This window comes from Luteimonas sp. A482, from assembly GCF_054072655.1.
Genome location: NZ_JBSVRO010000001.1, coordinates 564,386 through 795,071, shown reverse-complemented (window position 1 = coordinate 795,071; position 230,686 = coordinate 564,386). Strand labels below are relative to the sequence as shown.

Here is a 230,686-nt window from a genome sequence, read left to right as displayed (position 1 = left end):
ATCGATCCCTTCCGCCTGCGTGATTTCGACCTGCAGTTCGCGCTGTCCGGGCGCAACCTCGCGCATCTGTATCCGCTGCTCGGCCTGGCCTTGCCCGACTCGCCTCCGTACTCCGTCGACGGCCGGCTCACCCGCGATGGCAACACCTGGCACTACGACGCGTTCACGGGCGAAGTGGGGCAGAGCGATCTGGGTGGATCGGTCGCGGTCACGACCGGCGGCGAACGCCTGTTCTTCAAGGCCGACCTGGTGTCCGACCGCCTCGACTTCGACGATCTCGCCGGCTTCGTCGGCGGCGCCCCGGATGCCGAGGGCGAAAAGCTCGATCCCCAGCTGGCTGCACAGGCCGCGAAGCAGGCGGCGCAGGGAAAGGTGTTGCCTTCGCAGCCCTATGAACTGCACAAGCTGCGCTCGATGGACGCGGACGTGCGTCTGCACGCGCGCCGCATCAACTCGCCGAAGCTGCCTCTCGACGACATGGACGCGCACCTGCTGCTCGAGGCCGGCGTCGTGCGGCTCGACCCGCTCAACTTCGGCGTCGCCGGTGGCGACATCCGCGCCGACGTGCGCATGGATGCAAGCCGCGACACGATCCATACCCGGGTCAAGGCAAACCTCCGGCAGGTGGAACTGTCGCAGCTGTTCCCGGATGTCGAACTGGCCAAGGACACGGTCGGGCGCCTGGCCGGAGACTTCAACCTGGCCGGCACCGGCAATTCGGTCGCGGCCATGCTGGCCACCGCCGATGGCGACGTCGCCGTGGGCATGGGCCGCGGCGAAATCAGCAACCTGCTGGTGGAACTGGCCGGCATCGACATCTACGAATCGGTGAAATACCTGCTGGGCAAGGACCGCAAGGTGCCGGTGCGCTGCGCGTTCGCCGACTTCGGGGTCAAGCAGGGCGTGATGGATTCGCGCGCGCTGGCCTTCGATACCACCGATACGATCATCGTCGGCGAAGGCCAGATCGACCTGGGCGAAGAGACCCTGGACCTGGAACTGCGGCCGCGGCCCAAGGACCGCAGCATCCTCGCGCTCCGCTCACCGCTGCATGTCGGCGGGACCTTCGCCGATCCGTCCTTCCGTCCGGACATGGCACGCCTGGGCCTGCGCGGCGCGATCGCCCTGGCGCTGGGCAGCATCGCCCCGCCCGCGGCGCTGCTGGCCACGCTCGAACTGGGCCCCGGCGAGGACAGCGACTGCGGCGGCAAATACGCGAAGTGAGATTGCGGGGAAGTGAGGGCGCGGGCAGAAAACGTGCTTGGCCAACAACGACCCGGCGTGGGTCAGCCGGCGATGTAGCGCTGCAGCTGGTCCAGCTCGTGCTGCTGGTCCTCGATCACCGCGGCCACCAGGTCGCCGATCGAGATCATGCCCACGACCGCGCCGTTCTCGATCACCGGCAGGTGCCGGATCCGGTTGCGCGTGACCATCTGCATGCAGTCGGGCACGACGTGGTCCGGGCCCACGGTGATCAGCTGCGAAGTCATGATCCCGCTGACCGCCGTGTCCTTGGACGAGCGTCCCTCCAGCACGATCTTGCGCGCGTAGTCGCGCTCGGACAGGATGCCGACCAGCCTGGACCCGTCCATCACCAGCACCGCGCCGATGCCCTTGGCCGCCATCAGGCGGATCGCGTCGATGACCGGGGCATCGGGGGCGACCGCGAACACCTCAGGCGTCTTGGCTTCCAGCAGTTGACGCACCGTGCGCATGGCGCTTCCCTCCCGATGGTTGCGATGCTCCCGAGCATACTCCCGTGGCCGCGGGATGCCAGTCGTCGAGCAGGTACAGCGGGCGCTGCTTGGATTCTTCGTACAGGCGCCCGAGGTATTCGCCGATCAGGCCCAGCGCCACCAGCTGCACGCCGCCCAGGAACAGGATCACCGACATCATCGTCGGCCAGCCGGCGACCGGGTCGCCGAGGAACACGGCCTTGGCCACGATCACGATCGCGTACACGAACGCCAGCAGCGCGACCGCCAGCCCCAGATAGGTCGCAAGCCGCAGCGGTGCGGTCGAGAAGCTGGTGATGCCCTCGAGCGCGAAGTTCCACAGTTTCCACAAGCTGAACTTACTGTGCCCGGCCGCGCGCGGCTCGCGCCGGTACGGCAGCGCAATGCGGTTGTAGCCGATCCAGCCGAACAGCCCCTTCATGAAGCGGTGGCGCTCGCGCAACTGTCGCAACGCGGCAACGGCGCGCGGCGAAAGCAGGCGGAAATCGCCGGTGTCTGTCGGGATCGGCGTGTTCGACAGGCGCTGGATCACGCGGTAGAAAACGTGTGCGCTGGAACGCTTGAGCCAGCCCTCGCCGTCGCGCTGCTCGCGCATGCCGTAGACATCGTCGTAGCCCTCGCGCCAGCGGGCCACGAACTGCGGGATCAGCTCGGGCGGATCCTGGCCGTCGGCATCGAGGATGATCGCGGCACCTTCGACCACATGGTCGAGGCCGGCGGTCAGCGCCGCCTCCTTGCCGAAGTTGCGCGACAGGCGCAGCAGCCCCACGCGGCGGTCACCGTTGGCCAGGCCGCGCATCACGTCCCAGGTGCCGTCGCGGCTGCCGTCGTCCACATACAGGATCCGGCCCTCGACCCGATCGGCCTCCAGCGCATCAAGCACGCGCGCAAGCCGCACGTGCAGCAGCGGCAGCGCTTCGGCTTCGTCTCGTGCCGCGACGACGACGGTCAGCAGGTCATGGTCCATTGCGCGCATCGTAGCGGAGACGGCGAGGGTCGACGTGCTCACTCCAGCGCCTCGACATAGGCGGCACCGCCGATCTGGCGCATGTTGCGTTCAATCGCCTGCGTGCGCCGCTGCACGTACGGGCCGGGACGGGACGCGCTGTAGCGTTTGGGACTCGGCAGCACCGCCGCCAGCCGGGCGCTCTGCGCGGTCGAGAGCGCGGACGCATCGCGACCGAAGAAGCTGCGCGCCGCCGCCTGCGCGCCGTAGACGCCGTCGCCGAACTCGGCGACGTTGGCGTAGACCTCGAGGATGCGACGCTTCGGCCAGAGCAGTTCGATCAGCACCGTGTACCAGGTCTCGACGCCCTTGCGCAGCCACCGAGACGGCGGGCTGGTGCCCTGCCACAGGAACAGGTTCTTGGCCAACTGCTGGCTGATGGTGCTGCCGCCGCGCAGGCGCCCGCCGCGCTCGTTGCGCTTGCGGGCCTGTCCGATCGCCTCCAGGTCGAAACCCGAATGCGTGGCGAAGTTCTGGTCTTCCGCGGCGATCAGCGCCACCGGCAACGACGGCGCCATCGCATCCAGGTCGCGCCAGTCGTGCGCGATGCGGAACGTGCACTCCCCCTGCATCCAGGCCTCGGCCTGGCGGATGGCCATGAAGCTCGAGAACGGTGGATCCACGAACCGCAGCGTGGCCACCTGCAGCACCGTCAACAGCAGCAGCCACAGCGGCAGCATCAGCACCCGCCGCAGCCAGCGGCGCCGCGGCGGGACGGGCACCGGGCCGGGAGCGCGGTCTGCGGGCAAGGCTTGCGCCACCATCTGTTCGTCCCTATCTCGATGAAGGCGCGACGTCTGCGCCTCCTTTATTCGACCACGCCAGCCCGGCAAAGCGAACCCGATGACCGATATCGCACCTCCCGCCGACAACGACCGGCTGACCCGCTTCCTGCTCCCCGACGCGGGCGTACGCGGCGTGCACGTGCAGCTGCGCCAGGCCTGGCATCAAATCCGCAGCCGCGACGACTATCCTGCCGCCGCGGCCGAACTGCTCGGCGAGGCGGTCGCCGCCGCCGCCCTGTTCACCGGACATACCAAGGTGGAGGGGCGGCTGTCGGTGCAACTGCGCGGGCAGCATCGCCTGCGCACGCTGTTTGCCGAATGCTCCGCCAACGGCACCCTGCGCGGCATCGTGCAGCTGGCCGAAGGCGACCCGACGCCGGTTTCGCGCGACCTGCGCGAACTGGGTTCGGGCGCCATCCTCGCCATCACCATCGAAAACCCCGGCAGCCGCGGGCGCGACCCGGCCCGCTATCAGGGACTGGTGCCGCTGGAGTCCGACTCGCTGGGCGAGGCCTTCGAGGACTACTTCCGCCAGTCCGAACAGTTGCCCACGCGCCTGCTGCTGTCCGCCGACGCGGATCGCGCCGCCGGCCTGATGCTGCAGAAGCTCCCCGGCGACGAGGGCGACGCCGACGGCTGGACCCGCGCCGGCGCCCTGTTCGACACCCTGGCGCCGGGCGAGTTGCTCGACACCGGGACAGCCACCCTGCTCACCCGCCTGTTCCACGAGGAGCGCGTGGAATTGGTCGGAGGCCGGTCGCTGGCCTTCGGCTGTTCCTGTTCGCGCGAGCGCGTGGCCGGGATGCTCGGCTCGCTGGGTCCAGAGGAGGCCCGCGCTGCCGTTATCGATGGAGCAGCGCGGGTCCGCTGCGAATTCTGCGGCGAACGCTACGAGTTCACCGCCGAAGAGGTCGAGGGCCTGCTGGTTGCGCCTGAACCATTGGCGCCGGCCCCGGGCATTCAGTAGAGGTGCAGCAAGCCCGTGGCACGGGATTGTTAAATAAACATAAACCGGCTACGATCGTTTCCACGCTGAAAGGAACTCCCGCCACTCCGGCAGGTCGATTGAATTCCATGGCACGCCACCCCGCCCGAGTAATGACCGCCCTGCTGCTGGCCTTTGGCCTTGCGGCTGGCGCGCATGCGCAGGTGAAGCGGGACCAGACGGTGCTTCCGGTCGTCGACCACAGCAGCGGCAAGGTGCAGGCCTACCTGCTGCTCGAGCCGACCACCGAGGGTAATCGCACCGGTGCGCGCTGGCGCGCTGGCGGCAGCTCGCTCGACGCCACCTTCGGACTTGAAGCGGGCAACTCGCTGGCACTGCTGTGCAACCAGCGCAGCGGCGTGTTCAGCGCGGTCGGCAGCCTGGTCGACAACTGCCAGCTGGCGTCGCTGGGCGAGGCCGACGGCAACCGGCACGCCAGCGCCACAGCCGCCTTCCACCGTCCCGGCGGCGGTTTCGGTGTCAGCGTCGGCCAAGGCAACGAGCGCCTGCCGGCCTGGCTCAGCCGCGCCGGATCGGCGCAGGACAACCCGCAGCTCGACCTCAACGACCTCACCGTCTTCGCCCAGAAGAACATCGGCGACGCCGCGTACGTGACCATCGCCGGCACCGTGGCCAAGGCCACGCTGATTCCGTTCTCCGAGGCCCCGGCCGACATCAGCGACCGCTGGAGCAGCAAGAGTGTCTCGGTCGGCGGCGGCTATGGCGCCTTCAGCGCCAACGTCATCGGTCGCGTCATCGAAACCCCCGGCCAGCCCCGGTTCGAGGGCCTCGGCCTTGGCGTGACATGGCGCACGCCATGGAGCGGCCAGCTCACCGTCGGCGCCGAAAACGTCGTCACCCGCGGCCGCAACCCGTTCTCACCAAGCGGTGAGACGAACGACGAGGGCGCCGTGCCCTACGTGCGGTACGAGCAGGATCTCTGACCCTGCGGAAGGGGCTTTTTTGCTCCTCGCCGAACCCTGTCTCTTCTGGTTCCGGCCGGATGGCGGTGCCCGCCATCACAAAGTCCGACTGATTTGTTAACGACACTTTAATTTTTGGCGAAGGCCGGCTAGTATCGGCCGCAACCTTGCTGGCTTTGGCGCCTATGTTGGCTCCGGCGGGGAGGTTCCCGTGCGATACACACGAAGACACAGTTGGAGAGAGAATCAAATGACCCTGAAAACCAACAAGCTCCGCGACGCGATTGGTCTCGCGCTAGTCGCAGGCGCTGCCACGATCACCGGCACCGGCGTTGCGTTCGCGCAAGAGGCAGAAGCCCCCAGCGAAAGCACCACCACCCTGGACCGAATCGAAGTGACGGGTTCGCGCATCCGCCAGGCGTCCGTTGAAACGTCCCAGCCGGTTGTGGTGCTGAGCCGCGAAAACATCGAACACATGGGCGTCACCAGCGTCGCGGACATCCTCCAGAACCTGACTTCGGCCGGTTCGCCTGCAATCTCCCGCGGCGACGTGCTGGCTTCGGGCGAGAACGTCGGTGGCTACTACATCGACCTCCGTAACCTTGGCGCTTCCCGCACCCTGATCCTGGTCAACGGCAAGCGCCTGGGCGCCAACACCACCGGCCTGCAGGATCTGGGCCAGATTCCGGCTTCGGCAATCGAGCGCGTCGAGGTGCTGAAGGACGGCGCTTCGTCCATCTATGGTTCCGATGCGATCGCCGGCGTGGTGAACGTCATTACCCGTCGCCGCTTCGAGGGCGCTGAACTCAACGCCTACTTCGGCCAGCTCAACGAAGGCAACGGCACCAACCAGACCGTCGATTTCACGATCGGCACTGCTGGCGAGCGCGGTGGCGTGACGATGAGCGTCGAGTACGGCAAGGAAGACCCGATCTGGGCGCGCGATTTGTGGTACTCCGCCTCCGGCAACCTTGGTCCGGACTTCCCGGGCGCCGGCTTCAGCCCGGTCAGCCAGAACGGCTCGTTCTGCGATCCGTGCAGCCCTGCCGCTGCCGCCCGCTGGTGGACCCTGACCCCGGGTCAGGATCCGACCGACCGTGCCAGCTACGAGCTGCACACCGCGGATTTCAACGCGAACAGCAACCAGCAGATGATGGCGCGCACCGGCATCGAGCGCCGCTCGGTGTTCGTGGCCGCCGACTATGACGTCACGGACAACGTCCGCTTCGTCAGCGACGCCCTGTACAACAACCGCACCACCACCCAGACGGTTGCGGGTTATCCGTTCCAGAGCCTTGCGTTCGGAATCCCCCTGTCGGGCGACAGTGCATTCAACCCGACCCCGGGCACCGACCTCACCATCCGCCGTCGTCTGTGGGAAGTGCCGCGCACCACCGAAAGCGAACTGTCGACGTACCGCCTGACCGCGGCGTTCGAGGGCTTCTTCGAACTGGGCAGCACCACGTGGGACTGGGACGTGGGTGGCACGTGGAACCGCAATGACATGCTGAAGACCGGCCGCGGCGACGCGAGCCTGGTGGCAATGGAAGGCGCGATGGGCCCGTCCTTCGTCAATGGCCTTGGCGTCGCGCAATGCGGCACCGCTGCCGACCCGATCGCGCTGGGCACCAATCTCGGTGCGGGCGAGTGCACGCCGGTGAACCCTCTGCTGCCGTACGGCGTGGCCGGTAGCGGCTCGCTGTCCAATGCGGACGTCCAGGCCTTCCTGTTCCCGTTCTACCATGACCGCGGCCTGACCGAGTCGACCACCTACTTCGCCAACATCTCGGGCACGGTGGTCGAACTGCCCGCCGGCGACCTGGGCGTCGCAGTCGGCTACGAGCACCGCAACGAGCAGGGCCGCTTCGTTCCGGACGCTTTCAACCAGGCGGGCCTGAGCACCGGTCTTCCGGCGACCACGACGGCGGGTGGCTACAAGCTCGACGAGGTCTATGTGGAACTCGCTGTGCCGCTGCTGCGTGAAGTCCCGTTCGCACATGAGCTGTCGCTCAGCCTCGCCAGCCGCTATTCGGACTACAGCACCTTCGGCGACACCATCAACAACAAGTTCGGCCTGGTGTGGCGTCCGATCGAGGAACTGCTGGTCCGTGCGACCTTCGCTGAAGGCTTCCGCGCTCCGAGCGTCGACAACCTCTACGGCGGCGTTGGCGGCAGCTTCGAGTCTTATATCGATCCCTGCGGCTCGACGGGTGCGGGCAACGTTGCCGGCGGCGCCACGTGCTCCGCGTCGGGCGTCCCGGCTGACTACGTGCAGCTGGGCCAGGGCCTGATTCCGTGCACAAGCTTCCCGTGCCAGACTCCTGACCAGTTCCTGTCCGGTTCCAACCCGAACCTGACGCCGGAAACGGCGGAATCCAGGACCGCTGGCATCGTGTACAGCCCGCAGTGGGTCGCGGGGCTGGACATCAGCCTGGACTGGTACAGGGTCGAGATCGAGAACCTGATCGCCACCGACAGCGTCACGGATATCCTGCAGGACTGCTATCTGCGTGGGATCTCCGAGCGTTGCACCCTGTTTACCCGCGATGCCAGCGACTTCCACATCAACTCGCTGAGCTTCGCGCTGACGAACAAGGGTCGCCTGGAAACGGAAGGCTATGACCTGGGTGTCCGTTACAAGTTGCCCGAGACCTCATTCGGCAACTTCGACTTCGACTGGCAGGTGTCCTACATCTCCGAGTACAACATCTGGTCGAACAACAACCCCGAAACCGTCGCCCAGCCGTCGGTCTCGTTCGCCGGCACCTTCCGTACGCGCTCGAACTTGGGCGTGAACTGGCAGCACGGTGATCTCGGCGCCACGTGGACGGCCCGCTACTACTCGTCCATGAAGGAAGGCTGCGTCGTCACGGACGATTTCGACGCCGAATACTGCAACATTCCGGACTACGCTGCTCCGGACGTGCCGGACGGTTACCCGCTCCGCAAGGTCGGTTCCAACACGTTCCACGACGTGCAGGTCCGCTACAACACGCCCTGGAACGGCACGGTGTCGGTCGGCGCGAACAACGTGACGGACCACAAGGGCCCGCTCATGTTCACGGCCCCGAACAACCAGTTCGCTTACTACGGCGGTTTCGACTTCGGCCGTACGGTGTACATGAAGTACCAGCAGCGCTTCTGATCTAGGTTGATCGGTCGCAGAAACACGGCCCCGCAAGGGGCCGTGTTTTTTTTGGGCCGTAGGAGCGGGACGCTTGCCCGCGGGTGCCCAATAACACTTGACGCACATATCTTTAACGGCGCTTTAATTGTCCGCCGCCCGCGGGTAGTATCGGCCTTGACTTTGCCGGTTTTGGCAGTTCAGTTGACTCCTCCGGTGAGGTTTCCCTAGAAGCTCACTGGAGAGAGAGATGAGATTGAAGCGAAACAAGCTGCGCGATGCGATCGCGCTGTCGCTCGCCATTAGTGCAGTCGCCGTTACCGGCTCCGGCTCGGCGCTGGCCCAGGAAGCAACGCAAGACCAGCCCACGGCCACCAGCCTGGACACGGTGACCGTCACGGGTACGCGAATCCAGAGTCAGACTTTCACCGCCTCCAGCCCGATCACGGAAATCAGCGCGGAGGAATTCACCCACTTCGGCGCCACTACGGTTGAGGATCTCGTCAACCAGTACCCCCAGATCGACCTGAGTTTCGACAACTTCGAGAACAACGGCTCCTACGGTCATGCGACCATTTCCATGCGCGGCCTGGGTCCCGAGCGCACGCTGACCCTGGTCAACGGCCGTCGCCTGCCGGCCAGCCGCAACGAGGTCACCGACCCCTCGATCGTCCCCGCTGCCATGATCAAGCGCGTGGACATCCTCTCCGGCGGCGCTTCGGCCGTTTACGGCGCCGACGCCGTGGCGGGCGTGGTCAACTTCGTGCTCGACGACAAGTTCGAGGGCGTCAGCCTCAATTTCGGCTATTCCGCCTACCAGCACGACAACGACAACGAGCAGATGCAGGGCCTCAACGAGGCTGCAGGCTTCCCCTACCCGACGGGCAATTCCGGCTTTGACGGCATCAGCCGCAGTGCCGACCTCGTGGTGGGTGGCAGCTTCGCCGAAAACAGGGGCCACGCGGTGGGTTGGTTGACCTGGCGCGAGAACGATGCCCTGTACCACGGCCAGCGCGACTACTCCACCTGCGCAGTGTGGTTCGACCTCGCACAGTGTGGTGGTTCCGGCACGGCCGACCCGGCCCGCTTCGCGGTCAATGAGTACGGTCCGTTTGTCGATCCCGATACCGGTGAGCCCCGAATCGGAGTGATTCCGTGGCCGCCAGGCACCGACGCCAATTACGTCTATAACGGTACTGGCTACGAGAACGGCTCGTATGTATACAACTACGCGCCGATCAACTTTTACCAGCGCCCCGACAAGCGCGTCACTGCCGGCTTCATGGGCAGCTACGAGATCAACGAGCACTTCGAGCCGTATATCGAGGCGATGTTCCTTGAGCGCAGCTCCGACATGCAGATCGCTGAATCCGGCGCCTTCGGCGTGCCGATCAACGTGGACTGCGGCAACCCGCTGATTGGCACCCTGTGCGCCGATGCAGGCGTCACCACCGATATCGCGCGCATCACCATGTACAAGCGCAACGTGGAGGGCGGCCCCCGCATCGCCACCAGCGATGACAGCACCCACCGCCTCACCGCGGGCGTGCGCGGCAGCCTGTTCGACTCGTCCTGGACCTACGATGTGTCGCTGCTTTCGGGCAAGACCAAGACCATCGACATCGGCAAGAACGACTTCCTGATCACCAGGATCTCCGCCGCTGCGCTGGGATGCAATGACCCCGTCTATGGCACTTTCCCGGGCTGTACGCCGTACGACATCTGGACTGACAACATCAGCCCGGAAGCCGCCAACGCGATGGCCGGCACCAGCTTCGGCATCTACAAGACGAGCTACCGCGCATTTGCTGCGGAAGCCAACGGCTACGTTGGCTGGGGCTTCCCGTCTGCGGACGGCGAGGAAATCGGTTTGGCGGTGGGCATGGAGCGCCGCGACTATTCCTATACCACCGAGTACGACGGCGATTCCGCCGCTGGCAACTTTGCCGGTGCCGGTGCCGCCAGCCTGCCGGTGGATGCGTCCAACACCGTGAACGACTTCTTCTTCGAAGCCGCTTTGCCGATCTACGTGGGTGAAGGTGCGTTCAACCGCCTCGATGCTTCGCTGGGCTATCGTTATTCGGACGACGAAACCTCGGGCAACTACGACACCTACAAGGTGGGCCTGAGCAGCATGCTCTGGGACAGCAAGCTGCTGGTACGTGCCGGTTACAACCGCGCCGTGCGTGCGCCTGGTCTGAATGACCTGTACTACTCGCAGCGCATCGCCCTGAACGCCGGCGGCACCGACCTTTGCGCCGGCCCGACGCCTGCGTACACGGCGGCACAATGCGCACTCACGGGTGTCCCGACTGCGGCCTATGGCAACGTGCCGAGCAACCCGGCCAATCAGTACAACATGATGACGGGCGGCAACCCCAGCCTCGCGCCGGAAGTGGCTGATACCTACACCGTCGGCTTTGCGGTCGAGCCTATCGAAGACCTCAACCTGTCCCTGGACTGGTACAACATCGAGATCGAGGGCGCGATTGGCGGCATTGGCTACAACACCATCCAGATCCTCTGCATGGAACAGAGCCTGTACTGCAACCGGATCAACCGCGACGCACGCGCGGGTGACCATGATCTTTGGATTGGTCTGGCGTCTGACCCCGCGACTGGCCACGTCAACAACCTGCCCGACAACATCGGCATCTACAAGCGTTCGGGTCTCGACCTGGCCGCGGACTATTCCTTCGCCGTTGGGCCGGGCCGTATCAGCACCAGCCTGGTGGGCAACTACGTCCTGGATGACTACACCCAGACGCTGGCCGCCGAATCGAGCACCGGCTTCGACTGCAAGGGACTGGTCAACGACACCTTCCTGTGCCAGACGCCGAAGTGGCGTCATGTCGCCTCGGCGCGGTATGCGTGGGATCGGTACGCGTTGGGTCTGCGTTGGCGCTTCATCAACAGCATGGACTACAACGACGTGGACGGCAGCCCGCTGACTGACGTCATCTGGATCGAGGGGGGCGTCCCGTCCTACAGCTACCTGGACCTCAACGGCAGCCTGAGCTTCGGCCAAGCCGTCGTGACCCTGGGCGTCAACAACGTGCTCGACAAGGAACCGCCGTTCGTGGGTGACAGCGGCCTTGCGGCCAATGCCAACGCCTTGGGCGGCTATGACCAGGTGGGCCGTTACGTGTTCGGCAGCATTTCCCTGAAGTTCTGATCGAAGCAGAAAGCGTTACAAGGCAAAAGAAAGGCGGCGGGCTCAGGCCCGCCGCCTTTTTGCTACCTGCACCCGAGGTCCGCACAATCATCCGGACTTCCACAGCCCTGCGGCGCGGGTCCAGATGTCAGCAGGCATCCTCCTGCAAATGCGGAGAGGTTCTAAAACAATTCAGCGCTCGGTGCGGCGCTGAATCGGTGCTCCAATCTGCTTGCCTTCAGTCGCCGCTGTGGCCGCCTGCCGGCTTTCGATCGAGCTCCCGCACCAGATCCCTCGACGCTCTTTCGCGTGCTTCCCATTGTTCCGGCGTGTGGCAAACCCTCTTCTTCATCCGGCTGCCGGTGACATCTTCCTGCTTGCACACCTTGCCATTCTTGCCCGGCCCTACGGGCGCGGAAGTCTGCGCAGAATCGGCCGCCGGTTCCTGCGCCGTTGCCTGCCCGAGGAACAGCAAGCCCACAGCTGCAACCGCGAGCAGCGCGTGACGGGTGTGCCGCTGCCATTCCGCAACCGCTAAGACGGGATACGGACGGATGGAACTCAGGCAAGAGGTGCGCATGGAAGTTTCCTCGGTGGGGTGGAACTACTGCCATCGTGGGACCACGATATGGTCGCATCCAGTGTATCCACGACCACTTTATACCCATAACCCAGCTTTCATTTTGGTCGCGAAGGGCCGTACGCCACCCTATGATTCGGGCTGCATGTCGAAGGCGACAGTCAGTCGCGACTCCCGCGCATCGAACGGCACGGTGCCATGCCACATATAGGAAGGAAACAGCGCCAGGTGACCCGGCCTTGGCTGGATGACCCGGCGCGGTGGCAGCTCAAGTCCCAGCTCTTCCAGTGGCTGTCCGAACTGGAGCCATCCAGCGCGGGATCCGTCCCCTGAATCAAGCACCGTGCCTGGCAACGCGACGTAGAAAGCGGAACTCGCCCAGCCCCTGGGATGGATGTGGTTGGAATGACGGCCCGATGAGCTGAGCCTCACCGACCATGAACCGACAAAACAAACGCTGCGCTGTTTGCGCGACAGGAATGGGTGGGCGACGTCATCGGGCAGCGTGCGCAGCCAATTCTCGACCGCTGCGCGTAGGCCGTCCTCCGCCGCCAGGATGACCGCATCGTCGCGTCCGAACAGCCGGCCGGCCGTCTGCGTTCCGCCACGCACGCTTTGATTCAAGGGCTCCTGCCTGGCTTTGTGCATGCTTCCCAGGGTGGCTGCCAGTGTTTGCAGGAACGAGGACAGGTCTCCAAAGCCCGTCGGCGGCGCTACTTCGACATAACCCACCAGCCGTTCGTAGTCGCACAGCCAGTGCTCGCGCTCATCGCCAGCCAAGCGCCACGACGTACCCAGATGGCTCCAGCCTTCCTGATTGTCTGGATCGATTCCAACCGCCTTTTCTGCGCAAATTGCGGCCAGGTCGAAGTCCCGCGTGCGAAACGCATGCCGCGCACGCGCATTGAGGAATTCCGGCAGCTGGCCCAACTCACCACGCGCCGCCGTCGCGTACAGCGGCGCGGCCTCTGTGTGTTGTTGCAGCGCGTCCAACGCATCGGCGGCAAACCAAGCCAGCATTGCGTTGCCAGGTTCGCGCTGGCGCAGCGGGTGCAGCAGCGCCAGGGCTTCGTCGGCGCGCTTTGCCGCGAGCAACATTCGTGCGAAAGCCAGCTGCAGTGCACGATTTTCCGGCTGCGCCCGCGCCGCGGCACGAAAGCCACCCAGCGGGTCTTCGCCCGGGGCAATTTCCGCACCGTTTTCCCACAGGAGGTTGCTCAGGGTTTCATGAGCCGGCGCATGGGCCGGATACAAGGCAACGAGATTGCGCGCACCCGTCAGAGCTTCCAACGGCCGGCCTGCATCGGCCAATACGCCGTTGATGGCGTCCTGCACTTCAGGCTGGCTGATGCCACGTTGATGCAGCATGCCCTCTGCCCGCCGGAGCGCGGCCAGCGCCTCCTCTACGCGCCCCAGCAAACGCAGCACCACGCCCAGGTCGACCCAGGCTGACGCCTGTCCAGGCGATAGCGCGAGCGCCTTGCGGAGAACGGGTTCGGCTGCCTGAAATTGGCCTTGCGCGCGCAACGCCTTGCCGTGCCGGGCAAGGCACACGCCATAATTGCGCGACACCGCGGCGTTACCCGGCAGCAAGACCAATGCGCGTTCAAATGCCGCATCGGCCTGCTCCTGACGACCATTGTCCGCCAGGCACATTCCCAGCAATTGCCACGAATCCGCAGCCTGCGGTGCTTGCTCTGCCAAGGTTTCGGCAATGGGCAGGGCCTGCGCACGCTGCCCGGATTGCAACAGACCGAGCGCCTGCCTGAAGCGTTCCGCCTGCGCCGCAGTCAACGGCAGGTTGCGGGTGGCCGACACCTTCCGCTCAACGCGCGCGGCGCACGCGCAGGAGCACCCCGGCCGGCGTTACAAGCTGATAGCTTCCCAATAAACCCTTGCGGACCTGCACGACATCGCCGGCTGCCACATGGCCGCTACTGCGTGATTCGGCTTGTGTCCAGACCTGTCCGTTATCAAGACTGAAACTGCGTTGCCCGTTGCGCTCGTAATCAACCTTGATTACCTGGCTCTCGATTCGGTCGGCGTCGGCCGGTTCGGCCGCCTGCCCCGGATTGCGCAACGGCTCCCGCGGCCTGTCCAAACCGAAATCGGCCTGTGCCTTTTCTGTCGCTGCCTCGCTTACTTCCGGCGACAGCGGAAACGCCTTGTCGTAGCAAGCCAGTCTGTCCTCGGCCTGGGCCACGCTGGCGCAAGCATGGGTAGGCTGTTGCGCGGCCAGCGGCAGCGCGAGCAACCACAAAGGCGATAGCAAAAGACAGCGCATCCGCATCGTCGACTCCCGGGGAAATCTGCAAGTTCAAACTACTCGCTTTCGGTGTGCCAGTCGCGCATCGCACCTGCGAGCGCTGTCGCCATGTCCCGCTCCTCCAGGCTGAGCAGCGGGTTCCACACGTCGAACATCAGGATGACGCGTACCTGGTCGCTGTCGTTGCGCGCCTCGTGCTCCAGCGTGTCGTCGAACACCCAGCACTTGCCCTCACGCCACTGCCGCCAGTCGAAACCGACTCGAAAATGGCATTCTTCCGGGACGACGAGCGGCAAGTGCGCGACCAGCCGCGCGTTGGTTTCGCCGGTGTGCGGCGGGATGTGAGCGCCCGGGGCAAGCGCGGAGAACATTGCATTCGGGCACAGCCCCGCGATCTCCACCGCATCCACCAGCGCCAGCGCCTCCGCCGTCCGCGGGCACTGTGCCAGGTGTTCCGGCACCGGTTCGCCATGCGCATACAGATGGAAGCCGCTCCAGTTGCGCGAGTGGTTGAGCTTGTCCCACTGGTTGACCGGATCCCCGGGCCTGTACTGGATGTAGGGAACGAACTCCTCGCCACGGCTGGCCAGCATCTCCTGCAGCTCGGCCTTGATCTGGTCGGTACGCGATTCGAGTTCGCGCATCCACGGGAACAGCGCGTCGTCGTAGAAGGTGATCGCCGGCAGCCGCGGCACTTGCAGCTGGTTGCAGTGCGAATGGTAGGGCTGGGTGCGCCTCGCCAGGATCGATACCGCTTCGTCCCAGCGTCCAGCCAACGCCTGGTCCACGCAGCTGCGCTTCGCCGCCACCCGGTGGCCGAGGTAGTGGACGAGTTCCTCGGTATCGCGCTCGACCACTTCGCGCGCATGTGCGAGACGCCGGCGTAGCGCAGGCGGCCACTCGGACTCACCCGACGCGACCTTGAGCACATCGCGGTAGGCGCCCGCCGCCGCGCGGTGTTTGCGCTGCTGCTCGAGGAATTCGCCCTTGCCCAGCAGCGCCGGCAGGAAATAGGGATCGATCTCGAGCGCGCCGATGATCGCGCCCCATTCCTGCTCCGGCCGTCCGATCTCGCGATGGACCCGACCGATGGTCAGCAGGATCATCGGGTCACGCGCCGCGCGGGCTTGCGCATGCTGCAGGAGCTGCAGCGCGGCCTGCGGGTCGCCACGCTGGAATGCGTGGACGCCCAAGCTGTAGAGCGCCTGCACGTTACCCGGGTCCAGCGCCTGCACCTGGCCCCAGAGGCGCTCGGCCTCCTGCCAGCGTCCGCCGGCAGCAGCGGCCCCGGCGGCGTTTACCAAAGACGACAGTTGTGTGTTCACGAACCTGTTCCGTTTTGGCCGGACCGGCGTGGGCCCATTCTATCGGCCAGTAGCCACGGACGTCGTCCGGCGTCAAGAACCACCTGCGCCGACAGCCGGCCGCGATAGGTCCACGCGCCCGACGACCCACTCAAGCACCCGCGTGTTCTCGCCGAACCCCGGCCCACAGGATCAGGCGCATGTTCGCCACCGCATACGGCGATGGGACGGAGCGCGTGCTGCGTTCGTCGCCGACTGGAGACGACTCAATCGCGCGCACGGCGATACGGCGCGAACAGCTTCAGCAGCCACGGCTTCTGCGCCAGCACCAGGCTCACGCCGACGCGCTGTTCTGCCGGCAGTGCGGCATCGCGCGCGAGCAGGCCGTCGAACTCGCGCGCGACTTCTTCCAGCCGCACTTTGATCTGCTTCACCCCGTCCGGGCTGAGCGCGCCGGAGAGCAGCAGCAGCCGGTCCTGCTCGCCGTCGAAGGGATCGGCAAAATAGTCGCCCAGCAGCGTGGTCCGGAAATGGCGCTCCATCGGGCCGTCGGTGAGCCAGCGGAAATTGCGCGCGGTCAGCACGCGGGCACGGTTGCCGGGCATCAGCTCGATGATGCCCAAGCGGTCGAGCCTGGCCAGCAGCCCGGTCCACTGCGGCAGGCCAAAGGCGAAATGCGCCATCACGTCGTCCTGTCGCCAGCGGTTGATGCTCAGGAACATCGCCAGCATCAGCGCGGGATCGTCGACCAGCGCCTGCTCCTGCGCCTGGCTCAGCCGCGCCATCGGTTCGGCACCGCGCCCGGCCTCGGCGCCAAGTTCGGCCAGGCCGATGCCCAGTACCTGGCAGATCTGCTCAAGCCGCAGCAGGCTCATCGCGCGACGCGAGAACATGCGCTTGACCGCCGCCTCGCTCAGGCCGATCCGCTGGGCCAGTTCGCGATAGGTCAGCCCCTGCGCGCGCAGGCTGCGCTTGAGTGCATTGACCAGGTCGACCGAGACGCTCACCGCGCCAGATCTCCGGCGATCCAGACGGGCGGACTGGCGACGGCGCTCGGCACGCCTGCGTCAGGCTGGCACGAGCGTGGCGGTCAGGTGTTCGACGTAGGCCTCGAACTCCTCCTGCGGCATCCGCGCCTGGTGCAACTGCAGGTTGAGCTGGAGGAAGCCGACGTAGGCGGCGTAGGTCAGGCGCGCGCGGTGCAGCGCATCCTCGCGGCCCAGGCCGGTCTGGCGGAACGAGGCGGTCAGGTAGTCGAGGCGACGCTTGGAGACGCGATCGATCACCGGCTGCACGGCCGGGTGGTCGAGCGCCTTGAGCAGCGCGCTGTAGATCACGTGCGACTGGTATTCGTGCGCCACCATCTGGAACAGGGAGCGCAGGCGCTCGCGCGGGTCGGGCACGCGCTCGAGCGTGCCGAACACGGCTTGCTGTTCGACCGTTTCCCAGCGCTCCAGCGCCGCCTGCAGCAGCGCCTCACGCGAGGGGAAGTGCCAGTAGAAGCTGCCCTTGGTCACGCCCAGCCGGCGCGCCAGCGGCTCGACCGCGACGGCGGCCACGCCCTGCTCGGCGATCAGTTCGAGCGCTGCCTGCGCCCAGTCGTCGGCGCTCAGGCGTCCGGTCCGCTCCGGCTTCGCCTCGTTGGTTGCGGCCGCGGACGCGTTCACGGCGGCCTTGCTGGCGGGTCTGGCCATGTCGATCGTTGTCCATACGCTGCCGTCGGGAAGCGTATCGTCGCCGATGACGCGGTGCGTTGACAAGTCTGGACGGCCTCACCATACTCGACCGTACGGTATTGCATCACGGCTGGTTGCCCGTGCGCGGACCACCACCCCCTATCTGGAGACCATCGGATGAGCGTCGCCATTCCCTTCATCGCATTGCTGCTTGCCAGCGCGTTCGCGGCCTACCACCGCTTCCGCCTCGCGACCTGGGTCGCGATCAGCGCCACCCTGCTGGTCGCCTGCTGGTTCCTTGGCGCGGACCGCATCGCGACGGTCGTCGCCGGCGCCATCCTCGCGCTGGTCGCGGTGCCGCTGCTGCTCCCCTTCGTGCGCAAGCCGCTGATCACCGCGCCGGCGCTGGGCTTCCTGCGCAAGGCGCTGCCGCCGCTCTCGCAGACCGAGCGCATCGCGCTGGAAACCGGGTCGGTCGGCTTCGAGGGTGAACTGTTCTCCGGCGACCCCGACTGGAACACGCTGCTCGCCTATCCCAAGCCGCAGCTCACCGACGAGGAGCAGGCCTTCCTCGACGGCCCGGTCGAAGAACTGTGCCGGATGACCAACGAGTGGGAGATCAACCACGTCCACGCCGACCTGCCACCGGCGCTATGGGACTTCATCAAGAGCAACCGCTTCTTCGGCATGATCATCCCGAAGGAATACGGCGGCCTGGGTTTCAGCGCGCTGGCGCACCACAAGGTGATCCAGAAGCTGGCCTCGGCCAGCAGCGTGGTCAGCTCGACCGTCGGCGTGCCCAACTCGCTGGGCCCGGGTGAGCTGTTGATGCACTACGGCACGCCCGAGCAGAAGGACTACTACCTGCCGCGCCTGGCGGTTGGACAGGAAGTGCCCTGCTTTGGCCTGACCGGTCCGTTCGCCGGCTCGGATGCGACCTCGATCCCCGACTTCGGCATCGTCTGCAAGGGCGAGTGGAATGGCGCGCAGGTGCTGGGCGTGAAGCTCACCTTCGACAAGCGCTACATCACGCTGGCGCCGGTGGCGACGATCATTGGTTTGGCCTTCCGCATGTACGACCCGGACGGGCTGATCGGCGACACGCGCGACATCGGCATCACCCTGGCGCTGCTGCCGCGCGATACCGACGGCGTGGAGGTCGGCCGCCGCCACTTCCCGCTCAACTCGCCGTTCCAGAACGGCCCGGTGCGCGGCAAGGAAGTATTCCTGCCGCTCAACCACCTGGTGGGCGGCGTCGAGAAGGCCGGCCTGGGCTGGAACATGCTCAACGAGTGCCTGGCGGTGGGCCGCTCGATCACCCTGCCCTCCACCGCCAGCGGCGGCGCGAAGTTCGCGGCCGTGGTGGGCGGCGCCTATGCGCGCATCCGCAAGCAGTTCGGCCTCTCGATCGGCCGCTTCGAAGGCGTGGAAGAGGCGCTCGCGCGCATCGGTGGCAAGGCCTATGCGATCAGCGCGCTGTCGCAGGCGACGGCGGCTGCGGTCGACCGCGGCGACGTGCCGTCGGTGCCCTCGGCGATCGCGAAGTACCACTGCACCTCGATGGGCCGCGAAGTCGCCAGCGACTTCATGGACATCATCGGCGGCAAGGGCATCATCCTGGGGCCGCGCAACCTCGGCGGCCGCGCCTGGCAGGCCTCGCCGATCGCGATCACGGTGGAAGGCGCCAACATCATGACCCGCAGCCTGCTGATCTTCGGGCAGGGTTCGATCCTCTGCCATCCCTGGATCATGAAGGAGATGAAGGCGGCGCAGAATCCGGACGAGAAGGTCGGCCTGGATGCGCTCGACGATGCGCTGTACAGCCACATCGGCGGCGCGGTTTCCAACGCGGTGCGCTCGTTCTGGTTCGGCCTGACCGGCTCCAGGATCGGCGCGGCGCCGGGTGACGACAACACCCGCCGCTACTTCCGCAGGCTGGACCGCTACGCCGCCAACCTGGCCCTGCTCACCGACGTGTCGCTGGGCGCGCTGGGCGGCAAGCTGAAGTTCAAGGAGTCGCTGTCGGGCCGCCTGGGCGACGTGCTCAGCCACCTGTACATGATGAGCGCGGTGCTCAAGCGCCACCACGACAACGGTGCGCCCGAATCGGACAACCAGCTGCTGGCCTGGGCCTTCCACAACAGCGCCCACCAGATCGAACTGGCGCTGTCGCAGGCGCTGCGCAACTTCCCGATCAAGCCGCTGGGCTGGCTGCTGTGGCCGGTGGTGTTCCCGCTCGGCCGTCGCGCCGTGCCGCCGGGCGACCGCCTGGTCCATCGCGTGGCGCTTTCGCTGATGGCGCCCAACGAGGCGCGCGACCGCCTCGGCGACGGCGTGTTCCTGACGCCCTGCGCGAACAACATGGGTGGCCGCATCGACAGCTACCTGGCCAAGGCGATCGCGGCCGAGCCGGTGGAGCGCAAGTTCCTCAAGGCGCTCAAGACCAGCAACATCGAAGCGCTGGATTTCAGCTCGCAGCTGGACGAGGGCGTGCGCGAGGGCTGGATCACGGCCGACGAGCGCCAGCAGCTCGAGGAACTGCGCGAGCTGACCCTCGACACGATCACCGTCGACGACTTCGATACGCATGAGCTGCGTGCGGCAAGCTATTACGACCTGCCGCAGCACGCACGGCTGCCGCGCGAAGCCGCCTGACGGCCAAGCTGCCTTCTTGCTCCCTCCCCCGCCTGCGGGGGAGGGAGCACAATCCGCCCGATCGCATGACCTCACGAGTCCTCCACCTCTACCGCGCTTTCGAACGCAAGCCCCTGGGCAAGTGGCTGTTCTCGCGCCTCGTGTGCTTCAAGGCGCCCTACTTCGCCAGCATCGCGCCACGGATCGTGTCGCTGGAGCCCGGGCGCGGCGAGGCGACGCTGCGCCACCGCCGGCGCGTCAGCAACCATCTCGGTACCGTGCATGCGATCGCGCTGTGCAACCTGGCGGAGTTCATCGGCGGCCTCACCACCGACGTGAGCATCCCCTCGTCGATGCGCTGGATCCCGCGCGGCATGGACGTGGAGTACCTGAAGAAGGCCAAGGGCCGCATGCGAGCGGTCGCCACCCTGCACGAGCCGGCTCGCGAATCTGCCGAAGGCTATGAACTGCCCGTGCGCGTCGAGGTCCTCGACGCGGCTGGCGAAACGGTGTTCCGCGCCACCATCCGCATGTGGGTGTCGGCGCGCCGAACCTGACAGCCCGCTCCTGCAACGTCTGGTCCATGCCTGGCGCAATGCAGCCGCCGGCTCTTTTCGTACTGCGAGGATCGCCTCATGGACACCCACACCATCCTGCTGCTCTGCGCCACGCACAGCTTCGGCTTCGCGCTGTTCCATCTCGGGTTCTGGCGCCTGTTCGGCTGGCCACGCACGCTCGAACGCACGACCCTGCCCAACCGCGCGATCGTGCAGATCGCCAACCTGCAGCTGGTATGGGTGTTCACCGGCGTGGGCCTGCTGTGCCTGCTGCATCCGGCCGCGCTGGCCGACACACCATTGGGCCGCGCCGTGCTGGCGGGCATGTCCGCGTTCTGGATCATCCGCATCGTCGCGCAACTGCTCTGGCTGCGGGTCAACCATCCGCTGGTGCACGCACTGACGGTGCTGTTCGCCTGCGGCGCCCTGCTGTTCGCCTGGCCGCTGCTGGCCGGCTGACGCGGTTGCGCGCGCGCGTCGGCTCAGATCCGCTCGGTGCCTTGCGTTCGACCGTCTGCAGGTCGCGGCTCGCGTTCGGGTGGCAGCTTCGCCTCCTCGCGCAGCAGCCGCCAGGCGCTGAAGGTCATCGCCGATGCGATCAGCAAGCCGGCACCGAACACCACGTTCGAGCCGAATGCGGCCAGGAACTTGTGCAACCAGACGAAGGTGAGGTCGCCGCCGCGGTAGATCACCGTATCGATGGCCGCGCCGGCCTTGTAGCGCCACTCACGGCCCACGCGCGTGTAGATGGTTTCGCGTGCGGGCTTGGCCAGCGAGAATTCGCTGGCGCGGGTGACCACCTGCACGATCGCCACCATCACCGGCAGCGGCGAGGCGGACAGGATCGAGAAGCCCAGGATGATCGCCGCGCCCGGGACCAGCAGTGCCGGCGCGATGCCGAAGCGCGACATCAGCGCGCGGGTGACCAGCAGCTGCACGACCAGGGTCAGCGAATTGACCGCAAGGTCGAGCGTTGAGAAGAACGCCGCGCGCTCCTCCGCGGTGGCGAAAGCGGTGCGCGCGATCCGGTTCTGCTCGTTGTACAGCAGGGTGCCGATGCCCACCCCCAGCACCACCATCAGCGCCAGCCAGCGCAGCAGCGGCTCCTTCGCGACCAGCTTGAGGCCGGCCAGCACCTCGCCACCCATCGGCTTTTCGCCGCTCACCTGCCCGCGTTCCACCTCGCGCGCCACCGCATAGCGGCGCAGGCGCAGGATGCAAGCCACGCAGAGGGTCAGCAGTACCGCCGAGACCAGCATCATGTTCGGGATCCCGACCCGCTCCACCAGGCTGCGTGTCAGCACCGGGCCGACGAAGGCGCCGACCGTGCCGGCCGCACCGATGTAGCCGTAGTACTTCTTCGCCTCGACGTTGCTGTAGACATCGGCCATGAAGCTCCAGAACACCGCGACCGCGAACAGGTTGAACACCGTGATCCAGAGGATGAAGGCTAGCCCGCGCCCGGCCATGCCGCTGTCGAACATCGCGTAGAACAGCAGAAGCGTGGCGATGAAGAATCCGTAGATCACCGGCAGGAACACGCGCCTGGCGAAGCGGCTGACCAGCCAGCCATAGACCGGCTGCAGCAGCAGCATGATCAGGAACACCGCGGTGAAGATGAACTGCAGCGTGAACTCGCCCAGTGCCACCCCGCGATCGGCGAAGAAGCCGATCAGCGCCGGTGGGAACACCGCCTCGATATCGCTGGAGGCCGCCATCGCCTCGCGCACCGGCCGCAGCACGTAGTAGCCGCTGAGCAGGCAGAAGAAGTACAGGAACGACCACAGCAGCGGTGGCGATTCGGAGAACACGGCACGAAAGCGCGCGGCCCGACCCGCGGGAACCTGGTGTTCGGGTGCGCTGCTCATCTGGATTCCACGCGTGGGGCGCGCAAACGGTAGCCGAATGCGCCTGCGCGTTCCAGCGCGCCGAGCATATGCTCCAGGCCCCGCACCTACAGTGCGCCGATGCGCGCCAGACCCGCCAACCCCAACGCAGGCTTCGACTACATCGTGGTCGGCGCCGGCTCGGCCGGCTGCGTGCTGGCCAATCGGCTGTCGGAGGATCCGGACGTGCGCGTGCTGCTGCTGGAGGCCGGTGGCCGCGGCTGGCACCCGTTCATCCACATGCCCGCCGGCCTGGCCCGGCTGGTCCACCGCACCGACATCAACTGGAATTACCACACCGCACCGGAGCCGCAGCTCGAAGGCCGGCGCCTGTGGTGGCCGCGTGGCAAGGTGCTGGGCGGATCGAGTTCGATCAACGCGATGTGCTACACCCGCGGCCATCGGCGCGACTACGACGACTGGGCAGCGATGGGCGCAAGCGGCTGGGGCTGGGACGACGTGCTGCCGTACTTCCGCCGCAGCGAAGCCAACGCCCGCGGCGGCGATGCGCTGCACGGCGGCGACGGCCCGCTGTCGGTGTGCGACCTGGGCCACGTCAATCCGCTCTCGCACGCGTTCGTCGAAGCCGCGCAACAGGCAGGCCATCCGCGCAACCCGGATTTCAACGGCCCGGTGCAGGACGGCGTCGGGCTGTACCAGGTCAGCCAGCGCAAGGGTGCGCGCTGCTCGGCGGCGGCCGCCTACCTGGCACCGGCCAGGCCGCGCCCGAACCTGTCGGTCGTCACCGGCGCGCAGGCCCAGCGCATCACCTTCGAACATGGCCGCGCGACCGGCGTGGTCTACACCGCGCGCGGCCGCGCCTTCCACCAGCCGGCGACAGGCGAGGTGCTCCTGTCCGGTGGCGCGATCAATTCACCGCAGCTGCTGATGCTGTCGGGGATCGGCCCGGCGGCGGAGCTGCGACGCCACGGCATCCGCGTGCAGCATGACGCGCCGGGCGTGGGCGCCAACCTGCAGGACCACCTCGACATCTGCACGCTGTGGCATTCCACGCAGCGGGTGTCATACGACCGCGCCAGCGAGCTGCGCCTGGCCTTCGACTACTACCTGCGCGGCCGTCGCGGCGCCGGCAGCAGCAACCTCGCCGAGGCCGGGGGCTTCGTGCGTTCCGCGCTGGCGACCGACGAGCGCGCCGACATCCAGCTGCATTTCGTGCCGGCGATGCTCGACGACCACGGCCGGCGCCGCCTGCCCGGAGACGGCTACACCCTGCACGCCTGCTTCCTGCGGCCGCGCAGCCGCGGCCGGATCGCGCTGGCCAGCAACCGTGGCGGCGACGCACCGATGATCGAGCCGAACTACCTCTCCGATGCGGAAGGCTTCGACCTGGAGATGATGGTCGAGTGTGCGAAGGTCTCTCGCGAGATCCTGGCCCGGCCTGCGTTCGATCCATACCGCGGCGCACCGATCTTCCCGGCGCGCGACGGGCTGGATGACGCGCAGCTTGCCGCCTTCATCCGCGCCCGTGCCGAAAGCGTCTACCACCCGGTCGGCAGCTGCCGGATGGGCAGCGACGATGCCGCGGTGGTGGATCAGCAACTGCGCGTGCGCGGTGTCGACGGCCTGCGCGTGGTCGATGCCTCGGTGATGCCGACATTGCCGGGCGGCAACACCAACGCTCCCACGATCATGATCGCCGAACGCGCTGCCGCGTTGATCCGCAACCGCGCCTGACCCTCGCGGGCCACTGTCGCGCTGGCGCGCCGACAGCGGAGCCGCGACGTGCCCGGTTGCTCCATTCGTTGCTTTCCCTTCCCGGTTGGCCTGCGCACAGCGTGTCGGCCGACGCGGCGGGACACCGGAAACGCAGTGCTCGCGCCTTTCACGGTAACCGCGTGCCCGTGACCTACCATGACGAATGCGCAATGACCCTCAGGTAGACCGACTTTCCCTCTGGTTTCGCAGGAGCCTGCGGTGGTTCCGGAAGGTCCAGCGGCGTGTAACGGCGCGAGCGCGGGCCACCACGCATGAACCGCCATTGCGCGCGCAGCTGTTCAGCGCCGAGCAGATGGAGGTGCACGGCCGCGTACTGGCGAAGTCCCACCGCGTCAGGCGCAAGTCGGGACCAGACCTGCTGCTGGCGCGGCTCGACGAGAACCAGAAGCTGCTCGACCGCGCCTGCACCCTGCTCATCGAAGCGGTGCACGCCGGCCGGACGCCGACGCCGGCGAGCGAGTGGCTGCTCGACAACATCTACCTGGTCGAAGAGCAGATCGCGATCGCCCGCCGCCACCTGCCCAAGGGCTACAGCCGCGAGCTGCCGCAGCTAGACCAGGGCCCGTCCACGGGCCTGCCCCGCGTGTACGACCTGGCGCTCAACGCCATCTCCCATGGCGACGGCCGCGTCGATGGCGAGAGCCTGGTCCGTTTCGTCGGCGCCTATCAGACGGTGACGCCACTCAAGCTCGGCGAGCTCTGGGCGATCCCGATCATGCTGCGCCTGGCGCTGATCGAGAACCTGCGCCGCATCAGCACACGCATCATCGAAGACCGCGTCGACCGCAGCCTCGCCGAGGACTGGGCGGACCGGCTGACCGACATCGCCGAGTCAGATCCCAGGCATCTGGTGCTGGTGATCGCGGACATGGTGCGCTCGCAGCCACCTGCCAGCAGTTCCTTCGTCGCCGAGTTCGCACGGCGCCTGCAGGGCAGGAGTTCGGAACTGGCCCTGCCCCTGACCTGGGTCGAGCAGTGGCTGGCCGACGCCGGCCAGAGCATCGAGCAGATGGTCCAGGCGGAGGCCCAGCAGCAGGCAGCGGCCCAGGTTTCGATCAGCAACAGCATCTCCAGCCTGCGGTTCCTGGCGATGATGGACTGGCGCGAGTTCGTCGAGGCCCTGAGCGTGGTCGACGCCACGCTGCGGCAGGACCCCTCGGACACCTATGGGGCGATGGACTTCGCCACACGCGACAACTACCGGCAGAACATCGAACTGATCGCGCGCCGCGGCGGACTGTCCGAGGACGCGGTGGCCACGCAGGTGCTGGAACTGGCACAGGCGCATGCCACGCAAGCGGGCAGCCACGAGCTCGCCGCGCATGTCGGCTATTACCTGATCGACGAGGGCCGCGGCGCGCTGGAGAACGCGCTGGCGCTGCGCGGCGTCACCCGCAGCGTGCGCCGGACCGCCCGCCGCCTGCCGCTGCTGGCCTACACCCTGCCCGGTGCGCTGGTGGTGGCGCTGTTCACCTGGGCGACCCTGCGCGGTGCGCTGTCGCCGGCCGAGCGCGGTTGGGCCTGGCTGGCGCTGGGGCTGTGCGTGATCGCCTACAGCGAGCTGGCGGTTGCACTGGTCAACCGGGTCGCCACCTGGCTGGTCCGACCCGACGCCTTGCCGCGGCTCGACTACTCCGCGGGCGTGCCGGCGGACATGCGCACCCTGGTCGTGGTGCCGACGATGTTCGGCAGCACCAGCGGCATCGCCTCCCTGGCCGAGGCGCTGGAGGTGCGCTTCCTCGCCAATCGCGACGACCACGTCCACTTTGCGCTGCTGACCGACTTCTTCGACGCCGCCGAGCAGCACCTTCCCGAAGACGAGGCGCTGATGGATGCGGCGCAGCGCGAGATCGACGTGCTCAACGCGCGCTACGCGCCCGAACACCATGACCGCTTCTTCCTGTTCCATCGCCCGCGCAGCTGGAACCCGCGCGAACGGGCGTGGATGGGCCTGGAGCGCAAGCGCGGCAAGCTCGCGGCGCTCAATGCGCTGCTCCGCGGCGATGCGGGGAACGCCTTCGTGCGCGTGGCGGGCAACACCGCTTTGCTCGGCGAGGTGCGCTATGTGATCACGCTCGACACCGACACCCAACTGCCGCGCGATGCCGCGCGGGAACTGGTCGGCACCCTGGCGCATCCGATCAACCGTGCGCGCTTCGACGCGCGCCGACGGGTGGTCACCCGCGGCTATGGAATCCTGCAGCCGCGCGTGGGGATCAGCATGAGCGGCGAGCGGCATTCCCGCTACGCCAGCCTGTATGGCAGCGAGCCTGGCATCGATCCCTACACCCGGGCCGTGTCGGACGTGTACCAGGACCTGTTCGGCGAAGGATCGTTCGTCGGCAAGGGCATCTACGACGTCGATGCATTCGAACATTCGCTGGAAGGGCGCATGCCGGACAACCGCATCCTCAGCCATGACCTGCTCGAGGGTTGCTACGCGCGCGCAGGGCTGGTGAGCGACGTGCAGCTGTACGAGGACTACCCGGCGCGCTACGCCGCCGACGTCAAGCGCAGGCACCGCTGGATCCGCGGCGACTGGCAGCTGCTGCCGTGGCTGCTGCCGCTGGTGCCGTTGCAGACTGCCGCCGCGGGTGCGGCGCCTGCGAAGACGCTGGAGCGCAACCCGCTGTCGATGCTGTCGCGCGGCAAGCTGCTCGACAACCTGCGTCGCAGCCTGTTTCCGACCGCGCTCACCGCCCTGCTGGTGCTGGGCTGGGCGCTGGCCGCCGATCCGCTGGCCTGGACGCTGTGGCTGCTGTCGATCCTGTTGCTGCCGCCCTTGCTGGCCTCGCTGGTCGACCTGTTCAAGCGTCCGGCCGACATGCCGCTGGCGGCACACCTGCGCCAGGCCTGGGCGGCGATGGGGCGCAGCTTCGCGCACGCACCGGTGAGCCTGGCGTGCCTGCCCTATGAGGCGTTCTTCAGCCTCGATGCGATCATGCGGACGCTGTGGCGCATGTGCATCACGCGGCGGAAGCTGCTGCAGTGGCGTCCGTCGAGCGAAGTGGAGCGCACGCTTGGCAACACCCTCGCCGATTCCCTGCGCACGATGTGGTTCGCGCCCGCGCTGGCCGTCGCCACCGTCGTGCTGCTGCTTCGCGTGGAGCCGGCGGCATTGTGGGTGGCGGCGCCGGTGCTGGCGCTCTGGGCCGCGTCGCCAGCGCTGATGTGGTGGCTGGGGCGTCCCCGTGCGCATCCGGGTTCCAACCTCGACGCATCGCAGCTGCAGTTCCTCGGGCGCCTCGCACGGCGCACATGGGCATTCTTCGAAACCCATGTCACCGAACAGGACCACTGGCTGCCGCCGGACAACGTGCAGGAACACCCGACCCTGGTGGTCGCGCGCCGCACCTCGCCGACCAACATCGGCCTGTCTCTGCTGGCCGACCTGGCCGCGTACGACTTCGGCTACCTGCCGGTGGCCGGGGTGGTCCAGCGCACCGGCAACACGCTGCGCACGCTCGAGTCGATGCCGCGCCACCGCGGCCATTTCTACAACTGGTACGACACCGCGACCCTGGAGCCGCTGGCGCCCAAGTACGTCTCCGCGGTCGACAGCGGCAACCTGGCCGGCCACCTGCTGACCCTGCGCCAGGGGCTGCTGGCCCTGCGCGAGGCGCCGGTGCTGTCGCCAAACGTATTCCAGGGCATGGCGGATACGTTCGGCCTGGTCGTGGAAACGACGGCAGGCCAGCCGATGGGCGAGACGATGCGCACCATCGCCGACCGCCTTGCGGTCGCCCGCAGCGCTCCACCGCGCACCGTGGCCGAGGCGCACCGCGTGCTGGCCGAATTGGAGGCGCTGTCCACCGCAGTTGCAGCCGATCAGGCAGCCGCGCCGGAAGAGATCGGGTACTGGTCGCGGGCGCTTGCCGCACAGTGCGCGGCCGCGCGCGAGGAATTGCAGATCTTCGCGCCAGCCGCGCAGGCTGCGGCCACGCATGCGCCAACGGCCGATCCATCCGCGCGCATCCCGACGCTGCGCGAGGTGGCCTCGGGCGTCGCACCCGCCGATCCGCTCCGGGCCAGCGCCCGCAATGCGGCCCGGGCTCGCATCACCGAGCTCGAGCGGCTGGCCCACATCGCAGGCCAATGCGCCTTGATGGACCATCGCTTCCTCTACGATCGCAGCCGCCACCTGCTGTCGATCGGCTACAGCGTCGACGACCACCGTCATGACGCCGGCTACTACGACCTGCTCGCGTCCGAGGCACGGCTCGCCAACTTCGTCGCGATCGCCCAGGGCCAGCTGCCGAAGGAAAGCTGGTTTGCGCTCGGGCGGCTGCTGACCGAGGTCGACGGGGCCTCCACGCTGCTGTCGTGGAGCGGATCGATGTTCGAGTACCTGATGCCGCAGCTGGTGATGCCCAGCTACGCGGGCACGCTACTGGACCAGACCGCGAAGCACTCGGTGCAACGCCAGATCGAGTACGGGCGCCAGCGCAACGTGCCGTGGGGCATTTCCGAGTCCGGCTACAACCTCGTCGACGCGCGCATGAACTACCAGTACCGCGCGTTCGGCGTCCCGGGCCTGGGCCTCAAGCGCGGCCTGTCGCAGGACCTGGTGATCGCACCCTACGCCAGCATGATGGCGCTGATGGTCGCCCCCGAGGCGGCGTGCGCGAACCTGCAGCGGCTGACAGCGGCGGGCTTCGGCGGAATGTTCGGCCTGTACGAGGCCATCGACTACACGCCTGCCCGCCTGCCGCGTGGCCAGAGCCATGCTGTGGTCCGCTCGTTCATGTCCCACCACCAGGGCATGGGCCTGCTGGCGCTGGACTACCTGCTGCGCGACCAGCCGATGCAGAAGCGCTTTGTCGAGGATCCGGAGTTCCAGGCGACCCTGCTGCTGCTGCAGGAGCGCATCCCGCGCACCGGCGCGTTCCATCCGCACTCGGCCGAGGTCGCTTCGGCGGCGCCGGTCGGCGAGGTCGACGGTGGCCAGCTGCGGGTGTTCCGCACGCCCGACACGGCCCGGCCCACGATCCAGATGCTGTCCAACGGCCGCTACCACGTGCTGCTGACCGGCGCCGGCGGCGGCTACAGCCGCGTCGGCGACATCGCGGTCACGCGCTGGCGCGAGGACGGCACGCGCGACCACTGGGGCAGCTTCTGCTTCCTGCGCGACGTGGAGAGCGGGGCGTTCTGGTCCACCGCCTACCAGCCCACGGCCGTGCCGGTCGACGGCTACGAGGCGATCTTCTCCGATGCCAAGGCCGAGTTCCGCGGCCGCAAGCATGGCGTCGAGTCGCACACCGAGATCGCGGTGTCGCCCGAGGACGACATCGAGCTGCGCCGCCTGCGCCTCACCAACCTCTCGCGCACCGCGCGCACCATCGAAGTCACCACCTATGCCGAGGTGGTGCTGGCCCCGGCCATCTCGGACGAACTGCACCCGGCCTTCAGCAACCTGTTCGTGCAGACCGAACTGGTCGGAGCCAGCCAGGCGATCGTCTGCACCCGGCGACCGCGCGCACTTGGCGAGACACCGCCCTGGATGTTCCACCTGCTCGCGGTCCACGACGCGGACATCGGCGCGATTTCGTACGAGACCGACCGGTCTCGATTCATCGGGCGCGGTCGCACGCTTGTGGCGCCGCATGCGCTGACGGACGCCGAGGCATTGTCGAACGCATCGGGATCGGTGCTCGATCCGGTGGTCGCGATCCGCTGCCGGATCACCCTGCAGCCAGGACGTTCGGCGACCATCGACATGGTCACCGGCGTGGCCGATGCGAGGGACGCCTGCGTTGCGCTGGTGGACAAGTACCGCGACCGCCGGCTGGCCGACCGCGTGTTCGACCTGGCCTGGACCCACTGCCAGGTGGTGCGTCGCCAGATCAACGCCAGCGAGGCCGACGCGCAGCTGTACGAACAGATCGCCGGACACATGGTGTTCGCCAACTCGGCACTGCGTGCCGAACCCGCGGTGCTGCTGCAGAACCGGCGCGGTCAGTCGGGTCTGTGGGGGCAGGCGATCTCGGGCGACCACCCCATCGCGCTGGTCCGCATCGCCGACGGCGCCAACATCGAACTGGTTCGGCAGATGGTGCAAGCCCACGCGTACTGGCGGCTCAAGGGGCTGGCCGTGGACCTGGTGATCTGGAACGAGGACCACGCCGGCTACCGGCAGCAGCTGCAGGACCAGATCATGGGCCTGGTCGCCGCCGGCATCGAAGCCAACGTGATCGATCGCCCCGGCGGCATCTTCGTGCGCCCCGCGCAGCAGCTGTCGCAGGAGGAACGCATCCTGCTGCAGTCGGTGGCCCGGGTGATCGTCAGCGATACCGACGGATCGCTTGCCGAGCAGGTCGCGCGCAGGCCGCCCGCGCCCGCGCCAGGCCCACTGCTGGTGGCCAATCCGGTGCAGTACGACCTGATCGGTGATGCAGACGAGGACCCGCACGCGGCGAGCGACGTCGTGGACCCATGGCCGTTCGACGCCGTCTCGGAGGATCGGATCCTCGACAACGGCCTCGGCGCGTTCTCCGCCGACGGCCGCGAGTACATCATCGAGCCCGGCCCTGGCGGAGTGACGCCGGCGCCGTGGTCGAACGTGCTGGCCAACGCCGACTTCGGCTGCGTGGTCAGCGACAGCGCGCCCGGCTACACCTGGACCGAGAACGCGCACGAGTTCCGGCTCACCCCCTGGCACAACGATCCGGTCGGCGATACCAGCGGCGAAGCGTTCTACCTGCGCGACGAGGACACGGGCAAGGTGTGGTCGCCCATGCCCTGGCCGGTCCGCGGCGAGGGCAGCTACCGCACGCGGCACGGCTTCGGCTACAGCGTGTTCGAGCACGTCGAGGACGGCATCGCCAGCGAGCTGTGGGTCTATGTCGACCTGGAGCAAGCAGTGAAGTACAGCGTGCTGCGGCTGCGCAACCGGTCCGGCCGGCCCAGGCGCCTGTCGGCCACCGGTTACGTGGAATGGGTGCTCGGCGACCTCGGCGCCAGGACGCGGATGCACGTGATCAGCGAGGTCGACGGCGACAGCGGCGTGCTCACCGCGCGCAACAGCTACAACACCGAATTCGCCGACCGGGTCGCGTTCTTCGATGCCGACACCCATGGCGTCGGCCACGAGGGCCGCAGCATCACCGCCGACCGCGTCGAATTCCTCGGCCGCAACGGCAGCATGCAGGCCCCCGCCGCCCTGCAGCGCCAGCGGCTGTCGGGCCGGCTCGGCGCAGGGCTGGACCCGTGCGCGGCGATCCAGGTCCCGATCCTGATCGCGATCGGCGGCGAGACCGAGACGGTCTTCCGCCTCGGGATCGGGCGCAACTGGGGGGAGGCGATCGCCCTGGCACGCCGCACGCGCGGCTCCGGCGCGGCGCACGACGCGCTCGACGTGGTGCGCATCCACTGGCTGCGCACGCTCGGCGCGGTGCGCGTGGAAACGCCCGACCCCGCCGTGGACGTGCTCGCCAACGGATGGTTGCTGTACCAGACCATCGGCTGCCGCTACCTGGCACGCAGCGGCTACTACCAGTCCGGCGGCGCGTTCGGCTTCCGCGACCAGCTGCAGGACATCATGGCGATGCTGCACGCGCAGGCCGCGCTGGCGCGCGAACACCTGCTGCGCAGCGCGGCCCACCAGTTCCCCGAAGGCGACGTGCTGCACTGGTGGCACCCGCCGCAGGACCGAGGCGTGCGCACGCGCTGTTCGGACGACTACCTGTGGCTGCCGGTGGCGACGGCGCGCTACGTGGAGGTGACCGGCGATGCCGGCGTGCTCGACGAGCGCGTGCATTACATCGAAGGGCGCCCGGTCAACCCCGACGAGGAGTCGTATTACGACCTGCCCCTGCCCTCGGGTCTGAGCGAGGACCTGTACCAGCACTGCGTGCGCTCGCTGCGGCGCGGCATGCGCCTGCTTGGCGAGCGCGGCCTGCCGCTGATCGCCACGGGCGACTGGAACGACGGCATGAACCGCGTCGGCGAACGCGGGCGCGGCGAGAGCGTGTGGCTGGGCTTCTTCCTGTACGACGCACTCGGGTGCTTCGATCCCCTGGCGCGGATGCGCAACGACCACGCCTTCGCCGCTGAGTGCCAGGCCGCCGCCGAACGCCTGCGCGAAGCGCTGGAGATGCATGCCTGGGATGGCGCCTGGTACCGGCGCGCATGGTTCGACAACGGCGCCCCGCTGGGCTCGACCGAAAGCGACGAATGCCGCATCGACTCGATCGCGCAGAGCTGGTCGGTGCTCTCGGGCGCCGGTGCACCGGAACGCACGAAACAGGCTCTCGCCTCGCTTGACACACACCTGGTGCGACGCGACGCCGGCCTGATCCAGCTGCTCGATCCGCCCTTCGACAAGACCGCGCAGGACCCGGGCTACATCCGCGGCTACGTGCCCGGCGTGCGCGAGAACGGCGGCCAGTACACGCATGCCGCGATCTGGGCGACGATGGCCTTTGCCAAGGTGGGCGACAGCGCCAAGGCCTGGGAACTGCTGGGCCTGATCAACCCGATCAACCATGCCCGCGACGCCGCAGGGATCGCGACCTACAAGGTCGAACCCTACGTCGTCTCGGCCGACGTCTACGCGGTCGCGCCGCACGTGGGCCGCGGTGGATGGAGCTGGTACACCGGTTCGTCCGGCTGGATGTACCGGCTGATCGTCGAATCGCTGCTGGGCCTGCAGCGCCGCGGCGACACGCTGCAGCTTGCGCCGTGCATCCCGGCGGACTGGCCCGAGTACTCACTGCGCTACCGCTACGGCGATACCGTCTACCGGATCCATGTGCGCCAGCAGCCGGCCGGCATGACGCCGGTCGGGCTGCGGGTGGACGGCGTCGAGCAACAGGGCTTCGTCATCGCGCTGATGGACGACCACGCCGAACACATCGTCGAGATCGTGCATACGCCTGACGCCGCGCACGTAGCCGTCATCGAACCGGAATGACCGGGCGGGCGTTGCCGGTGGCAGCCTCTATCGGTGATGCCGCGTGCCTGCATCTGGCCCCGCCCCGGCCCACCGCGGCCCCGGGCCGGACCATGTTGGACAGTCAGCGTGTCCGCCCGGGCCGCGTGCGCGCCCGGGCAGGGTTCAGTGGCGCTCCAGCATCGGCGGCAGCGGGCAATGCAGCACGCCGCAGATGGTGCGCAGCAGCTCGGATTCGGCCACCGACACGCGGCCGTCATGGGACACCGCAGCGGTGATCGCCTCGACCGTGACCTGCTTGGCCAGCGGGTCGAGCGCGTCCAGCGGCTCCCACACCGCGTCCAGCGCCAGCACGCCTTCGGCAGGCGGCGCGTACGGCAGGTGGTCACGCGGCAGCACGCGCTGCATGCCGGCAAGATAGGCGCGGCGCGCGGCATCGGGATCCTGCGGATTGCCGGCATGGGCGACGACCGCGAGCAGGGTGGCGAATTCCTGGCGCACGTTGCCGGGCTTGCGCCGGCCGAAGCGCGCGTAACGGCCGGGGTCGAGCGTCTCGCGCAGCTGTACCTCCAGCAGGCGCCCGAGGCAGTACTCGAACAGGCTCACGCGACCATCGGCATGCACGACCGCGTGCACGGTGTCCAGGAAGGTCGCGAGTTCCGGACGCGGGCGCAGGCGCATGGCCGGGAAGGCCAGTGACGCCAGCGGCATGCGCAGCATCGGATGCAGCGCCTGCAGGTGCTCCTCGCGCAGGCGTCGCGCTTCCGCGGCCGCCTGTACGCCGAGCCTGGCGACGATCTCGCTGCGCTGCCGATCGGCCACCTCGGCGTCGCCGTCCAGCAGCAGCCCCAGCAGCAGCATCCCGGCGCCATCGCGTCGGCCGGCCATCGTGCGCAGTTCCTGCGGCATCGTGGCCACGATCGTGTCGGCGCGGCGATAGTCGTCATCGCGCGGGTCGGCGACCTGGGACGACACCATCGGCGGCGTGAGGTCGATCCGCGCCGACGCCTGCGGCAGCACGCCGTGCCCCGGTCCGACCAGGCCCATCTGCACGTCCTCGTCCAGTCCGCTGGGCGGCATGGCCAGCCACTGCGACTTCAGGCGCTCCAGGCTCTCTGCGCGGAACGACGGCTCCAGCGCCTGGATCCGCTGCAGCACGGGCGGGTGCGTGGCGAACAGCCCGCTCAATCCGGTGCCGTCGCCAAACAGCATGTGGCTGACCTCTTCGGCGTCGGCGCGCTCGGCCAGCCGCGAGCCGTCGTGCAGGCCGGCAATCTTCTTCAGCGCGCCGGCAAGGCCGCTGGGCTGGCGCGTGAACTGCACCGCCGAAGCATCGGCAAGCACCTCGCGACTGCGGCTGACCGCGGCCTTGATCATGCGCCCGAAGAACAGGCCGACGTAGCCGACCAGCAGCACGATCAGCGCGCCCACCAGCACCGGCATCGCGCCGCGGCCGCGCACGCTGCCGCCGTGCTGCAGGATCTTGCGGCCGATCAGGCCCAGCATGAGGATGCCGAACAGCACGCCGACCAGGCGGATGTTCAGGCGCATGTCGCCGTTGAGGATGTGGCTGTACTCGTGCGCGATCACGCCCTGCAGCTCATCGCGGTTGAGCCGGTCGAGCGCGCCTCGGGTGACCGCGATCACCGCGTCGGAGGTCGAATAGCCCGCGGCGAACGCATTGATCCCCGGCTCGTGCTCCATCACGTAGATCTTCGGCACCGGCACGCCCGAGGCGATCGACATCTCCTCCACCACGTTGCGCAGGCGACGCAGGTGCAGGTCGGTGGTGTCCTCGGGGACCGGCACGCCGCCCATCTGCTGCGCCACCGCTTCGCCGCCGCCGCGCAGCGACGCGACCCGGTACAGCGAACCCACCCCGACCACGCCCAGCGCCAGCAGGGTCGACATCGCCAGCAGCGCCGGATCGGCGCCGAACACCAGCAGCACGCCCAGGTCCACCGCCACCACGATCCCGACGACGGCCAGCGCGAACAGCAGCACCAGCCGTGACGTGTTGCGGCGCGCCTGCTCCTGGCGTTCGAAGAAGTTCATGGAAGGGCGGCGATGCGCTTTACAACAGGCGAAGAGTCATCACGAAGCACGGGCGTTCAGAACTGCACCTTCGGAGCTTCGCGCACTTCGGCACGGTCGGCGGGGATGTCGAGCAGGGCGGCGGGGGCGAAGTTGAACATGCCCGCGACGATGCTGGACGGAAACACCTCGCGCTTGGTGTTGTAGGCCATCACCGAGTCGTTGTAGGCCTGGCGGGCAAAGGCGACCTTGTTCTCGGTACTGGTCAGCTCTTCGGTGAGCTGCATCATGTTCTGGCTGGCCTTGAGGTCGGGATAGGCCTCGACCACGACCATCAGCCGACCCAGCGCGCCGTTCAGGGCGCCCTGCGTTTGCGACAGCTCGGCCATCGCAGCCGGGTCGCCAGGCGCTGCCTTGGCCGCCGACAGCCCGGCCTGCGCGGCGGTACGGGCGGCAGTCACCGCTTCGAGCGTGCCGCGTTCGTGCGAGAGATAACCCTTGGCGGTTTCCACCAGGTTGGGGATCAGGTCGAAGCGCCGCTGCAGCTGCACGTCGATCTGTGCGAAGGCATTCCTGAATACGTTGCGCGCGGTCACCAGACCGTTGTAGATGCCCACCGCCCAGGCGCCGAAGACGACGACAAGTCCGATCAGGATCATCAGCAGAATCAGTCCACTCACGAAGATTCCTCCCCTTGTTCATGCAAGTGCGGAAACAGGCGCATATGATCGCCTGAAGCAGAGCATACGCAGGGGACAGTCCCGATGAAAGCGAACCTCCCCCGGCCGCGCAGCACACGCCTGCATCGCGCACTGCTGCTCGGCCTGCTGCCGGCGATCGCCCTGACCGTCGCCGCGCAGACTCCGTTGCCGTGGACCAGTGACGCGCCCGCCGCGGCGGATGTGACGCCAGCGCCGATCGTGCCGGTGGTGCCGTCGGACCGCCCCGTGCCGTTGCCGGCCGAGGTCAAGCGGCAGCCGCTCGCGGAAGGCTTCGACGTGCGCCTGTTCGAGGCGATGGCACAGGACCTGGTCGCCAACCAGCGCGTGCCGGGCCTGGCGATGGCGATCGTCCACGACGGACGGATCCTCAGCGCGCGCGGCTACGGCATCACCGACGTATCCGATGCCGAACCGGTGGACGCGCATACGGTGTTCCGCCTGGCCTCGCTGTCCAAATCCTTCGCCGGCACCGTGACCGGCATGCTGGTGTCCGAGGGCGCGCTGCGCTGGGACAGCCGCGTCGCCGACTTCATGCCGAGCCTGCAGTTCGCCGATCCGTCCGCCGCGCAGCAGCTCACCGTCGCCGACGTGCTCAGCCACCGGGTCGGCCTGCGCCACCACACCTACGACCGCGACATCGAGGGCAACGCCGACTACCACAGCCTGGTGCAGCGGTTCGCAGCGGCGCCGATGGCCTGCGCCCCGGGCGACTGCTATGGCTACCAGAATGTCGCCTTCAGCCTGGTTGGCGACGTGGTGTTCGCGGCCAGCGGGCAGTTCTACAGCGAGTCGGTGGCGCGCCGCATCTTCAAACCGCTGGGCATGAACGACGCCAGCCTCGGCCTGGACGGCATCACCGCCAGTTCGCGCTGGGCCAGGCCCCACGTGCGCGCCGGCGCCGGTTGGAAATCGCTGACGCCCAAGCCCACCTACTATCGCCTCGCGCCTGCCGCCGGCGTCAACGCCAGCATCGCCGACATGGCGCAGTGGCTGCTCGCACAGGGCGGACATCGCCCGGACGTGCTGCCTGCGCCGCTGCTGGCCACGCTGCAGGCGCCGATCGTCGGCACCCCCGGCGAGATCCGCGGCAGCTCGTGGCGACGCGAGCGCCTGAACTCCGCGGGCTACGGCCTGGGCTGGCGCGTGTACGACTACGCGGGCCATCGCCTGGTCTTCCACGGTGGTGCGGTGCAGGGCTACCGCGGCCTGATGGCGATGCTGCCCGAGCGCGACGTGGGCGTGGTGGTGCTCTGGAACAGCAACAGTTCGCTGCCCTCGGGCCTGCTGCCGACGATCCTCGACCGCGCGATCGGCCTGCCTGCGCAGCAGTGGCTGGACGTCGATATCGACATGGAAGCGCTCTACGCATCCGACGGCGCGGACGCGCCGGCAAACGGCGGCCCGCAGTCGGGGAAGGCTGAAGCGCGCCCGCGCTGAAGGCTGCGCCGGACGCTGCGACATAGGGGGCGGTGAAGGGACAGTCGGTGCTCGCACGGGCTTGCTGTGGGCGGTGGGGCTGGTCGGCGGTGATCGCGGCTGAAGCCGCTCCTACAGCCACGCCCCGCAGGAGCGGCTTCAGCCGCGACCNCCCCTCCCCCCCCCCCCCCCCCCCCCCCCCCCCCCCCCCCCCCCCCCCCCCCCCCCCCGCGACCGGACCTCACGACTGCGCGCGACACGGCAGTACGTCGTGCGCTTGGGATCCCACAAAAAAAACTCCCTCTCCGCCTGGGCAACGGAGAAGGAGCTTCGGTTACGGCTGATCGGGATATCAGATCAAGGGTGTCGGCATCGGCGGCATGGCCAGGGTGGCGCTCTTCTTGGCGACCCGCTTCTTGGCTACCTTCCTCGTGGTCTTCTTGGCCGCCTTCTTGGCGGTCTTCTTGGTGGCCTTCTTGGTGGCCTTTTTCACGGCCTTCTTGGCGACCTTCTTGGCAGGCCGCTTGGTGGCCTTCTTGGCGACCTTGCGGGCGGTCTTCTTCGCCGCCTTCTTGGCTACCTTCTTCTTGGCAACCTTCTTGGCAGCCTTCTTCGTGGTCTTCTTGGCAACCTTCTTGGCTACCTTCTTCTTGGCTACCTTCTTGGCAGCCTTCTTCGTGGTCTTCTTGGCCGCCTTCTTGGCGGTCTTGCGGGTCGCCTTCTTGGCTACCTTCTTGGTGGCGGCCTTGCGGACCGTCTTCTTCGCGACCTTCTTGGTCGCCTTCTTGGCTACCTTCTTCTTCGCGACCTTGGCGGTCTTCTTGGCAGGTGCCTTGGTCGCCTTCTTGGCGACCTTTTTCTTTGCAGCTTTCTTCGCGGCCATGAGATGGCTCTCCTCGTCAGTTGACTTGCAGTACTACTGCCCAGTGGTCAAGCAGCGCGCGGGTATCGGACCCGTGCACACCGCCGGCGCGCCACGCGCGCCGGAACGGATTCGGCAGGGACAACGCGGTCGGGGGAACGCGGTCCCGGTGATACGAAAACACCTGCGGCCCGGAGCGGCGCAGGTGTCTGGAAAGAGGTGGTCTGGTTTTCGCAGGGGAGACGATGCCTTCATCCACCTTGTAGAAGTCCGGGGCGGAGGTCTTTTTTGTGCTGCGCGTTTTCGCTGTGTGCTGACTCACTCGCTTCTGCGGCCACGTCTGTTGGGCGAAACCTAATCACGGTTTTTTCAGCTGTCAACACCCGGCGTTTCGAATTCTTCGCAGTACGTGCACCGGCGTCGACCACGCGCGTGCGAACCGACGCGCCGGCATGTCGTGCAAAACACGGCGACGCGCGCGTCGATGCCGCGCGGCATCAAGACGAAAGCGCGCAAAACAAGTGTGTTTTGAATGATCGCCTCGCACTGCCGCTTGCCACCGCGGTCATCGAGGCATGTGCATCGCGTCGCTTCAAACAGCCCGCACGCCATCGGCGCGGCGGTTGAACGGACGCCATCCGAAGACCGCGTTGCGCGGCGCACAAAGACCGATTGCGCCCAAAGTGCGCAAACTTTTCCGCCGTGCCGACGCCTTTGGAGACGCGACATGAAGTCCGGAAAGTGGGTGTGCCCAGGCCAGAGTCGACAGTGCGACAGGTGCGGCGATGACGCGTTCCGGCGTTTGCCGGAAGCGGACGCCGCGATGGTTGGCAGCGTCCGCGAGGGCGACGGGCATCGTGCCCGTCGCGTGACGAATCAATGATCGTCTTCTTCGAGCAGGTCGGCGTAGTCGTCAGGAGCGAGCAGCTCGTTGAACTGGTCGAGCCCGTTGACCTCGACCACGTACAGCCAGCCTTCGCCGTAGGCGTCTTCGTTGATCGTCTCGGGCTTGTCGGCCAGCGCGCTGTTGACCGCGGTGACGGTGCCCGACACCGGCGCGTACACGTCCGATGCCGCCTTGACCGACTCGACCACGGCGCTGGCAGTACCGGCTTCGATGGTGTCGCCGACCGCAGGCAGCTCGACGTAGACCAGGTCGCCAAGCAGGCCCTGGGCGTGGTCGGAAATGCCGACGGTGACCTTGCCGTCACCTTCGACACGCGCCCACTCGTGGGACTTCAGGAACTTCAGGTCGCCGGGGATCTCGCTCATCGTGGACTCCGCTCTCGTACGGGCTTGGGGAAAGGACGGCTAGTGTAGCCAAGCCCGGCGCCGCTGCCGCAAGCGCCGCCGGTCGGAAGGGGTCAGAGCGCCTTGCCGTCGCGCACGAACGGGAACCGGACCACCCGCACCGGCACCTCGCGCCCCCGGATGTCCACGCGCACGTCCGAGGCGACATTGCCCGCCGGCACGCGCGCAAACGCGATCGCCTTGCCGAGCGTGGGCGAGAACGTGCCCGACAGGATCTCGCCGTCGCCGTTGGCGGTCAGCACGCGCTGGCCGTGGCGCAGCACGCCCTTCTCTTCCATGACCAGGCCGATCATCTGCCGCGGCGCGCCGTCGCGCTTGTGCCGCTCGAGCACGTCGCGGCCGATGAAGTCGCGTCCCGCGTCGAGCGCGACCGTCCAGCCCAGCGCCGCCTCGAAGGGCGAGACCGTGTCATCCATGTCCTGGCCATAGAGGTTCAGGCCCGCCTCCAGGCGCAGCGTGTCGCGCGCACCGAGACCGGCCGGCTTCACCCCCGCCTGCAGCAGCGCGTCCCACAGGGCGACCGCGTGCGCCTCTGGCACGATGACCTCGAAGCCGTCCTCGCCGGTGTAGCCGGTGCGGGCGATGAACAGCTCGCCAAAGCGCGCGCCGGCCACGTCGCACGCGGCGAACTTGCCGAGCGCCGCGACCGCCGCGGCATCGTCGCCTTCGATCAGGCCCAGCATCCGCTCGCGTGCGTTGGGGCCCTGCACCGCGATCATCGACAGCTCGGGCCGCTCGCGGACCTCGACACCGAAGGCCTGGGCCTGCGCGTCGATCCAGGCCATGTCCTTGTCGCGGGTGGAAGCGTTGACCACCAGGCGGAACCAGTCCTCGCCCAGGTAGTAGATGATCAGGTCATCGATGATGCCGCCCTGCGCGTTGAGCATGCAGGCGTACAGGGCCTTGCCGGGCTGCTTGAGCTTGTCGACCGAGTTGGCGACCAGCTTGCGCAGGAACGGACGCACCTGGTCGCCGTGCAGGTCGACCACGGTCATGTGGCTGACATCGAACATGCCGGCGTCGCGCCGCACCTGGTGATGCTCGTCGATCTGCGAGCCGTAATGGATGGGCATGTCCCAGCCGCCGAAGTCGACCATCCTGGCGCCAAGCGCACGGTGGCTGTCGTTGAGAACGGTTTTGCGGGTCATGGCGCGATCCTTGGTGCGGGGGTGGCCCGATTATCCCAGATCGATCCGGCGCGGGCCCGCGCGCGCGGGCCGTTCAGTGATGGTGGTGGGCGTGGCCGCCGTCGCCAGCGTCCGCGCCGCTGTCATCGCAGTCGCCCCCGTGGCAGTCATCCGTCCCCTCGATCTGCAGGGTGGCGTGGCCGATGTCGAAACGCTCACGCAGCGCGGCCGCCGCCAGGTGGCGCAGCTCGCGCGCATCGACGCTGTCGTCGACCACCAGGTGCGCAGTCATCGCGGCCCGGGTGGACGCCAGCGCCCAGACGTGCAGGTCGTGCACGTCGGCCACTCCGGGCAGGCCGGCCAGCGCCGCGCGCACTTCGGCCAGGTCGATGCCGTCGGGCACGCCCATCATCAGCACGTTGCCGGCCTGGCGCATCAGCGTCCAGGCGCGCGGCAGTACCCACAGCCCGATCGCGACCGCGATGATCGGATCGGCCAGCTGCCAGCCGGTGAAGTGGATCACCAGCGCGGCGAGGATCACGCCGACCGAGCCGAGCATGTCGGCCCACACTTCCAGATAGGCGCCCCTGACGTTGAGGCTTTCGCCACTGCCTGCATGCAGCAGGCGCATCGCGACCAGGTTCACCACCAGGCCGGCGACGCCGACCACCAGCATGCCGATCGAGGCGACCTGGGGCGGCTGCATGAAGCGGTGCGCCGACTCCCACAGGATGTATCCGGCCAACGCGAACAGCAGCAGGCCATTGAGCATCGCCCCCATCGCCTCGGTGCGCACATAGCCGAAGCTGCGGCGCGCGTCGGGCGGGCGCCGCGACAGCCGCACCGCGACCAGGGCGATGCCCAGCGCCAGCGCGTCGGTCGCCATGTGCGCCGCGTCCGAGAGCAGGGCCAGGCTGTTGGTCGCGAACGCGGCCGCCAGCTCGACCAGCATGAAGGCCACGATGAGCGCCAGCGCCCACCACAGCGGCTTCTCGTGGCGGATGCTGGCGGCGCTGGCGTGGTCGTGATCGTGTCCCATGGCGCGGCATGCTGGCCGCGGTGGGTGCTGTTACACAATCGCGGACCAGTCAGGGTTGCTACTGCAGCGAGGGCGCCGCCGTCGCAGGCGCTGCTTCCACCTGCAGGATCACGCCGTCGGTACCGACGACCTTGACCGGCGTGCCCACCGGCAGGTCCGCGCCTTCGACGATCCAGAACGCATCGCCGATCTTGACCCGGCCGCGCCCGGCGACAATCGGCTGCTCGAGCGGAATCACCCGGTCGATGTGCTGGAACGCCCGCCGGTTCAGCGTCGGACGGTCGCTTTCGCGGGCGCGGCTGCGGAACCATTTCCGGTAGACCTGGATGGAGACGAAGCTCAGCACGACGAAGGCCGCGACCTGGGCCAGCAGCGGGATCCCCGGCACCGCCAGCACCGCGAGGAACACCGCGACCGCGGCAAAGCCCATCCACAGCATGAAGGCTCCCGGCGCAATCGCTTCGGCGGCGAAAAGCAGCAGCGCGACCGCCGCCCATGCCACCACGTCCCAGCGCAGGTCCATCACTCAGCCCTCGCCGCTCGGGAACACGGCGCGCGTCGGCGGCGGGCTGCGCGGCGGCGCCGACTGCTGTTTGGCCAGCGCCTCCTTGGCCAGTTCGGCCACGCCTGCGATCGAGCCGATGATGCCGGTGGCCTCCATCGGCATCAGCACGAACTTCTGGTTGGGTGCGGTCGCCAGCTTCTCGAACGCCTGCACGTACTTCTGCGCGATGAAGTAGTTGATCGCCTGCACGTCACCCTGGGCGATGGCATCGGACACCATCTGCGTGGCCCTGGCCTCGGCCTCGGCCAGGCGCTCGCGCGCCTCGGCTTCGCGGAACGCGGCTTCCTTCTCGCCTTCCGCCTCCAGGATCGCGGCCTGCTTGTCGCCCTCGGCGCGCAGGATCGCCGACTGGCGATGGCCCTCGGCCTCGAGGATCACGGCCCGGCGTTCGCGTTCGGCCTTCATCTGCCTTGCCATCGAGTCGATCAGGTCACGCGGCGGCTGGATGTCGCGGATCTCGATGCGGGTGACCTTGATGCCCCAGGGATTGGTGGCCGAGTCGACCACGTTCAGCAGCTGCGCGTTGATGGTCTCGCGCTGGCTCAGCGACTCGTCCAGGTCCATCGAACCGATCACGGTGCGGATGTTGGTCTGCACCAGCGCGATCATCGCGATCTCGAGGTTGGAGACCTCGTACGCGGCCTTGGCGGCATCGAGCACCTGGAAGAACACCACGCCGTCGACCTTCACCGCGGCGTTGTCCTTGGTGATGACTTCCTGGCTGGGCACGTCCAGCACCTGCTCCATCATGTTGACCTTGCGCCCCACCCCGTAGACCACTGGAACCAGGAAATGCAGGCCCGGGCTCATGGTGTGGGTGTAGCGACCGAAGCGCTCGACCGTCCACTCATAGCCCTGCGGCACCATCCGCACGGTCTTGAACAGGATCACGATGCCCGCCACCAGCAGCACCGCCGCCAAAAACATGCCTCCGCCCATGGAATTCCCCTTCGCCTGCGTGGTTTCCAGTATAGGTCGGTGACGACGGCGGCAGGCCGGGTGTGACCGGCGTACAGGCAGCGCTCGAACAGCTCTACCGCTGGTTCGAGCGTCCGGTGGTCACGCTTGCGCTGCGCACCCGCGGCGATCGCGAGACATCCGAGTGCCGCAGGCACGATGCCGAAGGTGATCGGCCGGATCCACGGCTTTCGCGGCGACAGCCGTTCCGGGATGGCTGGGCAGATCGCGGTCAACGAGGCGCTGACCCAAAGCGTGCTCGGCTGTACCAAGCCAGCGCTGCACCCATGCGGCGCGGGCGCACCGCGGCGGGTATTACTTGGTGAGGATCAGCTTGTCGTTGCGGGTGTGGCGCAGCCGGTAGCACTCGTTGCCATGGCGGATGCGCAGTTCGCGCTGTCCCTGGAGTAGACGCAGGCTGTCGATCTCGATCGACGGCACTGGCGCGCGGCCGTGGTCATGGCCCGGTTCGGTCGCGGTCGAGTGCACGGCGGCTTCAGGACTGAGCAGCATCTTGGGGACTCCTTTGCGGGGAGTAGCGATGCTAATGATTCTCATTAGCCTGTCAACAGCCGTTTGTCGGCGGAATGCCGGCCAGCTCAATGCAACGGTACCGCCGCCTGGCGGACGCAACCCCCGTGCAACCTTCGCTACCGCGTGGCCGCTTCCAGCCTTCTCCAGACAGGTTCTTCGAAGCGGTCGACCAGCTCCAGCGCGCCGAGGTTCTCGCGCAACTGCTGCGTCGAGCTGGCGCCGAGCAGGACGGTGGAGACGTGTGGATTGAGCAGGCACCAGGCGATCGCCAGCTGCGCGGGAGCGACACCGAGCTCTTCGGCCAGGGCGGTGAAGCGCCGTGCGCGCTCCAGCCGTGCTTCGCCGCGTTCGCGGTCGTGCAGCGGACTGGACTCGCCGAGGTGCGCCAGGCGGCTGCCCTCTGGCACGCCGTCGTTGTACTTGCCGGTCAGCAGCCCCGAAGCCAGCGGCGACCACACCGTGGTGCCAAGGCCATGCTCGGCGTACAGCGGCGCGTACTCGAGCTCGACGCGGTCGCGGTGCAGCAGGTTGTACTGCGGCTGCTCCATGGTCGGCGCATGCAGGTGATGGCTGCGGGCGACCTGGATCGCCTCGCGGATCAGTGCCGCCGGCCATTCGGACGTGCCCCAGTACAGCACCTTGCCCTGCCGGATCAGCGCGTCCATCGCCCACACGGTTTCGGCGACCGGCGTGTCGGGATCCGGGCGGTGGCAGAAGAACAGGTCCAGGTAGTCCACGCGCAGGCGCCTGAGCGCATCGTGGCAGGCATCGCGCACGTGCTTGCGCGACAGCCCGAGCTGGGTCGGACGCGGATCGGCGACCGAGCCGAAGCGCACCTTGCTCGACACGCAGAACCCGTCGCGCGGCAGGCGCAGGTCGGCGATCACGTCGCCCATCACCCGTTCGGCCTCGCCGCGGGCGTAGTTCTCGGCGTTGTCGAAGAAGTTGACGCCATGGTCCCAGGCCAACGCGACCAGCTCGCGCGCCTCGCCGCGGCCCACGCGCGTGCCCGCGGTCAGCCAGGCGCCCAACGACAGTGCCGACAGCTGCAGGCCCGAACTTCCAAGGCGGCGATAGCGCATCACGTCTTGCTCCGGCATGCGGTTCCGGCGAACAGTCTATGCGGCGCGGGGTATCCTCGCGCGGCGATCCCGCCCGCCGACACCGCCCGGATGCACGAACCCGTTCCACTCAAGCGCGTACTGGCCACCCTGTTCGGGCGCCCCGACGAGGTGATGCTCGAGCTTGGCGCCGGCGGTGAGCTGCTGGTGGCCAAGGTGCGAGCGCTGCTGTCGCTGCTGGTGCTGGTGCTGCCGTTGGCCGCAGCGCTTGGCGGCGCCGCCACCAGCCGCACCCTGGTCGGCCTGGCCGCAGCGGTGTTGATCAACGTGATCGCGCAGGTCTGGCTGGCGCTGGCCCGCAACCCGCGCCGCCACCACTGGCTGCCCTATGCCACCGGCGCCTGGGACATCACCGCCACCACCGGCGTGCTGGTGATGCTCTCGCTGGACGACCCTGCGGCCGGGCTCCACAGCATGGTGGTGTGGTGCTTCTACCTGTTCGCCATCGCGCTCACCGCTCTGCGCAGCGATGGGCGACTGACCACTTTCGTCGGCGCCCTGGCGATCGTGCAGTACGCGGTGTTCGCCTCGGCCGTGCTGGCCTTCACCACGACCGCGGCGCCGGCCATCGACGGCAGCGCGCCGTCGCTGGTCCCGCAATGCGGACGGTTGCTGCTGCTGGCGATGATGACCCTGCTCAGCAGCACCATCGTCTACCGGATGCAGCGCCTGATCGAGCTGTCCGGACGCGACGGCCTGACCGGCGTGCCCAACCGCGCCTGGCTGCTGCAGCGCCTGCCGCGCATGTTCGAGGCTGCGCGCCGCGATGGTCGCACGGTGACGATCGGACTGGTCGACGTGGACCACTTCCGCCGCGTCTATGAGGAGATCGGTCACCTCGGCGGTGACCGCGCGATCCGGCACATTGCCGAACACCTGGGTGGGATGCTCGAGGAGGACGAGCACCTGGCGCGCATTGGCGGGCAGGAGTTCGTGCTGGTGCTGCTGTGCCCGATCGGCAGCGCCTGGGAGCGGATCGACCGCAGCCGTCGCAGCCTGGCCGCGCAGCCCTTCCACGCCGATCGCGCCGAACCGGTCAGCCTGGCCTTCAGCGCCGGGCTGGCGGCGTTCCCGCAGGACGGTGCCAGCGCCTCGGCCCTGCTCGGCAGCGCCGACCGGCGCCTGCAGGAGGCCAAGCGCGCCGGACGCAACCGGGTGATCGCGCGCGACGTGTAAGGGACCTGTCATTTCGACCGTAGGGAGAAATCCCCTCCAGCGCGCGGGGAAGCGGCTTTCTCCCTTCGGTCGAAATGACAGGGACTGGGCAACCCAGGTGACGTGGACAGGGCCGGGGCGGCATCCCACGGATGGGGACAGGTCGAACGACAGCCGAGCGCAGGCCGCCCGCGGTTGCCGCAGCCTGCCCGCTGCTCTAGGCTGCCGCGTCTGTTTTGCACGAAATCGATGCGGGGAAACGGGATGGAAGCACTGCTGCGCGTCGGTTTCGGCCTGTTCGGACTGGCGGTGCTGATCGGCCTGGTCTGGTTGTTCTCCAACAACAAGCGGCGTGTCGACTGGCCCCTTGTCGGCACAGGCATCGCCCTGCAGATCGCCTTTGCCGCGCTGGTGCTGCTGGTGCCGGGTGGGCGCGACGTGTTCGACTGGCTCGGCCACGGCTTCGTGCGGCTGCTCGGTTTCGTCAACGCCGGTTCGGAGTTCATCTTCGGCAGTTTGATGAACGTGGAGACCTACGGCTTCATCTTCGCCTTCCAGGTGCTGCCGACGATCATCTTCTTCGCCGCGTTGATGAGCGTGCTCTACCACCTCGGCGTCATGCAGTACGTGGTGCGGATCATGGCGTTGGCGATCACCAAGGTGATGCGCGTATCCGGCGCCGAGACCACCAGCGTCTGCGCCAGCGTGTTCATCGGCCAGACCGAGGCGCCGCTGACCGTGCGCCCCTACATCTCGCGCATGACCGAATCCGAGCTGATCACGATGATGATCGGCGGCATGGCGCACATCGCCGGCGGCGTGCTGGCGGCCTACGTCGGCATGCTCGGCGGCGGCGACCCGGTCGAGCAGGCCTTCTACGCCAAGCACCTGCTGGCCGCATCGATCATGGCCGCGCCGGCGACGCTGGTGATCGCCAAGATCCTGATCCCGGAAACCGGCGAACCGCTGACCCGCGGCACGGTCAAGATGGAGGTCGAGAAGACCACCAGCAACGTGATCGACGCGGCCGCCGCCGGCGCCGGCGACGGCCTGCGCCTGGCGCTGAACATCGGCGCGATGCTGCTGGCCTTCATCGCCCTGATCGCGATGATCAACGCGCCGCTGACCTGGCTGGGCGAGATCACCGGCCTGCAGGCCGCGATCGGCCGGCCGCTGGACCTGGCGACGATCTTCGGCTGGGTGCTGGCGCCGATCGCCTGGTTGATCGGCGTGCCGTGGCAGGACGCGGGCGTGGTCGGATCGCTGATCGGACAGAAGGTGGTGATCAACGAGTTCGTCGCCTACCTGCAGCTGGCCGACATCGTCAACGGCCGCGTCGATGGCGTGGTGCTGAGCGACCAGGGGCGGCTGATCGCGACCTACGCGCTGTGCGGCTTCGCCAACTTCAGCTCGATCGCGATCCAGATCGGCGGCATCGGCGGGCTCGCACCCGACCGCCGCAAGGACCTGGCGCGCTTCGGCCTGCGCGCGGTGCTGGGCGGCACCGTCGCCACGCTGATGACGGCGACCATCGCCGGCGTGCTGATCAACCTCGGCGCCTGAGCAGGGAACCGACGCGCCGTGTCCATCCCCGCTCCAGCACAGGTGGTCGTGGTCGGCTCGTTCAACGTCGACCACGTCTGGCATTGCGAAACGCTGCCGCGCCCGGGCGAGACACTCATTGGCAGCTACGCCACCGGGCCCGGTGGCAAGGGCTTCAACCAGGCCACGGCCTGCGCGCGCAGCGGCGCGGCGACGGTGTTCATCTGCGCGATCGGCGATGATGCGGGCGGCCAGCTGGTGCGCAGCCTGGCGGCGCGCGACGGCATCGACCTGCGCGCTGAAACCGGCGACGAGCCCACCGGCACCGCCGGCATCCACGTGGACCGCGCCGGCATCAACACCATCGTCATCGGCGCGGGCGCCAACGGCGTGCTGTCGACGGAATTCGTCGCGCGCCAGGCCGAGGCCATCGCCACTGCACGGATCGTGCTGGCGCAGCTGGAGTCGCCGGTCGACAGCGTGCTCGAGGCGATGCGGCTGGCGCGCGCGGCGGGGATCCGCACGATCCTCAATCCGGCGCCGGCCAATGCGCCGAGCACGCGCGAGCTGCTCGCGGTGGCCGACATCCTCACCCCGAACGAAACCGAGCTTGCTGCGCTGCTGGCGCGGCATGCCGGCGAAGCTGTCGATCCAGCCCAGGTCGCCGCGCTGGACGATGCGCGCCTGCACCGGCTGTGCCGGATGCTGCTGCCGCGCGGCACGGTGGTGATCACGCTGGGCGCCGCCGGCGCCTTCGTGTCCCACCGCGAGGACAAGTGCCGCGGCGACGAGATTCCGCACTACCGCGTCGCGGCTTTCGAGGCGAAGACGATCGACACCACCGGCGCCGGCGACGCGTTCAACGGGGCACTGGCATCTTCCCTGGCCACGGTGCCCAACCGGGCCTTCGCCGACCACGTGCGCTTTGCCGCGCACTACGCCGCGCTGTCGACCGAGCACGAGGGCGCGGCCGCCTCGATGCCGCGCCTGTCCGCGGCCGGGCTGCGGTGACCGCAGGGGCCGCGAAGCCCCCCCCCGCCCCACCACCGCTACAATTGCGCGATGCAGATCGGCCCGCACCGCATCCAACCCCGCGTGATCCTCGCCCCGATGGCGGGCGTCACCGACAAGCCGTTCCGGCAGCTGTGCAAGCGGCTGGGCGCGGGGCTGGCGGTGTCGGAGATGACCACCAGCGATCCGCGCTTCTGGAACACGCGCAAGTCACTGCACCGCATGGACCACGCGGGCGAACCCGACCCGGTCAGCGTACAGATCGCCGGCACGGTACCCGAGGTGATGGCCGAAGCCGCGCGCCACAACGCCGGCCATGGCGCGCAGATCATCGACATCAACATGGGCTGCCCGGCCAAGAAGGTGTGCAACGCCTGGGCCGGCTCGGCGCTGATGCAGGACGAGATGCTGGTGGCGCGCATCCTCGAGGCGGTGGTGGCGGCGGCGGATGTACCGGTCACGCTCAAGATCCGCACCGGCTGGGACGTCGCGCACCGCAACGCACCCGCGATCGCGCGCATCGCGCAGGAGAGCGGCATTGCCGCGCTCACCGTGCACGGGCGCACCCGCGACCAGCACTACACCGGGCAGGCCGAGTACGACACCATCGCCGCGATCAAGACCGACCTGCGCATCCCGGTGATCGCCAACGGCGACATCGACTCGCCGCACAAGGCGCTGCAGGTGCTGCGCCAGACCGGCGCCGATGCGGTGATGATCGGACGCGCGGCGCAGGGCCGGCCGTGGGTCTTCGCCGCAGTAGCGCACTTCCTCGCCACCGGCGCCATCCTGCCCGAGCCCTCGCCTGCCGAAGTGCGCGACATCCTGCTGGGCCACCTGCAGGCGCTGCATGACTTCTACGGCGAGCAGTCCGGCGTGCGCATCGCGCGCAAGCACCTGGGCTGGTACGCGAAGGACCGGCCGGAAAATGCGGCCTTCCGCAGCGTGGTCAACCGCGCCGAGAGCGCGGACATGCAGCTGCGGCTGACCCGCGACTACTTCGACGCGCTGGTCGCCGGCGTCGTCCCGGAGCTGTCCGCAGCCGCCTGAGCACGGCGGGCTTGCCAGCGCGCGCGCCGGCACCCAAGATTCGCGGCGCGCCGGACGGACTGGACCGGCACGGGGAGCGGCACATGGAATTGCACGAACACGACCCGGACGCATCGCGCCGGCCGATCAGGGCGCGCGGCAATCTACTCGTCCAGCGCATCGCCGCGGCACTCGCGCGCTCGGCGCTGACGCCCAATGCCATCTCGGTGCTCAGCATCGTGTTCGCCGCCGCAGGCGCGGTGGCGCTGCTGTGGCTGCCGGTGTGGGGCGCCTGGCTGTGCGCGCTGGGCATCCAGCTGCGGCTGCTGTGCAACCTGTTCGACGGCATGGTGGCGGTGGAGGGCGGCAAGTCCACGCCCACCGGCGCGCTCTACAACGAAGTGCCCGACCGCGTCGCCGACAGCCTGCTGCTGGTCGCGCTCGGCTACGCGGCAGGACTGCCGTGGGCCGGATGGCTGGCGGCGCTGCTCGCCGCTTCGACCGCCTATATCCGCACGCTAGGGGGCGCGCTGGGACAAGCGCAGGATTTCCGCGGACCGATGGCCAAGCAGCACCGCATGGCGCTGATGACGCTGGCCTGCGTGGCGGCTCCGATCGAGGCGATGCTCGCAGGCAGCCGCCACGTGCTGGTCGTGGCGGTTGCAGTGATTGCGATCGGCTCGCTGTTGACCTGCGGCACTCGGCTGAGCGCGGTCGCCCGGCGGCTGGAGCGCGCGTCTTGATCGCGCGCCTCGGCGCGGCCGCGCTGGTCGGTTTCACCCGCACGATGGTGGGCGCACGCGCGCAGTGGCGGGTCGCGCCGCCGCAGGGCCAGTGCATCTACTTCGCCAACCACACCAGCCACCTGGACACGGTGGCGATCTGGTCGGCGCTGGCGCCGCACCTGCGCGCCACGGTGCGCCCGGTGGCCGCGCGCGACTACTGGGACAAGCCTGGCCTGCGCGGCTGGCTGTCCGGCCGGGTGCTGCGCGCGATCCTGATCGACCGGCAGCGCGCCGATGCCGATGCCGACCCGCTGACCCCGGTGCGCGATGCGCTCGACCAGGGCGACTCGCTGGTCCTGTTCCCGGAAGGCACGCGCAGCAACGAGCGGCTGCCGCAGAAGTTCAAGGGCGGCCTGTTCAAGCTGGCCAGCGAGTATCCCCACGTCGAACTGGTGCCGGTCTACCTCGACACCCTGCACCGTAGCCTGCCCAAGGGCGCGCTGCTGCCCTTGCCGCTGCCGCTGTACTGCAACGTGAACTTCGGCGCGCCGCTGGCGCTGGCGCCCGGCGAGAGCCGCGACGATTTCCTCGAGCGCGCGCGCGCCGCGGTGGAGGCGATGGCATGAGCCCGCAGACGAAGATGATCTACGTGTTCTCGGGCATCGTCGCCCTGCTGCTGGTGGCTTCGATCGTCGGCTGGCTGCTGTCCCGCCGGGGTCCCGACGGCGGCGGTGCGAGCGTGCGCAACCTCAATGCACGCGTGCGCGCCTGGTGGGGCATGGTGGGCGTGCTGGGCGCCTGCTTCGCGATCGGGCCGGTGGCGACGCTGGTGGTGTTTGCCTTCATCTCGTTCTTCGCGCTGCGCGAGTTCATCACCCTCACCCCCACGCGCGCCGGCGACCACCTGCCGCTGGTGGCCGCGTTCTACCTGCTGATCCCGATCCAGTACTGGCTGATCTTCGACCAGTGGTATGGCCTGTTCGCGATCTTCATCCCGGTCTACGCCTTCCTCGCGCTGCCGGTGCTGGCGGTGTTCGGCGGCGACACCACCGACTTCCTCGAACGCAGCACCAAGATCCAGTGGGGCGTGATGATCGCCATCTACTGCATCAGCCATGCACCTGCGCTGATGATCCTGCATCCCGATGCGCCTGCCGGGACCGGCCAGCTGTTGCTGCTCTACCTGATGCTGGTGGTGCAGATCAGCGACGTGATGCAGTACGTGTTCGGCAAGCTGCTGGGCCGGCACAAGGTGGCGCCGCAGGTGAGTCCATCCAAGACCGTGGAAGGCCTGGTCGGCGGCGGCCTGGCCGCGGTGGGTATCGGTACCGCGCTGTGGTGGATGACGCCCTTCACGCCGCTGCAGGCGGCCGGCATGTCGGCGGTGATCGTGCTCGCAGGCTTCTGCGGCGGACTGGCGCTGTCGGCGGTCAAGCGCAGCCTCGGCGCCAAGGACTGGGGCCGGATGATCGAAGGCCACGGCGGCATGATGGACCGGATGGACTCGGTGGTGTTCGCCGCGCCGGTGTTCTTCCACCTGACCCGTTACTGGTTTCCGGGCTAGGTCTGACCCGGCAAGCGAAACGCGCCCGGGGACCAGCCGGCCCGTCGCCTACGGATCCCCGGGGCCGGCCGGCGGCTCGTTCCAGATCCGGTGCCACATCTGTCCCAGCCGCCTGCGCGCCTCCCAGGGCCAGGACAGCTGCTCGGGTGGAATCGCGCGCCACTGCTCGCCATCGCGCTGCGCCACCACGAAGTTGAAGCTGTAGTCGGGCTCGGCGCCCATGCGCAGGTCGCTGAGCACCAGCCTGCCGTCGTGCACCTCGGCCTTCATGAAGCCGCGGTTGAACCACTGCAGCCGCGCCACCGCGGGCAGCTCGCCGACCTGCGCGAGTGCCTCCACATCGGAACGATGGTGGCGGAAGGCGATTGGCCGCGAATCCGCGACCAGCGAGTGTTCGCCTTCGACGAAGCCGTCCGGCGTCATCGCCACCACCCGCCACAGCAGCGTGTTGAACGGCATCGGCACCGAGAACCGCGCCGCGTCCTGCAGGCCGAGCGCGGAAAGCGACCGCTCCGCCTCGCGCTCCACCATCGTCTTGGCCAGCAGCGACCAACCCAGGTAGGCCGTGCTGAGCACCAGCCCGGCCAGCAGCGCGTGTCGCGCGAGGGGCCTTGCGCCCGCGAACGCCGCCACCGCCACGCCCAGCAGCAGCCACAGCGTGTAGCCCGGATCGATGATGAACACGCTCGACCACATCACCGGCGGCGTGGCCAGCGGCCACAGCAGCTGCGTGCCGTAAACGGTGAACGCGTCCAGCAGCGGATGGGTGACCAGCGCCAGCTGGATCGCCCAGAACCATGCCTGTGGCGCCTGCGCCACGCGCCCATCGCGTCGCCGGAACAAGGCCCAGATCGCCCAGCCCAGCAGCGGCAGCACGAACAGCGAATGGCTGAAGCCGCGATGCAGCGTCATCAGCGCAACGGGATCGTCGGTGAACAGGGCGATCGGAAAGGAATCGAGGTCGGGCAGCGTGCCGAGCGCAGCACCGGCGAGCATGGCCGCGCGACGATGCCCGGCAGGCACAACGGCGGCGGCAACCGAAGCGCCGAGCAGGAGTTGGGAGAGCGAATCCATGGCGCGCATTCTAGAGGCGGCCACGCCGGTTCACTCCCCTGCCCCGGAAATGCAGCATCCCACCGCGCGACTCCACCCGGTTCCACTGTAGGAGCGGCTTCAGCCGCGATCGGACGATCCGGCCGCCTGCCTATCGGTCTCGCCGCGCAAGCTCGATCGCGGCTGAAGCCGTTCCTACACCCGCACCTGCATGTCAATGCGTGGCGGTGGCGCTCAGCCCATGAGCCGCGCAAAGCGATCCAGCGCGTCACGCTGCGCCGTCGGCGCCTGCGCGAGCGAAGCGCGCGCGCGTTTCTCCCAACCTTCGCCCCGTGCACACAGATCCCGCCAGGCGTCCGCCAACAGCACTGGGGCGCGTTCAAGATGCCACTCGATCAACGCCAGCGCCTGCAGGATGTCCTTGCGGTACTTGGGGTGGCGCGGCCCGCGCTCGGCCGCGACCAGCAGCTTGTGCAGGCCGTAGCGCGCCGGGTCAGGCAGATTGACCATGCAGGCATCTGCGCGGTCCAGCAACACGCCCTGCCCCGGACGTTCCAGCAGGTACTCCATGAACTTGAACGGCACCAGCGCGACGCCCAGGTCAGGCATCTGCACCGGATCATTGTTGCGACGTCGGACCGTCAGGAAGTCTATTCGCAGGTCCGGCTCCTTCCCGCTCATGTAGTTGCTGGCCAGCCCCTTGCTGCCGCCAAGCGCCGGCAGGAAGCCCATCTCCAGCGACGCCAGGGCGTCATGGAGATTGGTCTCCAGGTCCGCCGGCAGCGCAATCGCGACGTTGCCGCCAGGCCCGGTATGCGCGAAGTCCAGATCGAGCGTGCGCGTGCCGCTGCCCCAGGCCACGCCCAGCTGGTTGCCCAGCACCAGGAACGCATGCGTGCCCACCAGCAGCCCGCCGGCACGGAAGAACTGGTAGTCCGCGAAGCGCTTGACGATGCGGAACTGCTTCGCGGGCGTGACCTGGTTGCCCTGCGCCACGGCCGCGGCGGCCTGGCGCGACACCGCTTCCAGCGCAGGCGCGCCCTGCTCGCGTGCGCGTTCGATGGCGTTTACGGCCGGCCCTTCCGGTCCGAGGTAGTACTCGCGCTTGCGGCCGTCGATCTCCTTGAACTGCCAGTAGCCGTAGCGCCGGCCCTTGATCGTCTTCCAGCCCACCTTGCCGGTGAGGAAGGCCGGCGAGCGGGAGGCCTCGGCGACCTGCACCTGCTCGTACAGTTCGGAGTAGGCGGTCTGTGCGGCGGCGGGCAGTTCGCGATAGAGGGACATGGTCGGCTCCGGGCCAGCTGTCGTAGTTATACCACCGCCGCACGTCCGAGTGGTATAACGCTAGCCCAGGCGGGGGCCGTCGCCCCGCAGCTGCGCGCCGACCGGTGAGCCAAGGACCGCATCGGTCACCATCGCGACACGCAACGGCCGCCGCCGCTTGCCAAACCCACACAAACGACGGCACTGAGCGGGTTAACCGCCCTGCAATACCCTCGACGGCAAGATGCGCCACCGCCCGGCGGCGTGTATCATTCCGACCCATCTTTTCATCCGAATTGAAGGATATATCGATGTCGAGCTACCTGTTCACCTCCGAATCGGTCTCGGAAGGCCATCCGGACAAGATCGCCGACCAGATTTCCGATGCGGTGCTGGACGCCATCCTGGCGCAGGACAAGCGTGCGCGCGTGGCCTGCGAGACGATGGTCAAGACCGGCGCGGCGATCGTGGCCGGCGAGGTCACCACCAGCGCGTGGGTCGACATCGAGGGCCTGGCGCGCAAGGTGATCAACGACATCGGCTACGACAATTCCAACGTCGGCTTCGATGGCCACACCTGCGCGATCATCAACATGCTCGGCAAGCAGTCGCCCGACATCAACCAGGGCGTGGACCGCAAGAAGCCCGAGCAGCAGGGCGCCGGCGACCAGGGCTTGATGTTCGGCTATGCCTGCAACGAGGCGCCCGAGTACATGCCCGCCCCGCTCTACTACAGCCACCGGCTGGTGGAGCAGCAGGCCAAGGTGCGCAAGAGCGGCAAGCTCAAGTGGCTGCGCCCGGACGCCAAGAGCCAGGTCACGCTGCGCTACAGCGGCGACGGCAACGACATCCTCGGCCTGGACGCGGTGGTGCTGTCCACCCAGCACGATCCGGACATCAAGCAGAAGGACCTGGTGGAGGCGGTGCGCGAGCACATCCTCAAGCCGGTGCTGCCGAAGAAGTGGCTCGAGGCGCTGGCCAAGAACAAGGTGCACATCAACCCGACCGGCAAGTTCGTGATCGGCGGGCCGGTCGGCGACTGCGGCCTGACCGGGCGCAAGATCATCGTCGACACCTACGGCGGCATGGCCCGCCACGGCGGCGGCGCGTTCTCGGGCAAGGATCCGTCCAAGGTCGACCGCTCGGCCGCCTATGCCGCGCGCTACGTGGCCAAGAACATCGTCGCCGCCGGCCTGGCCGACCGCTGCGAGGTGCAGGTGAGCTACGCGATCGGCGTGGCCGAGCCGACATCGATCTCGGTCACCACCTTCGGCACCGGCAAGGTCGCCGACGATGTGATCGAGAAGCTGATCCGCAAGCACTTCGACCTGCGCCCCTACGGCATCATGCAGATGCTCGACCTGGAGCACCCGATCTACCAGGCGACCGCGGCCTACGGCCACTTCGGCCGCAAGCCGAAGGAGATCTCCTACGTCGACGGCGTCGGCAAGAAGCACACCGCCACCGCGTTCTCGTGGGAAAAGACCGACCGCGCCGAAGAGCTGCGCAAGGCTGCAAAGCTCAAATAAGCAAGGCATTCCCGCCCGATCGGGTGGGACGGGGACAGTGGACGGGCCGCGAAAGCGGCCCGTTTTCATTTCATCGCGCACAGCTCGCTGTCACGGGATGGTCGCGTCACGGGCAAGGTGGGGCCAACAACGGCGCAAACGCCGCCGAAGGCCAGTTGCCCTGGCGGCCGACCTTCTGGCTCAACCTCGCAGGGCATCCGCATCGAGCCGGGTCATCCCCGTGATGACTGGTCATGGCTGCCGGAGGACCGCCCTCGGGCGCGCCCGGATTCAGCCTCGCAGCAGCGGGAAGCGATATAATTCGCCCCCCGCCGAGGGGCGCTGCGACCGTGGATCAGCACGGCCAGGCTCGGCAGGATCAACACGCGACAACGGCGCCCGTCACCACGGATCCGCACCGGGTCCCAAGACGGAGCACCACCATGAACGCACAAGTGAAGACCTTCTCCCAGGAAGGCGACTACAAGGTCGCCGACATCTCCCTGGCCGACTGGGGCCGCAAGGAACTCGACATCGCCGAGCACGAGATGCCGGGCCTGATGTCGATCCGCCGCAAGCACGCCACGCAGGCGCCGCTCAAGGGCGTGCGCGTGACCGGCTCGCTGCACATGACCATCCAGACCGCGGTGCTGATCGAGACGCTCAAGGACATCGGCGCCGACGTGCGCTGGGCCTCGTGCAACATCTTCAGCACCCAGGACCACGCCGCCGCCGCGATCGCCGCTTCTGGCACTCCCGTATTCGCGTGGAAGGGCGAGACGCTGGAGGAATACTGGGACTGCACGCTCGAGGCGCTGACCTTCACCCTGCCCGACGGCACCCTGACCGGCCCGGAGATGGTGGTCGACGACGGCGGCGACGTGACCCTGCTGATCCACAAGGGCTACGAGCTGGAAAAGGGCGACGAGAGCTGGGTCAACTCGGCCTCGGGCAGCCACGAGGAGCAGGTGATCAAGGACCTGCTCAAGCGCGTGGCCAAGGAGCGTCCGGGCTACTGGAGCCGGGTCGTCGCCGACTGGAAGGGCGTGTCCGAGGAAACCACCACCGGCGTGCACCGCCTCTACCAGCTTGCCGAGCGCGGCCAGCTGCTGGTGCCGGCGATCAACGTCAATGACTCGGTCACCAAGAGCAAGTTCGACAACCTCTACGGCTGCCGCGAGTCGCTGGCCGACGGCCTCAAGCGCGCACTTGACGTGATGCTGGCCGGCAAGGTCGCGGTCGTGTGCGGCTACGGCGACGTGGGCAAGGGCTCGGCGGCATCGCTGCGCGCCTATGGCGCGCGCGTGATCGTCACCGAGATCGACCCGATCTGCGCGCTGCAGGCGGCGATGGAAGGCTATGAGGTCAAGCCGATCGAGGACACCCTCGGCGAGGCCGACATCTACGTCACCACCACCGGCAACAAGGACATCATCCGCCTCGAGCACATGCAGGCGATGAAGGACCAGGCGATCGTCTGCAACATCGGCCACTTCGACAACGAGATCCAGGTCGATGCGCTGTACGCCTCCGGCGCGGTCAAGATCAACATCAAGCCGCAGGTGGACAAGTTCACCTTCGCCAACGGCAACGCGATCTTCCTGCTGGCCGAAGGCCGCCTGGTGAACCTGGGTTGCGCCACGGGCCATCCGAGCTTCGTGATGTCGAACTCGTTCTCCAACCAGACGCTGGCGCAGATCGACCTGTGGGCCAACAAGGACAGCTACGAGGCCAAGGTCTACATCCTGCCCAAGAAGCTGGACGAGGAAGTGGCGCGCCTGCACCTGGAGAAGATCGGGGTGAGGCTGACCAGGCTGACCCAGGACCAGGCCGACTACCTGGGCATATCGGTCGACGGCCCCTACAAGCCGGAGCACTACCGCTACTGAGTCCGCGCCCACGCGCGGCACGACACCGGGCGCCGAATGGCGCCCGGTTCTTTTTCAGGATCCCGACTGCATGACCAGCGTGTCCTCTCCGGCCCCGGCCGCCGGCCCGGTATTCGTGCGCCTGCTGGCGCGCGTGGCGGGCGCTGGCGCTGGCGGCCGCGATGGCCCGCCACTGGCCGCGACGCTCGCGCAGTGGATCGACTGGCCGCGCGCGGTGACCCTGGCCGGCGCGCTCGATGGCGCGGTGGCTGCAACCACCGAAGGTCCGCGCTTCGATGCCGCAGAGGACGCCGCCTGCGTGCAGATACGGGCGCAGCTGCGCGGGGCGATCCAGTCCGATGCCCTGCTTGCCGTGCCGGGCCAGATGCCAGCCGACGCGAAGGTGGACTTCGCGCCGTTGCGCGCACGCCATCTCGCTCACCAGCGCGCCATCCTCGCCGCCACCGGCCGCCTGCGCGGGCGCCTGCGCGACATGCTCGCGGCCCGACCCGATGGCGCGCGACTGGCCGAGGTCGATGCGGCGATGGAGCAGGTGCTGGGGCCGCGCGAACATGCGCTGCTGTCGACCGTGCCGGACCTGCTCGGCCGGCATTTTGAACGACTGCAGGCGCAGGCAACGGCTGCGTCGCAGGACGCCACGACGCCGTCCCCGCCGCGACCCTGGCTCGACCGCTTCCGCCTCGAGATGCGCGAACTGCTGCTCGCCGAACTCGATGTCCGTTTCTCACCCGTCGAGGCGCTGCTCAGCGCGCTTCGCACCACTGATCCGACGCCATGACCCGACGCCCCCTCGATTTCCTCGCGCCCATCGTGTTCCTCGCCGGCCTGGTCGTTGTCGGCTGGATCGGCGCGGGCTATCTCGGCAGCAGCCTGCTGGGCATTGCCGTGGTCGGGCTGATCGTCGCCTGCTACGCGGCGGGCGCACTGGAACTGCACCGCTACCGCCAGGGCAGCGCACGCCTGGCGCAGGCGCTGGACGATGCAGACACGGCCGCTGCGGACCTGACGGGCTGGCTCGACCGCCTGCAGCCGTCCCTGCGCAATCCGGTGCGGCTGCGCATCGCCGGCGGGAACGCCGCGCTGCCCGCTCCGGTGCTGGCGCCCTCGCTGGCCGCGCTGCTGGTGCTGCTGGGCATGCTCGGCACCCTGCTCGGCATGATGGCCACGCTGCGCGGCACCGGGATGGCGCTCGACAGTGCGCTCGACCTCGGCGCCATCCGCGATTCACTGGCCACGCCCGTGCGCGGGCTGGCGCTCGCTTTCGGTACCTCGATCGCGGGCGTCGGCGCGTCCGCGGCGCTGGGCCTGCTGTCCACCCTGGTGCGGCGCGAACGCCTGCAGGTCGTGCAGCGCCTGGACGCGGCCATCTCCGGCCCGCTGCGCCTGCACTCGCAGGGACACCAGCGCGAAGAGGCGTTCCGCCTGCTGCAGCGGCAGACCGAACTGATGCCGGCGCTGGTCGACCGGCTGCAGGCCATGAGCGTCGCCATCGAAGCGCAGGCCACCTCGGCCAACGCGCAGCTGCAGGCGCGCCAGGACGATTTCCATGCGAACGCAGGGCGCGCCTACACGCAGCTGGCCGCGTCGGTCGGGCAATCGCTGGAAGCGAGCGTGACCGAAAGCAGCCGCGCAGTGAGCGGCGCGCTGCAGCCCGTGATCGAAGCCACGCTTGCCGGCATGGCGCGCGAGGCCGCGACGCTGCGCGAGACCGTGGCCCAGTCCGTGCAGCAGCAGCTGCAGGCCCTGACCGCCGGCTTCGAGACGGCAAGCAGCCGCGCCGCGGACAGCTGGAGCGCAGCGCTGGCCGAACAGCAGCGCGCCAACGCCGGCCTGGCGTCCGAGTTGCGCGTCACGCTCGAACGCTCCAGCCAGGCGCATGAGCAGCGTGCCGCCGAACTCCTGGACGGTGTCGCCACCCGCCTGGCCGCTGCGGGCGACTCCGTGGCCGGAGCGTGGACCCAGGCGCTCGCTCGCCAGCAGACGGCGAACGACGCGCTGGCGTCCCGCAACGAAGCTGCATTGGCCATCGCCGCCACCGGATTCGAGCAGCACGCCACCGCACTGGCCGGCACCCTGCGGCAGTCGCACGATGAACTGCAGGCCGCCCTCGCCTCGCGCGACGAGGCCCGCCTGGTCACCTGGACCGGCACGCTCCTATCCATGGCCGGCGAACTCTCGCGCCGCTGGGAGCAGGCCGGCGAGCAGGTCGCCAGCCGCCAGCAGGCCATCTGCGACGCGCTGGAGCGGACCGCCGGCGAAATCGCCTCGCAGGCCCAGGCCCATGCCGGCGCGACCATCGCCGAAGTCACGCGCCTGGTGGACACCGCGTCCGAGGCCCCGCGCGCGGCCGCCGAGGTCATCGGCGAGCTGCGCCAGTCGCTGTCGGAGAGCATGGTGCGCGACACCGCGATGCTGGAAGAGCGCACGCGCCTGCTGGCCACGCTTGAAACCCTGCTCGACGCGGTCAACCACGCCTCGGGCGAGCAGCGCGCCGCGGTGGATGCGCTGGTCACGACCTCGGCCGACCTGCTCGAACGCACCAGCACGCAGCTGGTCGAGCGCATCGGCGCCGAAGCCGGCCGCCTGGATGCCGCCGCCGGCCAGCTCACCGCCAGCGCGGTCGATGTCGCCAGCCTGGGCGATGCTTTCGGCGCGGCGGTGGACAGTTTCGGGCAAGCCAACGAGGCGCTGCTCGAACGCCTGCAGCAGGTCGCCGGCGCGCTCGACGGCTCGCTTGCGCGCAGCGACGAGCAGCTCGCCTACTACGTGGCGCAGGCACGCGAAGTGGTCGAGCTGAGCGTGCTGTCGCAGCAGCAGATCATCGCCGAGCTGCAGCGCGTTGCCGACGCCGGGCAGGTGGTCGAGGCATGAGCGCCGGACTCGATGCCGGCGACGGCGACACCGCCACCATCTGGGCCGCGTTCGGCGACCTGATGGCGGTGATGCTGGGCGTGTTCGTGCTGATCCTGCTCGGCGTGGTCGGCATGCATCTGCACACGGCGGCGCAGCTGGACGCGATCGAGCGCGAGCAGGCGCAGGCAATCGCGCAGCGGCAGGCGCTGGAACATGCGCTGGCGGTGCCGCTCGCGGCCGGGCGCGTCACCCTGGTCGACGGACGCATCGGGATCCGCGGCAACGTGCTGTTCGCGCTCAACTCCGACGCACTGCAGGACGAAGGCCGCGACCTGCTCGTGGAACTGGCGACGCCCCTGGCCGACTACCTCGGCGCGCGCGAGGAGATCCTGATGGTGAGCGGCTTCACCGACGATCGCCCGGTGCTCGGCAGCAATCGCCGCTATGCCGACAACTGGGAGCTGTCCGCCCAGCGCGCGCTCACCGTCACCCGCGCCCTTATCGAGGCCGGCCTGCCGGCCGATTCGATCTTTGCTGCGGCATTCGGCGCGCAGCAGCCGGTTGGCTCCAACCAGGACGAAGCCGGCCGCGCGCGCAACCGGCGCGTCGAGATCGCGCCGATGCCGCGACCGCAGCAGGACGGCAATGCGGACGATGACCGATAGCCTGCCCGATCTGGCCGGACTCCTCGACGCCTGGCGCCGATGCGGTACCGGGCAGCGGGACGGGATGCGCAGGCATCGCATCGAGGCGCTCGCCGCACGCGCCGTTCGGCTGGAAGGGAGCGCGCGCGACGTGCTGGACGCGAGGCTGCGCTTGCTCATGGAGCAGGACCTGCCAGCGCAGGCCCGCGCCGACGCCGCCCCGCCAGCCGACCGTGACGCGTCCGCACTTTACGAACCCCCTTCACCCACGGCGGAGCTGTCGGCACTCGTGCTGCGGCTGTCCGGCATCCGGACCATGCGTGGCGATTCAGCGACGCTGGACAGCGCTGCCACTACATCAACTGTCGACGGCGACGCCGACACGATCGCGGCCAGCGGCGCGACGAACCAAGCGCAGGACCCGGACGACGGCGGGTTCCAGTCACTCCCGGCCCTGGACGCCATCCGCCGGACCTGGGCGCGCCTGCGCACCGCCAGCCATCTGCAGCACATCATGGCCGACGTCCCGGAGGATGCCGGTCCCATGCACTCCACCGTCCTGGTGCACCGCGCCATCGCGCTGATGCACGACACCGCGCCGGATTACCTGCAGCACTTCCTGGGCTACGCGGATGCGCTGGCGGGGCTGGAGCGGATCAGTCCGACGCCAGCCACCACACCAGCGCCACGATCCCCACGCCCACTGCGGCCAGCTTCACCGGCGAACGCTTCACGTCCTCGCAAAGCCCCACGACGACGTTCACGCGGTCGGCCGCGACCAGCATGAGCCAGTGCCGCAGGTCGTTCTCGCTGCGGCGGAACGCGGCGCGGCGCATGAGCCCGCCCAGCCCTTTTGGCGGTGGCGTGAGCGCCGGCGAGGGCGGTGCCGGGGATATCCGCCGACAGCGGCTGCAACGCCTGCGGCGATATCGGCGCCGAAGCCGGGCTCAACCGCCCCGGCGCGGGCGCTTCGGCGCCTCCTCCACCGCCTGCTCCGGCAGGCGGTTGTGCGCGGCATCCAGCCACGACGGCTTCTCGGCGTAGATCTCCCGCAGCAGCTGCTTGACCAGTTCGACGTGCCGGGAGCCATCGTTGACGCGATGGCTCAGGATGATCGGCGAGGTCGCACGCTCGTCGTCGATCAGCCGATAGTGCAGGTCGGTGCGCAGCGAGCGCGCGGCCGCGGGAATGACGCAGACGCCGGCCTCGGCGGCGACCAGCCCCACCGCGGTTTGCAGTTCGCGCACTTCCTGCACCTCGGCCGGGCGCACGCCGTGGTCGTGCAGCAGGGTCAGCACCTGGTCGGCGAAGCTCGGGCGCGGTTCCTTCGGATAGACGATCAGGTGGGTTCCGGCGAGGTCGGCGATGGCGACCGGATCGGTGCTGGCGTCCAGCGGCGTGCCGGGCGGGATCGCCAGCAGCAGGCGCTCCTCGCGCAGCACGATGCGCTCGACCGCCGGATCATTGCTGCGCACGCGGCCGAAGCCGACATCGATGCGGCCGGCCTTGAGCGCCTCGATCTGCTGCAGCGACATCATTTCCAGCAGCCTGATGTCGAGCTCCGGCGCATGCTCGCGCAGCTTGCGTACCAGCATCGGCAGGCCGCCGTAGAGGGTCGAGGCGACGAAGCCGATGGTGAACACGCTGCGTTCGTTCTTGCCCACGCGCTGCGTCGCGGCCTTCATCTGCTCGACGCGGCCGAGGATCTGCAGCGCCTGCTCGCGGAACAGGCGGCCGGCGTCGGTCAGGCGCAGCGGGCGGCTGCTGCGGGAGATCAGCAGGACGCCGAGTTCTTCCTCCAACAGCTGGATCTGGCGGCTCAGCGGCGGCTGCGCGATGTGCAGCGTTTCCGCGGCGCGGGTGAAGTTGCGCTCGCGGGCCACGGCGAGGAAGTAGCGGAGCTGGCGCAGGTCCATGACAGTCTCGATCTGGCGATGGATCGAATTGTGCGACCGCACAATCCAACGGAATCAATAGTTACGGCGTAATCATACCTTCAGGGTATCGAATTACACGAAAATCGTGTTGGACGCACCATCCATGGCGGCGCATAACAACAGCCATGAACGCAGTCCTGACCCCGGTCCCTTCCAGCGCCCATTCGATCGAGCGGATCGAGACACTCCTGATCGACCTGCCGACCATCCGCCCCCACAAGCTGTCGGTGGCGACGATGGACGGCCAGACCCTGATGCTGGTGCGCATCCACTGCGCCGACGGCGTGGTCGGCATCGGCGAGGGCACCACCATCGGCGGGCTGGCCTACGGCGGCGAGAGCCCGGAAGGCATGAAGCTGGCCGTCGACACCTATTTCGCGCCGGTCCTGCTCGGCCAGGACGCGAGCCGGGTGCAGGCGCTGATGGCGCGCCTGGGCCGCGCGGTGAAGGAGAACCGCTTCGCCAAGAGTGCGGTCGAGACCGCCCTGCTCGACGCCCAGGGCCAGCGCACCGGTCTGCCGCTGTCCGAGCTGCTGGGCGGCCGCCGTCGCGAGCGGCTGCCGGTCGCCTGGACGCTGGCCTCGGGCGACACCGCGCGCGACATCGCCGAAGCCGAACGCATGCTCGACCTGCGCCGGCACAACGTCTTCAAGCTCAAGATCGGCGCCAGGCCGATCGACGAGGACATCGCCCACGTCGCCGCCATCAAGCGTGCGCTGGGCGACCGCGCCGCGGTGCGCGTGGACGTCAACATGGCCTGGAGCGAAACCCGGGCCGCCTGGGGCATGGCCGCGCTGGCCGACGCCGGCTGCGAGCTGGTCGAACAGCCGGTGGCCAGCGCCGCCGGGCTGGCGCGCCTGATGCGTCGCTTCCCGCTTGCGCTGATGGCCGACGAATCGCTGCACGGGCCGGAGTCTGCGTTCGCGATCGCGAAGGCGGCGGGCGCGGACGTGTTCGCGGTCAAGGTCGAGCAGTCCGGCGGCCTGTTCAATGCGCTGCGGGTGGCGGCGATCGCCGACGCGGCCGGCATCGAACTGTACGGCGGCACCATGCTCGAGGGCGCGGTCGGCACCATCGCCTCGGCGCACGCCTTTGCCGCCTTCGCCAACCTGCAGTGGGGCACCGAACTGTTCGGGCCGCTGCTGCTGACCGAAGAAATCCTTGCCACGCCGCTGGACTACAGCGACTTCCACCTGACGGTTCCCGACGGCCCCGGCCTCGGCATCGCCCTGGACGAGGACCGCGTGCAGTTCTTCCGGCGCGACGCGTCGCGCCGGACCACCTCCCTCCCCCCTTCCGCAACCGGGAACTGACGCCATGCTCTTCCATGTGCGAATGGACGTGAACCTGCCGGTCGACATGGACCCGGCACGGGCCGCCGAACTCAAGGCAACCGAAAAGGCCTACTCGCAGCAGCTGCAGCGCAGCGGCAAGTGGCGCCACATCTGGCGCATCGCCGGCGAGTTCGCCAACTACAGCGTCTTCGACGTCGCCGACAACCAGGAGCTGCACGAGCTGCTCACCGGCCTGCCGCTGTTTCCGTACATGGACATCTCGGTGGCGCCGCTGTGCCGGCACCCCTCGTCGATCCGCGAGGACGACCGCTAGCAGACTTCCGCCACGCAGCCCGGGCTCACCGGGCAGCCAACGCAACCACGACAGGAGCGGCACCATGAGCGTCAAGATCTTCGATACGCCTGAAGTCCAGGACTTCCTGAAAACCGTCAGCGGACTGGACACGGACGGCGGCGACCCGCGCAGCAAGCAGATCATCCATCGCCTGATGTCGGACCTGTTCCGGGCGATCGACGATCTCGACATCACGCCCGACGAATACTGGACCGGCATCGCCTGGCTCAACGCGCTCGGCGCTGCCGGACAGGCGGGTCTGATCTCCCCCGGCCTGGGCCTGGACCACTTCCTCGACATGCGCCTGGACGCGATCGACGCACAGGCCGGCGTCAGCGGCTGCACGCCGCGCACCATCGAAGGCCCGCTGTACGTGGCCGGCGCGCCGGTCGAACAGGGCTTCGCGCGCCTGGATGACGGCAGCGACACCGACGGCCAGCCGCTGGTGATGCACGGCACGGTGCGCGCGCCCGACGGCAGTCCCCTGCCCGGCGCCACGGTCGAGGTCTGGCACTGCGATACCCGCGGCTTCTATTCGCACTTCGATCCGACCGGCAGGCAGGCGCCGTTCAACATGCGCCGCACCATCGTCGCAGACGACCAGGGGCGCTACCGCTTCCGCAGCATCATGCCCAGCGGCTATGGCGTGCCGCCGGGCAGCCCGACCGAGCAGCTGCTGTCCTCGCTCGGCCGGCACGGCCTGCGCCCGGCGCACATCCACTTCTTCATCACCGCCGACGGCCACCGCAAGCTGACCACCCAGATCAACCTGGCCGGCGATCCGCTGGTGAACGACGACTTCGCCTACGCCACCCGCGACGACCTGGTGGCCGAAGCCGTCGAACACAGCGATGCCGACGCCATCCGCGAGGCCGGCATGGATGGGCCCTTCGCCGAGATCGCATTCGACTTCACCGTGACCGCGTTGGTCGACGGCGTCGACAACCAGATCAACCAACTCCGGGTGCGCGCCGCCGCCTGACCGCAGCCCCGCGCCTCCGCCGCATCCGCCGCCCGTTCCGGGCGACATCGAACCCCCATCGGGAGACCTGTCATGTCCGCCGTCATCGACAACACCCAGGAGCTCGACCGCCTGCTCGCCACCGCGGTGCAGGACGACAAGGACGCAGGCGTGTTCCGCTGCCGCCGCGACATCTTCACCAATGCCGATCTGTTCGAACTCGAGATGGAGGCCATCTTCGAGGGCAACTGGGTCTACCTGGCGCACGAAAGCCAGATCCCGGACAACAACGACTACTACACCACCCATATCGGCCGCCAGCCGATCATCGTCACCCGCGACAAGGCCGGCGAGCTGCATGCGGTGATCAACGCCTGCGCGCACAAGGGCGCCATGCTGTGCCGGCGCAAGCACGGCAACAAGGGCAGCTTCACCTGCCCGTTCCACGGCTGGACCTTCGCCAACAGCGGCAAGCTGCTCAAGGTCAAGGACGCGAAGACCACGCAGTACCCGCCGCAGTTCAACCAGGAAGGCTCGCACGACCTGCGCCGCGTCGCCCGCTTCCAGAACTACCGTGGATTTCTGTTCGGCAGCCTCAATCCGGACGTCGCGCCGCTGGAGGATTACCTCGGCGAGACCCGGGTCATCATCGACCAGATCGTCGACCAGTCCCCCGATGGCCTGGAGGTGCTGCGCGGCAATTCTTCCTACGTCTACGACGGCAACTGGAAGCTGCAGATGGAGAACGGCTGCGACGGCTACCACGTCAGCAGCGTGCACTGGAACTATGCGGCGACCATGAGCCGGCGCAGCGAAGAGGGCACCAAGGCCGTCGACGCCAACAGCTGGAGCAAGAGTACGGCCGGCGTCTACGGCTTCGAGAACGGCCACATGCTGCTGTGGACGCGCACGATGAACCCGGAGGTGCGGCCGGTGTACGGACGGCGCGACGAAATCAGCGCGCGCGTGGGCGAGGAACGCGCCGACTTCATCGTCAACCAGACCCGCAACCTGTGCCTGTATCCGAACGTGTTCCTGATGGACCAGTTCTCGACCCAGATCAGGGTGGTGCGCCCGATCAGCGTCGACCAGACCGAGGTCAGCATCTTCTGCTTCGCGCCCAAGGGCGAGAGCGCCGAGGATCGCGCCACGCGCATCCGCCAGTACGAGGACTTCTTCAACGTCTCAGGCATGGGCACCGCCGATGACCTGGAGGAGTTCCGCGCCTGCCAGGCCGGCTATGCCGCCACCACCGCGCTGTGGAACGACATGAGTCGCGGCGCGCCGCTGTGGATCGACGGCCCGGACGAGAACGCCAGGCGCATGGGCCTCAATCCCACGCTGTCGGGCGAACGCAGCGAGGACGAGGGCCTGTTCGTGCGCCAGCACGAGTACTGGGCAAAGGTCATGCGCGACGCGCTGCAACGGCAGCGCGACGAGGTGCCGGCATGAGCGCGGACTACGCGGCGATCTGCGCCTTCCTCTACCGCGAAGCGCGCCTGCTCGACGAGCGCCAATGGGACGACTGGCTGGCGACCTACGCCGAGGACGCGAGCTACTGGATGCCGGCCTGGGACGACGACGACCAGATCACCGAGGATCCGCAGTCGCAGATCTCGCTGATCTACTACCCGGACCGCTCCGGCCTGGAAGACCGCATCTTCCGCATCAAGACCGAACGCTCCAGCGCGTCCATGCCCGAACCGCGCACCAGCCACGGCGTGCACAACGTCGAGGTGCTGGCCGAACGCGGTGACGAGGTCGACGTCCGCTACAACTTCCACACCCTCAGCCATCGCTACAAGGCCACCGACCAGTACTTCGGGACCATGTTCGTGACCCTGCGCAAGGCAGGCGACGGGTTCCTGATCGGCAGCAAGAAGATCGTGCTGAAGAACGACTACATCCGCCAGGTCATCGACATCTACCACGTCTGACCGGCGTCGCTGCCCGCCTGGAGGGCCTATGAGTTACCAGATCGCTTTGAACTTCGAGGACGGCGTCACCCGCTTCATCGAGTGCCATGAAGGCGAGAAGGTGCTGGATGCCGCGTACCGCAGCCGGATCAACCTGCCGATGGACTGCTCCGACGGCGTGTGCGGCACCTGCAAGTGCCACGCCGAGAGCGGCAGCTATGACCTGGGCGACGACTATATCGAGGACGCGCTCAGCGAGGGCGAGAAGCAGGCCGGCATGGTACTGACCTGCCAGATGGTGCCCGCGTCGGACTGCGTGATCTCGGTGCCTGCAGACTCCACCGCCTGCAAGACCGGCAACGCGAAGTTCGGCGCGACCGTGACGCGGGTCGAGCAGCACAACGATGCGGCAATCGTGCTGGAGCTGGACGTGGCGGACGTCGCGCCGGTGTTCCTGCCGGGCCAGTATGTCCACATCGAAGTGCCCGGCAGCGGCCAGTCCCGCTCCTACAGCTTCAGTTCGGCGCCGGGTGAACGGCGCATGGGCTTCCTGATCAAGCGCATTGCCGGTGGCCTGATGAGCGAATGGCTCGGCACGGTGCAGCCTGGCCAGGCGCTGGAGCTGACCGGCCCCCTTGGCAGCTTCTACCTGCGCAAGGTCGAACGCCCGCTGCTGTTCCTCGCCGGCGGCACCGGACTGGCGCCGTTCCTGTCGATGCTGGAGGCGATGCTGCGGTCCGGTTCATCGCAGCCGGCGCACCTGATCTACGGCGTGACCCGCGACAGCGACCTGGTGCTGGTCGAACAACTCGAGGCCTATGCGGCAAGGCTGCCGGGCTTCAGCTTCACCACCGTGATCGCCGACGAGGCCAGCAGCCATCCGCGCAAGGGCTGGGTCACCCAGCACATGCCGGCGGACGTGCTGCACGGCGGCAACGTCGACGTGTACCTGTGCGGCCCGCCGCCAATGGTCGACGCGGTGCGCCGGCATTTCGACGAGACCGGGGTGAAGCCGGCCAGCTTCCACTACGAGAAGTTCACGCCGAACGCGCCGGCGCGGGACAAGGCCGCATGAACACGCTCCGTTTCGCCGGCAGGGTGCTGGTGGTCACCGGCGCGGCCCAGGGCATCGGTCGCGCGGTCGCGCTGCGCGCCGCGGCCGAGGGCGGCAAGGTCGTGTTCGTGGATCGCGCGGACTTCGTCTCCGAAGTGGCTGCCGAGGCGCAGGGCGAAAGCGCAGCGTTCGAGGCAGACCTGGAGACGCATGCTGGCGCCGAAGCGGCGATGGCCTTCGCCGCGGCAAGCTTCGGCGGGATCGACATCCTGGTGAACAACGTCGGCGGCGCGATCCGCATGCGTCCCTACGCGGAGTTCGAACCGGACCACATCGACGCGGAGATCCGCCGCTCGCTGATGCCCACGCTGTACTGCTGCCACGCAGTGCTGCCGCACCTGTTCGCGCGCGGCGGCGGCACCATCGTCAACGTGTCGTCGAACGCCACGCGTGGCATCCACCGCGTGCCCTACTCGGCGGCGAAGGGCGGGATCAACGCGATCACCCAATCGCTGGCGATGGAGGTCGCGCAGCGCGGCATCCGCGTGGTCGCGACCGCGCCCGGCGGCACCGAGGCACCACCGCGACGGATCCCGCGCAACGCCGCCGGCGATACCGATGCCGAACGGGGGTGGATGGCCGAGGTGGTGGAGCAGGTCAAGGCGTCCAGCCTGCTCAAGCGCTACGGCAGCATCGAAGAGCAGGCCGCGCCCATCCTGTTCCTGGCTTCCGACGAGGCGTCCTACATCACCGGCAGCGTGCTGCCGGTGGCAGGCGGCGATCTGGGATGAACATCGCCGCATCGCCCGAAGCCCCACCGACAGCAGAGGCAAGACAGCCATGATCGACAAGACGACCTGGACCCTGCAGTCCGCAGTGGCCGATATCCCCGACGGGGCAACCGTCATGGTCGGCGGCTTCGGCACGGCGGGCATGCCCGACGAACTGATTGACGCGCTGATCGACCACGGCGCGCGTGAGCTGACCATCGTCAACAACAACGCCGGCAACGGCGACGCCGGGCTGGCCGCGCTGATCGCCAACCGGCGCGTGCGCAAGGTGGTGTGCTCGTTCCCGCGCCAGAGCGACTCCTGGCACTTCGACAAGGCCTACCACGCCGGAGAGATCGAACTGGAGCTGGTGCCGCAGGGCAACCTCGCCGCGCGCATCCAGGCCGCGGGACAGGGCCTGGGCGCGATCTTCACCCCGACCGGCTACGGCACCGACCTGGCGGAAGGCAAGGAAACCCGCGAGATCAACGGCAGGCAGTACGTGCTCGAGTATCCGATCCACGCCGACTTCGCCCTGATCAAGGCGCAGCAGGGCGACCGCTGGGGCAACCTGGTCTACCGCAAGACCGCGCGCAACTTCGGTCCGATCATGGCCATGGCCGCGGCGACCGCGGTGGTCCAGGTGAGCGAGGTGGTGCCGCTGGGCGCGCTCGATCCCGAACACATCATCACGCCCGGCATCTTCGTGCAGCGCGTGGTCCAGGTGGGAGTTGCCGCATGAACGGACTGAGCCGCGAACAGATGGCCGCGCGCGTCGCCCGCGACATCCACGAGGGCGCCTACGTCAACCTCGGCATCGGCCTGCCCACGACGGTCGCCAACTACCTGCCCAAGGACAAGGAAATCTTCCTGCAGAGCGAGAACGGCCTGCTCGGCATGGGCCCGGCACCGGCGCCCGGCGAGGAGGATCCGGAGCTGATCAACGCCGGCAAGCAGCCGGTGACGCTGCTCACCGGCGGCGCGTTCTTCCACCACGCCGATTCGTTCGCGATGATGCGCGGCGGCCACCTCGACATCTGCGTGCTCGGCGCGTTCCAGGTGTCGGTGCACGGCGACCTGGCGAACTGGAGCACCGGCGCGCCCGGTGCGATTCCCGCGGTCGGCGGCGCGATGGACCTCGCCATCGGCGCCAAGCAGGTGTTCGTGATGATGGACCTGCTGACCAAGCATGGTGACAGCAAGCTGGTCGCCGAATGCAGCTATCCGCTCACCGGCCTGCGCTGCGTCTCCCGCGTCTACACCGACGTCGGCGTGATTGCCGTGGGCCGCGACGGCGCAAGCGTGCTCGAGCTGGTCGAGGGCGTGAGCCTCGACGACCTGCGAAAGATGACCGGCCTGCCTCTGGAGATGGCCGAAGGAGAAACGACATGAGCGAAGCCTTCATCTGCGACGCGGTACGCACGCCCATCGGCCGCTACGGCGGCGGGCTGTCCGCGATCCGTGCCGACGACCTGGGTGCGGTCCCGCTGCGCGCGCTGCTGGCGCGAAACCCCAACCTCGATCCATCCGCGATCGAGGACGTCTTCTACGGCTGCGCCAACCAGGCCGGCGAGGACAACCGCAACGTCGCGCGCATGAGCCTGCTGCTGGCCGGGCTGCCGGTCCAGGTGCCGGGGGTGACGCTCAACCGCCTGTGCGCCTCGGGCCTGGAAGCAGTGGGCCAGGCCGCGCGCGGCATCCGCAGCGGTGACCTGTCGCTGGCCATCGCCGGCGGCGTAGAGTCGATGACGCGCGCGCCGTTTGTCATCGGCAAGCCGGACACGGCGTTCGGCCGTGGCCAGCAGCTGGAAGACACCACCATGGGCTGGCGCTTCGTCAACCCGCGGCTGCAAGAGTTGCATGGCACCGAGAGCATGCCGCAGACCGGCGAGAACGTGGCGCGCGAGCACGGCATCACGCGCGAGGATCAGGACGCGTTCGCCCTGCGCAGCCAGCAGCGCGCCGCCGCCGCGCAGGCCTCCGGCTTCTACGCCGAGGAAATGGTGCCGGTGACGGTGCCCGGCGCGAAGCGCGGCGAGACCGTCGAGTTCACTGTCGACGAGCATCCGCGCGCAGGCAGCACCGCCGAGGCGTTGGCGAAGCTGCGCCCGCTGTTTCCGGAGGGCACGGTCACCGCCGGCAATGCATCAGGCATCAACGACGGCGCGGCCGCGCTGGTCGTCGCCAGCGAAGCGGCGGTCAAGGCGTTCGGCCTGACGCCGCGCGCGCGCATCCTCGGCATGGCGTCCGCCGGCGTCGAGCCGCGGGTGATGGGCATGGGCCCGGAGCCGGCCACGCGCAAGCTGATGGCGCGCCTGGGTCTCGGGATCGCCGACTTCGACGCGATCGAGCTCAACGAGGCCTTCGCCAGCCAGTCGCTGGCCGTGCTGCGCGCGCTCGGCCTGCCGGACAACGCGCCGCAGGTCAACGCCAACGGCGGCGCCATCGCGCTTGGCCATCCACTGGGCATGAGCGGCGCGCGCCTGGCGCTGACCCTGGTCCACCAGCTCGAGCGCAGCGGCGGGCGGCGCGGCCTGGCCACGCTGTGCATCGGCGTCGGCATGGGCCTGGCGCTGGCGGTCGAGCGGGTCTGAGCCATGCCCTTCCTCGACCTGCCCAGGCATCGCCTGCACTACCGCATCGACGGCGAATCCGGCCCGTGGCTGCTGCTGTGCAACTCGCTGGGCACCGACCTGCAGATGTGGGACGCGCAGGCCGCGGCCCTGTCGGACCACTTCCGCGTGCTGCGCTACGACCGTCGCGGGCACGGCGCCTCGTCCGCGCCGCCGCCGCCCTACACGCTGGCCGAACTTGGCGGCGACGCGCTGGCGCTGCTGGATGCGCTGGGCATCGAACGCACGCACTTCTGCGGGCTGTCGATCGGCGGCCTGGTCGGGCAGTGGCTGGGCGTCCACGCCGGCGAACGGATCGACCGGCTGGTCGTATGCGCCACCGCTTCCCGGATCGGCACGGCCGAGGGCTGGAACGCACGCATTGCCCAGGTACAGGCCGGCGGACTGGCGCCGGTCATCAGCGCGACCGCCGAACGCTGGTTCACGCCCGGCTTCATCGCCGCGCACCCGGACGCGGTCGAGGCAATCCTCAAGCGTTTCACGGAAGTCTCGGCCGAGGCCTACATCGGCTGCTGCGCTGCGCTCGCCGAAGCGGACCTGCGCGGCGACATCGCGCGGATCGAACGGCCGCTGCTGGCGGTATCCGGCGACGACGACCCGGTCTGCCCGCCCGCCGAGCTGCAGGCCATCGCCGACGGCGTCGCCAACGGCAGGCACGTCGCCCTGCCCGGCCGCCATATCGTCAACATCGAATCCGCGTCCGCGTTCAACGCGCTGTTGCTCGACTTCCTGCGCTGAGCTCAGGCCGGTGGCCGCCAGTTGGCGTTGGCCTCCCAGAACGCAACGCTGCGCGCGTACGCCGCGCGGTCCAGCGGCACGCCCGAGCCACCCTCGTCCACGCCCAATGCATTGCGCATCATGGTGACCGGCGCCATGGGGATTTCCTCGGGCGTCGCGGTGTACAGACAGCCGACGATGCCCCAGTCGCCGTCGATCGGCGCGTCCTCCTTCGCCAGCTGCTCGGCGCTGTAGAGGATGACCACGAGGTACCCCGCCACCGGCGACTCCACGCCTTCGAACCAGCGCACCAGCACCGGCAGTTCGGCCTTCGTGCGCGCCTCGTAGGCCGAGCGCAGCAGGTGGCGGTTGGCATCCTCGACCGGCACCGTCAGGCAGCGCGTGGAGGTCCAGTTGCGGTGCACATGCAGGCGGCAGAAGGGTGCGTAGCCCTCGAGCACCTGCAGCGGCGGCTCGTCGTTGAGGCGTCGCTCGAACTCCTGCGGGGTGCAGTCCTGGACGGCGTTGCCGCGCCGCTGGCGCGGGAACAGGCGGGCACGGGCGAAGGGGGTGAGGGTGATTTGCATGCGGGAAGGCGGCATCGCGGATAAAGGCGGGCAGCTTACCCGGCCATGTCCTTGGCATCTGCCATCTCTACTCATCCATCGCGATATAGAGATATAATCCGCCGACTCCGCCGGGCCGCGCCGAACAATGACTCCGATCAGCTTCGAGTTCTATCCGCCCAAGACCGACGAACAGCGTGCACAGCTCGACCGCACCGTCGGCAGGCTCAAGGCGCACGCGCCCGAGTACGTGTCGTGCACGTTCGGTGCCGGCGGCTCGACGCTCAGCTACACCGCCGATACCGTGCAGTGCCTGCTGGAGACACACGGGCTCGATGCCGCGCCGCACCTGTCCTGCGTCGGCGGCACCCGCGCGGAGATCGCCGCACTCCTGCACAGATACCGCGAACTCGGCTGCCGCCGCATCGTCGCGCTGCGCGGCGACCTGCCCTCGGGCATGGGCCAGCCCGGCGACCTGCGCTACGCCTCGGACCTGATCGCCTTCATCCGCGGCGAACACGGCGACCACTTCCACATCGAGGTCGGCGCCTATCCCGAGACGCATCCGCAGGCCGAGGATGCGCTCGCCGACCTGCGCCATTTCAAGACCAAGGTCGACGCCGGCGCCAATGCGGCGATCACGCAGTATTTCTACAACTCCGACGCCTATTTCCACTTCGTCGACGCGGTGCGCGCGCTCGGGGTGGAGGTGCCGATCGTGCCCGGCATCATGCCGATCTCGAACTTCGCCCAGCTGCGCCGCTTCTCCGAGCAGTGCGGCGCCGAGATCCCGCGCTGGATCACCCGCAAGATGCAGGCCCTGGGCGACGACGCCGACAGCATCCGCGAGTTCGGTGCCGACGTCGTCGCGCGCCTGTGCGAGCGCCTGGTCGCCGGCGGCGCGCCGGCACTGCACTTCTACACGCTCAATCTCGCCCGCCCCACCCAGGCCGTGCTCGCGCGACTGGGATGAGGCAGCGCCTGGGCGCAGGCGCTTGCGCCCAGGCGCTGCGCGGGGCGGTGCCGGCACGCCGCTGAATGCGCGACGGCCTGCCCTTCCCGCATTCCGGCGCCGGCGCTAGGCTGGCCCGATGCGTCCCGTTCTCCTCGTCTGCCTCGCCCTCCTTGCCTCCGCCGCGCTGGCCGGCGTCCAAGCGCAGGCGCAGATCCGCCGCTGCGTGACCGCAGACGGCGGCCACGTCTACACCGACCGCCAGTGCAGCGACCTCGGCGCCACCGAGCGCGCCCCGCGCCAGAGCATGGTGCAGCAGGGCGGGCGGCTGATCCGCCGCGACTGCAGCCGCAACCTGCAGGACCTGGTGTTCGAGCTGACCGCGTCCATCGACAACCGCGACGTGAACCGGCTGGCCGGCATCTACCACTGGCCCGGCACCTCGACACGCGGCGCCCACGCGATCATGGGCCGGCTGGACGGCATCGTGAATCGTCCCCTGGTCGGCATCGTGCCCGTGCAGCCGCACGCGCCGGCCCGCGCGCCGGACGACACCGCCGCCGCCGGGGCGCTGACCTGGCGCACCGCGGACCGGGCGGCGATGGCGCAGAATCCGGGCCTCACGCCGGAGACGACCGCAGCGGCGGCACCTGAGGCGGAACTGCCGCCGTCGGTCGTGGCGGCGGCCGGGCGCAACAACAGCGCGCGACGTGCCCCGACCGGACTCGTGGTCGAGCAGAGCATGCGCGGCCGCATCACCCCGATGCAGACGGTGCTGTCGCTGCGCCGCCACCTGGACTGCTGGTGGGTGAGCCTGTAGCGCGCATCGCGACGCCCTTTCCACGTGGCCCGGAGGCGCGATGCACGGCGATACGCCGCGATCGGGCAGAATGACGGTTTCAAACGTATCGAGGCGCTCCATGCAGTACCCGCAATGGATCTGGCACAACGGCCGCGTCAAGCCATGGGCCGAGGCAACCACCCACGTGATGTCGCACGCGCTGCATTACGGCTCGTCGGTGTTCGAGGGCATCCGCTGCTACGACACTCCCAGCGGCCCGGTGATCTTCCGCCTGAACGACCACAACAAGCGCCTGTACCAGTCGGCGAAGATCCACGAGATCGACATCCCGTACTCGCTTGACGAGATCAACGCCGCCTGCCGCGAGGTGATCACGACCAACGGCAACACCACCGACTACCTGCGCCCGGTCGCCTACCGCGGCCTCGGCGGCTTCGGCCTGTCGGCGGAAACGCCGGTCGACGTGGCGGTGGCGACCTGGAAGATGGGCAAGTACCTCGGCGACGAGGCGCTCGAGAACGGCATCGACGCCTGCGTGTCGAGCTGGCAGCGTTTCGCGCCGAACACGATCCCGGCCGGCGCCAAGGCCGGCGGCAACTACCTCTCCGGCACCCTGGTCGCGCGCGAGGCGCGCAGGCTCGGATTCGGCGAGGGCATCGCGCTGGCCTCGACCGGCCTGCTCAGCGAAGGCGCGGGCGAGAACCTGTTCCTGGTGTTCGACGGCGTGCTGCACACCACGCCGGTCAGCGCCGCCCTGCTCAATGGCCTGACCCGCAACTCGATCATCACGCTGGCGCGCGGCGCGGGCCTGGAGGTCGTCGAGCGTGACCTGCCGCGCGAATACCTGTACCTGTGCGACGAGCTGTTCATGTGCGGCACGGCGGCGGAAATCACTCCGATCCGCTCGGTTGACGGCCGCCAGGTCGGCGCCGGCAAGGCCGGGCCGGTGACGCGCCGCATCCAGGCGCTGTTCTTCGGGCTGTTCGATGGCAGCACCCCGGACACGCACGGCTGGCTGGAAGCGGTGTAGCGCGCTTCGGTGGGGGTGTTGCTGCGGCAGGCGCCCACCCCAACCCTCCCCCGCAGGCGGGGGAGGGAGTCGGAACGAAGCGGTCGCGGTATCCGCTCCTTCCTGCAGCACCCTCCCGCGAGCAACTCCGCGCTTTCGCCCCCTCCCCCGCTTGCGGGGGAGGGCTGGGGTGGGGGCAGCCCGAGCGACGAACTCTCGACCCCTAGCGCCCGCCCCGGTCGCGCTCCGCCGCTTCGCCGGTCAGCGGCACGAACCGGACCGGCGTGATGTGGCGCTCGTGCAGCCTTCCCTGCGCATCCTTCTCCACCACGCGCAGCTGCTGGGTCGCATGCACCGGCCCAACCGGAATCACCAGTCGTCCGCCGGGACGCAGCTGCTCCAGCAGCGGCGCGGGAATGCGCTCGGGCGCGGCCGTCACCACGATGGCGTCGAACGGCGCGTGTTCGGGCCAGCCGGCGTAGCCGTCGCCGGCTTTCACGGTCACGTTGTCGTAGCCGAGTTCGCCCAGCAGCCCGGCCGCGTGCTGTGCCAGCGGCGCGACGATCTCGATGCTGTACACGTGCTCCACCAGGCCCGCCAGGACCGCGGCCTGGTAGCCCGAGCCGGTCCCCACCTCGAGCACCCGGTCGCCGGGCGCCGGCCGCGCCAGTTGGGTCATCAGCGCGACGATGTAGGGCTGCGAGATGGTCTGGCCATAGCCGATCGACAGCGGGCCGTCGTCGTATGCATCAGGCGCCACCGCATCGGGTACGAAGCGATGCCTCGGCACGTTGCGCATGGCCTCGAGCACGCGGGCATCGTCGATGCCGCGCGGCGCCAGCTGTTGTTCAACCATCTGCTGCCGTAGCGCGGCATCACCTGCCGGCGGATCCTGTCCGGCACAGGCCGCGGCCGGGACGCACAGGCCAAGTGCGACTGCCCGCCACCGCGGTGCGAGCTTGCTGGTCATGGACATCGCCACCTCCGAAGCAGGGCCGGACGGCCATCATGCCGGGCATCGGGTTGCGTGGCCGTCAACGGCCCGCCGCTCAGCGCGCTACGCCGCCGTCCTGGTCGGGTTCGAACGCCAGCGTCGCCACCACGCCGCGCCCCTCGCCCGGTACCACCCGCACATTCCAGCCATACAGCGCGCACAGGCGGCGCACGATCGACAGGCCGATGCCGCCGCCCTGCGAATGTTCGGCGTGGGTGCCGCGGTAGCCGCGCTCGAACAGACGTGCCGCGTCCTCCGCGCTCAGCCCGGGGCCGGAATCGATCACGTCCACCCTGTTGCCGCGCAGGCGCACGACCACCTCGCCCTCGCGCGTGTACTTCACCGCGTTGCCGATCAGATTGCCCAGGGCAACGGTCACCGCCGATTCGGGCGCGTCGACCACGACCTGGCCGTGCACGCCCTCCACCCGCAGCTGCAGCGGCTTGCTGCCGAGCTGGCCGCGGTGCGCATCGAACAGCTGCTCGACGACCTTGGCCACGTCGGTCGCGCCGTGCCCGCGCTCGTTGCGCGAAAGCAGCAGCAGCGCGCTGATTAGGTCGGTGCACTGCTGTTCGGCGCGCTGGATCCGCTGCAGGCGGTCGCGGGTCTTGGCGTCGATTTCGGGGCGCGAGAGCAGCAGCTCGACCGCACCGCGGATCACGGCCAGCGGCGTGCGCAGCTCGTGGCTCACGTCGGCGTTGAACTCGCGGTCGCGCTGCACGACCTCGGTCAGGCGTGCGGCGTAGTCGTCCAGGGCCTTGGCCAGCTCACCGACTTCGTCGTCCGGGAAGTGCCCCGCAAGCGCCTCTGGCCGCGTGGTTCCGCCGGAGCTGCCAAGCCGGCGCGCCAGTTCCGACACCGGGCTCATCACCCGCGACGCAGACCACCAGCCCAGCACCAGCGACAGGATCGAGAACAGCACCACCGACAGCACCAGCGCGCGCATGAGCTTGGCGCCGGTTTCCGACGCACCGGTGACGTCGTAGCGCACCAGGCTGGTGAACGGCGTGCCGGTGGGACTCACGCCCTGGCGGACCGCCACCTTGTAGTCGTGCCAGCCGCCGTCGGGCGCCTGCTGCTGGACATCGTGGATGCCGGCCGGCAGGTCGCGGTAGAGCGGATCGACCTTGAACGCGTTCTGCGGGCTCCAGGTGCGCGCATCGAAGATCAGGAAGAACGGTGGCTCGTCCGGATTGCGCTCGACCTGCTCGACCAGGTTGCTCACCTCGCGCTCGAGCGTCTGCTCGATCAGCTGCTTCTCGAGCTTGCTGCGCACGTACAGCGTGGCCACCGCGAACAGCGTGGTCAGCCCCAGCCCCAGCAGCACGAACGACAGGATGATCCGGGTCCGCAGCCGCCTGCGGTAGCGTCGCCCCCGGTGGCTGCGGACGCTGTCGTCCGGCGCCGTTTCCTCAGGCTGCGCCATCAGGCGCGGCGATGCGGTAGCCGATGCCGTGTCGGGTCTGGATCATCGGCACCGGGAAGGGCTTGTCGATCACCGCGCGCAGGCCGTGGATATGCACGCGCAGCGAATCCGAGTCAGGCAGTTCCTCGCCCCAGACGCGGGTTTCGAGGTCCTGGCGCGTGACCACCGCCGGCGATGCTTCCATCAGCGCCTGCAGGATCTTGAGCGCGGTCGGGTTGAGCTGGACCAGTTTGCCCTGGCGGCGCACTTCCAGCGTGTCGAGGTTGTACTCGACGTCGCCCACGTCCAGCACCCGCGTCTGCACGCCCTTGCCGCGGCGCGAGAGCGCATTCAGGCGCACCTCCACTTCCTGCAGCGCGAAGGGTTTGACCAGGTAGTCGTCGGCGCCGGAATCGAAACCGGCGAGCTTGTTGTCGAGGCTGTCGCGGGCGGTGAGCATCAGCACCGGGGTCTGCTTGCGCGCGTCGTTGCGCAGCTTGCGGCAGACCTCCAGGCCGTCCATGCCAGGCAGGTTGAGGTCGAGCACGATCGCATCGAAGTCGTGGACAACGGCGAGGTGCAGGCCGGTCACGCCATCGGCGGCGAAATCGACGGTATGACCGCGGTCCTCAAGGTAATCCCCGAGGTTGGCCGCGATGTCCTGGTTGTCTTCGATGACGAGAATGCGCACTCAGGGCACCTTTTTTTCCATGCCACGGTTGAGGGTACTGGACCATTCGCGCGCAGCCTCGCGTTCACGCCTGGCTTCAGCCACCGTGACGCAGCGATTGGTCGGGAATTTGGAACCTGTCTTGCGTTCACGAGAGCAAACCACACGGCTGTCTGCCTGAGCTTCAGTCAAAATCTGGTTGATGGCCGCCTGGTGATTGAAGACATCCACCTGCCGGTCCGGGGAAATGCGGCTCGCGGTCCCGCCGCCTGCTTCCAACGCCAGTCCAATGCTGTCCAGCCGCCGTCGGACTTCGGCGCGCCTGTCGGCGCTGATCTCGCCATATTCCCCACCTTGCCCCATCTCCGCCTCGATCTTCGCTTTCTGCGCATCGAAGGTGGCCGGCTCGGTCAGAACAACTTCATCCTTCGCATACGCCTGAAAAACGAGCATAAAGCCAACTACGACAATCGCTGCTGCAAAGGGTCGCTTCATCACCACGCGCACGCTCCAAGAAAAAAGTCGAAGGCAAGTCCTAATCAAAGGAGTCCTGCCTGAACTGCCCCAGCTCACAAGCGGAGGCGCATAAAGACAGAGCATACAGAACCCCGAAGGCGCCACACGATACCGGACTGTATCGATGGCGCGTCAAAGCCGTATGACGGGCGGGGAAGTCGGATAGACACGCACAAAAGAGCCCAGGCGATGCCATCGCCTGGGCACAAAAGTACTGCCCCGATCACCGTAATCCGTTGGTCGACCCTTGGACAAGGAGACAGGGGCGAGCGCGGAATCCGGTGTCGCTACGGTATTCCCGGGCCGATTAAGCACTTGTTAAATCGCGCCGCCCGGGCTTGCCGCCGCGGCGCTGCCGGCGGACCCGACCGACCTCTACCCAACCTGCATCTTGCGATATCTTAACTGCAAGTTCGATGATTTTGCCGGCAATATTGATGCCGGTAGCCTCCTCGATACCCTCCAGCCCCGGCGACGCGTTGACCTCCAGCACCAGCGGCCCACGGTGCGATCTGATCAGGTCGACGCCCGCCACTCCCAGCCCGACCGCCCGTGCCGCCCGGACCGCGACGGCCTGTTCGTCTGGCGTGGCTTCGATCGCGACCGCGGTGCCGCCGCGGTGCAGGTTGGAGCGGAAATCGCCGGGCGCCGACTGGCGCTGCATCGCCGCGACCACGTGATCACCAACCACGAAGCAGCGCAGGTCCGCGCCCTCGGCCTCGGCGATGAACTCCTGCACCAGGAAGTTGGCGTACAGCCCACGCAGCGCTTCGACCACGCTGCGCGAGGCCGACAGCTTCTCGGTCAGCATCACGCCTGCGCCCTGGGTGCCCTCGTTGAGCTTGACCACGTGCGGCGGTGGCCCGAGCAGGGCCAGCAGGTCGGCGGTGTCGTCGGGGTTGTCGCCAAACACGGTCGCGGGCAGGCCGATGCCCTGCGCCGCCAGCAGCTGGTGGCAGGCGAGCTTGTCGCGCGCCCGCGCGATCGCGGCGGCCGGATTGGGTGTGTGGCTGCCCATCAGTTCGAACTGGCGCAGCACCGCGCAGCCGTAGCGCGTGATCGAGGCGCCGATGCGCGGGATCACCGCGCCGTAGCCGTCGATGGCGCGGCCCTTGTAGCGCATCGCGAAGCCGTCGTCGCCGATGCGCATGTAGCAGCGCAGCGGGTCGAGCACGCGCACGCTGTGGCCGGCCGCGCGCGCGGCATCGACCAGTCGGCGCGTCGAATAGAGTTTGCCGTTGCGGGAGAGGATCGCGAGCTTCATCGGCTGGCCTGGAAGCGAAAAACGGCGGCATCACCGTGTCGATGATGCCGCCGCCTGGAGCCTGGAGCGGGTGATGGGAATCGAACCCACGCTAGCAGCTTGGGAAGCTGCAGTTCTACCATTGAACTACACCCGCATGCGGCACCAGTCTATGCGCGCCGCGCCCGGGTTGGCAACGCGGGACGCCGACGCAGCCGGCGCCCCGCGCGGGCTCAGAACCCGCCGCCCAGGGTGGCGAAGGCGGTGCTCTGCTTGCCGCCCTTCTCGCCGGCGTTCAGGCTCACGCCGAGGTTGGCGTCCAGGCCGAACAGCGAGGTACGCGCGCCGAGGGTCAGCGTTGCGTAACCATCGTCATAGCTCCGGCCCGGCACCGCGTAGTCCAGGCCGGTGCTCTGCGAACGCGCGAAGGCCTCGGCCGCGCCGTCCTCGAACTCACGGTCCAGGGTGAGCCGGGCGTAGGGCGCCAACCGGGCATGGATGGTGTAGCTGGCCTGCCAGCCGATGCTGCCGATGAGTGAATCGAACTCCTGGTCGGGGAAGGCCAGCGCGCTCGAGCTGCCGGCATCGCCCTCGGCGAAACCGTCGACCTCGATGCGCTGCGCGACCACGCCCAGCACCGGGCCGTGGCTCAACGCACCCTCGCCCAGGTTCCAGCCGGCCTGCAGCGCGGCGGTGAGGTTGCTGCCGTCGGTGGAACCGCGGTGCACGCGCAGCGCCGGTCCGATCGGCACCTGGCGCTCGATGTCGAAATCCAGGCTGGTGTAGCTGAGTTGGCCGTTGACCCAGGCGCCACCCTCGGAATGCCAGCCGACGAAGCCACCCAGGGTCGCCTCGGCCTGGTCCCATTCGCCACGGCGCTGGCCCCAGTCGTTGGCCTGGCGGCCGTAGCCGGCAAAGCCACCGAACACAAGCTCGCCGCTGGCCCAGCCCAGGCCGGCAGTAAGTGCCGGGCCGGCGCCGTCGTAGTCGTCACCGTGGTCGTAGCGCTGGAAATCGCCGCGCAGGTCGACCCACCAGCGGCGTCCGTCCTGCGCAGGCGCGACCGCAAGCTGCGCGCCGACGCGCTCGGCGCGGCCGCGGCCGGTCATCGCCGCCGAATGCGGCAGCACCGCGATCTGGCGTGGCCCCTCGATCATCGAAAGGGCGAGGTCGGCGATGGCGCGGTGCGCGACCGAGCCCGGGTGCACGCCGTCGGCGAACAGGTAGGTCCGGTCGGCGCCGGGCGTGACATAGGTGGCGGGGCTGCAGGTGATCGACTGCGCGGTGATCTGCGGCTGGCAGGCGGTGCCGGTGACGTTGGCCAGGCCGTATGCCGACGGCGTCGCCACCACCTCGCGCAGGAAGGTGAAGGTGTCGAGCGGGATCACGCGCAGCTCGCTGGCCGCCAGTCCGCCGTACAGCGCGTCGTTGTAGGCCGCGGCGATCGCCGTGCCCTGCGCGGCAGCGGTCGGCCCCTGCACCAGGAAGCTCGGGGTGATGCCGATGTCGGGGATGTTGGGGACCAGCACGTACTGCGCGCCAGCCGCCTGCAGCGCGCCGACGATGCCGACCTGGGCGGTCACGGCCGCGCCGATGATCTGCTGCGCCTGGGCCGGGTTGGCCGCGATCGAGAACAGGTCGTTGGGGCCGCCCCACACGGTGTAGAGCGCATCGGGATCGGCACGACCGCCGTTGGCGGCAAGGTAGTTGCCTGCCTGCGTGGCCAGCGACGGGGTCAGCCCGAACGGCGGCCCCATGCGGTCGGTGGCGACCATCGCGCCGCCGGCGGCGTAGTTGTCGCCCGACTGGCCGTTGCCGTTGGGCCTGGCGTCGGTGCCGTATGCCAGCGCCAGCCATTCGGCCCAGACCAGGCCCGGATTGGTGGTGAAGCGGCCAAGCGCCGCCGCCTGCGGATTCTGCTGCACCAGCAGCGGCCGGAAGTAGCCGGCGTCGGTCAGGCTGTCGCCGAAAAACACCGTGCGCGAGAAAGTGTCTTCGGCCAGCGCCGGCGCGCTGGCAAGCGCCAGGGCAGCGGCCAGCATCGCGATCACGGGGGTGGAACGGGGCTTGGAACGGTGCATGCAGCGGCTCCGGGATAAAGTGACGACGGCCACAGTACGGGGCCGCATGGTTCGCAAGTGTCCACGAATCACGCCCTCGGCTCACGCCGCACTGCGGCACGGCCGACGTGCACTGCGCAGCACAGCGGGCGACAATCCAGGCATGGACATCCAGCTCAACGGCGACGCACTGACCGTCGCGGACAACACCACGGTGCAGGCCCTGCTCGAACAACAGGGCCTGGGCGGCCGCCGCGTGGCGGTCGAGGTCAACGGCACGATCGTGCCCCGCAGCCACCACCAGGACCATCTCCTGCACGACGGCGACCACATCGAAATCGTCCACGCATTGGGAGGGGGGTGAGCGAACGCGCTTAGCCGATGCCCTATCGGCATCGGCTGCGTTCGCGAACGCCCGCACATGGATGTGCGGGCCGGACCGACCCGAAGCCCACGCCGTCCCGCCATGGACGGCACCAAACCACTGACCGAAGCATCGCGATGCCACACCGGCATCGGCTGCGTTCGCGAACGCCCGCACATGGATGTGCGGGCCGGAACGACCCGAAGCCCACGCCCTCACGCCATGGACGGCACCAGAACCTGACCAAAGCGCCGATGCCCCACCGGCATCGGCTGCGTTCGCGAACGCCGCACACCGCCCACGAAGGCGGCCGCCAGCACTGATGCCATCCCGAGCGCAGCGAGGGATCTGCGGTGGCGCAAGCAGGTCCCTCGCTGCGCTCGGGATGGCAATCGGAAGCCGCAATGCATGATCCGGGCCGTCGCACCGCCCTCGCGTGCGCCCACAGCACTGCGTTTCGCCGATGGCCTTGCCCCTGCCCACTCCGCGCTCCCACACCCATTCGCGCCCGTCCCTGACCACAGCCCCACCCGCCGCCCGCATCCCACGCCCTTTGCGCGATAATCGGGCGATGACCACGCACACCACTTCCGATGACCTCGTCATCGCCGGCAAGTCCTACCGCTCGCGCCTGCTGACCGGTACCGGCAAGTTCCGCGACCTCGACGAAACCCGCCGCGCCACCGAGGCCGCCGGCGCTCAGATCGTCACCGTGGCGATCCGCCGCACCAACATCGGCCAGAACCCCGGCGAGCCCAACCTGCTCGACGTGCTGCCACCCGAGCGCTACACCATCCTGCCCAACACCGCCGGCTGCTACACCGCCGAGGATGCGGTGCGCACCTGCCGCCTGGCGCGCGAGCTGCTGGACGGCCACAACCTGACCAAGCTCGAGGTGCTGGGCGACCAGAGGACGCTGTACCCGGACGTGGTGCAGACGCTCAAGGCGGCCGAGCAGCTGGTGGCCGACGGCTTCGAGGTCATGGTCTACACCAGCGACGACCCGATCCTGGCCAAGCGGCTGGAGGAGATCGGCTGCGTGGCGGTGATGCCGCTGGCCGCGCCAATCGGCTCGGGCTTAGGGATCCAGAACCGCTACAACCTGCTCGAGATCATCGAGAACGCGAAAGTGCCGATCATCGTCGACGCTGGCGTGGGCACCGCCTCCGATGCGGCGATCGCGATGGAGCTCGGCTGCCACGGCGTGCTGATGAACACCGCCATCGCCGGCGCCAAGGATCCGGTGCGCATGGCGCGTGCGATGAGGCTGGCGGTCGAGGCCGGGCGCGATGCCTTCCTCGCCGGCCGCATCCCGCGCAAGCGCTACGCCAGCGCGTCCTCGCCGGTGGACGGGCTGGTCGGCTGAGCGATGACCGATCCGTTCGCCAGTGACGGCGCAAAGGTCCCACCCAAGCCGTTCACCGTCGTCGAAGGCCGCCGCGAGGTCCGCAGCTTCGTCCTGCGCCAGGGCCGCTTCACCGACGCGCAGCAGCGCGCGTTCGATGCGCAGTGGCCGCGCTACGGCCTGGACTACAGCGGGCAGCCGCGCGATTTCGACGCGACATTCGGGCGCAGCGCGCCGCGCGTGCTGGAGATCGGCTTCGGCAACGGCGATGCGCTGCGCTTTGCCGCGGCGAACGATCCCGGCCGCGACCTGGTCGGCATCGAGGTGCACGCACCGGGCGTCGGCCGCCTCCTCAACGCCCTGGCCGCCGACGATGCGGGCAACGTGCGCGTCTACCACCACGATGCGGTCGAGGTGTTGGCCAACGAGATCGCCGACGCCAGCCTCGACGAAGTGCGCATCTACTTCCCCGACCCCTGGCACAAGAAGCGCCACAACAAGCGCCGCCTGGTGCAGCCCGCGTTCGCGCAGCTGCTGGTGCGCAAGCTTGCGGCGAACGGTCGCCTGCACCTGGCCACCGACTGGCAGGACTACGCCGAGCAGATGTGGGACGTGCTTGACGCCACCGCGGGACTCACCAACCGCGCCGGTCCACGCGGCCACGTCCCGCGCCCCGAATGGCGCCCGCAGACCCATTTCGAAACCCGCGGCCAGCGCCTCGGGCACGGCGTCTGGGACCTGCTGTACGACCGGCAGGGAACGCTGGCGACATGACCCTCCTGCCGCGACCGACGCCGCGATTGCTGCCGCCGGGCCTTGAGCCGGCTGCGCCGGTCCTGATGGCGGACGGGTCCGGCTCCCGGCACTCGCATCCCGGATCCCGACCCTGATGGACCCCCAGCTCGCGCTCACGACGGACATGAAGATCGTGCTCGGGCTGGTGGGCCTGACCATGGTGCTGTTCGTGTTCCAGCGCGTGCGCGCCGACCTGGTGGCGCTGGTGGTGCTGGTGATGCTGGGCCTGACCGGCCTGGTGCAGCCGGAAGACCTGTTCAACGGCTTCTCGTCCAATGCGGTGATCAGCGTCATCGCCACGATGATCCTGGGCATGGGCCTGGACCGCACCGGCGCGCTCAACCGGCTGGCGGCGTGGCTGCTGCGACGTTCGCGCGGAGCCGAGGACCGGCTGCTGCTGCTGGTCTCGGGCATCGCCGGGCTCAATTCGTCGGTGATGCAGAACCCGTCGGTGATGGCGCTGTACCTGCCGGTGGTCTCGCGCCTGTCCTCGCGCACCGGCATCAGCCTGTCGCGGCTGCTGCTGCCGGTAGCGGTGTCGATCGTGCTGGGCGGCACCCTGACCATGGTCGGCAACTCGCCGCTGATCCTGCTCAACGACCTGCTGGTGGCGACCAATGCCAACCTGCCTTCCGGCGCGGCGACGCTCGAGCCGCTGAACATGTTCGCGCCGATGCCGATCGGCCTGTCGCTGCTGGCCGCAGGCCTGCTCTACTTCCACTTCCAGGGCAAGCGCCGGCTGCGCGAGGACGGCGACGCCAACGTCACCCCGGCGCGTACCGAGAGCTACTTCTCGCGCACCTACGGCATCGAGGGCGAGGTGCACGAGCTGATCGTCACCGCCGACAGCCCGATGGTGGGCATGACCTTCGGCGAGGCCGAGGCGCTGCACAACGCGCCGCTGCTGCTGGCCCTGCAGACCGGCAACGAATCTCGCCTGGCGCCGCCGCCCGATGCCCGCATCTGGGTGGGCAGCGTGCTCGGCGCGATGGGCCCGCGCCAGCAGGTGGCGGACTTCGCGCAGAACCAGTTCCTGCGCATGAACTCGCGGCTGCGCAACTTCGCCGACCTGTTCAACCCCAGCCGCGCCGGCATTTCCGAAGCGGTGATCCCGCCGACGTCGAAGTTCATCGGCAAGACCGCGGCCGAACTGCAGCTGCGCCGCCAGTACGGCATCAGCCTGCTGGCGATCAACCGCGACAAGACCGTGATCCGCGAGAACCTGCGCGACACCGCGCTGCGCGCGGGCGACATGCTGGTGCTGCACAGCATCTGGCAGGACCTGGCCCTGGCCGCCGCCAAGCGCGACTTCGTCACCGTCACCGACTATCCCAAGGGCGAGCAGCGGCCGCACAAGTTCCGCATCGCGATGATCATTTTCGCGGTGACCATGCTGATCGCCCTGTCCGGGCGCGTGCCGACCTCGATCGCGCTGATGACCGGCGTGGCCGGCATGCTGGTGTTCGGCGTGCTGAAGATGGACGAGGCCTATTCGGCGATCAGCTGGAAGACGGTGTTCCTGATGGCCTGCCTGATCCCGCTGGGCTGGGCGATGGACGGCAGCGGCGCCGCGGCCTGGGTCGCCGGCAACACCATCGAGCGCCTGCCGGGCGGGCTGCCGGTGTGGCTGCTCGAGTTCTCCGTGGCCCTGCTCACCGCGGCGTTCTCGATGGTCATCAGCCACGTCGGCGCGACCATCGTGGTGGTACCGATCGCGGTCAACCTGGCGCTGGCGACCGGCGGCAATCCGACCTCGTTCGCGCTGATCGTCGCGCTGTCGGCCTCCAACAACTTCGTCACCCAGTCCAACCCGGTGATGTCGATGATCACCGGACCCGGCGGCTATCGCCCGCGCGAGCTGTGGCGCATCGGCCTGCCGCTGTCGCTGGTGTACACCTGCATCGTGGTGCTGGCGGTGAACCTGATGTTCTAGCGCGCCTCAGGCGCCGTCGGCGGCGCCGAGCGACACCGCGCCGTCCACGATCGTGACGTCCACCGCGCGCAGCGATTCGCCCCGACAGGGCCCGGCGACGCATTCGCCGCCGCGCAGCTCGAAGCTCGCGCCGTGCACTGCGCAGACCAGCAGGCCTTCCTTCGACTTGAGGAATTTCCCCGGCGCCCAGTCGAGGCGGCGACCGGCATGCGGGCAGATGTTGAACCAGGCACGCACCTGGTCGCCGTCGCGGTGCAGGATCAGCGATTCGGCATTGTCGTCGACCAGCGCCTCGACCTCGGCCAAGCCGCCGTCGGGAATGGCGTCGAGTGCGATCAACGGCGGCTGGTTATACGCTGTGCTCATGTCGAGGGTTTAACGTTCCCGTTACAACTTGGTTGCGTCCGCGCCCGATACTGGCGCCTCCACATTGTCGCACCCACTGCCGATGTCGTTTGTCTCCTTCCGCTCGCTCCATGCCCGCTTCGACGCCTCCGGCGTGCGCGGGCTGTTCACGCCGCGCAAGCCGCGCAATCCGCTGCTGCGGGTGGCGCTGGGGCTGGTGGGCGTGGCGGTGCTGGCGGTGCTGCTGGTGATCGGCCTGTTCGTGGGCGCGGCGATGCTGTCGTTCGGCCTGCTGCGCAGCGTGCTGCGCGCCCGTCCGGGCAAGCCGCGCGCCGGGGTGCTCGATGCCGAGTACCGCGTCGTGTCCAAGCCCGGCCAGCCCATCCTGCGCTGATCCGATGCGGGACGTCATCGAGGCACCCGTGATTCCGCGCATTCCCGTGCGCGGTGGCGGCACGTTCCCGGTACGCCGGATCTATTGCGTGGGACGCAACTTCGCCGACCATGCGCGCGAAATGGGTGCGTCAGCGCCTGCGTCGAAGGCCGAACGCGGCACGCCGATCTTTTTCCACAAGCCGGCCGACGCGATCGTCACCGACGGCCGCGTCGCCTATCCGCTAGCTACGCAGGACCTGCACCACGAGGTCGAGTTGGTCGTCGCGCTCGGCAGCGATGCGCCATACGGCGTGCTGCCGGTCGATGCCGCGCAGGCGCTGGTGTTCGGCTACGGCATCGGCCTCGACCTCACCCGCCGAGATCTGCAGGCCGCGGCCAAGGCCAAGGGCCTGCCCTGGGACGCGGCCAAGGGTTTCGACCAGTCCGCGCCGGTGAGCGAGATCGTGCCGGCCGGAGCGATTGGCGCACTCGCGCCGCGGCGGCTGTCGCTTGAGGTCAACGGCGAGATCCGCCAGCAGTCCACGCTCGACCAGCTGATCTGGGACGTGCCGGAAATCCTGCACGAACTGTCGAAACTCCATGCCCTGCGCGCCGGCGACCTGGTGTTCATGGGCACCCCCGCCGGTGTGGCTGCCCTGCAGCCGCGCGACACCTGCGTGGCGCGCCTGGACGAGGTGCTGGAACTGCGTTGCCAGCTGCATCCGCGCTCGGCATAGTGGCCGCGCGCGGCGACCACCGCCGCGCCCCGTACATTTCGAGGAGAGGCCGATGGGCATGATCAGTGAGTTCAGGGAATTCGCGATGCGCGGCAACGTCATCGACCTCGCCGTGGGCGTGGTGATCGGCGGCGCCTTCGGCAAGATCGTCACCTCGCTGGTGGACAACATCATCATGCCGCCGATCGGCCTGCTGCTGGGCGGCGTGGACTTCGCCGACATCGGCTGGACCCTGCGCGGCGCAACGGTCGATGCGGCCGGCGAGGACGTTCCGGCGGTCGTGATCGGCATCGGCGAATTCTTCAATACGATGGTGCAGTTCGTGATCATCGCGTTCGCGATCTTCATGCTGGTCAAGCTGATCAACCGCATCCACCGCAAGCCCGAGGCCGCGGCGGAAGGTCCTTCGGAAGAAGTGCTGCTGCTGCGCGAGATCCGCGACTCGCTGCAGAAGTAGCGCGCCGGCAGCCGCTGCACGCGAAGCCGCGGGCCTGCTAGGCTCGCGGCTTCTTCGTTTTTCCGGAATGCCCTGATGCGCCTGGCCAAGCTGCTGCTGCTGTCCTGCCTGACGCCCGCACTCGCCGGCGCTGCCGAATCGGCGCAAGCGCCCGACGACATGATCGAAACAGCCGCAGCACTGCGCGAACGCGCGCTGGCCGACGGGACCGCGTGGAAGCTGGTCGAATCGCTGACCACCCAAATCGGACCGCGACTGGCCGGCAGCGAAGCCGACGCGCGTGCCGTGGCCTGGGCAGAAGCGAAGTTCCGCGAGCTGGGCTACGACCGGGTCTGGACCGAACCGGTGACGTTCCCCAAGTGGGAGCGGCGCAGCGAATCCGCGCAGGTGCTGGGTATGCACGCACAGCCGCTGGTGGTGACCGCGCTGGGCGGCAGCCCGGGCGGCACGGTCGATGCGGAGATCGTGCGCTTCGACAGCCTCGAGGCGCTGCAGGCCGCGCCTGCCGGCTCGCTGAGCGGCAGGATCGCCTTCGTCGACTACCGCATGCAGCGCGCGCGCGACGGCAGCGGCTACGGCACGGGCGGCGCGATCCGCAGCCGCGGACCGTCCGAGGCGATCCGCAAGGGCGCGGTCGCTTTCCTCATGCGTTCGGCCAGCACCAGCCCGCAGCGCGTCGCCAACACCGGCATCACCCGCTTCGACCAAGGGCTCGCTCCGATCCCGTCGGCGGCGCTGTCGCTGCCCGATGCCGACCAGCTCGTGCGCCTGCTGCAGCGCGGCCCGGTGCGCGTGCGCCTGGCGCTGGACTGCGGCTGGGACGGCGAATACACCTCGCACAACGTGATCGGCGAGATCACCGGGCGCGAAGCGCCGCAGGAAGTCGTGCTGCTGGGCGCGCACCTGGACTCGTGGGACCTGGGCACCGGCGCCATCGACGACGCATCGGGCATCGGCATCACCATGGCCGCCGGCCGGCTGATCGGCCAGCTGCCGCAGCTGCCGCGGCGCAGCATCCGCGTGGTCGCCTTCGCCAACGAGGAGCAGGGCCTGCTCGGCGGACGCGAATACGCGCGCAGGCATGCGGCCGACGTGGCCAACCACGTCATCGCGGTGGAGAGCGACTTCGGCGCCGGCCGCATCTACGGTTTCAACACCAGCGGCGGCGAAGCGCAGGCCGTCGCGCGGATCGCCGAAGCGCTGGCGCCGCTCGGCATCGTGCACATGCCGGGCAAGGGCGGACCGGGGCCGGACATCTCGCCGCTGGCGGCGATTGGCGGCGCCTGGGCGTGGCTGGGACAGGACGGTACGCAGTACTTCGACCTGCACCACAACGCTGACGACACGCTCGACAAGATCGATCCGGCCGACCTGGCGCAGAACCTTGCCGCGTACGCCGTGTTCGCATGGCTGGTAGCGGAATCGGACGAGGGCTTCGGCAGCGCGCCAAAGCCCGGGCTCGGTGCGGGCGAATAGGCAAAGCATCGCGGCTGAAGTCGCTCCTACAGTTTCTATTCCCGCAGGAGCGGCTTCAGCCGCGATCCACCGGACCTCGACAGGAAACATGCACATGCCCGAAGTCTCGACCGCGCCCGCAGCACCTGATTTCCGCTCCCGCGCCTTCCTGCTCGGCCACGTCGCCGACACCATGCGCTTCTACCACCCGCGCTGCATCGATCCGGAAGGCGGCTTCTTCCACTTCTTCCGCGACGACGGCACGGTCTACGACGCGGCCACGCGCCACCTGGTCAGCAGCACGCGCTTCGTCTTCAACTACGCGATGGCCCTGCGCGCGTTTGGCGACGAGCGCTGGCGCGCACCGGTCGGGCATGGCCTGGACTACCTGCGGCGCGTGCACCGCAATCCGGACACCGGCGGCTATGCCTGGCTGCTGCGCGACGGCGTGGCGGTGGACGACACCAACCACTGCTACGGCCTGGCCTTCGTCGCGCTGGCCTATGCCAAGGGCATCGAAGCCGGGTTCGCAGAGGCCGAAGCCTGGCTGGACGAAACCTGGGAGCTGATGGAGCGCCACTTCTGGGAGCCGGCGCACGGCCTGTATGCCGACGAAGCCGACGGCGACTGGCGGCTGTCGCCCTATCGCGGGCAGAACGCCAACATGCACGCCTGCGAAGCCTGGCTGGCGGCGTTCGAAGCCACCGGTCAGCGACGCTACCTCGAGCGTGCGGCGCTGTTGGCCGAGCGCATGGTGCAGGGCCGCGCGGCGCTCACCGGCGGCCTGGTCTGGGAGCACTTCCACACCGACTGGCGCGTGGATCCCGATTACAACCGCGGCGACCGCAGCAACATCTTCCGCCCCTGGGGTTTCCAGCCCGGGCACCAGGTGGAATGGGCCAAGCTGCTGCTGATCCTCGACCGGCACGCGCCGGCCGAATGGCGCCTGCCGCGCGCACGCGAACTGTTCGACCGCGCGATGGCGATGGCCTGGGACCCCGTGCATGGCGGCGTGGTCTACGGCAACGACCCGGACGGCGGCATCTACGACGCCGACAAGTACTTCTGGGTGCAGGCCGAGTCGATCGCAACGGCCGTCCTGCTCGCCGACCGCAGCGGCGATGCCGCGTACTGGCAGTGGTACGAGCGGCTGTGGGATTACAGCTGGACCCACTTCGTCGACCACGCGCACGGCGCCTGGTACCGCATCCTCAGCCGCGACAACCGCAGCTACAGCGACGAGAAGAGTCCGGCGGGCAAGACCGACTACCACACGATGGGTGCCTGCCACGAAGTGCTGAACGTGCTGCCTGAAGGAGCCTGACGGGGGCGGAAGCGTCTGGCGGATCCTTGCCCGGGGAAAGGAGTCGGCGCTGGTGCGGGCGTCCATCGCGGCTGAAGCCGCTCCTACAAGTGCGACGCCTGTCCATCGCGGCTGAAGCCGCTCCTGCGATTGCGATGCCTGTCCATCGCGGCTGAAGCCGTTCCTGCGATTGCGACGCCTGTAGGAGCGGCTTCAGCCGCGATGGATAGCAACGCGCCACGGATGCCCGCCGGCAACCGCACGCTACACCGTCAGACCCTCCCCGCATCCGCGGCCAGCAACGCCTCGACCTCGCGCCGGTCCGGCGCATGCGCGCCCGCGCGCGTGCATGCCGCGGCGGCCACGGCGGCCGCAAAGCGCAGGTGTTGCTCCCAGCCCTGCTCCGGTTGCTGCAACATGCTGGCGAGGAAGCCGCCTACGCAAGCGTCGCCGGCGCCGACCGTGTCGCGTACCGCGACCGCCAGCGCCGGCTGCTCGATGCGACGCCCCTCAAGATGCAGGGTCATGCCGTCCGCGCCGCGTGTGTACAGCAGCAGCGCCCCGGGCTTCATCCGCCCGCGCACACGGCCCAGCGCCTCGCCGGCCGGAAGCGGCGGGTAGATCTGGCGCAGGTCTTCGTCCGACAGCTTGACCAGGTCGGCAATGGCGGCGAGGCGCTCGAACAGCGGCGGATAGTCCGCGCCCATCAGGTTGCGGCAGTTGGGATCGAAGCTGATCCGCACGCCGCGCGCATGCAGCTCTTCGGCCAGCGCCAGCAGGCGCGCACCCAGCGGCTGGCGCACCAGGCTGATGCAGCCGAAGTGCGCGTACTCGCAGGCCTCGCGCCAACCCTCCGGCAGCAGCGCCGCGTCGAAGCTCTGGTCGGCGCTGCCGACGAAGAAGTACTGCGGTGGATCCAGCGCATGCACGATCGCCAGCAGCGGCGGTTGTCCAACCTGCTGCGCAAAGCGCAGGTCCAGGCCCGCCTCGGCCGACCTGCGCATCAGCTCATCGCCAAACAGGTCGTTGCCCACCGACCCGCCCCAGCCGGTCGGCACGCCCAGCGTCGACGCCACGCGTGCGACGTTCCAGCAGGCGCCACCCGGCACGCTGCGCCACTGGTCCTCGTCCGTGCGCACGAAGTCGGTCAATGCCTCGCCGAAGACGACCAGTTTCGGCAGGGCGCGCGGGATTTCGTGCTGTGCGGGAGACGGCTGCTGCATGGACGGATACCGTGAGGAGGTCACCCAAGCATGTCATCGATCTGGCTCGCGTGGAGTCCCGCGGGCGCCAGCTTCGCGGTGTCCTGGCGCGGACAGGGCGCGGCGCAGCCATCGCTGCGCCGCGGATGACTAGCGGCGGCTGCCCGCCCACTGCGCAAGCAACACCGCGGTCGCCGCGGCGACGTTGAGGCTCTCCACCGCGCCGGTGCCCGGGATCGACAGGCGCAGGTCGCAGGCCGCGGCGAGCGCATCCCCCATGCCTGCACCCTCGGCACCGATCACGTAGACCACACGCGGCGGCAGCGCTGCCTTGAACAGATCCTCGCCGTCGCGCACGACCGTCGCGGCCAACACAAACCCCGCCGCGCGCAGCTGCGCCATCGCCTCGTCCGCGGCGCCCGGGCGCACCAGCGGCACGATCTCCGCGCCACCCTCGGCCACGCGTGCGGCAGCGCCGGACAGCGTCAGCGACGCGTCCTCCGGCAACAACAGCGCAGACACGCCGAAGTGCGCGGACGAGCGCAGGATCGCGCCCAGGTTGTGCGGATTGCCCACGCCATCCAGCCACAGCGCGCAGCACGGCCCCGCCGGCAGCGCCACCAGCCAGTCGGACAATGCCAGTTGCGACTCGCGCAGCACATCGGCCACCACGCCTTCGTGATGCGTGCTTGCCGACAGGCGGCGCAGCTCGTCCTCGTCCTCGACCACGCGGTAGCCGATGCGGTTGGCCACGCACCACTTCAGCAGCGGCTGCAGCTGCCCCATGCGATCGGGCGACAGGTACAGCTTGCGGATCGCCTGCGGACGCCGCGCGAACACCGCGCGGACCGCATTCAACCCGTGCAGGCGCAGTTCCGCGCTCCGCGCCGGCGCAGTCGGCGCGTCCGCGGGAATGCGCGCGGGTTCGCGCGGTGCCCGCGATTCACGCCCAGGCGCCGCCGTTTCGCGTCCGCGCGCGCCCCACGGCGAATCCCTGCCGGGGCCCGGAGGCGGCGGACGCCTGCTCATTTCAGCCGCCCACGCCAGAACTCGGCGTTGCGGATGCCGAGGGCGTCGGGGTCGAACACCGGCTCCACGCCCTGCTTCTTCTGCCGCTCGTAGTCGCGCAGTGCCAGCAGCGCTGGCTTCTGCAGCAGCAGGATGGCGATGAGGTTGAGCCAGGCCATCAGCCCGACGCCCAGGTCGCCCAGCGCCCAGGCCATGCCCGCGTTGTTGAATGCGCCGAAAATCACCATGCCCACGAGCGTCACGCGCAGCAGCAGCGTCGCCAGTGGCCGCGTCTTGTGGCCGTTGATGTAGGTCAGGTTGGTTTCGGCCATGTAGTAATAGGCCATGATCGTGGTGAATGCGAAGAAGAACAGCGCCGTCGCCACGAAGCCCGCGCCCCAGCCCGGCAGCACCGTATTGATGCCGTGCTGCACGAAGCCGGCGCCCGCCTCGATGCCGGGCAGTGCCTCCTGCAGCATCGCGCCGTCCGGCCCCACCACGTTGTACATGCCGGTGGCCAGCACCAGGAACGCGGTCGAAGTGCAGATCAGCATGGTGTCGAAGTAGATCGCCCAGGCCTGCACGTAACCCTGCTTGGCCGGATGCGAGACCTCGGCCGCGGCGGCAGCGTGCGGACCGGTGCCCTGGCCGGACTCGTTGGCATAGACGCCGCGCTTCACGCCCCACTCCACCGCCAGGCCCAGCATCGCGCCGAAGCCGGCGTGCATGCCGAAGGCGCTGGAGAAGATGATGTTGAACATCTCCGGCACGTACTCGTAGTTCAGCGCCATCACCAGCAGCGCGGTGAGGATATAGCCCACCGCCATGAACGGCACCACGAGTTCGGCGAACGCGGCGATCCGCTTGACGCCGCCGAAGATGATCGTGGCCAGCAGCAGGGCCACGACGACGCCGATGCCGAGCTTGAGCGCGTCGCGCGTCTCCATGCCCAACACCTGGCCCTCGAGCGAACCGCACAGCGCGCCGCCCTGGCAGGCATTGGCGATGCCGTCGGCGATCGCATTGGCCTGCACGCCCGGCATCAGCACGCCGGCCGCCGCAATGGTCGCGATCGCGAACAGCACCGCATACCACTTCAGGCCCAGGCCCTTCTCGATGTAGTACGCCGGGCCACCGCGATAGCGGCCCTCGTTGTCCTTTTCCTTGTATATCTGCGCAAGGCAGCACTCGACGAACGAGGTCGAGGCTCCAAGGAAGCCCATCACCCACATCCAGAAAATCGCACCCGGCCCGCCGAAGGCGATGGCGGTCGCCACGCCGGCAATGTTGCCGATGCCGATGCGTCCTGACATGGACAGCGCCAGCGCCTGGAACGAGGACACGCCGGCGTCGGACTTCTGGCCCGAGAAGGTGAGCCGCGTCATCTCGACCAGGCCGCGCACCTGCATGAAGCGCGTGCGGAACGAAAACCACAGTCCGGCACCCAGGCACAGCGCGATCAGCGCCTTGCTCCAGATGATGCCGTTCACCCAGCCGAGAATTGCTTCCACGGAACTCTGCCTCCGGTTCGGTTCGACGCTCCGGCCGGGACGGCGGGCGCACGGAAGGCGGCACGATAACTGATTTCCGCCAGGTTGCCGCCCTCATCGGGCCGCCTCCAAGCTGTCATCCCGAGCGCAGCGAGGGATCCGGGCTTGGTGCCTGCTCAGGCAAGATCCCTCCTCGCTGCGCTCGGGATGACAGCCACAAGGTGCCGGGACTGCGAGCCGCACCCGCCGTCGCCACTGCGTGCCACCGCAGGCACGCTCAGGCGTGCCCGCTGACCGGCGCCGTCTCCGCCTCCATCTGCTCCAGCTTCTTCGCCAGCGCATTGGGCGAGCGCGTGAACGGCGCCAGCAGCGCGTAGAACGCGGGCACCACGAACAGCGACAGCAGGGTCGCGAACGACACGCCGAAGATGATCACCACGCCGATGGTCGCGCGGCTGGCCGAGCCCGGCCCGCCCGCCGCCACCAGCGGCACCGCGCCCATCACCGTCGCGGCCGAGGTCATCAGGATCGGGCGCAGTCGCACCGCCGACGCCTCGGCGATCGCCTCGCGCACGCTCATGCCCTCGTCGCGCAGCTGGTTGGCGAACTCGACGATCAGGATGCCGTTCTTTGCCGCCAACCCCACCAGCATCACGATGCCGATCTGGCTGAACAGGTTGAGCGTGCCGCCGGTCGCCCACAGCCCGATCAGTGCACCGAGTACCGCCAACGGCACCGTCAGCATGATCACCAGCGGATGGATGAAGCTCTCGAACTGCGCGGCCAGCACCAGGTAGACGATCAGCAGCGCCATGGTGAAGGTCACCAGCACCGCGCCACCGGCGCGCTGGTATTCGCGGGTTTCGCCCTTCCAGTCGATCTGTGCGTAGTCGGGCAGTTCCTCGTCGATGACCTGGCGCGTCCAGTCCAGCGCCTCGCCCATGCTGTAGCCCGGCGCAAGGCCCGCGCTGATGGTGATCGCGCGGAGGCGGTTGAAGCGGTTGAAGTTGCCCGGCTCGGCGATTTCCTCGAGCGTGACCAGGTTGGACATCGGGATCAGCCCGCCATCACTGCCGCGGACGTAGGTGTTGCCCAGGTCCGCGGGCGTCATCCGCGCCTCACGGCCGGCCTGCACCACCACCTCGTATTCCTCACCGTTGTCGACGTAGGTGGTGACGCGGCGCGAGCCCATCATCGTTTCCAGGGTGCGTCCGATCTCGGTGACCGACACGCCCAGGTCGGCCGCGCGCGCGCGGTCGATCTGCACGCGCATCTGCGGACGCGTTTCCTTGTAGTCCGAATCCGGATCCTGGATGCCGGGGTTGGATTCCATGCGCTCCAGCACGCGGTCGCGCCATTCGGCCAGCTCCGCGTAGTCGGGCCCGCCAAGTACCAGCTGGTAGCGCTGGCCACGGCTGCCGACCAGGCCGCCGGGCACGCTTGCGCGCACCTGTACGCCCGGTACGTCGGTGAACTGGCGGCGCAGCCCGGCCACCACCTCGTCGGTGCTCTGCTCGCGCGTGCCCCAGTCCTCCAGGAAGACGATGATCTGTCCGGTGTGCATCTCCTCGCCGCCACCCCAACTGCGCGGGGCCCGCGAGTTGGCGCGCTGGATCGGCTTGCCCTCGCCCACCTGCCTGAGCACGATCTCCTCGACCTGCTGGACCTGCTGCACCGTGTAGTCGAAACCCGCGCCTTCCGGCCCGTCGATCATCAGGAAGAAGCGGCCACGATCCTCCGCCGGCGCCAGCTCGCTGGGCACGCGCAGGAACAGCAGCGCGGCAACCAGGCCACACAGCACCATCGCCGCGACCACCATCGCCAGCAGGCGGCCACCGGGCAAGGCCACCAGCCTCGACACGCGGTGGCCGTAGCCCTTGCTCACGCGGCCCAGCTGCCGGTTCATCCAGGCGTTGAAGCCGGTGGTCTTGACGTGCGGGCGCAGCAGCTTGGAGCACATCATCGGCGTCAGCGTCAGCGCGACGAACGCCGACAGCGCCACCGCGCCGGCCAGCGCCACCGACAGTTCGCGGAACAGGCGTCCGGTGTTGCCTTCCATGAAGCCGACCGGCAGGAACACCGCCACCAGCACCGCGGTGGTGGCGATCACCGCGAAAGCGACCTGCGCGGTGCCGCGGCGCGCCGCGACCAGGGGCGGCTCCCCCAGGTCGACGCGTCGCTGCGCGTTCTCCAGCACGATGATCGCGTCATCCACCACCAGGCCGATGCACAACACCAGCGCCAGCAGGGTGAGCAGGTTGATCGAGAAGCCGAACGCGTACAGGGCGATGAAGGCCGCGATCAGGCACACCGGCACCGTGACCGCCGGGATGAGCGCCGCGCGCAGGCTGCCCAGGAACAGCCAGATCACCAGGAACACCAGGGCCATCGCCTCGGCCAGCGTCCAGTACACGCGCTTGATCGAGGCGTCGATGAATGTGGTGCTGTCGAAGGACACGTAGATGTCGGTGCCTTCGGGCAGTGTCTCCTGGATGACCTCGGCCTCGACGCGGGCGGCGCGCGCCACGTCCAGCGCATTGGCGGTGGAGGTGCGCACGATGCCAAGGCCGACGTTCGGCACGCCGTTGCTGCGCAGGTAGGAGCGGCGCTCTTCCGGGCCCACCTCCACCTGCGCCACGTCACCCAGCCGCACCACATAGCCATCGTCGCCGCGGCGCAGCGGGAGCTGCGCGAACTGCTCGGGCTCGCGGTAGCCGCGCTCCACGCGCAAGGTGAAGTCGCGCGACTCGGACTCGATGCGCCCGGCCGGCAGCTCGACGTTCTCGCTGCGCAGCGCGGCCTCGACGTCGCCGGCGGTGATCCCGCGCGCAGCCATGGCGTCGCGGTCGAGCCAGATGCGCATCGCGTAGCGCTGCGAGCCGCCCAGCTGCACGCGCGCCACACCATCCAGCGCCGACAGCCGGTCTACCACATAGCGGTCGGCGTAGTCGGTCAGCGCCATCGTGTCCATCGCGGTGGAGCGCATGTTGAGCCAGACGATGACCTCGGCATCGGCCTCGACCTTGGAGATCTCCGGCGGATCGGCCTCGTCGGGCATGCGGTCCATCACCCGGCTGATGCGGTCGCGCACGTCGTTGGCGGCCGCCTCGATGTCGCGCGTGAGGTTGAACTCGATGGTCACGTCGGCGCGGCCGTTGCGGCTGCTCGACTGGATCGTGTTGATGCCCTCGATGCCCGACAGCGCATCCTCGAGGATCTGGGTGACGCGGGTTTCCACCACCGCCGCGGACGCACCGGGATAGTTGACCTCCACCGAGACGATCGGCGGATCGATGTTGGGCAGCTCGCGCAGGGTCAGGCGCATGAACGACATCAGCCCCAGCACCACCAGCAGCAGGCTGATGACGATCGCGAAGACCGGGCGCTTGATCGAGAGGTCGGAAAGCTTCATTGCCGGTCAGCCGTCCTGCGCCGCAGGCTCCGCTGGCGGCTGCACCGGCGCGTCGGCGCCGGCCGTGTCGCTGACCATCAGGCCCGGGCGCAGCTTGCCGGTGCCATCGATGACGATGCGCTCGCCCGCGTCCACGCCGCGCAGCACCTCGACCTGCCCGACCCGGCGCTCGCCCACCTGGATGGGGACGCGCTCGACCGTGTCGTCGCTTTTCACCCGCCACACGAAGGTGTCGCGGCCCACCTGCACCACCGCGATCTCCGGCAGCACCAGCGCCTGCCGCTGCGGCCGCGAGAGCTGCACCTGCATCAGCATGCCCGGGCGCAGGCTGCGTCCATCGTTCGGGAAGTCGCCGCGCACCATGACCGCGCGCGTGGCCGGATCGACACGCGCGTCGACGCTGGACACCTCGCCTTCGAAGGTCACGCCGGGCCATGCAACGCTGCTGCCGGCAAGCGGCTGGCCGGCGGCCAGGTGCGCCAGGTGCACTTCGGGCACCGGGAAGTCGACATGCACGCGCGAGAGGTCATCGAGCGTGGCGATCACCGTGCCCGGCGTGACCAGCGCGCCGGGGCTCACCTCGCGCATGCCAAGCACGCCGGCGAAGGGCGCGCGGATGCGGCGGTCGCCGATGTCGGCGCGCATCTGGACCACGCGTGCCAGCGTGGCGTCGCGCGTGGCGCGCTGGGTATCGACCATGGAGCGCGCGATCAGCTGCTGCCCGACCAGCTCGCTGCCGCGGCGGTACTGCTGCTCGGCTTCCTTGGCCTCGGCCTCGGCCGCCTGCAGCGCCGCCTGCTGCTGGTTGCCGGACAGCGTGATCAGGGGCGCGTTGGCCGCCACCTCGTCGCCGCTCTCGAAATGCACGCGTTCGACGGTCTCGCTGACCTTGGCCGTGATCGACACCGACTCGCGCGCCTTGACCGTGCCCAGCGCCGAGATCGTGTCGCTCCAGGGCTGCATGGCGGCGACCTGCGTGGTCACCACCGCCACGGGTGCGGCCTCGCCCGCACCGGTGGACGCGGCATCGCGGCCACAGGCGGCCGGCAGCAGGCACAGGCCCGACAACAGCAGGATCGGGAACGACGGGAAACGGAAATCGGCGGGCATGTCGACACGGCGGGGGGAAACCGCCCGATTCTATCGATCGACGGTGAAGGCCGCCCATGCCATAGGAGGGGGCGATCCCCTCCGGAAACCTGTCAACCGCGGCCGCGCGCGCGCGTTACCGGCGCGCTGCGGAACTCAGGCAGTGCCGCGCCACCTGCCCAGGGCTGCCTCGCCGTTGTCGCGGGCCCGGGCAAACACCGTGTCCTGCGCCTTGCCCACGTTGCCCTGCAGGTCCTGCGACCAGATTTCCAGCGCCGCGGACTGCATCGCCCGACCGTAGGAGAACGACAGCGGCCAGGGATGCGGACCCATGCGGTTCATCGCGTCCAGGTGCGCGGTCGCGGCCTGGTCGCCCTGGCCGCCCGACAGGAACACGATGCCCGGCAGGATCGCCGGCACGGTCGACTTCAGGCACAGCAGCGTGGCCTCGGCCACTTCCTCGACCGTCGCGGTTTCGCCGCTGTCACGGCCCGGCAGCACCATCGAGGGCTTGAGGATGGTGCCCTCCAGGCTCACGTTGTGCTGGTAGAGCGCGTCGAACAGCGAGCGCAGCACCACCTCGTGTACTTCGTAGCTGGATTCGATGTCGTGCGTGCCCTCCATCAGCACTTCCGGCTCGACCATCGGCACCAGGCCCTGCTCCTGGCACAGTGCGGCAAAGCGCGCCAGCGCGTGGCTGTTGGATTCGATGCAGGTGCCGGTCGGGATGTCGTCACCGATGTTGATCACCGCGCGCCACTTGGCAAAGCGCGCGCCGAGCTTGTAGTACTCCTCCAGCCGCGGGCGCAGGCCGTCCAGGCCCTCGGTGACCAGTTCGCCCGGGCAACCGGCCAGCGGCTGGGTGCCCTTGTCGACCTTGATGCCGGGAATGATGCCGGCGTCGGCCATGAAGCGGGCCAACGGCACACCGTCGCGGTTGGCCTGGCGGATGGTTTCGTCGTAGAGGATCGCGCCGCTGACATGCTGGCCCAGGTTCGGCGTGGCCAGCAGCAGTTCGCGGTAGGCGCGGCGATTGGCCTCGTTGCTCGGCACGCCGACGATCTCGAAACGCTTCGAGATCGTGCTGGTCGATTCATCGATCGCCAGGATGCCCTTGCCGGGGGCAACCATCGCCTGTGCGGTTTCAGCGAGCGTTTCGATGCTCATGTCGGGAAGTGGGCCGTGCGGGAAAAGGGGGCGGAGTATAGCGCCCGTCCCTTCATTTCCCGTTTGCCGCGCGCGTGGTGCGGCCGCCTTCGGCGTTGGATTGCCAGCGGCCGCGTGGTTGCGGCTGCAGCCGCTCCTACAGCTCGCCGAGGCCTTCGGCGAGGCCGTCCTTGCCGACCTGCAGCAGGCGCATGGTGTTGGTGGCGCCGTGGGTTTCCATGTGCTCGCCGCTGGTGAACACCACGCGGTCGCCCGGGTCCAGCACCCCCGCTTCCACCAGCAGGCGCACGCTGCCGCGCGCGGCCTCGCGTGGGGTCTGCCCGCGGCTGTCGTAGTCGGTGGGATACACGTCGCGCATCAGCGCCATGCGCCGGCGCACGCCCGCGTGGCGCGAGAACGCGTAGATCGGCGGGCCGGCGCGGAAGCGCGACAAGTGGCGCGCAGTACCGCCCGATTCGGTCATGGCCACGATCGCCGCCACGCCGATGTGTTCGCTGATGAACATGGTCGCCATCGCGATCGCCTGGTCGGCGTGCTGGAGCCCGCGCTGCGCCTTCTCGAAGTCGGTGTCGTGCGCGAACTGGCGCTCGGCGCCCATGCAGATGCGCGCCATCGCCTCGACCGCGCGCAGCGGGAAGTTGCCCGCCGCGGTCTCGGCCGAGAGCATCACCGCGTCGGTGCCGTCGATGACCGCGTTGGCCACGTCCAGCACTTCGGCGCGGGTCGGGATCGGCGAGTCGACCATCGACTGCAGCATCTGGGTCGCGGTGATCACCACCTTGTTGCGCGCCAGCGACTCGCGGATGATCTTCTTCTGCAGGCCCGGCAGCTCGGCATCGCCGATTTCCACGCCCAGGTCGCCGCGCGCCACCATCACCACGTCGCTGGCGTCGATCACCTCGGCCAGGTTCTCGATCGCCTCGGCGCGCTCGACCTTCGACACCATCGCGGCATCGGAGCCGTGCGAACGGGCGATCGCACGCGCCTCCTCCATGTCGGCTGCGTTGCGGCAGAACGACACCGCGATGTAGTCCACGCCGATCTGCGCGGCGACGCCGATCAGCTCGCGGTCGCGCTCGGTGAGCGCGCCCAGCGACAGCCCGCCGCCGAGCTTGTTGAGCCCCTTGCGATCGGACAGCACGCTGTCGTTGAGGACGGTGGTGATGATGCGCTGGCCCTCGATGCGCTCGACCTTGAGCTGCACCATGCCGTCGTCGAGCATCAGCACGTCGCCGGCCGACAGGTCGCGCGGCAGGTCGATGTAGCTCACGCCCACCTCGTGCTGCGTCCCCGGCGGCGCATCCTCGCTGGCCACCAGGTCGAAGCGGTCGCCGGCCTTCAGCGCCACCTTGCCTTCGACGAAGCGCTCGACGCGGATCTTCGGGCCAGGCAGGTCGGCGAGGATGCCGACTTCGACGCCCACGCGCGCCGCCGCCTCGCGGACCGCCTCGGCGCGCGCAATCTGGCTTGCCGGGTCGCCATGCGAGAAGTTCAGGCGCACCACGTCGACGCCCGCGCGCAGGATCGCGTCGAGCACGCCTGGCGGGTCGGTCGCGGGACCAAGCGTGGCGAGGATGCGGGTGCGGCGGCGGTGTTCGGACATGGACTGGATCCGTTGCATGAGTAAGGAACGCGACGGTGTCGCGTGAGCCCGTTATCCTAGCCGAGCCTGATGGCGATATCGCACATGTCCACCGACATCAACGCACGTCTTGCCGGGTTGCCCGGTTTTCCTGTCCTGACCGGACAACGTCTGTGCCTGCGCGGCCCACGCGTGCAGGACATCGACGACGTGTTCGCACTGTTCTCGCATGCGGACGTGATGCGCTTCTGGAGCAGCGCGCCCATGCGCGTGCGTATGCAGGCCGAGGGCAAGGTCGAGGAGATGCTCGACGGATTCGCGCGTCGCGAGTCGCTCAACTGGCTGATCGCCGCGCGTCGCGACGACCGCGCGATCGGCAGCTGCACCCTGTACCGATTCGATGCCCGGCATCGCCGCGCGGAAGTCGGCTACGCACTGCACCCGGACTGGTGGGGCCGCGGGCTGGCGACCGAGGCGGTCGCGCTGGCGCTGGACTGGGGCTTCCACCGCCTCGGGCTGCACCGCATCGAGGCGGACATCGACCCGCGCAACGAAGCCTCGCGACGCCTGCTCGCCGGGCTCGGCTTCCGCCGCGAGGGCCTGCTGCGCCAGCGTTTCCTGATCGACGGCAGCGCCAGCGATTCGGAAATCTTCGGCCTGCTGCAGGACGAGTGGCGCCCAGGCAAGCCGCGCCGATGACGCAGCGGCCCGGGACGTGCCCGGGCCGCCGCAACGCACTGCGCTTACATGATGCATCCGTTGAGCGCGCGCGAACGTCGCGTCACCACGCCCCAGCCCGGGTCCCCGCAGCCGTACATCCGCACGCCCACCACCGCGCCCGCCTCGTCGTAATAGATCACCGACCCCGGATAACAGCAGTTCGCCTCGTCATCGGCGCCGGCCGTAGCCACCGTGCCCAGCGAAACCGCCACGCACGCCGCCAGCAGTGCGTGCTTCACGCGTCGCATCGAAACATCCATCCCGATTCTCCTTGATGAACGGATCGCCGCGATGGCGATCCGTGCCCTCCTGCTCCGTGCGCGGAGCTTCAGGCTGGTGACATCAGCGGAAGATGAAGCGATCGTTAGCCAATCCTTGGGAGCGGCTCAGCCCCTCGCGTCCAGCGCAGCCACTGCCGGCAACGTCTTGCCCTCGAGGAACTCGAGGAAGGCGCCACCGCCGGTGGAGATGTACGACACCTCGTCGGCGATGCCGTGCTTGTCGACCGCGGCCAGGGTGTCGCCGCCACCGGCGATCGAGAACGCGGCGCTTGCAGCAATCGCGCGCGCCAGGGTTTCGGTGCCCTTGCCGAAGGCGTTGAACTCGAACACGCCCACCGGCCCGTTCCACACCACCGTGCCGGCGCTGGCGATCATTTCGGCGTAGCGCGCGGCGGTGTCCGGGCCGATGTCGAGGATCAGGTCATCGGCGCCCACATCGGCCACCGCCTTGACCGTGGCCTCGGCGTCGGGATGGAACTGCTGTGCGACCACGACATCGGTCGGGACCGGGATGTCGGCGCCGCGCGCCTTGGCCTTGGCGAGGATGTCGCGGGCGGTGTCGAGCAGGTCGGGTTCGTGCAGGGACTTGCCCACCGGCAGCCCCTGCGCGGCGATGAAGGTGTTGGCGATGCCGCCGCCGACAATCAGCTGGTCGACCTTGCCCACCAGGTTGGAGAGCAGCTCGAGCTTGGTCGAGACCTTGCTGCCGGCCACGATCGCCAGCAGCGGCCGCGCCGGCTTGTCCAGCGCACTGGCCAGCGCATCGAGTTCGGCCATCAGCAGCGGGCCGCCCGCGGCCTGCGCGGCGAAGCGGATCACGCCATGGGTCGAGGCCTGCGCGCGGTGCGCGGTGCCGAAGGCGTCCATCACGAACACGTCGCACAGCGCGGCGTACTTGCGCGACAGCGTCTCGTCGTCCTTGCCCTCACCGGGGTTCATCCGGCAGTTCTCCAGCAGCACGATCTGGCCGGGTTCGACCTCGACCCCGTCCACCCAGTCGCGCAGCAGCGGCACCGGCCTGCCGAGCAGTTCGCCCAGGCGCCTGGCCACCGGCGCCAGCGAATTCTCCTCGCTCCACTCGCCTTCCTTCGGACGCCCCAGGTGCGAGGTCACCATCACCGCCGCGCCCTTCTCCAGCGCCAGTTGCAGGGTCGGGATCGAGGCCGTGATGCGCTGTTCGGAGGTGATCTGGCCGTTGTCGATCGGAACGTTGAGGTCCTGCCGGATCAGCACGCGCTTGCCGGCAAGATCGAGGTCGGTCATTCGCAGGATGGTCATGGAGTCGTGGCCTGTTTTGCTGTGATCGGGGTGCGGTGGCGCGGCGCGAAGGCGCTGGGAGCGCGGCCAGGCAGTACATGTGCTGCTGCGCGGCGCTGGCGCGCGCGGCGATGCCGCTTCGACGCGCATTGTCGACGGCGCCAGCGCGGCAGGCAAACGTTGCAGCTGCCACGAACCGCACGATCAGCCGGGCGGCTTGCGCAACAGGCTCGCGGCAAAACCGGCGACCAGCAGCGCGCCGCCGATCAGCAGCGCCCACAGCAGCCAGGTACGCCAGTCGCGCGCCGACGCGGGCACCAGCGCGCGTTCGCCGGCAAGCGGCTGCATGTCCGCCAGCGCCGCGGCGCCGGGCCGCCAGTCCGGCCCCTGCACGCCACGGATCGCCTCCAGCGACTGCGCCACCGGCGCATCCTCGCGCTGCGCTCGTGCACTGCCCGCGACCAGGCGATACGGCGGCGCACCCTGCGCGATGAACACCAGCGCCTCGGGCCGCCAGCCCAGCCGCAGCAGCGGCGCCAGGCCGATGCCTTCGGCGCCGACCAACTTCCATTGCCGGTCCCGCGTGATGCCGGTCAGCGGCTGCGGCGCGGAGCGGTTGGCGCCGCCGCCATTGCCGATCGCGTACGCGACCCAGGGACCGGCGCGCAGCACCCATGACGCGTCGGCGTGTTCGCGGCTGTAGAGGCGCCACTGCCCGGTGCCATTGCCGTCGTACTGCAGGTCGGCGGCCTCGACCGGATAGCGCGCGTCGAGGTCGAAGACCCGTGCCTGCACGCCGCGCTCTTGCACCGGCGTGCCGGCGAGCTCGCGCCACTGCAGCGGCGCGCGCCGGTCGGGTGCGGCCAGTTCGGCGTGCACCGCCTGCAGCCGGGGGGTGCCGTGCCCCTGCGCAGGCAGCAGGCGCAGGTAGCGCGCGCGGGCCGCCACGGGAACGCGGCGCTGCACCAGCCGTTCGCCGCCGCGCGACAGGTCGATCAACTGCGCCTGCGACTGCACCGGCCGCCACTCCCGCAGGTCGTCGCTGGCTTCGATGCGGTAGGCGCGGTCGATGCCCTCTTCGCCTGCGGCCCATTCCAGGTGCAGGGCCTCGATGCTGGCGTCAACTCCGCTCGCATCCACCAGCCAGGCCGCGGGGCCATCGCCCGCCTCGGCGCCGCTGGCGCCTGCCTGCACGCGCAGCACGCTGCCGTCGGCGCCGCGCTCGACCGCCATCGACCAGCCGCCCTGCACATCGGCCGCACGCGGCAGCACGAACCAGCGCACCGGCACGCGCGGCGCCTGGGCGCGAGCGCCATCGCCCGTGCGCATCAGCTGCGCGGGCACCGATGCGCCGTCGGCGTTGAGCACGTCGAGGTCGCGCAGTGCCGGGGAGCGCGCCTGCCGATAGACCGCATCGTCCAGCACGACCGCATGGGCGCCCGCGCGCTCGTCGGCCAGCGTGAGTGGCCACTGCATGGCGTAGTCATCCGCCGGCGCGGCGGACGCGCCGCCGGCCAGCAGCGCCAGCCCGAGGATTGCCCCGAGCCGGCTCATGCCGCCTGCTCCTGCGCCACCGCCATATCGCGCGGCGGTGCCGGAGCGAAGTAGCCCACCAGCGTGCACAGCAGGCCGTAGGCGATGAACGAGCCGATGCCGAGCAGATCGCCCAGGTGCTGGCGATCCACCAGGACGAGCTTGGCCAGCACCACGCCCATCAGCACCGCACCGGCCAGCCACAGCATGCGCTGGCCGCGGCGCGAGCCGGCGATCCAGCCGATCACGCCAAGCAGGCTCCAGACCACGGTGAGGCTGGTCTGCGCCAGCTTGCTCTCCACCAGGCCCGCGTCCCAGGGCACGCCGCCCCAGTGGTGCACGGCACGCAGCGTGACGCTGGTGAGCAAGGTGAAGCCGGCGACCGAGAGCAGCACGACACGCATCGACGCCAGCGCGCGAGGCGCCTGGTCCGACCACAGCCAGCGCGCGAGCAGCACCAGCAGCAGCGTCTGCATCTGTTCGAGCGGATTGAGCAGCGGCAGCCACGGCAACGGATCAGCGCTGCCGGCGGCCAGCAGGCCCGACAGCCACCACAGCCCGAGCAGCGCGAACGCCACCAGCTGCATCGGCAGGCGCAGGGCATCGAACCGCGCGCCCCGGGGCGCGCGCAGCAACCGCCAGCGCCACATCGACACGGCCAGCAGGACAACCCACGGCAACGCGATTGCCACAAGCATCCAGCCTTGCGCCAAGCCCATGTGGTTGGACATCCAGCCGGCGAACAGCGCCAGCACCGACGGCCACGCCAGCCACCATGCGAACTGCGCCCAGTTGCCGATCCAGTCTTCATCGCCGCGCAGGCACAGCAGGCTGCGCACGCCGAACGCTGCGTAGGCAAGCCAGGCCCACAGACCCATGCCCTCGAACGGATGCCCGTGCACCGCGCTCTGCGCCAGCGCGAACGGAATCGCCGAGGCGAGTGCGAGCAAGGTCGTCGCCGCCAGCGCGCGCGCCGGCCGCCAGCGATGCACTTCCGCCGCCAGCCAGCCGGTCAGCGCGGTCGCGGCCAACATCGCGGCCAGTTGCGCATCACGCGCGACAAAGGCCTCGATCTCGTGGAACAGGTTGCCGCCCCACCACGCCAGGCCCCACGCGTAATACATCAGCGCGACAGGCGGTTCGTCGTGGTCGCGGTATGACCAGGCGCTGGCGAAGCCCGCCAGCGCGATCAGCAGTGCGCCCATGAACGCCGGATTGGCCAGCGCCTGCACGTCGGGCGATGCCAGCGCGGACATGCCCAGCGCATACGCCAGCGCCGCCGCCAGCTGCAGGCCCACGCCCGCCAGCTGCGGCAGCAGGCGCTGCTGCTTCAGCCCCAGCCAGGCCAGCGCCGCGCCTTCGAGCGCGAACACGCAGGCGGTGGCGTGCGCCGACAGCGCGAGCGGCACCGACAGCGTTGCGAAGCCGATTGCCAGCAGCGCATGCGCCTGCGCCAGCACCGCGTAGCCCTCGCGACGACGCAGCGCCCATGCCAGCGCCGCGTACACGACCGCCAGCGCCAGTGCACAGAACGCCAGCGGCAACCGGTCGCCATCGAGCAGCGCGGCCTGGAGCGAGAACGCGATGAGCGGCGTGCCGAACAGCAGGCACCCGTCGATCAGGTCGCGCCGTCCCGGCGGCCGGCGACGCGCGTACAGGATCGGCAGCAGCAGGTAGAACACGAAGAACAGCAGCAGGAACGGCTGCGTGCTGGCCTGGTGCGCCGGCGAATACGCCAGCACGCCCCAGGCGATGCCGATGCCCCAGGTGAACACGAAACCCAGCAGGTTGAGCACCCGCCACGACTTCGCCCAGGCGATGGCGAAGATCGCGGCATTGAGCACCGCGTAATAGGAGAACAGCGCAACATGGCTGCCACTGCCGGTGGACAGCCAGATCGGCGCAAGGAAACCGGCGAGGATGCCGAGCACGGCCAGCGTGCGCGAATCCTGCAGCACCGCCAGCACGCCCAGCCCGGCCACCAGCACCACGCTCAGCCCGAACGCCGCGCCTGCAGGCATCAGGCCGTAGAGCTTGAACGCGGCGAACACCACCAGCAGCAGCACGCCGATCGCGCCGCCCTGCAGCGCCAGCGCGAACGCCGGCTTGGCCGTGCGCTGGCGCCAGCCGAACACCAGGCCCGCCATCGCCGCGGCAGCCACGCCGGCCAGGCGCAATTCGACCGGCAGCTGCAGCCAGCCCTGCTCGTTGGCGTACTTGAGCAGCGCGGCCACGCCGGCCAGCAGCACCAGCATGCCGACCTTGACCGGGACGTTGCCGACGGTGAACCAGCGCTTGACCGCGCGCAGCGCGACCTCGGCAAAGTCCGGACGCGCGGGCGGCGGCGGCGCGGCCGGACGAGGCGGCGGCGCAGGCGTTTGCTGCGTTGGGTCGGGGAGCGGTGGCGGAACCGCAGCGGCCTGCGCGCCGGACAGGTCCGCTGCAGCGCTCGCGAGCGGCGACAGGCCCGGCGCGACGCCGGCATTTGAGGGGTCGCGCGCGCCTTCCATCTCGCGCGTGTCGGGCGCAGCGTCCGGCCGCTGCACCGATCCTGGCGCAGCCGTGTTCCAGGTATCGCGGCCGTGTCCGCCGGTTGCGTCAGCTGCCGGACCGCGCGCATCCGACGGCGCCTGCCCGGCCTGCGAAGGTTCGACCTGCGACACCGCCGGCGCGCGCTCGCGGACAGCCTGCGGCGCTGCGACATCCACGCGCGCCGCGCCGTACTTCAGCTCCCCGACTTCGAATTCCAGCTCGCCCACACGCCGCTTCAGGCCGTTGATCGACACCAGCGCAATCACCAGCAGCACCGGTACCGCAAGCACGACCAACACCAGCAGACTCAGGAGACCTTCCATTCCGCCATCCCGTCGAGCGCCGCAAGGGGCGCAGTGGCGGCCACCTTAGCGGGCCGCATCGCCATAAAAGGAAGCCCCGCTGACGCGGGGCTTCGGGTATCGCCTGCGGCTACCGCCGGCTTACTTGCCGGCGACCACGCGCACCATTTCAAGGCACTTGTTGGAATAGCCCCACTCGTTGTCGTACCAGGCCACCAGCTTGACGAAGGTGGGGTCGAGCGCGATGCCGGCGTCGGCGTCGAATACCGAGGTGCAGGTTTCGCCGACGAAATCGGTGGCCACCACCTTGTCCTCGGTGTAGCCGAGGATACCCTTGAGCGCGCCTTCGCTCTGCGCCTTCATCTCGGCCTTGATCTCTTCGTAGCTGGCCGGGTTTTCCAGCTCGACGGTCAGGTCGACCACCGACACGTCGGACGTCGGCACGCGGAAGCTCATGCCGGTCAGCTTCTTGTTGAGCGACGGAATCACCACGCCCACCGCCTTGGCCGCGCCGGTGCTGGAAGGAATGATGTTCTCGAGGATGCCGCGGCCGCCGCGCCAGTCCTTGTTGGACGGACCGTCGACGGTCTTCTGGGTGGCGGTGGCAGCGTGCACGGTGGTCATCAGGCCGCGCTTGATGCCCCACTTGTCGTGCAGCACCTTGGCCAGCGGCGCCAGGCAGTTGGTCGTGCACGAGGCGTTGGAAACAATCGCCTCGCCGTTGTAGGTCTCGTGGTTGACGCCGAAGACAAACATCGGCGTGTCGTCCTTGGACGGCGCCGACAGGATCACCTTCTTCGCGCCGGCATCGACGTGCTTTTGCGCGCTGGCCTTGTCCAGGAACAGGCCGGTGGACTCGATGACGACATCGGCACAGACATCGTCCCACTTCAGGTTGGCCGGGTCGCGCTCCTGGGTCAGGCGGATGCGGTTGCCGTTGACCACCAGGGTGTTGCCATCCACCGACACCTCCCCCTTGAAGCGGCCGTGCACCGAATCGTAGCGCAGCATGTAGGCCAGGTAATCCGGCTCGAGCAGATCGTTGATCGCGACGATCTGGATGTCGTCGAAGTTCTCGACCGCCGAACGCAGCACGTTGCGGCCGATGCGGCCGAACCCGTTGATGCCTACCTTGATCGCCATGGTGCGCGGACTCCTGGACAGGGTTGGAAATGAGGCCCCGATTCTAACAGGCCCACCGGAGCGTTCCGTTGCGCCGGCCGCCGCCAGCTGGTTGCGCTTGCAATGATCCGGATCAAGGTGGCGCGGGCGGGCCGTGGACACACTGGCACCACCCCACACGGAGCACCACATGAAGCGCACGTCCACCCTGCTGCTCGCGGCCCTGGTCGCGGCCGCCGCCCTCCCCGCCGCCGCCCAGTCCAAGGGCGACTGGACCCTCGGCATCGGCGTCCACAACGTCGACCCCAAGTCCGACAACGGCAGCCTCGATGCCACCGCGCTCGGCCTCGGCCCGCTGCCGCCCACCGAGGTCGGCAACAGCGTGCGGCCGACCATCACCGCCGAGTACTTCATCGCCGACAACCTCGGCATCGAGGTGCTGGCCGCCCTGCCGTTCCAGCACGACATCGAAGTGCGCGGCGTCGGCAAGGTGGGCAGCACGAAGCACCTGCCGCCCGTGGTCTCGCTGCAGTACCACTTCGCCAACGCCAGCAAGGCCACCCCGTTCGTGGGCGTGGGCGTGAACTACACCACCTTCTTCAGCGAAGAGACCACCGGCGCCCTGGCCGGAACGGAGCTCAAGCTGGGCAACTCCTGGGGCCTGGCCGGGCACGTGGGCGTGGACTTCGCCATCAGCGAGCGCAGCGCGATCCGCATCGATGCGCGCTGGGCCGACATCGACAGCGACGTCAAGGTGAACGGCATCAAGGTCGGCACCGCCAACATCGACCCGCTGGTCTATGGCGCGGCCTGGGTGATGAAGTTCTGAGCCCGCGGGCGCGGCGCATGCCGCTGCCCGAATGCACGCCCGGCCGGCCACCCGCCGCCCGGGCGTCTTTTTCTTTGCGGTCGCAGCCGTGGCCACGACCTTTGGCCCGGGACCGACGTCCAGCCCGAGAGGTAGAGTGCACCGCATGCGTTTGCCGTCCGCCTCCCTGCTGTTGTTCTGCCTGCTGGCCTGCACCAGCGTCGCCCACGCCTGGAACGGCGCCGGGCACCGCCTGGTCGCCAACCTCGCCGAGCCCCACCTGAGCCCACAGACCCGCGCCGAAGTGCGGCGCTTGCTGGCGCTGGAAGGCGCGTCCAGCATGGTCGACGTGGCCAGCTGGGCCGACGACCTGCGCGGCACCGGCAGCGAGCTCGCCAAGCGTTCATCCAGCTGGCACTTCGTCAACATGGCCGAGGACGGCTGCGCCTTCAACGCTGCGCGCCACTGCCCGGACGGCAACTGCGTGGTCGCCGCCATCCGCGACCAGGCCGCCATCCTGGCCGACCGCGAGCGCCCCGACGCCGAGCGCCTGCAGGCGCTGAAGTTCGTGATCCACTTCGTGGGCGATGCCCACCAACCGATGCACGCCGGCTACGGCCACGACCGCGGCGGCAACCGGCTGCAGGTGCGCGTGCACGGCAAGGGCAGCAACCTGCACGCGCTGTGGGACGGCGACCTGCTCGCGTCTGCCGGCCTGGATGAGGCCGAGTACGCCGCGAAACTGCAGATCACCCCTGACCAGCTGACGCCCGAGGTCGGCCCCTACACGCCATCGGCCCCGGCCGTCTGGGCCGAGCATTCATGCCGGATCGCGACCACGCCCGGCGTGTATCCGGACAGGGCGAAGATCGGCAAGTCCTACCTGGAGCGGCATCGGCCAACGGCCGAGCAGCAGGTGCAGCTGGGAGGCGCCAGGCTGGCGCGCCTGCTCGACGACGTGTTGCGTTGACGGTCGCACGGGGATTGCAGCCGCCCGGACTGTCGTGCGGCCGCTCCCGTCTTCAGTTCCTGTAGAAGCCCTTCGAGCAATTGCTGTAGATGACCTCGCAGGCGCGTCCTTTGTTGGCGTGGCCACAGGTCTCGAGGGCCAGGCTGCTGGCCTCTTCCACGGATGGGGCCACAACGTGGTAGGTCGGCATGACGGGTTCGGTCCCACTCAGTTTTACGATGACGGCACAGCTGTCGCGATAGGTGAAGAACACCTCGCAGCCCTGGCCACCGCCGGATCTGCAGCCCCTCATGGCGCCGCGAGCCGCAGCCTTGGGGGACCGGGTGCTTGTCGAGGTGCCGATGATCGACTGCGAATCATTCCTGGCAAACGCACCCCATCCGGGGCGCCACGTCGGCTTCGGCTTGACGAACCCGATGCTCCACGGGATTCCCCCGCCACCCGGGCCGCAGCGCGCCGAACCTACCGCCACGCCCTGGGGGCACGCCGTCTGCGCCAGCACGGGGCCCCAAGCAGCAACAAGGACAACCGCAAGCAAGACTAGTCTGCGCATCTGGATATCCATGAACCGATATGTCGTTTGAGGCGCGCCCGCGTGCACGTCGGCGGGCATGCCATCGAGCCGGCGTCATTGGAACGCCGGCATGGACGGGACGTGTGCCCTACCTATCTGAAGGGGTTGGCGTTGATCGCCTCCCCCTTCTTGCCGCATGAGGGCGGGTTGGTCATGCCAAAACTCAACATGTTTCCGCCATTGATGATGCAGGTGAACTCTTTTCCATCTGCGGCCTTGAGGTTGGCGTAGGTGTTGGTTCCTTCCGTGCGACGACCAACCAGAGTCAATTCGGCAGGGTCATAGCCCAGGGCTCCTGCGGATTCTGATCTGATCCTCTCGTCGGTGAGGGAGTTGGTGCTCGACGCAAGGGTCGAGCATCCGGCAAGGCCGAATGTCAGCGTGGCGAGACTCCGCACAGGGTGATTCCATTCATCGAAATATTCCTTTGTCTGGTCCGCTGGAAATATGACGCAGGACGGGCGGACCGCACCATCCGCGCCGGGAAGATCAGCTACTCGCACGCACAACTGCTCCAGTCGTCCCTCTGCACGAAGGAGGCCAGATGCAGTCGCGTCAACGCCCTCCCCCCGCCCCAGGGGACCCCGGCTGCCCCGGCGCACCGTACATCGGCTGGTTGAAAGCGCTGTACGGATTGAACTGGCCGAGCGTGCCCTGGAACAGCATGGCCGCCATGGGGGGCGCGCTGACAATCAGCGCGGTCAGGATGAGGCCCAGGCCGCCCTGCTGCATCGCCATCGCGGTGACGCTCTCGCTGCCGACCCCGAAGAACGACGTCACCCAGAACGCCATTCCCACCGCAATCACCATGTCCAAGGCCAGCGTCACCATCACGCTCAGCAGCGCCATGGAAAACAGGGTGCCGATGCCATAGAACAGCCATCGCTGGAACAGTGATCGCGTCTGCTCGAACAGCAGGCACAGGATGAACAGCGGGCCGAGGGCGACGATCAGGCCGATCGCGATCTTGTTCAGCAATAGCGCCGTGGCCGCCATCATGGCGGGGGCGCCCAGTCCGACGGCGGTGAGGGTCAAGGCCCGCTCCTTCTGCGACTGGGTGACGACATTGTCGCGGACGTCCACTGCGTCGATCGCCTCCAGTGCGACCTGCATGATCGCCAGGGTCCGGTCGATGTCGTCGTACGCGCCCCCGGCGTCTTCCTCTCCGGTCATGGTTTCGTTGATCGTGCGGCTCAGGCCATCGGTCAGCGTCTGGTAGATCGAGCCCCAGGACACCGCGACGCCCAGCGCGATCCCGACGATGAAGGTCGCCCTGAGCGAACTGACCACCAGGGCCATCATCGATTCACGCGACTGGCCGGTCACGACCCGGTAGCCCTGCAGCATGATCCACAGCGTCAGCAGGGTGACGCCGAGACCACCCAGCACCCGCATCACCCGCGCACCGAGATTGGGCAGGTACTCGCCAATCAGCTCGTCGTCGAGGAAATCGTTGATCTCGCTGAAGAAGATCATGTTCGGCAGTCCCGCCTGTGCAGGAAGCCAGTCGAACATCGCACTCGCCAATGCCGGGCCAACAACGTCCATTTGCTTTGCCTTCCTGTCCTGTTCCTCGCGCCCGGCCACACGCATGCAGCCGGCGAGCCGGATCGTCAGCGCTCGCGGCTACGTGCCACACCCAGCGCCGCCTTCAAGGTTCCGTACTGGATCGTGGTGTCGAGCAGGCCGGCGATGCCACCTTTGCGGGCCGCGTCGTCGCTGAATGCAGCCTGCCCCAGCCGGACCTGCTCGGTATGCAGTGCCTGCAGCGCCGCGTCGTACGCACCCAGCAGGGTGCTGGCGTTCTGCACGTCCGTGGTCAGCCGCGCCTCGAGCTGCGCGATGTTGTTGTCCACCCGGTCGAGCGCGCCGGGCTGGTCCTCGGGCACGTTCTCGGCCTGACGGCGGATCACGTCCATCTCGCGATCCCGCTCGGACAGGCGACTGAGGATCTTGACCATCACGTTGTACCGGGTGTTCTCGGTCTGCACGATCGCGATGCAGTTCTGGAGCTGCCGCTGCGAGATCTTGGCGATCCTGTGCGGAGCCTTCGGCAGCGCATCGGAGTTCCCGCAAGTCTCTTCGACGAAGTCGTTCAGGCCGCGCTCGGCGAGCGTCTCTCGATAGCCAGCGCCACCCTTGAAGGCCTGGCCCTTCACGTATTTCTGCTCGAGGTCGCGGATCTGGGCCTCGTATTGCTGGATCTGGCGGCGCAGCTGGTCGTACTTCTGCTGGTATTGCGCGATCCATGCGATTTTGTTGGTGATGGTGTGGATCGGATCGGTGACCACGTCCACACCGAGGGCGGCCGTCGACGTCACCAGGCCCACTGTCAGCGCCGCGAGCACCGCCGGGACACGCCCGCCACCCTTCATCCTTGCCCAGCTCATCTCAACTCCTCCTTGATAGTCGGCGGCCGCTGTGGGGCCCTGTCGCCGCCCATGACCCTGCCGGTTTGGTTGTCCCGCACCGTGCTCCCGCCGTTGCCGGAAGCGCCGCTGTCCCGAGCGCCCTTACGTTCCTGCTGGAACCTGGGCAGCCACTGTTCCGGCGTCAGCTCATCCGCGCTGACGCCCCTGTGCCCGGCCTCCTCAGCGAGCACCCGGTGCATGACCGCGATGTTGTCGGTGCTGGCCGAGATCACCGCCAGCGCATCCTCCAATCCGCGAAGGTTGAGCTGGCAGACCGTCGAGACATGACCCTGCTTGACCAGGAAGCTGCGCGAGCGCTCATCGAGGTTCTTGACCACCTGGTACTCGGCCTCGGTGAGCTTGAGTCCCTCGATGTAGTCCTCACGCCCGGCGCCGGGATTGGGCAGCAGGATCAGGGTGGCGGTCTGCTCGACCAGGGCTGCGGAAATGTCGCTGCCCAGTGCATCCTCGGGGCTTTGCGTGGCGAAGATCCCGAAGCCGTTCTGTTTGCGAATGGTCTTCTGCTTGTTCCTGGCGAACTCCTTCAGTTCGCCGCCGCCGGCCAGGATCTTCCAGAACTCGTCCATCACATAGACCAGCGGACGGCCGTCGATCAGCTCCTCGAGGCGGTGCAGCAGATAGCTGACCACCGGCACGCGGACCTCGGCGTTGTCGATGACGTCGGTGTAGTCGAAGCCAATGATGCTGGCGCCGCCAAGTTCGATGACATCGGCCGGATTATCGAACACCCAGCCCAGCGCATTGCCGGCCGTCCACTTGCGCATGCGAGCGAACAGCCCGTCGTCGCCCATGTTGGGCAGGCTCTTCTGGAAATTTGTCATCGAGCGCAGATGCAGCGGCATGTCGAGCATCGCCTCGACTGCCCGATAGATGTCCTCGTCCTCGCGCGCGGTGTAGTGCCCCTTGCCCGCAAGCACCTTGACGAGGTTGCCGAGGAACTGGACGTTGGCATCGGTGCGCTCGCACTGGAACGGATTGAAGCCCGTCGGCTCGCCGTTGGCCAGCGCCAGGTAGTTGCCGCCACAGGCGCGGACGAAGATCTCCGCGCCGCGATCCTTGTCGAAGAAGAAGATCGTGGGCACCGGATCGAACTTCTGCACCTGGCTGAGCAGGAAGTTGATCAACGCGGTCTTGCCGGTACCCGACTTGCCGATCACCATCGTGTTGGCGATCGCCTTCTCGCCCAGCGAGTTCTCGGCCGGATGGGTGGCGTGGAAGTTGAAGTAGTAGGGCTGCCCGTTGGTGGTCTGCAAGGCGGTGACGCAATCGCCCCAGGGATTGTTGCTGCGCTTGCCGATGGCGAAGTTGTGCAGCGGCGAGAGACCCAGAAAATTGAGCGAGCTCACGTTGGCGATTCGGGTCCGGTACTTCCAGTTCCCGGGAAACTGCGAGTAGAACGACGCGCACACCGCCAGATCCTCCTTGGCCGATACGAAGCCGGCGTTGGACAGCTCGGCGCGGGCCGTCGCCAGGTTGCGCGACAGCAACTGCTGGCCCTCCGCGTACAGGGCCATGATGAAGTGGTACTCGCCCAGCACGAAGTTGCCCGACGCCACCTGGTCCATCGCCTGGTCCAGCTCGGCGATCTGGCTGACCGCCTTGTCGCCCGAGGAGATCATCATCCCCTTGGTGCGGTCCAGGACCTTCAGCGCGTCCTGCCGCCCCATGGGGCTGAACGAGTGGGTGATCACGTACTCGAAATCCAGGTACTTCAGCCCGTTGAGCACGCCCGGCCAGGTCGCGTCGGCGTACTCCTTGACGTTGAGGATCGCACCAAACCGGTTCTCGCCCCCGGGGGTGGTGACCACGAAGTCGCCGCTACGCGCGGAGAAGGTATGGCGACTGACAGGCAGGTAGTCGCAGACCGGCGCGCGCAGCACCGGCACCGGCTCGCTGATCCTGTTGAGCAGGTAGCCGAAGAACTCCAGCGTTTCGGAGAACACCACGCCGTTGGCGCCCTCGTACATGCCCAGGCGCACAGGCGCATGGTCCTTGAGCACGGCCTCCAGGTTGCCGGCGAGTTCCAGCAGCTTTGCAACGGCCTGGTCCTGCTCGGCCTGCAGGCGTACGAGGCTCGTCGACCGTTCGACGAAACGTTTCCCGGCGACGACGGGCCGGTAGATCATGGTCAGGTACAGCTCGTTCTGCATGAGCTTCTGTGCAGACAGCGCCTGGTAATACTCGTCCGACAGCTGCTGGTTGAACGCCTGGGCATAGGTGCCCCCCATCCGGATCCGGCCCTTGCGACGCACGTCGTGCACCCAGAACGCCACGTTGACGAAGTCAGGCGCGCGCAGTGTCTGCAGCATCCGGTTGAAGGCGTTGTGGCGGTGCTCGAGGTCCCACTCCTCCCGGCCCACGAACGGCAGCCCGTCCAGCCGCCAGGTCAGCAGGAAATCGCCTCCGGTCGTCTTCACAACGCTGTGGGCGACATGCGATGAAAGCGGAATGAACTCCAAGATGGCGGTGTCTGCGACACGCATGGTGTTCATCCCTTCCCGACCGGGCTTCGCAGGTCCTTGCGATAGCTGTTCTGGGAAAAGGCCCACGCGCCGTCGTGGAGGCCGACGTTGCGCACCTTGCTCCGGAACTGCCATCGGAGGGCCAGCAGGTGGAAGATCATCTCGTCGCGTCTCGCCATCTGGCGCATGACGAAGATCACCACCGGCAGCAGGGCCAGGAAGAACATGTTGAAGTAGAAGGTCATCAGGATGCACGCGCCCGCGCCGATCGCGAATGGCACGTAGGGCACCCCCATGAACATGGCAGGGCGCGTGCAGCCTCGGAAGAGCGGATCCTTATGCATGCTGGAGCAGCAGCTGCCCGATCGCCATCGCCGTAGAGGTCACGTCGTCGGGCAGCAGCATCTTCGCGATCTGGCCGGCCGCGCCGATGAGGAAGCCGCCGATCAGGACCGGCGCGACGTCGCCGATGCGCTTGTGGTTGAAGGCGATCTGGTAGCCGGCGAAGATCACCGCGATGGTGACCACCGCGATCGACGCGACGTTGAGGAGCGAGTTGATGTTGGTGAAGAAGGTCTCGACGCGCCCGCGTGCGCCGGTGCCGTCCTGGGCCAGTGCGAGCACCGGCAGGACAAGCATCGAGACTGCGACCAGGGCGCGGGTCCCGCGGCCGGCGGCCTTGCAGAGAAGACGGTTGTGTGAGGTGTGGTTCATGACGGACTCCAGTGGTGGATTGGGCACTGCGTTTGCTGGTACTGCCACGCGCCGCTGGGCGCGCTTACTGCTGGAACACGAAGGCTGCATCGGCTGACGGCGCTGCCTGCCGGGGTGGCGGCTCAGTCCTCGTCGCGGGCGTCTGCGGATGCGTCGCCGCCTGCATGGGCTGGACGAGGACCGGTGCGTCGTCCTGCCGCGGCACCGCAGGCATCGGCGTGGCATGCACGAGTTCGGGGTTGCTGGGGATGCCTGGATCCAGGGCACCGACCTGCTGGGGCCGCATCGTCTCCGGAACCCGCACGCCTGTCTGGTCTTGCATCCGGCGATGCATCAGCGAGCCTTGACCTGTCGACCTGGAGGACGTCCCTGCGGGAGCGCCCGCGCGACGTTCGAGCACTCGGATTGCAGGCGTGGCAGCTGCCCCTGCCTCCCCGTTCCACGAGGCAAGCACCTTGTGCACGTAGCCGTGGCGGAAGCCGGTGACGAAGTTGCCCGAGTAATAGCAGCTCAGCGCCCTGCCCCAGTCGTCCTTCGCGCGGCGGTAGCAGTCGGCCAGGATCCTCGCGCCGGCACGCAGGTTCGGACAGACGTCGAACGCGTGCTCGTAGGAGTCGAGCCCCTGGCTGGCGAGGTTGTGCCGGTTCACCTGCGCCAGCCCAAGCGAGAAGTTGTAGCCCTCGCGCTCAAGCATGCGTGCGGTGGACACCGCTTCGGGCAGGTTGCGCGGTTGCCGCGCAAGCCGGCCGCCGACCACGCCGATCGCGTACGGGTTGAACGAGGACTCGACGCGGACCACGTGGTGCATCACGTCCACCGGAACGGCCAGCTCCGCGCATCCCATCAGCTCCATGCCGGGCAACATGGCGTCAGCCCCGTCCCGCCACGCCCGGTGTCGCCAGCTTGGCCGTTGGGCTGCCTGCGAATTCCATGCTGATCTGCCTGCGACCGCTTCCCTGGGTCATGACCAATGCTCCTGCTAGGCCCGCATGCGGGCGGGATCGAAATCGATGCCGGTGATGAAACGCCTGCCGGCGTGCGCCTTGATGTGCACGACGATGTCGATGGTCATGCGCAGCAGCCGCTTGATGACCTCGAATTCCAGGCCCGCCCCCTCGGCCGAGGCCTTCACCATCAGCGCCAGTTGGTCCCAGGTCTGGGTGGTGCTGCCGGCGTGGCAGCTGGTGATGGAGCCGGGATGGCCCGAGGCGCAGTTGCGGATGAAATAGAACGATTCGTCGCCACGCAGCTCGGCCAGGATGATGCGGTCCGGCTTCATGCGCAGACAGGCTTCCATGCAGCTGCGGGCGCTGACGTTGGTGATCGACTGTCCGCCCTTGGAGTAAAGCAGGTGGACGACGTTGGGCTGGCGCAGGAAGAGCTCGCGCGCATCCTCGATGGTCACCAGGCGTTCGTCGTCCGGGATGTGGTTGACCAGCGATTTCATGAAGGTGGTCTTGCCGCTGCCGGTCGCGCCGGCGACCACGATGTTCTTGCGGTACTGCACGGCCCTGCGGAAAAACTCCGCGTACTGCCGCTCGCGTTGCAGCGCGAGCAACTCGCGGTCGAGCTCACCGATGTCCTCGGCCTGCTCCAGTATTTCCGCGAAGAAGCCGTCGGACTCGTACTCGTCCAGGCTCTTGCCGAACTTGGCCGGCAGGCGGATGGTGATCGACACCCTGCCGGCATCGCAGGCGGGCGGAATGACGAACTGGGCGCGCTGCCCGGTCGGGAAGGTCAGCGACACCATCGGGTCGGCGTCGGTGATCCGCTGGCCGGTGTTGCTTTCGTTGACCACCGCGGTGCAGAACTGGCGCGCGCGCTCGAAGGTCAGCATGGGCACGTCGTTGCGCCGCCAGCCCTCCCGGGTTTCCAGGTACAGCTCGCCCGGCCGATTGATGCAGATCTCGGTAACGTCGCTGGAATCCATGTGCTGCCCGATCCCCAGCAGGCGGTACTGGTAGTCCAGGAAGTCGTTCGACGCGGCAGCGGGTAGGGCGACTGCACTCATGGCACGGCCTGGCGCAGCACGGACGAGAAGTCGACGTCGCGCGCGACATACACGTTCACGATCGAGCCCTGGTTGATGGTGACGGTCGGCGGGCGAGCCATGTTCCGCTCCAGCGCCATGTTGGCCAGGCGCTCCATGGTGCGCGCGGTGCTGCTCTCGTAGGGGCTCTGCACCACCACGCCGTTTGCGATCGAGGTCTCTTGCGGGCCGTGCTTGGCGCCGGCGTACTTGAAAGCGTCGCTGAGCATGCTGATCAGCAGGGCCGAACCGATCCGCTGGGCCCAGTGGGCGCTGTAGTTTCCCGGGACGCCCGCGGCGCCGAGCATGTCGACGCCGGGACTGCGCATGTTCACGTCCAGCCCGGTGGGGGTGGTGATCCGGTCCCAGACCACGGCCACGCGGTCGCCGACGATGTCCGGCTCGTAGCTCCCCAGGACCTTGGAGCCCCTGGGCAGCAGCAGGCGTCGGCCCGTCACCGAGTACACCGGCTCGGTCACGATGCACGAGGTGTAGCCCGGGAAGTCGGAGATCACCCGCGACTGCAGCACGCAGCGGATGTAGGTGCCACGCAGCAGCAAGGTGTCCGGGTTGTACAGCGGTTTTGCGCCCGCCTCACCCTGCGGGGATTGTTCGATCACGGACGGTGCAGCCGGGTTTCCGGCGGCCATCATCAGGCGCGCGTATTCATCGGGCGGCAGCATCCCCGGCACCCCACCCCCCGCGCCACCGGCACCGGCCACGCCCGCGACATCCATCATCCGTCGCTCCTGCAGCGACAGGCCAGGACGCTCCGCCCATCCGGGCGTAGGCATGGACATCGATGGAGGCGGTGACGACGCGGCGCCCTCATATACCGGCAGGGGCGGCAGTTCTGGCAGTGGGGGTGGCATCGGCCGCTCGGGGGGAAGCTCCGGCAGGTCGCGCGGCGCTGCCGGGATCACCACCTGTTCGCTGCGGGTCCGTGGGCCACGCTCGTCGGCCTGCGACATCGCGCCGCTGAATATCCAGAAGGCCACGCACAGCAGCAGTACCACGATGCCGCCCAGGAAGAGCAGCGCCTTGCGGTTGAGGCGCTGCATCTCCGACGCCTGCAGGTGTGGCGTGCCGGCATCAAGGTCCGGCCTGGCCGGTGCCTGCCGCTCCTGGTATGGATTGGGCGGCGTCCGCTCGCGGGCCGCCTCGTCGTGTTCGTCGTGGGGCGTATGCATCACGGTTCGGGACTCCTGCGCAGCCCGACGGCGCCGTCTCCATGGCGGATGACGAGGTAGGGGTAGGTCCCGTGGACGACGATGGTGTTGCCCTCCACCGTGGAGTTCACGACAAACTCCTCGCCACGTTCGCTGTCGCGGGCGAATACCGCCGGAAAGTTGCCGCTCGGAAAGCGGCTGCGGTCGCCCATCCTGATGTAGGTGAAACGCCGGTCGTCATAGACGGTGGCGGGGATCAGCCACCCAGGATTGCGCTTGCGGTGGGCGTACTCGTAGCCGAAGTGGTATTGGCGATCGGGATGCAGGCGCGTGCTGAGTTCGGTGAGCGGCTCGACGTCTTCTTCCGCAGCTTGCGGCCGGAACGCGGTGTCGCCGGGGTAGCTGAAGCGGATCCTGTACTGCACGCCGGCCGCCTTGGCCTGTTCCAGGCGGCGCCAGTCGGTCGCGACCACCTTCAGTTCAAAGATGTAGGCATGGGCCGCGGTGCGCACCATCAGGTTGGTGTCGACGTCGACGTTCTTCGGCTTGAGGTAGAACACGTTGTCGCGGCGGCTCAGGTCCCAGCCGCCGCTGAAGCCGGTGCTGTAGTCGAGGATCTCCTCGTGCGGGCTGAGTTCGATCTGGGTGGTGATGCCCAGACCCGTGCGCACCGGATACACCTGGTCGGGCCGGTACTCGTACTCCTCGACCACCTGCGCATGCGAGGCCGCTGCGGGAAGCAGCATCACAAGGACGATGTTCGACAGCATCCGGTGCAGGCGCATCATTGCGGACAGGCTCCTCATTCGGCGGTCATCCCGTCCTGGACTGCGGGCGTTGGCGCGGACGGTGCATCGGTGGCCGGCAGTGGCAAGGTCGTGGCGACGTCCGTCGCAGGCGGGGAAGGCGGAAGTGCGGGCGCCGCGGAGGCCGCTGACTCCGACACAGGAACCGGAAACTCCGGCTCCGGCGTCGGCCCCGGCGCGTAATCGTTGTCGACCCGGTAGTTAGTAACGCGGAAGCCGAGCGGGTTGAGCAGGCGATCCTCTTCACCGAGGCGCAGGTCCTGGTCGTATTTGAACTCGAGCGTGGCGATCTTGCTGTCTAGCGGCTCGGCGCGGCCACGGCCCTTGTCGTAGATGCTGCGCTGGAAGCGCACGGTCGCGCCGGTGGGCCGCCGGCCGGCACCGCTGCCGATCAGCACGATGCTCAGGATGCGCACGCGGATCGCACGCGCCGTGCCGTAGATCCGGTTCGGCCGCTCAAGGTTGCTTTCCGAATGCAGCGCGATATAGGCCGGGGCGACGCCGCTGTCGGCCATGGCCAGGGTCGTGCGCCAGTTCTGCTGGCCCACCAGTCCCGAGTCGTAAGCTTCCCGCGAAAGCACGAACCGGGCGACGTTGCTCTTGTTGATCGCCTCCTCGGCAGTGACATCACGGTCGTGGAAATTGCCGACAAGGCGCGCGACGGTGGCGGTTCCCGTGTACGGATCTGCCATCACCAGGTAAGGGACGCGTTCTTTCAACGGCAGGAACACGAAGTAGCCGCCCGCCAGGATCAGCGACATCGCAACCGCACATGACGCGACAATCCAGGCACGACGCTCGCTGCGGCGCATGCGATCTGCCAGGGTCAGCTCGTAGCTGACGCCCTGGTCGATGGCCCTTTCGATCCCGGGCGCGGCGGCATTCCGTTTGCCGAACATGGGCAGGGGTTCCTATCCGTCCCGGCCCGCTGCAGCCGGTGAGTCATCAGGCAATCCCTGGCTGACGACGATTTGCGTGCGGTCCACCAGCACGTGGACGCCGTGGGCGGCATACGCGGACGACAGCGCAGACGCGGCATGCTCCAGGCTGGTGGTGCGGATGCCACCGACTGGCCCGTGCAGGGTGTAATCGTTGGGATGCTGGTAGGACAGCGTCATCCGCGCATCCCGCGCCCAGCGCGACAGCATGGTCTTGAGCGTGCCGTCCGCAGGCGAGGCCTGGAATACATAGGCCTGCTGCAGGGGGATGGGCTGAGGCGTGTCCGCGAACCGGTTCACCGCGCGCCAACGTCCGCCGAAATCCGCAGCCTCCGGCGTGGCGCACGCGGACAGCATTACCGCCGCCATCAGCGCGACGCCGGCGGTGGTCGCGCGCAGCCAGCCGTTGCGGGGGACGGTCACGCGCTGGAGGGAAACGCAGCGACCGGCACCCGGTCTGGCGACGGGGAGCGAACACAAGCTCGCGTACAAACGATGCGCCGGCCCGATATGCGGCACGCGCTGCTGATCGATGACGGACGAACACCGGATACGGGCTCCGGCCCCGGGCGCAAATTCCATTGCATGACGCTCCTTGATCCCCGCGGATACCTGATGGCGCGAATGGCCGGTATCCCACGCCGCTCACTGCAGCGCTTGCGCCGAAACATAATCCCGGTTCCGTAGCCGCGTCAAGCGGCTCGTGCCACGGGCAGGTTTCAGCAGAAACGGTGGCCGACACGCTGGCTGCCGCGTGGAGTCCCGAACGTTGATGGGATGTCTGCACGCGTCACGGCCGCGGAGGCGATCACGCAACTGCGCCATCGTGTGCCGCGAGATACGCGCTCGCGCGGCCCGCGCGCCTCTGGCAAGATGCAGCCGTGCCAGGAAGGCGCGCCGGGGGAAGCACCGATGGAACGGGCAAAGCTGGAGGAATTCGTCGCGAGCGCCGCCCTGCTGGCCGCGCACCTCACGCGACAGTGCGAAGAATCGATTTCCAGTCAGCGCAACGCGGCTGATGACCTGCGTCGTAGCACGGACGCGATTGGACAGCGCGTACTCGGCGCCAACGCCGAACTGCAGCAGCAGGCGAAGATCGCGATCCGCGAGGCGCTGGCCGAAGAGATACCTGCCGCCGCGCGCTCCCTGCGCGATACGGCCATGCAGCTCCAGCAGATGGCAGCACAGCTGCAGCGCGAGCAAGCCTTGACGTCGCTGCGGATGCGCGTGCTCGGCTGGAAGACGATGCTGTCGCTGGCGTTCGCCGCGACGGTGATGGTCGGCGGCAGCGCGTATGCGGCGTGGAAGAACATGCAGCGGGCGGGGCAGGCGCAGGTGCGGGCGGAAGTCATGGAAGCGCTGGCGCAGGTCACGATCACATCCTGCGATGGGCAGCCCTGCCTCAAGCTCGAGGACGGGATTCCCCGCTGGCCGAAGAACGACGAGTACGTGCTGGTGCATCGCACAGCCGCACTCTCCGGCCAGCGCGGCAGCGCGCCCTGAGGGGCTGCAGGCAACCACCACCGGCAACAGGAAGGATCCCGTGACCGACCATCGACATCTCGCTGCCGTGCTGGCCACCGCACTGGCGCTGCTCGCGGGCGCATACCTCTCCGGGTGCCTGGCGTTGCTGTTCCTGGGCCTGGATACCGGCTCGGCGGGCCCGACCACGTGGTTCGCCTACCTGCGCCACCTGGACCATTCGAAGGTCGCGCCCTACGCCTGGCGCATCCGCACCGCCGGCGCGCTCGGCTTCGGCCTGACGACGCTGGCCTGGGCTGCGGTGCTGGTGATGCTGTACAAGCTGCGCAGCCATCGCAACATCCATGGGCGCGCGCGCTTCGCCGGCATGCTGGACCTGGCCGGCAAGGGACTTCTGGCGCACAGGGACGACGGCATCGTCGTCGGCAGCATGAACGGCAAGCTGCTGCGATTGTCCGGGCAGCAATTCGCCATCCTTGCCGCGCCCACGCGCTCGGGCAAGGGTGTTGGCGTGGTCGTGCCCAACCTGCTCGACTATCGCGAATCGGCGGTGGTGCTGGACATCAAGCAGGAGAACTTCGACCTCACCTCCGGCTGGCGAAAGTCGATCGGCCATGAGGTCTACCTGTTCAACCCGTTTGCCGAGGATCGCCGCACGCACCGCTGGAATCCGATGTCGTATGTGTCGACTGACCCGGCGATGCGCGTATCCGATCTGCAAGCCATCGCAGCGATGCTCTATCCCGACAGCGATGATCGCGACCGCTTCTGGATCAGCCAGGCGCGCAATGCCTTCCTCGCCTTCACCCTGTACCTGTTCGAGCGCATGGATCACGACGCGCGCTCGGCAACCGCTGCAGTTTCTGCGACGCCGACTCTGGGCGGCGTGCTGCGCCTGTCCGCTGGCGACGGCGGTGAGCCGCGGCCCTTCCTGCAGCGCCTGTCGGAGGCGCCGTTTCTCGGCCAGCCCGCACGCACCGCGTTTTCCGGGCTGCTCTCGCAGGCCGACGTGACCTTCGCCTCGATCATGGGTTCGTTCCGCGAGCCGCTCAATGCCTGGCTCAATCCGCTGCTCGATGCGGCCACCAGCGCCGACGATTTCCGCCTCGACGACGTGCGCCGCCGGCGCATGACGATCTATGTCGGCATCCAGCCCAACAAGCTCGCGGAAAGCCGGCTGATCGTGAACCTGTTCTTCAGCCAGCTGATCAACGCCAACACCAAGGTGCTGCCGTCGAGCGATCCAACGCTGCGCCACCAGTGCCTGCTGCTGATGGACGAGTTCACTTCGATCGGCAAGGTCGACATCATCTCCAGGGCAGTGGCCTACATGGCCGGCTACAACCTGCGGCTGCTGCCGATCGTGCAGTCGATGGCGCAGCTCGATTCGGTTTACGGCAAGGATCTCTCGCGCACCATCCTCACCAACCACGCCCTGCAGATCGTCTTCGCGCCCCGCGAGCAGCAGGACGCCAACGACTATTCAGAGATGCTCGGCTACACCACCGTGCGGCGTCGCGCGCGCACCCGTGCCCACGGCCAGGGTCGCAGCGTGTCCGACAACGAGGTGCTGGAGCGCCGCGCACTGATGCTGCCGCAGGAACTCAAGGCGATGGGGTCCGAGAAGCAGATTCTGCTCTACGAAGGCCTTGCGCATCCGGTGCTGTGCCGCAAGATCCGCTATTACAAGGACAGCTACTTCACCCGACGTCTGTTGCCAAAGGTAGAGGTGCCGCGACTGCAGGACGCATCTGCGCAGGCCTGGGCAGGCGGACGGTCCGGAGACGGGCCAGTCATGGCATGCGCGGGATCCCCGCAGCCGCCCTTGCCAGCCGCGGCGACGGGGCCGCCGTTATAGTGCGCCTCCCCCTTCCCCGGATGCCGCATGGATCCGAACCGCCCGACCGTGCGCTTTGCCTTCCGCCTGGCTGCCCTGGCCCTGTCTGCCCTGCTGGCCGCCTGCAGCGCAAGCGAAGGGCCAGGACCCGACACTGATGAGCTGCGCCCACTGCAGGTCTTCGCCGCCGCCAGCCTGAAGGAGTCGATGGACGAGGCGGCTGCCGCCTATCGCGCGGCCAATGGCCTGCCGGTGCAGGTGACCTATGCCGGCAGCCCGGCGCTGGCGCGGCAGATCGAGCAGCGCGCGCCGGCCGATGTGTTCGTTTCGGCCGATGGCGAGTGGATGGACTGGCTGGGCGAACGCGGGCTGGTCGATCCGGCCTCGCGCATCGACCTGCTCGGCAACACGCTGGTGCTGGTGGCACCGGCGGCTGGCGATGCGGCGCCGCTCACGCTGGCGCCGGGCACCGACCTGCTGCCGCTGCTGGGCGCGGACGGCCGGCTGGCGCTGGCGCTCACCGGCAGCGTGCCGGCCGGCAAGTACGCGAAAGCCGGGTTCGAATCGTTGGGGCTGTGGCAGACGCTGCAGCCGCGCGTGGCCGAAACCGAGAACGTGCGCGCGGCACTGCTGCTGGTGGCGCGCGGCGAGGCGCCGCTGGGCGTGGTCTACGCCAGCGATGCGCAGGCCGAGCCGCGGGCGAAGGTGCTGGCGACCTTCCCCGAAGGCTCGCACCCGCAGATCGTCTATCCGGCGGCGCGAGTGCAGGCGTCCACCCATGCGCAAGGCGCCGCCTTCGTGCACTGGCTGGCCTCGCCGGAGGCGGCGGCGATCTTCCGCCGCCACGGCTTCAGCACGCGCTGACGGCCCGCCCAGGTGTTCTCGCAGGAAGAAACCACGGCCATCGCGCTGAGCCTGAAGGTGGCGGTGGCCGCCGCGCTGGGCAGCCTGCCGCTGGGCGTGGCCGTGGCCTGGCTGCTGGCGCGGCGGCGCTTCGTGGGCAAGGGGCTGGTCGATGCGCTGGTGCACCTGCCGCTGGTGCTGCCGCCGGTGGTGGTGGGCTATGCGCTGCTGGTGGCGTTTGGGCACGGCGGGCCGCTGGGCCGGCTGCTGTCGGAGCATTTCGGCATCACGCTTGCGTTCCGCTGGACGGGCGCGGCGCTGGCCAGCGCGATCATGGGCTTTCCGCTGATGGTGCGGGCGATCCGGCTGGCGATCGAATCGGTCGACCGCCGGCTCGAGCGCGCCGCCTCCACGCTGGGCGCCAGCCCGCTGCGGGTGTTCTTCACCATCACCCTGCCGCTGGCCTGGCCGGGCCTGGTGGCCGGCATGGTGCTGGCGTTCGCCAAGGCGCTGGGCGAGTTCGGCGCCACCATCACCTTTGTCTCCAGCATCCCGGGCGAAACCCGCACGCTGTCGTCCGAGATCTACGGGCTGATGCAGGTGCCCGGCGGCGAGTCCGGCATCTGGCGGCTGGCGCTGGTGGCCGTCGCCATCTCGCTGGCGGCGCTGCTGGCCTCGGAGTGGCTGGTGCGCCGCGGCCGCCGCGAGGAGCACGACTGATGCTGGACATCGACGTGCTGCTGCGCCGGGGCGGCTTCCAGCGCCAGGTGCGCATCGCCGAGGACGCGCGCGTGCTGGCGCTCACCGGGCCCTCGGGCGCGGGCAAGACCTCGGTGCTCAACGCCATCGCCGGGCTGCAGCGGCCGGTGTCGGGGCGCATCGCGATCGACGGGCGGGTGCTGTTCGACAGCGCCGCGCGCATCGACGTGCCCACCCACCGGCGCCGCATCGGCTACGTGTTCCAGGATGCGCGCCTGTTCCCGCACCGCGACGTGCGCGCCAACCTGCTGTACGGGCGCCATGCGATGCGCGGCGCGACGGCGGCGTTCGAACTGGATGCCGTGGTCGATCTGCTGGGCATCGGTGCGCTGCTGTTGCGGCGGCCCGCCAACCTGTCGGGGGGCGAGGCGCAGCGGGTGGCGATCGGCCGGGCGCTGCTGTCGCAGCCGGCGATCCTGCTGTTCGACGAGCCGCTGTCGGCGCTCGACCAGGCGCGGCGCGAGGAGCTGATTCCCTGGCTGCAGCGAGTGCGCGACGAGGTGCGCCTGCCGATGGTCTACGTGAGCCACACCGAGGACGACGTGCGCCGCATCGCCGAGGCGGTGCACGTGCTGGCTTGAGCGTGCAGCGCTCTGGATTTTCGTCTGGTACGCGTTCGATGCATCATCCCTTCCACCGCATGGATCCAGTCTCCGCCCGGGTCAATCAAGGCTGAAGGAGATGCGCATGAAACAGCCACGGATATCGACTGCCAAACTGTGCTGTGTCTTGGCTGCATGGCTGTTGCTGGCACAAGCATGGGGCGGCGAGCCACCGCACGGCGATGAAAGCAGGCACCATTGTCAGCTGGCCCATGCCGACGCGCAGGGCACCTTGCCTGGCGAGATCCTGCCGCCGGCATCATCAAGTGCGGAACGGCCAGGCAATACCGCACGGATCGACCTGAGCACCTACTTGCTCGATGAAACCGAGCCGGATCTCCGGGGCGAGCCTGCCGACGCCGATGTCCGCATCTACGTGGACAACCAGCTCGTCGCGCGCGCCGACGACGCCGGACGGGCTTCGTTCGGAGTACCTGCCGGAGAGTTCGAGCTGACGGCGCTCATACCCTCGACGGCGATCGCGACAGTCACCGTGTCGATCGACCCCGGGCAGACGCGCGCCATCGACCTGGTCCTGGACGACTCGAAGGAGGTCGTCTCCCCGGCCACCGCCGTCGTCGATAGCATGAGCGGCGACCTGCTTCCCCACGACTTCCACACGTTCGGGATCAGGCTGCTGGATGCCGGCGCACATCGACCCGTGCGGTACATTTCGGAGATCGCGATCGAGGACGAGTCCGGCAACCTCCTGCTCCCGCTGAGCAACTCGTTCACCGTCGATGCGAACGGCAACATGCAGCCGGTGGATATTGCAGCGCTGCGGGTGGCCCTACTCCCCTACACCGGCCAGCGACTGGTGCTCAAGGCCCAAGGCGAGGATTCACGTGGCTTCACGCTGACGGCGCGTAAATATCTGCTCATCGCCGGCGACGGGCCGTAGAGCACACCGTGTTAGCGCACGGGGCGGCATCCTCTTGGCCGTCACCGAATCGAGAGGCGCCGATGAAGCCAGTCCGCAAAGCTGCATTCCCCGTCGACAAGGCCCGCCGCTGGCTCGAGCCGGGGCCGGTGCTGCTGCTGTGCACGCAGTCCAAGGACGAACGCGCGATCATGACCCTAGGCTGGCACATGATGCTCGGCTACGACCTGGTGGGCACCTACATCTGGGATGCCAACCGCAGCCATGCGCTGGCGCGGCGCAGCCGCGAATGCACGCTCAACCTGCCCACCGCCGCGATGCTGGACACGGTGGTGCGCATCGGCAACTGCTCCAGCCGCGAGGGCGACAAGTTCGAGCGCTTCGGGCTGGACGCGGAGGCGTCGCGCGAAGTGGCGGCGCCATCGATCGGGCAGTGCCACGCCAGCTTCGAATGCCGCCTGCACGAAACCCGCATCACCCGCGACTACCCGCTGTTCGTATGGCGCATCGTGCACGCGCGGGTCGCGCGCTCGCCGAAGTGGCCGCGCACGGTGCACTACCGCGGCGAAGGGCGCTTCATGTGTTCGGGCGACGAGGTCTCGCGGCGGCGGCTGTTCCGGCCGGACATGCTGGCGCAATGAGCACAACCGGAACCCGCCCTATGGCACACGCCTGCAGCGACCTTGAGGACGCGGTGACGTGGATGCTGGAGCGCCTGCCGCGCGAGCTGCACATCGCCGCGCCGCTGGGCATCGGCAAGCCGCACCGCCTGCTCAATGCGCTGTACGCGCGCGTGGCCGCGGACGCGTCGCGCCCGATGAATCTCTACACGGCGCTGTCGCTGGATCCGCCGCGCGCCAAGCGCGGGCTGGAGGGTCGCTTCATGGCGCCCTTCGCGGAGCGCCATTTCGGCGCGGATTTTCCGCGGCTGGCCTATGTCGATGCGCAGCGGCGCGATGCGCTGCCGGCCCATGTCTGCGTGGAAGAGTTCTACCTGCAGTCGGGCGCCCTGCTCGGCTCGCGGCAGGCGCAGCGGCGCTATGCCAGCCTCAACTACACGCACGTCGCGCGCGCGCTGGCCGATCGCGGGGTCAACTGCATCGTGCAGAAGGTGGCGGCGAATGACGATGGATCGCGTCTGTCGCTGTCGAGCAATACCGACCTGACCTTCGACGCGATCGACGCGATCGTCGATGCCGGCCACCCGCGTCCGCTGCTGGTTGCCGAGATCGACCCGCAGCTGCCCTGGATGGGTGGCGAAGCCGCGGTCGATGCCGGCTGGTTCGACCTGGTGGTGGCACCGCCCCCGCCCTACCCAAAGCTGTTCGCACTGCCGCGCGAACCTGTGGGCGACGCCGAGCACGCCATCGGCCTGTACGCCAGCGCCCTGGTGCGCGATGGCGGCACGCTGCAGATCGGCATTGGCGCGCTGTCGGATGCGCTGTGCCATGCGCTTGCGCTACGCCACACCGACAACGCTGCCTACCGTCGCGTGCTGTCCGCGCTCGACCCGGACCTGCCCACGCACCCGGCGGTACTGGCCAGCGGCGGGCTGGGCCCGTTCGAGCAGGGCCTGTACGGCTGCAGCGAGATGATCAACGAAGGCTTCAAGCGCCTGGTCGAAGCGGGCGTGATCCGGCGCCGAGTCGTCGACGAGGCCGCGCTGATGCAGCGCATGAACGACGGCAGCGCCGACGCCTCCGAGCGCGCCCTGGTCGAGCGCGACGGGCAGTTCCTGCACGGCGCGTTCTACCTCGGCTCGCAGGCGTTCTACGACTGGCTGCACGGCCTCGACGACGCCACGCGCAGCGGCATCGGCATGAAGCGGGTGAGCCACGTCAACGCGCTGTACGGCCAGGACGAATCGCTCGAATGCCTGCAGCGACGCGACGGCCGCTTCTTCAACACCTGCATGATGGCCACCGCACTTGGCGCGGCGGTCTCCGACGGACTCGACGACGGGCGCGTGGTATCGGGCGTCGGCGGGCAGTACAACTTCGTGGCGATGGCGCATGCGCTGCCGGACGGCCGCTCGGCGCTGCTGCTGCGCGCCACCCGCGAGGCGGCAGGGCGGATCGCGTCCAACATCCGCTGGAACTATGGGCACGTGACCATTCCTCGCCACCTGCGCGATCTGCATGTCACCGAATACGGGATCGCCGACCTGCGCGGCAAGGCCGACGAGGACTGCGTGATTGCGATGGCCGCGATCGCCGATGCGACCGCCGCGCCGGCACTGCTGGAAGATGCCAGGCGCAGCTGCAAGCTGCACGCGGAGTTCCGCATGCCGGAGGCCTGGTCGCGCAACAGCGCTACGCGGGTGCGTGCCGCGCTGGCCCCGTTCCGGGCCGATGGCACCCTGCCCGATTACCCGCTGGGCAGCGATTTCGATGACACCGAGCAGCGCCTGGTGCGCGCCCTGGCGTGGCTGAAGCGGCGCACCGGGTCGCGGCGCGCGAAGCTTGCGACGGTTTGCGCAGCCCTGCTGGAGCGGGGCGGGAATGACGGCGACGCGCTGGCGCGCATGGACCTGGCGCAGCCGCGCGGCGCAGGCGAATGGCTGCAGGCCAGATTGCTGCGGCTTGCGCTGGCGCGCACCGCACGGCCGGCGGCGTGAACGCAACGATGCGGTGCGCAGGTTGCGGCGGGCTGGCCCCCACCCCAACCCTCCCCCGCACGCGGGGGAGGGAGCAACCCCGCACCGGCCCCGCGCGTATCATCGACGCATGACCAGCAAAGCCGACCGCCTCCAAACAGCCCTGCAGACGCTCGATCCCGCTCACCTGGATGTGCTGGACGAAAGCCACATGCACAGCCGCGGGCTGGAAACGCACTACAAGGCCGTGATCGTGGGCGAGGCGTTCGCAGGCAAGCGCGCAGTGCAGCGCCACCAGCTGGTCTATCGCACGCTGGGGCCGCTGATGCAGGAGATCCACGCGCTGGCCCTGCACACCTACACGCCGGAGGAATGGGCGCAGGCCGGCGGCGCGCCGGATTCGCCAACCTGCCGCGGCGGCAGCAAGCACGACCGCGCCGGCCCATGAGGCGCGTGCAGCCGGGCCAGCGCCCGCCCCGTGCGATGCCACTGACAGAGCCCCAATGAAACAAGGGGCGCCGGAGCGCCCCTTGTTCATTCCGCAATTGCGGGGCGCGATGCGCGGTTAGAGCGCCTTCGCCGCCGCGACCACGGCATCGACCGTGATGCCGAAGTGCTTGTACAGCTCGCCTGCCGGCGCGCTGGCGCCGAAGGTGTCGATGCCGATCACGGCGCCATCCAGGCCGACGTACTGCCGCCAGAAGCCGGTGACGCCCGCTTCCACCGCAACGCGCTTGCGCACGGCGTTGGGCAGCACCGACTCGCGGTAGGCGGCATCCTGGCGGTCGAACACGTCGGTGGACGGCATGGACACCACGCGCACCTTGTCGCCGAGCTGGTCGGCGGCCTGGGTCGCGAGTTCCACTTCCGACCCGGTGGCGATCAGGATGATCTCCGGCGCACCATTCGAGTCGCGCAGCACGTAGCCGCCGCGCGCGATGTCGCGCACCTGCTGCTCGCCGCGCGGCTGGTGCTGCAGGTTCTGGCGCGAGAACACCAGGCACGACGGCCCGTCGCGACGCTCGATCGCCGACTTCCACGCCACCGCCGTCTCGACCGCGTCGCAGGGGCGCCACACGTCGTTGTTGGGGATGTAGCGCAGCGAGGCGAGGTGCTCGATGGGCTGGTGGGTCGGGCCGTCCTCGCCCAGGCCGATCGAGTCGTGGGTGTAGACGTGGATGCCCGGCGACTGCATCAGCGCGCCCATGCGCACGGCGTTGCGCGCGTAATCGCTGAACACCAGGAAGGTGGCGTCGTAGGGCAGGAAGCCGCCATGCAGCGACAGCGCGTTGGCGATCGCGGTCATGCCGAACTCGCGCACGCCGTAGTTGATGTAGTTGGCGTCCGGCGAGCCGCCGGTCACCGGCTGGCTGCCCGACCACAGGGTGAGGTTGGAGTGGGCCAGGTCGGCCGAGCCGCCGATCAGTTCCGGCAGCAGCGGCGCGAAGGCCTCGATCGCCATCTGCGAAGCCTTGCGCGAGGCGACCACGGGGCCGTCTGCCTGCAGCTTGGCGATGTAGGCATCGGCCGCGGCGGCGAAGCCCTGCGGCAGTTCGCAGCGCATGCGCCGCTGCAGTTCGGCGGCCTGCTCGGGGTACTCCGCGGCATAGCGTTCGACCAGCGTGTTCCACTTCGCCTCGCGCTCGGCGCCCGACTCGTTTGCGCGCCAGGCGTCGGCGATCGGCTGCGGCACGTCGAACGGAACATGCGACCAGGCCAAGCCCAGGCGCGTGGCCTCGACTTCGTCCTTGCCCAGCGGCGCACCGTGCGAGGATTCCTTGCCTGCCTTGGCCGGCGAACCGTAGCCGATGGTGGTGCGGCAGCAGACCAGGGTCGGGCGGTCGTCGTGCTCGAGCGCAGCGTCGATCGCGGCCTTGATGCTGTCCGCATCGTGGCCGTCAACGTCGCGGATCACGCGCCAGCCGTAGGCCTCGAAGCGCGCCGGCGTGTCGTCGGTGAACCAGCCTTCAACCTGGCCATCGATCGAGATGCCGTTGTCGTCCCAGAACGCGACCAGCTTGCCCAGGCCCCAGGTCCCTGCGATCGAGGCGGCCTCGTGCGAGATGCCTTCCATCAGGCAACCGTCGCCCATGAACACCCAGGTGCGGTGGTCGACCACGTCGAAACCGGGGCGGTTGTAGCGCCGCGCCAGCAGCTTCTCGGCCAGCGCGAAGCCGACCGCGTTGGCGAAGCCCTGGCCGAGCGGACCGGTGGTGGTCTCCACGCCCGGTGTCATGAAATTTTCCGGGTGCCCCGGCGTCTTCGAATCGAGCTGGCGGAAGCGCTTGATCTCGTCGATCGACAGGTCGTAGCCCGACAGGTGCAGCAGCGCGTACTGCAGCATCGAGCCGTGGCCGTTGGACAGCACGAAGCGGTCGCGGTTGCTCCACTTCGGATTGCCCGGGTTGTGGCTGTGGTAGTCGTTCCACAGCACTTCGGCGATGTCAGCCATGCCCATGGGCATGCCGGGATGGCCGGACTTGGCGGCTTCCACGCCGTCGATGGCGAGGAAACGGATGGCGTTGGCGAGCTCTCTGCGGCTGGGAGTGGTCATGTGCGCACGGGAAGCGAGGGGAGTGGCCCCGGAACCGGGGGGCGCCATTGTCCCATGCCGCGCCGGGCGTTTGGCAGCGACGCCCGGCTTGCCGGTGTTTTCACCGGCAACCGGTACCGCTGCAACCTTCGCCCAGCCCGCAGCGCGTCAGCGTGCCGCCGCGATGTCGGGTTCGCCGTCCGTTTCCCCGCGCGACACCAATGCGGCGATGCCGAGGTCGCCGGTCACGTTGACCGTGGTGCGGCACATGTCGAGGAAGTGGTTCACGCCCAGCACCAGGCCGATGCCCTCCGGCGGCACGCCGACCATCGCGCAGATCAGCGCCACCACCGGCAGCGAACCCGAGGGCACGCCCGCGGTGCCGATGCCGCCGAGGATGCACACCAGCATCACCATGACCTGCTGGCCGAGGGTCAGGTCGACGTTGAAGAACTGCGCCAGGAAGATCACCGTCACGCCCTCGAACAGCGCAGTGCCATTCTGGTTGGCGGTGGCGCCGATGGTGAGCACGAAGCGCGACACCTTCTTCGGCAGCTTGAGGTTCTCGTCGGCGACCTTGAGCGCGGTCGGCAGGGTGGCGTTGCTCGAGGCAGTGGAGAACGCCATCAGCATCGCCTCCTGCACGCCGCGGAAGAAGGCCAGCGGCGACCAGCCGCCCACGAACCGCAGCGCCAGCGAATAGACCACCAGCATGTGGATCGCCAGCGCGCCGACCACCACCAGCACGAACTGCCCGAGCTTCATCAACAGGTCCCAGCCGAACAGCACGGCCAGGTTGAACATGAAGCAGAACACCGCGTAGGGCGCGAGCCGGATCACCAGCCCGATCAGGGTCATCGAGATCTCGAACAGCCCTTCGATGCCGCGCTTGAGCACCGCGGTCTGCGGCGACGGGGTCAGCACGAGGCCGACGCCGAACATCAGCGCGAAGAACATCAACGCCAGGATGTTGGCGTTGTTGCTCGCCGCGCCGATCACGTTCTGCGGCACGATCGACAGCAGCATCTCCATGCCCTTGGGCTGGTCGGCGCTGTCGCGCACGATCGCCTGCGCGCGCTCGGCGCCTTCGCTGAGCAACTGCGCCGCGAGCGCGGGATCCACGCCCGCCCCGGGCTGGAATACGTTGACCATCACCAGGCCCAGCAGCACCGCGATGCCCGACAGCGCGATGGTCCAGGCCAGCGTGCGCCAGCCGATGCGCCCCAGCGCGCGCACGTCGCCCATCTCCGACACGCCGACCACCAGCGCCGAGAACAGCAGCGGCACGATCAGCATGAAGATCAGGCTCAGGAACAGCTGCGAGAACGGCGTGGTGAGGTAGCGCGTGAGCGCCTCCACCCAGCGGGTTTCCTCGCCGATGCCGTAGTGGACGAACATCCCCAGCACGAGGCCGACGACAAAGCCGATGCCGATCTTCCAGTGCAGCGGCATCGACTTGCGGGTCGCGCGGTTTGGTTCGCTCATCGGCTCTGTCTCTGCTGCAACGAATCGCGGCAGCTTAACAAACCGCCGCGGCGTCTTGCCCGCGCAGGTGCGATCACTGCAGCGCTTGACCCCGGACCATCGCGGCCGCGCCGCTCAATGCCCTCGTGGACCGGGATACAGCGGTGGCAGCAGCTCGGGCGCGGGGCCGACAGGCGTGGCGTCACCGGACCAGACCGGCCCCTGGGCAAAGGCCTCGCGCAGCGCCTCGCGCGCACTGGTGATGTCGCCATCGGCCCAGCGCGCCTGCTGCAGGCGCAACAGCGCATCACGCTGCCGCGGGTCGGCAATCTGCTGCGACAGTGTCTCCAGGCTCGCCGCCGGCGGGCTTGCCAGGGCGCACAGCGCATGCTCGACCTCGGATGGGTCGCCGGCGGACAGCACCCGCTGCAGCGCCCGCGGACTGGTGGTCGGTCCCGGCGGCGACGGTTGTTGCTGCGGAATTGCCGCTTCGTCGGCGCGCGCGCGACGTCGCAGCGCCCAGGCCAGCGTCGCCAGCCAGAGCAGGGCGAACCCGAGCGCGATCCATGGCCAGGCGTTGGTCCCGCGCACGCTGGCGGGGCCGGCTGCATATTCGACCGACGCGGCGGCCGGCGCGGCGCTGCCAGCCGCCACTTCCAGCTCCAGCGCAGGCAGCGATGCGGTGCGGGCCACACCGGCACGCACGTCCCACCACGTCACGCGCGGCGCGGCGACGTGCAGCCTGCCTTCGGCCGCAGGCACCAGCGAGAAGCGGCGCGTCACCTTCGTGCGCAGCCTCCCGCGCTCGAAACTTTCGTCCACCTGCGCGGGCTCGGGAAACACCTGCGCGCCTTCGACCGGCGGCAGCACGAGTTCGGGCAGCTGGCTGGCGGCAGCGCCGTCAGCGACGAGCTCCACGTCGATGGTTGCCGCCTCTCCTGCGCGCGCCTGCTGCGGCGTGGCCACGTAGCGCAGCTCCAGCCCGTGCAGCGGCAGCCAGGGCTGCGGCGCGCCATCGGGCAGCGGCCGCACGTCCAGGATGCGCGGCGGACCGTTGGCCTGCAGCGCGCGACGACCGCTGCCGAACATGTCGTCGAAATACCCGCCCACGCCGGTGCCCTCGAAGCGCGCGCCGGGAATGGTCAGCGTGCCGCTGCGTTCGGGCACGATGAGGAAGCGGCGCTCGACCACGGTGTAACGGCGACCGTCCAGCTCGCGCGTGTACTGCAGGTCGCTGCCGATGCGCTGGATCGATGCACCGTCGGGTTCGGGCTGGTCTAGCTGGCCCGAGACCAGCGGCGTGGCGTAGTACAGGCGCAGCGTGTAGCCGATCGACTGCTGCACGTAGGGCGACTGGCTGTCGGCCTCGCCCTCGATGAACACCGGCTCGCCGGCACGTGCGGGTGCGGTCGATGCGGGCGTCACGGTCAGCTGCAGCGGGCCGGTCGATTCGTTGCCCACGCGCAGTGCCGGAACCGTCATCAAGCCCTCGCGGCGCGGCTTGAGCGCCACCGCGAACAGCACCCGCTCGCGCAGCTGCCCGTTGACCCGGTCCGACCCGCGGCTGCTGCTGTGCGCGCTGAGTACGAAGTCCGGAACCAGCGCGCTGAAATCGGGCATTCGCGCATCGGCCTGGTCGGTCTCGATGTTGAGCGTGGTGGTCTCGCCGACCTCGATGCGATCGCGGTCGAGCCAGGCGCGCGTGGCGGCGTGCGCTGTCGTGAGGCCGCCCGCGAACGACAGGACAAGTGCGCAGGCCAGCGCGCGGGCGATGTGCAGGCTCATGGTATGGGTCCCCCGCCGTGGCGGCGCTGGTGTTCCAGGCGGAAGCGGGCGCGCAGCAGTCCACCCGGATCGTCGGGCACGCGCCGCAGCCAGGCTTCGCCGGCCTGGCGCCGCTCGCGCTCGGCTTCGCTCTCGGCCTGCTCGGGATCGCCGGGCGCGCGCTCGCCCTGCTCCGCGGGCTGGCCGTCCTCCGCCAGCGCCTGCTGCATGCGCTGCCGCTGTGCTGCGTCGGCTTGATCCTGCGCCTGATCGTCGCTGCCTGTGGGTGTCTGCGCAGGCGAGGCGTCGCGCTCCGGCGGATCGTCCGGCGGCGTCGACGGGGGCGTCTGCGGCGCGTCGCTGCCTGGCTCGCCCTGGCTTTGCGCTGGCGGCGCGTCGGGCGTGTCTTCGTCGCCCGCTGCGCCGGCGCCTTTGCGTTCGTTGTCCGCGTCCTGTTGCTGTCGCGACTGGCCGTCGCCGGGCGGCGGATTGCGGCGCAGGGCAGCTTCGACCACCGCGCGGTTGTGGATGGCGTCGGCCATTTCCGGCTGGACGCGCAGCGCCTCGTCGTAGGCTTCGAGCGCCGCCTCGAGCCGTCCGTCCCGGGCCAGTGCATTGCCGCGGTTGTAGGCGGCCTCGTCGCCGGGCAACGCCTGGAACGTCTGCGCGGCTTCGGCAAAGCGTCCTGCGCGATAGGCGTCCAGCGCCTCGCGCATGCGCGCATGCCCGACCTGGTCGGCGCGCCGCCAGGGCGTGCCGGCTGGCGCGTCCGGAAGCTGCGTCTGCGCCTGTACTTGCGGCAAGGGCAACAGCAGGCAGGCGGCGAGTACCGCGATCCCCGCGCCGCGGCGGAACGCCAGCAGCGCCAGCAGCATCAGCGGCGGCAGCAGCCACCAGCCCTCGTCGCGCGCGATCCGGGCTTCGCTGCGCGACCCCGCCGCCGATCCGGGTGCCGGTTCGCCCGACAGCACCTGCAGCGCGACAAGGTCTTCGTTGCCGGCGGAAAGGGCTGCGTAGCGGCCGCCTCCCGCGGTCGCCACGCGCTGCAGCGACGCAGCGTCCAGGCGCGTCGAGCGCAGGCTGCCGTCCTGTGCGCGGTAGGTCGCACCCGCCGCCGTGCCCAGGCCCAGCACGGACACCCGGAATCCGGCCGCCGCCGCGCGCCGGACGGCCGCCATCGTGGCCGCGTCCGCGGCGTGGCTGAGCAGCAGGATGTCGCCCGCCGAATGGCCGGCCTGCTCCAGCAGTCGCATCGCGGCGAGCACGGCGCGGGCGGGGCGGTGTCCTTCGGCGGGCATCACCTCCGGCGCCAGGGCGTCGAGGAAGAGCGCAACGTTTGCGGCATCCGCGGTCAGCGGCGCAACGGTGTAGGCATCGTCCGCGAACGCGACCAGCGCCACCTCGCCACCACCGCGCTCTCGCAGCAGCGTCGCCAGCTTGGCGCGCGCCTGCAGCATGCGCGAGGGCGGCAGGTCGGACGCGAGCATGGCGTCGGACAGGTCGATCGCGATGACCAGCGCGCGGCCCTGCGGCTGCAGCGGCACCTCGCCTTGGCGCCAGCTTGGGCCGGCCAGGGCCAGCACGGCCAGGGTCCACGCCAGCAGCCGCAGCAGCAGGCCGCCCAGGCTGCTGCGTGTCGTGCCTGGCTCGAGCAGGTGCGGCAGCAGGTGCGCATCGACATGCCTGTGCCAGACGCTGGCCTGGCGCCGTCGCCACCACCACCCTGCGGCGAGCAGCGGCAGCGCAAGCAGCGCCCACAGCCAGTCCGGGCGCAGGAACTGCAGTTGGGCGAGCGCGTCGGTCATGCGCCTTCCCCACTGGCGTCGTCGTGCTGGCGCTTTCTGCCAGGCAGGCGCGCCGATGGCCACGGTGCCATCGCCAGCAGCGCCGCCAGCAGCGCGCCCGCCAGCGGCCAGGGATAACGTTCCACCATCGGTCGCAGCGACTGGCCTGGCCGGACCACCGGTTCGAGGCGGTCGATCTCGGCATAGATGCCGGCGAGCTCGTTGGCATCGCGGGCGCGGAACGCACGGCCGCCGGTGACCTCGGCGATGCTGCGCAGCGCGTCCTCGTCGATTTCCGCCTCATCGCTGGGCAGCTGGATCCCGAACATCGTCCGGCTGGTGTCGCCGCCAAAGGCGATGGTGTGGATGCGCACGCCCTGGTCGCGTGCCAGCTCGGCGGCCTTCATCGGTTCGACCTGCCCGGCCGTGTTCACGCCATCGGTCAGCAGCACCAGCACCTGCGTGCCGGGCGCGCGCTGCTCGGTTCCGCGCAGGCGCTTGATCGCCAGCGCGATGGCATCGCCGATCGCGGTCTCGCGGCCGGCCAGCCCGACCACGCTGTCGAGCAACTGCAGGCGCACGCTTTCGCGGTCGAGCGTGAGCGGCGTGAGCGCGTAGGCACGCTGGCCGAACACGATCAGGCCGACGCGGTCGCCCTCGCGCCGGTCCAGGAAGTCCGCGATCACCGCCTTGGCTGCAGTGAGGCGGTCGACCACGTCCGCACCCAGGCGCATGTCCTGCTCGCCCATGCTGCCGGACAGGTCGACCGCCAGCATCAGCTCGCGACCGGACGCCGGCGGCTGCAGCAGTTCGCCGGGTTGCTGCGGCCTGGCGGCCGCGACGCAGAGCAGGCACCAGGCCAGCAGCGCCAGCGGCGGCATGCCGCGCACCGCAACGCCCTCGCCCCGCAGGACCAGATCCTCGATCCGCCGGCTCCACGGCACGCGCAGCGCCGGCAGCGCATGTCGCGCCGGCGGCAGCCATCTGCGCGCCAGCCACGGCGCGGGCAGCGCGAGCAGCATCCACGGCCAGGCCAGGCGCGGCAGCAGGTCGGCCCAGGCGCTCAACGCATCGATCATCGACGCACCTGCATCCAGTCGATGAAGCGCGCGCGCGCGATCACGCGCAGCGCCTCGACCTCGGCGGCATCCACGTCCTGCCGGAAGCCACCATCGCGCAGGATGGCGCCAGCGCCAGCCGAGAACACGGGTTCGGGTAGCCCTTCGTCAAGCAGAAGCAGCCAGGCATCGCCGTCGCGCGTGGCCGCCTCCGGCACGCGCCGGGCCGCGGCACGGCGCAGCAGCTCGGACATGGCGACCACCTGTCCGGGGCGCGTGGGCGCAGCGGCAAGGGTGTCGTCGAACAGCCGGGCGACCAGGCGGCGACGTCGCGCCCGGCGCCAATGCAGCCAGGCCAATACGAGCGCGACGAGCAGCAGTGCGCCCGCCACGATCCACCAGCCCGGCGCCAGCGGCCACCACGGCGGCGCGACCGGCTCGTGCACGTCGCGCAGCGGCAGCTGCAGCGGACTCATGGTCGCGCCTCGGCGCGCCCGCCGGGGACCAGCCAGGACTGGCTGGGGGCATCAGCCCCGAGCAGGATGACGCGCACGCCGCGCGCGCGCAGTCGTACTGCGGCACGCTCGGCTGCACCCGAGAACGCATCGCGCCAGCCGCGACGCAGCAAGGCGCTGCCCAGGTCCGGCTCCACGCGCCGTCCGGCGCCGAGCAGCGGCAGGCGCTGCCGCGGTGGATTGCGCTCCAGCGCATCGTCGATCAGCACGACGGTGGCCTCGTGGTGCATGGTCAGCGCCGGCCACGTCGCGTCGGGCACGGCGTCCAGGCTGCCGGCGTCGGCCAGCACCAGCAGCCTCGAGCCTGGCCGCAGCAGGCGTCGCGCACGCGCGAGCGCATCGGCCAGCCCGGCGTCATCTGGAGGCGTCCGCGCGTACCAGCGCGCGAGCGCGTCGAGTACGTGCAGGGCGCCGCGGGTTCCGCCTGCCGGCGCAACCGGCGCTTCGGCATCGCTGCCGCGCAGCGCCGCGACCCGGTCGCCGTCGGCGATCGCAGCCCACACCGCCACCGCACCTGCACGCGCGGCCTGCACGGACTTGAAGCGCACGCGCGTGCCGAAATACAGCGCAGGCGAGGTATCGGCCACGATCAGGGTGAGGCGCTCGCGTTCGGCCTGGAACAGCTTGGTGTGCATGCGGCCGCTGCGCGCGGTCAGCCGCCAGTCCACGTGCCGCGCATCGTCGCCGCGGGCGTATTCGCGCGACTCCGCGTACTCCATGCCGCGGCCGCGCATCGGCGACGGCGCCGGGCCGTTGACGCCATGGCGGCCGCGCTGCGGCGGCCGCCGCGCCTGCGCGACACCGCGCAGGGCGACCAGCTCGGCCAGCGTCGGCACGACGCCGTCCGCGCGATCCTGCGGGGGTTCGTTGGCGTGATCGGCGGGGTGGGCAGGCATCGGCGCGTTCGGGGACTGGGGTGGCTGCTTCAGGGCAGCGGCACCCGGGCAAGCAGCGCCGCGACCAGCCGCTCGCCGTCCCAGCCCTCGGCGGTGGCTTCGTAGCTGGGCAGCACGCGATGGCGCAGCACATCGGGGGCCACCTCGCGCACGTCATCAGGGGTCACGAAATCGCGCCCCGCCAGCCAGGCGCGCGCGCGGGCGCAGCGCTCCAGCGCAATCGAGCCGCGCGGGCTCGCGCCCCAGGCGATGCGTCGGGTCAGCTCGGCGTCATAGCGGGACGGGTCGCGCGAGGCCAGCACCAGCTCCACCAGGTAGCGCTCGACCGCTGGCGCCAGGTGCAGGTCCAGCACCGCGGCGCGGGCCGCGAACACGTCCGCCTGGGGCATCCGCGTCGGCTCGTGCACCTTTGCACGCAGGCCGTCGCGGGCACGCTCGCGCGCCAGGCGCAGGATCTCGGTCTCGGTGCCCGGATCCGGGTAGTCGACGCGCACGTGCATGAGGAAGCGGTCCAGCTGCGCCTCGGGCAGCGGGAACGTGCCCTCCTGCTCGATCGGATTCTGCGTCGCCATCACCAGGAACAGCGCCGGCAGCGCATACGTCTGCCGCCCGACCGTCACCTGCCGCTCGCCCATCGCCTCAAGCAGCGCCGACTGCACCTTGGCCGGCGCGCGGTTGATCTCGTCGGCCAGCAGCAGCGAATGGAAGATCGGCCCGGGGACGAACTCGAATCGTGCTTCCTGCGGGCGCCATATCTCGGTGCCGGTGAGGTCGGCCGGCAGCAGGTCGGGCGTGAACTGGACGCGGGCGAAGTCGCCTTCGACGCGTTCGGCCAGCGCGCGCACGGCGCTGGTCTTGGCCAGCCCCGGAGCGCCCTCCACCAGCAGGTGGCCGTCGGCCAGCAGCGCGATCAGCAGTCGCTCGACCAGCGCGGCCTGGCCCAGGATGCCACTGGCCAGGTCGTCGCGCAGCGCGGCGAAGGCCGCGTGCAGGCGTGGGGTGTCGTCGCGGGAAGTATCCATGGACCGCCTTGGCTGCGAGCGTCGAAGGGCATTGGACCAGGCCCGGACGGGTAGGTTCAGTGCCGGAGGCCACGCTAACCCGTCCGCGATGACGGCACGCCAAACGCAGACGGGGCCCGAAGGCCCCGTCTGCGCGAATGATCGCTGCCGTCAGCGCTGCGCGACCCGCAGCACCTTGGGCGTGATGAAGATCAGGAGCTCGGCCTTCTCGCGGTCGCGGCCGCGCCTCTTGAACAGGTTGCCGAGGATCGGGAGGTCGCCAAGGAACGGGACCTTCGCGATGTCGCTGCGATCGCGGAACTCGTACACGCCGCCGATCGACACGGTCTGGCCATCTTCGATCAGCACCGCAGTGGTGATCTCGCGCTTGTTGATCTGCGGCACCTGGCCCAGGCCGACACCGACGGAGATGAAGCTGTCGATCTCGTCCTTCTTCAGCGCAATGTTCAGGAACACGCGGCCGTCGTTGGTAATGGTCGGGGTGACCTTCAGCTCCAGCAGTACGTCCTTGAACTCCACGGTCGGGATGCTGTTGCTCTGCCCGCCGGTCACGGTCAGGTAGCCCACTTCCTGGCCCTGCCGGATCACCGCTTCCTTCTGGTTGCTGGTGACGATGCGCGGGTTCGACACGACCTCGCCCCGGCCGTCTTCCTGCATAGCCGAAAGCTCGAAGGACCAGTCGATGCTGCCGCCGAGAATGGTCAGAGCCAGGGATCCTGCACCCTCACCAGCAGGTCCGTTGAAATTAAGTCCGCCAGTCTCGCCGCCGATGGCGCCGGGAATCGAACCGCCCAAAGATGGGCCAAAATCACCATTCCTTGGCCGGTGGATACCGAACCTCGCACCGATGTCGCGCGAAAACGACTCGTTGGCGATGACGATGCGCGCTTCGATCACGACCTGGTCGACCGGCTTGTCGAGCATCATCACCAGGCGCTGGATCTCGGTCACGCGCTGCGGGATGTCGATCACCAGCAGGGTATTGGTGCGCCGGTCAAAACTGAGGCTGCCGCGAGAGGAGAGGAAGCCGCGGCTCTGCTGGCTGGCACCCGACGATCCGCCGCCGCCGCTACCCATGCTGTTCTTGCTTTCCTCGGTCAGCAGCTTGGCGATGTCTTCGGCGTTGCCGTAGCTGATGGGCATGTACTCGGTGACCATCTCGGCGCGCTCCTCGAGCTCCAGGCGCGCATCTTCCTTGGCCTTCTCGAACGAGGCGATCTCGGCCTGCGGGGCAACCCACACCACGTTGCCGTTGCGACGCTTGTCGAGCTGGCGGGCCTGCAGGACGATGTCCATCGCCTGGTCCCAGGGCACGTTGATCAGGCGCAGGGTGACGTTGCCGGTGACCGTATCGCTGGCGACGATGTTGAGGTTGGACTCTTCGGCGATCAGCTGCAGGACGGTGCGCACCGGCACGTCCTGGAAGTTGAAGGTCACCGGCCGGCCGGTGTAGGCGCGGGCGGCCGAGGCCTGTGCAGTCGTGGCCGTTGCCGACGGGCTGCTGGCGCCGACCGCGCGCTCGGACGACGCGGCGCGCGGCACGATCTCCACCACGTAGTCGCGACCGGTCTGGTAGGCCATCGACTCGAAGTTGCCCTGGGTGCTGAGCACCAGCTGCGCGCCCTCGCCGCTCTGGCGGGCGTCGATGCGCTGCACCGGCGTCGCGAAGTCGGTGACGTTCAACGGGCGCTGCAGCGATGCAGGCAGCGTGGCGTTGCCGATGTTGACGACGATGCTGGAGCCCTGGGTACGGAGGTCCGGGTTCGCGCCGTCGCCGTCGAAACGCAGGATCAGCTTGCCGGCGCCGCCGTCGCCGCGCTTGAAGTCCACGGCCGAGACCGAGACCACGCCGGGGACCTGCTTGGCCGGGTCGAGGGCGGCAGCAGCCTGGGCCATCGCCAGCCCGCCGGGTGCGAATGCACGCAGGTCAGGAGCGCCTGCTGCAGCCGAGGCCGAAAGCAGGCCGGCGAAGAGGCCGATAGCCAGGGCCTGGACCGGGATGGCTGGCCGGACAGGCTGCCGATTACGCACTGTGGTGACGGTCATCTTTGACTTCCCCTGATCAATTGTCTTCGAGCGCAACCGAGGCCGACCGTTCAAGCCAGCCGCCAGCGCCATCCGGCACGAGTTCGACGAGATCGATTCTATCGCCCTGCACACCGGTCACCCGGCCATCGTTCTGGCCCATGTAGGCGCCGGGTGCCACGCGGTAAGTCACCTTGTCGGGCGCCATCACCAGCGCAAGCATGGACGCGCCGGTATGCAAGGTACCGACCATGTCCAGGCTGTCGAGCGGGTACTGCTCGAGGATCTGCTTGCGTCGATTGGAGTCGGGCCGCGGGCCGCTACCGCTGCCGTCATCGCCAAACACGGCGCTGAAGGGATCGCGCAGGTCCTGCGCCGCGTATTCGAAGGTCTCGAACTGCTGCATCACCGGCAGCGGATCCAGCGGCGGCGCCGGACGCGCCTTCACGTTGGCCACCCATTCGTGCAGGTTGGGCGCCTCGCCGGGCGTGCTGCCGATGCCGCGGACGCAGCCGCCGAGCGCCAGCGCCAGCGCCAGCACGCATGCCATGGCGCCGGCCGTGTTCCTGGAAATTCCCATCAGCGAGCCCCCCCGGCAGCCACCGCAGCCTGCTCCTGGGCAGCCGCCTCTTCCTCGTCCAGGTAGCGGTAGGTCTTGACCGTTCCCGCCAGCTCCAGGCTTGAATTGGGGGTGATGCCGGCCAATGCGTTGGTGCCGCTACCGCGCGGGCGCAGCGAGATGTCGTGCATGGTCATGATCACCACCCGCGGCAGCGACGCCACGCCGCTGACGAACGCGCCGAACTGGTGGTAGGTGCCCACCATCTTCAGTTCGATCGGCTTCTCGGCGTAGAACTCCTTGGGCGCTTCCGGACCGGGCTTGAACAGCTCGTTGTGGATGCCCGTGGCCAGCGCGGTCTGCGAGATGTCGTTGATCAGCGCCGGCATCTCGGTACGGCTGGGCAGCTGGCGCAGCATCTGCTGCAGCTGCTGCTCCATCTGCGCGAGCTGCTGCTTGAGCGGCTCGAGGTTGGCCGCACGCCCCTGCTTGGTCTCGAAATCGCTCCGCAGTTCGGTTTCCCTGCGCTCCAGGTTCTCGAGTTCCGGACCCTTGGGACGCGTCACCACGTACCAGAGCAGGCCGAAGATCAAGGCCGCAAGCAGCACGCAGAAGCCGATCTTGTACTCACGCGGCCACGAGCCCATGTTGTTGAAGTCGAGCTCGCGCAGCGACACCTTCTTCTTGCTCACTGGGCAGCTCCTTGGACAGGCGCGGACTCGGCCGCGGACTCCAGCGCTGGCTCGTCCGCGACGGCCGGCTCGCCCTCGGGCGTCGCGGCGGCCACGGGCGCGGCGGCGGCCGGCTCGGCGTTGACCGGCGGCACCGGATCCGGAATGCCATCGCCGTCCTCGTCCTTCGGCGCGTTCGGATTGGCCAGTTGCACCGACAGCACGAATGCGTAGGGCAGTCCGGCCACGCCGTCGCGTGCCTCGATGATCGACAGGTCCGGCCGGGTCATCCAGCCCGAGCCTTCCAGGTTGCGCATGTAGGCACTGACGCGCGAGTTGGACTGCGAACGGCCTTCCAGGGTGAGCTTCTCGCCCTCCTGCTTGATCCCGGTGAGGATCACGCCATCGGGGATGGTGCGCACCAGCGAATCGAACAGGTGGACCATCTGCGAGCGGTTGGCCTGCAGCTGCTCGATCACGTCCTTGCGCGCCAGCAGGCGCGCGCGCTGCCGGTCCAGCACCTCGATCTCGACGATCTTCTGGTCGACCGTGGCGATCTCCTGCTCCAGGAAGCTGTTGCGCTCCTGCTGCCCGGAAATCTGCGCGTTGTAGTACATGTTGAACAGGAACCAGAGCAGCAGGCCGGCCAGCGCGGCCATGCCGAGCATGACGCCGAATTCCTTCTGGCGAAGCTTGCGGCGCTCCGCGCGCCACGGAAGGAGGTTGATCCGGGCCATCAGTCGAAGCTCCTCAGGGCGAGGCCGCAGGCGATCATCAGGGCCGGCGCGTCCTGGGCCAGCGCGTGCGCCTGGACCCGCGAGCCCAGCGTCATCTGTGCAAGCGGGTTGGCGATCACGGTCTGAACGCCGAGCTGCTCTTCGACCATCTCGGAAACGCCCGGGATCGACGCGCAGCCGCCGGCCAGCACGATCTGGTCGACGCGGTTGAACTCGCTGCCCGCATAGAAGAATTGCAGCAGGCGGCTGATCTGCTGGACCAGCGCCTCCTTGAAGGGCTCGAGCACCTCGATCTCATAGCTCTCGGGCAGGCCGCCCTGGCGCTTGGCCAGGCCCGCCTCCTCGTAGCTCAGGCCGTAGCGGCGCATCACTTCGTCGGTGAGCTGCTTGCCGCCGAACACCTGCTCGCGCGAGTACAGGCTGCGGCCGTTGCGCAGGATGTTGAGCGTGGTCATCGTCGCGCCGACATCGACCATTGCCACGATGCCGTCGCGCGGGATGCTGAGCGTATTGGCGATCAGGCCGAAGGCGTTCTCGATGGCGAAGGCCTCGACGTCGACCACCTTCGCGGTCAATCCGCCCAGCTCCAGCGCCGACGCGCGCATCTCCACGTTCTCCGAGCGCGAGGCCGCCAGCAGCACCTGCACCATCTCGGTATTGCCGGGCATGCCGCCCAGCACCTCGAAGTCGAGGTTCACTTCCTCGATCGGGTACGGGATGTAGTTGACCGCCTCGAGTTCGACCTGGGATTCCATGTCGTCGTCGTCCAGGTCCGCCGGCATCGGGATGATCTTGGTGATCACCGCCGAACCCGACACCGCGGCCGCGGCGAACTTCGCCTTGCTGCCCGAGCGCGACATGGCGCGGCGGATCGCCTCGCCCACGGCCTCGACCTCGACGATGTTCTTCTCGACCACCGCGTTGGGTGGAAGTGGTTCCACGGCGTAATGCTCGACCCGGTAGCGGTCCCCGGATCGCGACAGTTGCAGCAGCTTGACCGCGGTCGAACTGATGTCGACCCCGACAAGCGGCGCTTGACTTTTTGTGATCAGCCCCACGTTTTTCCCCTTTGCCACGGGCGCTTACGTGCGCAACGTGCCCCGGAGCATTAAATAACGGACTTTTCATCCGCTGGCAACCTCTGGCTCTCCGTTGCGTGCCGGACTGCCCGCCTTGAGGGGTCCGCCGGGGGTGGCCCGCCGCCCTGGACGCGCCTCCCGCCAGCCTCCCCTCCGGCCGGCCGCGCCGATGCGCATGGACCCACGGGACAACCCCGCCCGACCTCTATAATCGGGCCCCTATGCCAGCGCCCACCTCCCCTCCCCGCAAGAAACCCCGCCTGCTGCTCCGCGTCCTGCGCTGGGCACTGCTGGCCGGCATTGTCCTCGCCATCGCCGCCGGCGCGGCTGCCGCGATCGTCTACCAGACGGTGTCCTCGAAGCTGCCGGAGGTGCACAGCCTGCGCGACATCGAGATGCAGGAGCCGATGTACGTGTACGCACGCGACGGCAAGCTGATGGCGCTGTTCGGCGAGATGCGGCGCTACCCGGTCAAGATCGAAGACGTGCCCGAGCGCCTGAAGCAGGCCTTCCTCGCCACCGAGGACGCGCGCTTCTACGAACACGGCGGCATCGATTACAAGGGCGTGGCGCGCGCGGTCTGGCTGTTGGCCAAGACCCGCGGCCAGGAGCGCGTGCCCGGCGGATCGACCATCACCCAGCAGGTCGCACGCCAGTTCTACCTGAGCACCGAGTACAGCTTCACCCGCAAGTTCGCCGAGATGCTGCTGGCGCGGAAGATGGAGCAGGAGCTGAGCAAGGACGAGATCTTCGAGCTGTATCTCAACAAGAGCTTCTTCGGCAACCGCTCGTATGGCATCGCGGCGGCGGCGGAGTTCTACTACGGCAAGGCGCTCGACCAGCTCGAGCTCGACGAGATCGCATCGCTGGCCGCGATCCCGAAGTTCCCATCCAGCGGCAATCCGCTGAGCAATCCCGAGCGCGCGCGCGAGCGGCGCGACGACTACGTTCTGGCGCGCATGCACGAGCTCGGCTTCATCAGCGAAGCCGAGTTCCTGCAGGCGCGCGCGACGCCGATGCACGCCAAGCCGCACGAGCGTCCGGTCGAGTCCTATGCACCGTACGTGGCGGAAATGGTGCGCCTGGAGATGGAGGCGCGCTTCGGCGGCGACGTGCTCAGCCGTGGCTACCACGTCACCACCACCATCGACCCGGTGATGCAGGCCGCGGCCGACCACGCCGTGCGCAGCGGCCTGGCCGCCTACGACCACCGCCACGGCTGGAGCGGCGCCGAGCAGAGCTTCGAGCTGGCGGCGGACGAGGATGCGGCCACCGCGAGCGCGCGGCTGCGCGGCATTCCAGCGCAGGGCGGGCTGCTGCCGGCCGTCGTGCTCGGCACGGGCACGGGCACCGCCGATGTGGTGCTGGCCGACGGCATCACGCTCACCCTGGATGCGGCGTCCAGCCGCTGGACGGGCAAGAATCCGGCCGCCCTGGTCAAGCGCGGCGACCTGGTGCGGGTGGCGCGGATCGAGAAGGCGGGCAAGCCCGCGGGCGACGCGGTCGTACCGCCCACGGTCACCTGGCAGCTCGACCAGCTGCCGCGCGGCCAGGCCACCCTGGTGTCGCTGGAGCCCGACAACGGCGCGCTGCGCGCCCTGGTCGGCGGCTTCAGCTACGCCGGCAACAAGTTCAACCGCGCCACCCAGGCCCGCCGCCAGCCCGGTTCGAGCTTCAAGCCCTTCATCTACGCGGCCGCGTTCGAACGTGGCTTCAATCCGGCCTCGATCGTGCTCGATGCACCGGTCGTGTTCCGCATGCGCCGCGGCCAGGAGTGGCGCCCGCAGAACTCCGATGGCCGCTTCCTCGGTCCGATGCGGCTGCGCGAGGCGCTGGTGCGTTCGCGCAACCTGGTGTCGGTGCGCCTGCTCGACGCGGTCGGCGTCGACTATGCGCGCCGCTACATCAGCCATTTCGGCTTCGAGGAATCGGAGCTGCCGCCCAACCTGTCGATTTCGCTGGGCACGCCGTCGCTGACGCCGCTGTCGGTTGCGCGTGGCTACGCGGTGTTCTCCAACGGCGGCTTCCGCATCGATCCCTGGTTCATCGACGAGGTGCGCGACCGCAACGGCGAGCTGGTGTACAAGGCCAATCCCGCCGTCGCCTGCCGCGGCTGCGCGGCCAACGAGCGCGGCGTCCAGGTGGCGCGCGCGAACGTGGTCGACGGCTTCAACCTCGGGCCCGCGCGACCGGTCACCGCTGCGGCCGAAGGTGACGAAACGGCCGCGGAAGCTCCCGTGGAGCTGCCCGAGGACGCGGTCCTGGCGCCGCGCGCAATCGACGAGCGCGTGGCCTACCAGCTGGTGTCGATGATGCGCGACGTCGTGCAGCGCGGTACCGGCGCGGCGGCCAAGGTGCTGGGGCGCGAGGACGTGGGCGGCAAGACCGGCTCGACCAACGACCATCGCGACGCCTGGTTCTCCGGCTTCGGCGGCAACCTGGTCACCTCGGTCTGGGTCGGCCGCGACGACAACCGTTCGCTCGGTTTCCGCGAATACGGTGGCCGCTCCGCGCTGCCGATCTGGATCGATTTCATGCGGGTGGCGCTGGAAGGCGTGCCGGTGGCGAGCAACGATCCGCCGCCGGGCATGGTCAAGGTCGCGGTCACCGCTGGCGGCCAGCTGCTCCCGACCACTGCTGGCGGCGGCATCGGCGAGTACGTGAAGGTCGAGGACCTGGAACGCATGGAAGCGCTGAACCCGTTCGAGTTCGACGACGTGCCCGCCGAAGAGGCGTTCGACATCTTCTGATCCGGACGCCGCCGCCGGCGCGCTTGACGTTGACGTTTTCCGGGGCTGGGTTACAGTCGGGACGTCGCAGGATCGGGGGACCGTGATGCACCGCGCCCGCCAGCACGCCGAAACCCGCACCCGCGAGCGCCGGCACCGCCTTGCCCACGAGGCCGCGCGGCTGATGGCCGAAGGCGGCATCCGCGATTACCACCAGGCCAAGCGCAAGGCGGCAGAGCGGCTTGGTTTCCACGACGACGCGTCGCTGCCGCGCAACCGCGAGGTCGAGGACGCGCTGCGCGAGTACCAGCGCCTGTTCCTCGGCGACAGCCACACCGACGACCTGCGCACCCGCCGCGAGGCCGCGCTGCACGCACTGGAGTTCTTCGCCCGTTTCGATCCGCGCCTGGTCGGACCGGTGCTCGACGGTACCGCCGATGCGCGCGCGCCGGTCAGCCTGCAGCTTTACTGCGACGATGCGGACGCGGTGGCACGCTTCCTCGAGGAGGCAGGCATCCCCGCCGAACTGCGCAGCCGACGGTTGCGGCTGGACCGGATGCGCGAGGGCGAGTTTCCGGCGTGGATGTTCAGCGCGGAAGATCTGGGCTTCGAACTGACCGTGCTGCCGGCGCTCGCGCTGCGCCAGGCGCCGCTGTCGGCCGTGGACGAGAAGCCGATGAAACGCGCCTCGGCCACGCAGCTGCGGCAGCTGCTGGCCGGGGACGAGGTCGCGGAGTAAATCGCGTCTCCAGCTGCGCGCTGAAACGCCCAGCCCGTGAAGAACACAACAGAAAAAACGCCCCGCGATGCGGGGCGTCCTGTGGCCGATCCGACGCGCTCAGCGCTTGCCGGAAGGCACGTAGTCGCGCACGTCGCTGCCGGTGTAGATCTGGCGCGGGCGCCCGATCTTGGCTTCCGGGTCGACCTGCTGTTCCAGCCAATGCGCGACCCAGCCGGCGGTGCGGCCGATGGCGAACATGACAGTGAACATTTCGGTCGGGATCTTCAGCGCCTTGTAGATGATGCCGCTGTAGAAATCGACGTTCGGGTACAGCTTGCGCTCGATGAAGTAATCGTCCTGCAGCGCGGCCTCTTCCAGGCGCATCGCCACTTCCAGCAGCGGATCGTCGACGCCCAGCTCGCCCAGCACCTTGTGGGTCATCTCGCGGATGATCCTGGCGCGCGGATCGAAGTTCTTGTAGACGCGGTGGCCGAAGCCCATCAGGCGGAACCCCGACTCCTTGTCCTTGGCCTTGGCGACGGCCGAGGCGACGTTCTTCGGATCGCCGATCTCCTCGAGCATCTTCAGCACCGCCTCGTTGGCGCCACCGTGTGCGGGGCCCCACAGCGCGGTGATGCCGGCGGCGATGCAGGCATAGGGATTGGCGCCGGTGGAACCGACCAGGCGCACGGTCGAGGTCGAGGCGTTCTGCTCGTGGTCGGCGTGCAGGATGAACAACAGGTCCAGCGCCTTGGACACCACCGGGTTCAGTTCCAGCGGCTCGCTCGGCACCTCGAACATCATGTGCAGGAAGCGGTCGACGTACTCGTGGTTGTTGCGCGGATAGCGGATCGGCCAGCCGATCGAATAGCGGTAGGCGGCTGCCGCGAGCGTCGGCACCTTGGCCAGCAGGCGGATCGCGGCCTGACGGCGCTGCGCCGGATCATCCAGGTCCAGGGTGTCGTGGTAGAACGCCGACAGCGAAGCCACCGTGCCGGCCAGCATCGCCATCGGATGCGCGTCGTAGCGGAAGCCGTGCAGGAAGTTCTTCAGCGTCTCGTGCATCATCGTGTGATGCGTCACCTCATGCTCGAACTTCGCGAACTCCGCCTGGTTGGGCAGTTCGCCATTCATCAGCAGGTAGGCCACTTCCAGGAAGCTGGAATGCTCGGCGAGTTGCTCGATCGGGTAGCCGCGATACAGCAGCACGCCCTTGTCGCCGTCGATGTAGGTGATCGCGGACTTGCAGCTGGCCGTGGCGGTGAAACCCGAGTCGTAGGTGAAGAGCCCGGTTTCCCTGGTCAGCTTCGAGACGTCGACACAGTCGTTGCCGAGCGTGGGTTTCAGGATGGGCAGGTCGACGGACTTGCCGCCGGCGTTCAACACGACTTTGTCGGACACGGATGTGCTCCTCGTGGTTCTGACGTACGGACGGGCCCGTGGAGCCCGGCGACGGCGGTACAGCGGCTACCGCAGCGCAGCAATTATCGCACAGGCGGTTTGAGCACCGACTCGGACTTTGGTCCTGTCCGTCATGGCGTGGCGACGGCCGGAGCTATGCGCAGCCGGCAGGCGGCATCCGGCACGGAGCGCCGGAAAACGGGGGCCTGAAACGACGACGACCGCCCGAAGGCGGCCGTCTGCATGCGTGACGGGGAACGGAACGTTCCCGCTGCGCTTACTTCGCGTAGCGACGCTTGAACTTGTCGATGCGACCGCTGGTATCCATGACCTTGTTCTGGCCGGTGTAGAACGGATGCGTGGCCGAAGAGACTTCGACCTTGACCAGCGGGTATTCCTTGCCGTCGTCCCACTTGATCGACTCCTTGGTGGAGGCGGCCAGCGTGGAGCGGGTCAGGAACTTGAAATCGGAAGTCACGTCCTGGAAGACGACTTCGCGGTATACGGGATGGATGTCGGCCTTCATGGCGGTAACACCGTGACATTGCGCAGGGAAGCCCGGCATTGTAGCGGCAGCCCCTACCCCGCGCAAGCGGCCCTTCAAGCGGCCCCCAGCGCACGCCGGACCCGGGTCTCGAAGGCCGCCTGGTCGTAGCGCAGCAGGATCCGCGCCGCGTCGGGGCGCCCGGTCTGCCGGTTCCAGTCGACCACGGTGGCGCCGCGGCCGGGGCCCTGCTCCATGCAGACCTGGAGCGGGCGCTCGGCGAGCTCCACGGCGCCGTCCGGCGCCAGCGCCCAGGCCATGGCCAGCGCATCCGCGGCGAACCAGCGGTCGCCGCGCCGGTCCGCCGACCATTCGCGCGTCTGCCTGGAAATGCCGTCGAAGAAGCGGCCGGCGGCAGACCCGGTGGCCAGCCAGGCTTCCACCTGCGCATGCGGCAGGCCATGCGCCAGGGTGGCGTCCCAGTCGGCCAGGTCCAGGCGCGGGAAGGCCTCGAACACCAGGTGCGCGGCCTCGGGGTCGAAGTAGACGTTGAACTCGGCCGCCGGGGTGATGTTGCCGCGCCCGGCCACCGAGCCGCCCATCACCACCAGGCGGTGCACGCGCTCGGGCAGGGTCGGATCGAGCTTCAGCGCCAGCGCCAGGTTGGTCAGCGGGCCGAGGGCGACCAGCAGCAGGCGTCCGGCGTGCGCGTGCGACAGGCGCAGGATCGCCAGCGCCGCGTGTTCCTGCGCTGCCGCGCGCGTGGCTGGTGTGTAGCCGGTATCGCCGAAACCGTCCTGGCCGTGGACATAGGCCGCGTCCGGCGCGGCGTGCAGCAGCGGAGCGGAGCAGCCGGCGAACACCGGCACGTCTCCGCGACCGGCCACCTCGCACAGCTTCAGCGCGTTGGCCACGGTATGGCGCAGGCCGACGTTGCCAGCCGCGATGGTCAGGCCGACGATCTCGTGGGCCGGGTCATCGAATGCCATCAGCAGGGCGAGTGCATCGTCGACGCCGGGATCGGTGTCGATGAGGAGTGGGACGGAGGTGTTCATGGCGTCACCGGAATCGGGAATCGGGAATCGGACGGCCTGAGGCCTTGTCATCCCGGGCGGAGCGAGGGATCCCATACAGGCAAAAGCAGATCCCTCACTTCGTTCGGGATGACATCGGGAAGGGGATGGCATCGGAAGATGGCGATCAGGCGCCAGCGTAGCGCGCCGCGCTGCCGATCCAGCGGTCCACTACACGGTCGGCGACCTCGGGCGACGCCTGCATCAACGCGTCTGCGATGCGGTGCGCGTCCGGCAGCAGGTCGGCATCGCGGGCCAGGTCCGCGATGCGAAAGCCGACCAGCCCGGTCTGTCTCGTACCCAGCAGTTCACCGGGACCGCGCAGCTCGAGATCCTTCTCGGCAATCAAGAATCCGTCGCTGGTGGCGCGCATGGTTTCCAGCCGCTGCCTGGCCATCTGCGACAGCGGCGCCTGGTAGAGCAGCACGCAGCTGGAGGCCTGGCTGCCCCGCCCCACCCGTCCGCGCAATTGGTGCAGCTGCGACAGGCCCAAGCGTTCGGCGTTCTCGATGATCATCAGCGAGGCATTGGGCACGTCGACGCCAACCTCGATCACGGTGGTCGCCACCAGCAGGTCGATCTCGCCACGTTTGAAGGCGAGCATCGCCGCCTGCTTCTCGCCCGCCTTCATGCGCCCGTGGACGAAACCCACGCGCAGTCCGGGCAGCGCCGCGGTCAGCTGCTCCCAGGTGGTCTGCGCCGCCTGTGCGACGACCTCGTCGCTCTCGTCGATGATCGTGCACACCCAGTACGCCTGCCTGCCTTCGGCACAGGCGGCGCGGATGCGCTCGATCAGCTCCGGCCGCCGCCCCGCACCGAGCACGACCGTCTGCACCGGCGTGCGGCCGGGCGGCAGCTCGTCGATCGCAGAAACATCGAGGTCGGCATAGGCGGCCATCGCCAGCGTGCGCGGGATCGGCGTGGCGGTCATCACCAGCTGGTGCGGCACGATGCCGGCAGCCGCGCCCTTGTCGCGCAGCGCAAGGCGCTGGTGGACGCCGAAGCGATGCTGCTCATCGACGATCGCCAGCGCCAGGTCGCGAAACAGCACGCCCTCCTGCATCAGCGCATGCGTCCCCACCACCAGTTGCGCCGCGCCGCTCGCGGCATCGGCCAGCACCGCGCGGCGCGCGCGCCCGGACACCTTGCCCGCGAGCCAGGCTACGCGCACGCCCAGCGGTTCGAGCCACGCGCGCAGGTTGGCCAGGTGCTGCTCGGCCAGCAGTTCGGTGGGCGCCATCAGCGCCGCCTGGCGGCCGCTGCCGATCGCGACCAGCGCAGCCAGCGCCGCAACCACGGTCTTGCCGCTGCCCACGTCGCCCTGCACCAGGCGCAGCATCGGCATCGCATTGCGCAGGTCTGCGCGGATCTCGGCGAACACGCGCTGCTGCGCGCCGGTCAGCGCGAACGGCAGCGATTCAAGCAGGCGCTGCAGCATCCCGCCGTCGTCGGCGAGCGCAGGCGCGGCGTGCGACTGCAGCGCGATGCGCTGGCGGCGCAGGCTCAGGTGATGCGCCAGCAGCTCCTCCAGCGCCAGGCGCCGCTGCGCCGGATGGGTGCCGGCGAGCAATGCGCCGACATCAGCGCCGCGCGGCGGCCGGTGCAGCGTGAGCAACGCCTCGCGCAGCGTCGGCATTCCCGGCCCGCACGCGAGCAGCATTGGCGCGGGCAGCAATTCCAGCACATCGTCGCCGGGGAGCCGGTCCAGCGCTTGCCCGACCAGGCGGCGCAGCGTCGCCGGCCCGATGCCTTCGACCGCCGGATACACCGGATCGAGCGCATCGCCAAGCTCGCCGTCCTCGCCTTCGGCCAGCACGCGATAGCTCGGATGCACGATTTCCAGCCCCTGCTGCCCGGGCCGCGGCGTTCCGTAGGCGCGCACGCGCGCGCCGACGCGGAACTGGTTGACCTGCTGCGAACGGAAGTGGAAAAAGCGCAGGACCAGCGTTGACCCGGAGTCGTCCGCGATCGCCACGCGCAGCATCGGCCGGTAGCGGAAGCCGCGCTCGACCGCCTCGACGCGGCCCTCCACCTGCGCCGCCACGCCCGGCTGCAGCTGGCGGGCCGGCGTGATGCGCGTGCGGTCCTCGTACTGGCGCGGCAGGTGCAGCCACAGGTCCTGCAAGGACAGCAGGCCGCGGGCGGCCAGCTTTTCCGCCACCGCCGGGCCGACGCCCGACAGCGTCTTCAGTGCGACATCGCCGCTGGCCGTGAGTGCGGGCGCTGGCTTCGCCATCCCGTCGCGGGGATCAGCCGAGCACCATCACCGCATCGACCTCGAACAGCACGCCCTTGGGCAGCGCGGACACCTCGATGGTCGAGCGCGCGGGATACGGCGCCTCGAAGTACTCGGCCATCACCGCATTGACCGCAGCGAACTGCGACAGGTCGGTGAGGTACAGGCCGACGCGGACGATGTCGGCCATCGAACCGCCGGCCGCTTCCGCCACCGCACGCAGGTTGTCGAACGCGCGGCGGGCCTGCGCGTCGATACCGCCTTCGACCACTTCGCCGCTGGCGGGGTCGAGCGGGATCTGGCCGGAGAAGAACACCATGTTGCCTGCGCGCGTGGCCTGCGAGTAGGGGCCGATCGCGGCAGGGGCCTGGTCGGTCTGGATCGGGGTACGGGGCATCGGGCGTCTCGGTTCGGGATGGATCCGATTATAGGTCGGCAACGCGGCGCACGACGGCGCCCGTCCTCGCTACAGGCGCCGCACTCCGTGCACCACCGCAAGCCTGCGGGTGCGGCGGATGACGTCGGCCAGGTGCTGGCGGTTGCGGACCTGGATCCCGAAGCGGATCACGGCGACGCTGGCGTCGCGCTCGAGGTACTCCACGCCTTCGATGTTGGAGTCGGCCTTGGCGATCGCCGCAGCCACTTCGGCCAGTGAACCGGGCCGGTTCTCGGTTTCGATGATGAGCGCGACCGGATACTCGCCGATGACCTCGCGGTCCCAGCCGATCGCCACCCATCGGTCCAGCGATTTGCGGTATTCGGCGACGTTGGGACAGTCAAGCCGGTGCACGACGATGCCCTTGCCGGCGGTGTGGTAACCCATGATCTCGTCGCCGGGGATCGGCATGCAGCAGTTGGCGAAGCTGATCACGCCGCGCTCGTGGCCGGTGATCAGGATGCGCTCACCGCGGGGGTGCATGTGCTCGCCGGCGGGGACCGTGCCCGTCGCATCCGTCTGCGCCAGCGCCATGGCCACCTGCGAGGGCATGCGGTTGCCGAGTGCGATGTCGGCCAGCAGTTCTTCCAGGCGCGGATAGCGCAGTTCGCCCAGGTAGGCATCCAGGCGCGCCTGCGGCAGTCGATCGAGCGGGGTGCCCATGTCCTCCAGCGCACGGTCGAGCATGCGATGGCCCAGCGTCACCGCGTCCTCGTGCTCTAGCTGCTTGAGCTGGGCACGGATCGCGGTGCGGGCCTTGCCGGTGGCCACGAACTCCAGCCACTGCGGTTTGGGCAGCGAGGATTTCGCGGTGACGATCTCCACGGTCTGCCCGCTGACCAGCTTGGTGCGCAGCGGCACCAGCTTGCGGTCCAGGCGCGCGGCCACCGCGGTGTTGCCCACATCGGTGTGCACGGCGTAGGCGAAGTCGAGCGCGGTGGAGTTGCGCGGCAGCGAGAGGATGTCGCCCTTGGGCGTGAACAGGTAGACCTCGTCCGGGAACAGGTCGACCTTCACGTTCTCCAGGAATTCCAGCGACGAGCCGGTCGCGCGCTGCGATTCGAGCAGGTTGGCGATCCACGAATGCGCGCGCGCCTGCGCCCCGCTGGGGGCCGTGCCGTGCTTGTAGGCCCAATGCGCGGCGATGCCGCGCTCGGCGATCAGGTCCATCTCCTCGGTGCGGATCTGCACCTCGATGGGCGAGCCGTACGGGCCGAACAGGACGGTGTGCAGCGACTGGTAGCCATTGGCCTTGGGGATCGCGATGAAGTCGCGGAAGCGCCCGTCCAGCGGCTTGTACACCGAATGCGCCACCCCAAGCGCGTGGTAACAGTTCGCCACGGAGCCCACCACGACACGGAAGCCGAACACGTCCATCACCTGGGCGAACGTCTTCCCCTCCGAGCGCATCTTGTTGTAGATGCTCCACGGCGACTTGACCCGGCTCACCAGCCGGTACTCCAGGCCTTCGCTGGTCAGCCGCTGCGCCAGCTGCGCCTCGATCTTGGCCATCGCCTCGCGCCGCAGCATCGGCTGCCCGCGGATGTGCTTTTCCAGGATCAGGTGGCGCAGCGGATGCAGCGCGTGGAAGCCGCGGTCCTGCAGCTCGGCCTTGATCAGGTTCATGCCCAGGCGCTGCGCGATCGGCGCGTAGACCTCCAGCGTCTCCAGCGCGATGCGCTCGCGCGCAGGACCCGGCTGGGCGCCAAGGGTGCGCATGTTGTGCAGGCGGTCGCTGAGCTTGATCAGGATCACGCGCAGGTCGCGCGCCATCGCCAGCATCATCTTGCGGAAGCTTTCGGCGGCCGCCTCCTGGCGGTTGCTGAAGGGCAGCTTGTCGAGCTTGGTGACGCCGTCGACCAGTTCGGCCACGGTCTCGCCGAACTCTTCGGCCAGCTGCGCGCGGGTCAGCGGCGTGTCCTCGATGGTGTCGTGCAGGATCGCCGCGACGAGGGTTTCAACGTCGACCTTCTGTTCGGCCAGCACCTGCGCCACCGCCACCGGGTGGGTGATGTAGGGCTCGCCCGACCTGCGCGTCTGCCCCGCATGCGCCGCCGCGCCCACCGCCCAGGCCCGCCGCAGCAGCACGCGCTGGTCGGCCGGCAGATATCCCGCCGCGCGCTCGAATACACGCACGTAGTCCGGCACGTCCTCCTCGGACGAAGGCACGGGCTGGATCAGGACGGGAGCGTCGGAAGTCATCCCCTGAGCCTAATTGGAAGGCAGGAAATAGGGAATGGGGAGGCACCGCGAATCGGGGTGGGGACAGGCGTGACCCCTCGCGTGGCCCCTCGCCTGCGCCCGCGTCGCGTACGTGAATGCCGCGAAATAGCACACGGTCTTCTCCCAATCGGGAGGAAGGTGGACACGGTTTCTGGACGTCCCGCGCGGGCTTCGAATTGGACGCCGCGCCCTGGCGACCGGAGATCGCTTTCCGCTCGGTCAGGGCCGCTACGCGGTCCGGCCCGGCCCGGCACAGCATGCCGGGCGCTCGCGTGGATGCGCGGCATGCCGCGCAAGCCACCCACGCTCTCCCCTCGAATGGAGAAGGATCAAACAAAAGCCCCGCCGAAGCGGGGCCATGTCTAGTCACGTCGCGGGACTGCCACGGGCGAACCGGTGTTCCGGCTGCCCATTCCCGGGTCCCGCTCGGGTACTCAGGCGTCGTCGCCCTTCATGTCGTCATCGCCGGCAACCACTTCGGCGGCGGCCCATTCCAGCGCTTCGCGCTCCTTGCGCTGGCGCTCGGCCTTGTCGACGGCGTCGATGAAGGGCTGGTCGATGCGGCGCGCGGCGATCTCGCGCAGCGCCAGCACGGTCGGCTTGTCCTGCGCCTCGGCGTTGTCGATCTGCGGCTCGACGCCATTGGCAAGCTGGCGCGCGCGCTTGGCGGCCATCATGACGAGTTCGAAGCGGTTGTCGACGACTTCCAGGCAATCTTGCACGGTGATGCGGGCCATAGGTCTCCCGGCGGCCTGCGGCCGTCGATCAATTCGGATAGGACCGCGTATTCTATAGGAATTCGCGCCGCTGGCGCAATACCAACGTTTGGAATCAGTGACTTGCGGCAGAAACCGCGCTTGCGGCCGAGACTGGCTTCAGCCCTCGACCAGCAGCGCGGCGATCAGGCCGGCGTGGCGCTGCACCTGGATCGTGCGGCGCAGGCGGCTGGCCAGGAAGATCGCGCACATCTCGTCCACCGCGACCTCGAAGTCCTCGTTGACGATCACGTAGTCGAACTCGGCGTGGTGCGACATCTCCTCGCGGGCGTTGGCCATGCGCCGCGCGATGACCTCCTCGCTGTCCTGGCCGCGCTTGCGCATGCGCTCCTCGAGCGCGGCGCGCGAGGGCGGCAGGATGAATACGCTGACGGCATCGGGCACCTGCGACTTCACCTGCTGCGCGCCTTGCCAGTCGATCTCCAGCAGCACGTCGCGCCCGGCCGCCAGCTGCGGCTCGACCGACTGCCGGGCCGTGCCCTTCCAGTCGCCGTGCACCTGCGCGTACTCGAAGAAATCGCCGGCGCCGATCATCGCCTTGAACTCGTCGGCATCGACGAAGTGGTAGTGCTCGGCGTGACGCTCGCCCGGCCGCGGCGCGCGCGAGGTGAACGAGATCGACAGGCAGATGTTGCGATCCCGCGCCAGGCAGGTGTTGACGATGCTCGACTTGCCGGCGCCGGAGGGCGCGGCAACGATGAAAAGGGTTCCGCGCATCGGGCCGGGATTCTTGATTGCGGTCTGGGGATTGGACACGGCGGATTCGGCCTGGGTCGGTGCGCAATCGTACCGGCTTGGCGTCCGATCCCGAATTCCGCCCTCGCGGCTACTCGATGTTCTGCACCTGCTCGCGGATCTGGTCGATCAGCACCTTCAGCTCGACCGCGGCATTGCTGGTGCGGGCGTCGACCGACTTGGAGCCGAGCGTGTTGGCCTCGCGGTTGAACTCCTGCAGCAGGAAGTCCAGGCGGCGCCCGACCGGTTCCTTCTGCCGGAACACGCGGCGGATCTCGTCGATGTGGCTGGACAGGCGGTCGAGCTCCTCGTCCACGTCGAGCTTCTGCAGCGACAGCACCAGCTCCTGCTCCACGCGCGCGGGATCGGCGGCCTGGGCAAGCTCGGCCAGGCGCGCCTGCAGCTTGGCGCGCTGGCCGTCGCGGATCAGCGGCACCAGGCCGCGCACTTCGCCGGCGATGCGCTCGATGCCGTCCACGCGCTCCAGGATCGCGGTCACCAGCTTGCCGCCCTCGCGCTCGCGCGCGGCGATGAAGTCGGCGAGCACCACGTCGAGCAAGGCCAGCGCCTGCGCCTGCAGTTCGGCTGGATCGCCGGCCTGCGACTGCAGCACGCCCGGGAACTGCAGCAGCTCGACCAGGCCCACGCGCAGCTCCGGGAAGCGGCTTCGAAGTCCGCCGGCAAGCTCGCCCAGTCGATCGACCAGCGCCTCGTCCACCTGCAGCGACACGGCGCCTTCGCTAGCGCGCAGGCGCAGGGTCAGGTCGAGCTTGCCGCGCGAGACGCGTGTCGACACGCGTTCGCGCAGCGCGGGTTCCAGCGCGCGCAACTCGTCGGGCAGGCGCGCGCCCAGCTCGAGGAAACGGTGGTTGACCGCGCGCAGCTCGCAGCCGAGCGTGCCCCACGGGGTGTTGCGCTCGCCCGAGGCGTAGGCGGTCATGCTGCGGATCGACATCGGGCATCCAGTGCGTGCGGGGAGGCAATGGTAATCTGGGACCCCTTTTTCTGCCGGAAATCCACGCATGAGCATTGCCCGCCCCAGCGGCCGCGCGCCCGATCAATTGCGCGAAGTCCGCATCGAGCGCGGCTACACACGTCATGCGGAGGGCTCGGTGCTGGTCTCTTTCGGCCAGACCCGCGTGCTGTGCAACGCCAGCGTCGACAACAAGGTCCCCGGCTTCCTGCGCGGCAAGGGCGAGGGCTGGGTGACCGCCGAATACGGCATGCTGCCGCGCGCCACCCATACCCGCAGCGACCGCGAAGCCTCGCGCGGCAAGCAGGGCGGGCGCACGCTGGAGATCCAGCGCCTGATCGGCCGCACGCTGCGCGCCTGCATCGATCGCGGCGCGCTGGGCGAGCGCACCATCACCCTGGACTGCGACGTGCTGCAGGCCGACGGCGGCACCCGCACCGCGGCCATCACTGGCGCCTACGTCGCGCTGGTGGACGCGGTGCGCTGGCTGCAGAAGCGCCGCGAGATCACCCGCGACCCGGTGTTTGGCGCGGTGGCCGCGGTGTCGGTCGGCGTCTACCGCGGTGTGCCGGTGCTGGACCTGGACTACGCCGAGGACAGCAACTGCGACACCGACATGAACGTGGTGATGAACGACGGTGGCGGCTTTATCGAGCTGCAGGGCACGGCCGAGGGCCACGCCTTCCGCCGCGACGAGCTTGACGCCCTGCTCGGTCTGGCCGAAGGCGGCATCGCGACCCTGCTCGAACGCCAGCGGGAAGCGCTGGCGCAATGAGCACGGCGCCGCGGCCGCTGGTGCTGGCGTCCAGCAACGCCGGCAAGCTGGAGGAGTTGCGCGCGCTGCTGGCCGCCGATGGCTTCGAGGTGCGCGCGCAGACCGAGTTCGGTGTCGCCGACGCCGATGAAACCGGCCTGAGCTTCATCGAGAACGCGATCCTCAAGGCCCGCCACGCCTGCCGCGCCACCGGGCTGCCCGCATTGGCGGACGACTCGGGCCTGTGCGTGGATGCGCTCGACGGTGCGCCCGGCCTGTATTCGGCGCGCTACGCCGGTGGCCACGGCGACGCCGAACGCAACATCGACCAGCTGCTGCACGAGCTGGTCGATGTGCCCGACGAATGCCGCGGTGCGCACTTCGTGTGCGCGCTGGCGCTGCTGCAGCACGAGCACGACCCGCAGCCGATCGTGGTCGAAGGGCGCTGGCCTGGGCGCATCCTGCGCGAGCGCCGCGGCAGCGGCGGCCATGGCTACGACCCGGTGTTCCTGGATCCTGCGCACGGCCAGACCGCGGCGGAAATGCCGCTGGGCCTGAAGAACGGGCTGAGCCATCGCGGCCAGGCGCTCGTGCTGTTGCGCGAACGACTGGCGTGCGTCTGAACGAGCGGGCGATCCGCCCACGCGTCCCGCAAGCGCCAGTCGCTGACGTGCCATCCTTGGCGTTACCCATGTCGACTCCGGACACCCCGGCCCGGCCATCCATGGCCGGGCGCCCAGCGGAACGCGAACTGCCGGCCAGGCAGTTCGCAAGCGTGCCGCTTGGCCCGCCGCCGCTCTCGCTCTACGTGCACCTGCCCTGGTGCGTGCGCAAGTGTCCCTACTGCGATTTCAACTCGCACCAGGCGCGCGGGCCACTGCCGTTCGAGGGCTACGTCGACGCTTTGCTCGCCGACCTTGACCATGACCTGCCGCTGGTCTGGGGCCGCACCGTGCGTTCGGTGTTCTTCGGAGGCGGCACGCCAAGCCTGTTCCCGGCCGCCGCGATCGATCGCTTCCTGCAGGGGGCGTCGGCGCGCCTGCGCTTCGCGCCCGGGCTGGAGATCACCCTGGAGACCAACCCGGGCACGGCCGAGCACGGCCGCTTCAACGACTACCTGGCCGCCGGCGTGAACCGGATCAGCTTCGGCATCCAGAGCTTCGATGACGGCTGTCTGCAGCGGCTGGGCCGCATCCACGATGCCGCCCAGGCCGAGGCGGCGGTGAAGCTGGCGCAGGACGCCGGATACGACAATCTCAACCTGGACCTGATGTACGCCCTGCCCGGCCAGTCGCTGCCGATGGCGCTGGCGGATGTGGAACGCGCCGTCGCCCTGGCGCCCGCGCACGTCTCGCACTACCAGCTCACCCTGGAGCCGAACACCGTATTCGCCGCACGGCCGCCTGAAGGCGTTCCCGACGAAGACCTGGCCTGGGACATGCAGGAGCACTGCCAGGCGCTGCTGGCGCAGTCGGGCTACGCGCAATACGAGGTGTCCGCCTACGCCCGCCCGGGGCGCCAGTGCGCGCACAACCTCAACTACTGGCGCTTCGGCGATTACCTGGGGATCGGCGCCGGCGCGCACGGCAAGCTCACCCTGGGCGCGGAGCAGGCGATCCTGCGCCGCTGGAAGCTCCGCCATCCGACGGCATGGCTGGCGGCCGCTGGCACTGAAGCCGCCATCGGCGGCGACGAGCGTGTCGCTCCGGCGCAGCGCCCCTTCGAGTTCATGCTCAACGCGCTGCGGCTGGTGGACGGCTTTGCCATCTCGGATTTCGAGGCGCGCTGCGGGCTGCCCCTGGCTGCGATCGAGGCCCCGCTGGCGGAGGCCGTGGACAAGGGCTGGCTGCTGCGCGATGGCGCGCGCGTCGTGCCCACCGCGCTGGGACGCCGCTTCGGCAACGACGTCATCGCGCTGTTCCTCGATGAAGGCCCCGCGCCCGCAAGTGGGCAATCCGTCGCAGTCGTGTAAGTATTCGCGCACCTCGGGCCGGTCACAGGCGATGCCGACACACACTTCGAGAGACTCCGCGATGCCTCGGTCGATTGCCACCGCAGGGCTGCCGCGCCGGGTGCGCGCCGCGCTGGAAGCCGCACTGACCACGGTCACCGATGCCCTCGAGCCGAAGCTGGGATCGATGCTCGACGAGTTCGAGGAAGAACTGTTCCGACTGGCCGACCAGGCGCGCAGCCCCGGGATGGAGTCGGGCTACATGCAGACGCTGCGGGCCTTCCGCCTCAACCGGTCCGATCTGGTGCCGCGCTTCATCCTCGAGGTCGAGGCGTCGGTGGCGACCATCCGCAGCCCGGCGACCGCGCCCTTCGCGTCCGGCGCTTCGGATTCCGGCCGCCCGGCCCAGTCCGGCTTCGGCAAGTTGAGCCTGGTCGACGAGACGGTGATGGACGAGGGCATGGTGCTGCGCGAGATCGCCAGCCGCCAGGAAGGGCGCGCCAGCCTGGCGCTGCACCTGCTTGGCCAGCGCTTCGGCGTGCTCGCCGGCGCGCCGGCGTTCGACGCAGAGCGGCTGCCGCTCGGCCCGCACTCGGTCTGCCGCGCAATGGGCGCGGTGGCCAAGGCGCTGGACATCGAACACGATTCGCGCCTGCTGCTCTACCGCATCTTCGACCGGCACGTGATGTCGGGCTACCCGCAGGTGCTGGAGGGGCTCGACAGGCTGCTCGACCAGGAGGGCATCCTCAGCGGCCTGACCCATGTGCCTGTGCGTGTGCGGCCTTCGCCGCAGCGGACCGAAGACGTACGTGCGCCGGGAGCAGGTGCTGGCAGCGGCGATCGTGGCGCTTCGGGTGGCTCGGGCGAAGGCGCGGCAACAGCCGCCGACGCTGGACGGCAAGCCCCTGCCCGTGGCCCGCAGCGCCCGCATACCGGATGGCCTGGCGAGCCGATCGAGGCGCGCGAGGTCGACGAGCAGGTCGAGACCGAGCAGCTGCAGCAACTGCTGCACAGCCGCCGCGAGCTGCTCGGCAAGCTCCGCCCCGCCCGGCGCATGGCCGCTGGCGCGGTGATCAGCAGCGAGGACATGCACGCCGCACTCGGTCACCTGCAGGCGCAGCCACTGTCGGTGGCCGGCGCCCCGCAGACCCTGGCCGACGTCAAGCAGACCCTGCTTGCGCAGGCGCGCCAGCGCGGCGGCGTGCACGCGGAACTGTCGCCACGCGACAACGACACCTTCGAGTTGCTGGGCATGTTGTTCAGCAACCTCGAGGAAGAGATCCGTGCGGAGGCGCCGGCTGCGGCCCTGGTCAAGCGGCTGCAGGTGCCGTTGCTGCGCGTCGCGCTGCAGGACAGCGCGTTCTTCGTGCGCAGCCGCCATCCCGCGCGGCAGTTGCTGAACACGGTCGCCGAGAGCGCGGCCAAGTGGCTCGACGATGCCGATTTCGACCCGAACTTCCTGGCACCGCTGCAGGGCGCGGTCAACCAGATCGTGGAGAAGTACGACGGCGACATCGAGGTCTTCAGCGCCTCCAACGAGCAGCTGCAGACCCACCTGCAGGCGCAGGTCCGCAAGTCCGAATTGCTGGAGAAGCGGCACACCGAGGCCGCGCGCGGCAAGGAAAAGCTCGAAGTCGCCAAGCTCCGCGCCGCCGAGGTCATGGCCGAAGTGGTCGGCGACCAGCGCCTGCCGCGCTTCAGCCGCGCCCTGCTCAACCAGGCCTGGGCCGACGTATTGACCCTGACCCTGCTGCGCCAGGGCGAAGGCTCCGAAGCCTGGACCCGGCAGGTCGACGCCACCCGCCGCATCACCGAGGCCTGCACGCGCGACGACGCCGAGCGCGACCCGGAGCTGGTCGCGCACATCGAATCGGCGCTGGCCCAGGTCGGCTACCACGGCGACGAGGCCAGCGTCATCGCGCAGCGGCTGACCAGCAGCCGGTCGGACGAGGAAGACGGCGATCCGGCTTCGCGCACCGAGCTGGCGATGAAGCTCAAGGCGCGCACCCGGTTGGGTGAAGACGCCGAGCGCAAGAAGCCGGTGTTGCCGCCGCGCACGCCCGATGAGCAGGCCCGCTACGAGCAGTTGCGGGTGCTGCCGTTCGGCACCTGGATCGAGTTCACCACCAACCAGCAGGGCGACGTGGTGCGGCGCCGACTGTCCTGGTACAGCCTGCTCACCGGCAACGCCCTGTTCGTCAACAATCGCGGCCAGCGCATGGGCGAGCAATCGCTCGACAGCGTGGCGCGGCTGCTGGCTTCGGGACAGGCGAAGATCGTCACCAGTGGCCAGGCGCGCCTGGTCGACCGCGCCTGGCAGGCGGCGATGCACGCGCTGCGCAGTTTCGCCGGGCTGGGCGAACGCGGCGACGCAGCCCCGGAGGCGCAGCCATGACGCAAGAGTTCCGGCGCGCCAAGCGGCGCAAGGCCTCCGACACCATCCTGGTCACCGACACGATGACCGGGCATGTGATCGGCCGCATCGGCAACGTGTCCCAGAGCGGCATGCTGCTGATTGCCAGCGAACCGCTGGTCGACGACGCGCTGTACCAGCTGCAGTTCACCCTGCCCCACGACCAGGGGTCGGTCGCGGTCGACGTCGGCGCGCACCTGTTGTGGATGGACCACGCCAGCGCGCGCTCGCAGCTGTGGGCGGGCCTCCGCTTCATCGCGCTGGGCGCCGAGCAATCGCGGCGCTTGCACAGCTGGATCGAGGCGCCGGGGAGTCATTACGAGTAACTGGGATTGCACTCGGCATCCGCAGGCGCGGACGCTGGGATGGGCGCGGCCGGAAGCTGTCATCCCGAGCGCAGCGAGGGACCTGACGTGGCGCGGCGCCTGCAGTGGTCGGGGCCTTGCGGCAGAATGACGCCACGTTCTCACGCGGAATTCCCCCACCATGCCCACTGCCGCCTCCCTCTACGCCGACCATCTGGCCACCCTGCAGGCCCGCACCGCGACCGCGCTCGAGCGCGGCGGTTTCGAGCATCTGGTGGTGCCCAGCGGCACGCTGCACTACCAGGTCTTCGACGACCGCGACTATCCCTATGCCGCCAACCCGCAGTTCAAGCACTGGCTGCCGCTGACGCGCAACCCGGGCAGCTGGATCGTCGCCACCCCGGGCGCGAAGCCGAAACTGGTCTACCTGCAGCCGCGTGATTATTGGCATGTGGTGCCGCAGGCGCCGGAAGGCTATTGGGTCGAGCACTTCGACATCGTGGTGGTCCGCAAGCCCGAGGACGCACTCAAGCACCTGCCGCGCAATGCGCAGCGCTGCGCGGTGCTGGGCGAGGCGCAGAGCGCGCTGGGCAAGTACGGCGCGTTCCAGCCCAACAATCCGCAGCCGGTGCTCGACTACCTGGAATACCACCGCGCCTTCAAGACGCCGTACGAGATCGAGATGATGCGCGAGGCGACCCGCCGCGGCGTGCGCGCGCACCAGGCGGCCGAGCGTGCCTTCCGCGCCGGCTCCAGCGAGTTCGGCATCCACCTGTCGTACTGCCAGGCGGCCGGCCAGGACGCGGGCGAGCTGCCCTACTCCAACATCGTCGCGCTCAACGAGCATGGCGCGGTGCTGCACTACACCGAACTCGATCGCGTGCCGCCAAAGCCCATACGCAGCTTCCTGCTCGATGCCGGTGCCAGCCACGGCGGCTACGCCTGCGACATCACCCGCACCCACGCGCAGGACACCGCCGGCGATTTCCAGGCGCTGATCGATGCGGTCGACACGGCCGAACAGGCGATGTGCGCGCAGGTGCGCAGCGGCGTCGACTACCGGCAGCTGCACCTGGACGCGCACCTGGCGCTGGCCGGCATCCTCAGGGACGCAGGCGTGAGCACCGTGTCGGCCGAGGAAGCAGTGGCTACAGGCGTCAGCAGCGCGTTCTTCCCGCACGGCATCGGTCACGGGCTTGGCCTGCAGGTGCACGACGTCGCCGGCTTCGCGGCCTCCGATCGCGGCGGCACCATCCCCAAGCCCGAAGGCCATCCCTACCTGCGCCTGACCCGCAGCCTGGAGCCGGGCTTCGTGGTCACGATCGAGCCGGGCATCTACTTCGTCGACATGCTGCTGGAAGACCTCAAGGCCGCAGGCCGCGGCGGCAGCGTGAACTGGGACCGCGTCGAGGCGTTCCGCCCCTACGGCGGCATCCGCATCGAGGACAACGTGGTGTGCACCGACGGCGATCCGCTCAACCTCACGCGCGAGGCATTCGCCGCGGCCTGATCGGCAGCTGTCGATGGACTGGCCTGGGCGCCTGGCCAGGGCTGGGCAGGCGTGGTCGCTTGCGGCGACGTCTGCGCCCTTGGTTTGTCATCCCGAGCGTAGCGAGGGATCTCGCCCAAGCCGCGCGACGATGATGAAGAGCAGACCCCTCGCTGCGCTCGGGATGACATTTGCCGTGCGGCCGCACGCTCATGCCGCACGGCCATGCCGAGCGCAGCCATGGGATCCGGCCCGCAGCAAGTGGAGCAGACGCTGCCCACTGACTCCGGATGGCCAGAACAGCCGGGACACCACGCCGGAACCGCTCAAATCCAGCCATACGACGACCCGTTGCCGTGCTGCAACATTCCCTGCGCCCAAAATCGGTAAGAATCGGTTCACCGGCCGGGCCGGCCGTCATGGTCGAGCCCCGCCCGGAATTCGTGTTCTTTTCACGCTCCACTTTTCGGGGAAGGATTCATGCTCGAGCAGTACGGATTGGCGCTGGCACTGGTGTGTGCAGTGATTGCGATCGTCTACGGCATCATCCAGGCGCAGTGGATCAACCGGCAACCGGCCGGCAACGAGCGCATGCAGGAAATCGCAGGCGCGATCCAGGAAGGCGCGCGCGCCTACCTCAACCGGCAATACCTGACGATCGGCATCGCCGGCGCGGTGCTGTTCGTGCTGGTCGGGATCTTCCTGGACTGGTACACGGCGATCGGCTTCCTGCTCGGCGCGGTGCTGTCCGGGGCGGCCGGCTACATCGGCATGAACGTCTCGGTACGCGCCAACGTGCGCACCGCCGAAGCCGCGCGCAGGGGCATCGGCCCGGCGATGGACGTCGCCTTCAAGGGCGGCGCGATCACCGGCATGCTGGTCGTGGGCCTGGGCCTGCTGGGCGTGGCCGGCTATTGGGCGGTGCTCAACTTCGGCTTTCGCCTGCCGACTTCCGAGGTGCTGCACGCGCTGGTCGGCGTCGCCTTCGGCTCGTCGCTGATCTCGATCTTCGCGCGCCTGGGCGGCGGCATCTTCACCAAGGGCGCCGACGTCGGCGCCGACCTGGTTGGCAAGGTCGAGGCCGGCATCCCCGAGGACGACCCGCGCAACCCGGCGGTGATCGCCGACAACGTGGGCGACAACGTCGGCGACTGCGCCGGCATGGCCGCCGACCTGTTCGAAACCTACGCGGTCACGGTGATCGCGACGATGCTGCTGGGCTACCTGATGGTCGGCGAGGTCGGCAGCAACGGCGTGCTGTACCCGCTGGTGCTGGGCGGCGTGTCGATCATCGCCTCGATCATCGGCACGTTCTTCGTCAAGGTGAAGGCGGGCGGCTCGATCATGGGCGCGCTGTACAAGGGCGTGATCGTCTCGGGCGTGTTGGCGGCGATCGCCTACTTCCCCATCACGCAGGAGCTGATGGCCGACAACAGCCATGGTGCGATGAACGTCTACTGGTGCGCGCTGATCGGCCTGGCGCTGACCGGCGCGATCGTGTGGATCACCGAGTACTACACCGGCACCCAGTACGCGCCGGTGCGCCACGTGGCGCAGGCCAGCACCACCGGCCACGGCACCAACATCATCGCTGGCCTCGGCATATCGATGAAGTCGACCGCGCTGCCGGTGGTGGCGGTGTGCGCGGCGATCTGGTCCTGCTTCGCGCTGGGCGGCCTGTACGGCATCGCGATCGCGGCGACGGCGATGCTGTCGATGGCGGGCATGATCGTGGCGCTTGATGCCTACGGCCCGATCACCGACAACGCCGGCGGCATCGCCGAGATGGCGGAACTGCCGCCCGAGGTGCGCGACGTCACCGACCCGCTCGATGCAGTCGGCAACACCACCAAGGCGGTGACCAAGGGCTATGCGATCGGTTCGGCTGCACTGGCGGCACTGGTGCTGTTTGCCGACTACACGCACAACCTCGAGGCGGCCAACCCGGGCGTGACCTACGCCTTCGACCTGTCCGACCACAAGGTGATCATCGGCCTGCTGATCGGCGGCCTGATCCCCTACCTGTTCGGCGCGATGGCGATGGAAGCAGTGGGCCGCGCAGCGGGTAGCGTGGTGGAGGAAGTGCGCCGCCAGTTCCGCGAGATCCCGGGGATCATGCAGGGCACCGCGAAGCCGGACTACAGCCGGGCCGTGGACATGCTGACCAAATCGGCGATCAAGGAAATGATCGTGCCCTCGCTGCTGCCGGTCGCGGTTCCGGTCGTCGTCGGCCTGCTGCTGGGGCCGGAGGCGCTGGGTGGGCTGCTGATCGGCACGATCGTGACGGGCCTGTTCGTGGCGATCTCGATGACCACGGGCGGCGGCGCCTGGGACAACGCCAAGAAGTACATCGAGGACGGCAACTTCGGCGGCAAGGGCTCGGAGGCGCACAAGGCCTCGATCACCGGCGACACGGTGGGCGATCCCTACAAGGACACCGCCGGCCCGGCGATCAACCCGCTGATCAAGATCATCAACATCGTCGCGCTGCTGATGGTGCCGCTGCTGTAGCGGGGGCGTAGCCACGACATGAAAAGGGCGGCCTTGCGGCCGCCCTTTTCTTTGGTCCTTCTCCCAGTCGAAGGAGTCGGCCGACTTGCAAGCGACTGGATCGAGCCTGCGGCAGGGGCCGCCCCGGACCGGGGGTTGCTCCCCGGCTCGGTCAGCCATCCATGGCTGACTCGCCGCCGCAGCGCATCCATGCGCTGCTTTCCGCAACCCCCGCCCCGAAACGACTATCGTCCAGTCACTGGCGTGGCTTCGAAAAAGCTGGCCATCGAAGCATCACGGCAGCAGTCGCAGTGAGTCGTGCCCTGGCGACCGGGGGTCGCGGAAAGCAAAACATGGATGTTTTGCGCGCGAGTCAGGGCAGGATGCCCTGACCGAGCGAAGAGCGACCCCCGGTCGACAGGGCGCGGCGGCCAATCGAAACCGCGGGCCATCGCGCCGCGCCTGCAGAGGGCGAATCGACGCACACGACCAGGTCACTGGCATGCGCGTCACCCGACACGCAACGCAACCGCAAGACCGTCCGCTCATCGCTCCGCGAACGCACCGCGCGCGCAGTCGAACCAGGGCGTGCACAGTTCCCGCTGCGCGCTGGCGTCGGTCGTCTGCCAGACCTCGACCCCAGCGCCGCGCTCCGGCGCGAAGAACCGGTCCTGCTCGAACGGCGCCACGCCCAGGCACCAGCGCAGGCGCTGCGGTGCCGACGATGGGATCGAAAAGCGGAAGCCGTCCTCGAGCACCGCGCCGGCCTCGAGCTTCAGCGCCAGTGGCGTATGCGGGCTGGCGGGGCCGGTCGGCCCAGCCGGCGCCGGGCGCGCGACATGGCGCAGTACCACGGCACCATCGCCGGTGTCCTCGAAGCTTGGCGCAGCGACCGCGCCCTTGGTCTGTCGTCCGCTCAGGACCGCATGCCGATCGCCGCGATCGAAAACGACCATCGCAGTCTCGCCGGCGTTGCGCAGCCGGTAACGCAGCTCGACCGTATCGGCCGAGGGCATGGACAGCTGCACCTCCAGACGCAGATTTCCGCTTTCGACGCTGGTGGAATCGGAGATCGTCGGGCGCATGGGTTTGCTCGGCTGCGTGGGCATGGACGCATTCTCGGCGGCCGCGGGCAGGCCGGTCATCATGGCAGCGGCCAGCAGCAGGCACGGCAGCCATGCCGCGCGGGTGCGCCTGGCGAGAGCCCTGCCGTTGTCAGCCCGGCCTACGAAAAACGGGCAGCCTGCGCTGGACGCAGGCTGCCCTCTCCATCCCTGGAGCGCGTGATCACGGCTCCCTGCCACGATCACAACCTGTAGCTGGGACGATCCGGCAGGCCCAGCTCCTCGCGCAGGCCGTTCTCGGTCAGGTGATCCGGATTGGCCGTGGTGGAAGGCGTGGCGGGATTGCCGTCGAAGTCGAAGGCGGGGGCCGTGGTCTCCAGCCCCACTGCCTGCCGCTCGGAGTTGGAAATGCCGCGGTCGGCCGCGTCGGGCCCGCTGTAGTTGCCCGGCTGCAACGTGCCGTTGGCGAAGTTGTAGGCGTGCGACATCTCGTGGTACAGCACCACCACCGGTGCGGGGAACGCGTCCATGTGGAAGGACGGGTTGTAGCGGATGTCGGTCTGCACGCCCGGGCCGGCGACGCCGTTGGTGATCTGCACGTCAGGCCAGGTGGCGCCATCGTTGGCCGGCATCGCGTAACCGTTGTGTTCGTTCGAGAGTTCCTTGATCGTGACCGTGTTGCCCTTGCCGGCCGCGGTGGCATCGAACTCGGCCAGCATGCGCTGGCCGTTGGGCGAGCCGCGCAGGAACTCGATCTCGGCCTGCACCCGCTGCACGAAGGCATCCGAACCCTCGACGCGCAGGCTGCTGCCCGCCTGCGGATCGATCTCGACATTGATCACCGTCGGCCGCGTGCCGGTGGCGGCATTGATCAGGTCGCCGGACTCGGCGTAGACGGTGGTGCGATCGCCGGCACCTTCGATGGTGTCGCGGCCGGCGCCCGCATGGATGCTGCTGGCGCCGCTGGCGGCATGGAGGGTGTCGTCGCCCAGGCCACCGGAGACCATGTCGCCGGTGCCGCGGCTGCGGATGGTGTCGTTGCCTGCGCCGCCCTCGAGGAAGTTGCGGCCGGCGCCGCCGTCGATGGTGTCGTTGCCGTCGCCGCCGTGGATCACGTCGACACCGCGGCCGCCCTGGATGACGTCGTCGCCGCTGCCGCCGAACACGTCGTTGCGGCCACCTCCGGTCAGGGTAACGCTGTCGTTGCCCACGCCGGCGTCGATGCGGTTATCGCCGCTGCCGGCGATGTCGACCTTGTCGTCGCCCTCGCCGGTGTCGGCGACGATGTTGACGGTGACGTTGGACGCCACTTCGATCACGTCATCGCCTGCACCGGTGCGGATCGTCAGCTCCTGTCCTTCCGCCATGGTCACGGCATAGGACTGCCCGTTGACGCTGACGTCGAGGGTGCCGTCGTCGCGCTGGCTCACCCCGATGCTGTCGTTGGCGCTGCCGGTGGAGAGCACCAGCTGGTCGGCGCTGACATAGGTCTGGCCGGCGCCGGCATCGCCGATGGTGCGCTCGCGGGCGATCTGGATGTCGCCGTCGCGGTGCAGCGGCTCGATCCGGACCTGCTTGCCGTCCGGCGTCTGTCCCAGGGTGAGCTCGGCCGGGTTGCTGCGGGTGCCGTCGATCTCCGTCGCCCCGAAGCTCGGCAGGAACGACAGCCATGAGGTGTCTTCGACGGTGCCGGGATCGATCGGGTCGAACTCCAGGTCCGTCGGCGAGGCCAGGCGGTTGCTGTCCACGGAGGGGTCTTCCCAGTAACCGTCGGTACGCGGCAGGGCGGCGTCGGCAACGCGGGAGGTATCGGTGATGGACATGGCGGGGACTCGCAGGACCGGATGACAGGGTCATATGTACGCCTGCGTATGGCCATCGCCCAGCTGGGGCGTACCCTGCCTCGGGAAAACCCTGTATCCGCGCTGCTGCCCTGCCGGCGGCGTTTACTGCATCGCAGCATGTGCTCGCGTAGAATGCCGCTCCCACCATGCGGGCCGTGCGCCCGCGCCGCAGGAGTTGCGCCCCATGGGTCTCGGCCACGTCTCCACCGGGAAGAATCCCCCGGACGAAATCAACGTCATCATCGAGATTCCCAAGGACGCCGAGCCGGTCAAGTACGAAGTCGACAAGGAGAGCGGCGCGATCTTCGTCGATCGCGTGTTGTCCACGCCGATGCGCTACCCCTGCAATTACGGCTATGTCCCCAACACGCTCTGCGGCGACGGCGACCCGGCCGACGTGCTGGTGGTGCTGCCGCTACCGCTGGTGCCTGGCTCGGTGATCCGCTGCCGCCCGGTGGGGGTGCTGAAGATGACCGACGAGGCCGGCAGTGACGAGAAGCTGCTGGCGGTGCCGATCAGCAAGGTGTTCCAGGGCTATGCCCACGTCGAGAACATCGACCAGGTGAGCACCCACTGGCTCGAACGCATCGGCCACTTCTTCGAGCACTACAAGGATCTCGAGAAGGGCAAGTGGGTCAAGCTCGAAGGCTGGGGCGGCGCCGAGGAAGCGAAGAAGATCCTCGTGTACGCGATCGAACGCCACAACGCGGACGTCGCGGCGAGGGCCTGATGCATCGGGCGCGCCGCGCGCTCAGGGCCGCGCCGGCGGCCGCCCGAGGATCGTCAGCCCGATCAGCCGCGACACCACCAGCGCGATATACATCACGCCGGCAAACGCCTCCAGCATGACCAGCGCGCGCGCCGCCGGCCGGATCGGGAGGATGTCGGTCAGCCCGACGCCCGAGAGCGTGCTGAAGCTCAGGAAAAGCAGCTCCGTCCAGCTGCGCGGCAGATGCGGATCCACCGCGGCCAGGAAGCTGCCGGGGAACCAGTACTGGCAGGCCGCATAGGCAAACGCGAATCCCCAGGCCAGCAGGGTGAACGTCGCGCCGGCCGCATACAGCTCGTCGCTGGTGACCTTGTGGTCGCGCAGCATGTATGCAATCAGAGCCGCGGCCGTATAGAAGTACAGCGCCGCCTCCAGCAGATAGGCGTACACCAGCACGCCGGGCTGGCCCGAGAGCACCGACCACACCGACAGCAGGACGGACGCCGCCGCCAGGCACAAGGCGATCCGGTTGCTGGCCGCGCTGCGGTTGACCACCCACAGCGCCAGCACCAGCACCAGTATCCCGAACGCACCGAAGACCGCGCGACCCGCTGGGGTGCCCTCCATGGCCGGGTACAGCAGCACACCGGCCAGCTGCACCAGCAGCAGCCAGGCCGAGGGATGGCGCTTGGCTGCCACCAGCAGCCGCAATGAACGGAATGAGGGCATGGGCCGGGATTATCCGTGCGGCGACCGGCGCGCCGCCATGTGCGCACCGGTCATCCGCAAACCCTTCGTCAGGGCTACTGCGTCCAGCGCCCCGGGCCGGTCGACTCTGGCAGCACCTGCGCCGCCAGGGGGCGGTCCTGGTCGAGCAACCTGACCGCATCGGACAGGATCGCGGCCGATTCATTCAGCAGCGGATCCGGGCGCTTCTCGGCGGCCTTCTCGCGGGCCGCGTCCTCGGCCACATTGCGTTCGCCCGCCTGCAGGCCGTCATCGTTGCTGCTCTCGGCCAGCGGATCAAGCGCCAGACCCAGGGTCTTGCGCTCTTCCTGGCGACGCTTGCGCTTGGCCTCGTCGCGGTCGCGCTCGGCGCGGCGCTCGGCCTCGTTGAGGGAGACGTACTTCTTCTCGCGCTCGGCGCGGAACTCGGCCACGTCCTCCGACCACCAGCGGAACTCGTGGTCGCTGGCCACGCGCTGGTCATGCAGGGTCTGCAGCTTGGGCAGCAGCGGCGCGAAATCGCCGTAGCGCTGATGCGGCACCGCCGCGATCTGGCGCCACTCCAATGCGTTGTCGTAGGTGCTCTCGCCAAACTCGCTGGCGTCGACCGTCACCGGGAAGGCCAGGTCGGGCACGACGCCGCGGTTCTGCGTGCTGCTGCCGCCGGGCAGGAAGAACTGCGCGATGGTCAGCTTGACGTGGCCATAGCGGTCGCCCTCGGACGCTGGCCAACGGTCGAGCGGGACGATGTTCTGCACCGTGCCCTTGCCGAACGAGGTCTCGCCGATGACCAGGCCGCGGCCATAATCCTGGATCGCGCCGGCGAAGATCTCCGACGCCGAAGCCGAGCCGCGGTTGATCAGCACGGCCAGCGGACCGTCCCAGGACACGCCCGCGGTCCGGTCGCTCTCCACGCTGATGCGGCCGCCGGATTCGCGCACCTGCACCACCGGGCCCTTGTCGATGAACAGGCCGGTGAGTTCGATCGACTCGTTGAGCGAGCCGCCGCCGTTGTTGCGCAGGTCCAGCACCACGCCATCGATGCCGTCTGCGCGGAACTCGCCGAGCAGCCTGGCCACGTCGCGCGTGGCCGAGGTGTATTCGCCATCGCGGCTGCGGCGGCCTTCGAAATCCTGGTAGAAGGCCGGCAGCTTGATCACGCCGATGCGCTGCTCGGCACCGCCCTCGACGCCCGGGATGGTGATGATCTCGGATTTGGCCGCCTGTTCCTCGAGCTTGATGCGCGCGCGGTTGAGCACGATGCGCACCGGCGTGCTGTCCAGCGTCGCCTCGCCGGGGATCACGTCCAGGCGCACCTTGGTTTCCTTGGGGCCCTTGATCTTCTCGACCACGTCATCGAGGCGCCAGCCGACTACATCTTCCATCGGCCCGCTGGCGCCCTGTCCCACGCCGACGATGCGGTCGCCGGGCTTGAACTTGCCGCTCAGCGCCGCCGGCCCGCCGGCGATCAGCTCGCGGATCACGACCACGTCGTCCTGCTTCTGCAGCTGCGCACCGATGCCTTCGAGCGACAGCGACATGCTCTGCGTGAACAGTTTTGCCGTGCGCGGGCTCAGGTAGTCGGTGTGCGGATCGACCGTCGAGGTGTAGGCATTGAGGAAGGTCTGGAACGCATCCTCCTGCTTGAGCGCGGCGACATTGTTGGCGAGGTTGAGGTAACGCCGGTCGAGCGTCTTGCGGATCTCGTCGGCATTCTTGCCGGCGAGCTTGAGGCGCAGCCAGTCGTTGCGGACCGACTGCTTCCACAGCACGTCGAGCGCGGCGGCGTCGCTGGCCCAGGGCGCATCCTCGCGGTCGTACTCCCAGCGATCCTCGCCGGTGAAGTCGAAGATGTCCTCTTCGAGCAGGCTGCGCGCGGAGGCGACACGGTCGGCCACGCGCTGCTTGTAGATGGCGAACATCGTGTAGGCGGGTTCGAGGTTGCCGCTGCGCACGTTTTCGCCCATCGAGGCCCGGTAAGCCTGGAAGCCCGCGATGTCCTGGGCGCTGAAGAACAGCTTCGAACCGTCCAGCGCCTCCAGGTAGTGGTCGAAGATCTCGACCGACATGGTCGCGTCGAGCGGACGCGGCCGGTAGGCATAACGGCTGTCCGAAAGCAGGCCGTAGACAAGCTTGGAGGTGGTCACCTGCTCGGCGGTGGGCGCACCCGGCAGCGCATCGCCCTCGCTGCGCGCCATCAGCCCAAGCGGCACGGCGAGCACCAGGGCGATCAGGGTCACGGCGGTGAGGCGATTCAATTTCATCGAGAACGATCCTGGGAATGCGGTCCGTGGGCGCTGCGCCAACGATGCCGCCATGCTCTGACCCCGCGCAAGTGCACAAAGTTGCGCAGCGCGGTCCACTCTATCGGGCTGGGCTGCAGGCTACGTGAATGCGAAGGCCGCGGCCCGAGCCGCGCCGCCTGTCCACCAATCCCGCCAACCCGCAGGGTTTTGCACGCGGTGCGCCGCCTCAGGCGGGCACGCCGGCCTCCATCGCCTGGCGGTCGGCGTGGTACGACGAGCGCACCAGCGGTCCCGACGCGACGTGGCTGAAGCCCAGCGACATGCCGTACTCCTCCAGCGCCTTGAACTCGTCGGGCGTCCAGTAGCGCAGCACCGGGTGATGGTGCGCGGAGGGCTGCAGGTACTGGCCGATGGTGACCATTTCCACGTCGTGCGCGCGCAGGTCGCGCAGGGTGCCCTGCACCTGCTCCATGGTCTCGCCGAGGCCGAGCATGATGCCGGACTTGGTCGGCACGCCGGGATGCTGCGCCTTGAACTTCTGCAGCAGGGTCAACGACCACTGGTAGTCGGCACCGGGACGCACGTTGCGGTACAGCTCCGGCACGGTTTCGACGTTGTGGTTGAACACGTCCGGGGGCGCCGTGGCCAGGATCTCCAGCGCGCGCTCCATGCGGCCGCGGCCGCGGAAATCGGGGGTGAGGATCTCGATGCGGATCGCCGGCGACTGCGCGCGCACCTCGCGGATGCAGTCGACGAAATGCTGGGCGCCACCATCGCGCAGGTCGTCGCGGTCCACCGACGTGATGACCACGTACTTCAGCCCCATGTCGGCGATGGTGTTGGCCAGGTTGAGCGGCTCGGATGCATCCGGCGGCTTCGGCCGGCCGTGGGCGACGTCGCAGAAGCTGCAGCGCCGCGTGCACACCTCGCCGAGGATCATGAACGTGGCGGTGCCATGTCCGAAGCACTCATGGATATTGGGGCAGCTGGCTTCCTCGCACACGGTGACCAGGCGGTTTGCGCGCAGCTTCGACTTGAGCGCTGCAACCGCGCCGTTGGACGGGATGCGGACCCGGATCCACGAAGGCTTGCGCAGCACCGGCACATCGGCGAACTGCACCGGCGATCGCGCGATCTTGTCGCCGGCCACCTGCTTCGCGCCCTCTTCCAGCGACGCCGGCGGAGCGGACTGCATCACCTGCAGCGGGATGGAACGCGGGCTGGACTCGGACATGTCGGCTCAGGCGGCCTGCGCCGCGGCGATGGGAAGGGGATTGGCCAGGTCGGGCGCGGGCGCCGGACGCAGCGCCAGCCCGAACTGCCGGGCCAGTTCGTCCAGCAGGACGGGCTTGACCGCATCCATGCCCGACGGACCGCCCAAGTCTAGCATCGAGGTCACCCGCAGCCCCGCGTAGCCGCAGGGATTGATCCGGCCGAACGGCTCCAGATCCATGGCGATGTTGAAGGCCAGGCCGTGGAAGCTGCGGCCGCGGCGCACGCGGATACCCAGCGCGGCGACCTTGGCATCGGCCACGTAGACGCCGGGCGCGCCATCGCGGCGCGTGGCGATGATGTTCCACTCCAGCAGCGTGTCGATGATCGCCTGCTCGATGCGGCATACGTAGTCGCGCACGCCCAGCTTCAGCCGCCGCAGGTCGAGCAGCGGATACACCACCAGCTGGCCGGGCCCGTGGTAGGTCACCTGCCCGCCACGATCGACCTGCAGCACGGGGATGTCGCCCGGCACCAGCACGTGCTCGGGCTTGCCGGCCTGGCCCAGGGTGAACACCGGATCGTGCTCGACCACCCACAGCTCGTCGAGCGAGCCTTCGTCGCGCGCATCGGTGAAACGCTGCATTGCGCGCCACACCGGTTCGTAGGGCTGGCGACCAAGGTCGCGGACCAGGCAGGTCGACGGTGCTACAGCGTCCACTTCACTTCCGGGTGGTTGCGCAGCGCACTGTGCGCGACCTCGTACTGCTCGCGATCCAGCGCGCGGAAGTTCAGCTTGACCGACACATAGCGACCACCGCTGGATTCACGCCAGGAAATGGTTTCGTCCAGCACCTCGAGGCCGGCGGCGGTGAGCAGGCGCGGAATCTCGCTCTCCAGTCCAATGCTGGCCGCTCCCATTGCGGTGATCTCGAACACGCCGGGAAACTGGAAGCCGTGGTCGGGGTTGTCGGATTTGATCTCCATCATCTGATTATGGGGCCAGCCAGCGCGATCCCAAACCGCCCAACGTGGAATGCAAAAGGCCGCCTTGCGGCGGCCTTTTGCGTGCGCTCTGCCTTGACGGCGACTCAGCGCGAGAGCTGCAGCAGGCTCGAGGACACCCAGCCCTTGTTGCCCAGCTCGTCCTCGACCTCCCACATCACGCCCTGCTTGGCGCCGGTGGGATACAGCATCATGCCCACATCGAGGTCGCGGACCACGCCCTTGCCGTCGGCGCCGGTGAACAGGCGCGCGGGCTTGGTGACGGACACCGCCTGCTGGGCGTTGGCCGCCGAGGCGTTGTCCGGCAAGCCGCCGAGCTGGGCGACCAGGTCGGTATAGGCCTGCAGGTAGGCCAGGGTGATGACCTGGCCGAGCTCGGTGTTGGCATAGCCGCCGACGCCCGCGGCGCCGAGGCCGCTGCCGCCGAACAGGCCGCCGCCGGCGCCCCAGCCGATGTCGGTCTTCTTGGCGTGGCCTTCGGCCATCGCCAGCTGCTCGGAGGAACGCACGTCGGTGACGGTCAGCACCACGTCGGCGGTCTTGCTCTTGAAGTTCAGCCCACCGACGAGCGCGCCCGCGCGGCCGCCGATCAGCCCGCCGAGCAGGCCGCCCACGGCGTTGCCGCCGGCGTTGCTGTTGGCACCGATCAGGTCGGGCACCATCACGTAGTCGGCCGCCTTGATCTGGCCCTTGCCGATGTTGGAGCGGTTACGCAGCTCGCCGTCGGCGCCGAGATCGCGCTCACGCATTGCCGCACCCAGGCCCGCACCGCGGTCGACCAGGGTGAAGCAGCGCGACTTGTTGACGAACACCTTGATCAGCCGCGATGGCGCGGGCAGCTGCTGGCCGCTCCACCAGTGCACGCCGTCCTCGGGCTCGATCACCGAGATCGCGCCCAGCGGCTGCGCGCACACCGGGATCTGTGCCACCTGCTCCTGCCGCCGCTCCTGCACGCTCTGGCGCTGGGCCAGCGCGGGCGTAGCCACGGCGAGCATGGCAACCGTCGAAAGCGCGACCGCAAGGACGCGCCTGCCGTTGAATCCGGACATCTGTATTCCCCTTCTCCCTGAGTTGTCTGTGCGGGTGCAGACGCACCCACTCCCCGGTGTGCTCCGGCACATCCAGCGCCGCGCACGCGCGGATCTTAACAGACACGCACTGCAGCCCCGGGACCGGACAGCCACGGGACATCAGCGCGATCAGGCCGCTTTCGCGGCGGGAATCAGACCGAGTTCCACCACATCAGGAACTCGTGCCACAGGCGCTTGAAGAAGCCGGCCTCTTCCACTGCTTCCAGCGCCACCAGCGGCCGCTCCGCCACGACCTTGCCGTCCAGGGTCACCCGCACCTTGCCGATGGCCTGGCCCTTGGCGATCGGCGCCTCCAGCGTCTCGGGCACGTCCATCGACGGCTTGAGCTGGTCGTACTTGCCGCGCGGCAGGCTGACCAGCAGCGGTGCCGCCACGCCAAGCTGCACTTCGTTGACCGCGCCCTTCCACACCTTCTGCGTGGACACCGGCTTGGACGCGTCGTACAGGCGATGGGTTTCGTGGAAGCGGAAGCCCCAGTTGAGCAGGGCCAGCGAGTCGGTGGCGCGCTGCGCCTCGCCGCTGGAGCCCATCACCACCGAGATCAGGCGCTGGTCGCCGCGCTTGGCCGAGGCCAGCAGGCAGTAGCCCGCGCCGGAGTGGTGGCCGGTCTTGATGCCGTCCACGCTCTGGTCGCGCCACAGCAGCAGGTTGCGGTTGCGCTGGGTGATCGGGCCGACGGTGAATTCCTTGATCGCGTTGTAACCGTACTCCTCGGGGAAATCGCGCACCATCGCGCGGCCGAGCAGGGCAAGATCGCGCGGGGTTGAGTAATGCTCGGGTTCGGACAGTCCGTGCGAGTTGACGAAGTTGGAGTTGGCCATGCCGATGCGCTTGGCATAGGCGTTCATCAGCGCGGCAAAGGACTCCTCGCTGCCGGCGACGTGCTCGGCCAGGGCGATGGCGGCGTCGTTGCCCGACTGCACCACCATGCCTTTTTCCATCTCCAGCAGCGGCGCGCTCTGGTTGACCGGGAAGCCGCTGTAGCTGCCGTCGGTGCCGGCGCCGCCCTTGCGCCAGGCGTTCTCGCTCATCATCACCTGGTCGTCGGCCTTGACCTTGCCGGCCTTCATCTCGGCCGCGATCACGTAGCTGGTGAGCACCTTGGTGATGCTGGCGGGCTCGACCCGCTCGTCGACGTTTTCGCCGGCCAGGACCTGGCCGCTGGCGTAGTCCATCAGCAGCCACGCGTTGCCTGTGACGGACGGCGGCGGCGGGGTGGGCAGCGCGTCGCTCAGGGCGGCGGCGGCGGGCGCGGCCGGGGTCGGCTGCGGCACATCCTGGGCGGTTGCCAGGCCGACGACGAGAAGGGCGGCCAGCGCGGCCACGGCGATGCGGTGGGTGAGGACAGCGGGTTTCATCGGCTACGCGACTCCGGTGGGCCGGACATCCCTGGCCGGGCGGAACATGGAAAATGTCGCGGGCGCGGCCGCGCGACGAAAGTCGGACAGTCTACTCGCGAACGATCTGCGGTATGCCCAGACCCAGACCGGAGACACGCGAGGAAAGTTCGGCCAGTGCGGTTGCGGCCACCGGCCCCACCCGCAGCCGCCACAGGCGGCGCTGGGAGACGGTCACGTCCTGCAGGTGTGCGCCACCGATGCCGGCACCGTGCAGTGCAGCCAGCGCGCGTTCGGCGTTGTCGCGCACCGAGAACACGCCGACCTGCAGGGTCACGTCACCGGGGCTGCCGGCAACCGGCGGCTGCGACGGCGCCGCGTGGGCGGCAGCCACTGGGGTGGACGTGGCGGGCACTGCAGGCGGCGGCGCAGCGCGCGGCGCGGCCGACTGCGCGGTGGCAGCCATCGTCGCCTTGCCCGGCGCGGCATCGATGCGGGCCTGGCGTTCGCGCATCCAGGTATCGAATTCGTCGGCGCTGCGCACGCGGCCGTCGTCGGCCACCAGGCGAAAGCGGTCTTCTGCGCGCCCGTAAGCGGGATGGTCGGCCAGGCGCGCTACCGCCGTCGCGGGGGCCGGGGCCGTCCGCGCCGGAGCTGGCGTGGCGACGGCCACGACGGTAGCCGCGGGCGCCTGCGGCAGGTCGCCAACCAGCCGGTCGAGGCCGGTCGCGCCAGCGGTCGCAACGACACGCGCAGGCGCAGGCGCTGATGCGGCTGCCACCAGCGTGCGGGGCTCCGTGCCTGCCTCGCCAGGCCGCAGCGCACGCACTTCCACCCGACCGGTGCCGCGACGGTGGATATCGAGCTTCACCGCCGCCGCGTAGCTCAGGTCGACGACGCGGCCTTCGTGGAAGGGGCCGCGATCGTTGACCCGCACCACCACGCTGCGGCCATTGTCCAGATTGGTCACCCGGGCGAAGCTCGGCAGCGGCAGCGACTTGTGCGCGGCAGTGAACGCGTACATGTCGTAGACCTCCTGGTTGGAGGTGCGGCGCCCGTGGAACTTGTTGCCGTAATACGAGGCCACGCCCGATTCGACGAAACCGTCGGTGGAATCGAGCACGCGATAGGACTTGCCCAGCACGCTGTAGGGCGAGCGGTTGCCGTAGTTCGAGCGCGACTCGGCAATGACCGCAGGCTCCGGGATGCAGTCCACGTTGGGCAGGTAGTCGGGCGTGGTGTCGCTCACGCCGGGCCGGTACAGGCCACCAGCCACGTAGTTGCCGCGCGTGCCGGGATCTTCCTGCGCGGCCGGATAGGGCTTGAAACCGGTGCAGTCGGGCGGCGGACCACTGTCGGCGACCCGCGGCGGCAGCACTGCGCCCGCGGCGCTGGAGGGCTTGTTCTGCGTGCCCGCGCAACCGGCCAGCAGCGCGATCGCCAGCAGCGGCAGCAGCCGCCTCACGGGCCGCGCCCGACCCCGGCGCGAATCGCCTGCGCCAACTGGTGCACGGACAGCGAATACATCGGCGAGCGGTTGTAGCGCGTGATCACGTAGAAGTTGCGGTAGGCCAGCCAGTACTCAGGGCCGGCGTCGCCCTGCAGCGTGAGCAGGGTGGCGCCCTCGGCGACCGGCTCACCCGGCTGTGGCCGGTAGCCGCGCGCGGCCAGTGTGGCCAGCGGATACACCGGATCCCAGTTCTCCGGGACGAAGTCCTCCGCGCCTGCGCCGCGCGAGGCGCGCGCCACCACCGGCGCGCCGCGCTCCCAGCCGTGCACCACGAAATAGTTGGCGATCGAGGCGAACACGTCCGGCAGGTGGGTCAGCAGGTCACGGCGGCCATCGCCATCGCCATCCTTCGCCCACAGCCGATAGCTCGACGGCATGAACTGCCCCAGCCCCATCGCGCCGGCATAGCTGCCCTTGAGCGCAAGCAGGTCCAGCTGCGGCTCCTGCTTGTTCAGCGCAAACAGCTGCGCCAGCTCGCCTGCGAAGAACGGCGCGCGCTTGGGATAGTCGAACGCCAGCGTGTACAGCGCATCGAGCACGCGGAAGTTGCCGGTGACCCGGCCGTAGCTGGTTTCCACGCCGATGATCGCGACGATGACCTCGGCCGGCACGCCGGTCTCGGCGGCCACGCGCTCCAGCGCATCGCGATGCTGGCGATAGAACGCGACGCCGCCGTTGATGCGAGCATCGTTGAGGAAGATCGGGCGGTACTCGTGCCACTGCTTCACCGCCTCGGCGGGGCGGTTCATCGCATCGACGATGCTCTGGCGCACCTGCGCCTGCGCGAGCACCTCGCGGATATGCGCGCGGTCCACGCCGTAGGTGGTGGCCGTGTACTCGACGAAGGCATCGATGCGTTGCGCGCGCGGGATGGCGGGGTCGGTGACCGACGCCGGCGCCACCGGACGTTCGGGCGGCTGCGGCACCTTCGGCAGCAGGCCCTCGCCGGGTGCGGACGCCGCTGGCGTTTGCGCCACGGGCGCAGGCGGGGCGGCCTCGTTCGCGGCCGACGGCGCCGCTGTTGCGCAGGCGCACAGGGCGGCAGGCAACAGGCAGATGGCAAGACGGAATAAGCGCGCTCGGATCATCGGCGCGAGGTTAGCACGCAGTGCCGTGCGCAAAGATTTGCAGAGCATGAACAGCGGTTGCAATCGGCGCGCGAACGCTGCCCTCGATGCAGGTGCTTCGACAGGGACGAAATATGCGAGGCAACACCTTCAGTGCCGCCAGTTCAGCGCTTGCCCTGCCCGTGCGCGCCCACCGCCATCACCACGCCCATGCCGGCCAGCAGCGACACCGCGGCAGTGCCGCCGAAGCTCAGCAGCGGCATCGGTACGCCGACCACCGGCAGCAGGCCGGAGATCATGCCGCCGTTGACCACGACGTACACCGAGAGCGCCAGGCCGAAACTGCCGGCCACGATCCGCGCGAACGGATCGCGCGCGCCGGCCGCGATCCACAGGCAGCGGCCGATGACCACCGCGTACAGGGCCAGCACCGTGGCCACGCCGAGCCAGCCGAATTCCTCGGCCAGCACCGCGAAAATGAAATCGGTGGTGTGCTCGGGCACGTAGTTCAGGTGCGACTGCGTGCCGTCGCCCCAGCCCTGCCCCGCCATGCCGCCGGAGCCGATCGCGATCTTGGACTGGATGATGTTCCAGCCGGCACCCAGCGGGTCGTTCTGCGGATCGCGGAAGGTGAGGATGCGGTCCTGCTGGTAAGGCCGCAGGAACGAGAACCAGCCGATCGGCGCAAACAGCGCCAGCCCCGCGGTGGTCGCCGCGCCGATGCCGGCGGCGACGAACCACCATGGCGACAGGCCGGCCAGGTACAGCGCGAACACCCCGCTCGCGGCCACCAGCATCGCGGTGCCGAAGTCCGGCTGCAGCATGATCAGGCCGGTCGGCACGGCGATGATCGCCACGGTGGACAGCAGCACGCTCAGCCGCGGCGGCGGCGCGCCCCGGGCCAGCAGCCAGGCCGCCATCATCGGCAGGCTCAGCTTCATCAGTTCGGCCGGCTGGAAATAGAACACGCCCAGGTCGATCCAGTGCGCGCCGCTGCGGCCGGTGCCGATGAACAGCACCACCAGCAGCGGCAGCAACGAGACCGCGTAGAACACCGGAGTGGCACGGCGCAGCGGCCCGGGCGGCACCCGCGACAGCAGCCACATCACGCCCAGCCCGACCACGTAGCGCGCGCCCTGCGACCGCACCAGCGCCGGGTCCTGCCCGCCGGCGCTGTGCAGCACCGCCAGGCCGATGCCCATCAGCGCCAGCAGCGCGCCCAGCAGCGGCCAGTCCAGCGTGCGCACGAAGCGCGCAACCAGGTCCAGCAGCCAGCGCAGGATGGTGTTCATGCCGTTGGCCGGGAATGGGAAGCGGGGAATCGTGAATGGGACAGCCACGGTCGCTGCGCGGCATCCACCCGGTCACGTCTGGCCGCTGCACCCACCCTGTCGTCGGCGGATGCCGCAGGCGCGGTGGTCCGCGCTTCCGGCTGTGGCGCGGCCGCAGCCGTCGTCACGTTGCCGAAATCCGGGGGCGCCGGGCTGCCGGCTGCCGGCGCCGCCTCCGCGTTTTCCGTTTCCGACGGCTCGGGCATCACCCCCAGCAGCCACGCGTCGAAAACCTTGCGCGCGATCGGCGCGGCGGCGCTGCCGCCGTAGCCGCCGCCCTCGACCGCGATCGCGATCGCGATGGTCGGCGCCTCGGCCGGGGCGAAGCCGATGAACAGGGCGCGGTGGCGCAGGTGCAGGGGCAGGTCGCGTGGATGGACCGCGCCGGTGCCGCGGCGGCTGATCACCTGCGCGGTGCCGGTCTTGCCCGCCATCAGGTAACCCGCGCCGCTGGCCACGCGCCAGCCGGTGCCGCCAGGCTGCATGGTGTCCATCATGCCCAGCCGCACGACCTGCAGGTTCTCGGCGCTGGGACTGATCGGCACCGGCGCCGGCTGCGGCACGTCGTCCCAGTCGGCCTCGAATCCCGAGCGCGTCTGCGCCACCAGGTGCGGGCGGTGCAGCATGCCGCCGGCCAGGCCGGCGGTCGCGCGCGCCAGCTGCAGCGGCGTCACCTTCCAGTCGCCCTGGCCGATGCTGGCATTGACGGTGTCGCCGGGGTACCAGCGCTCGCCGCGCGCGATCCGCTTGGACTCGGGCGAGGGCAGGATGCCGTCGATCTCGCCGATCAGGTCGATGCCGGTGGGCTCGCCGAAGCCGTACTGGCGCATGTACCGGGCGAAGCGCTCGATCCCGAGGTCCAGCGCCAGCCGGTAGTAGTACGTGTTCACCGACCGCGAGATCGAACTGCGCAGGTCGGTCCAGCCGTGGCCGCCGCGGCTGGCGTCGCCCCAGCCGCGGCTGGTGCCGGGCAGGTAGAACATGCCGGTCGACAGCACCCGGTCCTCCGGCTTGCGCACGCCGCTGTCCAGCCCGGCCAGCGCCAGCAGCGGCTTGAGGGTGGAGCCCGGAGCCACGCCGCCCAGCACCAGCCGGTTGAACAACGGCCGCGACGGCGCGTCCATCAGTTGCCGGTAATCGGCGCTGGAAATACCGTTGACGAACAGGTTGGGGTCGAACGCCGGCAGGCTGACCATCGCCAGCACCTCGCCGCTGCGCGGATCGATCGCGACCGCCGCGCCCTCCTGCTCGCCGAATGCGGTCACCATCGCCTGCTGCAGGTCCAGGTCGATCCCCAGGCGCAGGTCGGCCCCGGCCTGCGCCTGCACCATGCCGATGCGGCGCAGCGCACGGCCCTCGACGTTGGTCTCGACCTGCTCGTAGCCGATGCGGCCGCGCAGTTGCTCGTCGTAGGCGCGCTCCAGCCCGGTGCGCCCGGTGTGCGGGAACAGGATCTGGTCGCGGCCGTAGCGCTCCACGTCGTTCTCGTCGGTGCGGCCGACGTAGCCGATCACGTGCGCGAACAGGTCGCCGTGCAGGTAGCGCCGGTTGAGGTAGGGCACCACCTCGACGCCGGGGAAACGCCAGCGGTCGACCGCGAAGCGCGCCACCTCTTCGTCGCTCACGCGTGCCTTGAGCGTGATCGCGCGGAAGCTGCGGGTGCCCTTGCGCGCCGCCTCGAAGCGCGCGATTTCCTCCGGCGACAACCGCACCACCTGCGACAGCTGCGCGAGCATGCGCGCGATGTCGCCGGCATCCTCGGGCGTGACGTCGATGCGGTAGGCCGGGATGTTGTCGGCCAGCAGCCGGCCCTGGCGGTCGTAGATCAGCCCGCGCGCCGGCACCACCGGCCGCGGCTTGATCCGATTGGCCTCGGACAGGCGCGCGTACTCGTCGTGCTCGAGGACCTGCAGCCGGAAGTACCAGCCCGCCAACCCCAGCAGCCCCAGCAGCACCAGGCCGAAACCGACCAGCGCGCGCAGCCGGAACTGCGCGGCCTCGGCCGATGCGTTGCGGATGCGCGGTCGCCTCTCGCGCATCAGCGCGGCCTCCGCACCTGCCGCAGGGCATCGAAGCCCAGGAACAGCGGCACCCACAGCACCATGCCGACCAGCGGCGCGACCCAGTGGATCCAGGGCAGCTGCGGCAATCCCAGCACCAGGTGCAGCGCGGCCGCCACCACGCGGTCATTGAGCAGCAGGCCACCGATTGCCAGCGCCTGCTGCGGCAGCGGGAAGAAGCGCAGCTGGGTGCGGAAGCGCTGCAGGAGGAAGGCCATGATCACCAGCCGCAGCGCCTGCTCGCCCAGCAGCGCGCCAAACGTCAGGTCAGCCAGCAGGCCGGCGACGAACGCCAGGCCCAGGCCGGCACGCTCGGGCTCCTCGATCACCCAGTAGGCGACCACCAGCGCCAGCCAGTACGGCCGCAGCCCCTGCACCGGCGCCGGCAGCGGCAGCAGCCCGAGCAGCAGGGCGACCAGCACGCTCACCGGCAGCAGCCACAGGCGTCCGCGGCGGTTCATGGGCGACGCTCCGGCACGTCGCCAGACGGGGGTGGCTGGAGGGCAGGCCGGGCCGTCACCGCGCCCGCGTCGGTCTGCGCGGGCGTGTCCGCGGAGCTTGCACCACCTTCTGCCGGTGCGGCGGGCGCGTCGCCTTCAGGCTCGACCAATGCCGCCGGAAGCGGCGCCCGCGGGCGCTCGCGCAGCAGCAGCACGTCGCGGCCGCGGTCGGGCTGGGCCGAAGGCGCCAGTTCGCCCACCAGGAAGGCATGGCTGTCGTCCGGCCGCAGGTCGATCAGCGTGCCGACCGGGAAGCCTGGCGGGAAGCGCCCGCCCAGGCCCGAGGTCACCACCACGTCGCCGACCTTCACGTCGCTGGACACCGGGATGTTGCGCACCTCCAGGTGATCGCTGCGACCGATGCCGTAGGCCACCAGGCGCAGGCCGCTGCGCGAGATCGACACCGGCACGGCGTGGTCGAGGTCGGTCAGCAGCAGCACCGTCGCGGTCCCCGGCGTGACCGCGATGATCTGGCCAAGCAGGCCGCCGGCGTCGATCACGCTCTGGCCCTGGCGCACGCCGTCGTCGCTTCCGGCATTGAGCAGCAGGCGCTGGCGCGAGGGGTCCAGGTCGACATCCAGGATCGGCGCCAGCTGCACGTCCAGACCGTGGCGGGTCGCCGCGCCGAGCAGGCCGCGCAGCCGCGCGTTCTCGTCCGCCTCGACCTGCAGCCGCGCCTGGCGCGCGCCATACACCAGCAGCTCGTTGCGCAGGCGGCGGTTGTCCTCGGCCAGCAGCGAGCGGGTCACCGCATCCTCGCGCACGGTCTGGCCCAGCCGCGAGGGCAGGCCGGCCAGTTGCCACAGTGGCTGCACCGCGATGCCGGCGGTGGCCCGCGCGCGGTCCAGCCAGCCACCGCGATGGTCCAGCACGATCAGCACCACCGACAGCGCCAGGAACGCCAGCAGCCGCAGCGTACCGGCGACGTCGCCGGGTCGTTGGGCAGCCGGGCTGGCGAAGGTGGACATGTCAGGGTCCGGGGATCGGGAATCGGGTTGTCGGGGTTGCGCACGTGGCCACGGCCGGGCCCCGGGTGTCGGGTGTCATGGGGTTTCCAGCCTGGCCGGGGCGAAGTCCGGCCGCTGCGGAGAGCGGCGCGCAGGCCGGAAGCCGTGGCGCCAGCCCGGGCGCGAAACGCCAGCGCCTTGCCTGTTCCCGACTCCCCTGCCCTGCGCCCTGCCCCATCACTCCGACGCGAAGAACTCGTTCCCGTGCAGGTCGAGCAGCTCCAGCGCGCGTCCGCCGCCGCGGGCCACGCAGGTCAGCGGATCGTCCGCCACCTGCACGTGCAGGCCGGTCTCTTCGCTCAACAGGCGGTCGATGTCGCGCAGCAGCGCGCCGCCGCCCGTGAGCACGATGCCGCGCTCGGCGACGTCGGCGCTGAGTTCCGGCGGGGTCTGCTCCAGCGCCTGGCGCACCGCGGCCACGATGCCCGCCAGCGGCTCGCGCAGCGAGTCGAGCACCTCGTTGGAATTGATCCGGACCATCTTCGGCACGCCCTCGGCCAGGTGGCGGCCGGAGATCTCGGTCTCCAGCACCTTCTCCTGCGGGTAGGCGCAACCCAGTTCGATCTTGACCCGCTCGGCCGTGGCCTCGCCGATCAGCATGCCGTGGTTGCGGCGCACGTAGTTGATGATCGACTCGTCGAAGCGGTCGCCGCCGATGCGCGCGGACTGCGAGTAGACGATGCCGTTGAGCGCGATCACCGCCACCTCGGTGGTGCCGCCGCCGATGTCGACCACCATCGAGCCGCGCGCCTCGGTGACCGGCATGCCGGCGCCGATCGCAGCGGCCATGGGCTCCTCGATCAGCGAGACGTCGCGGGCACCGGCCTCCATCGCCGAATCGCGGATCGCGCGCTTCTCCACCTGGGTGGAGCCGGCCGGCACGCAGATCAGCACGCGCGGGCTGGGACGCAGGAAACGGCTCTTGTGCACCTTGCGGATGAAGTGCTTCAGCATCTCCTCGGTGTAGGTGAAGTCGGCGATCACGCCATCCTTCATCGGCCGGTGGGTGGTGATGTTGCCGGGGGTGCGGCCGAGCATCATCTTGGCCTCGCTGCCCACCGCCGCCACCACTTTCTGCCCGCCGCTGCGGTCCTGGCGCACGGCCACGACCGATGGCTCGTTGAGCACGATGCCCTGCCCGCGCACGAAGATGAGGGTATTGGCCGTGCCCAGGTCGATGGACAGGTCGTTGGAAAACATGCCGCGGAACTTCTTGAACATCGGGAACTGGATCCGTTCGGGCGCTGGTACACAAGGGCCGCTAGCCTAGCAAAAAAGCGCATTCCAGCGCTTTCGGCGTGTCCGGAACGGGGCCTCCGCCACAGCTGCGAAGCCCGGGCGCCGTGGACGCGCCCAAAACCGCGCCGATCCAGGCCGCGCGACTGGCCTCGCGGGGGCCGCCCGGCTACCCTGTCGGACCTTTTTTTTCTGCCGAGACGCCCGATGTCCGCCCTCATCTGCGGTTCCCTGGCCTACGACACCATCATGGTGTTCCCCGACCAGTTCAAGAACCACATCCTGCCGGACAAGGTGCACATCCTGAACGTCTCGTTCCTGGTGCCCAGGATGCGCCGCGAGTTCGGCGGCTGCGCCGGCAACATCGCCTACAACCTCAAGCTGCTGGGCGGCGACCCGATCCCTATGGCCACCGTCGGCCAGGATTTCGGCCCCTACCGCGAGTGGTTCGAGGAGCACGGGATCACGCTGGACCGGGTCAAGGTGATCGACGAGCTGTTCACCCCGCAGGCCTTCATCACCACCGACCTCGACAACAACCAGATCACCGCGTTCCACCCGGGCGCGATGATGCGCAGCTACGAGAACCACGTGAAGGACGTGCCGGGCGTCACCATCGGCATCGTCAGCCCGGACGGCTACGAGGGCATGATCCAGAACGCGAAGGAGTTCGCCGAGTCCGGCATCCCCTTCATCTTCGACCCCGGCCAGGCCATGCCGCTGTTCAACGGCGAGGAGCTGCGCAACTTCATCGAACAGGCCGACTACGTGACGGTCAACGACTACGAGTCCAACCTGCTGCAGGAGCGCACCGGCTGGAACGAGAAGGACATCGTGCAGCGGGTGAAGGCCTACATCACCACCCAGGGCCCGAAGGGCGCCACGATCCACACGCCCGAGAAGACCCACAACGTGCCGCCGGCGCACGAGCGTCGCATCACCGACCCCACCGGCTGCGGCGACGCGTTCCGCGCCGGGCTGATCTTCGGCATCGAGAAGGGCTGCGACTGGATGACGATCGGCCGCATTGGCAACCTGATGGGCGCGCTCAAGGTCGAGCACCCGGGCACGCAGAACCAGCGCTTCGACTACGAGGAGTTCGCCGGGCAGTTCCGGCAGCAGTTCGGGTACGCGCCTTAGCGTCTTTCCACCCACGCACCGGTCAACCGCTTGGACCTGGAATATTCCTCGTGATTCCCCATAACGTCTTTGTTCTCTGCACAGGCCGTTGCGGCTCCGTGACATTCGCGAGGGCGTGCGCGCACTTGACGAACTTCACTACTGGGCACGAGAGCCGCGTGAGGTTTCCTGGGATGGAACGGGTTGCTTATCCACCTCGTCACATCGAAGTTGACAATCGCCTGGTCTGGTTTCTCGGTTACCTTCAGCAACGATTCGGAGCGGATGCACATTACGTTCACTTGACGCGGGAGCGCCACGCAGTCGCACAAAGCTTCAATGGCCGCTGGCATCTCCGCTCGTCGATCATGCGCGCATACACGGAACAGATCTGCATGACATCACCCAAGGATCCGCTCGCGGCATGCTATGACTATGTCGATTCGGTGACCAGCAACATAGAAGCGTTCCTGCGAGACAAGCCCAATGTCTTCCGGATGCGTATGGAAGAGCACGCTGACGTATTCCCCGCCTTTCTGGACTGGATTGCCGCCGAAGGCGATCTTGACGCCAGCATCCAGGAATGGGGCATTGCACACAATCGCAGCCCGCGTACCTGAGCCGCAGCATCGCAACTCGGGTGAGGACTTCTTCCCAACGTGAAGTTGCGACGACAGAACCGTAACTCGCTAATTCAGTCCCACTTCGGCATTTTCGTGCGCTCCAGCCCCGCGACTTCGAACTCGGCCACCTTGTTGCCGACGTCGCGGGTGGGGAACTCGATGCGCATGCGCCTGGCATCCTTCGTCAGGCGCCACAGCATCTTCTCGTCGTCGATGAACATGGCGATGGCCTCGTCGGTCTTTGGCCGGTTGGCGGCCATCTTCTTCGGCGCCTGGTCGTCGATGGTGACGGTGACACTGCAGCTGCGGTAGCAGGCCTTGGCGAAATCGCCGCCGGGCAGCACCAGGTAGCTGCTGCGGCCCCAGTCGGGATGGTCGCGGAAGATCAGGCGCACCGGTTTCGCGCCGCTGCCGTCGACGTCCAGCGGCTCCTTCGCATAGATCGCGGCCGACAGCTGCTTGCCGCCTTCCACCGCCTGGCTCTGGTAGGCCCACAGCGCGGCGACGCGGCGCGCCTCGTTTTCGGCATCACCCTTGGTCCTGGCTTCCTCGTACTTCGGCCGCACACGCCCGGCGGCTTCGGTGGTCGGCCAGCGCGCGAACAGGATGTCACCCTGCGCCTTGGCCAGGGCCCAGTTGCCGTCGGCGACGGCCGCCTCGAAGGCGCGTTCGGCATCCGTGGCCGCCTGCTCGTTGGCGGCGGCAATCGCAGCCGCCTGCGCGGCGGCCTCGGCCTCGCGATCCTTGCAGCCGGGCAGCAGCGCCAGGAGCAGCAGCGTGGCGGCAACAGATTTCATGGCGTGCATGGCAAAGACCCCTGGTTGGTTGTGACGCCGGCGACAGTCGCGCTTCTTCGACCTTCCGGATTACCCGGCGTCGCCAGCCTCAGGCACGGCCTGCGCGTCCCCGTCCTGCTCCACCTGCGGCGCAGCCGGCGCCGGCGACGCTGCAGGCTTGGCCTCGGCGATCACCTTCTCCACCGACGCGGTGGTGATCGGGTGGTAGCCCGGCCGGGCTTGCTCGAATGCCGCCTTCGCCAGCGCCAGCCCGTCCTGCGTCCCAACCAGCGCCGTGTACACCGGCATGATCAGCTTGCGCCGGCCGATCTTCTGCACGAAGGCGACGATCGCCTCGTTGGCATGCGCATAGCCGCTGCGGATCGCCAGCGGATACCAGCGCATCGCGATCTCGCCGTTGGCGGTACCGGTGAAGTCGTAGGCGCGGTCGAGCTGTTCAAGCTCGGCCACCGGCAGGGTCGCTGGCATGCCTTCGAGGAAATGCAGCCACTCCTGCGTGCTCCACTGGCTGGTGATCTGGCTTGGCGGCAGCTGCTTGCTGCCGCGCCAGCCCAGCCGCGCCGAGTCGACGATGCCCAGCCGCGGCGACAGCGCCTTCGGCGCATTGCCGGGGATTCCCGGGCCATAGATCCATTCGTCGATCTCCGCCTCCGTCACCACCCCGGGATGCGTGTCGAACAGGTGCTGCTTCGCGTACGCCAGGAAGGTTTCGGTGGGGATGCTCTGGAAGGCGAAGTGGTCGAAGTAGCCGCGCAGGAAAGGATCGAACACTTCGCGCCCGAAACGATCTTCCAGGAACTGCAGGAACCACGCGCCCTTGTCGTAGGACACCTGGCTGAGCGCGTCGTCGGCATCGAGCTCGACGCCCGGGCGGATCGCAAGCGCCTGCGTGGCCGCGGACATGTCGGCGATACCCTTCTTGAGGGCGTCGCGCGCGATCACCCACTCCATGTCGCTGAATTCCTCGCCATACAGCGACTCGACGATGCGGTTCTCGACATAGCTGGTCATGCCCTCGTTGAGCCAGCCGTGCTTGGCGCTGGAGAAGGTGACCAGGTTGCCCGACCAACTGTGCGCGAGTTCATGCGCGATCAGCGAGACCAGCGACTTGTCGCCGACGATCACGGTGGGCGTGATGAACGACAGGCGCGGGTTCTCCATGCCGCCGAACGGGAACGACGGCGGCAGCACCAGCAGGTCGTAGCGCTCCCAGCGATAGGGGCCGTACAACGCCTCGGTGGCGGCGATCATCTTCTCGGTGTCGGCGAACTCGGCGGTCGCGCGGTCGACCATCGACGGCTCGGCCCACACGCCCGAGCGCCCGGAGATCGGCTTGAACACCAGGTCGCCCGCGGCGATCGCCATCAGGTAGGACGGAATGCGCTGCGGCATGGTGAAGGCGTATTCGCCATCGCGCGCGGCGGCGGGGTCGTTGTCGGCACTCATCAGCACCATCACGTCCGGGCGCGTGGTGACGCGCGCGCTGTAGGTGTAGCGCACCTGCGGCGTGTCCTGCAGCGGCACCCAGGAGCGCGCGTGGATCTGCTGCGACTGGCTGAACATGAAGGGCAACTGCCCGCCTTCGGTCATGCCGGGCTCCAGCCACTGCAGGCCCGATGCGTCGGGCGCGGTGCGATAGGTGACGCGCACCTTCGCCGGTCGCTGCGGCGTCTGGATGGTAAGCCGGCTGCCGAGCGAGGCGTCCGCGTCGGCGAGTGTGAATTCCAGCGGCTGCCAGGCGCCATCGACCTCGGCTTCGGCCTTGTCGATGGTCAGCGCGCGGGTATCGAGCAGCAGTTGGGTCGCGCCCTGGTCCTTCCACTCGAGGGCGTAGGTCGCGGTGCCGGAAATGGTCCTGGTGTCGAAGTCGAGCGCCAGGTCCAGGGCGAGATCATCGATGACGACCTTGCCCGGCTCGGCGTAGGAATGCTCGTCGGTATCGGCCATGGCGGCGGGCTTGGCCTCGGGCGCGGCGGCGGGATCGGGTGCGGCGGCGTCGCGCTTGCAGGCCGACAGCACGAACAACACGGGGAGCAGCAACAGCAGGGCGCGCAACGCGCGCACTCGGGAATGACGCATGGCCGGGGGACGCCTCTGGCGAAAACAGGGGTCGATTCTAGTCCCGATGGCGCGCAGCCGCATGCGGCGATAGTCACGTCGCCCGGCCCGCATTCCGACAAAAGCAAGCCGAAAAATCCGGCTTGTCATTCCGAACGAAGTGAGGGATCTCGGAAAATCAGGAGCATGGATTGACCAGCTTCGCTGTTATAAAACGCTTCTCGCTACGCTCGAAATGACAGGTTTCAGCGTTGCCCGAAGGCGGAACGCGCGTCGCCATCAACCCCGGTGGGCTCAGACCTTCCAGCCGTCGTGGATCGCAACGATGCCGCCCGACAGGTTGCGATAACGCGCGCGCGCAAAACCTGCCGCGTCCATCATCGCCTTCAGTTCGTCCTGCGGCGGATGCTGGCGGATCGACTCGGCCAGGTAGCGGTAGCTGTCGGCGTCGCCCGCAAACAGGCGGCCCAGGCGCGGCAACACCTTGAACGAATGGAAGTCGTACAGCGGCTTGAACCAGTCCGCCTTGACCTGGGAAAACTCCAGCACCCGCGCCTGCCCGCCGACTTTCAGCACGCGCAGCATCTCGCGCAATGCCGCGTCCTTGTCGGTGACGTTGCGCAGGCCGAAGGCGATCGTGACCAGGTCGAAGCTGGCATCGGGAAATGGCAGCTTCTCGGCGTTGCACTGCACGTACTCGAAGCCGCGCACGTCGCCGCGGTCGGTCATGCGGTCGCGGCCGACGCGCAGCATCTCGCCGTTGATGTCGCCCAGCACCAGCTCGCCCGACTCGCCGACGCGATCCTTGAGCAGGGCGGCGATATCGCCCGTGCCGCCGGCCAGGTCGAGTACACGTGCCCCGCGCCGGACCTGCGCCGTGGCCACGAAATAGCGCTTCCAGACCCGATGGATGCCCATGCTCATCAGGTCATTCATCAGGTCGTAGTTGCCGGCGACCGACGAGAACACCTCGCCGACCAGCTTTTGCTTCTCGCCGACCGGCACCTCGCGGTAGCCGAAATGGGTGGTGCGGGATTCGTCGGATGCGCTCATGCGCGCATTATCGCACCGCCGCGCGTGCGCCGGAGGTCAGGCCCACATGCCGCGCGCCGGCGCGGACGTCTCCCCGAATCCCCGCCCCCTGTAGGAGCGGCTTCAGCCGCGATACCGACTCCAGTATCTACCCGCAGCCCGCCACAGCATCCCCCGTAGATGCCCTCCAACGAACAGAGATCCCCAACACGCTCACCGGGGCCGACGCGCCCCCTCGCCACCGGTCACCCGCCCCCGGTCGCCCACGATCACCGTGAACCCGTTCGCAGTGGCCGCCTCCACGTACAGGCTGAACAAGCCATCCGGCGACACCCACGCTTCGCCGGGCTTGAACATCGAACCTTCGTTGTTGGCGGTATCCGCGGGCGGACGGTCGGCATCCTGGCTTTGGGCCTCGTAACGATAGTCGCCGCCGACCCGGTGGATGATCACCGCATCCCCGGCCAGATGGCTCTCGTAGGTGCCGATGCGCCGCCGCGCTTCGACGGTGTAGAACGCACCGCTGTAGGGATCGGGCGACGACGGCGTCTGCAGCACCAGCATCTGCGCGTTGCCGGCGCCCTGGAGGCTGGCGAAATCCAGCTGCAGCCGCGTGCGCGGCGTGCCCGCGTCGAACGTGCGCTTGCGCGCCGCATCCACCCAGCCCATGCGTTCGCGCTGCAGCATGTTGATGTGCTTGGGCAGGGTCCCGTAGGTCGAATCCCGGGCGGCATTGCTCCAGCCGTCGCTCATCACGTCCCAGGGATTGTCGTAGCTGTCGTCGTCGCCGTCCGAGTTGTCCGAATGCGGCAGGCCGTAGCCATGCCCCATCTCGTGGGCCAGTGGCGCAAGGTTGTTGAACGACCACGGCGGATTCCACGTGGCCGACCAGCAGCGGTTGCGGCCGTCGAGCGTGGCGCAGCGGCCGCCGCCCCAGGCATGGCCGTCCAGGTCGCCGTTGAACATCATGTTGATGCCGACGACGTCGCTGAAGTCGACGTCGACATCGGCGACCGTGGTGCAGTCGTCGAACAACGCGTCGAGGTTGGCCTTCTCCTTGCCGCCTTCCGTGGTCACGTAGTGCGAACGCGGATGCGGCAGCGCATACCAGCCCACCGCGTCGCTGCCGGCCAGGTTGATCCGGTCGTAGGACACCTCGCGCCAGTAGTGGCCGAGCTGGCCGGCCGCTTCGCCGTACTGGCCACGGAAGAACTCGACCGTCTTCTGCTCCTCGGCGATGTCGCTGAAACGGCAGGCCACGCTGATCCACCGGGTCGGGCCCAGTGTGGCCTTGGCGACCCCGTCGGCCTTCCCGCTACGCACGTGGACGAGGCTGTCGTCCGGATCGTCGATCGGGACGATCGCGTCGATCGCCCGCATGCCGCCCGACTTGGCGCGGCTGAAGCCCACCGCCACGCGGCGGTTGGCGAGCGCATAGAGATCACCGGCACCACGCCGCGCTTGCTCGGCATCGAGCACGATGCGGCCGCCGCCATCCAGCGCGAGCGCCGCCTCGAACTTCGGCGCCAGTCGCGCGCCGGAGACCGGAGCGCCATCTCCCCAGCGCAGCTCCAACCCGCCCTGCACCACCTCGCCCTGCACCACCTCGCCATGGGCCGTCCCCGCCAGCAGCCCCGCGAGCGCGAACAGCACGATCCGCATCCTGTCCATCCCACTTCCCCTTGCGTACCGGCCGATTCTCGACCACCCGCCCCCACCGGACAACTTGTGACGGCCGTCGTGCGGCGCCACCGGCGACATTCCGCGCTATCGTGCTGCGCAGCCCCGCATTTCAATCGCCATGCCCACACCCGACTACCGCGCCATGCTCGCCATCGCCGTCGCCGAAGCCCGCCAGGGCCTCGCCGAAGGCGGGATCCCGATCGGCGCGGCGCTGTTTCGCAATGACGGCACCCTGCTCGGTCGCGGCCACAACCGCCGCGTGCAGGAAGGCGACCCCTCCGTCCATGGCGAAACCGACGCCTTCCGCAAGGCCGGCCGCCAGCGCACCTACCGCGACACCATCATGGTCACCACGCTCTCGCCGTGCTGGTACTGCAGCGGGCTGGTGAAACAGTTCGGGATCGGCACCGTGGTGATGGGCGAATCGGTCAACTTCCAGGGCGGCCACGACTGGCTGCGCGAACATGGCGTCGAGGTGATCGACCTCGGGGACCCCGAATGCATCGCCATGCTCGGCGACTGGATCGCGGCGAATCCGCGGGTATGGAACGAAGACATCGGCGAGGATTGATCGCGTCGCCGCGAGCTGAGGTCGTCCTCCGGGTCGACGAGGGTCGAATGCCCTGAAGGTCCCTGCGCCCGGTTTGTCATCCCGAGCGCAGCGAGGGATCTCCCATCCGGACGCCGTCGCGCGAAAGATCTCTCGCTACGCTCGAGATGACAGGATTCCCTCCCTGACCCCAGCCAGCCACCACGCCAGCCCCATCGCCCCATACCGCGGGTGGCCTCGCACCTCCGCACCCCGCACGGCCCGACATGACCCTCCAGCACCAACCCATCGAATTCCGCGGCACGCCCTGCATCCGCCTCCGCAACGAAGGCGCCACCGCGCTGGCCGCCCTACACGGCGGGCAGCTGCTGTCCTGGGTCCCGGCCGACGGTCGCGAGCGCCTGTTCCTGGCCGAACGCGCCGACTTCTCCCCCGGCGCCGCCATCCGCGGTGGCGTACCGGTGATCTTTCCCCAGTTCAGCGACCGCGGCGCACTGCGCAAGCATGGCTTCGTGCGCGTGCTCGACTGGTCCTTCGCGGGGATCGAGCACGAGGCGGCCCACTTCGAACTACACGCCGGCCCCGCCACCGCCGACTGGCCGCATGCCTTCGCCTGCCGCCTGTCGATCGCGCTCACCGACACCGCGCTCACCGCCACCCTCGCGGTCGAAAACCGCGGCGACAACGCCTTCGCCTTCACCGCCGCACTCCACACCTACCTGCGCGTCGATGACCTCGCACAGGTCACGCTCGAAGGCCTGCAGGGCTGCGACTACGAGGACAGCGCCAACGGCGGCACACTGCACCGCGAAGACCACCATGCCCTCGCCTTCGATGGCGAGATCGACCGCATCTACGGCGATGTCGTCGCCCCGCTCACCCTCGTCGATGGCGAGCGTCGCCTCGACATCGAGCAAGCGGGCTTCACCGACACCATCGTCTGGAACCCGGGCGAACAGCTCGCCACGCGTATCGGCGACCTGGCCCCCGGCGAACACCGTCGGTTCGTCTGCGTGGAAGCCGGGCAGGTGCTGCAGCCGGCAGTGTTGATGCCGGGCGATCGCTGGCACGGCAGCCAGTCGCTGGGCTGAGGCTGCGGATCAGGCGTCCGCAGGCAGATACAGGTATTTCTGGAACCCGACGAAGGTCTGCCGGATCTGCTCGGGCGACCCCAGCTCCGTCGCCGCATCCGCGATCGCGTGGTACTTCAGCCGCAGCAGCGGCGTCAGCTTCTCGATGTCCAGCTCGTCGACGCCTTCCTCGACGTAGTGCTCGAGCACGAACTCGACGAACGCCAGATGCCGGTTGCTCCTGTAGGTATCGCTGATGCCCGCCTTGGCCCGCCGCGCGCGTTCGCTGCGCGGGACCGGTGCCCGCGTATAGGCCACGTAGGCCAGCACGTCGAACAGATCGCTGTCCTCGGCCTCGATGGCCTTCTGCATCTCGGCCAGCGCCGCCCGCCCGAAGCCCTTGTCGGCCAACCCGTCCAGCAAGGCCTTGCGGGTTGCCGGATCGCTCCACAGCTCGCGCAGCTGGTCTTCGTCGCGGAAGAACTCCGGCAGCGTTCCGAACAGGCTTTCCAGGAACTGCGCGGCCGACATCGGCCTGCCGTCCGCGCTCCAGAACGTGGTCGCCACCATGCTCTGGATCCGCCGCTCCTTGCCGTCGGCCAGCCTCACCTTGATCCGCTGCGGGCGCGGCGCCGGATCGGGACGCGGCAGGCCCGGGCTCTCGCCTTCACCACCCGGTGGGCGGGCCCGGGGCGGATCCGGATCGATCGGCTCACCGTCCCATTCCGGGTCGCTGAAATGCAGGTAGGCCTTCACGAAATCGTGGATCGTGAAGTAGTCCTTGCCGTCGTACAGGCGCGTGCCGCGGCCCACGATCTGCTTGAACTCGATCATCGAATTCACCGGCCGCATCAGCACGATGTTGCGCACGTTGCGCGCATCCACGCCGGTGGAGAGCTTCTGCGACGTGGTCAGGATGGTCGGGATGGTCTTCTCGTTGTCCTGGAAGTCGCGCAGGTATTCCTCGCCCTTCGCGCCATCGTTTGCAGTCACGCGCACGCAGTACAGCGGGTCGGCATTGGTCTTGTTCTGGTTGATCAGGTCACGGACCATCGCCGCGTGCTCCTGGGTGGCGCAGAACACCAGCGTCTTCTCGCGCGGATCGACCAGCTTCATCCATTCGCGCACGCGGAACGCCTCGCGCTCGGCGATCACGATGACCCGGTTGAAATCGCCCTCGACATAGCGCTTGCCCGGCACCACCTCGCCTTCCACCACAGCGTCGTCGGGCGTGTAGGTGTAATCGTCGATCGTGGTGGCGAACTGCTTGACCCGGAACGGCGTCAGGAAGCCGTCGTTGATGCCCTCCTTCAGCGAATAGCTGTAGACCGGCTCGCCGAAATACGCGTAGGTGTCGGCATTGCTCCGGCGCAGGGGCGTCGCGGTGAGCCCCAGCTGCACGGCAGGCGAAAAATACTCGAGGATCCCGCGCCAGCTGCCTTCATCCTTTGCGCCGCCGCGATGGCATTCGTCGATGACGATGAAATCGAAGAAGTCGGGCGGATACTCGCCGAAGTACGGGGTATCGCCCGGACCGCTCATGAAGGTCTGGAAGATGGTGAAGAACACGCTGCCGTTCTTCGGCACGCGGCCTTTCCTGCGGATCTGGTCCGGCGCGATCCGCACCAGCGCATCGTCGTCGAACGCCGAGAACGCGTTGTAGGCCTGGTCGGCCAGGATGTTGCGATCGGCCAGGAACAGGATGCGCGGCCGACGGGCGGGTTCACCATCGCCGGCTTCTTCAAGTGCGTGCCAGTCGCCGAGGTTCCACCTGGCATGGAACAGTTTCCACGCCAGCTGGAAAGCGATGAAGGTCTTGCCGGTGCCGGTCGCCAGGGTCAACAGGATGCGGTCGCTGCCAACGGCAATCGCGTCCAGTACCCGCTGGATGGCGATGTCCTGGTAATAGCGGCCCTGCCAGGTGCCGCCCTTGTCCTCGAAGGGAATGGCGGCGAAGCGGTCCCGCCAGGCGTTGGCGGTGGCGAAGGTGCGATCCCAGAGTTCTTCCGGCCCGGGGAAGTCGGCGACATCTCCCTCGGCGCCGGTCGTCATGTCGATGCCGTAGATCGACTGCCCGTTGCAGGCATAGCTGAAACGCACATCCAGCTTGGCCGCATACGCCTTGGCCTGCATCACGCCCTCGGCGCAGGCCACACCCCAAGCCTTGGCCTCAACCACCGCCAGCTTGATGTTGCGGTACACCAGCACGTAGTCGGCGATCTCGGGCTTCGCCCGCTGGCCGTGGCCCTGCAGCCGCCCCTGGGTGATGCGGAACTCGCGCCGCACTTGGCTGCCTTCCACCACACCCCAGCCCGCCGCCTTCAGGGCCGGGTCGATATGTTCGGCGCGGGTCTCGGCTTCGTTCATCGTTCCCCCTGAATGGCAATAGCAATCCGCACATCTGCCCAAGCATCAGTCTCAACCCGCCTTGAGAATTAACGTTTTGCGCTTAAGCACCTAAGTGCTTGTCTCACATAGCGAACCCACCAGACCACCGGCTCTTCCGCTATTTGCCCTAAAGCACCCTCAAGCCCAGTACGGCACGTACCTCGCATAGCGCGTGGACGTGGTTTCGGAGTCGTCCAGCTTGATCTTGCCGGTCTCCTTGGCGGCACCAATCACCTGGGAGACGGTTGCCGTGGCTGCTTCGGACAGCCCAAAGCGTTCCCTCAGCGACTGGTTGGTCATCCGCCTGCGGGTGACGTACTGAAGGACGCAATGCTGATAGCAGGCGCGAACACGATCCGGCCTACCCATTTCCGAAAAGTCCCGGTGCGCGTACAGCACCACGGTCGTAGCGAGGCTTCCCACCAGCACCTCATGCGCCGGCAGCTGATACGCCTCGGTCAACTCCGTCACCTTGTCCACGCCGCTGCCCTTCTGCTCGCAGATGCGGAACTTGCGCATCAAGCCCGCCAAGCGCTCGTTGCGGGCACGATCCTCGTCGATGAAGCGATCAGGCTCGATCGGAGGGATGCCGGCATTGGAGATCTCGATCCTGTCCGAGTACATCTCGATCTTCACACCACGCCCTGTGATCTCGAAGTCCTGGTGCACCAACGCATTGGCGATGAGTTCGCGCAGGGCCTGCCTGGGAAACATCTTGGTTTCTTCGCGCAGCGCTTGTTCGACAAACCGATTCTGCGGCGCCGAGGAATGAACATGGTCTAGAAGGCCCTCGAACCCCACTGCATATCCCTTGAGGCCCTGCGTTTCGTCCCTTGTCACCAGCTTGCTTGTGCCGTCGTACACGATGACCCGTGGTGCCTTGCCCGCAAGCTCGTCGGAGAATGCGTCCAGGCGCTTGGCCAATAAAAGGGCCGTCATGTTGGTGATGTTCCAGCCGGAGTCCGATTCAAAGATCAAGCGCATGTCCTGTAAACGCCTTATGACACCATTCCGATCCGATGGATACGGGAGCTGCAGCAGGTCAAAGAATGCCTGTGTATCCAGCAATGCCACCACATCATCTGCCGAGGCTTCCGCGACGGCTGCGCACTCCAGCCAGCCCTGCTGCGCCTCGTCCATGATCCTGCGCAGCTGATCCGGGGTCATGCCCACCAGCGATTCGCCCGCGCGCATCCAGTACTGACCGTTGATATGCAACGGCTGTCCGACCGGTCGCGAGGGAATCGAGAACACCAGCACCCTGCCCTCGGGATGAGAGAGCTGGACAGCTTCCAGTCGAATCCCAAGACGATGGGTAACCAGCAGCTTGATCTCGTTCAAATGGACTTCGGCGCCGAACGCCTGCGTCCCGACCACCCGCCGGGGATGGGTGTTGCTGACGCCCAACACCAGATGACCGCCACCTTCGTTGCCCAGCGCCACGCAGTAATCCAGCAGCTTGCCGTTGTCGAACTGCTGCTTGGCCTCCTTGAACTCCAGGCATTCCGTTTCGACGGGGGTGGCCAACCATCGGGCGAGTGTTTCGAGCGTGACCATCCGTGTCCTCACAGTTGTCCGGAGAAGGCCTGGTGCAGCAGGGATTGCTTGAGTTCGTCGAGGGCGGCGAGCTTGCGGGTGTAGACGGATTCGAGTTGGCGGGTTTCGCCTCTCAACTCATCCAGCTTCCTGACGATGTACTCCTGCTGCTGGAGTGGTGGGACATCGAGACGAACGCTAGCCAGCTTCTGAATCGTCAATGTGTCTACGGTTGCTCCGTTGCCTTTGTCCATCTGCTCTGTAAAGCATGGCGATTTTAGCCAGTAATTCACAAATTCGCTCAGCACGTCCGAAGCCTTCTTCAGCCAGAGAACACTGGCGTCCTTGAAGTAAAAACAATCCGAGTCACGGACGATGTGCGTGTTCCCGATGGTTCCGATGGCGGTAATAACGATATCGCCAGAATCCGGCGCCCCATACCTGCTCTTCAATTCTGCAAAGTGCTTCTCGCTGATGAACAGTTCGTTCTCGACAGACCCACACGTCGATAGGCGAGTGACTTCACGCCCTCGGTAGAATGGAACGCCGCTGGTCTTCCACTCTGACTTCAACACGCGCTTGCTCGATCCAACATCAAACAGATCGCGCATCGCCACATTGCGAGTGTTCTCGTTCGAAATGAAGCGCTGTGCCAACTCGCACGTGAAGACCTCACGTGCAGAGCGCAGGTTCTTCTCGGCATTTGCCTTGGCGGTGGCGATGCCCGCGAATGCATCGTCGAGGAGGGTGACAATGCGGCGCTGCTCATCCAGTGCGGGATAAGTGATGCAACTTTCCCTGAGCAACCGGTAATGGCGGGCGTATCCCAACGAATCAGGCCTGGCCCTGTGCATCTGGTAGTAAAAGAACTTTGGATCGAGGAACTCTCTCGGACTTAAAACCTTGACGCCATCAGCGCCGAGAACAAAGTCAAAATCAACGTACTTGAGTGTCCGCGTGTGGTCGCCAAAAACAACAACAGGGTGCTCCAAACGCAACAGATCGTCCGCGTCATTCCAGTACCCATTGATGAATGCGTCTTCTTGCGAAACGACCGGGTAGTCTCCAACTTCGAGAAAATCCTTGCGTTGGACTTTCGCTCCGAGCTTGATCGGTTCGATACATTCCTCAAACGGCCGCTCTATCCATCCCGAATTCACAACAGCTCCCTGATCCCAGCCAATACCGCTGCACTCTCCACATCAATCGCCGCGATTTCATTGAGGATCTCCTTTGGGCTGCGCTGCGGCACTGTCTCACCGCCGCTCGGGTTCTTCACTGACAGATCGAACGTGTTCTGATCGATGGCATCCGCCTCCACCGTCCAACTCTTCGGCGACTCCGCAAACGTCTTCTTCAGCTCCACGAACTCGACAAGATCCGCATCGTTGAGCGGATTGGTCTTGCCCATGTTGCGGCCGGGGTCGAGCTGGTAGTACCAGACCTTCCGTGTCGGCGCGCCCTTCTCGAAGAACAGCACCACGGTCTTCACGCCCGCGCCCTGGAAGGTGCCGGACGGGCAATCGAGCACGGTGTGCAGGTTGCAATCGGCCAGCAGCTTGCGGCGCAGGCTGGTGCTGGCGTTGTCGGTGTTGGACAGGAAGGTGTTTTTGATGACGATGGCCGCGCGCCCGCCGGGCTTGAGCATGCGGATGAAGTGCTGCAGGAACAGGAATGCGGTCTCGCCGGTCTTGATCGGGAAGTTCTGCTGGACTTCCTTGCGCTCCTTGCCACCGAACGGCGGGTTGGCGAGCACAATGTCCTTCTGATCCTTGGGCTGGATGTCGTTGAGATTCTCGCCCAGGGTGTTGGCGTGGACGATGTTGGGCGCCTCGATCCCGTGCAGGATCAGGTTCATCACGCCGATCACATAGGCCAGGCCCTTCTTCTCGCTGCCGTAGAAGGTTTTCTCCTGCAGGGTCTTCGCGTCGCGCGTGGACAGCTTGCCCGTGTTGCGCAGATAGTCGAACGCTTCGCACAAAAAGCCCGCGCTGCCGCAGGCGCCGTCGTAGATGGTCTCGCCGATTTTCGGGTCGATCACCTCGATCATGGCGCGGATCAGCGGACGCGGCGTGTAGTACTCGCCGCCGTTGCGCCCGGCGTTGCCCATGTTGCGGATCTTGGCTTCGTACAGGTGGCTGAGTTCGTGCTTCTCGGCGCTGCTGCCGAAGCGCAACTCCTCCACGCGTTCGATCACGTCGCGCAGGTTGTATCCGGAGCGGATCTTGTTGCCGATCTCGCCGAAGATCTCGCCGATCTTGTATTCAAGCGTCTGCGGCCCGCTGGCGCGCTGCCTGAAGCCTTCCAGGTACGGAAACAGTTCGTCATCGACGAAGTCGATGAGGTCCGGACCGGTGAGCGCCTTGTTGTGGTCCAGCTTGCCGTCCTTGCCCTTCGGCGCGGCCCAGCTCTCCCAGCGGTACTTCTTCTGCAGCAGCCAGTCGTACTTGCGCCCCTCCAGTTCGGCCTCCATCGCCTTGTCGCGCTCCAGCGCGTCGAGGTACTTGAGGAACAGCAACCACGACGACTGCTCGGTGTAGTCCAGCTCGCTGGTGCAGCCGGCATCCTTGTGCAGGATGTCGTCGATGTTCTTGAACGCCTGCTCGAACACTGCGGATTCGCCCCCTGGTTTGGAGGCGCTACTGTAGCGGGTCGGGTTTATGCGCCAAAGGGGACAACGCCTGGCGGTGCGGGTTGCGGGCTGTTTTCCGGTTGTTCAAGGGCGCGGCCCTTGATCGGGGTCCATTTGGCGAATGGTGCTGCTCAGGGGCGTGGCGGCGGGCTGGCCCCCACCCCAGCCCTCCCCCGCGTGCGGGGGAGGGAGCAGAGCGGGGACGGCCAGGGGCGGGCGCTCGGAAACCGGCAGGGCTGGCCTGCTTCCACCGCGCTCAGCGCGCCTCGATCGTGAACCCGCCGAACGCCACACCCAGGTCCCAGCCCTTGCCGGTACCGGCCAGGGCCAGCGACACGTCGCCCTTTGTCATCGCCTGCGCCTTGCTCGATTTGACCGCGCCGGCGTGGGCTTCGGCCGCGACATAGGTGCCGAGCAGATCACGGATGTCGCGCACCGCGGAGAAGTCGCCGCGGCCGTCGCGGATGTCGGACTTGCCCACGCTCAGGCCACCACCCCGGGCCTCGATGCTCACTGACATCGACTGGCCGTTGTCGCAGCTCACCCGGCCGGTGCCGGACGCGGTCTTGTAGAAGGCCGACCAGCCCGACATGTCGAAGGCCAGGCGGCAGGACACGTCGCGCGCGGCGACCGGCGCGACGGCCAGCAGCGCGGATGCCAACGTGGCAACGGTGAGAAAGCGGCGGATCTGCATTGCAGGGTGTCCTTGTTGGGCTGGCGCGGCGCGCGGGTTCAGAGAATGTAGCGGCTCAGGTCCGGATCCTGCACCAGTTCGCCCAGGTGCAAATCGACGTAGGCACGGTCGATGGTCACGCTGCTGCCGTCCTTGTCGGGCGCCTCGTAGCTCAGCGTGTCGAGCAGGCGTTCGAGCACGGTGTGCAGGCGGCGCGCGCCGATGTTCTCCTGGCGCTCGTTGACCTGGGCGGCGATCTCGGCCAGGCGCTCGATGGCCTCGTCGGCGAACGCCAGCTGCACGCCCTCGGTCCGCAGCAGCTCGACGTACTGCGTGGTGAGCGCGGCCTTGGGCTCGGTGAGGATGCGCACGAAGTCGTCCTTGGTCAGCGCCGACAGCTCCACGCGGATCGGGAAACGCCCCTGCATTTCCGGGATCAGGTCGCTGGGTTTGGCCAGGTGGAAGGCGCCCGATGCGATGAACAGGATGTGGTCGGTCTTGACCGAGCCGTACTTGGTGCTCACCGTCGAGCCTTCCACCAGCGGCAGCAGGTCTCGCTGCACGCCTTCGCGGCTGACGTCGCCGCCGCCCACGTTCTCGCCGCGCTTGGCCACCTTGTCGATCTCGTCGATGAATACGATGCCGTGCTGTTCGCAGGCCTCGATCGCGGCCTCGCGCACGTCATCCTCGTTGACCAGCCTGGCGGCTTCCTCGTCGATCAGCTGCGGGCGCGCCGCCTTGATCGTCAGCTTGCGCGCGTGCGTCTTCGCGCCGCCAAGGTTGGCGAACATCTGCCGCAGCTGCTGGCCCATCTCCTCCATGCCCGGCGGGGTCATGATGTCGACGCCCACGTTGGCCGACAGTTCGAGTTCGATCTCGCGCTCGTCCAGCTCGCCGGCGCGCAGCTGGCGGCGCAGCTTCTGGCGGGTTTCGGATTCCTTCGACGACGGCTCCGCGCCGATGTCCACGGTGGTCTGGCTGCCGAAGCCGAAGCCCGGCTGCGGCGCCTCGCGCCTGGGCAGCAGCGCGTCGAGGATGCGGTCCTCGGCGCGTTCCTCGGCCTGGGTGCGCACCTTCTTCTTGGCCTGCTCGCGGTAGAGCTTGACCGCGGTGTCGGCGAGGTCGCGGATGATCTGCTCCACGTCCTTGCCGACGTAGCCGACCTCGGTGAAACGGGTTGCCTCGACCTTCACGAACGGTGCGTTGGCCAGCGTCGCCAGGCGGCGCGCGATCTCGGTCTTGCCAACGCCGGTCGGGCCGATCATCAGGATGTTCTTGGGCATCACCTCGTTGCGCAGCTCGTCGGGCAGCTGCGCACGGCGCCAGCGGTTGCGCAGCGCGATGGCGACCGCACGCTTGGCCGACGTCTGGCCGATGATGTGGCGGTCGAGCTCCTGCACGATCTCGCGCGGGGTCATGGTGGAAGACGATCCAGGTTGATTCATATAGATGCCTCTTGCCCGTCATCCCCGCGAAGGCGGGGATCCAGCGGCGTTGTATTCGATCGGGGGAATGCGCTCGGTGACCGGACTCGACAGCTGCCGGAAAGACGTTCAGTCCTCGCGGCGGCGACGGTCAAAGTTCCTCGACCACCACGTTGCGGTTGGTGTAGATGCAGATGTCGCCGGCGATCTTCAACGCTTCGGTGGCGATGGTGCGCGCGTCGAGCTGCGTGTGCGCGAGCAGTGCGCGCGCGGCGGAGAGCGCGTAGCTGCCGCCGGAGCCGATGGCGATGAGGCCATCCTCCGGCTCGATCACATCGCCGGTGCCGCTGATGATCAGCGAAGTGTCCTTGTCGGCCACCGCAAGCAGCGCCTCGAGCTTGCCGAAGCGGCGCTCCGTGCGCCAGTCCTTGGCCATTTCCACAGCGGCCCGCTGCAGCTGGCCGTGCTTGGCGAGCTTGGACTCGAACAGTTCGAACAGGGTGAAGGCATCGGCCGCAGCACCGGCAAAGCCGGCCAGCACCTGGCCGTCGGTGCCGAGCCGGCGCACCTTGCGCGCGTTGCCCTTCATCACGGTGTGGCCGAGCGTGACCTGGCCGTCGCCGGCCACGGCCACCTTGCCGTCGCGGCGCACCGACAGGATCGTGGTGGCGTGGAATACGTTCGGGTTCTGGCTGGGGTCCATACGGCCTCCGGGGCGGGTCCGACAGACATAGGGGCGCCCCGGGCATGATCAAGCCCCGACGGCGAACGGGCTGCCTCAGGCCAGGTGCGCCACGCAGGAGTAGCCGTGCCGCGCTGTTCGATATTCGCCGCTTCCGGACACCTCAACGCGCGCCACGATCAGGACGCGGCCGTCTTCCGCGCCAGCCGCTATTCCTTGCGTCGCCGGGCCCGCGGATGGGCCGCGTCGTAGACCTTGGCCAGGTGTCCGAAATCCAGGTGCGTATAGATCTGCGTGGTCGAGATGTCCGCGTGCCCGAGCAGCTCCTGCACGCCGCGCAGGTCGCCGGAGGACTCCAGCACGTGGCTGGCGAACGAATGCCGCAGCAGGTGCGGATGCACCCGCTTGAACAGGCCCTGGCGCTGCGCAAGCTGGCGCATGCGGATCTGTATCGCGCGCGGGCTGATCGGCTTGCCGCCGCGGCCCGGGAACACCGGCCCGTCCTCGGCGCCACCGCTGTCGGCGCGCCATTCGCGCAGGGCGTTGCGGGCGAACGAGCCCACCGGCACGATCCGTTCCTTGCCACCCTTGCCGAGCACGCTGACCAGGCCTTCGTCCAGATGCAGGTCACGCCAGCGCAGCGCGCACAGTTCGCTCAGCCGCAGGCCCGACGAGTAGAACAGCTCCAGCATCGCGCGGTCGCGCAGGCCCAGCGGCACGTCGGTCGGCACTTCGACCAGGGCCTTGGCCTCGTCCGCGTCAAGCACCTGCGGCAGCTTGCGCGGCGCCTTTGGCGCGCGAACGCCGGCTGCGGGATTGGCGACGATGCGGCCATGCTTGAGCAACCACCGGTAGAAACTGCGGACCGCCGAGAGCCGCCGCTGCAGGCTCTTGGGCGACAGGCCGCGGCGGTGCTCGGCGGCGATGAAGGCGCGGATGGCGGCTTCGTCCAGGCCGATCATGCCGCCATGCGCTTCGGACCAGGCCGACAGTGTTTCAAGATCACGCCGATACCCCTCCAGCGTGTGCGGCGAAACGCGGCGCTCGACCTGCAGGTAGGAAAGGAACTCCCCCACCGTCACCATGCCGGGCGCGGGTGGCCGTTCAGCCATCGAACCTGCGCAGCGCCACTTCGAACGCCTCGCCCATCATGCGCAGGAACAGCGTGCCCATGCCGGGATAGAAGCGGTTCTGGTCGGCGCTGCCGACCGCGACCAGTCCGGTGCCTTCCAGCGCCAGCAGCGCGCTCGACTCCACCTCATCGACCCGCGCGCCGTACAGCAGCGCCTGCTTGTCCGGATGCAGGCGTCCGCACAGCGGCTCGCCTTCCCTCAGTGCGTCGGTAAACGGCCGCAGCACGGCGGCATCGCGATCAATCACCTGCAGCCAGGGCTGCGCTTCCAGCCCGTCGACCGGCTTGAACAGCACGATGCGCACCAGGTCGCCGGCGAAGTCTTCCTCCAGCGTGGCTGCCATCGCGCTGACCACGCTGGCGCGATCGGTCTGCCGCATCAGCGCAAGCGTGAGCTGGTGGGTGCGCACCGCAAGCCGTTCGTTTTCCTGCGAAATCGAATACAGGTCGTGCAGCCGGCGCGAAAGTTCGCGGTTCTTGTCGCGCAGCACCTCGAGCTGGTAGCTGGCCAGGGATGCGGCCGGGCCATCCTCGCGCGGTACCACCAGGCTCAATGCCAGGTCCGGGAACTGCTGCAGGAACTTCGGCTGCCTGCGCAGCCACGCCGCCACTTCGTGGGCGCCGAGTTTCTCGGTCGTGCTCATCGGGTCCATTTTCCTTCGAAGACAAATGCAGTCGGGCCGGCCATCGACACCTGCGCGGTATCGTCAGGCCAGGCGATACGCAACTCGCCGCCAGGCAGCGACACGGCCACGTCGCGGTCCAGCCGCCCGGCGCGCACCAGCACGGCCACCGCCGCACAGGCGCCGCTGCCGCAGGCGAGTGTTTCGCCAACGCCGCGTTCGTACACACGCAGGCGGATGCGACCACGATCGATCACCTGGGCAAAGCCGATATTGGCCGAGTCGGGGAACAGCTGCGAAGCCTGCAGCGCAGGGCCGATCCGCGCCACCGCGGCTGCGGCCACGTCATCGACTTCGATCACTGCATGCGGGTTGCCCATCGACACCGCGCCGAAACGCAGCGCACCGACGTGCGGAAGGGTGGTCTCGTAGCTGGGTGCCTGCTGCGCGATGCCGGCCATCGGCACCTGCGCGGGATCGAAGCGCGGCACGCCCATCGCAATGCGGTAGTTGCCCTCCCCCAAGACCTCGACCGCATGGTTGCCGGCGGGGCTGTCGAGTTCAAAGCGGGTCGCATCCGTGGCGCCGACGCGTACCAGCCAGGCCCCCACGCAGCGAGCGCCGTTGCCGCACTGGCCGGAGGGCGAGCCGTCCGAATTCCAGATGCGATAGCTGGCCAGCGCGCCACGGCTGGCGGGCGGCTCGACGGTCAGGATCTGGTCGCAGCCCACGCCGGTGTGGCGCTCGGCCAGCGCCCGGCACAGCTCAGGCGACGGCGGCGGCGCGCCATCGCGCAGGTCGAGCACGACGAAGTCGTTGCCCGCTCCGTGCATCTTGCTGAAGCGCAGCGCTGTTTGGGGCATCTCGCAGCCAGGCGGTAGCGGGGTGGTCGCGGCCACCGGATCAGCCGGTGCCGGAATCCGCCGCCGGCGGCACGTCGACTTGGTCCGCGTCGGCGTCGTCGACTGGATCCCCTTCGATCACGTCGTCGTCGACTTCCTCGACTTCCTCGACTTCCTCGACGTCTTCGACGTCCTCCACTTCCTCGACATCGACATCCTCGACATCGATGGCCCGCACCAGCGGTCCCTTGTTGCCGCAGGCGGCGAGGTTCAGGGCGAGCAGGAGCGCCAGTGGCGCGACGATAATCGGGAATCTGCGCATGGCAGCAGTGTATCCCGGCCGGCTGGACAGGACGAGTCCTCTCCTGGGGCCGTGCAAGGGCGGGCTCAGCGGCCGCCAGGATCGCGATGCGCAGGCGGCTCGGGCCGCAACCAGAGCCAGGTCGCGACCACCGCCATGCAGCCGATCGGCAGCGCGAGCACCCACCAGCGATCTCCGCCGCCCAGCAGCATCAGTGCAAGCAGGATCAGGGCCGACGCGAGCATGGTCCACGTGGCCATCCACTTCGCGCGTCGGGCGACCGTGCGACCGGCGGCCCAGTCGCGAATCATCGGGCCAAAGCGCGGATCCGCGAGCAGGCGGCGATGCAGCCGCTCCGATCCGCGCGCGGCTGCGAACGCGGACAGCAGCACGAACGGCACCGTCGGCAGGCCCGGCAGGAACATACCCAGCAGGCCAAGGCCCAGGCTGGCGTAGGCCAGCAGCCACCAGGCCCAGCGGAAGCGATGCGAAGGACGCATGGACGGGATGATACGGCTGGCCTCCCTCAAGCGGAGCAGCGCACCGGAAGCAGGAGCGGCTCTGCTCCCTCCTCCGCTTGCGGGGGAGGGCCGGGGTGGGGGCAAGCGAGGCCATGCTCCCCGAATCGCAGAAGGCCGCCCGAAGGCGGCCTCCCCAACGACAGGCTCTACTTCACGTCCAGCTGGTCGAGCATGAACGCGTACATCTCCGCCTGCTCGCGGAAGCGACGGAAGCGGCCCGACTTGCCGCCGTGCCCGGCTTCCATATTGGTGCGGAACACAATCGGGCCGTTGCCGGAGTCGAGGTCACGCAGCCGAGCCACGTACTTGGCAGGCTCCCAGTACTGCACCTGCGAATCCCACAGCCCGGTGCCCACGAACATCGACGGATACGCCTGCGCCTTCAGGTTGTCGTAGGGCGAGTACTGCAGGATGTAGTCGTAGTAGGGCTTGTCTTCCGGATTGCCCCACTCGTCGTATTCGTTGGTGGTCAGCGGGATGCTGGGGTCGAGCATTGTCGTCACGACGTCGACGAACGGCACCTGCGACAGGATCACGCGGTACTGGTCCGGCGCCATGTTCGAGATCGCGCCCATCAGCAGGCCGCCGGCGCTTCCGCCGTAGGCCGCGACGCGGTCTTTCGCTGCGTAGCCTTCGCGCACCAGGTGTCCGGTGACGTCGATGAAGTCGGTGAAGGTGTTGATCTTGTTGAGCAGCTTGCCGTCGTCGTACCAGCGCCGGCCCATCTCCTGGCCGCCGCGGATATGCGCCAGTGCGTACACCACGCCACGATCGAGCAGGCTGACGGTGGTGACGCTGAAGCCCGGGTCCATCGACATGCCGTAACTGCCGTAGGCGTACTGCAGCATCGCCGCGGTGCCGTCCTTCGCGAAACCCTTGCGATAGACCAGCGACACCGGGATCTTCTCGCCGTCGCGCGCGGTCGCCCACACGCGCTCGGTCACGTACTGCGACGGGTCGTAGCCGATCACCGGCTGCTGCTTGAGCACGATGCGCTCGCCGGTGGCGGTATCGAGCTCGTAGGTCGTGGCCGGCGTGGTCAGCGAGGTGTAGGTGTAGCGCAGCCTGGTGGTATCGGACTCGGTGTTGGCCGACAGGCCCATCGAGTAGGCCGGCTCGTCGGCCTGCACGTAGTCGGCGCTGCCGTCCTGGCGCAGGATGCGGACGCGCTCAAGCGCATCGGAGCGCTCGCCGATCGCGATGAAGCCGTCGAACAGCTCGAAGTTCTCCAGCAGCACGTCGACGTCGTGCGCGACCACGTCCTGCCATTCCTTGCGCGCGGCCGATCCGCTCGGGGCCTGCACCAGCTTGAAGTTCTTCGCACCGTCGGCGTTGGTCAGGATCACCCAGCGGTCGCCGAGGTGGTCGGCGCTGTACTCCAGGTCGCGTTCGCGCGCGGCCAGCAAGGTGAACTCGCGCGGATCAGCGGCCGGGGCGTAGCGCAGCTCGTCGGACACCGTGCTGCTGACGCCGATCACGATGTAGCGGTCGTCGCGCGTACGATCGACGCCCATGTAATAACTGTCGTCGGCTTCCTCGTAGACGACCACGTCCTGCGCCGGATCGGTGCCGATGACGTGGCGCTTCACACGCTTGGTCAACAGCGTTTCCGGATCGTTCTCGACGTAGAACACGGTACGGTTGTCATCGGCGAACACGAGGTCGCCGGAGGTGCCGCGGATCTGCTCGGGAAAGTCCTTGCCGCTGGCCAGGTCGCGAAAGCGGAAGCTGTACTGGCGGCGGCCGTTGGTGTCATCGGCCCAGGCCATCACCGTATTGTCCTGGCTGATCTCGTACGCGCCGACCGAGTAATAGTCCTTGCCTTCGGCCAGCGTATTGACGTCGAGCAGGACCTCTTCGCCGGCGAAGTCGCCGGCCTCGTTGGCCCGCTGGATCGACAGCGCGTCGACACCGGCGCCGTCCTTGCGTCGTGCATGGATCGGATAGTCCTTGCCGGCCTCGTAGCGGGCGTAATACCACCAGCCACGCTCGCGTGCAGGGATCGAGCTGTCATCCTGCTTGATGCGCCCGACGATCTCCTCGTAGAGCCTGTCCTCGACCGCCTTGAGTGGTGCCATCACCTTGTCGGCATAGGCATTCTCTGCCTCGAGGTAGGCAAGCATCGCCTTGTCCTCGCGCTTGTCGTCGCGCAGCCAGTAGTACTCGTCGCTGCGCTCCGCCCCATGCGGCGCCTTCACCACGTGCGGGCGTTTTTCGGCGTCGGGTGGCGTGGTGTCGGCGGCAATGGTGGTGGTGGTGGATAGCGTCATCAGGATCGTAGTCACGAAAAGAAGGGCGGCTTTCATCGGAGGATCCGCAGGGATACCGGAAGGCTGCGCCACCCCTGGTGCAGGGCGGCGCGGGTCATGTCATCGACGGCCGAGCTGCTGCCAGAGGAAGCTCAGGTACAGCGCGTCCATGTGCGCGGCCTGGCGGTTGTCCGCGGCGCCACCGTGGCCACCCTCGATGTTCTCGTAGTAGCGCACGTCCTTGCCGGCTGCCTGCATCTTCGCGAACATCTTGCGGGCGTGGCCAGGATGCACGCGGTCGTCGCGGGTCGAGGTCAGCAGGATCGTGGCGGGATAGTCCTTCGCCGGATCGAACAGATGGTAAGGCGAGAAGGTGCGGATGTATTCCCACTCTTCGGCGATGTCGGGATTGCCGTACTCGGCCATCCACGATGCGCCGGCCAGCAGCTTGTTGTAGCGCTGCATGTCCAGCAGCGGCACCTGGATCACGACCGCGCCGAACAGCTCCGGGTACTGCGTGAGCATGTTGCCGGTCAGCAGGCCGCCGTTGCTGCCACCACGGATTCCCAGGTGCTGCGGCGAGGTGATCTTGCGCGTGATCAGATCCTGTGCCACCGCCGCGAAATCCTCATACGCCTTGTGGCGGTTGGCCTTGAGCGCAGACTGGTGCCAGCGCGGGCCGTACTCGCCGCCGCCGCGGATGTTGGCGACCGCGTACACGCCACCCTTCTCCAGCCAACCCTTGCCGACGCCACCGGAATAGCCCGGGGTCAGCGAGATCTCGAACCCGCCATAGCCGTAGAGCAGGGTCGGGTTGCCGCCGTCATGGACCAGGTTCTTCTGGCGGACCAGGAAGTACGGCACGCGGGTTCCATCCTTCGACGTCGCGAAGTGCTGCTCGACGACGTGCTTCGACGCGTCGAAGAAGGTCGGCATGGTCTTGAGGACTTCAGGCTTCGCCGCACCCGCGCCCGCGTCGCCCAGCATCAGGGTGGTCGGGGTCAGGTAGTCGGTCACCGTGAGCCACAGCGCGTCGGATTCATCGCTGTCGACGGCGCTGGCGCCGATCGTGCCGAACTCCGGGACGCCTTCAAGCGGGCGGCGCGACCACCCGTCCTCGCCCGGAGTCAGGACCATCAGCCGGTTCTTGACGTCCTCCAGCACGTTGATCACCAGATGGTTCTGTGTCCATGACGTTCCGGCCAGCGACGTGGTCTCGCTCGGCTCGAACAGCACGGCGAATTCGCGCTTGCCCGCCATGAAGTCGTCGAACTTCGCCGCCAGCAGCGAGCCAGCCGGATAGGTCCGGCCGCCGGCTTCCCAGGCCTCGCGCAGCTCGAGCGTCAGCCATTCCCTGTGTACGCTTTTGTTGGCCGAATTGGGCGCATCGACCCTTGCCAGCGTGCCGTCCGGCCGCCGCAGGTACATCTCGTCGTTGTAGAAGGCGAGCGTGCGGCTGACGAAGTCGCGCTCGAAGCCGGGCGTGTGGTCGTGGCCGGCCGCGATGTACATGTCGTCGGGGCTGCCCTCGTAGACCAGGCTGGCTGATTCCAGGGGCGTGCCGCGCTTCCATTGCTTGACGATGCGTGGATAACCCGACTCCGTCATCGAGCCGGTGCCGAAATCGGTATACACGTACACAGTGTCGCGGTCGATCCAGCTGAGCGCGCCCTTGGCTTCTTCACGGTAGAAGCCGCCTTCCACCCAGCTCTTGCCGGCAAGATCGAACTCGCGGGTAACGTCGGCATCCGCGCCACCGCGCGAAAGCGCGACCAGGCAGCGGCTGTAGTCGGGGCGCAGGCAGTCCGCACCGTGCCAGACCCAGTTCTCGCCCTCGGTCTTGTTCAGCGCGTCGAGATCGATCAGCACTTCCCACTCCGGCCTGGGCTTCCGATACTCCTCGAGCGTGGTCCGGCGCCAGAGGCCGCGCGGGTTCTGCTTGTCGCGCCAGAAGTTGTAGTACCACTCACCCTGCTTGTAGACGCCGGGAATCTTGTCATCCGAGTCGTAGATGGCCAGCAGGTCCGCTTCCAGCTGCCTGAACTCGGGCGTCGCGGCAAGCTCGGCCTCGGCATTGGCGTTCTGCGCCTTGACCCATTCCAGCGCCTTGGGATCCTCGACGCCTTCCAGCCACTGGTACGGATCGGACACCGCTGCCTCCTCGTTGGTCTCGTTGGCATGCGCCGGCGCCGCGGCCAGTCCCATCGCGAGCGCAATCGCCGCGGATATCGACATGAATTTCGCCACGACCACCTCCATCTGCAAAGTGGCCGCACGCTATCACACGCGCCTCGGCCCCTGCAGTGCCGAAAGTCGAGCGGAGTTTCCAGGGCCAGGCGACGCCCAAAGAAAAACCCCCAACCTTTCGGCTGGGGGTTTTGGATAAAAAACCCTGGCGATGACCTACTCTCGCATGCGGATGCACACTACCATCGGCGCATGAGCGTTTCACTTCCGAGTTCGGAATGGGATCGGGTGGTGCCACTCAGCTATTGTCACCAGGGAGACCGTGGAGGGTCGCCGGCACCGGTACGGATTGATCCGTAGACGGAGCAGCGCTCACGCTCTCGAAGGGAAGGGAAGTAGCGAACTGGTTTGGTCTGGTCTGTCAGCGACGTATCGCAGAGTCCAAGGCCACTTGAGGTTATATGGTCAAGCCGCACGGATCATTAGTACTGGTTAGCTCAACGCATTACTGCGCTTACACACCCAGCCTATCAACCACCTGGTCTTGATGGTTCCTTTAGGGGACTTGTGTCCCGGGAGATCTCATCTTGAGGCGCGCTTCCCGCTTAGATGCTTTCAGCGGTTATCGCTTCCGAACATAGCTACCCGGCAGTGCCACTGGCGTGACAACCGGAACACCAGAGGTTCGTCCACTCCGGTCCTCTCGTACTAGGAGCAGCCCCTCTCAAATCTCCAACGCCCATGGCAGATAGGGACCGAACTGTCTCACGACGTTCTGAACCCAGCTCGCGTACCACTTTAAATGGCGAACAGCCATACCCTTGGGACCGACTACAGCCCCAGGATGTGATGAGCCGACATCGAGGTGCCAAACACCGCCGTCGCTATGGACGCTTGGGCGGTATCAGCCTGTTATCCCCGGAGTACCTTTTATCCGTTGAGCGATGGCCCTTCCATACAGAACCACCGGATCACTAAGTCCTACTTTCGTACCTGCTTGATCCGTCGATCTTGCAGTCAAGCACGCTTATGCCTTTGCACACAGTGCGCGATGTCCGACCGCGCTGAGCGTACCTTCGAGCTCCTCCGTTACTCTTTGGGAGGAGACCGCCCCAGTCAAACTACCCACCACACACGGTCCCCGACCCGGATTACGGGCCCAGGTTAGAACGTCAAGCACGACAGGGTGGTATTTCAAGGATGGCTCCACCCCAGCTAGCGCCAGGGTTTCACAGCCTCCCACCTATCCTACACAGACGAACTCAACGTTCAGTGTGAAGCTATAGTAAAGGTTCACGGGGTCTTTCCGTCTTGCCACGGGAACGCTGCATCTTCACAGCGATTTCAATTTCACTGAGTCTCGGGTGGAGACAGCGCCGCTGTCGTTACGCCATTCGTGCAGGTCGGAACTTACCCGACAAGGAATTTCGCTACCTTAGGACCGTTATAGTTACGGCCGCCGTTTACTGGGGCTTCGATCAAGAGCTTCGCCTTGCGGCTGACCCCATCAATTAACCTTCCAGCACCGGGCAGGCGTCACACCCTATACGTCCACTTTCGTGTTTGCAGAGTGCTGTGTTTTTGATAAACAGTCGCAGCGGCCTGGTCACTTCGGCCTCCCCCAGCTATTCACCAGAAGAGGCGCACCTTCTCCCGAAGTTACGGTGCTATTTTGCCTAGTTCCTTCACCCGAGTTCTCTCAAGCGCCTGAGAATTCTCATCCTACCCACCTGTGTCGGTTTACGGTACGGTCTGCGTAAGCTGAAGCTTAGGAGCTTTTCCTGGAAGCGTGATATCGGCAGCCTAGTCCTAATGGACCGGTCCTTAGTCTCAACGTTGCGCCCCCGGATTTGCCTAAGGGCACCGCCTCAACTCTTTCACCAGGACAACCAACGCCTGGCCTGCCTAACCTTCTCCGTCCCTCCATCGCACTTACGCGAGGTGCTGGAATATTAACCAGCTTCCCATCGACTACGCATTTCTGCCTCGCCTTAGGGGCCGACTCACCCTGCGTTGATTAACATTGCGCAAGGAAACCTTGGGCTTTCGGCGTGCGGGTTTTTCACCCACATTATCGTTACTCATGTCAGCATTCGCACTTCCGATACCTCCAGCAGACTTCTCAATCCACCTTCGCAGGCTTACGGAACGCTCCTCTACCGCACATCACAAAGTGATGCACCCCAAGCTTCGGTTTACTGCTTAGCCCCGTTAAATCTTCCGCGCAGACCGACTCGACCAGTGAGCTATTACGCTTTCTTTAAAGGATGGCTGCTTCTAAGCCAACCTCCTGGCTGTCTGTGCCTTTCCACATCGTTTCCCACTTAGCAGTAAATTGGGGACCTTAGCTGTGGGTCTGGGTTGTTTCCCTTTTCACGACGGACGTTAGCACCCGCCGTGTGTCTCCCATGCATTCCGTCTCGGTATTCGGAGTTTGCAATGGTTTGGTAAGTCGCGATGACCCCCTAGCCATGACAGTGCTCTACCCCCGAGAGGATTCACATGAGGCGCTACCTAAATAGCTTTCGAGGAGAACCAGCTATCTCCGGGTTCGATTAGCTTTTCACTCCTAATCACAGCTCATCCCCGTCTTTTGCAACAGACGTGGGTTCGGGCCTCCAGTTGATGTTACTCAACCTTCACCCTGGCCATGACTAGATCACCCGGTTTCGGGTCTATTGCCTGCGACTATGCGCCCTATTCAGACTCGGTTTCCCTTCGCCTCCCCTATACGGTTAAGCTTGCCACAGACAATAAGTCGCTGACCCATTATACAAAAGGTACGCAGTCACTCCTTGCGGAGCTCCTACTGCTTGTACGCACACGGTTTCAGGATCTATTTCACTCCCTTCACCAGGGTTCTTTTCGCCTTTCCCTCACGGTACTGGTTCACTATCGGTCGGTCAGGAGTATTTAGCCTTGGAGGATGGTCCCCCCATGTTCAGACAGGGTTTCTCGTGCCCCGCCCTACTCAATTTCATCTGCGTGGCCCTTTCGCATACAGGGCTGTCACCTTCTATGGCCGGTCTTTCCAGGACCGTTTTGCTAAAACCACACAGACTTTTGGGCTAGTCCCCGTTCGCTCGTCACTACTAAGGGAATCTCGGTTGATTTCTTTTCCTACGGTTACTTAGATATTTCAGTTCACCGCGTTCGCCTTGCATGGCTATGTATTCACCATGCAATACTCCTTGCGGAGTGGGTTTCCCCATTCGGACATTGCCGGATCAAAGCTTGTTGCCAGCTCCCCGACACTTTTCGCAGGCTGCCACGTCCTTCATCGCCTCTGACCGCCAAGGCATCCACCGTGTGCGCTTATTCGCTTGACCATATAACCCCAAGTCGCCTCGGAGTTAGCATGTGCCCGTGGTTACAAGCCACGGACGCGAAGTGTATGCAACGACTCAAATATTAGGGATCTCGAAGATCCCCGCCTTAGCCTCTTACGACACGTCTGGACAGAACTGTCTCAAACGCTCGCTACTTCCCTTGTTTTCAAAGAACACGCACCGGCTTCAACGCCGGTCCGCTTCTAAACTTTGTGTGTGCGCGCAGCAATCCGTTTCGAACCTGGTGGAGCCTGTCGGGATCGAACCGACGACCCCCTGCTTGCAAAGCAGGTGCTCTCCCAGCTGAGCTAAGGCCCCGAAAATAGCAATCTGGGCCTGGACTTCACCAACTGGGCCAAGGCCTTGGATGGTGGGTCTGGGAGGACTCGAACCACCGGCCTCACCCTTATCAGGGGTGCGCTCTAACCACCTGAGCTACAGACCCAGTCTGTTCTGTGCGGATTGTGCAGGTTACTTGTGCGGACGCCTGGACAGGCAATCATCCTGTCTTTATGTCTCAAAAGGAGGTGATCCAGCCGCACCTTCCGATACGGCTACCTTGTTACGACTTCACCCCAGTCATCGGCCACACCGTGGTAAGCGTCCTCCTTGCGGTTAGACTACCTACTTCTGGTGCAACAAACTCCCATGGTGTGACGGGCGGTGTGTACAAGGCCCGGGAACGTATTCACCGCAGCAATGCTGATCTGCGATTACTAGCGATTCCGACTTCACGGAGTCGAGTTGCAGACTCCGATCCGGACTGAGAGAAGGTTTCTGGGATTGGCTTGCCCTCGCGGGTTTGCAGCCCTCTGTCCTTCCCATTGTAGTACGTGTGTAGCCCTGGCCGTAAGGGCCATGATGACTTGACGTCATCCCCACCTTCCTCCGGTTTGTCACCGGCGGTCTCCTTAGAGTTCCCACCATTACGTGCTGGCAACTAAGGACAAGGGTTGCGCTCGTTGCGGGACTTAACCCAACATCTCACGACACGAGCTGACGACAGCCATGCAGCACCTGTGTTCGCGTTCCCGAAGGCACTCCTCTATCTCTAAAGGATTCGCGACATGTCAAGGCCAGGTAAGGTTCTTCGCGTTGCATCGAATTAAACCACATACTCCACCGCTTGTGCGGGCCCCCGTCAATTCCTTTGAGTTTCAGTCTTGCGACCGTACTCCCCAGGCGGCGAACTTAACGCGTTAGCTTCGATACTGAGTGCCAAATTGCACCCAACATCCAGTTCGCATCGTTTAGGGCGTGGACTACCAGGGTATCTAATCCTGTTTGCTCCCCACGCTTTCGTGCCTCAGTGTCAGTACTGGTCCAGGTAGTCGCCTTCGCCACGGATGTTCCTCCTGATCTCTACGCATTTCACTGCTACACCAGGAATTCCACTACCCTCTACCGTACTCTAGCCCGCCAGTTTCCAATGCAATTCCCAGGTTGAGCCCAGGGCTTTCACATCAGACTTAACGAACCACCTACGCACGCTTTACGCCCAGTAATTCCGAGTAACGCTTGCACCCTTCGTATTACCGCGGCTGCTGGCACGAAGTTAGCCGGTGCTTATTCTTTGGGTACCGTCATTCTCTCCGGGTATTGACCGGAAAGTTTTCTTTCCCAACAAAAGGGCTTTACAACCCGAAGGCCTTCTTCACCCACGCGGCATGGCTGGATCAGGCTTGCGCCCATTGTCCAATATTCCCCACTGCTGCCTCCCGTAGGAGTCTGGACCGTGTCTCAGTTCCAGTGTGGCTGATCATCCTCTCAGACCAGCTACCGATCGTCGCCTTGGTGGGCCATTACCCCGCCAACTAGCTAATCGGACATCGGCTCATCTATCCGCGCGAGGTCTTGCGATCCCCCGCTTTCTCCCGTAGGACGTATGCGGTATTAGCGTAAGTTTCCCTACGTTATCCCCCACGTATAGGCAGATTCCGATGTATTCCTCACCCGTCCGCCACTCGCCACCCAGAGAGCAAGCTCTCCTGTGCTGCCGTTCGACTTGCATGTGTTAGGCCTGCCGCCAGCGTTCACTCTGAGCCAGGATCAAACTCTTCACTTAAATTTTTCGGACCCGAAAGTCCTAATTGCTTGAGTGCAGTCGTCCTCACCTGAGCTCCAATTACTCGCTTGCATTTGCATGCATTTGAATCTTTGTTGCTCTTGTTTGGAACGTCTGCAAGATGGACAGTCATCCACCCGCCAGACGCCCGCACAAGTCACCTGCGCACACTGTCAAAGATCATGGAACCGGGCCTCAACGCCTCGATTCCGTCCTGCGGATGTTTCGCCGCAGGTAGCCGCGCATCTTGCCACGGCCCTCTTGTCCTGTCAACACCCCGTGAGAGGTATCGACCCTCCCTTCCAGTCCGGCCCGAAGGCGTTTCGTCGAAGGGAGCCGCACATGATAGCGCGGAATTCTTGTACGTCAACACTTCGTGAAGAAATCTTGATGCCTGCTGAGCTGTCACGACGCCTGCTCAGCGGCCGAGCATGATAGTGCCGTTTGTCCGGCTTGTCACCCCCTTGTGGAGAAGCGTGCCGGCCCTCGAAAGGCCGAGCTCAGCGGTGCGCAAGCCTCGCCACTGGCGTAGCCCCGCGCGGCCCTTGACCACGACGAGCTGGCCAGGCAGGCCTGGAGCCAGGCTGCCTCATCACATTTTCATCGCGACCCAGGCGACGCCCAAAGAAAAACCCCCAACCTTTCGGCTGGGGGTTTTGGATAAAAAACCCTGGCGATGACCTACTCTCGCATGCGGATGCACACTACCATCGGCGCATGAGCGTTTCACTTCCGAGTTCGGAATGGGATCGGGTGGTGCCACTCAGCTATTGTCACCAGGGAGACCGTGGAGGGTCGCCGGCACCGGTACGGATTGATCCGTAGACGGAGCAGCGCTCACGCTCTCGAAGGGAAGGGAAGTAGCGAACTGGTTTGGTCTGGTCTGTCAGCGACGTATCGCAGAGTCCAAGGCCACTTGAGGTTATATGGTCAAGCCGCACGGATCATTAGTACTGGTTAGCTCAACGCATTACTGCGCTTACACACCCAGCCTATCAACCACCTGGTCTTGATGGTTCCTTTAGGGGACTTGTGTCCCGGGAGATCTCATCTTGAGGCGCGCTTCCCGCTTAGATGCTTTCAGCGGTTATCGCTTCCGAACATAGCTACCCGGCAGTGCCACTGGCGTGACAACCGGAACACCAGAGGTTCGTCCACTCCGGTCCTCTCGTACTAGGAGCAGCCCCTCTCAAATCTCCAACGCCCATGGCAGATAGGGACCGAACTGTCTCACGACGTTCTGAACCCAGCTCGCGTACCACTTTAAATGGCGAACAGCCATACCCTTGGGACCGACTACAGCCCCAGGATGTGATGAGCCGACATCGAGGTGCCAAACACCGCCGTCGCTATGGACGCTTGGGCGGTATCAGCCTGTTATCCCCGGAGTACCTTTTATCCGTTGAGCGATGGCCCTTCCATACAGAACCACCGGATCACTAAGTCCTACTTTCGTACCTGCTTGATCCGTCGATCTTGCAGTCAAGCACGCTTATGCCTTTGCACACAGTGCGCGATGTCCGACCGCGCTGAGCGTACCTTCGAGCTCCTCCGTTACTCTTTGGGAGGAGACCGCCCCAGTCAAACTACCCACCACACACGGTCCCCGACCCGGATTACGGGCCCAGGTTAGAACGTCAAGCACGACAGGGTGGTATTTCAAGGATGGCTCCACCCCAGCTAGCGCCAGGGTTTCACAGCCTCCCACCTATCCTACACAGACGAACTCAACGTTCAGTGTGAAGCTATAGTAAAGGTTCACGGGGTCTTTCCGTCTTGCCACGGGAACGCTGCATCTTCACAGCGATTTCAATTTCACTGAGTCTCGGGTGGAGACAGCGCCGCTGTCGTTACGCCATTCGTGCAGGTCGGAACTTACCCGACAAGGAATTTCGCTACCTTAGGACCGTTATAGTTACGGCCGCCGTTTACTGGGGCTTCGATCAAGAGCTTCGCCTTGCGGCTGACCCCATCAATTAACCTTCCAGCACCGGGCAGGCGTCACACCCTATACGTCCACTTTCGTGTTTGCAGAGTGCTGTGTTTTTGATAAACAGTCGCAGCGGCCTGGTCACTTCGGCCTCCCCCAGCTATTCACCAGAAGAGGCGCACCTTCTCCCGAAGTTACGGTGCTATTTTGCCTAGTTCCTTCACCCGAGTTCTCTCAAGCGCCTGAGAATTCTCATCCTACCCACCTGTGTCGGTTTACGGTACGGTCTGCGTAAGCTGAAGCTTAGGAGCTTTTCCTGGAAGCGTGATATCGGCAGCCTAGTCCTAATGGACCGGTCCTTAGTCTCAACGTTGCGCCCCCGGATTTGCCTAAGGGCACCGCCTCAACTCTTTCACCAGGACAACCAACGCCTGGCCTGCCTAACCTTCTCCGTCCCTCCATCGCACTTACGCGAGGTGCTGGAATATTAACCAGCTTCCCATCGACTACGCATTTCTGCCTCGCCTTAGGGGCCGACTCACCCTGCGTTGATTAACATTGCGCAAGGAAACCTTGGGCTTTCGGCGTGCGGGTTTTTCACCCACATTATCGTTACTCATGTCAGCATTCGCACTTCCGATACCTCCAGCAGACTTCTCAATCCACCTTCGCAGGCTTACGGAACGCTCCTCTACCGCACATCACAAAGTGATGCACCCCAAGCTTCGGTTTACTGCTTAGCCCCGTTAAATCTTCCGCGCAGACCGACTCGACCAGTGAGCTATTACGCTTTCTTTAAAGGATGGCTGCTTCTAAGCCAACCTCCTGGCTGTCTGTGCCTTTCCACATCGTTTCCCACTTAGCAGTAAATTGGGGACCTTAGCTGTGGGTCTGGGTTGTTTCCCTTTTCACGACGGACGTTAGCACCCGCCGTGTGTCTCCCATGCATTCCGTCTCGGTATTCGGAGTTTGCAATGGTTTGGTAAGTCGCGATGACCCCCTAGCCATGACAGTGCTCTACCCCCGAGAGGATTCACATGAGGCGCTACCTAAATAGCTTTCGAGGAGAACCAGCTATCTCCGGGTTCGATTAGCTTTTCACTCCTAATCACAGCTCATCCCCGTCTTTTGCAACAGACGTGGGTTCGGGCCTCCAGTTGATGTTACTCAACCTTCACCCTGGCCATGACTAGATCACCCGGTTTCGGGTCTATTGCCTGCGACTATGCGCCCTATTCAGACTCGGTTTCCCTTCGCCTCCCCTATACGGTTAAGCTTGCCACAGACAATAAGTCGCTGACCCATTATACAAAAGGTACGCAGTCACTCCTTGCGGAGCTCCTACTGCTTGTACGCACACGGTTTCAGGATCTATTTCACTCCCTTCACCAGGGTTCTTTTCGCCTTTCCCTCACGGTACTGGTTCACTATCGGTCGGTCAGGAGTATTTAGCCTTGGAGGATGGTCCCCCCATGTTCAGACAGGGTTTCTCGTGCCCCGCCCTACTCAATTTCATCTGCGTGGCCCTTTCGCATACAGGGCTGTCACCTTCTATGGCCGGTCTTTCCAGGACCGTTTTGCTAAAACCACACAGACTTTTGGGCTAGTCCCCGTTCGCTCGTCACTACTAAGGGAATCTCGGTTGATTTCTTTTCCTACGGTTACTTAGATATTTCAGTTCACCGCGTTCGCCTTGCATGGCTATGTATTCACCATGCAATACTCCTTGCGGAGTGGGTTTCCCCATTCGGACATTGCCGGATCAAAGCTTGTTGCCAGCTCCCCGACACTTTTCGCAGGCTGCCACGTCCTTCATCGCCTCTGACCGCCAAGGCATCCACCGTGTGCGCTTATTCGCTTGACCATATAACCCCAAGTCGCCTCGGAGTTAGCATGTGCCCGTGGTTACAAGCCACGGACGCGAAGTGTATGCAACGACTCAAATATTAGGGATCTCGAAGATCCCCGCCTTAGCCTCTTACGACACGTCTGGACAGAACTGTCTCAAACGCTCGCTACTTCCCTTGTTTTCAAAGAACACGCACCGGCTTCAACGCCGGTCCGCTTCTAAACTTTGTGTGTGCGCGCAGCAATCCGTTTCGAACCTGGTGGAGCCTGTCGGGATCGAACCGACGACCCCCTGCTTGCAAAGCAGGTGCTCTCCCAGCTGAGCTAAGGCCCCGAAAATAGCAATCTGGGCCTGGACTTCACCAACTGGGCCAAGGCCTTGGATGGTGGGTCTGGGAGGACTCGAACCACCGGCCTCACCCTTATCAGGGGTGCGCTCTAACCACCTGAGCTACAGACCCAGTCTGTTCTGTGCGGATTGTGCAGGTTACTTGTGCGGACGCCTGGACAGGCAATCATCCTGTCTTTATGTCTCAAAAGGAGGTGATCCAGCCGCACCTTCCGATACGGCTACCTTGTTACGACTTCACCCCAGTCATCGGCCACACCGTGGTAAGCGTCCTCCTTGCGGTTAGACTACCTACTTCTGGTGCAACAAACTCCCATGGTGTGACGGGCGGTGTGTACAAGGCCCGGGAACGTATTCACCGCAGCAATGCTGATCTGCGATTACTAGCGATTCCGACTTCACGGAGTCGAGTTGCAGACTCCGATCCGGACTGAGAGAAGGTTTCTGGGATTGGCTTGCCCTCGCGGGTTTGCAGCCCTCTGTCCTTCCCATTGTAGTACGTGTGTAGCCCTGGCCGTAAGGGCCATGATGACTTGACGTCATCCCCACCTTCCTCCGGTTTGTCACCGGCGGTCTCCTTAGAGTTCCCACCATTACGTGCTGGCAACTAAGGACAAGGGTTGCGCTCGTTGCGGGACTTAACCCAACATCTCACGACACGAGCTGACGACAGCCATGCAGCACCTGTGTTCGCGTTCCCGAAGGCACTCCTCTATCTCTAAAGGATTCGCGACATGTCAAGGCCAGGTAAGGTTCTTCGCGTTGCATCGAATTAAACCACATACTCCACCGCTTGTGCGGGCCCCCGTCAATTCCTTTGAGTTTCAGTCTTGCGACCGTACTCCCCAGGCGGCGAACTTAACGCGTTAGCTTCGATACTGAGTGCCAAATTGCACCCAACATCCAGTTCGCATCGTTTAGGGCGTGGACTACCAGGGTATCTAATCCTGTTTGCTCCCCACGCTTTCGTGCCTCAGTGTCAGTACTGGTCCAGGTAGTCGCCTTCGCCACGGATGTTCCTCCTGATCTCTACGCATTTCACTGCTACACCAGGAATTCCACTACCCTCTACCGTACTCTAGCCCGCCAGTTTCCAATGCAATTCCCAGGTTGAGCCCAGGGCTTTCACATCAGACTTAACGAACCACCTACGCACGCTTTACGCCCAGTAATTCCGAGTAACGCTTGCACCCTTCGTATTACCGCGGCTGCTGGCACGAAGTTAGCCGGTGCTTATTCTTTGGGTACCGTCATTCTCTCCGGGTATTGACCGGAAAGTTTTCTTTCCCAACAAAAGGGCTTTACAACCCGAAGGCCTTCTTCACCCACGCGGCATGGCTGGATCAGGCTTGCGCCCATTGTCCAATATTCCCCACTGCTGCCTCCCGTAGGAGTCTGGACCGTGTCTCAGTTCCAGTGTGGCTGATCATCCTCTCAGACCAGCTACCGATCGTCGCCTTGGTGGGCCATTACCCCGCCAACTAGCTAATCGGACATCGGCTCATCTATCCGCGCGAGGTCTTGCGATCCCCCGCTTTCTCCCGTAGGACGTATGCGGTATTAGCGTAAGTTTCCCTACGTTATCCCCCACGTATAGGCAGATTCCGATGTATTCCTCACCCGTCCGCCACTCGCCACCCAGAGAGCAAGCTCTCCTGTGCTGCCGTTCGACTTGCATGTGTTAGGCCTGCCGCCAGCGTTCACTCTGAGCCAGGATCAAACTCTTCACTTAAATTTTTCGGACCCGAAAGTCCTAATTGCTTGAGTGCAGTCGTCCTCACCTGAGCTCCAATTACTCGCTTGCATTTGCATGCATTTGAATCTTTGTTGCTCTTGTTTGGAACGTCTGCAAGATGGACAGTCATCCACCCGCCAGACGCCCGCACAAGTCACCTGCGCACACTGTCAAAGATCATGGAACCGGGCCTCAACGCCTCGATTCCGTCCTGCGGATGTTTCGCCGCAGGTAGCCGCACATCTTGCCACGGCCCTCTTGTCCTGTCAACACCCCGTGAGAGGTATCGACCCTCCCTTCCAGTCCGGCCCGAAGGCGTTTCGTCGAAGGGAGCCGCACATTCTAGCCCGTTCTTCCTTTCCGTCAACACCCTTTTTCAAGGATTTTTCAGGTCCAGCTGCAGCCCCGGGGTGTTGCCGTTCCCGGCCCCGGCATAAGCGGGGCGCGCATTCTGCCTGTTTGCCAAGAGCTTGCATAGCCCCTGCGACGCGGGCGCCTTGACTCCGCCCGACAGCTGCCCGATGTTGCCCGCCATCCCGCACGCGGAGCCGCAACATGCTGCCTTTCCGACACATCGCCGCGCTGGTGGCGCTTTCGCTTTCCGGCTGCGCCAGCGCGGATGCGCCCTGGGTCGAGCTGGCAGGGGCGCGCTACGCGGTGGAGGTGGCCGATGACGATGCCGAACGCGCTCGCGGCCTGATGTTCCGCGACTCTCTCGCAGATGGACACGGCATGCTGTTCATCCACGACCGCACGGAACCGCTGGCGTACTGGATGAAGAACACGCGCATCCCGCTGGATATCCTGTACTTCGACGAGTCCCTGGAGCTGGTGTCCCAGCAGCGCGACGTGCCGCCCTGCTCGGCCGGCAACGCGTGCCCTGCGTACCCGAGCGACGCACCCGCGCGCTATGTTCTGGAACTCAACGCCGGCGAGGCGGCGCGGCTGCAGCTGTCGGCTGGCACGCGCATGCGATTGCACCCCTCGCTGCAGAACACCCCTTGAACCTGCAACAGCACAGCCTTGCGCCAGCCGCCGGGGCAGAGCAGTCTTCCGGCCATGAGTCCGATCCGCAAGCTGCCTGAATGGCCCGAACTCGCTTCGCTCGACGACGAGGCGCTGCCGCTGCTGGATGTCGCGCTGCTGATCGCGCGGGACGAGTATCCGGGCCTTGATCCGCGTCGCTACGCGCTGCAGGTGCAGGGGCATGCGTCGCACCTGCGCTGCGCGGTGGAGCGCGAGTCGCACCTCGCACTGAAGATGCGCACGATCAACCGGTACCTGTTCGAAGAGGTCGGCTATGCCGGCAACCACGACGAGTACTACGACCCGCGCAACAGCTACATCAACGAGGTGTTC

Annotated in this window: 186 protein-coding genes, 5 tRNA genes, 6 rRNA genes, 1 pseudogene and 1 riboswitch (2 of these 199 cut by a window edge); of the genes and pseudogenes, 75 read left to right on the top strand and 123 right to left on the bottom strand. The window is 67.9% G+C overall.

Annotated features, from left to right (window positions below; translation table 11 throughout):
- Positions 1–1,224: the 3' portion of an AsmA family protein gene (locus tag ACW5DW_RS03485; protein WP_457017382.1), read on the top strand. The gene continues 732 nt to the left of window position 1, outside the view; only the last 1,224 of its 1,956 coding nucleotides appear in the window; its start codon lies off the left edge, out of view; the stop codon is at positions 1,222–1,224.
- Positions 1,225–1,286: 62 nt separating this feature from the next.
- Here the strand turns inward: ACW5DW_RS03485 and ACW5DW_RS03480 are convergent, their stop codons facing one another.
- From ACW5DW_RS03480 to mtgA, 3 genes are read right to left on the bottom strand one after another with little or no spacing between them, the layout of a single operon-like run.
- Positions 1,287–1,715: a CBS domain-containing protein gene (locus ACW5DW_RS03480; protein WP_457017381.1), complete on the bottom strand. Its 429-nt coding sequence runs from the start codon at positions 1,713–1,715 to the stop codon at positions 1,287–1,289.
- Entirely contained in the window at positions 1,675–2,703 is a 1,029-nt protein-coding gene (locus ACW5DW_RS03475) for a glycosyltransferase family 2 protein (protein WP_457017380.1), read from the bottom strand. The genes ACW5DW_RS03480 and ACW5DW_RS03475 overlap by 41 nt, the downstream gene beginning before the upstream one ends.
- 38 nt (positions 2,704–2,741) lie before the next feature.
- The gene (mtgA, locus tag ACW5DW_RS03470; protein WP_457018390.1) at positions 2,742–3,422 is read right to left on the bottom strand and encodes a monofunctional biosynthetic peptidoglycan transglycosylase; all 681 of its coding nucleotides are present in this window, start codon (positions 3,420–3,422) and stop codon (positions 2,742–2,744) included.
- 163 nt (positions 3,423–3,585) lie between these two features.
- Here mtgA and hslO point away from each other — a divergent pair, with 163 nt between their 5' ends.
- The 4 genes from hslO (at position 3,586) to ACW5DW_RS03450 (ending at position 11,734) form a co-directional block, all read left to right on the top strand.
- The gene (hslO, locus tag ACW5DW_RS03465) at positions 3,586–4,494 is read left to right on the top strand and encodes an Hsp33 family molecular chaperone HslO (RefSeq protein ID WP_457017379.1); all 909 of its coding nucleotides are present in this window, start codon (positions 3,586–3,588) and stop codon (positions 4,492–4,494) included.
- A gap of 143 nt (positions 4,495–4,637) precedes the next feature.
- Positions 4,638–5,456, top strand: coding sequence for an XOO1806 family protein (locus ACW5DW_RS03460; RefSeq protein WP_457018389.1), 819 nt, complete (start codon positions 4,638–4,640; stop codon positions 5,454–5,456).
- A 229-nt stretch (positions 5,457–5,685) separates the two neighbouring features.
- The gene (locus tag ACW5DW_RS03455) at positions 5,686–8,580 is read left to right on the top strand and encodes a TonB-dependent receptor plug domain-containing protein (RefSeq protein WP_457017378.1); all 2,895 of its coding nucleotides are present in this window, start codon (positions 5,686–5,688) and stop codon (positions 8,578–8,580) included.
- 229 nt (positions 8,581–8,809) lie between these two features.
- On the top strand, positions 8,810–11,734 hold the full coding sequence (locus ACW5DW_RS03450) for a TonB-dependent receptor domain-containing protein (RefSeq protein WP_457017377.1): 2,925 nt from the start codon (positions 8,810–8,812) through the stop codon (positions 11,732–11,734).
- A gap of 217 nt (positions 11,735–11,951) precedes the next feature.
- On the opposite strand, the gene ACW5DW_RS03445 is transcribed toward ACW5DW_RS03450, so the two are convergent.
- From ACW5DW_RS03445 to ACW5DW_RS03420, 6 genes are all read right to left on the bottom strand, one after another.
- Positions 11,952–12,293 carry a hypothetical protein gene (locus ACW5DW_RS03445; RefSeq protein WP_457017376.1) on the bottom strand — a complete coding sequence of 114 codons (342 nt, stop codon included), beginning with the start codon at positions 12,291–12,293 and terminating at the stop codon, positions 11,952–11,954.
- Between the two features lie 129 nt (positions 12,294–12,422).
- A complete protein-coding gene (locus ACW5DW_RS03440) occupies positions 12,423–14,111 on the bottom strand; it encodes a tetratricopeptide repeat protein (protein WP_457017375.1) in 1,689 nt (562 codons plus the stop codon).
- Positions 14,112–14,118: 7 nt separating this feature from the next.
- The gene (locus ACW5DW_RS03435; RefSeq protein WP_457017374.1) at positions 14,119–14,583 is read right to left on the bottom strand and encodes a hypothetical protein; all 465 of its coding nucleotides are present in this window, start codon (positions 14,581–14,583) and stop codon (positions 14,119–14,121) included.
- 32 nt (positions 14,584–14,615) lie between these two features.
- A complete protein-coding gene (locus ACW5DW_RS03430) occupies positions 14,616–15,884 on the bottom strand; it encodes an aspartyl/asparaginyl beta-hydroxylase domain-containing protein (protein ID WP_457017373.1) in 1,269 nt (422 codons plus the stop codon).
- A 245-nt stretch (positions 15,885–16,129) separates the two neighbouring features.
- Positions 16,130–16,870, bottom strand: a complete 741-nt coding sequence (locus ACW5DW_RS03425) for a helix-turn-helix domain-containing protein (RefSeq protein WP_457017372.1) — start codon at positions 16,868–16,870, stop codon at positions 16,130–16,132.
- Between the two features lie 60 nt (positions 16,871–16,930).
- The gene (locus ACW5DW_RS03420) at positions 16,931–17,557 is read right to left on the bottom strand and encodes a TetR/AcrR family transcriptional regulator (protein ID WP_457017371.1); all 627 of its coding nucleotides are present in this window, start codon (positions 17,555–17,557) and stop codon (positions 16,931–16,933) included.
- 159 nt (positions 17,558–17,716) lie between these two features.
- Here ACW5DW_RS03420 and ACW5DW_RS03415 point away from each other — a divergent pair, with 159 nt between their 5' ends.
- The 3 genes from ACW5DW_RS03415 (at position 17,717) to ACW5DW_RS03405 (ending at position 21,189) form a co-directional block, all read left to right on the top strand.
- Entirely contained in the window at positions 17,717–20,194 is a 2,478-nt protein-coding gene (locus ACW5DW_RS03415) for an acyl-CoA dehydrogenase (protein WP_457017370.1), read from the top strand.
- Positions 20,195–20,259: 65 nt separating this feature from the next.
- On the top strand, positions 20,260–20,730 hold the full coding sequence (locus tag ACW5DW_RS03410; RefSeq protein WP_457017369.1) for a hotdog fold domain-containing protein: 471 nt from the start codon (positions 20,260–20,262) through the stop codon (positions 20,728–20,730).
- Positions 20,731–20,808: 78 nt separating this feature from the next.
- Positions 20,809–21,189, top strand: a complete 381-nt coding sequence (locus ACW5DW_RS03405) for a hypothetical protein (protein ID WP_457017368.1) — start codon at positions 20,809–20,811, stop codon at positions 21,187–21,189.
- 23 nt (positions 21,190–21,212) lie between these two features.
- Here the strand turns inward: ACW5DW_RS03405 and ACW5DW_RS03400 are convergent, their stop codons facing one another.
- Positions 21,213–22,598, bottom strand: coding sequence for an NTP/NDP exchange transporter (locus ACW5DW_RS03400; protein WP_457017367.1), 1,386 nt, complete (start codon positions 22,596–22,598; stop codon positions 21,213–21,215).
- A 99-nt stretch (positions 22,599–22,697) separates the two neighbouring features.
- Between ACW5DW_RS03400 and ACW5DW_RS03395 the strand changes: the two genes are divergently transcribed.
- A complete protein-coding gene (locus ACW5DW_RS03395; protein ID WP_457017366.1) occupies positions 22,698–24,311 on the top strand; it encodes a GMC family oxidoreductase in 1,614 nt (537 codons plus the stop codon).
- A gap of 184 nt (positions 24,312–24,495) precedes the next feature.
- Positions 24,496–33,264, top strand: a complete 8,769-nt coding sequence (locus ACW5DW_RS03390; RefSeq protein ID WP_457017365.1) for a GH36-type glycosyl hydrolase domain-containing protein — start codon at positions 24,496–24,498, stop codon at positions 33,262–33,264.
- 144 nt (positions 33,265–33,408) lie between these two features.
- Here ACW5DW_RS03390 and ACW5DW_RS03385 read toward each other — a convergent pair whose 3' ends face one another.
- Both ACW5DW_RS03385 and ACW5DW_RS03380 read right to left on the bottom strand, forming a co-directional pair.
- Positions 33,409–35,298 carry a M48 family metallopeptidase gene (locus ACW5DW_RS03385; protein ID WP_457017364.1) on the bottom strand — a complete coding sequence of 630 codons (1,890 nt, stop codon included), beginning with the start codon at positions 35,296–35,298 and terminating at the stop codon, positions 33,409–33,411.
- 56 nt (positions 35,299–35,354) lie between these two features.
- Positions 35,355–35,936, bottom strand: a complete 582-nt coding sequence (locus ACW5DW_RS03380; RefSeq protein ID WP_457018388.1) for a LemA family protein — start codon at positions 35,934–35,936, stop codon at positions 35,355–35,357.
- Between the two features lie 105 nt (positions 35,937–36,041).
- Here ACW5DW_RS03380 and ACW5DW_RS03375 point away from each other — a divergent pair, with 105 nt between their 5' ends.
- Complete coding sequence (locus ACW5DW_RS03375) at positions 36,042–37,436, top strand: serine hydrolase domain-containing protein (protein ID WP_457017363.1); 1,395 nt, start codon at positions 36,042–36,044, stop codon at positions 37,434–37,436.
- Positions 37,437–37,767: 331 nt separating this feature from the next.
- Here ACW5DW_RS03375 and ACW5DW_RS03370 read toward each other — a convergent pair whose 3' ends face one another.
- From ACW5DW_RS03370 to ACW5DW_RS03335, 8 genes are all read right to left on the bottom strand, one after another.
- Complete coding sequence (locus ACW5DW_RS03370; RefSeq protein ID WP_457017362.1) at positions 37,768–38,298, bottom strand: hypothetical protein; 531 nt, start codon at positions 38,296–38,298, stop codon at positions 37,768–37,770.
- 855 nt (positions 38,299–39,153) lie between these two features.
- Positions 39,154–39,549 carry a glycine cleavage system protein GcvH gene (gcvH, locus tag ACW5DW_RS03365; RefSeq protein ID WP_457017361.1) on the bottom strand — a complete coding sequence of 132 codons (396 nt, stop codon included), beginning with the start codon at positions 39,547–39,549 and terminating at the stop codon, positions 39,154–39,156.
- Between the two features lie 92 nt (positions 39,550–39,641).
- Entirely contained in the window at positions 39,642–40,736 is a 1,095-nt protein-coding gene (gene gcvT / locus ACW5DW_RS03360) for a glycine cleavage system aminomethyltransferase GcvT (protein WP_457017360.1), read from the bottom strand.
- 73 nt (positions 40,737–40,809) lie between these two features.
- Complete coding sequence (locus ACW5DW_RS03355; protein ID WP_457017359.1) at positions 40,810–41,754, bottom strand: cation diffusion facilitator family transporter; 945 nt, start codon at positions 41,752–41,754, stop codon at positions 40,810–40,812.
- A 58-nt stretch (positions 41,755–41,812) separates the two neighbouring features.
- Entirely contained in the window at positions 41,813–42,271 is a 459-nt protein-coding gene (locus tag ACW5DW_RS03350) for an NfeD family protein (RefSeq protein ID WP_457018387.1), read from the bottom strand.
- Between the two features lie 9 nt (positions 42,272–42,280).
- Entirely contained in the window at positions 42,281–43,258 is a 978-nt protein-coding gene (locus ACW5DW_RS03345; protein WP_457017358.1) for an SPFH domain-containing protein, read from the bottom strand.
- A gap of 333 nt (positions 43,259–43,591) precedes the next feature.
- Positions 43,592–43,789 carry a hemin uptake protein HemP gene (gene hemP / locus ACW5DW_RS03340; RefSeq protein WP_457017357.1) on the bottom strand — a complete coding sequence of 66 codons (198 nt, stop codon included), beginning with the start codon at positions 43,787–43,789 and terminating at the stop codon, positions 43,592–43,594.
- Positions 43,790–43,926: 137 nt separating this feature from the next.
- Positions 43,927–44,892: an aldo/keto reductase gene (locus ACW5DW_RS03335; RefSeq protein WP_457018386.1), complete on the bottom strand. Its 966-nt coding sequence runs from the start codon at positions 44,890–44,892 to the stop codon at positions 43,927–43,929.
- Between the two features lie 90 nt (positions 44,893–44,982).
- On the opposite strand from ACW5DW_RS03335, the gene ACW5DW_RS03330 reads away from it, so the two are divergent.
- From ACW5DW_RS03330 to ACW5DW_RS03300, 7 genes are all read left to right on the top strand, one after another.
- On the top strand, positions 44,983–46,107 hold the full coding sequence (locus ACW5DW_RS03330) for a diguanylate cyclase (RefSeq protein ID WP_457017356.1): 1,125 nt from the start codon (positions 44,983–44,985) through the stop codon (positions 46,105–46,107).
- A gap of 243 nt (positions 46,108–46,350) precedes the next feature.
- Positions 46,351–47,649: a NupC/NupG family nucleoside CNT transporter gene (locus ACW5DW_RS03325; protein ID WP_457017355.1), complete on the top strand. Its 1,299-nt coding sequence runs from the start codon at positions 46,351–46,353 to the stop codon at positions 47,647–47,649.
- Positions 47,650–47,673: 24 nt separating this feature from the next.
- Positions 47,674–48,639 carry a ribokinase gene (locus ACW5DW_RS03320; RefSeq protein WP_457018385.1) on the top strand — a complete coding sequence of 322 codons (966 nt, stop codon included), beginning with the start codon at positions 47,674–47,676 and terminating at the stop codon, positions 48,637–48,639.
- Between the two features lie 51 nt (positions 48,640–48,690).
- On the top strand, positions 48,691–49,689 hold the full coding sequence (gene dusB, locus ACW5DW_RS03315; protein WP_457017354.1) for a tRNA dihydrouridine synthase DusB: 999 nt from the start codon (positions 48,691–48,693) through the stop codon (positions 49,687–49,689).
- Between the two features lie 83 nt (positions 49,690–49,772).
- Positions 49,773–50,411 carry a CDP-alcohol phosphatidyltransferase family protein gene (locus ACW5DW_RS03310; protein ID WP_457017353.1) on the top strand — a complete coding sequence of 213 codons (639 nt, stop codon included), beginning with the start codon at positions 49,773–49,775 and terminating at the stop codon, positions 50,409–50,411.
- Positions 50,408–51,019, top strand: coding sequence for a lysophospholipid acyltransferase family protein (locus ACW5DW_RS03305; protein ID WP_457017352.1), 612 nt, complete (start codon positions 50,408–50,410; stop codon positions 51,017–51,019). Before ACW5DW_RS03310 ends, ACW5DW_RS03305 begins: the two co-directional genes overlap by 4 nt.
- Positions 51,016–51,957 (top strand): phosphatidate cytidylyltransferase, encoded by a 942-nt coding sequence (locus tag ACW5DW_RS03300; protein ID WP_457017351.1) that lies wholly within the window; start codon positions 51,016–51,018, stop codon positions 51,955–51,957. The genes ACW5DW_RS03305 and ACW5DW_RS03300 overlap by 4 nt, the downstream gene beginning before the upstream one ends.
- Positions 51,958–52,005: 48 nt before the next feature.
- Here the strand turns inward: ACW5DW_RS03300 and ACW5DW_RS03295 are convergent, their stop codons facing one another.
- Positions 52,006–53,031: a metal-dependent hydrolase gene (locus tag ACW5DW_RS03295; protein WP_457017350.1), complete on the bottom strand. Its 1,026-nt coding sequence runs from the start codon at positions 53,029–53,031 to the stop codon at positions 52,006–52,008.
- Between the two features lie 213 nt (positions 53,032–53,244).
- Positions 53,245–54,294, bottom strand: coding sequence for a GSU2403 family nucleotidyltransferase fold protein (locus tag ACW5DW_RS03290; protein ID WP_457017349.1), 1,050 nt, complete (start codon positions 54,292–54,294; stop codon positions 53,245–53,247).
- A gap of 290 nt (positions 54,295–54,584) precedes the next feature.
- Between ACW5DW_RS03290 and metK the strand changes: the two genes are divergently transcribed.
- The 6 genes from metK to ACW5DW_RS03260 all read left to right on the top strand — a co-directional run bounded on the left by metK (position 54,585) and on the right by ACW5DW_RS03260 (position 61,954).
- A complete protein-coding gene (metK, locus tag ACW5DW_RS03285; protein ID WP_457017348.1) occupies positions 54,585–55,802 on the top strand; it encodes a methionine adenosyltransferase in 1,218 nt (405 codons plus the stop codon).
- A 307-nt stretch (positions 55,803–56,109) separates the two neighbouring features.
- A riboswitch (S-adenosyl-L-homocysteine riboswitch) is annotated at positions 56,110–56,189 on the top strand.
- Between the two features lie 35 nt (positions 56,190–56,224).
- On the top strand, positions 56,225–57,670 hold the full coding sequence (gene ahcY / locus ACW5DW_RS03280; RefSeq protein WP_457017347.1) for an adenosylhomocysteinase: 1,446 nt from the start codon (positions 56,225–56,227) through the stop codon (positions 57,668–57,670).
- A gap of 70 nt (positions 57,671–57,740) precedes the next feature.
- Complete coding sequence (locus ACW5DW_RS03275; RefSeq protein WP_457017346.1) at positions 57,741–58,448, top strand: DUF3348 family protein; 708 nt, start codon at positions 57,741–57,743, stop codon at positions 58,446–58,448.
- Positions 58,445–60,541 (top strand): DUF802 domain-containing protein, encoded by a 2,097-nt coding sequence (locus ACW5DW_RS03270; RefSeq protein WP_457017345.1) that lies wholly within the window; start codon positions 58,445–58,447, stop codon positions 60,539–60,541. The genes ACW5DW_RS03275 and ACW5DW_RS03270 overlap by 4 nt, the downstream gene beginning before the upstream one ends.
- Positions 60,538–61,188, top strand: coding sequence for an OmpA family protein (locus ACW5DW_RS03265; RefSeq protein WP_457017344.1), 651 nt, complete (start codon positions 60,538–60,540; stop codon positions 61,186–61,188). Before ACW5DW_RS03270 ends, ACW5DW_RS03265 begins: the two co-directional genes overlap by 4 nt.
- Positions 61,178–61,954: a DUF2894 domain-containing protein gene (locus tag ACW5DW_RS03260; RefSeq protein WP_457017343.1), complete on the top strand. Its 777-nt coding sequence runs from the start codon at positions 61,178–61,180 to the stop codon at positions 61,952–61,954. Before ACW5DW_RS03265 ends, ACW5DW_RS03260 begins: the two co-directional genes overlap by 11 nt.
- A gap of 160 nt (positions 61,955–62,114) precedes the next feature.
- On the opposite strand, the gene ACW5DW_RS03255 is transcribed toward ACW5DW_RS03260, so the two are convergent.
- Positions 62,115–63,083: a LysR family transcriptional regulator gene (locus tag ACW5DW_RS03255; RefSeq protein WP_457017342.1), complete on the bottom strand. Its 969-nt coding sequence runs from the start codon at positions 63,081–63,083 to the stop codon at positions 62,115–62,117.
- A gap of 146 nt (positions 63,084–63,229) precedes the next feature.
- Between ACW5DW_RS03255 and ACW5DW_RS03250 the strand changes: the two genes are divergently transcribed.
- The 11 genes from ACW5DW_RS03250 to pcaD all read left to right on the top strand — a co-directional run bounded on the left by ACW5DW_RS03250 (position 63,230) and on the right by pcaD (position 72,805).
- The gene (locus ACW5DW_RS03250) at positions 63,230–64,417 is read left to right on the top strand and encodes a muconate/chloromuconate family cycloisomerase (RefSeq protein ID WP_457017341.1); all 1,188 of its coding nucleotides are present in this window, start codon (positions 63,230–63,232) and stop codon (positions 64,415–64,417) included.
- 4 nt (positions 64,418–64,421) lie between these two features.
- Positions 64,422–64,712, top strand: a complete 291-nt coding sequence (gene catC / locus ACW5DW_RS03245; RefSeq protein ID WP_457017340.1) for a muconolactone Delta-isomerase — start codon at positions 64,422–64,424, stop codon at positions 64,710–64,712.
- Between the two features lie 64 nt (positions 64,713–64,776).
- Positions 64,777–65,715 (top strand): catechol 1,2-dioxygenase, encoded by a 939-nt coding sequence (catA, locus tag ACW5DW_RS03240; RefSeq protein WP_457017339.1) that lies wholly within the window; start codon positions 64,777–64,779, stop codon positions 65,713–65,715.
- 72 nt (positions 65,716–65,787) lie between these two features.
- Entirely contained in the window at positions 65,788–67,146 is a 1,359-nt protein-coding gene (locus ACW5DW_RS03235) for a Rieske 2Fe-2S domain-containing protein (protein WP_457017338.1), read from the top strand.
- Entirely contained in the window at positions 67,143–67,631 is a 489-nt protein-coding gene (gene benB, locus ACW5DW_RS03230) for a benzoate 1,2-dioxygenase small subunit (RefSeq protein ID WP_457017337.1), read from the top strand. The genes ACW5DW_RS03235 and benB overlap by 4 nt, the downstream gene beginning before the upstream one ends.
- Positions 67,632–67,659: 28 nt before the next feature.
- Complete coding sequence (gene benC / locus ACW5DW_RS03225) at positions 67,660–68,685, top strand: benzoate 1,2-dioxygenase electron transfer component BenC (RefSeq protein ID WP_457017336.1); 1,026 nt, start codon at positions 67,660–67,662, stop codon at positions 68,683–68,685.
- Positions 68,682–69,455, top strand: coding sequence for a benzoate diol dehydrogenase BenD (gene benD, locus ACW5DW_RS03220; protein ID WP_457017335.1), 774 nt, complete (start codon positions 68,682–68,684; stop codon positions 69,453–69,455). The genes benC and benD overlap by 4 nt, the downstream gene beginning before the upstream one ends.
- Before the next feature lie 49 nt (positions 69,456–69,504).
- Complete coding sequence (locus ACW5DW_RS03215) at positions 69,505–70,176, top strand: 3-oxoacid CoA-transferase subunit A (RefSeq protein WP_457017334.1); 672 nt, start codon at positions 69,505–69,507, stop codon at positions 70,174–70,176.
- Positions 70,173–70,826, top strand: a complete 654-nt coding sequence (locus ACW5DW_RS03210) for a 3-oxoacid CoA-transferase subunit B (RefSeq protein WP_457017333.1) — start codon at positions 70,173–70,175, stop codon at positions 70,824–70,826. The genes ACW5DW_RS03215 and ACW5DW_RS03210 overlap by 4 nt, the downstream gene beginning before the upstream one ends.
- Positions 70,823–72,028, top strand: coding sequence for a 3-oxoadipyl-CoA thiolase (gene pcaF, locus ACW5DW_RS03205; protein WP_457017332.1), 1,206 nt, complete (start codon positions 70,823–70,825; stop codon positions 72,026–72,028). Before ACW5DW_RS03210 ends, pcaF begins: the two co-directional genes overlap by 4 nt.
- Positions 72,029–72,031: 3 nt before the next feature.
- Positions 72,032–72,805, top strand: a complete 774-nt coding sequence (pcaD, locus tag ACW5DW_RS03200; protein WP_457017331.1) for a 3-oxoadipate enol-lactonase — start codon at positions 72,032–72,034, stop codon at positions 72,803–72,805.
- Between the two features lie 2 nt (positions 72,806–72,807).
- Here the strand turns inward: pcaD and ACW5DW_RS03195 are convergent, their stop codons facing one another.
- On the bottom strand, positions 72,808–73,371 hold the full coding sequence (locus tag ACW5DW_RS03195; protein ID WP_457017330.1) for a DUF3228 family protein: 564 nt from the start codon (positions 73,369–73,371) through the stop codon (positions 72,808–72,810).
- A gap of 127 nt (positions 73,372–73,498) precedes the next feature.
- On the opposite strand from ACW5DW_RS03195, the gene metF reads away from it, so the two are divergent.
- From metF to ACW5DW_RS03180, 3 genes are all read left to right on the top strand, one after another.
- The gene (gene metF, locus ACW5DW_RS03190) at positions 73,499–74,323 is read left to right on the top strand and encodes a methylenetetrahydrofolate reductase [NAD(P)H] (protein ID WP_457017329.1); all 825 of its coding nucleotides are present in this window, start codon (positions 73,499–73,501) and stop codon (positions 74,321–74,323) included.
- Positions 74,324–74,441: 118 nt separating this feature from the next.
- Positions 74,442–75,122, top strand: a complete 681-nt coding sequence (locus ACW5DW_RS03185; RefSeq protein ID WP_457017328.1) for a hypothetical protein — start codon at positions 74,442–74,444, stop codon at positions 75,120–75,122.
- Positions 75,123–75,222: 100 nt separating this feature from the next.
- Entirely contained in the window at positions 75,223–76,134 is a 912-nt protein-coding gene (locus ACW5DW_RS03180) for a branched-chain amino acid transaminase (RefSeq protein WP_457017327.1), read from the top strand.
- 202 nt (positions 76,135–76,336) lie between these two features.
- On the opposite strand, the gene ACW5DW_RS03175 is transcribed toward ACW5DW_RS03180, so the two are convergent.
- The 7 genes from ACW5DW_RS03175 to ACW5DW_RS03145 form a co-directional block, all read right to left on the bottom strand.
- Positions 76,337–76,969, bottom strand: a complete 633-nt coding sequence (locus tag ACW5DW_RS03175) for a protein-L-isoaspartate(D-aspartate) O-methyltransferase (RefSeq protein WP_457017326.1) — start codon at positions 76,967–76,969, stop codon at positions 76,337–76,339.
- 193 nt (positions 76,970–77,162) lie between these two features.
- Positions 77,163–78,533, bottom strand: a complete 1,371-nt coding sequence (locus ACW5DW_RS03170; RefSeq protein WP_457017325.1) for a sensor histidine kinase — start codon at positions 78,531–78,533, stop codon at positions 77,163–77,165.
- The gene (locus ACW5DW_RS03165) at positions 78,520–79,203 is read right to left on the bottom strand and encodes a response regulator transcription factor (protein ID WP_457017324.1); all 684 of its coding nucleotides are present in this window, start codon (positions 79,201–79,203) and stop codon (positions 78,520–78,522) included. Before ACW5DW_RS03165 ends, ACW5DW_RS03170 begins: the two co-directional genes overlap by 14 nt.
- Positions 79,204–79,683, bottom strand: coding sequence for a hypothetical protein (locus ACW5DW_RS03160; RefSeq protein ID WP_457017323.1), 480 nt, complete (start codon positions 79,681–79,683; stop codon positions 79,204–79,206).
- A gap of 322 nt (positions 79,684–80,005) precedes the next feature.
- Complete coding sequence (gene rimK, locus ACW5DW_RS03155) at positions 80,006–80,962, bottom strand: 30S ribosomal protein S6--L-glutamate ligase (protein ID WP_457017322.1); 957 nt, start codon at positions 80,960–80,962, stop codon at positions 80,006–80,008.
- Positions 80,963–81,024: 62 nt separating this feature from the next.
- A tRNA-Gly gene (locus ACW5DW_RS03150) sits at positions 81,025–81,098 on the bottom strand.
- 76 nt (positions 81,099–81,174) lie between these two features.
- Positions 81,175–82,980 (bottom strand): autotransporter domain-containing protein, encoded by a 1,806-nt coding sequence (locus tag ACW5DW_RS03145; RefSeq protein ID WP_457018384.1) that lies wholly within the window; start codon positions 82,978–82,980, stop codon positions 81,175–81,177.
- A 184-nt stretch (positions 82,981–83,164) separates the two neighbouring features.
- On the opposite strand from ACW5DW_RS03145, the gene thiS reads away from it, so the two are divergent.
- From thiS to ACW5DW_RS03125, 4 genes are all read left to right on the top strand, one after another.
- Positions 83,165–83,365, top strand: coding sequence for a sulfur carrier protein ThiS (gene thiS, locus ACW5DW_RS03140; RefSeq protein WP_457017321.1), 201 nt, complete (start codon positions 83,165–83,167; stop codon positions 83,363–83,365).
- A gap of 571 nt (positions 83,366–83,936) precedes the next feature.
- Positions 83,937–84,731, top strand: coding sequence for a thiazole synthase (locus ACW5DW_RS03135; RefSeq protein ID WP_457017320.1), 795 nt, complete (start codon positions 83,937–83,939; stop codon positions 84,729–84,731).
- Positions 84,732–84,734: 3 nt separating this feature from the next.
- Positions 84,735–85,484 carry a tRNA (guanosine(46)-N7)-methyltransferase TrmB gene (trmB, locus tag ACW5DW_RS03130; protein ID WP_457017319.1) on the top strand — a complete coding sequence of 250 codons (750 nt, stop codon included), beginning with the start codon at positions 84,735–84,737 and terminating at the stop codon, positions 85,482–85,484.
- A gap of 115 nt (positions 85,485–85,599) precedes the next feature.
- Complete coding sequence (locus ACW5DW_RS03125; protein WP_457017318.1) at positions 85,600–87,438, top strand: SLC13 family permease; 1,839 nt, start codon at positions 85,600–85,602, stop codon at positions 87,436–87,438.
- Between the two features lie 6 nt (positions 87,439–87,444).
- Here ACW5DW_RS03125 and ACW5DW_RS03120 read toward each other — a convergent pair whose 3' ends face one another.
- Entirely contained in the window at positions 87,445–87,804 is a 360-nt protein-coding gene (locus ACW5DW_RS03120) for a Rieske (2Fe-2S) protein (RefSeq protein WP_457017317.1), read from the bottom strand.
- Between the two features lie 82 nt (positions 87,805–87,886).
- Here ACW5DW_RS03120 and ACW5DW_RS03115 point away from each other — a divergent pair, with 82 nt between their 5' ends.
- The 5 genes from ACW5DW_RS03115 to ACW5DW_RS03095 all read left to right on the top strand — a co-directional run bounded on the left by ACW5DW_RS03115 (position 87,887) and on the right by ACW5DW_RS03095 (position 92,131).
- Positions 87,887–88,177, top strand: a complete 291-nt coding sequence (locus tag ACW5DW_RS03115; RefSeq protein WP_457017316.1) for a hypothetical protein — start codon at positions 87,887–87,889, stop codon at positions 88,175–88,177.
- Between the two features lie 4 nt (positions 88,178–88,181).
- Positions 88,182–88,895 carry a fumarylacetoacetate hydrolase family protein gene (locus tag ACW5DW_RS03110; RefSeq protein ID WP_457017315.1) on the top strand — a complete coding sequence of 238 codons (714 nt, stop codon included), beginning with the start codon at positions 88,182–88,184 and terminating at the stop codon, positions 88,893–88,895.
- Between the two features lie 52 nt (positions 88,896–88,947).
- Positions 88,948–89,352 (top strand): large-conductance mechanosensitive channel protein MscL, encoded by a 405-nt coding sequence (gene mscL / locus ACW5DW_RS03105; protein ID WP_457017314.1) that lies wholly within the window; start codon positions 88,948–88,950, stop codon positions 89,350–89,352.
- Positions 89,353–89,427: 75 nt separating this feature from the next.
- Positions 89,428–90,828, top strand: coding sequence for a M28 family peptidase (locus tag ACW5DW_RS03100; protein WP_457017313.1), 1,401 nt, complete (start codon positions 89,428–89,430; stop codon positions 90,826–90,828).
- Positions 90,829–90,922: 94 nt separating this feature from the next.
- A complete protein-coding gene (locus ACW5DW_RS03095; protein ID WP_457017312.1) occupies positions 90,923–92,131 on the top strand; it encodes an AGE family epimerase/isomerase in 1,209 nt (402 codons plus the stop codon).
- 251 nt (positions 92,132–92,382) lie between these two features.
- Here the strand turns inward: ACW5DW_RS03095 and ACW5DW_RS03090 are convergent, their stop codons facing one another.
- The 7 genes from ACW5DW_RS03090 to pyk all read right to left on the bottom strand — a co-directional run bounded on the left by ACW5DW_RS03090 (position 92,383) and on the right by pyk (position 103,081).
- Positions 92,383–93,333, bottom strand: coding sequence for a carbohydrate kinase family protein (locus ACW5DW_RS03090; RefSeq protein ID WP_457017311.1), 951 nt, complete (start codon positions 93,331–93,333; stop codon positions 92,383–92,385).
- Between the two features lie 129 nt (positions 93,334–93,462).
- On the bottom strand, positions 93,463–94,341 hold the full coding sequence (locus tag ACW5DW_RS03085; RefSeq protein ID WP_457017310.1) for a TrmH family RNA methyltransferase: 879 nt from the start codon (positions 94,339–94,341) through the stop codon (positions 93,463–93,465).
- Positions 94,338–95,831 (bottom strand): alanine/glycine:cation symporter family protein, encoded by a 1,494-nt coding sequence (locus tag ACW5DW_RS03080; RefSeq protein WP_457017309.1) that lies wholly within the window; start codon positions 95,829–95,831, stop codon positions 94,338–94,340. The genes ACW5DW_RS03085 and ACW5DW_RS03080 overlap by 4 nt, the downstream gene beginning before the upstream one ends.
- Positions 95,832–96,087: 256 nt before the next feature.
- The gene (locus tag ACW5DW_RS03075) at positions 96,088–99,222 is read right to left on the bottom strand and encodes an efflux RND transporter permease subunit (protein WP_457017308.1); all 3,135 of its coding nucleotides are present in this window, start codon (positions 99,220–99,222) and stop codon (positions 96,088–96,090) included.
- Positions 99,223–99,228: 6 nt separating this feature from the next.
- Complete coding sequence (locus tag ACW5DW_RS03070; protein WP_457017307.1) at positions 99,229–100,332, bottom strand: efflux RND transporter periplasmic adaptor subunit; 1,104 nt, start codon at positions 100,330–100,332, stop codon at positions 99,229–99,231.
- Positions 100,333–100,467: 135 nt separating this feature from the next.
- Positions 100,468–101,478 (bottom strand): class I fructose-bisphosphate aldolase, encoded by a 1,011-nt coding sequence (locus ACW5DW_RS03065; protein ID WP_457017306.1) that lies wholly within the window; start codon positions 101,476–101,478, stop codon positions 100,468–100,470.
- Between the two features lie 136 nt (positions 101,479–101,614).
- On the bottom strand, positions 101,615–103,081 hold the full coding sequence (gene pyk, locus ACW5DW_RS03060; protein ID WP_457017305.1) for a pyruvate kinase: 1,467 nt from the start codon (positions 103,079–103,081) through the stop codon (positions 101,615–101,617).
- Between the two features lie 84 nt (positions 103,082–103,165).
- Between pyk and ACW5DW_RS03055 the strand changes: the two genes are divergently transcribed.
- A complete protein-coding gene (locus ACW5DW_RS03055) occupies positions 103,166–103,759 on the top strand; it encodes a GNAT family N-acetyltransferase (protein ID WP_457017304.1) in 594 nt (197 codons plus the stop codon).
- Between the two features lie 44 nt (positions 103,760–103,803).
- On the opposite strand, the gene ACW5DW_RS03050 is transcribed toward ACW5DW_RS03055, so the two are convergent.
- The 5 genes from ACW5DW_RS03050 to gap form a co-directional block, all read right to left on the bottom strand.
- Positions 103,804–104,040 (bottom strand): DUF6289 family protein, encoded by a 237-nt coding sequence (locus tag ACW5DW_RS03050; protein WP_457017303.1) that lies wholly within the window; start codon positions 104,038–104,040, stop codon positions 103,804–103,806.
- Positions 104,041–104,166: 126 nt separating this feature from the next.
- Positions 104,167–105,339: a phosphoglycerate kinase gene (locus ACW5DW_RS03045; RefSeq protein WP_457017302.1), complete on the bottom strand. Its 1,173-nt coding sequence runs from the start codon at positions 105,337–105,339 to the stop codon at positions 104,167–104,169.
- A 183-nt stretch (positions 105,340–105,522) separates the two neighbouring features.
- Positions 105,523–106,872: a DUF3999 domain-containing protein gene (locus ACW5DW_RS03040; RefSeq protein WP_457017301.1), complete on the bottom strand. Its 1,350-nt coding sequence runs from the start codon at positions 106,870–106,872 to the stop codon at positions 105,523–105,525.
- The gene (locus tag ACW5DW_RS03035; protein ID WP_457017300.1) at positions 106,869–109,706 is read right to left on the bottom strand and encodes a DUF2339 domain-containing protein; all 2,838 of its coding nucleotides are present in this window, start codon (positions 109,704–109,706) and stop codon (positions 106,869–106,871) included. The genes ACW5DW_RS03040 and ACW5DW_RS03035 overlap by 4 nt, the downstream gene beginning before the upstream one ends.
- Before the next feature lie 120 nt (positions 109,707–109,826).
- Positions 109,827–110,828 carry a type I glyceraldehyde-3-phosphate dehydrogenase gene (gap, locus tag ACW5DW_RS03030; RefSeq protein WP_457017299.1) on the bottom strand — a complete coding sequence of 334 codons (1,002 nt, stop codon included), beginning with the start codon at positions 110,826–110,828 and terminating at the stop codon, positions 109,827–109,829.
- A gap of 169 nt (positions 110,829–110,997) precedes the next feature.
- Between gap and ACW5DW_RS03025 the strand changes: the two genes are divergently transcribed.
- Positions 110,998–111,636: an OmpW/AlkL family protein gene (locus tag ACW5DW_RS03025; RefSeq protein WP_457017298.1), complete on the top strand. Its 639-nt coding sequence runs from the start codon at positions 110,998–111,000 to the stop codon at positions 111,634–111,636.
- A 145-nt stretch (positions 111,637–111,781) separates the two neighbouring features.
- The gene (locus ACW5DW_RS03020; RefSeq protein WP_457017297.1) at positions 111,782–112,585 is read left to right on the top strand and encodes a S1/P1 nuclease; all 804 of its coding nucleotides are present in this window, start codon (positions 111,782–111,784) and stop codon (positions 112,583–112,585) included.
- A 52-nt stretch (positions 112,586–112,637) separates the two neighbouring features.
- On the opposite strand, the gene ACW5DW_RS03015 is transcribed toward ACW5DW_RS03020, so the two are convergent.
- The 13 genes from ACW5DW_RS03015 to ACW5DW_RS02955 form a co-directional block, all read right to left on the bottom strand.
- Entirely contained in the window at positions 112,638–113,198 is a 561-nt protein-coding gene (locus ACW5DW_RS03015) for a DUF4189 domain-containing protein (RefSeq protein ID WP_457017296.1), read from the bottom strand.
- Positions 113,199–113,251: 53 nt separating this feature from the next.
- Positions 113,252–113,662: a hypothetical protein gene (locus tag ACW5DW_RS03010; protein WP_457017295.1), complete on the bottom strand. Its 411-nt coding sequence runs from the start codon at positions 113,660–113,662 to the stop codon at positions 113,252–113,254.
- Positions 113,663–113,714: 52 nt separating this feature from the next.
- Positions 113,715–114,674 (bottom strand): type IV secretion system protein, encoded by a 960-nt coding sequence (locus ACW5DW_RS03005; protein WP_457017294.1) that lies wholly within the window; start codon positions 114,672–114,674, stop codon positions 113,715–113,717.
- Between the two features lie 98 nt (positions 114,675–114,772).
- Positions 114,773–115,534 (bottom strand): hypothetical protein, encoded by a 762-nt coding sequence (locus ACW5DW_RS03000; RefSeq protein WP_457017293.1) that lies wholly within the window; start codon positions 115,532–115,534, stop codon positions 114,773–114,775.
- Between the two features lie 11 nt (positions 115,535–115,545).
- Positions 115,546–118,074 carry a VirB4 family type IV secretion/conjugal transfer ATPase gene (locus tag ACW5DW_RS02995; RefSeq protein ID WP_457017292.1) on the bottom strand — a complete coding sequence of 843 codons (2,529 nt, stop codon included), beginning with the start codon at positions 118,072–118,074 and terminating at the stop codon, positions 115,546–115,548.
- Between the two features lie 5 nt (positions 118,075–118,079).
- Positions 118,080–118,397, bottom strand: coding sequence for a type IV secretion system protein VirB3 (locus ACW5DW_RS02990; RefSeq protein WP_457017291.1), 318 nt, complete (start codon positions 118,395–118,397; stop codon positions 118,080–118,082).
- On the bottom strand, positions 118,390–118,767 hold the full coding sequence (locus ACW5DW_RS02985; protein ID WP_457017290.1) for a TrbC/VirB2 family protein: 378 nt from the start codon (positions 118,765–118,767) through the stop codon (positions 118,390–118,392). The genes ACW5DW_RS02990 and ACW5DW_RS02985 overlap by 8 nt, the downstream gene beginning before the upstream one ends.
- Positions 118,768–118,831: 64 nt before the next feature.
- The gene (locus ACW5DW_RS02980; RefSeq protein WP_457018383.1) at positions 118,832–119,620 is read right to left on the bottom strand and encodes a transglycosylase SLT domain-containing protein; all 789 of its coding nucleotides are present in this window, start codon (positions 119,618–119,620) and stop codon (positions 118,832–118,834) included.
- A 126-nt stretch (positions 119,621–119,746) separates the two neighbouring features.
- The gene (gene virB11, locus ACW5DW_RS02975; protein WP_457017289.1) at positions 119,747–120,778 is read right to left on the bottom strand and encodes a P-type DNA transfer ATPase VirB11; all 1,032 of its coding nucleotides are present in this window, start codon (positions 120,776–120,778) and stop codon (positions 119,747–119,749) included.
- Complete coding sequence (locus tag ACW5DW_RS02970; RefSeq protein ID WP_457017288.1) at positions 120,775–121,986, bottom strand: TrbI/VirB10 family protein; 1,212 nt, start codon at positions 121,984–121,986, stop codon at positions 120,775–120,777. Before ACW5DW_RS02970 ends, virB11 begins: the two co-directional genes overlap by 4 nt.
- A complete protein-coding gene (locus ACW5DW_RS02965; RefSeq protein WP_457017287.1) occupies positions 121,986–122,771 on the bottom strand; it encodes a TrbG/VirB9 family P-type conjugative transfer protein in 786 nt (261 codons plus the stop codon). Before ACW5DW_RS02965 ends, ACW5DW_RS02970 begins: the two co-directional genes overlap by 1 nt.
- Positions 122,768–123,670 (bottom strand): virB8 family protein, encoded by a 903-nt coding sequence (locus ACW5DW_RS02960; RefSeq protein ID WP_457017286.1) that lies wholly within the window; start codon positions 123,668–123,670, stop codon positions 122,768–122,770. Before ACW5DW_RS02960 ends, ACW5DW_RS02965 begins: the two co-directional genes overlap by 4 nt.
- Positions 123,671–123,682: 12 nt before the next feature.
- On the bottom strand, positions 123,683–124,078 hold the full coding sequence (locus ACW5DW_RS02955; RefSeq protein WP_457018382.1) for a TcpQ domain-containing protein: 396 nt from the start codon (positions 124,076–124,078) through the stop codon (positions 123,683–123,685).
- Positions 124,079–124,486: 408 nt separating this feature from the next.
- Between ACW5DW_RS02955 and ACW5DW_RS02950 the strand changes: the two genes are divergently transcribed.
- From ACW5DW_RS02950 to ACW5DW_RS02910, 9 genes and pseudogenes are all read left to right on the top strand, one after another.
- The gene (locus ACW5DW_RS02950; RefSeq protein WP_457017285.1) at positions 124,487–125,212 is read left to right on the top strand and encodes a hypothetical protein; all 726 of its coding nucleotides are present in this window, start codon (positions 124,487–124,489) and stop codon (positions 125,210–125,212) included.
- Positions 125,213–125,252: 40 nt separating this feature from the next.
- Positions 125,253–126,932: pseudogene (locus ACW5DW_RS02945) on the top strand (type IV secretory system conjugative DNA transfer family protein); the annotation flags it as partial.
- Positions 126,933–127,076: 144 nt separating this feature from the next.
- Positions 127,077–127,892: a molybdate ABC transporter substrate-binding protein gene (modA, locus tag ACW5DW_RS02940; RefSeq protein WP_457017284.1), complete on the top strand. Its 816-nt coding sequence runs from the start codon at positions 127,077–127,079 to the stop codon at positions 127,890–127,892.
- Between the two features lie 12 nt (positions 127,893–127,904).
- Positions 127,905–128,591 carry a molybdate ABC transporter permease subunit gene (modB, locus tag ACW5DW_RS02935; protein ID WP_457017283.1) on the top strand — a complete coding sequence of 229 codons (687 nt, stop codon included), beginning with the start codon at positions 127,905–127,907 and terminating at the stop codon, positions 128,589–128,591.
- Entirely contained in the window at positions 128,591–129,211 is a 621-nt protein-coding gene (locus ACW5DW_RS02930; protein ID WP_457017282.1) for an ATP-binding cassette domain-containing protein, read from the top strand. Before modB ends, ACW5DW_RS02930 begins: the two co-directional genes overlap by 1 nt.
- Positions 129,212–129,317: 106 nt before the next feature.
- The gene (locus tag ACW5DW_RS02925; protein WP_457017281.1) at positions 129,318–130,133 is read left to right on the top strand and encodes a hypothetical protein; all 816 of its coding nucleotides are present in this window, start codon (positions 129,318–129,320) and stop codon (positions 130,131–130,133) included.
- Positions 130,134–130,195: 62 nt separating this feature from the next.
- Positions 130,196–130,753, top strand: coding sequence for a flavin reductase family protein (locus ACW5DW_RS02920; protein ID WP_457017280.1), 558 nt, complete (start codon positions 130,196–130,198; stop codon positions 130,751–130,753).
- Between the two features lie 20 nt (positions 130,754–130,773).
- Positions 130,774–132,729 (top strand): acetyl-CoA hydrolase/transferase C-terminal domain-containing protein, encoded by a 1,956-nt coding sequence (locus ACW5DW_RS02915; protein ID WP_457017279.1) that lies wholly within the window; start codon positions 130,774–130,776, stop codon positions 132,727–132,729.
- A gap of 109 nt (positions 132,730–132,838) precedes the next feature.
- On the top strand, positions 132,839–133,156 hold the full coding sequence (locus ACW5DW_RS02910) for a BolA family protein (protein ID WP_457017278.1): 318 nt from the start codon (positions 132,839–132,841) through the stop codon (positions 133,154–133,156).
- 117 nt (positions 133,157–133,273) lie between these two features.
- Here the strand turns inward: ACW5DW_RS02910 and tkt are convergent, their stop codons facing one another.
- The 13 genes from tkt to ACW5DW_RS02845 form a co-directional block, all read right to left on the bottom strand.
- A complete protein-coding gene (tkt, locus tag ACW5DW_RS02905) occupies positions 133,274–135,262 on the bottom strand; it encodes a transketolase (protein ID WP_457017277.1) in 1,989 nt (662 codons plus the stop codon).
- Between the two features lie 147 nt (positions 135,263–135,409).
- The gene (locus ACW5DW_RS02900; RefSeq protein WP_457017276.1) at positions 135,410–136,726 is read right to left on the bottom strand and encodes a dicarboxylate/amino acid:cation symporter; all 1,317 of its coding nucleotides are present in this window, start codon (positions 136,724–136,726) and stop codon (positions 135,410–135,412) included.
- A gap of 114 nt (positions 136,727–136,840) precedes the next feature.
- On the bottom strand, positions 136,841–138,490 hold the full coding sequence (locus tag ACW5DW_RS02895) for a BatD family protein (RefSeq protein WP_457017275.1): 1,650 nt from the start codon (positions 138,488–138,490) through the stop codon (positions 136,841–136,843).
- Positions 138,487–140,274: a VWA domain-containing protein gene (locus ACW5DW_RS02890; protein WP_457017274.1), complete on the bottom strand. Its 1,788-nt coding sequence runs from the start codon at positions 140,272–140,274 to the stop codon at positions 138,487–138,489. The genes ACW5DW_RS02895 and ACW5DW_RS02890 overlap by 4 nt, the downstream gene beginning before the upstream one ends.
- A complete protein-coding gene (locus ACW5DW_RS02885) occupies positions 140,271–141,332 on the bottom strand; it encodes a vWA domain-containing protein (protein WP_457017273.1) in 1,062 nt (353 codons plus the stop codon). The genes ACW5DW_RS02890 and ACW5DW_RS02885 overlap by 4 nt, the downstream gene beginning before the upstream one ends.
- Positions 141,329–141,787 carry a DUF4381 domain-containing protein gene (locus ACW5DW_RS02880; RefSeq protein ID WP_457017272.1) on the bottom strand — a complete coding sequence of 153 codons (459 nt, stop codon included), beginning with the start codon at positions 141,785–141,787 and terminating at the stop codon, positions 141,329–141,331. Before ACW5DW_RS02880 ends, ACW5DW_RS02885 begins: the two co-directional genes overlap by 4 nt.
- Positions 141,784–142,722: a DUF58 domain-containing protein gene (locus tag ACW5DW_RS02875; RefSeq protein ID WP_457017271.1), complete on the bottom strand. Its 939-nt coding sequence runs from the start codon at positions 142,720–142,722 to the stop codon at positions 141,784–141,786. The genes ACW5DW_RS02880 and ACW5DW_RS02875 overlap by 4 nt, the downstream gene beginning before the upstream one ends.
- A 29-nt stretch (positions 142,723–142,751) precedes the next feature.
- A complete protein-coding gene (locus ACW5DW_RS02870; protein ID WP_457017270.1) occupies positions 142,752–143,744 on the bottom strand; it encodes an AAA family ATPase in 993 nt (330 codons plus the stop codon).
- 150 nt (positions 143,745–143,894) lie between these two features.
- On the bottom strand, positions 143,895–145,790 hold the full coding sequence (locus ACW5DW_RS02865) for a type IV pilus secretin PilQ (protein ID WP_457017269.1): 1,896 nt from the start codon (positions 145,788–145,790) through the stop codon (positions 143,895–143,897).
- A gap of 16 nt (positions 145,791–145,806) precedes the next feature.
- Positions 145,807–146,349, bottom strand: coding sequence for a pilus assembly protein PilP (locus ACW5DW_RS02860; RefSeq protein WP_457017268.1), 543 nt, complete (start codon positions 146,347–146,349; stop codon positions 145,807–145,809).
- Positions 146,349–147,020 carry a type 4a pilus biogenesis protein PilO gene (locus ACW5DW_RS02855; RefSeq protein WP_457017267.1) on the bottom strand — a complete coding sequence of 224 codons (672 nt, stop codon included), beginning with the start codon at positions 147,018–147,020 and terminating at the stop codon, positions 146,349–146,351. Before ACW5DW_RS02855 ends, ACW5DW_RS02860 begins: the two co-directional genes overlap by 1 nt.
- A complete protein-coding gene (locus tag ACW5DW_RS02850; protein ID WP_457017266.1) occupies positions 147,017–147,736 on the bottom strand; it encodes a PilN domain-containing protein in 720 nt (239 codons plus the stop codon). The genes ACW5DW_RS02855 and ACW5DW_RS02850 overlap by 4 nt, the downstream gene beginning before the upstream one ends.
- Complete coding sequence (locus ACW5DW_RS02845) at positions 147,736–148,794, bottom strand: pilus assembly protein PilM (RefSeq protein WP_457017265.1); 1,059 nt, start codon at positions 148,792–148,794, stop codon at positions 147,736–147,738. The genes ACW5DW_RS02850 and ACW5DW_RS02845 overlap by 1 nt, the downstream gene beginning before the upstream one ends.
- 242 nt (positions 148,795–149,036) lie before the next feature.
- Here ACW5DW_RS02845 and ACW5DW_RS02840 point away from each other — a divergent pair, with 242 nt between their 5' ends.
- Both ACW5DW_RS02840 and ACW5DW_RS02835 read left to right on the top strand, forming a co-directional pair.
- A complete protein-coding gene (locus tag ACW5DW_RS02840) occupies positions 149,037–151,565 on the top strand; it encodes a penicillin-binding protein 1A (protein WP_457017264.1) in 2,529 nt (842 codons plus the stop codon).
- Positions 151,566–151,650: 85 nt separating this feature from the next.
- On the top strand, positions 151,651–152,283 hold the full coding sequence (locus ACW5DW_RS02835) for a hypothetical protein (protein WP_457017263.1): 633 nt from the start codon (positions 151,651–151,653) through the stop codon (positions 152,281–152,283).
- Positions 152,284–152,382: 99 nt separating this feature from the next.
- Here ACW5DW_RS02835 and ACW5DW_RS02830 read toward each other — a convergent pair whose 3' ends face one another.
- The 9 genes from ACW5DW_RS02830 to ACW5DW_RS02790 all read right to left on the bottom strand — a co-directional run bounded on the left by ACW5DW_RS02830 (position 152,383) and on the right by ACW5DW_RS02790 (position 162,569).
- The gene (locus ACW5DW_RS02830; protein WP_457017262.1) at positions 152,383–153,666 is read right to left on the bottom strand and encodes a citrate synthase; all 1,284 of its coding nucleotides are present in this window, start codon (positions 153,664–153,666) and stop codon (positions 152,383–152,385) included.
- Positions 153,667–153,943: 277 nt separating this feature from the next.
- Positions 153,944–154,192, bottom strand: coding sequence for a type B 50S ribosomal protein L31 (locus ACW5DW_RS02825; RefSeq protein WP_457017261.1), 249 nt, complete (start codon positions 154,190–154,192; stop codon positions 153,944–153,946).
- A gap of 74 nt (positions 154,193–154,266) precedes the next feature.
- Positions 154,267–155,205 (bottom strand): nucleoside hydrolase, encoded by a 939-nt coding sequence (locus tag ACW5DW_RS02820; RefSeq protein WP_457017260.1) that lies wholly within the window; start codon positions 155,203–155,205, stop codon positions 154,267–154,269.
- 145 nt (positions 155,206–155,350) lie between these two features.
- The gene (gene recG / locus ACW5DW_RS02815) at positions 155,351–157,459 is read right to left on the bottom strand and encodes an ATP-dependent DNA helicase RecG (protein ID WP_457017259.1); all 2,109 of its coding nucleotides are present in this window, start codon (positions 157,457–157,459) and stop codon (positions 155,351–155,353) included.
- 13 nt (positions 157,460–157,472) lie between these two features.
- Complete coding sequence (locus ACW5DW_RS02810; protein WP_457017258.1) at positions 157,473–157,856, bottom strand: RidA family protein; 384 nt, start codon at positions 157,854–157,856, stop codon at positions 157,473–157,475.
- A 69-nt stretch (positions 157,857–157,925) separates the two neighbouring features.
- Positions 157,926–160,097, bottom strand: coding sequence for a RelA/SpoT family protein (locus tag ACW5DW_RS02805; RefSeq protein ID WP_457017257.1), 2,172 nt, complete (start codon positions 160,095–160,097; stop codon positions 157,926–157,928).
- Between the two features lie 455 nt (positions 160,098–160,552).
- Positions 160,553–160,855, bottom strand: coding sequence for a DNA-directed RNA polymerase subunit omega (gene rpoZ, locus ACW5DW_RS02800; RefSeq protein WP_457017256.1), 303 nt, complete (start codon positions 160,853–160,855; stop codon positions 160,553–160,555).
- A 138-nt stretch (positions 160,856–160,993) separates the two neighbouring features.
- A complete protein-coding gene (gene gmk, locus ACW5DW_RS02795) occupies positions 160,994–161,611 on the bottom strand; it encodes a guanylate kinase (RefSeq protein ID WP_457017255.1) in 618 nt (205 codons plus the stop codon).
- A gap of 109 nt (positions 161,612–161,720) precedes the next feature.
- Positions 161,721–162,569 (bottom strand): YicC/YloC family endoribonuclease, encoded by an 849-nt coding sequence (locus ACW5DW_RS02790; RefSeq protein WP_457018381.1) that lies wholly within the window; start codon positions 162,567–162,569, stop codon positions 161,721–161,723.
- 82 nt (positions 162,570–162,651) lie between these two features.
- Between ACW5DW_RS02790 and rph the strand changes: the two genes are divergently transcribed.
- The 7 genes from rph (at position 162,652) to ACW5DW_RS02755 (ending at position 172,025) form a co-directional block, all read left to right on the top strand.
- The gene (gene rph / locus ACW5DW_RS02785; RefSeq protein ID WP_457017254.1) at positions 162,652–163,377 is read left to right on the top strand and encodes a ribonuclease PH; all 726 of its coding nucleotides are present in this window, start codon (positions 162,652–162,654) and stop codon (positions 163,375–163,377) included.
- Entirely contained in the window at positions 163,374–163,979 is a 606-nt protein-coding gene (gene rdgB / locus ACW5DW_RS02780; protein WP_457017253.1) for an RdgB/HAM1 family non-canonical purine NTP pyrophosphatase, read from the top strand. Before rph ends, rdgB begins: the two co-directional genes overlap by 4 nt.
- A gap of 101 nt (positions 163,980–164,080) precedes the next feature.
- The gene (hemW, locus tag ACW5DW_RS02775) at positions 164,081–165,328 is read left to right on the top strand and encodes a radical SAM family heme chaperone HemW (RefSeq protein ID WP_457017252.1); all 1,248 of its coding nucleotides are present in this window, start codon (positions 164,081–164,083) and stop codon (positions 165,326–165,328) included.
- Between the two features lie 61 nt (positions 165,329–165,389).
- The gene (locus tag ACW5DW_RS02770) at positions 165,390–167,702 is read left to right on the top strand and encodes a DUF1631 family protein (protein WP_457017251.1); all 2,313 of its coding nucleotides are present in this window, start codon (positions 165,390–165,392) and stop codon (positions 167,700–167,702) included.
- Positions 167,699–168,046: a PilZ domain-containing protein gene (locus ACW5DW_RS02765; protein WP_457017250.1), complete on the top strand. Its 348-nt coding sequence runs from the start codon at positions 167,699–167,701 to the stop codon at positions 168,044–168,046. Before ACW5DW_RS02770 ends, ACW5DW_RS02765 begins: the two co-directional genes overlap by 4 nt.
- A gap of 160 nt (positions 168,047–168,206) precedes the next feature.
- Positions 168,207–169,535 carry a Xaa-Pro dipeptidase gene (gene pepQ / locus ACW5DW_RS02760; protein WP_457017249.1) on the top strand — a complete coding sequence of 443 codons (1,329 nt, stop codon included), beginning with the start codon at positions 168,207–168,209 and terminating at the stop codon, positions 169,533–169,535.
- Positions 169,536–169,994: 459 nt separating this feature from the next.
- Positions 169,995–172,025, top strand: coding sequence for a sodium-translocating pyrophosphatase (locus ACW5DW_RS02755; RefSeq protein ID WP_457017248.1), 2,031 nt, complete (start codon positions 169,995–169,997; stop codon positions 172,023–172,025).
- 524 nt (positions 172,026–172,549) lie between these two features.
- Here the strand turns inward: ACW5DW_RS02755 and ACW5DW_RS02750 are convergent.
- The gene (locus tag ACW5DW_RS02750) at positions 172,550–173,113 is read right to left on the bottom strand and encodes a hypothetical protein (RefSeq protein ID WP_457017247.1); all 564 of its coding nucleotides are present in this window, start codon (positions 173,111–173,113) and stop codon (positions 172,550–172,552) included.
- Positions 173,114–173,310: 197 nt separating this feature from the next.
- Positions 173,311–174,891: a M91 family zinc metallopeptidase gene (locus ACW5DW_RS02745; RefSeq protein WP_457017246.1), complete on the bottom strand. Its 1,581-nt coding sequence runs from the start codon at positions 174,889–174,891 to the stop codon at positions 173,311–173,313.
- 205 nt (positions 174,892–175,096) lie between these two features.
- Here ACW5DW_RS02745 and ppa point away from each other — a divergent pair, with 205 nt between their 5' ends.
- The gene (ppa, locus tag ACW5DW_RS02740) at positions 175,097–175,642 is read left to right on the top strand and encodes an inorganic diphosphatase (protein ID WP_457017245.1); all 546 of its coding nucleotides are present in this window, start codon (positions 175,097–175,099) and stop codon (positions 175,640–175,642) included.
- A 21-nt stretch (positions 175,643–175,663) separates the two neighbouring features.
- Here the strand turns inward: ppa and ACW5DW_RS02735 are convergent, their stop codons facing one another.
- The 14 genes from ACW5DW_RS02735 to ACW5DW_RS02670 all read right to left on the bottom strand — a co-directional run bounded on the left by ACW5DW_RS02735 (position 175,664) and on the right by ACW5DW_RS02670 (position 191,934).
- Positions 175,664–176,350 carry an ion channel gene (locus ACW5DW_RS02735; RefSeq protein WP_457017244.1) on the bottom strand — a complete coding sequence of 229 codons (687 nt, stop codon included), beginning with the start codon at positions 176,348–176,350 and terminating at the stop codon, positions 175,664–175,666.
- A 74-nt stretch (positions 176,351–176,424) separates the two neighbouring features.
- Positions 176,425–178,611, bottom strand: a complete 2,187-nt coding sequence (locus tag ACW5DW_RS02730; RefSeq protein ID WP_457017242.1) for a carboxy terminal-processing peptidase — start codon at positions 178,609–178,611, stop codon at positions 176,425–176,427.
- A 208-nt stretch (positions 178,612–178,819) separates the two neighbouring features.
- The gene (gene lipA / locus ACW5DW_RS02725) at positions 178,820–179,827 is read right to left on the bottom strand and encodes a lipoyl synthase (RefSeq protein ID WP_457017241.1); all 1,008 of its coding nucleotides are present in this window, start codon (positions 179,825–179,827) and stop codon (positions 178,820–178,822) included.
- 6 nt (positions 179,828–179,833) lie between these two features.
- Entirely contained in the window at positions 179,834–180,526 is a 693-nt protein-coding gene (gene lipB, locus ACW5DW_RS02720) for a lipoyl(octanoyl) transferase LipB (RefSeq protein ID WP_457017239.1), read from the bottom strand.
- Positions 180,514–180,792 (bottom strand): DUF493 family protein, encoded by a 279-nt coding sequence (locus ACW5DW_RS02715; RefSeq protein ID WP_457017238.1) that lies wholly within the window; start codon positions 180,790–180,792, stop codon positions 180,514–180,516. Before ACW5DW_RS02715 ends, lipB begins: the two co-directional genes overlap by 13 nt.
- Positions 180,793–180,896: 104 nt before the next feature.
- Positions 180,897–181,859: a CsgG/HfaB family protein gene (locus ACW5DW_RS02710; protein ID WP_457017236.1), complete on the bottom strand. Its 963-nt coding sequence runs from the start codon at positions 181,857–181,859 to the stop codon at positions 180,897–180,899.
- A 173-nt stretch (positions 181,860–182,032) separates the two neighbouring features.
- Complete coding sequence (locus ACW5DW_RS02705) at positions 182,033–183,259, bottom strand: D-alanyl-D-alanine carboxypeptidase family protein (RefSeq protein ID WP_457017234.1); 1,227 nt, start codon at positions 183,257–183,259, stop codon at positions 182,033–182,035.
- Positions 183,260–183,350: 91 nt separating this feature from the next.
- A complete protein-coding gene (locus ACW5DW_RS02700) occupies positions 183,351–184,703 on the bottom strand; it encodes a septal ring lytic transglycosylase RlpA family protein (protein ID WP_457017233.1) in 1,353 nt (450 codons plus the stop codon).
- Positions 184,700–185,836 (bottom strand): lytic murein transglycosylase B, encoded by a 1,137-nt coding sequence (gene mltB / locus ACW5DW_RS02695; protein ID WP_457017231.1) that lies wholly within the window; start codon positions 185,834–185,836, stop codon positions 184,700–184,702. Before mltB ends, ACW5DW_RS02700 begins: the two co-directional genes overlap by 4 nt.
- Before the next feature lie 143 nt (positions 185,837–185,979).
- Entirely contained in the window at positions 185,980–187,107 is a 1,128-nt protein-coding gene (rodA, locus tag ACW5DW_RS02690) for a rod shape-determining protein RodA (RefSeq protein ID WP_457017229.1), read from the bottom strand.
- Complete coding sequence (mrdA, locus tag ACW5DW_RS02685) at positions 187,104–189,185, bottom strand: penicillin-binding protein 2 (protein WP_457017228.1); 2,082 nt, start codon at positions 189,183–189,185, stop codon at positions 187,104–187,106. Before mrdA ends, rodA begins: the two co-directional genes overlap by 4 nt.
- Positions 189,185–189,667, bottom strand: coding sequence for a rod shape-determining protein MreD (gene mreD, locus ACW5DW_RS02680; RefSeq protein ID WP_457017226.1), 483 nt, complete (start codon positions 189,665–189,667; stop codon positions 189,185–189,187). The genes mrdA and mreD overlap by 1 nt, the downstream gene beginning before the upstream one ends.
- Positions 189,664–190,674: a rod shape-determining protein MreC gene (gene mreC, locus ACW5DW_RS02675; RefSeq protein WP_457017224.1), complete on the bottom strand. Its 1,011-nt coding sequence runs from the start codon at positions 190,672–190,674 to the stop codon at positions 189,664–189,666. The genes mreD and mreC overlap by 4 nt, the downstream gene beginning before the upstream one ends.
- 216 nt (positions 190,675–190,890) lie before the next feature.
- Positions 190,891–191,934: a rod shape-determining protein gene (locus ACW5DW_RS02670; RefSeq protein ID WP_457017222.1), complete on the bottom strand. Its 1,044-nt coding sequence runs from the start codon at positions 191,932–191,934 to the stop codon at positions 190,891–190,893.
- A gap of 222 nt (positions 191,935–192,156) precedes the next feature.
- Here ACW5DW_RS02670 and ACW5DW_RS02665 point away from each other — a divergent pair, with 222 nt between their 5' ends.
- Together ACW5DW_RS02665 and ACW5DW_RS02660 are read left to right on the top strand one after the other, a co-directional pair.
- Entirely contained in the window at positions 192,157–193,089 is a 933-nt protein-coding gene (locus ACW5DW_RS02665; RefSeq protein ID WP_457017220.1) for a carbohydrate kinase family protein, read from the top strand.
- Positions 193,090–193,262: 173 nt separating this feature from the next.
- Positions 193,263–193,688 (top strand): hypothetical protein, encoded by a 426-nt coding sequence (locus tag ACW5DW_RS02660; protein WP_457017219.1) that lies wholly within the window; start codon positions 193,263–193,265, stop codon positions 193,686–193,688.
- A 74-nt stretch (positions 193,689–193,762) separates the two neighbouring features.
- Here the strand turns inward: ACW5DW_RS02660 and ACW5DW_RS02655 are convergent, their stop codons facing one another.
- The 4 genes from ACW5DW_RS02655 to ACW5DW_RS02640 all read right to left on the bottom strand — a co-directional run bounded on the left by ACW5DW_RS02655 (position 193,763) and on the right by ACW5DW_RS02640 (position 199,249).
- A complete protein-coding gene (locus tag ACW5DW_RS02655; protein ID WP_457017217.1) occupies positions 193,763–194,488 on the bottom strand; it encodes a hypothetical protein in 726 nt (241 codons plus the stop codon).
- Between the two features lie 69 nt (positions 194,489–194,557).
- On the bottom strand, positions 194,558–196,567 hold the full coding sequence (locus tag ACW5DW_RS02650; RefSeq protein WP_457017216.1) for a M1 family metallopeptidase: 2,010 nt from the start codon (positions 196,565–196,567) through the stop codon (positions 194,558–194,560).
- 273 nt (positions 196,568–196,840) lie between these two features.
- Positions 196,841–197,599, bottom strand: coding sequence for a bifunctional demethylmenaquinone methyltransferase/2-methoxy-6-polyprenyl-1,4-benzoquinol methylase UbiE (gene ubiE / locus ACW5DW_RS02645; protein WP_457017214.1), 759 nt, complete (start codon positions 197,597–197,599; stop codon positions 196,841–196,843).
- Between the two features lie 192 nt (positions 197,600–197,791).
- On the bottom strand, positions 197,792–199,249 hold the full coding sequence (locus ACW5DW_RS02640; protein ID WP_457017213.1) for a hypothetical protein: 1,458 nt from the start codon (positions 199,247–199,249) through the stop codon (positions 197,792–197,794).
- Between the two features lie 130 nt (positions 199,250–199,379).
- Between ACW5DW_RS02640 and ACW5DW_RS02635 the strand changes: the two genes are divergently transcribed.
- Together ACW5DW_RS02635 and ACW5DW_RS02630 are read left to right on the top strand one after the other, a co-directional pair.
- Positions 199,380–199,832 (top strand): nucleoside deaminase, encoded by a 453-nt coding sequence (locus ACW5DW_RS02635; protein ID WP_457017211.1) that lies wholly within the window; start codon positions 199,380–199,382, stop codon positions 199,830–199,832.
- Positions 199,833–200,077: 245 nt separating this feature from the next.
- On the top strand, positions 200,078–200,902 hold the full coding sequence (locus ACW5DW_RS02630; protein ID WP_457017209.1) for a D-hexose-6-phosphate mutarotase: 825 nt from the start codon (positions 200,078–200,080) through the stop codon (positions 200,900–200,902).
- A 9-nt stretch (positions 200,903–200,911) separates the two neighbouring features.
- Here the strand turns inward: ACW5DW_RS02630 and hsdR are convergent, their stop codons facing one another.
- The 24 genes from hsdR to ACW5DW_RS02510 all read right to left on the bottom strand — a co-directional run bounded on the left by hsdR (position 200,912) and on the right by ACW5DW_RS02510 (position 229,324).
- Positions 200,912–203,248, bottom strand: coding sequence for an EcoAI/FtnUII family type I restriction enzme subunit R (hsdR, locus tag ACW5DW_RS02625; protein ID WP_457017207.1), 2,337 nt, complete (start codon positions 203,246–203,248; stop codon positions 200,912–200,914).
- 159 nt (positions 203,249–203,407) lie between these two features.
- Positions 203,408–204,826 (bottom strand): ATP-binding protein, encoded by a 1,419-nt coding sequence (locus ACW5DW_RS02620; protein ID WP_457017205.1) that lies wholly within the window; start codon positions 204,824–204,826, stop codon positions 203,408–203,410.
- A gap of 8 nt (positions 204,827–204,834) precedes the next feature.
- A complete protein-coding gene (locus tag ACW5DW_RS02615) occupies positions 204,835–205,965 on the bottom strand; it encodes a restriction endonuclease subunit S (protein ID WP_457017204.1) in 1,131 nt (376 codons plus the stop codon).
- On the bottom strand, positions 205,962–207,416 hold the full coding sequence (locus tag ACW5DW_RS02610) for an N-6 DNA methylase (protein ID WP_457017203.1): 1,455 nt from the start codon (positions 207,414–207,416) through the stop codon (positions 205,962–205,964). The genes ACW5DW_RS02615 and ACW5DW_RS02610 overlap by 4 nt, the downstream gene beginning before the upstream one ends.
- A gap of 277 nt (positions 207,417–207,693) precedes the next feature.
- Positions 207,694–208,131 carry a hypothetical protein gene (locus tag ACW5DW_RS02605; protein WP_457017201.1) on the bottom strand — a complete coding sequence of 146 codons (438 nt, stop codon included), beginning with the start codon at positions 208,129–208,131 and terminating at the stop codon, positions 207,694–207,696.
- Positions 208,132–208,169: 38 nt separating this feature from the next.
- Complete coding sequence (hslU, locus tag ACW5DW_RS02600) at positions 208,170–209,555, bottom strand: ATP-dependent protease ATPase subunit HslU (RefSeq protein WP_457017200.1); 1,386 nt, start codon at positions 209,553–209,555, stop codon at positions 208,170–208,172.
- Positions 209,556–209,685: 130 nt separating this feature from the next.
- Positions 209,686–210,237 carry an ATP-dependent protease subunit HslV gene (gene hslV / locus ACW5DW_RS02595; RefSeq protein WP_457017198.1) on the bottom strand — a complete coding sequence of 184 codons (552 nt, stop codon included), beginning with the start codon at positions 210,235–210,237 and terminating at the stop codon, positions 209,686–209,688.
- A gap of 188 nt (positions 210,238–210,425) precedes the next feature.
- The gene (gene xerC / locus ACW5DW_RS02590) at positions 210,426–211,328 is read right to left on the bottom strand and encodes a tyrosine recombinase XerC (RefSeq protein WP_457017196.1); all 903 of its coding nucleotides are present in this window, start codon (positions 211,326–211,328) and stop codon (positions 210,426–210,428) included.
- Entirely contained in the window at positions 211,321–212,001 is a 681-nt protein-coding gene (locus tag ACW5DW_RS02585; protein WP_457017194.1) for a DUF484 family protein, read from the bottom strand. The genes xerC and ACW5DW_RS02585 overlap by 8 nt, the downstream gene beginning before the upstream one ends.
- Positions 211,989–212,834: a diaminopimelate epimerase gene (dapF, locus tag ACW5DW_RS02580; RefSeq protein WP_457017193.1), complete on the bottom strand. Its 846-nt coding sequence runs from the start codon at positions 212,832–212,834 to the stop codon at positions 211,989–211,991. Before dapF ends, ACW5DW_RS02585 begins: the two co-directional genes overlap by 13 nt.
- Positions 212,835–212,874: 40 nt before the next feature.
- Positions 212,875–213,135, bottom strand: coding sequence for an LPS translocon maturation chaperone LptM (lptM, locus tag ACW5DW_RS02575; protein ID WP_457017191.1), 261 nt, complete (start codon positions 213,133–213,135; stop codon positions 212,875–212,877).
- A 65-nt stretch (positions 213,136–213,200) separates the two neighbouring features.
- Positions 213,201–213,614, bottom strand: a complete 414-nt coding sequence (locus ACW5DW_RS02570; protein ID WP_457017190.1) for a YbaN family protein — start codon at positions 213,612–213,614, stop codon at positions 213,201–213,203.
- A gap of 167 nt (positions 213,615–213,781) precedes the next feature.
- Positions 213,782–215,941, bottom strand: a complete 2,160-nt coding sequence (locus tag ACW5DW_RS02565; protein WP_457017188.1) for a S9 family peptidase — start codon at positions 215,939–215,941, stop codon at positions 213,782–213,784.
- Positions 215,942–216,004: 63 nt separating this feature from the next.
- Positions 216,005–218,119 carry a prolyl oligopeptidase family serine peptidase gene (locus ACW5DW_RS02560; RefSeq protein ID WP_457017186.1) on the bottom strand — a complete coding sequence of 705 codons (2,115 nt, stop codon included), beginning with the start codon at positions 218,117–218,119 and terminating at the stop codon, positions 216,005–216,007.
- Between the two features lie 155 nt (positions 218,120–218,274).
- Positions 218,275–218,387: ribosomal RNA gene (gene rrf / locus ACW5DW_RS02555) — 5S ribosomal RNA — on the bottom strand.
- 145 nt (positions 218,388–218,532) lie between these two features.
- Positions 218,533–221,400, bottom strand: a 23S ribosomal RNA gene (locus ACW5DW_RS02550).
- A gap of 242 nt (positions 221,401–221,642) precedes the next feature.
- Positions 221,643–221,718: transfer RNA gene (locus tag ACW5DW_RS02545), tRNA-Ala, on the bottom strand.
- A 50-nt stretch (positions 221,719–221,768) separates the two neighbouring features.
- A tRNA-Ile gene (locus tag ACW5DW_RS02540) sits at positions 221,769–221,845 on the bottom strand.
- Positions 221,846–221,920: 75 nt separating this feature from the next.
- Positions 221,921–223,465: ribosomal RNA gene (locus ACW5DW_RS02535) — 16S ribosomal RNA — on the bottom strand.
- Positions 223,466–224,133: 668 nt separating this feature from the next.
- Positions 224,134–224,246 (bottom strand): 5S ribosomal RNA (gene rrf / locus ACW5DW_RS02530).
- A gap of 145 nt (positions 224,247–224,391) precedes the next feature.
- A 23S ribosomal RNA gene (locus tag ACW5DW_RS02525) occupies positions 224,392–227,259 on the bottom strand.
- 242 nt (positions 227,260–227,501) lie between these two features.
- Positions 227,502–227,577, bottom strand: a tRNA-Ala gene (locus tag ACW5DW_RS02520).
- A gap of 50 nt (positions 227,578–227,627) precedes the next feature.
- Positions 227,628–227,704: transfer RNA gene (locus ACW5DW_RS02515), tRNA-Ile, on the bottom strand.
- Positions 227,705–227,779: 75 nt separating this feature from the next.
- Positions 227,780–229,324, bottom strand: a 16S ribosomal RNA gene (locus ACW5DW_RS02510).
- The 16S, 23S and 5S rRNA genes sit together here with 4 tRNA genes alongside, the layout of an rRNA operon.
- 558 nt (positions 229,325–229,882) lie before the next feature.
- Between ACW5DW_RS02510 and ACW5DW_RS02505 the strand changes: the two genes are divergently transcribed.
- Positions 229,883–230,332: a DUF192 domain-containing protein gene (locus ACW5DW_RS02505; protein ID WP_457017185.1), complete on the top strand. Its 450-nt coding sequence runs from the start codon at positions 229,883–229,885 to the stop codon at positions 230,330–230,332.
- Between the two features lie 54 nt (positions 230,333–230,386).
- Positions 230,387–230,686, top strand: partial view of a SirB1 family protein gene (locus tag ACW5DW_RS02500; RefSeq protein ID WP_457017183.1) — the beginning only. The gene runs 546 nt beyond the window's last position; the window shows 300 of its 846 coding nt (coding positions 1–300); its start codon is at positions 230,387–230,389; its stop codon lies beyond the right edge, outside the window.

What these genes read in the sequence shown, in the direction of transcription:
- rimK (WP_457017322.1), bottom strand. Translation starts at nt 80,962, where the DNA reads ATGAAGCTCGCGATCCTCTCCCGCAACGGCAAACTCTATTCGACGCGC.
- gap (WP_457017299.1), bottom strand. Translation starts at nt 110,828, where the DNA reads ATGGCGATCAAGGTAGGCATCAACGGGTTCGGCCGCATCGGCCGCAAC.
- ACW5DW_RS02880 (WP_457017272.1), bottom strand. Translation starts at nt 141,787, where the DNA reads ATGAGTCCGCTGCAGCTGCCGCTGCGCGACGTGCACGAGCCGGTCGCG.
- ACW5DW_RS03045 (WP_457017302.1), bottom strand. Translation starts at nt 105,339, where the DNA reads ATGACCATCCTGCGAATGACCGACCTCGATCTTGCCGGCAAGCGCGTG.
- ACW5DW_RS02560 (WP_457017186.1), bottom strand. Translation starts at nt 218,119, where the DNA reads ATGTCGATATCCGCGGCGATTGCGCTCGCGATGGGACTGGCCGCGGCG.
- ppa (WP_457017245.1), top strand. Translation starts at nt 175,097, where the DNA reads ATGGGTCTCGGCCACGTCTCCACCGGGAAGAATCCCCCGGACGAAATC.
- ACW5DW_RS03390 (WP_457017365.1), top strand. Translation starts at nt 24,496, where the DNA reads ATGCGCAATGACCCTCAGGTAGACCGACTTTCCCTCTGGTTTCGCAGG.
- ACW5DW_RS03345 (WP_457017358.1), bottom strand. Translation starts at nt 43,258, where the DNA reads ATGGGCGGAGGCATGTTTTTGGCGGCGGTGCTGCTGGTGGCGGGCATC.
- ACW5DW_RS03330 (WP_457017356.1), top strand. Translation starts at nt 44,983, where the DNA reads ATGCACGAACCCGTTCCACTCAAGCGCGTACTGGCCACCCTGTTCGGG.
- rph (WP_457017254.1), top strand. Translation starts at nt 162,652, where the DNA reads ATGAGCATTGCCCGCCCCAGCGGCCGCGCGCCCGATCAATTGCGCGAA.
- ACW5DW_RS02985 (WP_457017290.1), bottom strand. Translation starts at nt 118,767, where the DNA reads ATGAACCACACCTCACACAACCGTCTTCTCTGCAAGGCCGCCGGCCGC.
- ACW5DW_RS03000 (WP_457017293.1), bottom strand. Translation starts at nt 115,534, where the DNA reads ATGAAGGGTGGCGGGCGTGTCCCGGCGGTGCTCGCGGCGCTGACAGTG.
- lipA (WP_457017241.1), bottom strand. Translation starts at nt 179,827, where the DNA reads ATGTCCGAGTCCAGCCCGCGTTCCATCCCGCTGCAGGTGATGCAGTCC.
- hemP (WP_457017357.1), bottom strand. Translation starts at nt 43,789, where the DNA reads ATGCTGCTCAGTCCTGAAGCCGCCGTGCACTCGACCGCGACCGAACCG.
- ACW5DW_RS02765 (WP_457017250.1), top strand. Translation starts at nt 167,699, where the DNA reads ATGACGCAAGAGTTCCGGCGCGCCAAGCGGCGCAAGGCCTCCGACACC.
- ACW5DW_RS03020 (WP_457017297.1), top strand. Translation starts at nt 111,782, where the DNA reads ATGCGTTTGCCGTCCGCCTCCCTGCTGTTGTTCTGCCTGCTGGCCTGC.
- ACW5DW_RS02960 (WP_457017286.1), bottom strand. Translation starts at nt 123,670, where the DNA reads ATGTTCGGCAAACGGAATGCCGCCGCGCCCGGGATCGAAAGGGCCATC.
- ACW5DW_RS03210 (WP_457017333.1), top strand. Translation starts at nt 70,173, where the DNA reads ATGAACGGACTGAGCCGCGAACAGATGGCCGCGCGCGTCGCCCGCGAC.
- hslO (WP_457017379.1), top strand. Translation starts at nt 3,586, where the DNA reads ATGACCGATATCGCACCTCCCGCCGACAACGACCGGCTGACCCGCTTC.
- ACW5DW_RS03125 (WP_457017318.1), top strand. Translation starts at nt 85,600, where the DNA reads ATGGACCCCCAGCTCGCGCTCACGACGGACATGAAGATCGTGCTCGGG.
- ACW5DW_RS02770 (WP_457017251.1), top strand. Translation starts at nt 165,390, where the DNA reads ATGCCTCGGTCGATTGCCACCGCAGGGCTGCCGCGCCGGGTGCGCGCC.
- catA (WP_457017339.1), top strand. Translation starts at nt 64,777, where the DNA reads ATGAGCGTCAAGATCTTCGATACGCCTGAAGTCCAGGACTTCCTGAAA.
- ACW5DW_RS03300 (WP_457017351.1), top strand. Translation starts at nt 51,016, where the DNA reads ATGAGCCCGCAGACGAAGATGATCTACGTGTTCTCGGGCATCGTCGCC.
- benB (WP_457017337.1), top strand. Translation starts at nt 67,143, where the DNA reads ATGAGCGCGGACTACGCGGCGATCTGCGCCTTCCTCTACCGCGAAGCG.
- ACW5DW_RS03325 (WP_457017355.1), top strand. Translation starts at nt 46,351, where the DNA reads ATGGAAGCACTGCTGCGCGTCGGTTTCGGCCTGTTCGGACTGGCGGTG.
- ACW5DW_RS03450 (WP_457017377.1), top strand. Translation starts at nt 8,810, where the DNA reads ATGAGATTGAAGCGAAACAAGCTGCGCGATGCGATCGCGCTGTCGCTC.
- ACW5DW_RS02995 (WP_457017292.1), bottom strand. Translation starts at nt 118,074, where the DNA reads ATGCGTGTCGCAGACACCGCCATCTTGGAGTTCATTCCGCTTTCATCG.
- ACW5DW_RS03395 (WP_457017366.1), top strand. Translation starts at nt 22,698, where the DNA reads ATGCGCGCCAGACCCGCCAACCCCAACGCAGGCTTCGACTACATCGTG.
- ACW5DW_RS02715 (WP_457017238.1), bottom strand. Translation starts at nt 180,792, where the DNA reads ATGGAGATCAAATCCGACAACCCCGACCACGGCTTCCAGTTTCCCGGC.
- ACW5DW_RS03400 (WP_457017367.1), bottom strand. Translation starts at nt 22,598, where the DNA reads ATGAGCAGCGCACCCGAACACCAGGTTCCCGCGGGTCGGGCCGCGCGC.
- ACW5DW_RS03195 (WP_457017330.1), bottom strand. Translation starts at nt 73,371, where the DNA reads ATGCAAATCACCCTCACCCCCTTCGCCCGTGCCCGCCTGTTCCCGCGC.
- virB11 (WP_457017289.1), bottom strand. Translation starts at nt 120,778, where the DNA reads ATGAGTGCAGTCGCCCTACCCGCTGCCGCGTCGAACGACTTCCTGGAC.
- ACW5DW_RS03170 (WP_457017325.1), bottom strand. Translation starts at nt 78,533, where the DNA reads ATGGCGCAGCCTGAGGAAACGGCGCCGGACGACAGCGTCCGCAGCCAC.
- hslU (WP_457017200.1), bottom strand. Translation starts at nt 209,555, where the DNA reads ATGAATCAACCTGGATCGTCTTCCACCATGACCCCGCGCGAGATCGTG.
- ACW5DW_RS02630 (WP_457017209.1), top strand. Translation starts at nt 200,078, where the DNA reads ATGACCCTCCAGCACCAACCCATCGAATTCCGCGGCACGCCCTGCATC.
- ACW5DW_RS03270 (WP_457017345.1), top strand. Translation starts at nt 58,445, where the DNA reads ATGACCCGACGCCCCCTCGATTTCCTCGCGCCCATCGTGTTCCTCGCC.
- ACW5DW_RS03255 (WP_457017342.1), bottom strand. Translation starts at nt 63,083, where the DNA reads ATGGACCTGCGCCAGCTCCGCTACTTCCTCGCCGTGGCCCGCGAGCGC.
- ACW5DW_RS03095 (WP_457017312.1), top strand. Translation starts at nt 90,923, where the DNA reads ATGCCCGAAGTCTCGACCGCGCCCGCAGCACCTGATTTCCGCTCCCGC.
- gcvH (WP_457017361.1), bottom strand. Translation starts at nt 39,549, where the DNA reads ATGAGCGAGATCCCCGGCGACCTGAAGTTCCTGAAGTCCCACGAGTGG.
- ACW5DW_RS03445 (WP_457017376.1), bottom strand. Translation starts at nt 12,293, where the DNA reads ATGCGCACCTCTTGCCTGAGTTCCATCCGTCCGTATCCCGTCTTAGCG.
- dapF (WP_457017193.1), bottom strand. Translation starts at nt 212,834, where the DNA reads ATGCCCCAAACAGCGCTGCGCTTCAGCAAGATGCACGGAGCGGGCAAC.
- ACW5DW_RS03475 (WP_457017380.1), bottom strand. Translation starts at nt 2,703, where the DNA reads ATGGACCATGACCTGCTGACCGTCGTCGTCGCGGCACGAGACGAAGCC.
- ACW5DW_RS02970 (WP_457017288.1), bottom strand. Translation starts at nt 121,986, where the DNA reads ATGCATACGCCCCACGACGAACACGACGAGGCGGCCCGCGAGCGGACG.
- ACW5DW_RS03260 (WP_457017343.1), top strand. Translation starts at nt 61,178, where the DNA reads ATGACCGATAGCCTGCCCGATCTGGCCGGACTCCTCGACGCCTGGCGC.
- ACW5DW_RS02965 (WP_457017287.1), bottom strand. Translation starts at nt 122,771, where the DNA reads ATGAGGAGCCTGTCCGCAATGATGCGCCTGCACCGGATGCTGTCGAAC.
- ACW5DW_RS02805 (WP_457017257.1), bottom strand. Translation starts at nt 160,097, where the DNA reads ATGACTTCCGACGCTCCCGTCCTGATCCAGCCCGTGCCTTCGTCCGAG.
- ACW5DW_RS03015 (WP_457017296.1), bottom strand. Translation starts at nt 113,198, where the DNA reads ATGCCCGCCGACGTGCACGCGGGCGCGCCTCAAACGACATATCGGTTC.
- ACW5DW_RS03250 (WP_457017341.1), top strand. Translation starts at nt 63,230, where the DNA reads ATGAACGCAGTCCTGACCCCGGTCCCTTCCAGCGCCCATTCGATCGAG.
- ACW5DW_RS03405 (WP_457017368.1), top strand. Translation starts at nt 20,809, where the DNA reads ATGGACACCCACACCATCCTGCTGCTCTGCGCCACGCACAGCTTCGGC.
- ACW5DW_RS03090 (WP_457017311.1), bottom strand. Translation starts at nt 93,333, where the DNA reads ATGCAGCAGCCGTCTCCCGCACAGCACGAAATCCCGCGCGCCCTGCCG.
- ACW5DW_RS02660 (WP_457017219.1), top strand. Translation starts at nt 193,263, where the DNA reads ATGGAACGGGTTGCTTATCCACCTCGTCACATCGAAGTTGACAATCGC.
- ACW5DW_RS03235 (WP_457017338.1), top strand. Translation starts at nt 65,788, where the DNA reads ATGTCCGCCGTCATCGACAACACCCAGGAGCTCGACCGCCTGCTCGCC.
- ACW5DW_RS02990 (WP_457017291.1), bottom strand. Translation starts at nt 118,397, where the DNA reads ATGCATAAGGATCCGCTCTTCCGAGGCTGCACGCGCCCTGCCATGTTC.
- hslV (WP_457017198.1), bottom strand. Translation starts at nt 210,237, where the DNA reads ATGGACCCCAGCCAGAACCCGAACGTATTCCACGCCACCACGATCCTG.
- ACW5DW_RS02640 (WP_457017213.1), bottom strand. Translation starts at nt 199,249, where the DNA reads ATGGACAGGATGCGGATCGTGCTGTTCGCGCTCGCGGGGCTGCTGGCG.
- ubiE (WP_457017214.1), bottom strand. Translation starts at nt 197,599, where the DNA reads ATGAGCGCATCCGACGAATCCCGCACCACCCATTTCGGCTACCGCGAG.
- ACW5DW_RS03310 (WP_457017353.1), top strand. Translation starts at nt 49,773, where the DNA reads ATGGAATTGCACGAACACGACCCGGACGCATCGCGCCGGCCGATCAGG.
- pcaD (WP_457017331.1), top strand. Translation starts at nt 72,032, where the DNA reads ATGCCCTTCCTCGACCTGCCCAGGCATCGCCTGCACTACCGCATCGAC.
- pepQ (WP_457017249.1), top strand. Translation starts at nt 168,207, where the DNA reads ATGCCCACTGCCGCCTCCCTCTACGCCGACCATCTGGCCACCCTGCAG.
- xerC (WP_457017196.1), bottom strand. Translation starts at nt 211,328, where the DNA reads ATGGCTGAACGGCCACCCGCGCCCGGCATGGTGACGGTGGGGGAGTTC.
- ACW5DW_RS02570 (WP_457017190.1), bottom strand. Translation starts at nt 213,614, where the DNA reads ATGCGTCCTTCGCATCGCTTCCGCTGGGCCTGGTGGCTGCTGGCCTAC.
- rpoZ (WP_457017256.1), bottom strand. Translation starts at nt 160,855, where the DNA reads ATGGCCCGCATCACCGTGCAAGATTGCCTGGAAGTCGTCGACAACCGC.
- ACW5DW_RS03185 (WP_457017328.1), top strand. Translation starts at nt 74,442, where the DNA reads ATGCGTCCCGTTCTCCTCGTCTGCCTCGCCCTCCTTGCCTCCGCCGCG.
- ACW5DW_RS02750 (WP_457017247.1), bottom strand. Translation starts at nt 173,113, where the DNA reads ATGCCCACGCAGCCGAGCAAACCCATGCGCCCGACGATCTCCGATTCC.
- metK (WP_457017348.1), top strand. Translation starts at nt 54,585, where the DNA reads ATGTCGAGCTACCTGTTCACCTCCGAATCGGTCTCGGAAGGCCATCCG.
- modA (WP_457017284.1), top strand. Translation starts at nt 127,077, where the DNA reads ATGGATCCGAACCGCCCGACCGTGCGCTTTGCCTTCCGCCTGGCTGCC.
- ACW5DW_RS03025 (WP_457017298.1), top strand. Translation starts at nt 110,998, where the DNA reads ATGAAGCGCACGTCCACCCTGCTGCTCGCGGCCCTGGTCGCGGCCGCC.
- ACW5DW_RS02840 (WP_457017264.1), top strand. Translation starts at nt 149,037, where the DNA reads ATGCCAGCGCCCACCTCCCCTCCCCGCAAGAAACCCCGCCTGCTGCTC.
- ACW5DW_RS03455 (WP_457017378.1), top strand. Translation starts at nt 5,686, where the DNA reads ATGACCCTGAAAACCAACAAGCTCCGCGACGCGATTGGTCTCGCGCTA.
- ACW5DW_RS03110 (WP_457017315.1), top strand. Translation starts at nt 88,182, where the DNA reads ATGCGGGACGTCATCGAGGCACCCGTGATTCCGCGCATTCCCGTGCGC.
- gmk (WP_457017255.1), bottom strand. Translation starts at nt 161,611, where the DNA reads ATGCGCGGAACCCTTTTCATCGTTGCCGCGCCCTCCGGCGCCGGCAAG.
- ACW5DW_RS02865 (WP_457017269.1), bottom strand. Translation starts at nt 145,790, where the DNA reads ATGACCGTCACCACAGTGCGTAATCGGCAGCCTGTCCGGCCAGCCATC.
- benD (WP_457017335.1), top strand. Translation starts at nt 68,682, where the DNA reads ATGAACACGCTCCGTTTCGCCGGCAGGGTGCTGGTGGTCACCGGCGCG.
- ACW5DW_RS03005 (WP_457017294.1), bottom strand. Translation starts at nt 114,674, where the DNA reads ATGTTCGACTGGCTTCCTGCACAGGCGGGACTGCCGAACATGATCTTC.
- tkt (WP_457017277.1), bottom strand. Translation starts at nt 135,262, where the DNA reads ATGACCACTCCCAGCCGCAGAGAGCTCGCCAACGCCATCCGTTTCCTC.
- ACW5DW_RS03175 (WP_457017326.1), bottom strand. Translation starts at nt 76,969, where the DNA reads ATGGTTGAACAACAGCTGGCGCCGCGCGGCATCGACGATGCCCGCGTG.
- ACW5DW_RS02705 (WP_457017234.1), bottom strand. Translation starts at nt 183,259, where the DNA reads ATGAAACCCGCTGTCCTCACCCACCGCATCGCCGTGGCCGCGCTGGCC.
- ACW5DW_RS03115 (WP_457017316.1), top strand. Translation starts at nt 87,887, where the DNA reads ATGTCGTTTGTCTCCTTCCGCTCGCTCCATGCCCGCTTCGACGCCTCC.
- hsdR (WP_457017207.1), bottom strand. Translation starts at nt 203,248, where the DNA reads ATGAACGAAGCCGAGACCCGCGCCGAACATATCGACCCGGCCCTGAAG.
- ACW5DW_RS02920 (WP_457017280.1), top strand. Translation starts at nt 130,196, where the DNA reads ATGAAGCCAGTCCGCAAAGCTGCATTCCCCGTCGACAAGGCCCGCCGC.
- ACW5DW_RS02900 (WP_457017276.1), bottom strand. Translation starts at nt 136,726, where the DNA reads ATGAGCGAACCAAACCGCGCGACCCGCAAGTCGATGCCGCTGCACTGG.
- ACW5DW_RS03065 (WP_457017306.1), bottom strand. Translation starts at nt 101,478, where the DNA reads ATGAGCATCGAAACGCTCGCTGAAACCGCACAGGCGATGGTTGCCCCC.
- ACW5DW_RS03035 (WP_457017300.1), bottom strand. Translation starts at nt 109,706, where the DNA reads ATGGAAGGTCTCCTGAGTCTGCTGGTGTTGGTCGTGCTTGCGGTACCG.
- ACW5DW_RS03355 (WP_457017359.1), bottom strand. Translation starts at nt 41,754, where the DNA reads ATGGGACACGATCACGACCACGCCAGCGCCGCCAGCATCCGCCACGAG.
- ACW5DW_RS02505 (WP_457017185.1), top strand. Translation starts at nt 229,883, where the DNA reads ATGCTGCCTTTCCGACACATCGCCGCGCTGGTGGCGCTTTCGCTTTCC.
- ACW5DW_RS02915 (WP_457017279.1), top strand. Translation starts at nt 130,774, where the DNA reads ATGGCACACGCCTGCAGCGACCTTGAGGACGCGGTGACGTGGATGCTG.
- hemW (WP_457017252.1), top strand. Translation starts at nt 164,081, where the DNA reads ATGGCCGGGCGCCCAGCGGAACGCGAACTGCCGGCCAGGCAGTTCGCA.
- mscL (WP_457017314.1), top strand. Translation starts at nt 88,948, where the DNA reads ATGGGCATGATCAGTGAGTTCAGGGAATTCGCGATGCGCGGCAACGTC.
- ACW5DW_RS02980 (WP_457018383.1), bottom strand. Translation starts at nt 119,620, where the DNA reads ATGGAGCTGATGGGATGCGCGGAGCTGGCCGTTCCGGTGGACGTGATG.
- ACW5DW_RS03375 (WP_457017363.1), top strand. Translation starts at nt 36,042, where the DNA reads ATGAAAGCGAACCTCCCCCGGCCGCGCAGCACACGCCTGCATCGCGCA.
- ACW5DW_RS03370 (WP_457017362.1), bottom strand. Translation starts at nt 38,298, where the DNA reads ATGGCCGCGAAGAAAGCTGCAAAGAAAAAGGTCGCCAAGAAGGCGACC.
- ACW5DW_RS02655 (WP_457017217.1), bottom strand. Translation starts at nt 194,488, where the DNA reads ATGAAATCTGTTGCCGCCACGCTGCTGCTCCTGGCGCTGCTGCCCGGC.
- mltB (WP_457017231.1), bottom strand. Translation starts at nt 185,836, where the DNA reads ATGATCCGAGCGCGCTTATTCCGTCTTGCCATCTGCCTGTTGCCTGCC.
- ACW5DW_RS03055 (WP_457017304.1), top strand. Translation starts at nt 103,166, where the DNA reads ATGTCCACCGACATCAACGCACGTCTTGCCGGGTTGCCCGGTTTTCCT.
- ACW5DW_RS03290 (WP_457017349.1), bottom strand. Translation starts at nt 54,294, where the DNA reads ATGTCCCTCTATCGCGAACTGCCCGCCGCCGCACAGACCGCCTACTCC.
- ACW5DW_RS02730 (WP_457017242.1), bottom strand. Translation starts at nt 178,611, where the DNA reads ATGAAATTGAATCGCCTCACCGCCGTGACCCTGATCGCCCTGGTGCTC.
- ACW5DW_RS03075 (WP_457017308.1), bottom strand. Translation starts at nt 99,222, where the DNA reads ATGAAGCTTTCCGACCTCTCGATCAAGCGCCCGGTCTTCGCGATCGTC.
- ACW5DW_RS03070 (WP_457017307.1), bottom strand. Translation starts at nt 100,332, where the DNA reads ATGCCCGCCGATTTCCGTTTCCCGTCGTTCCCGATCCTGCTGTTGTCG.
- ACW5DW_RS02755 (WP_457017248.1), top strand. Translation starts at nt 169,995, where the DNA reads ATGCTCGAGCAGTACGGATTGGCGCTGGCACTGGTGTGTGCAGTGATT.
- ACW5DW_RS03335 (WP_457018386.1), bottom strand. Translation starts at nt 44,892, where the DNA reads ATGCGCTATCGCCGCCTTGGAAGTTCGGGCCTGCAGCTGTCGGCACTG.
- recG (WP_457017259.1), bottom strand. Translation starts at nt 157,459, where the DNA reads ATGGCGAAGCCAGCGCCCGCACTCACGGCCAGCGGCGATGTCGCACTG.
- ACW5DW_RS02875 (WP_457017271.1), bottom strand. Translation starts at nt 142,722, where the DNA reads ATGCCTGCCCACCCCGCCGATCACGCCAACGAACCCCCGCAGGATCGC.
- trmB (WP_457017319.1), top strand. Translation starts at nt 84,735, where the DNA reads ATGACCGATCCGTTCGCCAGTGACGGCGCAAAGGTCCCACCCAAGCCG.
- ACW5DW_RS02710 (WP_457017236.1), bottom strand. Translation starts at nt 181,859, where the DNA reads ATGTCCGGATTCAACGGCAGGCGCGTCCTTGCGGTCGCGCTTTCGACG.
- ACW5DW_RS03085 (WP_457017310.1), bottom strand. Translation starts at nt 94,341, where the DNA reads ATGAGCAGGCGTCCGCCGCCTCCGGGCCCCGGCAGGGATTCGCCGTGG.
- ACW5DW_RS03180 (WP_457017327.1), top strand. Translation starts at nt 75,223, where the DNA reads ATGCAGTACCCGCAATGGATCTGGCACAACGGCCGCGTCAAGCCATGG.
- pcaF (WP_457017332.1), top strand. Translation starts at nt 70,823, where the DNA reads ATGAGCGAAGCCTTCATCTGCGACGCGGTACGCACGCCCATCGGCCGC.
- ACW5DW_RS03100 (WP_457017313.1), top strand. Translation starts at nt 89,428, where the DNA reads ATGCGCCTGGCCAAGCTGCTGCTGCTGTCCTGCCTGACGCCCGCACTC.
- catC (WP_457017340.1), top strand. Translation starts at nt 64,422, where the DNA reads ATGCTCTTCCATGTGCGAATGGACGTGAACCTGCCGGTCGACATGGAC.
- ACW5DW_RS02565 (WP_457017188.1), bottom strand. Translation starts at nt 215,941, where the DNA reads ATGAAAGCCGCCCTTCTTTTCGTGACTACGATCCTGATGACGCTATCC.
- ACW5DW_RS02910 (WP_457017278.1), top strand. Translation starts at nt 132,839, where the DNA reads ATGACCAGCAAAGCCGACCGCCTCCAAACAGCCCTGCAGACGCTCGAT.
- ACW5DW_RS02890 (WP_457017274.1), bottom strand. Translation starts at nt 140,274, where the DNA reads ATGACCGACGCGCTCGCCCAACTGCAGTTCCTGCGCCCGGACTGGCTG.
- ACW5DW_RS03215 (WP_457017334.1), top strand. Translation starts at nt 69,505, where the DNA reads ATGATCGACAAGACGACCTGGACCCTGCAGTCCGCAGTGGCCGATATC.
- ACW5DW_RS02930 (WP_457017282.1), top strand. Translation starts at nt 128,591, where the DNA reads ATGCTGGACATCGACGTGCTGCTGCGCCGGGGCGGCTTCCAGCGCCAG.
- ACW5DW_RS03265 (WP_457017344.1), top strand. Translation starts at nt 60,538, where the DNA reads ATGAGCGCCGGACTCGATGCCGGCGACGGCGACACCGCCACCATCTGG.
- thiS (WP_457017321.1), top strand. Translation starts at nt 83,165, where the DNA reads ATGGACATCCAGCTCAACGGCGACGCACTGACCGTCGCGGACAACACC.
- rdgB (WP_457017253.1), top strand. Translation starts at nt 163,374, where the DNA reads ATGAGCACGGCGCCGCGGCCGCTGGTGCTGGCGTCCAGCAACGCCGGC.
- ACW5DW_RS03295 (WP_457017350.1), bottom strand. Translation starts at nt 53,031, where the DNA reads ATGGATTCGCTCTCCCAACTCCTGCTCGGCGCTTCGGTTGCCGCCGCC.
- ACW5DW_RS02870 (WP_457017270.1), bottom strand. Translation starts at nt 143,744, where the DNA reads ATGGATACTTCCCGCGACGACACCCCACGCCTGCACGCGGCCTTCGCC.
- ACW5DW_RS02950 (WP_457017285.1), top strand. Translation starts at nt 124,487, where the DNA reads ATGTCTGCACGCGTCACGGCCGCGGAGGCGATCACGCAACTGCGCCAT.
- ACW5DW_RS02955 (WP_457018382.1), bottom strand. Translation starts at nt 124,078, where the DNA reads ATGGCGGCGGTAATGCTGTCCGCGTGCGCCACGCCGGAGGCTGCGGAT.
- ahcY (WP_457017347.1), top strand. Translation starts at nt 56,225, where the DNA reads ATGAACGCACAAGTGAAGACCTTCTCCCAGGAAGGCGACTACAAGGTC.
- mtgA (WP_457018390.1), bottom strand. Translation starts at nt 3,422, where the DNA reads ATGCTGCCGCTGTGGCTGCTGCTGTTGACGGTGCTGCAGGTGGCCACG.
- ACW5DW_RS02650 (WP_457017216.1), bottom strand. Translation starts at nt 196,567, where the DNA reads ATGCGTCATTCCCGAGTGCGCGCGTTGCGCGCCCTGCTGTTGCTGCTC.
- ACW5DW_RS03135 (WP_457017320.1), top strand. Translation starts at nt 83,937, where the DNA reads ATGACCACGCACACCACTTCCGATGACCTCGTCATCGCCGGCAAGTCC.
- ACW5DW_RS02735 (WP_457017244.1), bottom strand. Translation starts at nt 176,350, where the DNA reads ATGCCCTCATTCCGTTCATTGCGGCTGCTGGTGGCAGCCAAGCGCCAT.
- ACW5DW_RS03415 (WP_457017370.1), top strand. Translation starts at nt 17,717, where the DNA reads ATGAGCGTCGCCATTCCCTTCATCGCATTGCTGCTTGCCAGCGCGTTC.
- ACW5DW_RS03040 (WP_457017301.1), bottom strand. Translation starts at nt 106,872, where the DNA reads ATGAGCCGGCTCGGGGCAATCCTCGGGCTGGCGCTGCTGGCCGGCGGC.
- metF (WP_457017329.1), top strand. Translation starts at nt 73,499, where the DNA reads ATGACTCCGATCAGCTTCGAGTTCTATCCGCCCAAGACCGACGAACAG.
- pyk (WP_457017305.1), bottom strand. Translation starts at nt 103,081, where the DNA reads ATGTCCGAACACCGCCGCCGCACCCGCATCCTCGCCACGCTTGGTCCC.
- benC (WP_457017336.1), top strand. Translation starts at nt 67,660, where the DNA reads ATGAGTTACCAGATCGCTTTGAACTTCGAGGACGGCGTCACCCGCTTC.
- ACW5DW_RS02620 (WP_457017205.1), bottom strand. Translation starts at nt 204,826, where the DNA reads ATGGTCACGCTCGAAACACTCGCCCGATGGTTGGCCACCCCCGTCGAA.
- ACW5DW_RS02790 (WP_457018381.1), bottom strand. Translation starts at nt 162,569, where the DNA reads ATGACCGCCTACGCCTCGGGCGAGCGCAACACCCCGTGGGGCACGCTC.
- ACW5DW_RS02665 (WP_457017220.1), top strand. Translation starts at nt 192,157, where the DNA reads ATGTCCGCCCTCATCTGCGGTTCCCTGGCCTACGACACCATCATGGTG.
- ACW5DW_RS02835 (WP_457017263.1), top strand. Translation starts at nt 151,651, where the DNA reads ATGCACCGCGCCCGCCAGCACGCCGAAACCCGCACCCGCGAGCGCCGG.
- ACW5DW_RS02895 (WP_457017275.1), bottom strand. Translation starts at nt 138,490, where the DNA reads ATGAGCCTGCACATCGCCCGCGCGCTGGCCTGCGCACTTGTCCTGTCG.
- ACW5DW_RS03410 (WP_457017369.1), top strand. Translation starts at nt 20,260, where the DNA reads ATGACCTCACGAGTCCTCCACCTCTACCGCGCTTTCGAACGCAAGCCC.
- ACW5DW_RS02885 (WP_457017273.1), bottom strand. Translation starts at nt 141,332, where the DNA reads ATGATCGATGCGTTGAGCGCCTGGGCCGACCTGCTGCCGCGCCTGGCC.
- ACW5DW_RS03480 (WP_457017381.1), bottom strand. Translation starts at nt 1,715, where the DNA reads ATGCGCACGGTGCGTCAACTGCTGGAAGCCAAGACGCCTGAGGTGTTC.
- ACW5DW_RS03435 (WP_457017374.1), bottom strand. Translation starts at nt 14,583, where the DNA reads ATGCGGATGCGCTGTCTTTTGCTATCGCCTTTGTGGTTGCTCGCGCTG.
- ACW5DW_RS02670 (WP_457017222.1), bottom strand. Translation starts at nt 191,934, where the DNA reads ATGTTCAAGAAGTTCCGCGGCATGTTTTCCAACGACCTGTCCATCGAC.
- ACW5DW_RS02925 (WP_457017281.1), top strand. Translation starts at nt 129,318, where the DNA reads ATGAAACAGCCACGGATATCGACTGCCAAACTGTGCTGTGTCTTGGCT.
- ACW5DW_RS02850 (WP_457017266.1), bottom strand. Translation starts at nt 147,736, where the DNA reads ATGGCCCGGATCAACCTCCTTCCGTGGCGCGCGGAGCGCCGCAAGCTT.
- mreD (WP_457017226.1), bottom strand. Translation starts at nt 189,667, where the DNA reads ATGAACCGCCGCGGACGCCTGTGGCTGCTGCCGGTGAGCGTGCTGGTC.
- ACW5DW_RS02745 (WP_457017246.1), bottom strand. Translation starts at nt 174,891, where the DNA reads ATGTCCATCACCGATACCTCCCGCGTTGCCGACGCCGCCCTGCCGCGT.
- ACW5DW_RS02605 (WP_457017201.1), bottom strand. Translation starts at nt 208,131, where the DNA reads ATGCAGATCCGCCGCTTTCTCACCGTTGCCACGTTGGCATCCGCGCTG.
- dusB (WP_457017354.1), top strand. Translation starts at nt 48,691, where the DNA reads ATGCAGATCGGCCCGCACCGCATCCAACCCCGCGTGATCCTCGCCCCG.
- mrdA (WP_457017228.1), bottom strand. Translation starts at nt 189,185, where the DNA reads ATGCGCGAGAGGCGACCGCGCATCCGCAACGCATCGGCCGAGGCCGCG.
- gcvT (WP_457017360.1), bottom strand. Translation starts at nt 40,736, where the DNA reads ATGACCCGCAAAACCGTTCTCAACGACAGCCACCGTGCGCTTGGCGCC.
- ACW5DW_RS02825 (WP_457017261.1), bottom strand. Translation starts at nt 154,192, where the DNA reads ATGAAGGCCGACATCCATCCCGTATACCGCGAAGTCGTCTTCCAGGAC.
- ACW5DW_RS03385 (WP_457017364.1), bottom strand. Translation starts at nt 35,298, where the DNA reads ATGAACTTCTTCGAACGCCAGGAGCAGGCGCGCCGCAACACGTCACGG.
- ACW5DW_RS02585 (WP_457017194.1), bottom strand. Translation starts at nt 212,001, where the DNA reads ATGGACCCGATGAGCACGACCGAGAAACTCGGCGCCCACGAAGTGGCG.
- ACW5DW_RS03380 (WP_457018388.1), bottom strand. Translation starts at nt 35,936, where the DNA reads ATGATCCTGATCGGACTTGTCGTCGTCTTCGGCGCCTGGGCGGTGGGC.
- ACW5DW_RS02810 (WP_457017258.1), bottom strand. Translation starts at nt 157,856, where the DNA reads ATGCCCCGTACCCCGATCCAGACCGACCAGGCCCCTGCCGCGATCGGC.
- ACW5DW_RS03120 (WP_457017317.1), bottom strand. Translation starts at nt 87,804, where the DNA reads ATGAGCACAGCGTATAACCAGCCGCCGTTGATCGCACTCGACGCCATT.
- lptM (WP_457017191.1), bottom strand. Translation starts at nt 213,135, where the DNA reads ATGCGCAGATTCCCGATTATCGTCGCGCCACTGGCGCTCCTGCTCGCC.
- mreC (WP_457017224.1), bottom strand. Translation starts at nt 190,674, where the DNA reads ATGTCCACCTTCGCCAGCCCGGCTGCCCAACGACCCGGCGACGTCGCC.
- ACW5DW_RS02820 (WP_457017260.1), bottom strand. Translation starts at nt 155,205, where the DNA reads ATGAACACCTCCGTCCCACTCCTCATCGACACCGATCCCGGCGTCGAC.
- rodA (WP_457017229.1), bottom strand. Translation starts at nt 187,107, where the DNA reads ATGAACACCATCCTGCGCTGGCTGCTGGACCTGGTTGCGCGCTTCGTG.
- ACW5DW_RS03275 (WP_457017346.1), top strand. Translation starts at nt 57,741, where the DNA reads ATGACCAGCGTGTCCTCTCCGGCCCCGGCCGCCGGCCCGGTATTCGTG.
- ACW5DW_RS02635 (WP_457017211.1), top strand. Translation starts at nt 199,380, where the DNA reads ATGCCCACACCCGACTACCGCGCCATGCTCGCCATCGCCGTCGCCGAA.
- ACW5DW_RS02860 (WP_457017268.1), bottom strand. Translation starts at nt 146,349, where the DNA reads ATGGGAATTTCCAGGAACACGGCCGGCGCCATGGCATGCGTGCTGGCG.
- ACW5DW_RS03050 (WP_457017303.1), bottom strand. Translation starts at nt 104,040, where the DNA reads ATGGATGTTTCGATGCGACGCGTGAAGCACGCACTGCTGGCGGCGTGC.
- ACW5DW_RS03420 (WP_457017371.1), bottom strand. Translation starts at nt 17,557, where the DNA reads ATGGCCAGACCCGCCAGCAAGGCCGCCGTGAACGCGTCCGCGGCCGCA.